General features: G+C 70.5%; 186 protein-coding genes, 3 tRNA genes and 9 pseudogenes (2 of these 198 only partly in view). 117 read left to right on the top strand and 81 right to left on the bottom strand.

Going from position 1 to position 230686, the window contains the following annotated elements; all coding sequences use genetic code 11:
- From leuS to holA, 9 genes are all read left to right on the top strand, one after another.
- On the top strand, positions 1–1433 hold the final stretch of the coding sequence (gene leuS / locus AB0959_RS08070; RefSeq protein WP_366825461.1) for a leucine--tRNA ligase. 1456 nt of this gene lie to the left of the window's left edge; 1433 of the gene's 2889 nt are visible here — the last part of the coding sequence; its start codon lies beyond the left edge, outside the window; it ends in the stop codon at positions 1431–1433.
- 154 nt (positions 1434–1587) lie between these two features.
- Positions 1588–2373 (top strand): hypothetical protein, encoded by a 786-nt coding sequence (locus tag AB0959_RS08065; RefSeq protein WP_366825460.1) that lies wholly within the window; start codon positions 1588–1590, stop codon positions 2371–2373.
- Positions 2374–2445: 72 nt separating this feature from the next.
- A complete protein-coding gene (locus AB0959_RS08060) occupies positions 2446–3291 on the top strand; it encodes a DegV family protein (protein ID WP_366825459.1) in 846 nt (281 codons plus the stop codon).
- A 154-nt stretch (positions 3292–3445) separates the two neighbouring features.
- Positions 3446–4534 carry a ComEA family DNA-binding protein gene (locus AB0959_RS08055; RefSeq protein ID WP_366825458.1) on the top strand — a complete coding sequence of 363 codons (1089 nt, stop codon included), beginning with the start codon at positions 3446–3448 and terminating at the stop codon, positions 4532–4534.
- Positions 4535–4632: 98 nt separating this feature from the next.
- The gene (locus AB0959_RS08050) at positions 4633–7254 is read left to right on the top strand and encodes a ComEC/Rec2 family competence protein (protein ID WP_366825457.1); all 2622 of its coding nucleotides are present in this window, start codon (positions 4633–4635) and stop codon (positions 7252–7254) included.
- Between the two features lie 111 nt (positions 7255–7365).
- Positions 7366–8169 carry an arylamine N-acetyltransferase gene (locus AB0959_RS08045; RefSeq protein WP_366825456.1) on the top strand — a complete coding sequence of 268 codons (804 nt, stop codon included), beginning with the start codon at positions 7366–7368 and terminating at the stop codon, positions 8167–8169.
- A 138-nt stretch (positions 8170–8307) separates the two neighbouring features.
- Entirely contained in the window at positions 8308–9189 is an 882-nt protein-coding gene (locus AB0959_RS08040; RefSeq protein WP_366825455.1) for a YceI family protein, read from the top strand.
- A 14-nt stretch (positions 9190–9203) separates the two neighbouring features.
- On the top strand, positions 9204–9449 hold the full coding sequence (locus AB0959_RS08035; protein ID WP_366825454.1) for a hypothetical protein: 246 nt from the start codon (positions 9204–9206) through the stop codon (positions 9447–9449).
- A 63-nt stretch (positions 9450–9512) separates the two neighbouring features.
- Complete coding sequence (holA, locus tag AB0959_RS08030; RefSeq protein ID WP_366825453.1) at positions 9513–10499, top strand: DNA polymerase III subunit delta; 987 nt, start codon at positions 9513–9515, stop codon at positions 10497–10499.
- A gap of 376 nt (positions 10500–10875) precedes the next feature.
- Here holA and rpsT read toward each other — a convergent pair whose 3' ends face one another.
- Entirely contained in the window at positions 10876–11142 is a 267-nt protein-coding gene (gene rpsT / locus AB0959_RS08025; protein ID WP_366825452.1) for a 30S ribosomal protein S20, read from the bottom strand.
- Positions 11143–11818: 676 nt separating this feature from the next.
- Here rpsT and lepA point away from each other — a divergent pair.
- Complete coding sequence (lepA, locus tag AB0959_RS08020; protein WP_366825451.1) at positions 11819–13687, top strand: translation elongation factor 4; 1869 nt, start codon at positions 11819–11821, stop codon at positions 13685–13687.
- A 300-nt stretch (positions 13688–13987) separates the two neighbouring features.
- Positions 13988–15865 carry an AMP-dependent synthetase/ligase gene (locus tag AB0959_RS08015; protein WP_366825450.1) on the top strand — a complete coding sequence of 626 codons (1878 nt, stop codon included), beginning with the start codon at positions 13988–13990 and terminating at the stop codon, positions 15863–15865.
- Positions 15866–15973: 108 nt separating this feature from the next.
- On the opposite strand, the gene AB0959_RS08010 is transcribed toward AB0959_RS08015, so the two are convergent.
- Together AB0959_RS08010 and AB0959_RS08005 are read right to left on the bottom strand one after the other, a co-directional pair.
- A complete protein-coding gene (locus AB0959_RS08010) occupies positions 15974–16561 on the bottom strand; it encodes a response regulator (RefSeq protein ID WP_366825449.1) in 588 nt (195 codons plus the stop codon).
- A gap of 15 nt (positions 16562–16576) precedes the next feature.
- Positions 16577–20743, bottom strand: a complete 4167-nt coding sequence (locus tag AB0959_RS08005) for a HAMP domain-containing protein (RefSeq protein WP_366825448.1) — start codon at positions 20741–20743, stop codon at positions 16577–16579.
- A 103-nt stretch (positions 20744–20846) separates the two neighbouring features.
- Here AB0959_RS08005 and AB0959_RS08000 point away from each other — a divergent pair, with 103 nt between their 5' ends.
- Positions 20847–22859 (top strand): SpoIIE family protein phosphatase, encoded by a 2013-nt coding sequence (locus tag AB0959_RS08000; protein ID WP_366825447.1) that lies wholly within the window; start codon positions 20847–20849, stop codon positions 22857–22859.
- Between the two features lie 56 nt (positions 22860–22915).
- On the top strand, positions 22916–24148 hold the full coding sequence (gene hemW, locus AB0959_RS07995; protein WP_366825446.1) for a radical SAM family heme chaperone HemW: 1233 nt from the start codon (positions 22916–22918) through the stop codon (positions 24146–24148).
- Positions 24149–24270: 122 nt separating this feature from the next.
- Here hemW and AB0959_RS07990 read toward each other — a convergent pair whose 3' ends face one another.
- Both AB0959_RS07990 and AB0959_RS07985 read right to left on the bottom strand, forming a co-directional pair.
- Entirely contained in the window at positions 24271–25086 is an 816-nt protein-coding gene (locus AB0959_RS07990; RefSeq protein ID WP_366825445.1) for a DUF3097 domain-containing protein, read from the bottom strand.
- 34 nt (positions 25087–25120) lie between these two features.
- The gene (locus AB0959_RS07985; RefSeq protein ID WP_366825444.1) at positions 25121–25918 is read right to left on the bottom strand and encodes an MBL fold metallo-hydrolase; all 798 of its coding nucleotides are present in this window, start codon (positions 25916–25918) and stop codon (positions 25121–25123) included.
- Positions 25919–26174: 256 nt separating this feature from the next.
- Between AB0959_RS07985 and hrcA the strand changes: the two genes are divergently transcribed.
- From hrcA to AB0959_RS07940, 9 genes are all read left to right on the top strand, one after another.
- Positions 26175–27191, top strand: a complete 1017-nt coding sequence (hrcA, locus tag AB0959_RS07980; protein ID WP_366825498.1) for a heat-inducible transcriptional repressor HrcA — start codon at positions 26175–26177, stop codon at positions 27189–27191.
- Complete coding sequence (gene dnaJ / locus AB0959_RS07975) at positions 27192–28328, top strand: molecular chaperone DnaJ (protein WP_366825443.1); 1137 nt, start codon at positions 27192–27194, stop codon at positions 28326–28328.
- A gap of 254 nt (positions 28329–28582) precedes the next feature.
- The gene (locus AB0959_RS07970) at positions 28583–29722 is read left to right on the top strand and encodes a nitronate monooxygenase (RefSeq protein ID WP_366825442.1); all 1140 of its coding nucleotides are present in this window, start codon (positions 28583–28585) and stop codon (positions 29720–29722) included.
- Positions 29719–30459: a 16S rRNA (uracil(1498)-N(3))-methyltransferase gene (locus AB0959_RS07965; protein ID WP_366825441.1), complete on the top strand. Its 741-nt coding sequence runs from the start codon at positions 29719–29721 to the stop codon at positions 30457–30459. The genes AB0959_RS07970 and AB0959_RS07965 overlap by 4 nt, the downstream gene beginning before the upstream one ends.
- Positions 30460–30710: 251 nt before the next feature.
- A complete protein-coding gene (locus tag AB0959_RS07960) occupies positions 30711–31259 on the top strand; it encodes a hypothetical protein (protein ID WP_366825440.1) in 549 nt (182 codons plus the stop codon).
- Between the two features lie 90 nt (positions 31260–31349).
- Positions 31350–34619, top strand: coding sequence for a S41 family peptidase (locus tag AB0959_RS07955; protein ID WP_366825439.1), 3270 nt, complete (start codon positions 31350–31352; stop codon positions 34617–34619).
- Between the two features lie 288 nt (positions 34620–34907).
- The gene (locus AB0959_RS07950; protein ID WP_366825438.1) at positions 34908–35261 is read left to right on the top strand and encodes a histidine triad nucleotide-binding protein; all 354 of its coding nucleotides are present in this window, start codon (positions 34908–34910) and stop codon (positions 35259–35261) included.
- A gap of 6 nt (positions 35262–35267) precedes the next feature.
- Positions 35268–36173, top strand: coding sequence for a ribonuclease Z (locus tag AB0959_RS07945; protein WP_366825436.1), 906 nt, complete (start codon positions 35268–35270; stop codon positions 36171–36173).
- 20 nt (positions 36174–36193) lie between these two features.
- Positions 36194–37186 carry an adenosine deaminase gene (locus AB0959_RS07940; RefSeq protein ID WP_366825435.1) on the top strand — a complete coding sequence of 331 codons (993 nt, stop codon included), beginning with the start codon at positions 36194–36196 and terminating at the stop codon, positions 37184–37186.
- A 261-nt stretch (positions 37187–37447) separates the two neighbouring features.
- On the opposite strand, the gene AB0959_RS07935 is transcribed toward AB0959_RS07940, so the two are convergent.
- Positions 37448–38254 carry an IclR family transcriptional regulator gene (locus tag AB0959_RS07935; RefSeq protein ID WP_366825434.1) on the bottom strand — a complete coding sequence of 269 codons (807 nt, stop codon included), beginning with the start codon at positions 38252–38254 and terminating at the stop codon, positions 37448–37450.
- Positions 38255–38391: 137 nt separating this feature from the next.
- On the opposite strand from AB0959_RS07935, the gene AB0959_RS07930 reads away from it, so the two are divergent.
- From AB0959_RS07930 to AB0959_RS07880, 11 genes are all read left to right on the top strand, one after another.
- On the top strand, positions 38392–39687 hold the full coding sequence (locus tag AB0959_RS07930) for a glucarate dehydratase family protein (protein WP_366825433.1): 1296 nt from the start codon (positions 38392–38394) through the stop codon (positions 39685–39687).
- Positions 39688–39840: 153 nt separating this feature from the next.
- Complete coding sequence (locus tag AB0959_RS07925; RefSeq protein WP_366825432.1) at positions 39841–40956, top strand: PfkB family carbohydrate kinase; 1116 nt, start codon at positions 39841–39843, stop codon at positions 40954–40956.
- 263 nt (positions 40957–41219) lie between these two features.
- A complete protein-coding gene (locus tag AB0959_RS07920; RefSeq protein ID WP_366825431.1) occupies positions 41220–43376 on the top strand; it encodes a PhoH family protein in 2157 nt (718 codons plus the stop codon).
- Positions 43377–43388: 12 nt separating this feature from the next.
- The gene (ybeY, locus tag AB0959_RS07915) at positions 43389–43886 is read left to right on the top strand and encodes an rRNA maturation RNase YbeY (protein WP_366825430.1); all 498 of its coding nucleotides are present in this window, start codon (positions 43389–43391) and stop codon (positions 43884–43886) included.
- Positions 43883–45196: a hemolysin family protein gene (locus AB0959_RS07910; RefSeq protein WP_366825429.1), complete on the top strand. Its 1314-nt coding sequence runs from the start codon at positions 43883–43885 to the stop codon at positions 45194–45196. The genes ybeY and AB0959_RS07910 overlap by 4 nt, the downstream gene beginning before the upstream one ends.
- Entirely contained in the window at positions 45193–45552 is a 360-nt protein-coding gene (locus tag AB0959_RS07905) for an MmcQ/YjbR family DNA-binding protein (protein WP_366825428.1), read from the top strand. Before AB0959_RS07910 ends, AB0959_RS07905 begins: the two co-directional genes overlap by 4 nt.
- 178 nt (positions 45553–45730) lie before the next feature.
- Entirely contained in the window at positions 45731–46084 is a 354-nt protein-coding gene (locus tag AB0959_RS07900) for a cytidine deaminase (protein WP_366825427.1), read from the top strand.
- A 226-nt stretch (positions 46085–46310) separates the two neighbouring features.
- Positions 46311–47942: a hypothetical protein gene (locus AB0959_RS07895; protein WP_366825426.1), complete on the top strand. Its 1632-nt coding sequence runs from the start codon at positions 46311–46313 to the stop codon at positions 47940–47942.
- A gap of 673 nt (positions 47943–48615) precedes the next feature.
- Positions 48616–49092 (top strand): hypothetical protein, encoded by a 477-nt coding sequence (locus AB0959_RS07890; RefSeq protein ID WP_366825425.1) that lies wholly within the window; start codon positions 48616–48618, stop codon positions 49090–49092.
- 289 nt (positions 49093–49381) lie between these two features.
- Positions 49382–50740, top strand: a complete 1359-nt coding sequence (locus tag AB0959_RS07885; protein WP_366825424.1) for a beta-xylosidase — start codon at positions 49382–49384, stop codon at positions 50738–50740.
- 119 nt (positions 50741–50859) lie between these two features.
- Positions 50860–51807, top strand: a complete 948-nt coding sequence (locus tag AB0959_RS07880; protein WP_366825423.1) for a DUF916 domain-containing protein — start codon at positions 50860–50862, stop codon at positions 51805–51807.
- Positions 51808–51870: 63 nt separating this feature from the next.
- Here the strand turns inward: AB0959_RS07880 and AB0959_RS07875 are convergent, their stop codons facing one another.
- A complete protein-coding gene (locus tag AB0959_RS07875) occupies positions 51871–52209 on the bottom strand; it encodes a P-II family nitrogen regulator (protein ID WP_366825422.1) in 339 nt (112 codons plus the stop codon).
- Positions 52206–53555: an ammonium transporter gene (locus AB0959_RS07870; RefSeq protein WP_366825421.1), complete on the bottom strand. Its 1350-nt coding sequence runs from the start codon at positions 53553–53555 to the stop codon at positions 52206–52208. The genes AB0959_RS07875 and AB0959_RS07870 overlap by 4 nt, the downstream gene beginning before the upstream one ends.
- Before the next feature lie 196 nt (positions 53556–53751).
- Between AB0959_RS07870 and era the strand changes: the two genes are divergently transcribed.
- Positions 53752–54729, top strand: a complete 978-nt coding sequence (era, locus tag AB0959_RS07865; protein WP_366825420.1) for a GTPase Era — start codon at positions 53752–53754, stop codon at positions 54727–54729.
- On the opposite strand, the gene AB0959_RS07860 is transcribed toward era, so the two are convergent.
- Positions 54726–56135 carry a S28 family serine protease gene (locus AB0959_RS07860; RefSeq protein WP_366825419.1) on the bottom strand — a complete coding sequence of 470 codons (1410 nt, stop codon included), beginning with the start codon at positions 56133–56135 and terminating at the stop codon, positions 54726–54728. The two genes, era and AB0959_RS07860, sit on opposite strands and share 4 nt — an antisense overlap.
- A 121-nt stretch (positions 56136–56256) precedes the next feature.
- On the bottom strand, positions 56257–56985 hold the full coding sequence (locus tag AB0959_RS07855; RefSeq protein WP_366825418.1) for an SGNH/GDSL hydrolase family protein: 729 nt from the start codon (positions 56983–56985) through the stop codon (positions 56257–56259).
- A 64-nt stretch (positions 56986–57049) separates the two neighbouring features.
- Between AB0959_RS07855 and AB0959_RS07850 the strand changes: the two genes are divergently transcribed.
- Complete coding sequence (locus AB0959_RS07850) at positions 57050–57694, top strand: TetR/AcrR family transcriptional regulator (protein WP_366825417.1); 645 nt, start codon at positions 57050–57052, stop codon at positions 57692–57694.
- Positions 57695–57764: 70 nt separating this feature from the next.
- Here AB0959_RS07850 and AB0959_RS07845 read toward each other — a convergent pair whose 3' ends face one another.
- Together AB0959_RS07845 and AB0959_RS07840 are read right to left on the bottom strand one after the other, a co-directional pair.
- Positions 57765–59018, bottom strand: a complete 1254-nt coding sequence (locus tag AB0959_RS07845; RefSeq protein ID WP_366825416.1) for an MFS transporter — start codon at positions 59016–59018, stop codon at positions 57765–57767.
- Complete coding sequence (locus AB0959_RS07840) at positions 59015–60328, bottom strand: GH1 family beta-glucosidase (RefSeq protein WP_366825415.1); 1314 nt, start codon at positions 60326–60328, stop codon at positions 59015–59017. Before AB0959_RS07840 ends, AB0959_RS07845 begins: the two co-directional genes overlap by 4 nt.
- A 184-nt stretch (positions 60329–60512) precedes the next feature.
- On the opposite strand from AB0959_RS07840, the gene AB0959_RS07835 reads away from it, so the two are divergent.
- From AB0959_RS07835 to AB0959_RS07820, 4 genes are read left to right on the top strand one after another with little or no spacing between them, the layout of a single operon-like run.
- Positions 60513–61094, top strand: coding sequence for a DJ-1/PfpI family protein (locus AB0959_RS07835; RefSeq protein WP_366825414.1), 582 nt, complete (start codon positions 60513–60515; stop codon positions 61092–61094).
- A gap of 59 nt (positions 61095–61153) precedes the next feature.
- Complete coding sequence (locus AB0959_RS07830; protein WP_366825413.1) at positions 61154–62224, top strand: ABC transporter substrate-binding protein; 1071 nt, start codon at positions 61154–61156, stop codon at positions 62222–62224.
- Between the two features lie 56 nt (positions 62225–62280).
- Complete coding sequence (locus tag AB0959_RS07825; protein ID WP_366825412.1) at positions 62281–63246, top strand: iron ABC transporter permease; 966 nt, start codon at positions 62281–62283, stop codon at positions 63244–63246.
- Positions 63247–63250: 4 nt separating this feature from the next.
- On the top strand, positions 63251–64093 hold the full coding sequence (locus AB0959_RS07820) for an ABC transporter ATP-binding protein (RefSeq protein WP_366825411.1): 843 nt from the start codon (positions 63251–63253) through the stop codon (positions 64091–64093).
- On the opposite strand, the gene AB0959_RS07815 is transcribed toward AB0959_RS07820, so the two are convergent.
- Entirely contained in the window at positions 64065–64331 is a 267-nt protein-coding gene (locus tag AB0959_RS07815; RefSeq protein WP_366825410.1) for a protealysin inhibitor emfourin, read from the bottom strand. The two genes, AB0959_RS07820 and AB0959_RS07815, sit on opposite strands and share 29 nt — an antisense overlap.
- 20 nt (positions 64332–64351) lie before the next feature.
- Positions 64352–65425 carry a M4 family metallopeptidase gene (locus tag AB0959_RS07810; protein WP_366825409.1) on the bottom strand — a complete coding sequence of 358 codons (1074 nt, stop codon included), beginning with the start codon at positions 65423–65425 and terminating at the stop codon, positions 64352–64354.
- A 352-nt stretch (positions 65426–65777) separates the two neighbouring features.
- On the opposite strand from AB0959_RS07810, the gene leuA reads away from it, so the two are divergent.
- The 3 genes from leuA to AB0959_RS07795 all read left to right on the top strand — a co-directional run bounded on the left by leuA (position 65778) and on the right by AB0959_RS07795 (position 70122).
- On the top strand, positions 65778–67499 hold the full coding sequence (leuA, locus tag AB0959_RS07805; protein ID WP_366825408.1) for a 2-isopropylmalate synthase: 1722 nt from the start codon (positions 65778–65780) through the stop codon (positions 67497–67499).
- Between the two features lie 550 nt (positions 67500–68049).
- A complete protein-coding gene (locus AB0959_RS07800) occupies positions 68050–68709 on the top strand; it encodes a TerB family tellurite resistance protein (RefSeq protein ID WP_366825497.1) in 660 nt (219 codons plus the stop codon).
- 204 nt (positions 68710–68913) lie between these two features.
- Entirely contained in the window at positions 68914–70122 is a 1209-nt protein-coding gene (locus AB0959_RS07795; RefSeq protein ID WP_366825407.1) for a sialidase family protein, read from the top strand.
- 171 nt (positions 70123–70293) lie between these two features.
- Here AB0959_RS07795 and AB0959_RS07790 read toward each other — a convergent pair whose 3' ends face one another.
- From AB0959_RS07790 to AB0959_RS07770, 5 genes are all read right to left on the bottom strand, one after another.
- Positions 70294–71232 carry a dihydrodipicolinate synthase family protein gene (locus AB0959_RS07790; RefSeq protein WP_366825406.1) on the bottom strand — a complete coding sequence of 313 codons (939 nt, stop codon included), beginning with the start codon at positions 71230–71232 and terminating at the stop codon, positions 70294–70296.
- Positions 71229–72302: an ABC transporter ATP-binding protein gene (locus tag AB0959_RS07785; RefSeq protein WP_366825496.1), complete on the bottom strand. Its 1074-nt coding sequence runs from the start codon at positions 72300–72302 to the stop codon at positions 71229–71231. Before AB0959_RS07785 ends, AB0959_RS07790 begins: the two co-directional genes overlap by 4 nt.
- Positions 72303–72409: 107 nt before the next feature.
- Positions 72410–74398 (bottom strand): dipeptide/oligopeptide/nickel ABC transporter permease/ATP-binding protein, encoded by a 1989-nt coding sequence (locus AB0959_RS07780; RefSeq protein WP_366825495.1) that lies wholly within the window; start codon positions 74396–74398, stop codon positions 72410–72412.
- Between the two features lie 11 nt (positions 74399–74409).
- Positions 74410–75369 (bottom strand): ABC transporter permease, encoded by a 960-nt coding sequence (locus AB0959_RS07775; protein ID WP_366825405.1) that lies wholly within the window; start codon positions 75367–75369, stop codon positions 74410–74412.
- Positions 75370–75462: 93 nt separating this feature from the next.
- Positions 75463–77091: an ABC transporter substrate-binding protein gene (locus AB0959_RS07770; protein WP_366825404.1), complete on the bottom strand. Its 1629-nt coding sequence runs from the start codon at positions 77089–77091 to the stop codon at positions 75463–75465.
- A 229-nt stretch (positions 77092–77320) separates the two neighbouring features.
- On the opposite strand from AB0959_RS07770, the gene AB0959_RS07765 reads away from it, so the two are divergent.
- Both AB0959_RS07765 and AB0959_RS07760 read left to right on the top strand, forming a co-directional pair.
- Positions 77321–78061, top strand: a complete 741-nt coding sequence (locus tag AB0959_RS07765; RefSeq protein ID WP_366825494.1) for a FadR/GntR family transcriptional regulator — start codon at positions 77321–77323, stop codon at positions 78059–78061.
- 364 nt (positions 78062–78425) lie between these two features.
- Positions 78426–78872 carry a protein phosphatase gene (locus AB0959_RS07760; protein ID WP_366825403.1) on the top strand — a complete coding sequence of 149 codons (447 nt, stop codon included), beginning with the start codon at positions 78426–78428 and terminating at the stop codon, positions 78870–78872.
- Positions 78873–78878: 6 nt separating this feature from the next.
- On the opposite strand, the gene AB0959_RS07755 is transcribed toward AB0959_RS07760, so the two are convergent.
- Complete coding sequence (locus AB0959_RS07755) at positions 78879–79451, bottom strand: class I SAM-dependent methyltransferase (protein WP_366825402.1); 573 nt, start codon at positions 79449–79451, stop codon at positions 78879–78881.
- A gap of 56 nt (positions 79452–79507) precedes the next feature.
- Between AB0959_RS07755 and AB0959_RS07750 the strand changes: the two genes are divergently transcribed.
- The gene (locus tag AB0959_RS07750; protein WP_366825401.1) at positions 79508–80278 is read left to right on the top strand and encodes a helix-turn-helix transcriptional regulator; all 771 of its coding nucleotides are present in this window, start codon (positions 79508–79510) and stop codon (positions 80276–80278) included.
- A 19-nt stretch (positions 80279–80297) separates the two neighbouring features.
- On the opposite strand, the gene AB0959_RS07745 is transcribed toward AB0959_RS07750, so the two are convergent.
- Both AB0959_RS07745 and recO read right to left on the bottom strand, forming a co-directional pair.
- Positions 80298–81140: an isoprenyl transferase gene (locus AB0959_RS07745; protein WP_366825400.1), complete on the bottom strand. Its 843-nt coding sequence runs from the start codon at positions 81138–81140 to the stop codon at positions 80298–80300.
- Positions 81141–81191: 51 nt separating this feature from the next.
- Positions 81192–81941, bottom strand: coding sequence for a DNA repair protein RecO (gene recO, locus AB0959_RS07740; RefSeq protein WP_366825399.1), 750 nt, complete (start codon positions 81939–81941; stop codon positions 81192–81194).
- 236 nt (positions 81942–82177) lie between these two features.
- On the opposite strand from recO, the gene dnaE reads away from it, so the two are divergent.
- Positions 82178–85717 (top strand): DNA polymerase III subunit alpha, encoded by a 3540-nt coding sequence (gene dnaE / locus AB0959_RS07735; protein WP_366825398.1) that lies wholly within the window; start codon positions 82178–82180, stop codon positions 85715–85717.
- A gap of 156 nt (positions 85718–85873) precedes the next feature.
- Here dnaE and AB0959_RS07730 read toward each other — a convergent pair whose 3' ends face one another.
- A complete protein-coding gene (locus AB0959_RS07730) occupies positions 85874–86104 on the bottom strand; it encodes a hypothetical protein (protein ID WP_366825397.1) in 231 nt (76 codons plus the stop codon).
- Positions 86101–86325, bottom strand: a complete 225-nt coding sequence (locus AB0959_RS07725) for a hypothetical protein (protein WP_366825396.1) — start codon at positions 86323–86325, stop codon at positions 86101–86103. The genes AB0959_RS07730 and AB0959_RS07725 overlap by 4 nt, the downstream gene beginning before the upstream one ends.
- Positions 86326–86441: 116 nt before the next feature.
- Here AB0959_RS07725 and AB0959_RS07720 point away from each other — a divergent pair, with 116 nt between their 5' ends.
- The 8 genes and pseudogenes from AB0959_RS07720 to AB0959_RS07685 all read left to right on the top strand — a co-directional run bounded on the left by AB0959_RS07720 (position 86442) and on the right by AB0959_RS07685 (position 96413).
- Positions 86442–87275, top strand: coding sequence for a helix-turn-helix transcriptional regulator (locus AB0959_RS07720; protein WP_366825395.1), 834 nt, complete (start codon positions 86442–86444; stop codon positions 87273–87275).
- Complete coding sequence (locus AB0959_RS07715; protein ID WP_366825394.1) at positions 87257–87481, top strand: DUF397 domain-containing protein; 225 nt, start codon at positions 87257–87259, stop codon at positions 87479–87481. Before AB0959_RS07720 ends, AB0959_RS07715 begins: the two co-directional genes overlap by 19 nt.
- A gap of 998 nt (positions 87482–88479) precedes the next feature.
- The gene (locus AB0959_RS07710; RefSeq protein WP_366825393.1) at positions 88480–91581 is read left to right on the top strand and encodes a BTAD domain-containing putative transcriptional regulator; all 3102 of its coding nucleotides are present in this window, start codon (positions 88480–88482) and stop codon (positions 91579–91581) included.
- 293 nt (positions 91582–91874) lie between these two features.
- Entirely contained in the window at positions 91875–92558 is a 684-nt protein-coding gene (locus AB0959_RS07705) for a M15 family metallopeptidase (protein WP_366825392.1), read from the top strand.
- A gap of 306 nt (positions 92559–92864) precedes the next feature.
- A complete protein-coding gene (locus AB0959_RS07700) occupies positions 92865–94376 on the top strand; it encodes a multicopper oxidase domain-containing protein (protein WP_366825391.1) in 1512 nt (503 codons plus the stop codon).
- 33 nt (positions 94377–94409) lie between these two features.
- A pseudogene (locus AB0959_RS07695) lies at positions 94410–94649 on the top strand (hypothetical protein); the annotation flags it as partial.
- Positions 94650–95052: 403 nt separating this feature from the next.
- On the top strand, positions 95053–95595 hold the full coding sequence (locus AB0959_RS07690) for a SigE family RNA polymerase sigma factor (RefSeq protein ID WP_366825390.1): 543 nt from the start codon (positions 95053–95055) through the stop codon (positions 95593–95595).
- Positions 95592–96413 carry a hypothetical protein gene (locus AB0959_RS07685; protein ID WP_366825389.1) on the top strand — a complete coding sequence of 274 codons (822 nt, stop codon included), beginning with the start codon at positions 95592–95594 and terminating at the stop codon, positions 96411–96413. The genes AB0959_RS07690 and AB0959_RS07685 overlap by 4 nt, the downstream gene beginning before the upstream one ends.
- Before the next feature lie 164 nt (positions 96414–96577).
- Here the strand turns inward: AB0959_RS07685 and AB0959_RS07680 are convergent, their stop codons facing one another.
- From AB0959_RS07680 to AB0959_RS07665, 4 genes are read right to left on the bottom strand one after another with little or no spacing between them, the layout of a single operon-like run.
- Positions 96578–96994: a transcriptional repressor gene (locus tag AB0959_RS07680; protein WP_366825388.1), complete on the bottom strand. Its 417-nt coding sequence runs from the start codon at positions 96992–96994 to the stop codon at positions 96578–96580.
- A gap of 59 nt (positions 96995–97053) precedes the next feature.
- Entirely contained in the window at positions 97054–97983 is a 930-nt protein-coding gene (locus tag AB0959_RS07675; protein WP_366825387.1) for a metal ABC transporter permease, read from the bottom strand.
- 19 nt (positions 97984–98002) lie between these two features.
- Complete coding sequence (locus tag AB0959_RS07670; protein ID WP_366825386.1) at positions 98003–98788, bottom strand: metal ABC transporter ATP-binding protein; 786 nt, start codon at positions 98786–98788, stop codon at positions 98003–98005.
- 19 nt (positions 98789–98807) lie between these two features.
- Positions 98808–99779, bottom strand: coding sequence for a metal ABC transporter substrate-binding protein (locus AB0959_RS07665; protein ID WP_366825385.1), 972 nt, complete (start codon positions 99777–99779; stop codon positions 98808–98810).
- 228 nt (positions 99780–100007) lie between these two features.
- Between AB0959_RS07665 and AB0959_RS07660 the strand changes: the two genes are divergently transcribed.
- Entirely contained in the window at positions 100008–101390 is a 1383-nt protein-coding gene (locus AB0959_RS07660) for a glycine--tRNA ligase (protein ID WP_366825384.1), read from the top strand.
- Positions 101391–101561: 171 nt separating this feature from the next.
- Here the strand turns inward: AB0959_RS07660 and AB0959_RS07655 are convergent, their stop codons facing one another.
- Positions 101562–102686, bottom strand: a complete 1125-nt coding sequence (locus AB0959_RS07655) for an endonuclease/exonuclease/phosphatase family protein (protein WP_366825383.1) — start codon at positions 102684–102686, stop codon at positions 101562–101564.
- 276 nt (positions 102687–102962) lie between these two features.
- On the opposite strand from AB0959_RS07655, the gene AB0959_RS07650 reads away from it, so the two are divergent.
- Both AB0959_RS07650 and AB0959_RS07645 read left to right on the top strand, forming a co-directional pair.
- Positions 102963–103967: an aldo/keto reductase gene (locus tag AB0959_RS07650; protein WP_366825382.1), complete on the top strand. Its 1005-nt coding sequence runs from the start codon at positions 102963–102965 to the stop codon at positions 103965–103967.
- A 26-nt stretch (positions 103968–103993) separates the two neighbouring features.
- Positions 103994–104581 (top strand): TetR family transcriptional regulator, encoded by a 588-nt coding sequence (locus AB0959_RS07645; protein WP_366825381.1) that lies wholly within the window; start codon positions 103994–103996, stop codon positions 104579–104581.
- A gap of 54 nt (positions 104582–104635) precedes the next feature.
- Here AB0959_RS07645 and AB0959_RS07640 read toward each other — a convergent pair whose 3' ends face one another.
- The gene (locus AB0959_RS07640) at positions 104636–105094 is read right to left on the bottom strand and encodes a VOC family protein (RefSeq protein WP_366825380.1); all 459 of its coding nucleotides are present in this window, start codon (positions 105092–105094) and stop codon (positions 104636–104638) included.
- A 65-nt stretch (positions 105095–105159) separates the two neighbouring features.
- Between AB0959_RS07640 and AB0959_RS07635 the strand changes: the two genes are divergently transcribed.
- On the top strand, positions 105160–105858 hold the full coding sequence (locus tag AB0959_RS07635) for an ABATE domain-containing protein (protein WP_366825493.1): 699 nt from the start codon (positions 105160–105162) through the stop codon (positions 105856–105858).
- Between the two features lie 5 nt (positions 105859–105863).
- Positions 105864–106271, top strand: a complete 408-nt coding sequence (locus AB0959_RS07630; RefSeq protein WP_366825379.1) for an SRPBCC domain-containing protein — start codon at positions 105864–105866, stop codon at positions 106269–106271.
- 1 nt (position 106272) lies between these two features.
- Here the strand turns inward: AB0959_RS07630 and AB0959_RS07625 are convergent, their stop codons facing one another.
- On the bottom strand, positions 106273–106479 hold the full coding sequence (locus AB0959_RS07625) for a hypothetical protein (RefSeq protein WP_152775406.1): 207 nt from the start codon (positions 106477–106479) through the stop codon (positions 106273–106275).
- A gap of 150 nt (positions 106480–106629) precedes the next feature.
- Positions 106630–108084: an MFS transporter gene (locus AB0959_RS07620; RefSeq protein ID WP_366825378.1), complete on the bottom strand. Its 1455-nt coding sequence runs from the start codon at positions 108082–108084 to the stop codon at positions 106630–106632.
- A 110-nt stretch (positions 108085–108194) separates the two neighbouring features.
- On the opposite strand from AB0959_RS07620, the gene AB0959_RS07615 reads away from it, so the two are divergent.
- A complete protein-coding gene (locus AB0959_RS07615) occupies positions 108195–109121 on the top strand; it encodes a helix-turn-helix transcriptional regulator (RefSeq protein WP_366825492.1) in 927 nt (308 codons plus the stop codon).
- 225 nt (positions 109122–109346) lie between these two features.
- Positions 109347–112517 (top strand): tetratricopeptide repeat protein, encoded by a 3171-nt coding sequence (locus tag AB0959_RS07610; RefSeq protein WP_366825377.1) that lies wholly within the window; start codon positions 109347–109349, stop codon positions 112515–112517.
- A 35-nt stretch (positions 112518–112552) separates the two neighbouring features.
- On the opposite strand, the gene AB0959_RS07605 is transcribed toward AB0959_RS07610, so the two are convergent.
- The gene (locus tag AB0959_RS07605) at positions 112553–113998 is read right to left on the bottom strand and encodes an MFS transporter (protein WP_366825376.1); all 1446 of its coding nucleotides are present in this window, start codon (positions 113996–113998) and stop codon (positions 112553–112555) included.
- Positions 113999–114078: 80 nt separating this feature from the next.
- Between AB0959_RS07605 and dusB the strand changes: the two genes are divergently transcribed.
- Complete coding sequence (dusB, locus tag AB0959_RS07600) at positions 114079–115257, top strand: tRNA dihydrouridine synthase DusB (RefSeq protein ID WP_366825375.1); 1179 nt, start codon at positions 114079–114081, stop codon at positions 115255–115257.
- On the opposite strand, the gene AB0959_RS07595 is transcribed toward dusB, so the two are convergent.
- The 5 genes from AB0959_RS07595 to AB0959_RS07575 form a co-directional block, all read right to left on the bottom strand.
- Positions 115246–115833, bottom strand: coding sequence for a DUF1097 domain-containing protein (locus tag AB0959_RS07595; RefSeq protein ID WP_366825374.1), 588 nt, complete (start codon positions 115831–115833; stop codon positions 115246–115248). The genes dusB and AB0959_RS07595 overlap by 12 nt on opposite strands.
- A 2-nt stretch (positions 115834–115835) precedes the next feature.
- On the bottom strand, positions 115836–116870 hold the full coding sequence (locus AB0959_RS07590; RefSeq protein ID WP_366825373.1) for an alpha/beta fold hydrolase: 1035 nt from the start codon (positions 116868–116870) through the stop codon (positions 115836–115838).
- Between the two features lie 42 nt (positions 116871–116912).
- On the bottom strand, positions 116913–118160 hold the full coding sequence (gene fmdA / locus AB0959_RS07585) for a formamidase (protein ID WP_366825372.1): 1248 nt from the start codon (positions 118158–118160) through the stop codon (positions 116913–116915).
- Between the two features lie 30 nt (positions 118161–118190).
- On the bottom strand, positions 118191–118472 hold the full coding sequence (locus AB0959_RS07580; RefSeq protein ID WP_366825371.1) for a zinc ribbon domain-containing protein: 282 nt from the start codon (positions 118470–118472) through the stop codon (positions 118191–118193).
- A 122-nt stretch (positions 118473–118594) separates the two neighbouring features.
- Positions 118595–119695 carry a substrate-binding domain-containing protein gene (locus tag AB0959_RS07575; RefSeq protein WP_366825370.1) on the bottom strand — a complete coding sequence of 367 codons (1101 nt, stop codon included), beginning with the start codon at positions 119693–119695 and terminating at the stop codon, positions 118595–118597.
- A gap of 109 nt (positions 119696–119804) precedes the next feature.
- Here AB0959_RS07575 and AB0959_RS07570 point away from each other — a divergent pair, with 109 nt between their 5' ends.
- Positions 119805–120245, top strand: coding sequence for a MarR family winged helix-turn-helix transcriptional regulator (locus tag AB0959_RS07570; RefSeq protein ID WP_366825369.1), 441 nt, complete (start codon positions 119805–119807; stop codon positions 120243–120245).
- 163 nt (positions 120246–120408) lie between these two features.
- Here AB0959_RS07570 and AB0959_RS07565 read toward each other — a convergent pair whose 3' ends face one another.
- On the bottom strand, positions 120409–122343 hold the full coding sequence (locus AB0959_RS07565; RefSeq protein WP_366825368.1) for a glycogen debranching N-terminal domain-containing protein: 1935 nt from the start codon (positions 122341–122343) through the stop codon (positions 120409–120411).
- A gap of 160 nt (positions 122344–122503) precedes the next feature.
- Positions 122504–123868, bottom strand: a complete 1365-nt coding sequence (locus tag AB0959_RS07560) for a hypothetical protein (RefSeq protein WP_366825491.1) — start codon at positions 123866–123868, stop codon at positions 122504–122506.
- A gap of 246 nt (positions 123869–124114) precedes the next feature.
- On the opposite strand from AB0959_RS07560, the gene AB0959_RS07555 reads away from it, so the two are divergent.
- Together AB0959_RS07555 and ppdK are read left to right on the top strand one after the other, a co-directional pair.
- On the top strand, positions 124115–125434 hold the full coding sequence (locus tag AB0959_RS07555; protein ID WP_366825367.1) for an ROK family protein: 1320 nt from the start codon (positions 124115–124117) through the stop codon (positions 125432–125434).
- A gap of 406 nt (positions 125435–125840) precedes the next feature.
- Positions 125841–128588 (top strand): pyruvate, phosphate dikinase, encoded by a 2748-nt coding sequence (ppdK, locus tag AB0959_RS07550; protein WP_366825366.1) that lies wholly within the window; start codon positions 125841–125843, stop codon positions 128586–128588.
- 381 nt (positions 128589–128969) lie between these two features.
- Here the strand turns inward: ppdK and AB0959_RS07545 are convergent, their stop codons facing one another.
- Positions 128970–129692 (bottom strand): hypothetical protein, encoded by a 723-nt coding sequence (locus tag AB0959_RS07545; RefSeq protein ID WP_366825365.1) that lies wholly within the window; start codon positions 129690–129692, stop codon positions 128970–128972.
- Between the two features lie 257 nt (positions 129693–129949).
- Between AB0959_RS07545 and AB0959_RS07540 the strand changes: the two genes are divergently transcribed.
- Positions 129950–130657 (top strand): hypothetical protein, encoded by a 708-nt coding sequence (locus AB0959_RS07540; RefSeq protein ID WP_366825364.1) that lies wholly within the window; start codon positions 129950–129952, stop codon positions 130655–130657.
- A 41-nt stretch (positions 130658–130698) separates the two neighbouring features.
- Here the strand turns inward: AB0959_RS07540 and AB0959_RS07535 are convergent, their stop codons facing one another.
- Positions 130699–130953, bottom strand: coding sequence for a hypothetical protein (locus tag AB0959_RS07535; protein ID WP_366825363.1), 255 nt, complete (start codon positions 130951–130953; stop codon positions 130699–130701).
- A gap of 1119 nt (positions 130954–132072) precedes the next feature.
- Between AB0959_RS07535 and AB0959_RS07530 the strand changes: the two genes are divergently transcribed.
- On the top strand, positions 132073–132876 hold the full coding sequence (locus AB0959_RS07530) for a hypothetical protein (RefSeq protein ID WP_366825362.1): 804 nt from the start codon (positions 132073–132075) through the stop codon (positions 132874–132876).
- Positions 132877–133065: 189 nt separating this feature from the next.
- Here the strand turns inward: AB0959_RS07530 and AB0959_RS07525 are convergent, their stop codons facing one another.
- Complete coding sequence (locus AB0959_RS07525; RefSeq protein ID WP_366825501.1) at positions 133066–133197, bottom strand: hypothetical protein; 132 nt, start codon at positions 133195–133197, stop codon at positions 133066–133068.
- 137 nt (positions 133198–133334) lie between these two features.
- On the opposite strand from AB0959_RS07525, the gene AB0959_RS07520 reads away from it, so the two are divergent.
- Both AB0959_RS07520 and AB0959_RS07515 read left to right on the top strand, forming a co-directional pair.
- Positions 133335–133739, top strand: a complete 405-nt coding sequence (locus tag AB0959_RS07520; protein ID WP_366825361.1) for a Rid family hydrolase — start codon at positions 133335–133337, stop codon at positions 133737–133739.
- Between the two features lie 143 nt (positions 133740–133882).
- On the top strand, positions 133883–134632 hold the full coding sequence (locus AB0959_RS07515; protein ID WP_366825360.1) for a transposase family protein: 750 nt from the start codon (positions 133883–133885) through the stop codon (positions 134630–134632).
- Positions 134633–135160: 528 nt separating this feature from the next.
- Here the strand turns inward: AB0959_RS07515 and AB0959_RS07510 are convergent.
- The 3 genes and pseudogenes from AB0959_RS07510 to AB0959_RS07500 form a co-directional block, all read right to left on the bottom strand.
- Complete coding sequence (locus AB0959_RS07510) at positions 135161–135556, bottom strand: DUF5958 family protein (RefSeq protein ID WP_366825359.1); 396 nt, start codon at positions 135554–135556, stop codon at positions 135161–135163.
- Positions 135557–135716: 160 nt separating this feature from the next.
- Complete coding sequence (locus AB0959_RS07505; protein WP_366825358.1) at positions 135717–136025, bottom strand: lysine transporter LysE; 309 nt, start codon at positions 136023–136025, stop codon at positions 135717–135719.
- 276 nt (positions 136026–136301) lie between these two features.
- Positions 136302–136781, bottom strand: a pseudogene (locus tag AB0959_RS07500) (tyrosine-type recombinase/integrase); the annotation flags it as partial.
- A gap of 318 nt (positions 136782–137099) precedes the next feature.
- Between AB0959_RS07500 and AB0959_RS07495 the strand changes: the two are divergent.
- On the top strand, positions 137100–139208 hold the full coding sequence (locus tag AB0959_RS07495; RefSeq protein ID WP_366825357.1) for a hydantoinase/oxoprolinase family protein: 2109 nt from the start codon (positions 137100–137102) through the stop codon (positions 139206–139208).
- A 29-nt stretch (positions 139209–139237) separates the two neighbouring features.
- Positions 139238–141508, top strand: coding sequence for a hydantoinase B/oxoprolinase family protein (locus AB0959_RS07490; protein ID WP_366825356.1), 2271 nt, complete (start codon positions 139238–139240; stop codon positions 141506–141508).
- Between the two features lie 87 nt (positions 141509–141595).
- Here the strand turns inward: AB0959_RS07490 and AB0959_RS07485 are convergent, their stop codons facing one another.
- Positions 141596–141757: a hypothetical protein gene (locus AB0959_RS07485; protein ID WP_366825355.1), complete on the bottom strand. Its 162-nt coding sequence runs from the start codon at positions 141755–141757 to the stop codon at positions 141596–141598.
- 148 nt (positions 141758–141905) lie between these two features.
- Entirely contained in the window at positions 141906–142235 is a 330-nt protein-coding gene (locus AB0959_RS07480) for a hypothetical protein (RefSeq protein ID WP_366825354.1), read from the bottom strand.
- A gap of 266 nt (positions 142236–142501) precedes the next feature.
- Between AB0959_RS07480 and AB0959_RS07475 the strand changes: the two genes are divergently transcribed.
- A complete protein-coding gene (locus AB0959_RS07475; RefSeq protein WP_366825353.1) occupies positions 142502–143065 on the top strand; it encodes a DUF6650 family protein in 564 nt (187 codons plus the stop codon).
- 200 nt (positions 143066–143265) lie between these two features.
- Here the strand turns inward: AB0959_RS07475 and AB0959_RS07470 are convergent, their stop codons facing one another.
- On the bottom strand, positions 143266–143544 hold the full coding sequence (locus AB0959_RS07470; protein WP_366825352.1) for a DUF6000 family protein: 279 nt from the start codon (positions 143542–143544) through the stop codon (positions 143266–143268).
- A 240-nt stretch (positions 143545–143784) separates the two neighbouring features.
- On the opposite strand from AB0959_RS07470, the gene AB0959_RS07465 reads away from it, so the two are divergent.
- Both AB0959_RS07465 and AB0959_RS07460 read left to right on the top strand, forming a co-directional pair.
- Positions 143785–144291 (top strand): hypothetical protein, encoded by a 507-nt coding sequence (locus AB0959_RS07465; RefSeq protein ID WP_366825351.1) that lies wholly within the window; start codon positions 143785–143787, stop codon positions 144289–144291.
- 36 nt (positions 144292–144327) lie between these two features.
- Positions 144328–144612, top strand: a complete 285-nt coding sequence (locus AB0959_RS07460; protein WP_366825490.1) for a helix-turn-helix domain-containing protein — start codon at positions 144328–144330, stop codon at positions 144610–144612.
- A 349-nt stretch (positions 144613–144961) separates the two neighbouring features.
- Here AB0959_RS07460 and AB0959_RS07455 read toward each other — a convergent pair whose 3' ends face one another.
- The 4 genes from AB0959_RS07455 to AB0959_RS07440 all read right to left on the bottom strand — a co-directional run bounded on the left by AB0959_RS07455 (position 144962) and on the right by AB0959_RS07440 (position 150157).
- Entirely contained in the window at positions 144962–146122 is a 1161-nt protein-coding gene (locus tag AB0959_RS07455; protein WP_366825350.1) for an alkaline phosphatase PhoX, read from the bottom strand.
- Between the two features lie 198 nt (positions 146123–146320).
- Positions 146321–147253: an oxidoreductase gene (locus tag AB0959_RS07450; RefSeq protein ID WP_366825349.1), complete on the bottom strand. Its 933-nt coding sequence runs from the start codon at positions 147251–147253 to the stop codon at positions 146321–146323.
- 151 nt (positions 147254–147404) lie between these two features.
- A complete protein-coding gene (locus AB0959_RS07445; protein WP_366825489.1) occupies positions 147405–149039 on the bottom strand; it encodes a SulP family inorganic anion transporter in 1635 nt (544 codons plus the stop codon).
- Between the two features lie 512 nt (positions 149040–149551).
- Positions 149552–150157, bottom strand: a complete 606-nt coding sequence (locus AB0959_RS07440; RefSeq protein WP_366825348.1) for a carbonic anhydrase — start codon at positions 150155–150157, stop codon at positions 149552–149554.
- 393 nt (positions 150158–150550) lie between these two features.
- On the opposite strand from AB0959_RS07440, the gene AB0959_RS07435 reads away from it, so the two are divergent.
- Positions 150551–152065, top strand: a complete 1515-nt coding sequence (locus AB0959_RS07435; RefSeq protein ID WP_366825347.1) for a winged-helix domain-containing protein — start codon at positions 150551–150553, stop codon at positions 152063–152065.
- The gene (locus tag AB0959_RS07430) at positions 152062–153558 is read left to right on the top strand and encodes a HAMP domain-containing sensor histidine kinase (RefSeq protein ID WP_366825346.1); all 1497 of its coding nucleotides are present in this window, start codon (positions 152062–152064) and stop codon (positions 153556–153558) included. Before AB0959_RS07435 ends, AB0959_RS07430 begins: the two co-directional genes overlap by 4 nt.
- A 63-nt stretch (positions 153559–153621) precedes the next feature.
- Here AB0959_RS07430 and AB0959_RS07425 read toward each other — a convergent pair whose 3' ends face one another.
- From AB0959_RS07425 to AB0959_RS07405, 5 genes are all read right to left on the bottom strand, one after another.
- Positions 153622–154389, bottom strand: coding sequence for a glucose 1-dehydrogenase (locus AB0959_RS07425; protein WP_366825345.1), 768 nt, complete (start codon positions 154387–154389; stop codon positions 153622–153624).
- Positions 154390–154485: 96 nt separating this feature from the next.
- The gene (locus AB0959_RS07420) at positions 154486–155070 is read right to left on the bottom strand and encodes a TetR/AcrR family transcriptional regulator (RefSeq protein WP_366825344.1); all 585 of its coding nucleotides are present in this window, start codon (positions 155068–155070) and stop codon (positions 154486–154488) included.
- A gap of 130 nt (positions 155071–155200) precedes the next feature.
- Positions 155201–155560, bottom strand: a complete 360-nt coding sequence (gene nirD / locus AB0959_RS07415) for a nitrite reductase small subunit NirD (RefSeq protein ID WP_366825343.1) — start codon at positions 155558–155560, stop codon at positions 155201–155203.
- Positions 155557–158166, bottom strand: coding sequence for a nitrite reductase large subunit NirB (gene nirB / locus AB0959_RS07410; protein ID WP_366825342.1), 2610 nt, complete (start codon positions 158164–158166; stop codon positions 155557–155559). Before nirB ends, nirD begins: the two co-directional genes overlap by 4 nt.
- Positions 158166–159401 carry an FAD-dependent oxidoreductase gene (locus AB0959_RS07405; RefSeq protein WP_366825341.1) on the bottom strand — a complete coding sequence of 412 codons (1236 nt, stop codon included), beginning with the start codon at positions 159399–159401 and terminating at the stop codon, positions 158166–158168. The genes nirB and AB0959_RS07405 overlap by 1 nt, the downstream gene beginning before the upstream one ends.
- A 280-nt stretch (positions 159402–159681) precedes the next feature.
- On the opposite strand from AB0959_RS07405, the gene AB0959_RS07400 reads away from it, so the two are divergent.
- A complete protein-coding gene (locus AB0959_RS07400; RefSeq protein WP_366825340.1) occupies positions 159682–160467 on the top strand; it encodes a sulfite exporter TauE/SafE family protein in 786 nt (261 codons plus the stop codon).
- Between the two features lie 13 nt (positions 160468–160480).
- Here the strand turns inward: AB0959_RS07400 and AB0959_RS07395 are convergent, their stop codons facing one another.
- On the bottom strand, positions 160481–161119 hold the full coding sequence (locus AB0959_RS07395) for a class F sortase (RefSeq protein ID WP_366825339.1): 639 nt from the start codon (positions 161117–161119) through the stop codon (positions 160481–160483).
- Positions 161120–161314: 195 nt separating this feature from the next.
- Entirely contained in the window at positions 161315–161926 is a 612-nt protein-coding gene (locus AB0959_RS07390; protein WP_366825338.1) for a hypothetical protein, read from the bottom strand.
- A 328-nt stretch (positions 161927–162254) separates the two neighbouring features.
- Between AB0959_RS07390 and AB0959_RS07385 the strand changes: the two genes are divergently transcribed.
- Positions 162255–162905 (top strand): NAD(P)H-dependent oxidoreductase, encoded by a 651-nt coding sequence (locus AB0959_RS07385; protein ID WP_366825337.1) that lies wholly within the window; start codon positions 162255–162257, stop codon positions 162903–162905.
- Positions 162906–163035: 130 nt separating this feature from the next.
- A complete protein-coding gene (locus tag AB0959_RS07380) occupies positions 163036–164055 on the top strand; it encodes an LLM class flavin-dependent oxidoreductase (protein ID WP_366825336.1) in 1020 nt (339 codons plus the stop codon).
- An 81-nt stretch (positions 164056–164136) separates the two neighbouring features.
- Here the strand turns inward: AB0959_RS07380 and AB0959_RS07375 are convergent, their stop codons facing one another.
- Entirely contained in the window at positions 164137–165768 is a 1632-nt protein-coding gene (locus AB0959_RS07375) for a M4 family metallopeptidase (RefSeq protein ID WP_366825335.1), read from the bottom strand.
- A 273-nt stretch (positions 165769–166041) separates the two neighbouring features.
- Here AB0959_RS07375 and AB0959_RS07370 point away from each other — a divergent pair, with 273 nt between their 5' ends.
- Positions 166042–168963: a TIR domain-containing protein gene (locus tag AB0959_RS07370; protein ID WP_366825334.1), complete on the top strand. Its 2922-nt coding sequence runs from the start codon at positions 166042–166044 to the stop codon at positions 168961–168963.
- A gap of 13 nt (positions 168964–168976) precedes the next feature.
- Positions 168977–169396, top strand: a complete 420-nt coding sequence (locus AB0959_RS07365) for a gamma-glutamylcyclotransferase family protein (protein ID WP_366825333.1) — start codon at positions 168977–168979, stop codon at positions 169394–169396.
- A 27-nt stretch (positions 169397–169423) separates the two neighbouring features.
- Here AB0959_RS07365 and AB0959_RS07360 read toward each other — a convergent pair whose 3' ends face one another.
- Entirely contained in the window at positions 169424–171589 is a 2166-nt protein-coding gene (locus tag AB0959_RS07360; RefSeq protein ID WP_366825332.1) for a molybdopterin oxidoreductase family protein, read from the bottom strand.
- A 500-nt stretch (positions 171590–172089) separates the two neighbouring features.
- Between AB0959_RS07360 and AB0959_RS07355 the strand changes: the two genes are divergently transcribed.
- Genes AB0959_RS07355 through AB0959_RS07345 form a run of 3 tightly spaced genes read left to right on the top strand, consistent with a single transcriptional unit; the run spans position 172090 to position 175741 of the window.
- Complete coding sequence (locus AB0959_RS07355) at positions 172090–173682, top strand: amino acid adenylation domain-containing protein (RefSeq protein ID WP_366825331.1); 1593 nt, start codon at positions 172090–172092, stop codon at positions 173680–173682.
- Positions 173679–174950 (top strand): hypothetical protein, encoded by a 1272-nt coding sequence (locus AB0959_RS07350; protein WP_366825330.1) that lies wholly within the window; start codon positions 173679–173681, stop codon positions 174948–174950. Before AB0959_RS07355 ends, AB0959_RS07350 begins: the two co-directional genes overlap by 4 nt.
- Positions 174951–174973: 23 nt before the next feature.
- Positions 174974–175741, top strand: a complete 768-nt coding sequence (locus AB0959_RS07345; RefSeq protein ID WP_366825329.1) for an enoyl-CoA hydratase-related protein — start codon at positions 174974–174976, stop codon at positions 175739–175741.
- Between the two features lie 226 nt (positions 175742–175967).
- On the opposite strand, the gene AB0959_RS07340 is transcribed toward AB0959_RS07345, so the two are convergent.
- Positions 175968–176579, bottom strand: a complete 612-nt coding sequence (locus AB0959_RS07340) for an ElyC/SanA/YdcF family protein (protein WP_366825488.1) — start codon at positions 176577–176579, stop codon at positions 175968–175970.
- A gap of 498 nt (positions 176580–177077) precedes the next feature.
- Here AB0959_RS07340 and AB0959_RS07335 point away from each other — a divergent pair, with 498 nt between their 5' ends.
- The 5 genes from AB0959_RS07335 (at position 177078) to AB0959_RS07315 (ending at position 184360) form a co-directional block, all read left to right on the top strand.
- Positions 177078–177902 (top strand): sirohydrochlorin chelatase, encoded by an 825-nt coding sequence (locus AB0959_RS07335; RefSeq protein WP_366825487.1) that lies wholly within the window; start codon positions 177078–177080, stop codon positions 177900–177902.
- An 87-nt stretch (positions 177903–177989) separates the two neighbouring features.
- A complete protein-coding gene (locus AB0959_RS07330; protein WP_366825328.1) occupies positions 177990–179315 on the top strand; it encodes a deoxyguanosinetriphosphate triphosphohydrolase in 1326 nt (441 codons plus the stop codon).
- 172 nt (positions 179316–179487) lie between these two features.
- Positions 179488–180753: an FAD-dependent oxidoreductase gene (locus AB0959_RS07325; protein WP_366825327.1), complete on the top strand. Its 1266-nt coding sequence runs from the start codon at positions 179488–179490 to the stop codon at positions 180751–180753.
- A gap of 167 nt (positions 180754–180920) precedes the next feature.
- Positions 180921–182822 carry a DNA primase gene (gene dnaG, locus AB0959_RS07320; RefSeq protein WP_366825326.1) on the top strand — a complete coding sequence of 634 codons (1902 nt, stop codon included), beginning with the start codon at positions 180921–180923 and terminating at the stop codon, positions 182820–182822.
- A gap of 194 nt (positions 182823–183016) precedes the next feature.
- A complete protein-coding gene (locus AB0959_RS07315) occupies positions 183017–184360 on the top strand; it encodes an RNA polymerase sigma factor (RefSeq protein ID WP_366825325.1) in 1344 nt (447 codons plus the stop codon).
- A gap of 139 nt (positions 184361–184499) precedes the next feature.
- On the opposite strand, the gene AB0959_RS07310 is transcribed toward AB0959_RS07315, so the two are convergent.
- From AB0959_RS07310 to AB0959_RS07295, 4 genes are all read right to left on the bottom strand, one after another.
- Positions 184500–186428: an ABC transporter ATP-binding protein gene (locus tag AB0959_RS07310; protein ID WP_366825324.1), complete on the bottom strand. Its 1929-nt coding sequence runs from the start codon at positions 186426–186428 to the stop codon at positions 184500–184502.
- A complete protein-coding gene (locus AB0959_RS07305; protein ID WP_366825323.1) occupies positions 186428–188161 on the bottom strand; it encodes an ABC transporter ATP-binding protein in 1734 nt (577 codons plus the stop codon). The genes AB0959_RS07310 and AB0959_RS07305 overlap by 1 nt, the downstream gene beginning before the upstream one ends.
- Before the next feature lie 170 nt (positions 188162–188331).
- Positions 188332–189786, bottom strand: coding sequence for an FGGY family carbohydrate kinase (locus tag AB0959_RS07300; protein WP_366825322.1), 1455 nt, complete (start codon positions 189784–189786; stop codon positions 188332–188334).
- Between the two features lie 174 nt (positions 189787–189960).
- Positions 189961–190269, bottom strand: coding sequence for a YtxH domain-containing protein (locus AB0959_RS07295; RefSeq protein ID WP_366825321.1), 309 nt, complete (start codon positions 190267–190269; stop codon positions 189961–189963).
- A gap of 192 nt (positions 190270–190461) precedes the next feature.
- Here AB0959_RS07295 and AB0959_RS07290 point away from each other — a divergent pair.
- The 3 genes from AB0959_RS07290 (at position 190462) to AB0959_RS07280 (ending at position 190853) form a co-directional block, all read left to right on the top strand.
- A tRNA-Asn gene (locus tag AB0959_RS07290) sits at positions 190462–190534 on the top strand.
- A gap of 5 nt (positions 190535–190539) precedes the next feature.
- A tRNA-Asn gene (locus AB0959_RS07285) sits at positions 190540–190612 on the top strand.
- Between the two features lie 167 nt (positions 190613–190779).
- Positions 190780–190853 (top strand) — tRNA-Ile (locus AB0959_RS07280).
- A gap of 465 nt (positions 190854–191318) precedes the next feature.
- On the opposite strand, the gene AB0959_RS07275 is transcribed toward AB0959_RS07280, so the two are convergent.
- Positions 191319–191744, bottom strand: a complete 426-nt coding sequence (locus tag AB0959_RS07275) for an NAD(P)-binding domain-containing protein (RefSeq protein WP_366825320.1) — start codon at positions 191742–191744, stop codon at positions 191319–191321.
- Positions 191745–191876: 132 nt separating this feature from the next.
- Here AB0959_RS07275 and AB0959_RS07270 point away from each other — a divergent pair, with 132 nt between their 5' ends.
- The 3 genes and pseudogenes from AB0959_RS07270 to AB0959_RS07260 form a co-directional block, all read left to right on the top strand.
- Positions 191877–193313: a carboxylesterase family protein gene (locus AB0959_RS07270; RefSeq protein ID WP_366825319.1), complete on the top strand. Its 1437-nt coding sequence runs from the start codon at positions 191877–191879 to the stop codon at positions 193311–193313.
- 126 nt (positions 193314–193439) lie between these two features.
- Entirely contained in the window at positions 193440–194462 is a 1023-nt protein-coding gene (locus AB0959_RS07265; protein ID WP_366825318.1) for a zinc-binding dehydrogenase, read from the top strand.
- A gap of 102 nt (positions 194463–194564) precedes the next feature.
- Positions 194565–194789, top strand: a pseudogene (locus AB0959_RS07260) (cyclophilin-like fold protein); the annotation flags it as partial.
- Between the two features lie 48 nt (positions 194790–194837).
- On the opposite strand, the gene AB0959_RS07255 reads toward AB0959_RS07260, so the two are convergent.
- Positions 194838–195671 carry an AraC family transcriptional regulator gene (locus AB0959_RS07255; protein ID WP_366825317.1) on the bottom strand — a complete coding sequence of 278 codons (834 nt, stop codon included), beginning with the start codon at positions 195669–195671 and terminating at the stop codon, positions 194838–194840.
- Between the two features lie 235 nt (positions 195672–195906).
- Here AB0959_RS07255 and AB0959_RS07250 point away from each other — a divergent pair, with 235 nt between their 5' ends.
- The 4 genes and pseudogenes from AB0959_RS07250 to AB0959_RS07235 all read left to right on the top strand — a co-directional run bounded on the left by AB0959_RS07250 (position 195907) and on the right by AB0959_RS07235 (position 197707).
- The gene (locus AB0959_RS07250) at positions 195907–196302 is read left to right on the top strand and encodes an MmcQ/YjbR family DNA-binding protein (protein ID WP_366825316.1); all 396 of its coding nucleotides are present in this window, start codon (positions 195907–195909) and stop codon (positions 196300–196302) included.
- A 225-nt stretch (positions 196303–196527) separates the two neighbouring features.
- Positions 196528–196873: pseudogene (locus tag AB0959_RS07245) on the top strand (type II toxin-antitoxin system RelE/ParE family toxin).
- Positions 196870–197208: an XRE family transcriptional regulator gene (locus AB0959_RS07240; RefSeq protein WP_104780727.1), complete on the top strand. Its 339-nt coding sequence runs from the start codon at positions 196870–196872 to the stop codon at positions 197206–197208. Before AB0959_RS07245 ends, AB0959_RS07240 begins: the two are co-directional and overlap by 4 nt.
- A 376-nt stretch (positions 197209–197584) precedes the next feature.
- Positions 197585–197707, top strand: coding sequence for a hypothetical protein (locus tag AB0959_RS07235; protein ID WP_366825315.1), 123 nt, complete (start codon positions 197585–197587; stop codon positions 197705–197707).
- 201 nt (positions 197708–197908) lie between these two features.
- Here the strand turns inward: AB0959_RS07235 and AB0959_RS07230 are convergent, their stop codons facing one another.
- Together AB0959_RS07230 and AB0959_RS07225 are read right to left on the bottom strand one after the other, a co-directional pair.
- A complete protein-coding gene (locus AB0959_RS07230; protein WP_366825314.1) occupies positions 197909–198913 on the bottom strand; it encodes an NADP-dependent oxidoreductase in 1005 nt (334 codons plus the stop codon).
- A gap of 255 nt (positions 198914–199168) precedes the next feature.
- Positions 199169–199774, bottom strand: coding sequence for a TetR/AcrR family transcriptional regulator (locus AB0959_RS07225; protein ID WP_366825313.1), 606 nt, complete (start codon positions 199772–199774; stop codon positions 199169–199171).
- A 533-nt stretch (positions 199775–200307) separates the two neighbouring features.
- Between AB0959_RS07225 and AB0959_RS07220 the strand changes: the two genes are divergently transcribed.
- Positions 200308–201159 carry an alpha/beta hydrolase gene (locus AB0959_RS07220; protein ID WP_366825311.1) on the top strand — a complete coding sequence of 284 codons (852 nt, stop codon included), beginning with the start codon at positions 200308–200310 and terminating at the stop codon, positions 201157–201159.
- Positions 201160–201631: 472 nt separating this feature from the next.
- Entirely contained in the window at positions 201632–202468 is an 837-nt protein-coding gene (locus AB0959_RS07215) for an alpha/beta hydrolase (protein WP_366825310.1), read from the top strand.
- 256 nt (positions 202469–202724) lie between these two features.
- Here AB0959_RS07215 and AB0959_RS07210 read toward each other — a convergent pair whose 3' ends face one another.
- On the bottom strand, positions 202725–203297 hold the full coding sequence (locus AB0959_RS07210) for a TetR family transcriptional regulator (RefSeq protein WP_366825309.1): 573 nt from the start codon (positions 203295–203297) through the stop codon (positions 202725–202727).
- A 204-nt stretch (positions 203298–203501) separates the two neighbouring features.
- On the opposite strand from AB0959_RS07210, the gene AB0959_RS07205 reads away from it, so the two are divergent.
- Positions 203502–203906 (top strand): hypothetical protein, encoded by a 405-nt coding sequence (locus tag AB0959_RS07205; protein ID WP_366825308.1) that lies wholly within the window; start codon positions 203502–203504, stop codon positions 203904–203906.
- Between the two features lie 849 nt (positions 203907–204755).
- On the opposite strand, the gene AB0959_RS07200 is transcribed toward AB0959_RS07205, so the two are convergent.
- The gene (locus tag AB0959_RS07200; RefSeq protein WP_366825307.1) at positions 204756–204965 is read right to left on the bottom strand and encodes a hypothetical protein; all 210 of its coding nucleotides are present in this window, start codon (positions 204963–204965) and stop codon (positions 204756–204758) included.
- Positions 204966–205358: 393 nt separating this feature from the next.
- On the opposite strand from AB0959_RS07200, the gene AB0959_RS07195 reads away from it, so the two are divergent.
- Complete coding sequence (locus AB0959_RS07195) at positions 205359–205559, top strand: DUF2191 domain-containing protein (protein ID WP_366825306.1); 201 nt, start codon at positions 205359–205361, stop codon at positions 205557–205559.
- Between the two features lie 477 nt (positions 205560–206036).
- On the opposite strand, the gene AB0959_RS07190 is transcribed toward AB0959_RS07195, so the two are convergent.
- Positions 206037–206468: a peptidoglycan-binding protein gene (locus tag AB0959_RS07190; RefSeq protein ID WP_366825305.1), complete on the bottom strand. Its 432-nt coding sequence runs from the start codon at positions 206466–206468 to the stop codon at positions 206037–206039.
- Between the two features lie 382 nt (positions 206469–206850).
- Positions 206851–207146 (bottom strand): annotated as a pseudogene (locus tag AB0959_RS07185) (VapC toxin family PIN domain ribonuclease).
- Between the two features lie 50 nt (positions 207147–207196).
- On the opposite strand from AB0959_RS07185, the pseudogene AB0959_RS07180 reads away from it, so the two are divergent.
- Positions 207197–207709: pseudogene (locus tag AB0959_RS07180) on the top strand (DUF418 domain-containing protein); the annotation flags it as partial.
- A gap of 78 nt (positions 207710–207787) precedes the next feature.
- Here AB0959_RS07180 and AB0959_RS07175 read toward each other — a convergent pair.
- Entirely contained in the window at positions 207788–209218 is a 1431-nt protein-coding gene (locus AB0959_RS07175) for a glycoside hydrolase family 43 protein (RefSeq protein WP_366825304.1), read from the bottom strand.
- 543 nt (positions 209219–209761) lie between these two features.
- Between AB0959_RS07175 and AB0959_RS07170 the strand changes: the two genes are divergently transcribed.
- On the top strand, positions 209762–211333 hold the full coding sequence (locus tag AB0959_RS07170; RefSeq protein ID WP_366825303.1) for a sigma-70 family RNA polymerase sigma factor: 1572 nt from the start codon (positions 209762–209764) through the stop codon (positions 211331–211333).
- 10 nt (positions 211334–211343) lie between these two features.
- On the opposite strand, the pseudogene AB0959_RS07165 reads toward AB0959_RS07170, so the two are convergent.
- Positions 211344–211557 (bottom strand): annotated as a pseudogene (locus tag AB0959_RS07165) (APC family permease); the annotation flags it as partial.
- 245 nt (positions 211558–211802) lie between these two features.
- Here AB0959_RS07165 and AB0959_RS07160 point away from each other — a divergent pair.
- The 10 genes and pseudogenes from AB0959_RS07160 to AB0959_RS07115 all read left to right on the top strand — a co-directional run bounded on the left by AB0959_RS07160 (position 211803) and on the right by AB0959_RS07115 (position 225396).
- A complete protein-coding gene (locus tag AB0959_RS07160; RefSeq protein ID WP_366825302.1) occupies positions 211803–212486 on the top strand; it encodes a helix-turn-helix domain-containing protein in 684 nt (227 codons plus the stop codon).
- A 255-nt stretch (positions 212487–212741) separates the two neighbouring features.
- On the top strand, positions 212742–214322 hold the full coding sequence (locus AB0959_RS07155) for an ABC transporter substrate-binding protein (protein ID WP_366825301.1): 1581 nt from the start codon (positions 212742–212744) through the stop codon (positions 214320–214322).
- A gap of 126 nt (positions 214323–214448) precedes the next feature.
- Positions 214449–215879, top strand: a complete 1431-nt coding sequence (locus AB0959_RS07150) for an amidase (RefSeq protein ID WP_366825299.1) — start codon at positions 214449–214451, stop codon at positions 215877–215879.
- Positions 215876–216919, top strand: coding sequence for an ABC transporter permease (locus tag AB0959_RS07145; protein ID WP_366825298.1), 1044 nt, complete (start codon positions 215876–215878; stop codon positions 216917–216919). The genes AB0959_RS07150 and AB0959_RS07145 overlap by 4 nt, the downstream gene beginning before the upstream one ends.
- Entirely contained in the window at positions 216909–218909 is a 2001-nt protein-coding gene (locus AB0959_RS07140; protein WP_366825297.1) for a dipeptide/oligopeptide/nickel ABC transporter permease/ATP-binding protein, read from the top strand. Before AB0959_RS07145 ends, AB0959_RS07140 begins: the two co-directional genes overlap by 11 nt.
- Positions 218909–219730 (top strand): ABC transporter ATP-binding protein, encoded by an 822-nt coding sequence (locus AB0959_RS07135; RefSeq protein ID WP_366825296.1) that lies wholly within the window; start codon positions 218909–218911, stop codon positions 219728–219730. The genes AB0959_RS07140 and AB0959_RS07135 overlap by 1 nt, the downstream gene beginning before the upstream one ends.
- A gap of 24 nt (positions 219731–219754) precedes the next feature.
- Positions 219755–219931, top strand: a pseudogene (locus AB0959_RS07130) (urease subunit gamma); the annotation flags it as partial.
- Between the two features lie 345 nt (positions 219932–220276).
- Complete coding sequence (locus tag AB0959_RS07125; protein ID WP_366825295.1) at positions 220277–220717, top strand: Lrp/AsnC family transcriptional regulator; 441 nt, start codon at positions 220277–220279, stop codon at positions 220715–220717.
- Between the two features lie 51 nt (positions 220718–220768).
- Entirely contained in the window at positions 220769–223738 is a 2970-nt protein-coding gene (locus AB0959_RS07120) for an aminotransferase (protein ID WP_366825294.1), read from the top strand.
- Between the two features lie 341 nt (positions 223739–224079).
- Positions 224080–225396 carry a ferredoxin reductase family protein gene (locus AB0959_RS07115; protein WP_366825486.1) on the top strand — a complete coding sequence of 439 codons (1317 nt, stop codon included), beginning with the start codon at positions 224080–224082 and terminating at the stop codon, positions 225394–225396.
- 126 nt (positions 225397–225522) lie between these two features.
- Here AB0959_RS07115 and AB0959_RS07110 read toward each other — a convergent pair whose 3' ends face one another.
- On the bottom strand, positions 225523–226533 hold the full coding sequence (locus AB0959_RS07110) for a LacI family DNA-binding transcriptional regulator (protein ID WP_366825293.1): 1011 nt from the start codon (positions 226531–226533) through the stop codon (positions 225523–225525).
- Positions 226534–226667: 134 nt separating this feature from the next.
- On the opposite strand from AB0959_RS07110, the pseudogene AB0959_RS07105 reads away from it, so the two are divergent.
- Positions 226668–226847, top strand: a pseudogene (locus AB0959_RS07105) (hypothetical protein); the annotation flags it as partial.
- Positions 226848–226956: 109 nt separating this feature from the next.
- Here the strand turns inward: AB0959_RS07105 and AB0959_RS07100 are convergent.
- Positions 226957–227397: a hypothetical protein gene (locus tag AB0959_RS07100; protein WP_366825292.1), complete on the bottom strand. Its 441-nt coding sequence runs from the start codon at positions 227395–227397 to the stop codon at positions 226957–226959.
- Here AB0959_RS07100 and AB0959_RS07095 point away from each other — a divergent pair.
- On the top strand, positions 227366–227788 hold the full coding sequence (locus AB0959_RS07095) for a hypothetical protein (protein WP_366825500.1): 423 nt from the start codon (positions 227366–227368) through the stop codon (positions 227786–227788). The two genes, AB0959_RS07100 and AB0959_RS07095, sit on opposite strands and share 32 nt — an antisense overlap.
- Before the next feature lie 459 nt (positions 227789–228247).
- Here AB0959_RS07095 and AB0959_RS07090 read toward each other — a convergent pair whose 3' ends face one another.
- Positions 228248–230137 (bottom strand): propionyl-CoA synthetase, encoded by a 1890-nt coding sequence (locus AB0959_RS07090; protein WP_366825291.1) that lies wholly within the window; start codon positions 230135–230137, stop codon positions 228248–228250.
- Between the two features lie 291 nt (positions 230138–230428).
- On the bottom strand, positions 230429–230686 hold the end of the coding sequence (locus AB0959_RS07085) for an MFS transporter (RefSeq protein WP_366825290.1). Its footprint extends 1170 nt past the window's final position; 258 of the gene's 1428 nt are visible here — the last part of the coding sequence; its start codon lies off the right edge, out of view; it ends in the stop codon at positions 230429–230431.

The raw sequence follows: 230686 nt of genomic DNA, 5'->3' as shown, positions 1-230686 counted from the left end.
GCCTGGGGGTCGTCGAGGCCAAGGCCCGCATCACCGAGTGGCTGGAGCACCGGGGCGTCGGCGAGGGAACCGTCAACTTCCGGCTGCGTGACTGGCTGTTCAGCCGCCAGCGCTACTGGGGCGAGCCCTTCCCGATCGTCTACGACGAGGACGGCATCGCCCACGCGCTGCCCGAGTCGATGCTGCCGCTGGAGCTGCCGGAGGTCGAGGACTACTCGCCGCGCACCTTCGACCCGGACGACGCGGACACCGAGCCCGAGACGCCCCTGTCGCGCAACGAGGAATGGGTCAACGTCACCCTGGACCTGGGCGACGGGCGCGGCCCGCGCGCGTACCGCCGCGAGACCAACACCATGCCCAACTGGGCCGGTTCCTGCTGGTACGAGCTGCGCTACCTGGACCCCCACAACAGCGAGAAGCTGGTCGACCCGGCCGTCGAGCAGTACTGGATGGGGCCGCGCGAGGGCATGCCGCATGGTGGCGTCGACCTGTACGTCGGCGGCGCCGAACACGCCGTGCTGCACCTGCTGTACGCGCGCTTCTGGTCCAAGGTCCTGTACGACCTGGGGCACGTCTCGTCGGCCGAGCCGTTCCACAGGCTGTTCAACCAGGGCATGATCCAGGCGTACGTCTACCGCGACAGCCGCGGCATCGCCGTACCGGCCGCCGAGGTGGAGGAGCGCGACGGCGCGTACTACTACCAGGGCGAGAAGGTCACCCGCCTGCTGGGCAAGATGGGCAAGTCCCTGAAGAACGCCGTCACCCCGGACGAGATCTGCGCCGAGTACGGGGCGGACACCCTGCGCCTGTACGAGATGGCGATGGGCCCGCTGGACGTGTCGCGGCCGTGGGACACGCGCGCGGTGGTGGGCCAGTTCCGGCTGCTGCAGCGGCTGTGGCGCAACGTCGTGGACGAGGCGACCGGCGAGGTCACCGTCGCCGACGTCGAGGACGCCGACATCGACGTGGAGACCCTGCGGGCGCTGCACAAGGCCATCGACGGCGTACGCCAGGACCTGGAGGGCCTGCGGTTCAACACCGCGATCGCCAAGGTCACCGAGCTGAACAACCACCTGACCAAGGCGGGCGGTGCGGTACCGCGGTCCGTCGCCGAGCCGCTGGTGCTGCTGGTCGCGCCGCTGGCCCCGCACATCGCCGAGGAGCTGTGGCGCAAGCTGGGCCGCACCGACTCGGTCGTCCACCAGGACTTCCCGGTCGCCGACCCGGCGTACGTCGTCGACGAGACCGTGACCTGCGTCGTGCAGATCAAGGGCAAGGTCAAGGCACGCCTGGAGGTGCCGCCGTCGATCTCCGAGGACGAGCTGGAGAAGGTGGCGCTGACCGACGAGAAGGTCGTCGCCGCGCTGGGCGGTGCGGGGATCCGCAAGGTGATCGTGAGGGCGCCGAAGCTGGTGAACATCGTCACGGCGTGACAGCCGCTGCGGCGGGGTGACCGGCTCGGCTGGCGGGCTCGGGGTGATCCCTTACGGGCAGGTTCGGGGTTCTGCAGGAACTCCGGGCCTGCCTGTTGCGTTTACCGTGGAAGAACAGCGCAGAAGCTGCCGAGCGGGTCGGAGGAGGAGTGTCGTGGAGGCCGTGATCGCAGTCGTCGTCCTGATCTTCGTGCTGTTCGTGGTCCTGGGCGCGTACGCGACGGTCAAGGTGGTCGGCGCCGCCAAGCGCGGTGTGGACCGCACGATCGACCAGGCCCGGCGCACGGTCGAGGACACCACACTGCGCGCGAAGAGTTTCGCCCAGCCCGGCGTGGTGGGCCAGCTGGCGGACCTCCGGCTCAAACTGCGCACGTCGATGCGCGCCACCCAGGACACGCTGCACGCGGGCGTGTCGGAGGACGAGTCCCTGAGGGAGTCGCTGGCGCTCTTCCAGCGTCTCAGCGCGCACGGGCACGAGCTGGACGGCGAGCTGAGGCGCCTGGAGTCCGATCCGGACCGCGCCAAGCTGACCGAGCGGCTGCCGGACCTGCGCGAGCGCACCGAGCGGATCATCAAGTCGGCGGAGTCCCTGCGCTGGGCGGCGCACGACCGGGCCCGCCGCTTCGCGGACGACGACCTCGACACGCTCAGCGCGCAGATCGACGTCGAGGCGGGCGCGCTGCGGCACTGGACGACGGAACCCGGCTCATCGGCCACGGAACCCACCTCATCGGCCGGGGGGCACGGACCGCCGCCTGCCGCCGCGCCTCCGTGGCCCGAGGCCCCGGCCCCCGAAGCCGCCGCATCGACCGGGCAGACCTGGCCGGAGACTCCCCAGTCCCGCGCCGCCAGTGAAACGGCGCGGCCCGCGATCGACCCGCCGGCCCCGCGCACCACCTATCCCTGGCAGAAGAAACCCCGCCCAGAGAGCACGACTTGATGCCACCCGTCCGACCTCGGGTGGCAGGGGCCGGACTGCCGCCCGCACGTTCCGGCAGGTAACCTCCAGCTCATGTCCCGCCATGTCGCTATCGTCACCGATTCAACGGCCTACCTGCCGCCACGGACGATGGAGCGTCACGGCATCACCGCGGTGCCGTTGACCGTGGTTCTCGGTGACCGGGCGCTCGAGGAGGGCACCGAGATCTCGGCGCGCTCACTGGCCCAGGCACTCCAGAAGCGACGGCCCGTCACCACCTCCCGGCCCAGTCCCGAGCTGTTCGCCGAGACCTACCGCAAGGTCGCCGAGTCGGGAGCCACGGGCATCGTCTCCCTGCACCTGTCGTCCGAGTTCTCCGGCACCTACGACGCGGCCGTCCTCGCGGCGCGGGAGGCCCCCGTGCCCGTACGCGTGGTCGACACCGGAATGGTCGCCATGGCTCTCGGGTTCTGCGCGCTGGCCGCGGCCCAGTCCGCCGAGGCGGGCGGCACGGTGGACGAGGCGGTCACGGCCGCCGAGAAGCGAGCCGCGGGCACGTCCGCCTTCTTCTACGTCGACACCCTCGACTACCTGCGCCGGGGCGGCCGGATCGGTGCCGCGCAGGCGCTGCTCGGCTCGGCCCTCGCGGTGAAGCCGCTGCTGCAACTCGACGGCGGCCGCATCGAACTCCTCGAGAAAGTACGCACGGCGTCCAGAGCGATCGCCCGCCTGGAAGAGATCGTCGCCGACCGCGCCGGAGGCGCCCAGGTCGACATCGCCGTCCACCACCTCGCCGCACCCGACCGGGCACAAGCGCTCGCGGACCGCTTGCGGACGCGGGTTCCCGGGCTGGTCGATCTGCACGCCAGCGAGGTCGGAGCGGTGATCGGCGCGCACACGGGTCCCGGGCTGCTGGGAGCGGTCGTCTCGCCTCGGTGACGGGCGAGTGCCGACGCACGGTGTTGTTCGCTGTCGCTGGTGGAGCACCCTCTGGTCGCTCGTGTGGGTGATCGAGTTATCCACAACCGGGCAGTAATCCACGGGAATCGAGCAAGATCATCGCGAGTCGGCGGGAGTGCCCGATCCTCGTCGCATGGCACTTCGATCACGTTCACGCACAGCGACCGTCACCAGTGGCCCGGGCCGTGGCCCCGTCTCCGACGGCCGGGTCCGCCACCGCCGTTCCCACGCCCGGGGCACGTCCCGACGCCGCCACGCCTCGGCGGAAGCGCTCCGCCTACGCGCGGAAGCGCTCTTCGTGGAGGGGGCACGGGAGCGGCGGGAGCTGGGCAACGGCCCACGGTCTCCGAATCCGCTGCCGCGAGGTGAGGGGCGGCCGGCGCGCGTCAACGACCCCGTCGGCTACGACGGACTGATGGCGGCGGACCCCGGCCTCCCCGGCGCCGGGGAGGCCGGGGACATCAGCGGTCCCGCCGACGGGGCGGGGGCGACCTGGCGGGAGAGGGTCGGGCCCGCGGTCCGGGAGCGAATGCCGCTGTGGTTGCAGGCGAGGTGCGGGCTGGAGCGGAGAAGCGTGCTGGCGCTCAGCGTGGTGCTGGTCGTCGCGGCGGTCTTCGCCGCGCAGCACTTCTGGACGGGCCGCACCGAGCCGGTCAGCGCACCCGAGGTGGTGCGCCCTGCGCCGTACGGCGAACGGGAAGGACACGACCAGGGAGGACAGCGGGCCGCAGCCGTGCCGGGAGCCTCCCCGGGGGCGTCGGCTTCCGCGGCGGGCTCCGTGATCGTGGTGGACGTCAGCGGGAAGGTGCGCAGTCCCGGGATCCAGCGGCTGCCGGCGGGTTCGCGGGTGGCCGACGCGCTGCGGGCGGCCGGTGGGGTGCGGCGGGGCGCGAGCACCGAGGGGCTCAACCGCGCCCGCGTGCTCATGGACGGAGAGCAGGTGGTGGTCGGCGGTCCGGCGCCGCCCGCCGCGGGTCCGGTGCCGGGAGCCGACGGTGCCGGAGGGCCCGCCGCCGGTGCCGCGCCCGCGGGCCCGGTCTCCCTCAACACGGCCACCGCGGACCAGCTCGACACACTGCCCGGTGTGGGCCCCGTGCTGGCCCAGCACATCATCGACTACCGCACCCGGCACGGCGGCTTCCGCTCGGTCGACGAGCTCCGCGAGGTCAACGGCATCGGCGATCGGCGTTTCGCCGATCTGCAGAATCTCGTACGGCCATGAAGGGCCAGGCGGGAGAGCTCCACGCCCCTGAGCGGAGCACGGGGCGAGCGGCGGACACCTCTGCCGAGCGCTCCGTCCCCGGCCGCGCACCCGTGCACATGACCTCTGAGAGCCGACTGGGCGCGGCGCACCCCAGGCAGGAAGGGCCGACAGACCTGCGGCTGGTGCCACCGGCGTTGGCGGCCTGGACGACCGCGGCCCTCACGCTCGACGCCGCGGTCGAGTGGGTCATCGGCGTGGTGGTGGTCGGCCTGGTCGCGGGCGGTGCCCTGCTCGTGGCCCGGAGACACCGCGCACACGTGCCGGTGCCCGACTGGCCGGCTCGCACGCACCGGGGCGACGGATTTGAACGAGCACGGCGTCACACGCCCTGGTCCAGGTTCTCCATCGCCGCGGTCCTGCTCTGTGCCGCCGCGGCAGCGGCCTCGGCCGGACTGCACGGAGCGGATCTGCGGCGCGGTCCCGTCCCCGCGTTGGCCGACCAGTACGCGCACGTGACGGCCGACGTCGAGCTCACCTCCGATCCACGGCTCACCCGCCCCCGGATCAAGGGAGACCACATGGCTCCGACGGCCGTTCTGCTGAACGCCGAGGTCCGGCGGGTGACGAAGCCCGACGGGACGGTCCTCGCGACACGGACGCCGGTTCTGGTGATCGTGGACGCGAGGCCGGGTCCCGACGGTGTCGGGGGCACGCGTGCGGGAAGTGACGGCAGCCCAGGGAAGGCGGGCGGCGGTCCGGAGAAGGCGGGCGGTGGACCGGGGGAGCCGGGCGGCGGTTCCGAACGCGGGGCCTGGCTGTCCCTGCTCCCCTCCACGCGGGTGCGCGTCGCCGCGCAGGCCGTACCGGCCATGGTCGGTGGGGACCGGATCGCCGCCGTGCTGCGCGTGCGGGACGGCGGGGCGCCGGAGGTCGTGGCGGAGGCGTCCGGGACACAGCGGTTGGCCGGGCGCCTGCGGAGCGGGCTGAGGGAGGCGACGGACGGGCTGGACGCGGACGCGCGGGCGTTGCTGCCGGGGTTCGTCGTCGGCGACACCTCCCGGGTGCCGGTCGAGCTGGACGAGGCCTTCAAGGCCACTGACCTCACGCACCTCCTGGCCGTCAGCGGGGCGAACTTCACGATCCTGCTGGCCCTGTTCATCGGGCCGCCCGGGCTCGCCCAGCGCGTCGAGCGGCGGGGACTCGCCCCGCGGCTGGGTATCCCGTTGCGGGCGACCGCGCTGTTCGGGGGCGTGTTGACACTGGGCTTCGTGATCGTGTGCCGGCCGGACCCGAGCGTGCTGCGGGCCGCGGCCTGTGGGTCGATCGCGTTGCTGGCCATCGTGACCGGGCGCCGCAGATCCCTGATTCCCGCGCTGGCCACGGCGGTTCTGCTGCTGGTGCTGTACGACCCGTGGCTGGCCCGCAGCTACGGCTTCCTGCTCTCGGTCCTCGCGACCGGCGCCCTGCTCACCCTTGCCCCGCGGTGGAGCGCGGCGCTCCAGCGGCGCCGCGTGCCGCCGCGCCCGGCCGAGGCGCTGGCCGCGGCTGCCGCCGCGCAGGCGGTGTGCGCGCCGGTCGTCGCGGTGCTGTCGGCGCGGGTGAGTCTGGTGGCGGTGCCGTGCAATCTGCTCGCGGAGTTCGCGGTGGCACCGGCCACGGTGCTCGGGTTCGCCACGCTGGCGACGGCGCCCGTGGCGATACCGGTCGCCAAGGCCTTCGCGTGGTGCGCGAGTTGGCCGGCCGGGTGGATCGCGGACATCGCGCGCACGGGGGCCGCCATGCCCGGTGGCGGAGTGGACTGGCCGGGGAGCTGGACGGGCGCGGTGCTGCTCGCCGCGGTGACGGTGGTGGTCGTCCTCGTCGGGCGGCGGGTCGTGCGCCGCCCCTGGATGTGTCTGGCCGGCCTCGTGGTGTTCCTGCTCGTGGTGGTCCAGCCGCCGCCCCTGACGAGGGTGATCACCGGATGGCCCCCGCCCGGCTGGCGGTTCGCCATGTGCGACGTCGGACAGGGCGACGCGACCGTGCTCGCGGCGGGCGAGGGGACGGGAGTGGTCGTGGACGCGGGCCCCGATCCCGTGCTGGTCGACCGCTGTCTGAGCGCGCTCGGCATCACGAGGGTCCCGCTCGTCGTGCTGACCCATTTCCACGCCGATCATGTGGCGGGTCTGCCGGGTGTACTGCGCGGACGGTCGGTGGGCGCGATCGAGACCACGGGGTTCGAGGAGCCCGTGGACCAGGCCGAGTTCGTGCGGAGAGAGGCGGCGGCCCGGCGTGTTCCGGTGAGGCGGGCCGTGGCGGGACAGGAGCGGCGCACGGGTCATCTGGCGTGGCGGGTGCTGTGGCCGCCGTCGGGCACCGGACCCGCGCCGGAGGGGCCGAACGACGCCAGCGTGACCATGCTCGTCCGGTCGGCCGGGCTGACCCTGCTGATACTCGGCGACCTCGAACCACCGGCCCAGCGGGGGTTGTTGAGGTCCCCGATGGCCGCGGAGCTGGGAGCCGTGGACGTGCTGAAGGTGGCCCACCATGGCTCGGCGTACCAGGATCCGGAGCTCATACGCGCCGTGGCACCACGGCTCGCGCTCGTCTCAGTGGGTGCCGACAACCCGTACGGGCACCCGGCCCCGAGCACGCTCGCGGCGCTGCGGGCCGGGGGCGCGGCGGTGATGCGTACGGACGAGGACGGGGCGATCGCCGTCGCAGGCGGGGCGCGGGGGTTGAGGGTGGCGAGAGAGTGACGGCGCGGTCAGGGGCCGACGGGCCGACGGACCGACGCGCCGAGGACCGGTGGAGAGGTGAGGAACCGGTGGCGAGGTGAGGGACCGGCCGGGCGGCGGGAGACTGGTGTCATGAACTCCGCACAGGCCGATGCCTACCTTCGCCGGATCGGGGCCGAGCACCCCGCGGGACCCACCATCGACGTACTGCGCGACCTGCACCTGCGTCATCTGCGGACCGTGCCGTTCGAGAACCTGTCGATCCACCTCGGTGAGGAGATCGTGCTCGACGAGACCCCGCTGCTGGACAAGGTGGTCGGGGCGCGCAGGGGCGGGTTCTGTTACGAGCTGAACGGGGCGTTCGCGGCACTGCTCACGGCACTGGGCTTCGAGGTGACCCTGCTCGCGGGCCGGGTGTTCGGCCAGGCGGAGCGGGTCGGGATCCCGTACGACCATCTCGCGCTGCGGGTGCGGACGGAGGACGGGGGCGAGTGGCTCACCGATGTCGGGTTCGGGGCGCACAGCCTGTTTCCGCTGGCCTTCGAAGAGCGCGGGGAGCAGAAGGATCCGGGCGGCACGTTCCGGGTGGTCGAGACGGTGGCCGGGTTCGGGGACCTGGACGTGCTGCGGGACGGGAAGCCGGTGTACCGGCTGGAGGTACGGCCACGGGTGCTCGGGGACTTCGTGGCGGGAGCCTGGTGGCACAGCACGTCGCCGGCGTCGCACTTCACACAGTCCCTCGTCTGCTCGCGGGTGACCGAGGACGGCGGGCGGGTCACCCTCAGCGGGCGTGGCCTCACGATCACGCGCCCGGACGGCGTACGGAGCGTGACCGACCTGGAGACGGACGAGGAGGTGCTGGAGACGTACAGGGAGCGGTTCGGGATCGAGATGGAGCGGGTACCGGAGGTGCGAAAGGCGGGCAAGCCTGGGTAATTGGGGTTACTCGTGCGTAGTCCCGGCGCATGTGCTGGTTTTTCTCGATGTGGTCCTCTGTTGCCTCGAAAGCCGCAGCGGTGGTCGAATGCATCCTCGGCAACAGACGATGTCGAGTCACGCAGGGATGTGTCGCGGATGCTGGGCCGCTGGCGGGAGAACCGAACGAGGCAGGGGCAGCGAGGTGGCCCCCTGGGTGCGGTACGGATTCCGCCGGGTGCCGGAGTGCTCAGCTGCCGGGTGCTCGATCCGGTGAACGAGCCCGTGCGGCAGGCGGAGTTCGTCGTCAGCGACACGATGGGCCGCAGAATTGTCGGCGGGGGCACGGACCCCTACGGGTCGTTCATCGCGGCGGTGCCGGCGGGGGAGTACCGGCTCGCGGTGTCGGCCGAGGGCTACACGCCGTACCGGGCGAACGCTGTCGTCGGCGAGAGCGCGCTGGCCTCGCTCGGTGACGTGACCCTGCAGGTCGCCCAGCCGTACGAGCTGCCCCGGGCGGGGGACTGGGAGATCGAGCCGACGCATTCCATGATCGGGTTCACCGCGCGGCACATCGGACTGGCGCGTGTGCACGGGCGGTTCAACGCGTTCGCGGGGGCGATACGGATCGCCGATCCCATGGAGCGGTCGGCGATGCACGTGGTGATCGACGCGGCGTCCATCGACACGAACGTGAGGATGCGGGACGACCACCTGCGGTCGGCGGACTTCCTGGACGTGCAGCGGTTTCCGACGCTGGAGTTCTACAGCGACCGGTTCGTGCACAAGGGCGGCAACCGCTGGGCGGTCACGGGCGCCCTGTCGCTGCACGGGGTGACGCGGACGGTCACGCTCGACACCGAGTACCTCGGGCTGGGCAACGGCATGGAGGGCGAGGTGCGGGCGGCCTGCAAGGCCACGACCGAGCTTCGGCGCGACGACTTCACGGTGAGCTGGCAGACGATGCTCGCGCGGGGCATCGCGGTCGTGGGGCCCAGCATCCGGGTCGACCTCGATGTGCAGATCGTGCCGAAGAGCTGACGGAAAATGTCCCCGTGACTGATGTGAGACATGTACTGGTGCTGCCCGACCGCGAGGCAGCGGAGGAGGCGGCGGAGGCGCTGGCCGACCGGTTCGGGGTGGACGAGGAGCCCCAGCTCGTGCGGGACGCGCTGGCCGGGGAGGACGACGCCGACGACGCCCAGTGGCTGGTCGTGCTGCGGGACGAGATGGAGCGGCTCGATGCCGCGGCGCTGAACGAGTTCGCGGGGGAGTGGGACGGCTGGCGGGAGGAGCCGTAGCCCTGTCCTCGTGGAGTGCTCCGCTCTGCCGCGTTGTCAGTGGCGCGTGGGATGCTGTGAGCGATGGCCAGGAAGACTGCTAATGACGACCCTCTCGCCCCGGTCACGGTTGCCGTGGGCCAGGAGGACCTCCTGCTCGACCGTGCCGTGCAGGAGGTGGTGGCCGCCGCGAAGGCCGCCGACGCCGACACGGACGTACGTGACCTGACTTCGGACCAGTTGCAGCCCGGGACGCTCGCCGAGCTGACGAGCCCGTCGCTCTTCGCGGAGCGGAAGGTCGTGGTCGTACGCAGCGCGCAGGATCTCTCGGCCGACACGGTCAAGGACGTGAAGGCGTATCTCGGGGCGCCCGCCGAGGAGATCACCCTCGTGCTGCTGCACGCGGGCGGGGCCAAGGGGAAGGGGCTGCTGGACGCGGCGCGCAAGGCGGGGGCGCGGGAGGTGGCGTGCCCGAAGATGACGAAGCCGGCGGAGCGACTGGGCTTCGTGCGGGGGGAGTTCCGGACGCTGGGGCGGTCCGCCACGCCCGAGGCGTGCCAGGCGCTCGTGGACGCGATCGGGAGCGATCTGCGGGAGCTCGCGTCCGCGGCGTCGCAGTTGGTCGCGGACGTCGAGGGGACGATCGACGAGGCCGTGGTCGGGCGGTACTACACCGGGCGGGCCGAGGCGTCGAGTTTTGAGGTGGCGGACCGGGCGGTGGAGGGGCGGGCCGCGGAGGCGCTGGAGGCGTTGCGGTGGTCTCTGGCGACCGGGGTCGCACCTGTGCTGATCACCAGTGCGCTGGCCCAGGGGGTGCGGGCCATCGGGAAGCTGTCCTCGGCTCGGGGTGGGCGTCCGGCCGATCTCGCGCGGGAGTTGGGGATGCCGCCGTGGAAGATCGACCGGGTGCGGCAGCAGATGCGGGGGTGGACGCCGGACGGGGTGGCGGTTGCCCTGCGGGCGGTCGCGGAGGCCGATGCGGGGGTCAAGGGCGGGGGCGATGATCCTGAGTACGCGTTGGAGAAGGCGGTTGTGACGATCGCGCGGGCGGCGCGGTCCCGGCGGGGGTAGGGGGTTTTCGCCCCCGCCGCCCCTACCCGTCCCAACCTGCCCCTGGGGTCCTGTCCCTGGGGTCTTGTCCCTGGGGTCTTGTCCCTGGGGTCTGCGCCCCCAGGCCCCCGCCGTCGGCCTGAACGGCTTTGTCGTCTTACTTGCCTGGCCGCCGCCGTGTGCACAACGCCCGAAGGCCCCGGCTCGCCGCCCTGGGGAAGGGAGACGGCCGGGGCCTTCGGATCAAGCCTGTGGGTTCACGCCCGCGTGGCGAACGCAGGCCGCGCGTGAACCCGGGGTGCCGGATGGGAGCGGATGAGAGAGGGCCCGCTCTGGGTCCAGCCGACGGTCAAGTCAGGTGCGAGACAGGAGACGAGTCCGGTGGACTCGGCCCGACTCAGCCCTTGAGGGCAGCGACCTGGGAAGCCAGCGCCGACTTCTTGTTGGCAGCCTGGTTCTTGTGGATGACGCCCTTGGAGACGGCCTTGTCGAGGCTGCGCGAGGCCTCGCGCAGCGCGACGGTCGCCTTCTCCACGTCACCCGTGGCCGCGGCCTCGCGGGTCTTGCGGATCGCGGTCTTCAGGGAAGACTTGACGGCCTTGTTGCGCTGCCGGGCCTTCTCGTTGGTCTTGATCCGCTTGATCTGGGACTTGATGTTCGCCACGAATGAGCCTTTTCAGGTTCAGGCACGCGAGACGTCGCAACGCCGCACGCGCCGGTGATTGATCTTCGAGTGGACCACCGGAGACCCGGTGGAGCCGATCGCGCCTCGCGCTGAGAGGGCATGAGGCACAGCCCCCCACGGTACCAGCCGCCCTCCGACCACCCCAAACCGCTCCTGCACCGAACCGGCGCCCTCCCGCACGGCTTCGTGCCGACCAGGGCCCGTCCCCTTACGGTCCTGTGCCGACTCGGCGCCTGTCGCGTACCGGTTCCGTGCCGACCCGGCGCCTGTCGCGTACCGGTTCCGTGCCGCCCAGGCGTTTGTCCCGTGCCGGTTCCGTGCCGACAAGGATCCCCCGGTGCCGACAAGGAGCCCCCCTCCCGTGCCGATCCCCTCGCACCCCTGTCCTGCGTCGCCCCGGCGCCCACCCCGCACCCGTTCCCCCCCCCGCTCCAGCTCCGCCGGCCACCCGCGGCAACGCACGCTGCCCCCCACCCCGGGGAGGCCCGCCCCCGCCCCGCGGACGACGGGGCGGGGGCGCCCCGGGCCACCCGTCGCACGCACCCCTCGTTGCCCGGACCGGTTTCCACTCCTCGCCCGTGGGACGATGGAGCCTACGTATCGATCCGACCCGAGACCGCAGACACTGCGGACGCCTCAAGAATCAGGACCCTGCGTGCCCGCGATCCCTAGCCATGTGCCCGAGCCGAGCCGTACCGACCCGGCGCTGATCCGCAACTTCTGCATCATCGCGCACATCGACCACGGCAAGTCCACGCTCGCCGACCGGATGCTCCAGCTGACCGGTGTCGTCGAGCAGCGGCAGATGCGCGCTCAGTACCTCGACCGCATGGACATCGAGCGCGAGCGCGGCATCACGATCAAGTCCCAGGCGGTGCGGTTGCCGTGGGCCCCGACCAAGGAGCCGGGCAACACGCACATCCTCAACATGATCGACACCCCGGGCCACGTCGACTTCACGTACGAGGTCTCGCGGTCGCTCGCGGCCTGTGAGGGGACCGTCCTCCTCGTCGACGCGGCCCAGGGCATCGAGGCGCAGACCCTCGCCAATCTGTATCTGGCGATGGAGAACGATCTGACGATCATCCCTGTGCTCAACAAGATCGACCTGCCGGCCGCGCAGCCGGAGAAGTTCGCGGAGGAGCTCGGCAATCTCGTCGGGTGCGACCCCGACGACGTACTCCGTGTCTCCGCCAAGACCGGCGTCGGCGTCGACGCCCTGCTCGACAGGGTCGTCGCAGAGATCCCGGCCCCCGTCGGGGTCAAGGACGCGCCCGCGCGCGCCATGATCTTCGACTCCGTGTACGACTCCTACCGGGGCGTCGTGACGTATGTCCGTGTCGTCGACGGGCAGCTCAACAAGCGTGAGCGGATCCGGATGATGTCCACGGGTGCCACCCATGAGCTCCTGGAGATCGGCACCAACTCGCCCGAGATGCTCGGTGCCGACGGACTCGGGGTCGGTGAGGTGGGCTACCTCATCACCGGTGTGAAGGACGTCCGCCAGTCCAAGGTCGGTGACACGATCACCACCCTGCACAAGGGTGCGACCGAGGCGCTCGGCGGGTACAAGGACCCCAAGCCGATGGTGTTCTCCGGCCTCTACCCCCTCGACGGCTCCGACTACCCGGAGCTGCGCGACGCCCTCGACAAGCTCCAGCTCAACGACGCCGCGCTGGTCTACGAGCCGGAGACCTCCGCCGCCCTCGGCTTCGGCTTCCGCGTCGGCTTCCTGGGGCTGCTGCACCTCGACGTCATCCGCGAGCGGCTGGAGCGGGAGTTCGGGCTCGACCTCATCGCCACGGCGCCGAACGTGGTGTACCGCGTGCTCATGGAGGACGGCGTCGAGCACACGGTCACCAACCCGAGCGAGTTCCCCGAGGGCAAGATCAGCGAGGTGTACGAGCCGGTCGTGCGCGCCACGATCCTCGCCCCGAGCGAGTTCATCGGCTCGATCATGGAGCTGTGCCAGACCCGGCGCGGGACTCTGCTCGGGATGGACTATCTGTCCGAGGACCGCGTCGAGATCCGGTACACGCTTCCCCTCGCCGAGATCGTCTTCGACTTCTTCGACCAGCTGAAGTCCAAGACCCGGGGGTACGCGTCCCTCGACTACGAGCCCACCGGCGAGCAGACCTCCAGCCTGGTCAAGGTCGACATCCTGCTGCACGGCGACAAGGTGGACGCGTTCTCGGCGATCACCCACAAGGACGCGGCGTACGCGTACGGCGTGCGGCTCGTCGCCAAGCTGCGCGAGCTCATCCCGCGGCAGGCCTTCGAGGTGCCGATCCAGGCCGCCATCGGCTCCCGGGTCATCGCCCGCGAGACCATCCGCGCCATCCGCAAGGACGTCCTCGCCAAGTGCTACGGCGGTGACATCTCCCGTAAGCGGAAGCTGCTGGAGAAGCAGAAGGAGGGCAAGAAGCGGATGAAGATGGTGGGCTCTGTGGAGGTTCCGCAAGAGGCCTTCATCGCCGTGCTGTCCAGCGACGACGGCGGCGGGTCCGGCAAGGGCAAGAAGTAGGGGCATTCGCGGGGTGCCGCCCGCCCCGCGAGCCTCGATTTCCCCGACCGGGTCCGTCCGCGCAACGCCTGTTACCCGCGGAAACCCGGGCAGAACGCGGGTCCGTCGCCCCTCGGTGCGGCGGGCCCGTACGCGCGCGTAGGGTCGCTCTCCGTAGGAGTTCCTGTAGGAAGTGACAGCCCGCCGCCCCTTACGCACCGGGCAGCCGGGCTCTACCCTGATCCCCACTCGAATAGTTACTCGCGAGTTAAACAACAGCCGCATTGAGCCAGCCGCACGTCGCGGGCCCCGGAGGATGTCGTGAGCGACACACTGACCCTGATCGAGAACCGACCGCCGTCCGTGGCGGCCCTCTTCCTGGAGCGCGTGGCGGCCACGCCCGACGCGGAGGCCTACCGCTACCCCGTGTCCCCCGCCTCCGGTGAGGGGCCGGACGAGTGGAAGTCGCTCAGCTGGGCGCAGGCCGCCGAGCGGGTCTACGCCATCGCGGCCGGGCTCATCGAACTGGGCGTACAGCCGGAGCAGCGTGTCGCCCTCGCCGCCGCCACCCGGGTCGAATGGGTCCTCGTCGACCTCGGCATCCTGTGCGCGGGCGCGGCCACCACGACCGTGTACCCGCAGACGAACGCCGAGGAGTCCGCGTACATCCTGTCCGACTCGGAGAGCAGGGTCCTCATCGCGGAGGACGCCGCGCAGCTGGCCAAGGCCGTGGAGAAGCGGGCCGAACTGCCCGACCTGACCCATGTCGTCGTCATCGACCCGGCCGGAGCCGACCTCTCCGAGGACTGGATCCTCTCGCTCGCCGAGCTGGAGGAGCGAGGCGCGGCGTACCTGGAGAAGAAGCCCGACCTGATCCAGGAGAAGGTCGGCGCGATCACCTCCGAGCAGCTCGCCACCCTCATCTACACCTCGGGCACCACGGGCCGGCCCAAGGGCGTCCGCCTCCCGCACGACAACTGGTCCTACATGGCCAAGGCGATCGCCGCGACCGGCCTGATCAGCGCCGAGGACGTGCAGTACCTGTGGCTGCCGCTCGCGCACGTCTTCGGCAAGGTGCTCACGTCCGGGCAGATCGAGGTCGGGCACGTCACGGCGGTCGACGGCCGCGTCGACAAGATCATCGAGAACCTGCCGGTCGTCCAGCCGACCTACATGGCGGCCGTGCCGCGCATCTTCGAGAAGGTCTACAACGGGGTCGCCGCCAAGGCGCGTGCGGGCGGGCCCGCCAAGTACAAGATCTTCCAGTGGGCGTCCGAGGTCGGGCGCGAGTACGCCAAGGTCAGCCAGGACAACTTCCGCCGCACCGGCACCGCGGCCGTGCCGTTCGGGCTGGGCGCCAAGCACAAGGTCGCGGACGCGCTGGTCTTCAAGAAGCTGCGCGAGGCCTTCGGCGGGAACCTGCGGGCCTGCGTCTCCGGGTCCGTCGCGCTGGCCCCCGAGATCGGCTTCTTCTTCGCTGGCGCGGGCATCCACATCCTGGAGGGCTACGGCCTCACGGAGACGTCCGCCGCGTCCTTCGTCAACCCCGGTGAGGCGTACCGGACCGGCACGGTCGGCAAGCCGCTGCCCGGCTGCGAGGTGCGCATCGCCGACGACGGCGAGATCCTGCTGCGCGGCCCGGGGATCATGGAGGGCTACCACAACCTGCCCGAGAAGACCGCCGAGGTGCTGGAGCCGGACGGCTGGTTCCACACCGGCGACATCGGCGAGCTCTCGCCGGACGGCTACCTGCGCATCACCGACCGCAAGAAGGACCTGTTCAAGACCTCCGGCGGCAAGTACATCGCGCCGACCGAGGTCGAGGGCCAGTTCAAGGCCCTGTGCCCGTTCACGTCCAACGTCATGGTCATCGGCGCCGACCGCAACTTCTGCACGGCGCTCATCGCCCTCGACGAGCCGTCCCTCCTCGGCTGGGCCAAGGAGAACGGCATGGAGGGCAAGTCGTACGAGGACGTCGTCGCCTCACCGGCGGCGGTCGAACTCATCGACGGGTATGTGAAGCGTCTCAACGAGGGGCTTCAGCGGTGGCAGACGATCAAGAAGTTCCGTCTTCTGCCGCGGGATCTGGACGTGGAGCACGGTGAGCTGACGCCGAGCCTGAAGTTGAAGCGGCCGGTTGTCGAGCGGGAGTACAAGCATCTGATCGATGAGATGTACGCGGGTACCAGGGAGGCGTAGCGCGTTAGCGAAGGGGTGGCCGGGGTCTGCGGGCGGCTGCGGGTTGTATGTGGTTGCTCGCGCAGTTCCCCGCGCCCCTTACGGGCCGCACCCTTACGGGCCGCACCCTTACGGGGCGCGGCCCTCGCGCCGTATCTCGTCCACCAGTATCTGCAGTTCCCGGACCTGGGTGCGTATCGTGCCCAGGTCCGGGGTGCCGTCGGGGGCCAGTTGTTTCTCCAGGGCGGCCAGGCGGTCGCTCACGCCGGCGAAGTGGGTCTGCTCCCGGACCAGCATCCGCTCCAGCTGCACGTTCTTCCGGTGCAGGTCCAGGAACACGGCGACCTTGGCGCGGAGGACCCAGGGGTCGAAGGGCTTGGTGAGGTAGTCGGCGGCGCCCGTGGCATAACCCCGGAAGGCGTAGCCCGCGTCGGAGTCCGTGCCCGTCAGGAAGATGATCGGGACGTCCTTGGTCTGGTCGAGGCGTTTGATGTTCGCGGCCGTCTCGAAACCGTCCATGCCCGGCATGCGGATGTCGAGGAGGACCACCGCGAACCGCCGGCGCAGCAGCGCCTTCATGGCCTCCTCTCCGGAACGGGCGCGTACCAGCGGCTCGTTGAGGGAGCCCAGCACGGCCTCCAGCGCTATCAGGTTGTCCTCCATGTCGTCCACGAGGAGGATGCTGGCGCGCTCGTCGGACGTTGCCTCAATGCTCATGTCTGGCTGCCTCACTCAGTCCGTGGCTTCGTGGGCGCTCGCCCCCTCGGTGTCGGCGTGCCTCTCCGGCTCCGCGTCCTGTCCATCCTCCGCCTCCGGACTCTCCGGGTCGAGGAGCGCGCAGACGACCGTGAGCAGCTGGTCGACGTCCACCGGCTTCGGCACGTAGTCGTTGGCGCCCCGCGCGATGGACTTCTCGCGGTCGCCCGGCATCGCCTTGGCGGTCAGCGCGACGATGGGCAGGCCCGTCCAGCGTGGGGTGCGGCGGATGGCGGCGATCGTCTCGTAGCCGTCCATCTCCGGCATCATGATGTCCATCAGGACGAGTTCGACGTCCGGGTTGCGCTCCAGTGTCTCTATGCCCTCGCGGCCGTTCTCCGCGTACAGGACGGGCATGCCGACGCGCCCGAGCACGTGGGTGAGCGCGAAGACGTTGCGGATGTCGTCGTCCACGATCAGTACGCGCCGGCCCGGCAGGACCTGTCCCGCGCGGCCCGACTTCCAGGCCTCCAGCTTGTTGGGCGTCGGCCAGGTGTCGTCCGGCTCCGGCCCGGTGAACGGCTCGGCCGACAGCTGCTCGGAGGTGGTCAGGACCCGCTCCTCCGGCACTGGTCCGGTCGCCGCGTGGCCGGGGCTGACGACCGGGACGTACAGCGTGAAGGTGGACCCCTTGCCGGGCACGCTCTCGGCGATGATGCGGCCGCCCAGCAGACCCGCGATCTCCCGGCTGATGGACAGCCCGAGGCCCGTACCGCCGTACTTGCGGTTCGTCGTGCCGTCGGCCTGCTGGAACGCCTCGAAGATCACCGGGAGTTTCTCGGCCGCGATGCCGATACCGGTGTCGGAGACCGCGAAGGCGATCACCTCGTCGGTGTCCTCACGGGTGTAGCGGTGCTCGGGGTCCTTGACGCGGTTGACGCGCAGCTCGACCCTGCCGCCCGCGGTGAACTTGATCGCGTTGGACAGCAGGTTGCGCAGGATCTGCTGGAGGCGCTGCTCGTCGGAGTACATCTCCCGCGGTACGTCCTCGCCGACCGCCACCTCGAAGGCGAGCCCCCGGTCCAGGGTGAGCGGGCGGAACGTGGCGTGCACGTAGTCGAGCAGCTTGATCAGCGGGAGCTTCTTCGGGCGTACGTCCATCCGGCCGGCCTCGATCTTCGACAGGTCGAGGATGTCGTTGATCAGCTGGAGCAGGTCCGAGCCGGAGCGGTGGATCGTCGTCGCGAACTGCACCTCCTGGTCGGTGAGATGGCCGTCAGGGTTGTCGGAGAGCAGTCGGGCCAGGATCAGCAGGGAGTTGAGCGGCGTGCGCAGCTCGTGCGACATGTTCGCCAGGAACTCCGACTTGTACTGGGACGAGGTCGCCAGGAGCGCCGCCTTCTCCTCCAGCTCGGCGTTCGAGCGCTGCAACTCCGCCTGCTGCTCCTGGAGTTCGTCCGAGCGCTCCTGGAGCTGCATGGCCAGGCGCTGGGACTCGCCGAGGAGCGACTCCGTACGGGAGTTGGCGATGATCGTGTTGATCGCGACGCCGATCGTGTTCACGAACTGGTCGAAGAATGCCAGGTGGACGTCGGAGAAGCGCGAGAAGGAGGCCAGTTCGATCACGCCGAGGAGCTTGTCCTCGAAGAGGATCGGGATGATGACCACGCTGGACGGGGAGGCCTCACCCAGACCACTGTTGATCTTGATGTAGTCCGGCGGCGCCTCCTCCACCAGGATCCGCTTCTTCTCCCGCGCCGCCTGCGCCACCAGTCCGTGCACCGGCAGCCCGCCCGTCTCCACGGTCGCGCCCTGCGCCGAGCCGTACCCGGCGATGAACGCGAGCCCCTTGCCCAGGCCCTCGCCGGGCGCGGTCGTACGCAGCGCCGCGCCGTCCTCGTCCGGGTCGGCCAGGTAGAAGGCGCCGTACTGCGCGTTCACCAGCGGGGTCAGCTCGCGCAGGATCAGGTCGGCGACCTCCATCAGGTCCCGGTGGCCCTGCATCAGAGCTGCCAGGCGGGCCAGGTTGGACTCCAGCCAGTCCTTCGCCCGGGTGGTCTCGCGGAGGTTGGCCACCATCAGGTTGATGTTGTCCTTCAGCTCGGCGACCTCGCCCTGCGTCTCCACCGTGATCGAACGGGACATGTCGCCCTGCGCCACGGCCGAGGCGACTTCGGCGATCGCGCGCACCTGGGTGGTCAGGTTCGACGCCAGCTCGTTCACGTTCGTCGTCAGGCGCTTCCAGGTGCCGTACACGCCCTCGACGCGGGCCTGGCCGCCGAGCCGGCCCTCACTGCCCACCTCGCGGGCCACGCGCGTGACCTCGGAGGAGAAGGAGGAGAGGGTGTCGACCATGGTGTTGATGGCGGTCTTCAGCTCCAGGATCTCGCCGCGCGCGTCCACGTCGATCTTCTTGGAGAGGTCGCCGTTGGCCACGGCCGTGGTCACCTGGGCGATGTTCCGCACCTGGGAGGTGAGGTTGTCGGCCATGTAGTTGACGTTGTCGGTCAGGTCCCGCCACACACCGGACACGCCCAGCACCTGGGCGCGACCGCCGAGCCGGCCGTCGGTGCCGACCTCGCGGGCCACCCGGGTCACCTCGTCGGCGAAGGCGCGCAGTTGCTCCACCATCGTGTTGACGGTGTCCTTCAGTTCGAGGATCTCGCCGCGGGCGTCGACCGTGATCTTCTTCGACAGGTCGCCGTTCGCCACGGCGGTCGTCACCTGTGCGATGTTCCGTACCTGGGACGTGAGGTTCAGCGCCATGAAGTTGACGTTGTCGGTGAGGTCCTTCCAGACGCCGGACACGCCTCTGACCTGGGCCTGACCGCCCAGGTTGCCCTCGGTGCCGACCTCGCGGGCGACCCTGGTCACCTCGTCGGCGAAGGCGGAGAGCTGGTCGACCATGGTGTTGATGGTGGACTTCAGCTCCAGGATCTCGCCCTTCGCCTCGACCGTGATCTTCTTGCCGAGATCGCCCTGGGCGACGGCCGTGGACACCAGGGCGATGTTGCGCACCTGCGAAGTGAGGTTGTCCGCCATGAAGTTGACGTTGTCGGTGAGGTCCTTCCATACCCCCGAAACGCCTCTGACCTGGGCCCGGCCGCCCAGGTTGCCCTCGGTGCCGACCTCGCGGGCGACCCTGGTCACCTCGTCGGCGAAGGCGGAGAGCTGGTCGACCATGGTGTTGATGGTGGACTTCAGCTCCAGGATCTCGCCCTGCGCGTCCACCGTGATCTTCTGACTGAGGTCGCCGTTGGCCACGGCGGTCGTGACCTGGGCGATGTTGCGGACCTGGGAGGTGAGGTTCGACGCCATGAAGTTGACGTTGTCGGTGAGGTCCTTCCAGACCCCCGACACGCCTCTGACCTGGGCCCGGCCGCCCAACTGGCCCTCGGTGCCGACCTCGCGGGCGACCCTGGTCACCTCGTCGGCGAAGGCGGAGAGCTGGTCGACCATGGTGTTGACCGTGAGCTTGAGTTCGAGCAGCTCCCCGGTCGCCTCGACGGTCACCGTACGGGTGAGGTCGCCGCGCGCCACCGACGTCGTCACCAGGGCGATGTCACGCACCTGGGCCGTCAGCCGGGACGCCATCGTGTTGACCGCCTCGGTCACGTCCCGCCAACTCCCGGACAGGCCGCGCACCTTGGCCCGCCCGCCCAGCCGCCCCTCCGTGCCGACCTCGCGCGCGACCCGGGTCACCTCGCCCGTGAACAGCGACAGCTGGTCGACCATGGTGTTCACGGCGCGGCCCAACCGCCGCAGGTCACCGCGGAGCTGCCGGTTCCCGTCGTGCAGGTCGACCCGCTGGGTGAGGTCCCCGCCGGCCACCGCGTCCAGCACGCGCGTGGCGTTGGCCGCGGGCGCCACCAGGGCGTCGAGGAGCTGGTTCACATCGTTGACGCGGGCCGTCCAGCTGCCCTGGCCCGGGCTCGCGGAGAGCCGCTCGTCGAGGCGGCCGTACCGAACCAACTCCCGCCGCACGCGCTGCACTTCCGTGTTGAAGTGGGTGCTGCGGTCCATGATCTGGTTGAAGACGGCCGCGAGCTCGGCCGCGATGCCGTGGCCCGCCTCCGGCGCCTTCCTGAAGTCGCCGTCCCGCGCGGCCGTCATGGCCGCGAGGAGGGGACGGAGATCGGATGGCCGAATCTGTCCGTCTTCCTGACCGTCTTCGAGCACCCGCGTAGCACTGTTCTCACTCATGGTGGCCCACTTCAGTAACTCGGCGCTTATGGGCGTGGCCAGTCTGTCACTCTGTCCGTGCCGCCTGAGGCCTATTCGTCCGAACTGCTCAGGGAGCCGCACAGTGGGGGCCATTCCGACGCAACGCGAGTCGACGACTCGTGCCCCTGGTACGCCTGCGCACCGGGGCACGGACCGGCGCGCGGTCGCACACGCGTCGCTCCCCGGAGGCCCGCTCGCGCCCGGCGCCGCCCGCCGCTTCGCCCGCGCCACCCTGGACGACTGGGGACGGCTCGCACTGCCCGGAGCCGAGACCCTCACCGACCGGTTCGCCGACGACGTCCTGGTCGTCGTCAGCGAACTGGTCACCAACGCCGTCGTGCACGCCGGCACGGACGTCGAGGTGCTGTGCCGTCTCGAGCCCGCCGAGCATCCGGAGCACCCCGACCACCCCGCGTACCCCGGGCACCCCGACGAGGAGCCCGTCCACGTCGTCGTCGAGGTCTCCGACCACCACCCCTCGCGCGCCGTACGCGACGACGGCACCGAACGCCCGTACAGCACCGAGCGCCCCCACGGCACGGAACCCTCCTACGGCACCCCGGAGTACGGGCGCGGTCTGCGGCTCGTCTCCGCGCTCTGCGACGCCTGGGGCATCACCTACCGCACGGGCGTGAAGACCGTCTGGGCGCGCCTGCCCACCGGCGGGTCCGCGGACGTCGAGGGGGACCGGATCGAGGCGTACGCCGCCGACGACGCCTTCGACCGGAGGACCATCGCCGCCGAGATACTCGCTCCCGCGCCGAGGCGCGGCACGGAGGGCGACAGGGACTGGCTGAACCGCGGCGCCCTCTCCTTCCTGGCCGAGGCCTCCGACCTGCTCGCCGGGCAGCTCGACGAGGACCTGGTCGCCGCGCTCGCCGGACAGCTGCTGGTGCCGCGCCTGGCCGACTGGTGCGCGGTGTGGCTGGAGGACGAGGGCATGGGCTGGCGCGGCGCCGAGGCCGGACTCGGCACGGGCCCCCGGCTCGCCCGCGTCTGGCACGTCAGCGAGAACCGCATCGAGGACCTGCGCCGGGCGCTGGAGAAGAACCCGCCCCGGCTGCCGGAGTCCGTACGGTCGCGGGCGATGCCGGTGGCGTGGCCCGGCGAGGCCCTCGGCGACCAGGGCGAGACCGGGACCGCGCTCGCCTACCGGCTGATCGCGGGCGGGCGTCCGCTGGGCACGCTCGTCATCGGCCGGGCCGGGCTGCTCCGCTTCGCCGACGAGGTCACCGGGCTCGTCGAGGACCTCAGCCGCCGGGTGGCCCTCGCGATCGGCGCGGCCCGCCAGTACGCCCGCCAGGCCACCATCAGCCGGGTCCTCCAGCGCGGACTGCTGCCGGGCGCGGTCGCCGAGATCCCCGGGATGCACAGCGCCCTCGTGTACGAGCCGTGCGACAAGGGCGGCCCCAGCGGTGACTTCTACGACCTGTTCCCGGCCGGCGACGGACGCTGGTGCTTCGCCCTCGGAGACGTCCAGGGCAAGGGTCCCGAGGCCGCCGTCGTCATCGGCCTCGCCCGGCCCTGGCTGCGGCTGCTGGCCCGCGAGGGCTACCAGGTCGCCGACGTCCTCGACCGCCTCAACCAGCTCCTCCTCGACGACGCCACGGAGGCCGCGGACGCGGCCGCGCGGGCCCTGGTCACGGCCGGCGGACCGGGCCTCGGCGCGGACGAGGGCCCGCAAACCCGCTTCCTGTCTTTGCTCTACGGCGAACTCGTCCCCTACGACGGCGGCGTCCACTGCACCCTCGCCTCCGCCGGGCACCCCCTGCCGCTGGTCCTGGGCCCCGACGGCGACGTCCGCACGGCCGCCGAGCCGCAGACCCTGCTCGGTGTGATCGAGGACGCCGCGTACACCTCCGAGACCTTCACGCTGCGCCCCGGCGACACGCTGCTGTGCGTCACCGACGGCGTGACCGAGCGGCGCTGCGGATCGGTGATGTTCGACGACGGGGACGGCCTCGCGGCGGCCCTGGCCGACTGCCGCGGGCTGAACGCGCAGCTCGTCGCGGAGCGGATCAAGAGGCTGGTGCACGAGTTCGGCGAGCGGCCGCCGGAGGACGATCTGGCGTTGCTGGTGTTGCAGGCGGAGTAGCGGGGCCGGCGCTCGAGCGGTGCTGTGGTTGCGGGCGGTGCTGGAGAATGGAGGGCATGCCTTCCGTACTCCCCGACGGTGAGCCCGTCCCCGACGACGGGGCGCTGCCCGCGCACGCCCTGACCGGGGCCGCGGGCCGGCCTCTCGGGTTCTACCTGCACGTCCCGTACTGCGCGACCCGCTGCGGCTACTGCGACTTCAACACCTACACGGCGACCGAACTGCGCGGCACGGGAGGCGTCCTCGCCTCCCGCGACAACTACGCCGAGACGCTGATCGACGAGATCCGCCTGGCCCGCAAGGTGCTCGGCGACGACCCGCGCGACGTCCGCACGGTCTTCGTCGGCGGCGGTACGCCGACGCTGCTGGCCGCCGGTGATCTCGTACGGATGCTGGGGGCGATCCGCGACGAGTTCGGGCTCGCGGACGACGCGGAGGTGACGACGGAGGCGAACCCGGAGTCGGTGGACCCGGCGTACCTGGAGGCGCTGAGGGAGGGCGGTTTCAACCGGATCTCCTTCGGCATGCAGAGCGCCCGGCAGCACGTGCTGCGGGTGCTGGACCGCACGCATACACCGGGGCGTCCGGAGGCCTGCGTCGCGGAGGCCCGGGCCGCCGGGTTCGAGCACGTCAACCTCGACCTGATCTACGGCACCCCCGGGGAGTCGGACGACGACTGGCGGGCCTCCCTGGACGCGGCGATCGGGGCGGGGCCGGACCATGTGTCGGCGTACGCGCTGATCGTCGAGGAGGGCACACAGCTCGCGCGGCGCATCCGGCGGGGTGAGGTGCCGATGACGGACGACGACGTCCACGCGGACCGGTACCTGATCGCCGAGAAGACGCTGTCGGCGGCGGGGTTCGAGTGGTACGAGGTCTCGAACTGGGCCACGTCCGTCCAGGGGCGCTGCCTCCACAACGAGCTGTACTGGCGTGGGGCCGACTGGTGGGGGGCCGGGCCCGGCGCCCACAGCCACGTCGGCGGGGTGCGGTGGTGGAACGTGAAGCATCCGGGGGCGTACGCGGGGGCGCTGGCGGCGGGCCGTTCTCCGGGGGCCGGGCGCGAGGTCCTCGCGGACGAGGACCGACGGGTGGAGCGGATTCTGCTGGAGCTGCGGTTGCGGGAGGGGTGTCCCTTGTCGCTCCTTCGGGAGGCGGGGCTCGGTGCGGCGCGTCGTTTTCTGTCCGAGGGGTTGCTGGAGGGCGGGGCGTTCGGGGAGGGGCGGGCCGTTCTGACGTTGCGGGGGCGGTTGCTGGCGGATGCGGTGGTGCGGGAGCTGGTGGACTGAGGGGTCCGTCGGGGGTGGGTGGGTTGGTGCGGCTGAGTGGGGGGCTGCTCGCGCTGTGCCCCGCGCCCCTGAAAGCCGCGCTGTGCCCCGCGGCTCCGAAAGCCGCGCCGTTCTCCGCGCTCCTAAGAACCGTGCGCCGGGGCCGTCACGAAGTCGATCAGTTCCTCCACCCGCCCCAGCAACTCCGGCTCGAGGTCCTTGTACGAGCGCACCGAGCCGAGGATCCGCTGCCACGCCTCCCCGGTGTTCGCCACGCGCCACCCCAGCGCCCGGCACACCCCCGTCTTCCAGTCCTGCCCGCGAGGGACCCGCGGCCACGCCTCGATCCCGACGGCCGCCGGCTTCACCGCCTCCCAGATGTCGATGTACGGGTGGCCCACCACCAGCGCGTGCTCGCTCGTCACCGACTCGGCGATCCGGGACTCCTTGCTGCCCGGCACCAGGTGGTCCACCAGGACCCCGAGGCGGGCGTCGGGGCCCGGCGCGAAGTCCGCGACGATCGACGGCAGGTCGTCCACGCCCTCCAGGTACTCCACGACCACGCCCTCGATGCGCAGGTCGTCTCCCCAGACCTTCTCGACGAGCTCGGCGTCGTGGCGGCCCTCCACGTAGATGCGTCCCGCGCGGGCCACGCGCGCGCGTGCGCCGGGGACGGCGACCGAGCCGGAGGCCGTACGGGTGGGGCGCGCCGGGGCGGACGACGGGCGTACGAGCGTGACCACCCGGCCCTCCACCAGGAAGCCCCGCAGCTCCATCGGGAACACCCGGTGCTTGCCGAAGCGGTCCTCCAGGGTCACCGTGCCCGCCTCGCAGCCGATCACCGCACCGCAGAAGCCGCTCCCGGGCTCCTCGACCACCAGCCCGGGCTCCGCCGGGACCTCCGGGACGGGCTTGGACCTCTTCCACGGCGGGGTCAGGTCCGGCGAGTACTGGCGCATTCGGATGACGATACGAGAACCAGCCGGGCGCGACTCACGACACGCCGAAGCTGCGTGCCAGCGCGTCCCTCTGCGCCCGGACGAACGCGGCGTCCACCGCCGCCCCGTGCCCCGGCACGTACACCGCGTCCTCGCCGCCGAGCGCCAGCAGCCGGTCCAGCGCCGCCGGCCAGTGCGCGGGGACGGCGTCCGGGCCCGCCTGGGGTTCGCCGGACTCCTCGACCAGGTCGCCGCAGAACACCACCTCGGGCGACATCGACGAGGCCGGCACCAGCACCACCAGGTCGTGCGCCGTGTGGCCGGGACCGACGTTCGCCAGGAGTACCTGCGAGCCGCCGCCCAGGTCCAGCGTCCACTCCCCGGAGACGTGGTGGCGGGGGCGGACGAGGTGGTCCGCGGCCTCGGCGGCCTCATCGGCGTCCAGGCCGTTGCGCACGGCGTCGGCGCGCAGATCCTCGCGTGAGCGTTCGCCGGTGAGGACCGTGTCCAGGCCCACCGCGCCGAAAACCTCCACTCCCGCGAAGGCCGCCGCGCCGAAGACATGGTCGAAGTGCGGGTGTGTCAGCGCGAGATGTGTCACATCGCGGAGACCTGTCACATCACCGCGATCCGTCACGCCGACGGGGCCCGCCCCATCGCCGTGCCCGCCCAGCAGGCTCCGCGCCTCGGCGCGCAACCGCGCGCCCTCCCGCAGACTCGACCCCGCGTCGATCATGAGGGCGCGGCCGTCACCGACGACCAGCCCGGCCGTGCAGTCCCAGACCGGGAGGCGGAGGCGCCCCACGTGCGGGGCGAGTTTCTCCCACCCGGCCTCTTCCCAAGTCACCGTCATACACCGACGCTAGCCCCAGGCCCCACCCCGGCACGACGACCGCTCGATGTGTCGGCGCTCCACGCGTACTCGCCGGTACGACATCACGGGACACGTTGGTACACGTCGGTACGACGGGCGTGGCCGCCCTTGCCGGGGCCGTACCCCGCCGCCGTACACTGGTGGGAATGCTGGCACTCACCTGCGGTGAGTGCCAGACGAGAGCCGCAAGGACGCGCGGGGACGCGCGAGGACGAATGCTCTGGAGGTGTGCGCGATGCTCAGCGAACGCAGGCTCGAAGTGCTGCGCGCCATCGTCCAGGACTACGTGGGCACCGAGGAGCCGGTCGGTTCCAAGGCGCTCACCGAGCGGCACAAGCTCGGGGTCTCGCCGGCCACCGTCCGCAACGACATGGCGGCTCTCGAGGAGGAGGGGTACATCGCCCAGCCGCACACCAGTGCCGGGCGCATCCCCACCGACAAGGGCTACCGCCTCTTCGTCGACAAGCTGGCCGCGGTGAAGCCGATGACCGCCCCGGAGCGGCGCGCCATCCACAACTTCCTGGAGGGCGCCGTCGACCTGGACGACGTCGTCGGCCGGACCGTACGCCTGCTGGCGCAGCTCACGCGGCAGGTCGCCGTCGTGCAGTACCCGTCGCTCACGCGGTCGACGGTGCGGCACGTGGAGCTGCTGTCGCTGGCGCCCGCGCGCCTGATGCTCGTGCTGATCACGGACACGGGCCGGGTGGAGCAGCGTATGGTCGACTGCCCCGCGCCGTTCGGGGAGACGTCGCTCGCGGATCTCCGCGCGCGGCTCAACAGCCGCGTGGCGGGCCGCCGCTTCGCGGACGTGCCGCGGCTCGTCGAGGACCTGCCCGAGGCCTTCGACCTGGAGGACCGCGGTACGGTCTCCACTGTGCTCTCCACCCTCCTGGAGACGCTCGTCGAGGAGAACGAGGAGCGGCTGATGATCGGCGGCACCGCCAATCTGACCCGCTTCGGACATGATTTCCCTCTCACGATCCGGCCGGTGCTCGAGGCGCTGGAGGAGCAGGTCGTTCTCCTCAAGTTGCTGGGCGAGGCGAAGGATCCGGGCGTGACCGTGCGCATCGGCCACGAGAACGCGCATGAGGGACTCAACTCCACGTCCGTGGTCTCGGTGGGCTACGGTTCGGGCGGCGAGGCAGTAGCAAAACTCGGCGTGGTCGGACCGACCCGCATGGACTATCCGGGAACGATGGGAGCAGTACGAGCGGTGGCACGTTACGTCGGACAGATCCTGGCGGAGTCGTAAGTGGCCACGGACTACTACGCCGTACTCGGCGTGCGCCGCGACGCTTCCCAGGAAGAGATCAAGAAGGCGTTCCGGAGGCTCGCGCGCGAGCTGCACCCGGACGTCAATCCCGATCCGAAGACGCAGGAGCGGTTCAAGGAGATCAACGCCGCGTACGAGGTGTTGTCGGACCCGCAGAAGAAGCAGGTCTACGACCTCGGCGGTGACCCGCTGTCCCAGGCGGGCGGCGGCGGCGCGGGCGGCTTCGGCGCCGGCGGGTTCGGGAACTTCTCGGACATCATGGACGCCTTCTTCGGTACGGCGTCCCAGCGCGGCCCACGGTCGCGCACCCGCCGCGGCCAGGACGCGATGATCCGGCTGGAGGTCGAGCTCGACGAGGCGGCCTTCGGCACGACGAAGGACATCCAGGTCGACACGGCCGTCGTCTGCACCACGTGCAGCGGCGAGGGCGCGGCCCCGGGCACGTCGGCCCAGACCTGTGACATGTGCCGCGGTCGCGGTGAGGTGTCCCAGGTCACCCGGTCCTTCCTGGGCCAGGTCATGACGTCCCGCCCCTGCCCGCAGTGCCAGGGCTTCGGCACGGTCGTCCCGAACCCGTGCCCGGAGTGCGCGGGCGACGGCCGTGTACGGTCCCGCCGCACGCTCACGGTGAAGATCCCGGCCGGTGTCGACAACGGCACGCGGATCCAGCTCGCGGGCGAGGGCGAGGTCGGCCCCGGCGGCGGGCCCGCCGGCGACCTGTACGTCGAGATCCACGAGCTGCCGCACTCCACCTTCCAGCGCCGTGGCGACGACCTGCACTGCACGGTCACCATCCCGATGACGGCGGCGTCCCTCGGTACGAAGGTCCCGCTGGAGACGCTCGACGGCATGGAGGAGGTCGACATCCGCCCGGGCACGCAGTCCGGTCAGTCGATCCCCCTGCACGGGCGCGGCGTCACCCACCTCAGGGGCGGCGGCCGGGGCGACCTCATCGTGCACGTCGAGGTCACGACCCCGACCAAGCTCGACCCCGAGCAGGAGCGCCTGCTGCGCGAGTTGGCGAAGCTGCGCGGCGAGGAACGCCCGACGGGACAGTTCCAGCCGGGGCAGCAGGGGTTGTTCTCCCGCCTGAAGGACGCGTTCAACGGGCGCTGACCGGGGTCCCCGGGTCCCCGGGGTCACCGTGGTCGGTGACCGCCGACGGCGACGGGCGCGGGACCTGCTCCTGCTCCCGTGCCCGTCGGACGCTTGCTGAGACTCTCGGGTGCCGTGGGCCGGTATGCCGGGTGGCTGGATCTCGTCCATGAACGCATCCCTCCGCCGCCCCTGACACGTGCCCATGTCCCTGGCCTATGCCAGGCGGAAGGCTGGATTCGGACCTTGTGGGGAGGACGTGGCAACATGCGTCCATGTCCTCCGCACTGACCGATCTCTTTCCCAGGCCGATCGTGCAGGCCCCCATGGCGGGCGGCGTCTCCGTGCCGCGGCTCGCCGCGGCCGTGTCCGAGGCCGGCGGGCTCGGCTTCCTCGCGGCCGGGTACAAAACGGCCGACGGCATGTACCAGGAGATCAAACAGCTGCGCGGACTCACGAGCCGCCCCTTCGGCGTGAACCTCTTCATGCCGCAGCCCGAGTACCCCGGTGCAAGCACCGGCTCCACTGGAGCGGCTGGCGCCGCACACCCTTCTGCGGCCGCCGTCGAGGTGTACGCCAACCAGCTCGCCGGTGAGGCCGCCTGGTACGACACCGAGCTGGGCGACCCCGACAGCGGGCGCGACGACGGCTACGACGCCAAGCTCGCCGTCCTCCTCGACAACCCGGTGCCGGTGGTCTCCTTCCACTTCGGCTGCCCCACCCCCGAGGTCCTCGCGTCCCTCGTCGCCAAGGGCACACTGACCCTCGTCTCGGTCACCACGGCCGACGAGGCGCTGGCCGTGGAGCGCGCCGGGGCCGACGCCGTGATCGTGCAGGGCGTGGAGGCGGGCGGGCACCAGGGCACCCACCGCGACGACCCCGAGCGGGACGGCGCCGGAATCGGCCTGCTCTCCCTCGTCGCCCAGGTCCGCGAGGCCGTCTCGCTGCCGGTCGTCGCGGCCGGCGGCATCATGCGGGGCAGCCAGATCGCCGCGGTCCTCGCCGCCGGGGCGTGCGCGGCACAGCTCGGCACGGCGTTCCTCGTGACCCCCGAGTCCGGCGCGAACGCCCTCCACAAGCAGGCGATGACCAACCCGCTGTTCGTCCGTACGGAGCTCACGCGCGCGTTCTCCGGACGCCCGGCGCGCGGACTGGTCAACCGCTTCATGCGAGAGCACGGCCCGTACGCCCCTGTCGCCTACCCCCAGGTCCACCACCTCACCTCCGGTCTGCGCAAGGCGGCGGCCAAGGCGGGCGACCCGCAGGGCATGGCGCTGTGGGCCGGGCAGGGCCACCGGCTGGCGCGGGAGCTGCCGGCGGGGCAGCTGGTGGAGGTGCTGGCGACGGAGCTGGCCTCCGCGCGGGCGGCGCTGTCCGGGTTCCCCGACGGGTCGGCGGGAGGCGGCGACCGGTGACCGCGCCGGTGTTCGTGGTCGACCAACTCGACGGTGCGGGGGCGGAGTTCGTCCTCGACGGTCCCGAGGGGCGGCACGCGGTGTCCGTGAAGCGGCTGCGGCCCGGTGAGGACGTGGTCCTCACGGACGGGCGCGGGCGGTGGACGGAAGGCGTCGTGAAGACGGCCGAGGGCAAGGACCGGCTGGTGGTCACGGACCTGCGGCCCGTGCGGGAGGAGCCGGCCGAGTCCCCCCGCATCACGGTCGTCCAGGCGTTGCCCAAGGGCGACCGGGGCGAGCTGGCCGTCGAGACGATGACCGAGACCGGGGTGGACGTGATCGTGCCCTGGGCGGCCTCGCGCTGCATCACGCAGTGGAAGGGCGAGCGGGGGCTGAAGGCGCTGGCCAAGTGGCGGTCCACCGCGCGTGAGGCCGGGAAGCAGTCGCGGCGGGTCCGCTTCCCGGAGGTCGCGGACGCGGTGACGACGAAGCAGGTCGCCGCGCTGCTCGCCGGGGCGGACTTCGCGGGTGTGCTGCACGAGTCCGGGGACGAGGCGCTGGCGGGCGTCGAGCTGCCCGCCGCCGGAGAGATCGTGCTGGTGGTGGGGCCCGAGGGCGGGGTGTCGCCGGAGGAGCTGTCGCTGTTCGCGGAGGCCGGGGCTCGGCCGTATCGCCTCGGTCGCAGTGTGCTGCGGACGTCGACGGCGGGGACGGCGGCGGTGGCGGTGTTGCTGGCGAGGACGGGGCGCTGGGCCTGACGGGGTTGTTTTTCGCCCCCGCCGCCCCTACCCGTCCCATCCTGTCCCTGGGGGCTGCGCCCCCAGACCCCCCGGGGGGTCTGGGGTGGGTTGGTTGGGTGCGAGTGGGTGGGGGCTGTTCGCGCAGTTCCCCGCGCCCCTGAAAGCCGTGCGGTTGCCCGCGCAACATCCAGCCTCTCCGGCGTTTGAGGAGCGGAGCGTGGCCGCATGCGGCCTACCGTGTTGCCGCCCGCGGTGGCAGTCTGCCGTCCATGGGGGCTATGACACGGGTGACACAACGGCTGGGTGGGCGGCGGGTTGTGCTGGCCCTGGGGCTCGGCGTGGGCGCCGTCGTGGGCGTCTCCGCCTGCGAGCCCGGCGGGTTGAACACCGCCGCCGTGGCGTTCACCACGGACCAGGCCGGCACCCGGGAGCTGGAGCGGCAGGGCGCGGACGTGCGGTGGCTCACCTGCACGGGGTCCTACGACGACAGCGGCGACAGGACCACCTCGCCCTCCGCCAGTGCCCACACCTTCGTGAACGTCGACTGCAAGGGCGAGACCGACGACGGAAAGGACATCAGCATCAAGGGAAAGGTGACTCGGGAGGTCAACGGCAAGTGCGTTCGCGGCGACCTCACCGCCAAGATCGCGGGCAAGGAGTGGTTCCAGGTGAACGTCCTGGGCAACTGCAACGCGTCCGGCACCACTCCCACTCCGCCCACCGGCGGCGACCGCCCCGGTGAGCCCGGCCCGACCGTCACCGTGACCAAGACCGTCTACTGCCAGTCGCATCCCACGTGCTGGCCCGAGGGCAAATGAGCCGAACCGGAACGAGCCGAACCAGAGTGAGCCGAACCGGAGTGATCCAAACCCCTCCCAAGAACGTCGGCCGCTGCCTAGAGTGAGCTGGTGACACAGCCTGCAGCCTCTGCATCTCCCGCGTATTTCCGGTTTCCGCACCTGCACGGCGAATCGGTCGCCTTCACCGCCGAGGACGACGTCTGGGTCGCGCCTCTCGACGGCGGCCGAGCCTGGCGGGTCAGCGCCGACAACGTCCCCGTCAACCATCCGCGCATCTCCCCGGACGGCACTACCGTCGCCTGGACCTCCACCCGCGACGGAGCCCCCGAGGTCCACATCGCCCCCATCGACGGCGGCCCGTCGAAGCGCCTGACGTACTGGGGGAGTTGGCGGACCCAGGTGCGCGGCTGGACACCCGACGGCAAGGTCCTCGCGCTCAGCACACAGGGCCAGGCCAGCCTCCGGCGCAGCTGGGCGCGTGCCGTCCCGCTCGACGGCGGACCGGCGACCACCCTGCCGTACGGGCCCGTCGGCCACGTCGCGTACGGGCCGAGCACCGTACTGCTGTCCGCGCCCATGGGACGCGAGGCCGCGTGGTGGAAGCGCTACCGCGGCGGCACGGCGGGCAAGCTGTGGATCGAGCGGGAGGGTGAGGACGGGGAGTTCGTACGGCTGCACGCCGACCTCGACGGGAACATCGAGTACCCCATGTGGGTGGGAGATCGGGTCGCCTTCCTCTCCGATCACGAAGGGGTCGGGGCCCTGTACTCGTCCCTCGCCGACGGGTCCGACCTGCGACGGCACACTCCTCATGGGGGCACCTCCCGCTCGAGCGAAGTCGAGAGTGGGGGAGGGTTCTACGCCCGGCACGCCGCCACCGACGGGACCCGCGTCGTGTACGCGTCCGCCGGTGAGCTGTGGCTCCTCGACGACCTGGACGGCGCCGAGCCGCGGCGGCTGGACATCCGGCTCGGCGGGCAGCGCGTCGACCTGCAGCCGCATCCCCTGAACGCGAGCCACTGGTTCGGGGCGGGCTCGCCCGACCACACCGGCCGGGGCAGCGCGATCTCCGTGCGCGGCGCCGTCCACTGGGTCACCCACCGCTCCGGCCCGACGCGCGCGCTCGCCGCCGAGCACGGTGTACGGGCCCGGCTGCCGATCACCTTCCGCGCGGACGGCGAGGAGTGGGTGGTGTGGGTGACGGACGCCGAGGGCGACGACGCCCTGGAGTTCGCCCCGGCGACGGGGGTCGCACCCGGCGCCACCCCGCGACGGCTCGCCGCCGGGCAGCTCGGGCGCGTGCTCGGGCTCGCCGTGGCTCCCGACGGAAGCCGGGCCGCCGTCGCCTCGCACGACGGCCGCGTCCTGCTCGTCGAGCGGGAGAGCGGTGAGGTGCGCGAGGTCGACCGCAGCGAGGACGGCGAGGTCTCCGGGCTGGTCTTCTCGCCCGACTCCGCCTGGCTCGCCTGGTCCCACCCCGGCCCGAGTCCCCTGCGTCAGCTCAAACTGGCCAACACCGCCGACCTCTCGGTGACCGAGGCGACGCCACTCCGCTTCCAGGACTACTCGCCCGCCTTCACGCTGGACGGCAAGCACCTGGCGTTCCTGTCGGCGCGCTCCTTCGACCCGGTCTACGACGAGCACGTCTTCGACCTGGCGTTCGTCGGCGGCTCACGTCCGCACCTCATCACGCTCGCCGCGACCACCCCGTCCCCCTTCGGGCCGCAGCGCCACGGCCGCCCCTTCGAGGCGCCCGACAAGGACGAGACCCCCGACAGTGAGGGCGCCCCCGCGACCCGTATCGACCTCGAAGGACTCGGCGACCGGATCGTGCCGTTCCCCGTCGAGGCCGCGCGCTACACGACGCTGCGGGCCGCCAAGGACGGCGTGCTGTGGCTGCGGCACCCGGTGCGCGGAGTGCTCGGCCACTCCCGGGCCACGCCCGACGACCCCGAGCCCAAGACCTCGCTGGAGCGGTACGACCTCGCCCAGCAGCGCGTCGAGTACCTGGCCTCCGACGCCGAGCGGTTCGCGGTCAGCGGCGACGGCAAGCGGGTGCTGCTGTGGACCGACGGCAAGCTCAAGGTCGTCCCCAGCGACCGGCGCGCCTCCGGGGACGAGGACAGCGACACCAACATCACCGTCGACCTCGCCCGGGTACGGCAGACCGTCGACCCGGCCGCCGAGTGGCGCCAGATGTACGACGAGGCCGGCCGCTTCATGCGGGACAACTTCTGGCGGCCGGATCTCGGCGGAGTCGACTGGGACGGCGTGCTGGACAGGTACCGGCCCGTGCTCGGCCGGGTCGCCACCCACGACGACCTGGTGGACCTGCTGTGGGAGGTGCAGGGCGAGCTCGGTACGTCGCACGCGTACGTCACCCCGCGCGGCGGCGGAGGATGGGGCGACCGGCGGCAGGGGCTGCTCGGCGCCGACGTCTCCCGGCACGAGGACGGCCCCCAGGGGGCGCCCCTGTGGCGCATCGACCGCGTCCTTCCCTCGGAGACCTCCGACCCCGAGGCGCACGCGCCACTCGCCGCGCCCGGCGTCGCGGTACGGGCCGGGGACGCGATCATCGCCGTGGGCGGGCAGGCCGTGGACCCGGTGACCGGGCCGGGGCCACTGCTCGTGGGCACGGCGGGCAAGCCCGTCGAACTGACCGTCCTGCCCGCGGGAGGCGGGGACCCCCGGCACACGGTCGTCGTGCCCATCTCCGACGAGGAGCCCCTGCGCTACCACGCGTGGGTGGCGGACCGGCGGGCGTACGTGCACGAGAAGTCCGGCGGCCGGCTGGGCTACCTGCACGTGCCCGACATGCAGGCGCCGGGCTGGGCGCAGATCCACCGCGACCTGCGGATCGAGGTGGCGCGGGAGGGCCTCGTGGTCGACGTCCGCGAGAACCGTGGCGGGCACACCTCCCAGCTGGTCGTCGAGAAGCTGGCCCGGCGGATCGTGGGCTGGGACGTGCCGCGCGGGATGCGGCCGTACAGCTACCCGGGGGACGCCCCGCGCGGGCCCGTCGTCGCCGTCGCCAACGAGTTCTCCGGTTCCGACGGGGACATCGTGAACGCGGCGATCAAGGCGCTCGGGATCGGGCCGGTGGTCGGTACGCGGACGTGGGGTGGCGTCATCGGGATCGACAGTCGCTACCACCTCGTCGACGGCACGCTCGTCACCCAGCCGAAGTACGCCTTCTGGCTGGAGGGGTACGGGTGGGACGTCGAGAACCACGGTGTCGACCCCGACGTGGAGGTCGTGCAGGCGCCGCAGGACCACGCGGCGGGGCGGGACACGCAGCTGGACGAGGCGATCCGCCTCGCGCTGGCGGCGCTGGAGGAGACGCCGGCGAAGACGGCTCCTGTTCTGCCGGAGTTGTAAGGCGAGGGTGGGGTGGGGCGAGGGGGTGTTTCGCCCCCGCCGCCCCTACCCGTCAGTGGGGATCGGCACGGTTTTCAGGGGCGCGGGGCTGTGTCGATATGCGGCTCCGCCGCGTGGGCGCGACCAGCCCCCACCCACCCGCACACAACCAACCCACCCCAGAAACCCCCCACCCCGGGGGTCTGGGGGCGCAGCCCCCGGGATGGGACGGGTAGGGGCGGCGGGGGCGGACAACCCCTCGCTACGATGCCCGTACGCGATCAATCGGCGGCGAGCGAGGAGGCACGCATGGCAGGGGAGCCGCAGGACGACTGCCTGTTCTGCAAGATCGTGGCGGGGCAGATCCCGGCGACCGTGGTACGGGAGACGGAGACGACCGTCGCGTTCCGGGACATCAACCCGCAGGCACCGACACACGTGCTGATCATCCCAAAGGTCCACTACCGTGACGCCGCGTCCCTCGGCGCCGCCGAACCCGGCATCGCCGCGGACATACTGCGCGAGACCGGCGAGGTGGCCGCGGAGGAGAAGCTGGAGAGCTACCGCGTCGTGTTCAACACCGGCAGCGGCGCAGGCCAGACCGTCTTCCACGCGCACGCGCACGTCCTCGGCGGGCGCGGGCTCGAATGGCCTCCCGGGTAAGTCGCCGTGTCCGTACGCGAACTCGTGGTCCTGGGCACCGCCAGCCAGGTCCCCACCCGGCACCGCAACCACAACGGCTACGTGCTGCGCTGGGACGGCGAGGGCATCCTGTTCGACCCGGGTGAGGGCACGCAGCGGCAGATGCTGCGTGCCGGGGTCGCCGCGCACGACCTGCACCGGATCTGTGTGACCCACTTCCACGGGGACCATTCGCTGGGCCTGGCCGGTGTCATCCAGCGCATCAACCTCGACCGTGTCCCGCACGACGTGACCGCGCACTACCCGCGCTCAGGGAAACGGTTCTTCGACCGGCTGAGGTACGCGACCGCGTACCGCGAGACCGTCCAGCTGGTGGAGGCGCCGGTCGCGGAGGACGGTGTCCTCGCCGCCACCCCCTCCTACAGCCTGGAGGCACGCCGGCTCTCCCACCCCGTCGAGTCGTTCGGGTACCGGCTCGTCGAGCCCGACGGGCGGCGCATGCTGCCGGAGCGGCTGTTCGCGCACGGGATCAAGGGGCCGGACGTCGGGCGGATACAGCGGGAGGGGGCGCTGGGAGGCGTCTCGCTCGGGGACGTGAGCGAGGTGCGGCGCGGGCAGCGGTTCGCTTTCGTCATGGACACCCGGCTGTGCGAGGGCGTCTACGCGCTGGCCGAGGGGTGCGACATGCTCGTCATCGAGTCGACGTTCCTCGACGAGGACATACAACTCGCCGAGGAACACGGACATCTGACGGCTGGTCAGGCAGCCCGCGTGGCACGGGACGCGGGAGTGCGGCATCTCGTGCTGACGCACTTCAGTCAGCGGTACACCCAGCCCGAGGAGTTCGAGCGGCAGGCGCGGGCGTCCGGGTTCGAGGGGGAGTTGACCGTGGCGCACGACCTGTTGCGGGTGCCGGTGCCGAAGCGCAGATAAAACGGCCGTACGATGCCTTGATGTCCCTCCCGAAAGCTGAACTGCACCTGCACATCGAAGGCACCCTGGAGCCAGAGCTGGCGTTCGCGCTGGCCGCTCGGAACGGGGTCGCGTTGCCGTACGCCGACACGGAGGAGCTCCGCGAGGCGTACCGGTTCGAGGATCTGCAGTCCTTCCTGAACCTGTACTACGAGCTCATGGCCGTCCTGCGGACCGAGCGGGACTTCGAGGACCTGGCCGAGGCGTATCTGGTCCGGGCCGCGGCGCAGGGTGTGCGGCACGCCGAGATCTTCTTCGATCCGCAGGCCCACATCGCGCGGGGCGTGGGGATGGGGACCGTGGTGGAGGGGCTGTGGCGTGCGCTCGGGTGGAGCGAGTCGACGCACGGGATCTCCACCCAGCTGATCATGTGCTTCCTGCGGGATGAGTCCGCCGAGTCGGCGATGGAGACGCTGGACGCCGCGAAGCCCTATCTCGACCGGATCGTGGGCGTCGGGCTCGACTCCGCGGAGGTCGGGCATCCGCCGGTGAAGTTCCGGGAGGTGTACGAGGCGGCGGCCGCTCTGGGGCTGCGGCGGGTGGCGCACGCGGGGGAGGAGGGGCCGCCGTCGTACATCGTCGAGGCGCTGGACGTGCTCGGCGTCGAGCGGGTCGACCACGGGTTGCGGTGCATGGAGGACGAGGCGCTGGTGGAGCGGCTCGTGCGGGAGCGGGTGCCGTTGACGTTGTGCCCGTTGTCGAACGTCCGGCTGCGGACCGTGGATGTCCTCGCCGACCATCCGTTGCCCGCGATGCTGGACGCCGGGCTGCTGTGCACCGTCAACTCCGATGACCCGGCCTACTTCGGCGGCTACGCCGGCGACAACTTCGACGCGGTGCGGTCGACGCTGGGGCTGAGCGAGGAGCGGTTGCGTGAGCTGGCCCGCAATTCGTTCCTGGCGTCCTTCCTGGAGCATGACGAGGAGCGCCGGCGGCGGTATCTGGCGGAGGTGGAGGCGTACGAGTTCGGTTAGGGCGGGGGCGGTCTCGTCTGCCGGGTTCCTGCCGGTGGTCTGGTGCGGGTTCGTTGTGGCTGGTCGCGCAGTTCCCCGCGCCCCTGAGGGGGCGCGTCCCCTGGGGGCGTGGAGTGGGTGCGGCGCCGTTGGGGCTGGGGCGCCGGCGGGGCTTTTCAGGGGCGCGGGGAACTGCGCGACCAGCCACAGACCACCCGCAGCCGCCCACCAACAGAACCCGGCAGACGGGACGGAACCCCCAGCCGGCCGCACCGAACCAGTTCAGCGCCAGCTCGGAGCCCCCGCTGAACCGCCGGGGGCGGCCGCCTCCGCCTTCGCCCTGATCTCCCGCATGACCGCGATGATCTGTTCCTCATGGCTCGCGGAGAGCCGGGCCACCGGTACCGAGCAGCTGATCGCGTCCTGCGCGGGAGCGTCGTAGCGGAGGGCGAAGCCGAAGCCGACGATGCCGGGGACGCCCTCCTCGCGGTCCACGGAGTAGCCGCGGGCGCGGGTGGCCGCGAGGTCGGTCAGGAGGGACTCACGGGTGGTGTGGGTTTTGGGGGTGAGCCGGGCGTACGGCGGCTCGGGGAGGAAGTCGTCAGGGCGTTCGGCCAGGAGGGCCTTGCCGAGGGCGCCCGCGTGGGCGGGCAGACGGCGGCCCACGCGGCTGATCGTGCGCAGGTACTCGTGGGACTCGCGGGTCGCGAGGTAGGCGACGTCCGTGCCGTCCAGCCGGCCCATGTGGATCGTTTCGCCCAGCGCGTCGGAGGCCTCGTCGAGATAGGGGCGTACGACGCGGACGCGCGGGTCGGAGTCCAGATAGCTCGTGCCGGTGAGCAGGGCGCGGATGCCGATGCCGTAGAGGGAGCCCGTGGTGTCCGTACGGACCCAGCCGCGGCTGATCAGGGTCTGGAGCAGGGCGTACATGGAGCTGCGGGGGACGTGGAGCTCGTCCGCCAGTTCCTGGAGGCGCGCGGGACGGTCGCCGCGGGCGGCCAGGAGCTCCAGGAGGTCGACCGTGCGGGCGGCGGACTTCACCTCGCGCACACCGCGCTCGTCCGCGCGCTCGTCCGTGGGTTCCGACATGAGCAGATCGTAAGGGGACGGCGCGCGAGCCATTGACGGGTGTTGTTCGTGTATCTAGCCTCCATCTTCATACGTGGATGATGTCTACGTACGGAGACGGGATAACGGGTCCCGTAGTGATCCTCAGGAGCCGCCCTGTGAGCCGCGATCTGACCATCGCCGACGTCCGCCTGACCCCGATCCTCGTCGCCGATCCGCCCCTGCTGAACACCTCGGGGGTGCACCAGCCCTACACCCCGCGGCTGATCGTGGAGGTGGTGACCGCCGACGGGATCTCCGGGTTCGGGGAGACCTACGGCGACGGCAAGTACCTGGAGCTCGCCCGGCCCCTCGCCGAAGAACTGGTCGGTCGTCAGGTCTCGGATCTCGGTGGGTTGCTGGCCGTCGCCGAGGGCGTCTCCGTGGACAGGGCCCGGGTCGACAACCAGCTCGACGTGGGCGGGCAGCGCGGGGTGCAGACCGCCGACAAGCTGCGGCTGTCCGTCGCGTCCGGGTTCGAGGTCGCCTGTCTCGACGCGCTGGGCAAGGCGCTCGGGCTGCCCGTGCACGCGCTGCTCGGCGGCAAGGTGCGGGACGCGGTCGAGTACAGCGCGTATCTGTTCTACAAGTGCGCCGCTCACCCCGAGGGCGTGGCCTGCGAGAAGGACGACTGGGGGGCCGCCGTCGATCCGGCCGGGATCGTCGAGCAGGCGCGGAAGTTCACGGAGCGGTACGGGTTCACGTCGTTCAAGCTCAAGGGCGGGGTCTTCCCGCCCGAAGAGGAGATCGCCGCCGTACGCGCCCTCGCCGAGGCCTTCCCCGGGCATCCACTGCGGCTCGACCCCAACGGGGCTTGGTCCCCGGAGACGTCGGTCAAGGTCGCGGACGCCCTGCGCGACGTACTGGAGTACCTGGAGGACCCGACGCTCGGCACGCGCGCGATGGCCGACGTCCACGGACGCACCGGCGTACCGCTCGCCACGAACATGTGCGTGACGACCTTCGCGGAGATCAAGGAGGCGTTCACGGCGAACGCCGTCCAGGTCGTCCTGTCCGACCACCACTACTGGGGCGGACTGCGCAACACACAGCAGCTCGCCGCCATCTGCCGCGCCTTCGGAGTGGGGGTGTCCATGCACTCCAACACCCATCTGGGGATCTCGCTGGCCGCGATGACCCACGTCGCCGCGACCGTGCCCAACCTCCACCACGCCTGCGACTCCCACTACCCCTGGCAGTCCGAGGACGTGCTCACCGAACGGCTCACGTTCGAGGGCGGTCGGGTCGCCGTCTCCGACGCGCCGGGCCTCGGTGTCGAGGTCGACCGCGAGAAGGTGGACTTCCTCCATCGGAGGTGGCTCGACGACGACGGGTCGCTGCGGGACCGCGACGACGCGGCCGCCATGCGGGTCGCCGACCCCGGGTGGGTCCCTCCGGCCGTGCCCCGCTGGTAGGGGCGGTCTTCCGCTCCGGGGTCGGGGTGGGCGCCCGACCCGGAGCGCGTGCGCCGTCGTACGACGCGAGGGGTGGCTCCGGCGTGAGGGGCGGCGCCGTGTGAGGCGGTTGGTGCACACTGGCCTGATCCGCATCACGCCAGGGAGCACACCGTGACCGCGTCCAAGGGAGAGCGAACGCACCGCCGGCCCCAGGTCGACCCCCTCGCCGCCCTGCGCACACCTGACGACCCGCCGTGGGACGTGTACCTGATCGGCACCGTCTTCCTCGACATCGTCTTCACCGGGCTCGACTCCGCCCCCGTGCGCGGGACCGAGTCCTGGGCGCGCGGGATGGGGTCGAGCCCCGGTGGCGTGGCCAACATGGCGACCGCGCTGGCCAGGCTCGGCCTGCGCACGTCCCTCGCGGCGGCCTTCGGGGACGACCACTACGGGGAGTACTGCTGGGACGCGCTGGAGCAGGGCGAGGGCATCGACCTGAGCCCGTCCCGCACGGTCCCCGGCTGGCACTCCCCGGTCACCGTCTCCATGGCGTACGAGGGCGAGCGCACGATGGTCTCCCACGGTCACGAACCACCGCCGGAGGATCAGACCGCGCCGGAGTTCCCACCCTTCGCGCGCGCCGCCGTCGCGTCCCTGACGCCCGGAGTACGCGCCCCCTGGATCGCGCAGGCCGCAGGCAAGGGCACCCGGATCTTCGCCGACGTCGGCTGGGACGACACCGGGCGCTGGGACCTGGCGGGGCTCGCCGACCTCGAACACTGCGAGGCGTTCCTGCCCAACGCGGCGGAGGCGATGCGCTACACCGGGGCCGACTGCCCGCGTGCGGCCGCGCGCGCCCTCACCGAGCATGTGCCGCTCGCCGTGGTCACCCTCGGTGCGCAGGGGGCGTACGCCGTGGACGGGCGGACCGGCGAGACCGCCGAGGTGCCGGCCATCGCCGTCGAGGCGATGGACCCGACGGGGGCGGGGGACGTGTTCGTGGCGGGCTTCGTGGCCGGGACGCTGGCAGACTGGCCGCTGGAGGACCGGCTGGCCTTCGCCGGGCTGACGGCCGCGCTGTCGGTGCAGGAGTTCGGGGGCTCGCTGTCGGCTCCCGGGTGGTCCGAGATCGGCGCGTGGTGGCGGCGGGTGCAGTCCCTTGAGGGCCAGGACCCGACTGCCCTGCGGCGCTATGCCTTCCTGGAGGACCTGCTGCCCGGCGAGGAGGCCCAGCCGTGGCCCTTGCGGCGGGCGGTGCCGACGATCGGGTTCCGGCGCTCGGCGTGAGCGCGTGGCGGTCCAGTGGGGTTGGTCTCGCCCCCGCCGCCCCTACCCGTCCCATCCTGTCCCTGGGGGCTGCGCCCCCAGACCCCCAATCGGCCTGACGGCCTCGTCCTCAAACGCCGGACGGGCTGATAATCAGGCGAACCAACCACCGTGAAAAGTCCTACGGTGTTGTCAGTCCCCCGGCGTACCCTGGAAACCGCCAGACCGCCCATGGGGCGGGCGAGTCGATCGAGGAGGACGAGCAAGGCCTACAGAGCCGGCCCATGACTCAAACACCCACAGCTCACACCCCCGCGCAGGAGCAGGCGAGAGCGCAGTTCACCGTTCCGGCCGCGCACCCCATGGTGACCGTGCTGGGTTCCGGGGACCGTCTCCTGCGCGTGATCGAGAAGGCCTTCCCGGCGGTCGACATCCATGTCCGGGGCAATGAGATCAGCGCGCTCGGCGAGGCCGGTGAAGTGGCCCTCGTCCAGCGCCTGTTCGACGAGATGATGCTGGTGCTCCGCACCGGGCAGCCGATGACGGAGGACGCAGTGGAACGCTCGATCGCCATGCTCAGGGCGAGCGAGAACGGGGAGAGCGACGGCCAGGAGACCCCGGCCGAGGTGCTCACGCAGAACATCCTGTCCTCGCGCGGCCGCACGATCCGCCCCAAGACGCTCAACCAGAAGCGGTACGTCGACGCCATCGACAAGCACACCATCGTCTTCGGCATCGGCCCCGCCGGTACGGGCAAGACCTACCTCGCCATGGCCAAGGCGGTGCAGGCCCTGCAGTCCAAGCAGGTCAACCGCATCATCCTGACCCGCCCGGCGGTGGAGGCGGGGGAGCGGCTCGGCTTCCTGCCCGGCACGCTCTACGAGAAGATCGACCCCTACCTGCGCCCGCTCTACGACGCGCTGCACGACATGCTCGACCCCGACTCCATCCCGCGGCTGATGGCGGCGGGGACCATCGAGGTCGCGCCCCTGGCGTACATGAGGGGCCGAGCTCAACCGATCTTCACAAACGTCCTGACCCCGGATGGCTGGCGGCCCATCGGCGATCTCCAGGTCGGTGACCTCGTCGTCGGTTCAAACGGCGAGCCGACCCCGGTCCTCGGCGTTTACCCGCAGGGCGCGAAGGACATCTACCGAGTCACTGCGCAGGACGGCTCTTGGACGCTGTGCTGCGGCGAACACCTGTGGACGGTCCGCACGGCCGCCGACAAGCGCCGTGACAAGCCGTGGCGGGTCCTGGAAACCCAGGAGATGATCGGCAACCTACGGGCGGCGCACGCACGGCGGTACGAGTTGCCGCTGCTCACGGCGCCAGTGTGCTTCCCGGAGCGTGAGGTCCCCATGGACCCGTACGCGTTGGGGTTGTTGCTGGGCGACGGTTGCCTTACTGGTTCCACGACTCCCGCCTTCTCAACGGAGGATCCCGAGCTGGCCGGGGCACTGGAAGCGGCGCTGCCCGGCGTCGCGATCCGGCACAAGGGTGGACCCGACTACGTCCTCAATCGGATCAAGTCCCCCGGCGACGTGATCACCTTGGAGAACCCAGTCACGCGGGTTCTACGAGAGCTGGATCTGCTGCGCACCCGCTCGCACACCAAGTTCGTCCCGGACGACTATCTGTACAACTCGTCCGACGTACGGCTGGCCGTTCTGCAGGGGCTGCTGGATTCCGACGGCGGTCCCGTCGCGCAGAAGGACCGGACCTGCCGTATCCAGTACACGACCACCTCGATCGTGCTCCGGGATGACGTGATCTCCCTCGTGCGATCGCTGGGCGGAGTCGCGTACACCCGCCGCCGGGACGCCGCGGGCCGCAAACCAGGTCTCGCGAAGGGCCGGGACGTCGGATACCGATATGACACCCACGTCATTGACATCCGCCTCCCCGAAGGCATCGAGCCCTTCCGTCTCGCCCGCAAGCGGGACAAGTACCACGCGGCCGGGGGCGGCGGACGCCCGATGCGGTTCATCGACAGCATCGAGCCCGCGGGCCGCGAGGAAACCGTCTGCATCCAGGTGGCGGCCGAGGACTCCCTCTACGTCACCCAGGACTACCTGCTGACACACAACACCCTCAATGACGCCTTCATCATCCTGGACGAGGCCCAGAACACGAGCCCCGAGCAGATGAAGATGTTCCTCACCCGCCTCGGCTTCGACTCGAAGATCGTGATCACGGGTGACGTCACCCAGGTCGACCTGCCGAACGGCACGAAGAGCGGTCTGCGCCAGGTGCAGGAGATCCTGGAGGGCGTCGACGACGTCCACTTCTCGCGGCTGTCGTCCCACGACGTCGTACGGCACAAGCTGGTGGGCCGTATCGTCGACGCGTACGAGAAGTACGACAGCCAGAACGGCACGCAGAACGGCACCCCCAAGGGTGGCCGTGGCAAGGCCGGACACGGGCACAAGGGGAAGTAGACCAGCACGACCATGTCGATCGACGTCAACAACGAGTCCGGAACCGAGGTCGACGAGCAGGCGATCCTCGACATCGCCCGCTACGCGCTCGCGCGGATGCGCATCCACCCGCTCTCCGAGCTCTCGGTGATCGTCGTGGACGCCGACGCCATGGAGCAGCTGCACATCCAGTGGATGGACCTGCCCGGCCCGACGGATGTCATGTCATTCCCGATGGACGAGCTGCGGCCGCCGGCGAAGGACGACGACGAGCCCCCGCACGGGCTCCTCGGCGACATCGTGCTGTGCCCCGAGGTCGCCGAGAAGCAGGGCAAGGACGCGGAGACGCAGCACACCATGGACGAGGAGCTCCAGCTGCTCACCGTCCATGGCGTGCTGCACCTGCTCGGCTACGACCACGAGGTGCCGGACGAGAAGGCCGAGATGTTCGGCCTCCAGGCGGCCATCGTGGACGGCTGGCGTGCGGAGAAGGGCCTGACCGGCCCCTCCCCGGCCCCCACCGTGTCATGAGCGCATCGCTCGTCACCGGCGCCGTCGCCCTGGTCGTCGTCGCCTGGCTCGCCGCCTGCGCCGAGGCCGGTCTCGCCCGCGTCTCCAGCTTCCGCGCCGAGGAGGCCGTACGGTCCGGGCGGCGCGGCAGCGCCAAGCTCGCCCAGGTCGCGGCCGACCCCACCCGCTACCTCAACGTGGCGCTGCTCGTGCGCGTCGCCTGCGAGATGGCGGCCGCCGCGCTCGTCACGTACGCCTGCCTTCAGGAGTTCACCAAGACCTGGCAGGCCCTGGTCGTCGCCATCGGCGTGATGGTCCTCGTGTCGTACGTCGCCGTCGGCGTCTCGCCGCGCACCATCGGCCGCCAGCATCCGCTCAACACGGCCACGGCCGCCGCGTACGTGCTGCTCCCGCTGGCCAGGATCATGGGCCCCATCCCGCCCCTGCTGATCCTCATCGGTAACGCGCTCACCCCCGGCAAGGGCTTCCGCCGCGGCCCCTTCGCCTCCGAGGCGGAGCTGCGTGCGCTGGTCGACCTGGCCGAGAAGGAGTCCCTGATCGAGGCCGAGGAGCGCCGTATGGTGCACTCCGTCTTCGAGCTCGGCGACACCCTCGTGCGCGAGGTCATGGTCCCGCGGACCGACCTGGTCGTCATCGAGCGCTTCAAGACCATCCGCCAGGCCCTCACCCTGGCCCTGCGCTCCGGCTTCTCCCGCATACCGGTCACCGGCGAGAGCGAGGACGACATCGTCGGGATCGTGTACCTGAAGGACCTGGCCCGCAAGACGCACATCAGCCGGGACGCCGAGTCCGAACTGGTCTCCACCGCCATGCGGCCCGCCGCCTTCGTCCCCGACACCAAGAACGCGGGCGACCTGCTGCGCGAGATGCAGCAGGAGCGCAACCACGTCGCCGTCGTCATCGACGAGTACGGCGGCACGGCCGGCATCGTCACCATCGAGGACATCCTCGAGGAGATCGTCGGCGAGATCACCGACGAGTACGACCGCGAGCTGCCCCCGGTGGAGGAGCTCGGCGAGGACCGCCACCGCGTGACCGCCCGCCTCGACATCGGCGACCTCGGCGAGCTGTACGGCATCGAGGCGTACGACGACGAGGACGTCGAGACGGTGGGCGGCCTGCTCGCCAAGGCGCTGGGGCGCGTGCCGATCGCCGGTGCCTCCTCGGTCGTCCCCCTGCCGGACGGCCGGGAGCTGCGCCTGACCGCCGAGGCCGCCGCCGGCCGCCGGAACAAGATCGTCACGGTCCTCGTGGAGCCGATCGGGCCGTCCGATCCCGTGGAGGGGGAGAAGGAGAAGGAGTCCGAGTGACGCCCCAGGAACTGCGCGCGTTCTGTCTGTCCTTCAACGCGGCCGTGGAGGACTTCCCGTTCAACCCGGAGACCTCCGTCTTCAAGGTCCTGGGCAAGATGTTCGCCCTGTCGTACCTGGACGGACGCCCCCTCACCGCCAACCTCAAGTGCGACCCGGAGGACGCGGTCCGGCTGCGGGACGAGTACCCCGGCCTGATCATCCCCGGCTGGCACATGAACAAGCGCCACTGGAACACGGTGACGGTCGACGGCGACCTCCCGGACCGCGTCGTCCGCGAGCTCGTCGAGGACTCGTACGACCTGGTGGTGGCCGGCCTGCCGCGCGCCGAGCGGCTCCGGCTGGACCGGGCCTGAGATCGCTCCTCCCCGGGCTCCGGTCAGGACTGGGCCCGTGCTGGCTCTCGCCCCGTGCGTGACACCGTGCCCAGGCCCACGGCGATGAACTCCGGTGGCGGTGCAGGGGCCGTGGCTGGGTGGGGCCGTGGCGGGGTGAGTGGGCCGGTGGGCGCGGTGGCTACGTATGCTCGGGGCCATGACCGACAGCAGCGCGCTTGACCCCGAGGACCGCAAGATCGTCACCCTGGCCCGGTCGGCCCGGGCTCGCAACGGGGTGCCCGAGGGGGCGGCCGTACGGGACGACACGGGGCGTACGTACGTGGCCGGGACCGTTGCCCTGGACTCGCTGCGGTTGAGCGCGCTGCGCACGGCGGTCGCGATGGCCGTGGCGTCCGGGGCGAAGTCGTTGGAGGCGGCCGCGGTGGTCACGGAGGCGGAGAGCGTGCCGGAGGAGGACCGGGCGGCGGTACGGGATCTTGGTGGTCCGGGGACGCCGGTGCTGGTCGCTGGGCCGGACGGGGTGGTGCGGGGCGTCGGCACGGCGGGTTGAGAGGGTGCGACACAGCCCCGCGCTCCTGAAGAGGGCACCCGAATGGGCGACTACCCCCTGCGCCGCGTGGGCCGGAAACTGAAGTCAGCGCTGATTCGTGCTGTCACACCGTCTTGGAGCGAACTCACCCAAACGGGTTATGCCCGGAACCAAGGAACAGCGCGATGATCGCCGATGATGGGGATCGCCCGGGGCAATGGCTCAAGTAACGCTGTGAGGACGCAACATGACGGTGGAGGCCGGCACGCAGACCGAGCGCGTCGAGGGGCGGGTGTGGACGGTGCGTCTGGACCCCCACGGCCGCCCCTCCGACGGAAGAGTGCGGCTCTCCTGCTCCCGCGTGGCCTGCGCTGATCAGCATTTCCCCGGCGGCACCGTTGCGGGGCGCAAGGCCGCGGTCGAACACGTCAACCTGCACCTGGCCCGCATCCGCTCAGGAGGCGGGCCGCGTGGCGAGGCGTGGTGCGCGTGCCGTGCCGCCGACTGCGCGTGGCACACTCCCACCTCCGACGCCGCCCGACCGCGCGGCGGGGCGCGGTCGGCGGGGGCGGTGCGGTGCGGCGGTCCGGTGGTACTGACGGTGTCCGCGGACCGTGCCGGAAGGCTGTGGCGGATCGCGGAGACGTGCGCACGGTGCGCGGCCGCCATTCCCGACTGCCGTGTCCTGGACACCGCCCCGCCCCCGGCGCGCACCACCCCGGCGGGGGCGGATCAGGCAGCGGTGAAGCCGGATGTGGAGGGGCGGACCGCACGCGGCACGTCCACGGATGGCATGGCGGCGGTGTTCTCCGACCACACCACTCCATCCCCGGTGGCGGCTGCATCCGCGGCCGCCACACCGGGTTCGTTCCCTCGTGCCCGCGCCGCCTCACCGGCCAGAGCGCCCCGGCGCGCGAAGCGAGGGGGGAAGATCGCGCAGCGGATCGTGCCGCACGACCTGGAGCCCGACGTTCTGCGCCTGGAGCTCATCGAGCTCGGGGACGCGTTCCGCACCTATCAGCAGTGTCCCGAGCCCGATCTCGCCCTCCTCGCCACCCTCCACGAACGCAAGGCGCGCGCCTTCCGCCTCTGGGCCGACGTGAGTGACGACGACTCCCTGCGCCACGAGGCGGACCGCGCCGAGAAAGCCGCGCAGACCACCCGCGAGATGCACGCCAACCGCGGCGGTCTGCCCGCCGGCGACGACCAGCCGGTGGTGGAACGGCTGCTGACCCGGCAACAGGCCGTGCACGCCCGCACCGTGCTGGACCACGTCTGCGCCCACACCCCGCGCCCGGAGGCCGAGGTGCGCCTGGCGGTGCTCATGCTCACCCTGCGGGCCGCGCGCGCCGGCACCGGGAACGTCACCGGACAGGACCTCGTCGGCTGGCTCAAAGACGATGCCGAGCGGGTACTTCAGCAGCTGGTCGCGGCCGACTGGCTGCACCTGCCCGGCACTGTCGCCGAGGTGATGGCCTCCCGTCCCGAGGACCCCACCGCGTTCACCGTCCCCACGCTGCTGCCCGAGCAGCCCCGCCTGTTCGCCTTCGGCAAGACCACCCGCTCGAAAATCTCCGGCTGGGCACAGAAAGCCGTGGGCGACCGGAAGATCCGCAAGAAGAAGCTGGGCGCCACCACCCGGCTTCTGGCCCTGTACACCGCTGCCCACACCCGCCCCGACGGACGTCTCGGAAGCGCCGAGGACGGCGGACTCCACCTGGACCAGGTCGCCGCGTTCTGCGCCCTGCCCCCCGACCAAGTCGCCGAGCACGCCGGGCTCCTGGTCACTGCCGACTGGCTCGCCGAAGCCGATACCGCCGGAGAACGGCTGCGCGGACAGCTCACCGAGCGCGTCCTGCCGCTGGGCGGGCTGCTGTAACACGCCGCATGTCGAGCCGGCTCGCTGTTCGCCGGTGACTGGAGTTTCGGAGTGGGACGTGCGGGGGCGAATGGGTTTCCCGTCTCCCTCCTGTGACGGGAAACGGGAAGCCCACCGTGACGTGGGCGTTTGGCGGACCGGTCGGGCACGTGCCGTTGCGCGCTCGGCCTGGACCTCACCACCGCGCTCCGCCCTCGGGTGGGAGTGGATCGGCCGGTAGACGGGGCCCGGATGGGCGAAAAGTCGTGCGGGCGCGACAGGGCCCCGGGGCGAGGAATCCGCACCGCGGGGACAGAACGTCGTAACCAGTCCCAAACACAACGCCGCTCGCCGCCCACCCGAGGGCCGACTTCGGCCACTTTCGCGGACGCTTCGAAGAACCGGTGGAGCGTGTCTTGCAATCCCTGCTCGCGCACGCGTCAATGGACCCGTTCTTCCGACGGACCGTCAGATTCCGCCGCGCGGCGTGCCGCACCCCGCCCGCGGTGGATGGTTCGCGCACGCGTCTCCCCGCATCCTCACCGACCCGGCCCCACCTCGCGGTGCCCGCCCTCGCTCACGCACGACGGGCGCCGACCGGTCCGGTGACGAGTCCGCGTGCCCGGACGGCGGACGGTCCGCAGCTCCGTCCCCACATGGCAATTCCCCCCACCAGGGAAGGAACTCGATACAGATGAGACGCAAGCGTTTCGGGGTCAGTGCCGCACTGGTGACCGGGGCGGTCGCCGCCGCCGGGCTCGCCCTCGCGCCCGGCGCCGCGGCCGTCGTACCCCAGTCCGCGACGATCACCGCCGACTGCGGCCTCTACGGCGGCGGCAACGCCACCCTCACGGCCACCCAGAACGGCACCTCCGCCACCATCACCGTCAGCTCCGACGCGATCACCGCTCCCCTCGCCCTCGCCAAGGACTCCATCCAGTCCACCGTCACCATGGTGAAGGCGGGCGGCGGCACGACCGCCTTCACCGGTAAGAAGAACCCGGCGATGGCCGCCGGTGACGGGGTCACGGTCGGGCCGCTCGCCGGTACCGTCGCCGCCGGGGACAGCCTGGAGGCATACGGCGGCTCCCTCAAGATGGTGATCTTCGGGATCACCGTGACCTGTACCGCCAAGGCCCCGCAGTCGCCGGGTCCGTTCGTGTTCGAGTGATCCCTCGCGTGTGCAACGTGTAACCCCTCGCGTGTGCAACGTGTGATCCCTCGCGTGTGCAACGCGTGAAGGCCGGCGCCGTCCCGGGTGGCCTCCGGGGCGGCACCGGTCGGTGTCCCACCTTCCGGGCCCGAGCTCAAGTGGCCTGCCGACGCCCGACCCTGCCAGAAGCTGATGGCCCATCAGTTTGCGTGCCGCGCTTCCATTGACTTCTCACACGACCCGCACATCAATGGCCCCCTGTCGGCGCGGACGAGCCGCTGCGCCCGCATCCCTCAAGGGGGTATCCATGGGATCCACCAGCCGAAGAGGCTTCGTACGAAGGGGCGTCGCACGAAGACGGCGTCTGGCCGCGCTCCTCGGCGCGACCGCGCTCGCCGTCACCGCCGGAGGAGCGCTCGCCGCGCCCGCCGGTGCCGCGAGCGCCCAGTCCGCGGCCGTGGACTTCGCCACGCACTGCGTTCCGCCGCCGATCGCGGGCATCCCGCCCATCGACGGCACCACCACCGCGCAGATCACGGTGGACAAGGCCACGCCCAAGGTGGGCGACACCGTCACCGTGACGTACACGGTGGTCAAGCCCGCCGCCAGCAACCCCACCGAGCTCGACCTGCCGGCCGACATCATGACGCCCACCGGCAAGGTCACCCTGGGCGGGGCGCAGACGGGCAACATCACGGTCGCGGGACCGAAGAAGAACGATCCCGTGCCCGGAAAAGGACCCTTCCCCTCGTTCTCCATGACCGGCACCTTCACGGTCACCGCACCCGGCGCGATCACCCTCTCGCCCGGCGACTACAACATCCACACCAGCTACATCCTCGAACTGGACACCCCCTGCACGGTGACCAACGCGCCCGCGCCGGTCTCCGAGACGGTCACCGCCACGGACGGCAGCGAGACCAACCTCCGTGCCATCTCGCTGGGTTCGGCCTCAGGCAGCCCGGGTGCCAGTGTCACCGTCACCGGCAGCAACTTCACACCGGGGGCGACCGTCACCCTCGCCGGCCGGTCGGGCGGGTCCCAGACCTCGGACAAGGCCACCGTCACCGCGGACGGCCAGGGCGCCTTCAGCGGTGCGCTGACCGTGAACGACAAGACGACGACGGGCGTCGTGGCGTACGAGGGCGACAGCTGGAGCGACAGCAAGGGTGCCCCTCCGGCCGCGTACGTCGTGATCGACGACACGCCCGTCCCCGGGAACAGCCAGAAGCTCAAGGCCAAGGTCACCGCGGGGACGCTGTCCATGAGCCAGGCCGGGGACACCGTCGATCTCGGCTCCGTCGAGTTCGGCTCCGGCGGCACGGCCGACGGCGATCTGCAGACGGTCACCGTCAAGGACCACCGCGGCGGCACCGCCGGCTGGTCGCTGACCGGCAAGGTCACCGACTTCACCGGTCCTGGGGCGAGCATCCCCGCCTCCAACCTGAGCTGGACCCCGGCCTGCGACACCGCGCAGGGCAGCCCGAGCACCTGCCAGGCCGGTTCGGCGGGTTCGGTGGGCGGCGAGGGCGCGACCCTGGCGTCCGCTCCCAACGGCACGGTCACCGGTGGTGAGTTCACCGTGGACGCCAAGCTCTCGCTGAAGGTACCGGCGCCCACGCCGCCAGGTTCGTACACGGGCGTCCTGACGCTCACCCTCACCTGACGGCCGTCGCCTCACCTGACGGCCGTCGCCTCACCTGACAGCTGTCACCTCACGTGGGCCGGGCGCGCACCCGCCCGCCCACCACGTCACCGAGCAACCTTCCGCGGGGGTCCGCACCCATGCGCAAGCCGTTCGCCCTCCTCCTGACCGCCCTGCTGCTGCCCCTGGCGCTGCTGTGGCCGGCCGGCTCCTCGTACGCCGCCGACAACGGCAGCTGGTCCGTGTTCCCCGTCTCCTCCGAGGTGTCCCAGCGGCCGTACTTCTACGTCACCGCCGACCCCGGCACCACGATCAAGGACAAGATCGTCGTCGCCAACAAGACCGGCAGGCCGCTGACGTTCCGTCTCTACGCGGCCGACGCCTACAACACCGCACGGGACGGCGGGTTCGCGGTCCGTACCGTGAAGGAGAAGCAGCGCGGAGTGGGTGCCTGGGCGAAGCCCGCGAAGGGACGGGTGACCGTTCCGGCGCGCGGCTCCGTCACCGTGCCGTTCACCCTGCGCGTGCCCGAGCGGGCCGAACCGGGGGACCACCCGGGCGCGTTGGTCGCCCTCGACGAGCGGATCGACACCGGCGACGGATCGCTCGGGGTCGGCGTGCAGCGGGCCGTGGGCGCCCGCGTCTACCTGCGGGTGAGCGGGCCGACGGTCCCCGCGCTCGCCGTCGAGAAGGTCCGCGTCCGCCATACGCAGCCCCTCGTCCCCGGCCTCGGCGACAGCACGGCGAAGGTCTCGTACACCCTCCACAACACCGGCAACGTCACCCTCAACCCACGCGTCGAGCTGAAGGCCGAGGGCCTCTTCGGCCGTACGCTGCTGTCCCGCGACCTGAAGAAAATCCCCTCGGAGCTGCTGCCGGGGCAGAGCGTGCGCCTCACCGAACCCTGGCACGGCGCGCCCCAACTCGACTGGGGCGACGTCACGTTGACCGCCTCCGCGCAGGACACCCGAGAGTCGGCCAGTGTGTCGTTCTTCGCGCTGCCGTGGCTGGTGGCCGCGGTGGTGGGGGTGGGGCTGGTGGTGGGCGGAGTGGTGTTCAGGGTGCGACGGCGCAGGGCGCTCCCCTGAAGGGCGGCCCCGGGAGGAGGAGCTGTCCCCGGGGAGGAGCCGTCCCCGGGAGGAGGAGCCGCCTCAGAGCGCGTCCGGGCCGCGCTCGCCCGTCCGGACCCGTACGACCGTCTCGACGGGCGTGATCCACACCTTGCCGTCGCCGATCTTGCCGGTCTGGGCGGCCTTGACGATGGCCTCGACGGCCGCGTCGGTGTCCGCGTCGTCGACGACGACCTCGATGCGCACCTTCGGGACGAGGTCGACGCGGTACTCGGCGCCCCGGTACACCTCGGTGTGGCCGCGCTGGCGGCCGTAACCGCTGGCCTCGGTGACGGTGAGGCCGTGGATGCCCATCTCCTGGAGCGAGGTCTTGACCTCGTCGAGGCGGTGGGGCTTGACGATGGCGGTGATGAGCTTCATGCCTGGTTGCTGACCTTCTTCGCGCCGGGGACGCCGGGGACGGACGATGCGGATGCGGATGCTGATGCGGTGACCGGGGCGCCGTGGCCCAGGACGCCGTGATCGTAGGCCGTTTCGGCGTGCACCGTAAGGTCCAGGCCGGTGTGCTCCTGCTCCTCGCTCGCCCGGAAGCCCAGCGTCTTGTCGATCAGCTTGGCGATGCCGTACGTCACCGCGAAGGTGTACGTCCCCACGGCCGCGACCGCCACCAGCTGCTTGCCGAGCTGGGCGAGCCCGCCGCCGTACAGCAGGCCCTCGGCGCCGCCGGTCATGGCCTCGGTGGCGAAGAGGCCGATGAGGACCGTGCCGATGACGCCACCGACCAGGTGGACGCCGACGACGTCCAGCGAGTCGTCGTAGTTCAGCTTGAACTTCCAGCTCACGGCATACGAGCAGACGGCGCCCGCCGCCAGTCCGACCACCAGGGCGCCCAGCAGGGACACCGAGCCGCAGGACGGGGTGATCGCGACCAGGCCCGCGACCGCGCCGGACGCGGCGCCGAGCGTGGTGGGGTGGCCGTCGCGGCGCTGCTCCACGAACAGCCAGCCGAGCAGGCCGGTGCAGCCGGCGGCGAGGGTGTTGAGGAAGGCGGCGGCCGCGAGCCCGTTGGCACCGAGGGCCGAGCCGGCGTTGAACCCGAACCAGCCGAACCACAGCAGACCGGCGCCCAGCATCACCATCGGCAGGTTGTGCGGGCGCATCGCGTCCTTCTTGAAGCCCAGGCGCGGGCCGAGGACCAGGCAGAGGGCGAGGCCGGAGGCGCCGGACGTGATCTCGACGGGAAGACCGCCCGCGAAGTCGAGCGCGCCGAGCTTGTCCAGGATCCAGCCGCCGGGTCCCCAGACCCAGTGGGCGACCGGAACGTATACGAGCAGCGCCCAGACCGGCACGAAGACGAGCCACGCGCCGAACTTCGCCCGGTCCGCGACGGCGCCGCTGATCAGGGCCGCCGTGATGATGGCGAAGGTGAGCTGGAAGGTGGCGAAGAGGACGGTGGGGACGGTGCCCTGGACGCTGTCCGGCCCGAGGCCCGCCATCCCCGCGTGCTCCAGCCCGCCGACGATCCCTCCGCCGATGTCGTCGCCGAAGACGAGGGAGTAGCCGGCGCCCAGCCACACCACCGTGACCAGGGCGATCGACACGAAGCTCATCATCAGCATGTTGAGGACGCTCTTCGTGCGGACCATGCCGCCGTAGAACAGGGCCAGGCCCGGGGTCATCAGCAGGACGAGGGCAGTGGCGGCGAGCAGCCAGGCGGTGTCGCCGGTGTCGATGCGGCCTTCGGCGAGGGCGGCGGCCAGGGTCACGGTGTCTCCCAACGTGGCGGGGGCTCGTCAGAGGGTCACCGGCGCGCGTTTCGCACCGCGTACAGGCGTGTTTCCGTGAGGTTTCGTTGCGTACGGGTTTCCGGAAGCTCACGGTGAGGGGTGGGTGCGGGGCGGGCGTGGGGCGGGTTCGGGCGGCTGTGCGGTCGGGCTTCAAGGATCAGGGAGAATGGTCCCCATGAGCGTTCGTACCCAGTCACCCGAGCCGTCGGAGTCCCCGGAGACCTCGGGGTCCTCGGGCTCCGTCCACCGCGCGGGCTTCGCCTGCTTCGTGGGGCGCCCCAACGCGGGCAAGTCCACCCTCACGAACGCGCTGGTCGGGCAGAAGGTGGCGATCACCTCGAAGAAGCCTCAGACGACGCGGCACACGGTGCGGGGCATCGTGCACCGGCCGGAGGCGCAGCTGATCCTGGTGGACACGCCGGGGCTGCACAAGCCGCGCACGCTGCTGGGCGAGCGGCTCAACGACGTGGTCCGCACGACGTGGGCGGAGGTCGACGTGATCGGCTTCTGCCTGCCCGCGGACCAGAAGCTCGGGCCGGGTGACCGTTTCATCGCCAAGGAGCTGGCGGGGATCAGGAAGACCCCGAAGGTCGCCATCGTCACGAAGACGGACCTGGTGGACTCCAAGGCCCTGGCCGAGCAGCTCATCGCGATCGACCAGCTGGGCAAGGAGCTGGGGATCACCTGGGCGGAGATCGTGCCCGTGTCGGCGACGGCCGGCAAGCAGGTGGACCTCGTGGCGGACCTGCTGATCCCGCTGATGCCGGAGGGTCCCGCGCTCTACCCCGAGGGCGACCTGACGGACGAGCCCGAGCAGGTCATGGTGGCGGAGCTGATCCGCGAGGCGGCCCTCGAGGGCGTACGGGACGAGCTCCCGCACTCCATCGCCGTCGTCGTCGAGGAGATGCTCCCCCGCGAGGACCGCCCCGCCGACAAGCCCCTCCTCGACATCCACGCCAACCTCTTCATCGAGCGCCCCAGCCAGAAGGGCATCATCATCGGCCCCAAGGGCAAGCGCCTGAAGGACGTCGGCATCAAGTCCCGCAAACAGATCGAGGCGCTGCTCGGTACGCCCGTGTTCCTGGACCTGCATGTGAAGGTGGCGAAGGACTGGCAGCGGGATCCGAAGCAGTTGCGGCGGCTGGGGTTCTAGCGTCCGCCCGGCTGGTGGGTTCGGGTTGCCCAGCGGAGGATCGTCTCCGTGGTCTTCGAGCGGTCCTCGAGGGAGAGGTCGGCGAGTCTCACGTGGTGGTCGGTGTCCGGCGCCCAGTAGATGTGGGAGTCGCGGGTGCCCGGGCGGAAGGGCTCGGCCACCGCGGGGTCCTGGGCGCCGTTGAGGAACAGCAGGCGGCTGCCGTCCTCGCGGACCCAGCGGTCGATGTCGGGCATCGCGCGGGCGTCGAAGCGCAACGGGATGTCGCGCGGCACGAAGTTGCGGGGGTCGATGACGTCCGGGTAGCGGAGGAGGCCTGTCAGGTGGGCCGTGGGGACGGCCCCGTACCCCAGCTGGGTGCCCAGTTGGTAGAAGTACGGGATGTAGGACTCCGCGACCGGGTCGGCGTAGACCGGTAGGGCCGCGGTGGCGTCCAGCCAGGTGTACAGCTCGTCCGTCGTCGCGTCCGGGCCGGGCACGGTGGTGCAGTCCGCCGCGCCGCGGTTCTGCCAGAACATCAGCGGCGCGCGCACCACCGCCGTCTCGAAGGCCTTGTCGGCGCCGCCGAGGATACGGAACGTGCCGCCCGTGGACTCCGCCCAGGCCTCATACCTGGCGACCATCTCCTCCCGGAGCAGCAGAAGCTGCCGCTGCACCGCCCGAAGCGCCTCGCGGCAGGAGCGCGTGCCGACGGTCTCGAAGAACCTGAGGTAGGCCGAGTCATCGCGGTCGTCGACGTTGTTCGGCGCCGAGTACACCACCGTGCCGTCCACGTCGTCCGGGTGGAAGCGGCGGTGGTAGACCGACGCCATGCCGCCCTTGCTGCCGCCCGTCGAGATCCAGGCGCCGCGGTACAGCTTCTTGAAGAGCCGCACGATCCTGTGGTGGTCGTCGGCGGCCTGGCGGATGGTCAGCCGGGACCAGTCCGCCGTCGCCGGGCGCGAGGTGCCGAAGAAGCGGTGCTCGACACCGATCTGGTTGCCGTCGAGCAGTTCCGTCGGCTCGGTCCGCCGCGGTGTCAGCGGCACCTCGTAACCCGTGGTGAACAGCACCATGGGACGGTCCGCCGACTTGTGGAGCAGCGTCAGCCGCTGCTCGAACGTCCCTGCCGAGGGATGGGCGTGATCGACCGGCTGGCGCAGGCCCAGGACGAAGAAGCGGTATCCCGGGTCCTGCGCCGGACGCTCCTCGATCACCCGCAGCCCGGGCAGGGCACGCAGGGCGTCCAGGATGTCTCCGCGGCGGGGGCCGTCCGCCGTCACCGTCGCCGAAGTCCCCTGCACGGCGGGCACGGCGGGCACGGCGGGCACGGCCGGCACGGCAGGTGTGGCCGGCGCGGCCGCCGTCAGGGCCAGCACCCCCGTCACGGCCACCGGTATCAGCAGACGCCTGCTCCCTGTGCGCATCGCGGTCCCTTCCCGTGTCCCGGTTGTCGGTCGGTCCAGTACAGCCGTGCACGTCACACGGGGAGATCCCCCGGGGGCGGGGGCCGTCTCCCCCGCGCGGGGGAGCGCGCGGAGGAGACGGTCACGGAACCGCCGGCAGCGTCGCCTCCGTCAAGGTCGCCTCCGTCAGGGTCGCCAGGCGGGCGGCCAGCACCCTCGCCCAGGCCCGGTAGCCCTCCGCCGACGGATGGAAGCGATCCCGGGCCAGCCACTCGCCCGGGATCTCCGGCGGACCCCCGGACGGCAGATGGAAGACGGCGACTCCCCTCGTGGCCGCCGTCCTCAACTGCCGGTCCAGGAGCCCGACGTAGAGTCCGAGCGGTACTCGGACCCGGCGGGGGAGCGCCTCCAGTCGGGCAAGCGACGGGAGGCCGGCGAAGACCATCGGAACGTCCTCGCCGAGGCGCAGGCGTACGTCGCGGATCAGCCGCTCCGCATCCCGGCGGAACACACGCGGGCGGCGCAGCCGCATCGCGTCGTTCGTGCCCGCCACCACCACGACGACGTCCGGGCGCCAGCGGCTCGCCGGATCCGTCAGCCCCGGCAGCAGACCCCGGCGCACCGCCGACAGCGTCGCCCCCGCCCGCGCCGCCACCCTCCACGACACCGCCCGCCCGGTCATCGCCGACAGGGCGGCCGCCAGTTGCCCGGCCATCGCCTCCCGGTGATCCGCCGCCCCGACGCCCGCCGCCACCGAGTCCCCGATCACCGCGAGCCGCAGGACCGGCCCCCCGCCCTCCGTGAGCCCCGAGTCGTCCCCCGTGGCCTCGGGCAGCCGCATCAACCGCCCGCGCATCCCTCTCGTGAACATCACGATCCCCCTCGCCCGCAATCCATAACGGCGTTATACCTATAACAACGTTATGCTGCGGGCTGTGTCAACCCACCGCCAGGAACCGGCCAGCCCCGTTCGCCGCCGTCTCCTCGACGAAGCCGCCCGCGTCCTCGCAGAGGAAGGCCCCGCCGCGCTCAGCGCCCGCCGCCTCGTCAAGGCCGTCGGGGCGTCGACCATGGCCGTGTACACGCACTTCGGATCGATGCCCGCGCTGGTGCGCGAGGTGATGAGGGAGGGCGTCGAACGGTTCCTGGGAAGAGTGGAGGAGGTCGCGCCGGGGACCGACCCCGTCCTCGAACTCGCCGAACTCTGCCGCGTCTACCAGGAGTTCGCCCGCGCCGAGCCCGACGTGTACGCCGTGATGTTCGGCGGCTCAGCCCTCGCCGGGTTCGAACTCACCCAGGAGGACCGGCAGATGGGCGTGGGCCTGCTGCGCCACCCGCGGGACGCCATCCGCCGCTGCGTCGCCGCCGGACGGTTCCGCCCCGACACGGACGCCGACCTCCTCGTACGGCAGCTGTTCGCCCAGATGCACGGGCTCGCCCAACTCGCCCACGCCGGCTACATCCTCGGGGTGTACGGCCCGGACGACGTACTCGCCGGCCTGCTCCGGGACTTCGCGGTCGCGGCCGGTGACGAGCCGGCGCGGGCCGCGGAGTCCGTACGGTCAGGACTGGCCGGGTGACAGTCGCCCGAGCCCTTCAACCCCTCAGCCTCTCCCCCTGGCCCCTCAGCCCTCCGGCCCCTCAGCCCCCTCAGTCCACGGCCCGGATCCGGCGCACGAACACCGCCCCCGCCAGCCCGGCCACCGCCGCCACCAGGTACAGCACCCGGTAGCCGCCCAGATACGTCACGATCGGCGCCGCCACCGCGGGGGCGGCCACCTGGGGCAGTGCGTTGGCCACGTTGATGACGCCGAGGTCCTTGCCCCGGTCCAGCGCGCTCGGCAGCACGTCCGTCATCAGCGCGAAGTCGACCGACATGAACACCCCGAGACCCACGCCCAGCACCGCCGCCGCGACGATCGCGCTCGACCAGGTCTGCCAGACCGACAGCATGGCCGTGGCCGCCGCCATCAGCACCCCGGACCACAGCACGAACGGCTTGCGACGGCCCACCCGGTCCGACCAGACACCGCCCACCACGACCGTGGCCAGCAGCGTCACGCTGTTCACCGCGGTCAGGACCAGCACGCCCTCCTCGGGGTCCGCGTGGTGGAGGCCGTCCCTCAGGTAGTACAGCAGGTAGAGGATCACGAGGGCGTTGCTCAGGTTGATCAGGAAGCGGGTCAACCAGGCCCAGCCGAAGTCCGGGTAACGGCGCGGGCTCAGCCAGAAGCCCCTCAGGAAGGCCCGTGAGGACCATGCCGGCCGGTCCGCGGCCCCGAGCCCGATGTCCCGGCAGCACAGCACGTACGGCAGGACACCCACCACCGCGAACACCGCGCACGCCGCATAACCGGCCGCGATCCCGCCCACCGCCGTCGCCAGGCCCGTGCCGGCGACCGCCCCGAGGATCTGCGCCGCACCCAGCCAGCCGCCCACCGCGCCCCGTTGCCGCCGTGGCACGCGGTCCGGCACCGCCGCTGTCACGGCCGCGAAGGCCGCGTTCAAGGTCAGCTGGACCAGGCACCAGCCGAGCGCCATCGACCACAGCCCACCCGCCCCGGCGAGCAGCAGCAGCGACAGCGCGCCACCCGCCGAGCCGGCCACGATCCAGGGGGTACGGCGACCCCAGCGGGCCGTGGTGCGATCCGACAGCGCCCCGAAGAACGGGTTCGCCACCAGCGACACCACCGCGCCCACGCCCGTCACCCACGCCAGCAGCGTCTCCTTCGACATGCCCGTGCCGGGCGCGAAGTCCTCCGCCTGCCGGGCCAGCAGGATCTGCAGCGGCCCGTACCAGCCCACCCAGATCGCCACGTTGGCCAGCGAGAGCGCCGCCGTCCAGCCCCGGCCGACCCGGTGTGCGGGCTCGGCCAGGGCTCCTAACGGGTCGGCAGAGGTCACCTCTGGGCCTTCAGGACGTCCCGGTACCAGCCGTACGACGCCTTGGGGGTCCTGGCGAGGGTTTCGAAGTCCACGTGCACCAGGCCGAACCGGCGCGCGTACCCCTCCGCCCACTCGAAGTTGTCGAGCAGCGACCACACGAAGTAGCCGCGTACGTCCACGCCCGCCTCGACCGCGTTGTGCAGCGCGCGGATGTGGCCGTCGAGGTAGGCGATCCGGGCCTGGTCGTCGACACCCTCGTACGAGCAGCCGTTCTCGGTGATGACGACGGGCGGGAGGCGGTCGCCGTAGCGCTGGTGGAAGGTGGTGAGCACTTCGGTCAGGGCCTCGGGGACCACCGGCCAGCCGAAGTCGGTCACCGGGACGTCCTCGATCTCCCTCACCGAGAAGGGGAGTTCGGCCGGGATCGTCAGGCCGCCGAACTCGATGTCCTCGCCCTGCGGGGCGCCCACCCGGGTCGGCGCGTAGTAGTTGACGCCGTAGAAGTCCAGGGGCTCCCCGATGACCCTGAGGTCCGCCGCGACGTCCCCCGGCATCAACTCGCCGATCCCCTCCGGGTATTGGCCCAGCAGGACGGGATCGGCGAAGAGCCGGTTCAGGAGCAGGTCGTAGAAGCCCGCCGCCTCCAGGTCCGCCTGCTCCAGGGACGCCGGCCACGTCGGCCCGTGCGAGTTGGCGATCCCGATGTCGCCGGCTCCGGCCGCGCGCAGGGCCTGTACGGCCAGACCGTGGGCCAGGAGCTGGTGGTGGGCGGCCGGCAGCGCGTCGAACATCAGCTGCTTGCCCGGGGCGTGGGCGCCCAGCGCGTGGCCGAACAGGGTGTGTTCGGCGGGCTCGTTGATGGTGATCCACTTCTGCACGCGGTCGCCCAGGCGTTCGGCGACGACCGACACGTACTCCGCGAAGCGCGCGGCAGTGTCCCGCTCCAGCCAGTCCAGGGCCACCGGCAGGTCCCAGTGGAAGAGGGTCGGTACCGGTCGTACCCCCGCCCCGCGGAGCTCGTCCACCAGGCGGTCGTAGAAGTCGAGGCCGCCGGGGCTGTTCACGCGCGGCCAGGAGATCGAGAAGCGGTACGCGTCCACGCCGAGGTCGGCGAGGAGCGCGACGTCCTCCGGGTAGCGGTGGTAGTGGTCGCAGGCCAGTGCCGCGGTGGACCCGTCCTTGATCCGTCCGGGTTCCGCGCTGAAGGCATCCCATACGGAGGGCTCGCGCTCGTCTGCCGCGCCCTCGATCTGGTGGGCCGAGGTCGACACGCCCCACAGGAAGTCGGACGGGAACTGGGGTATCGGGTTCGTCGCGTTCGTCGCCATGCGCGGATCATCCGTACCGGCGGTAACGGAAGTCAACGTGTGCACCCAGGAACAGCCACGTTCGTAGCGGGAGATGAGTCGAGGGCCGGACGGGAACTATGCGACCGGCGCGACCGACTTCTGGGGCAAGTCAGCGCGCCCGCGGCATCCGCGGACGCTCCACCAGCCAAGGAGACAAAAGCCGATGACTCTGCGTGTTCAGATCCTCATGTACGACGGGGTGGAGGAGCAGGACGCCATCGGGCCGCGTGACGTTCTCGGGCACGCCGTGCAGGCGGGCGGCCAAGTGGAAACGACACTCGTGCGGCCATCGGCTCCCGGCGAGGTGACGTGCTTCTTCGGCACCAGAATCATGGTGCCGACCGCATGGGAGCCCACCAACACCGATGTTCTGATCGTGCCGGGCGGCGGCGACCAACTGATCCACGATCCGGACGTCCTGAAGAACCTCGTACGGGCACAGGAGGCAGGAGTCGTCGTCGCCGGTGTCTGCACAGGAGTCCTCGTGCTGTCCGCGGCAGGCCTGACCAAGGGGCGTCCGTGCACGACGCACCACCTGGGCAAGGCCGATCTGGCCGCCCAGGGAGGCAAGGTGATCGACGCACGAGTCGTCGACGACGGGAACCTGGTGACCGCGGGCGGTGTCACCAGCGGAATCGATCTGGCGCTCTGGATGGTCACCCGCGAGTGCGGAGCATCCGTCGCCGCCGGCGTCGAGTCGATCATGGAGTACGAGCAGCGCGGCGTCGTCTGGCGAAGCTCCTGAATCGCCGTCGCGGGAGAACTCTCAACCCAATGGACAGCTTTCGCACGCAAGGAGCCCGGATGCCGATGAACCGGCCGGCCACCACCGCTCTGGCCGCAGTCCTCTGTCTGCTCACGGCGGCATGTGGCGGTTCCTCCGACGACGACAGGACGGACAGGACGGACGGGACGAGCACGACGACGACCGCGGGCTCGAAGAGCGGCTACCCGGTGACCCTGGACAACTGCGGGCAGAGCGCGACCTTCGAGAAGGAGCCCGGCCGGGTCGTCGTCATGAACGGCGCCTCGGTCGCCGAGGTCTCCACGCTCCTCGCCCTCGGCCTTCAGGACAGGATCGTCGCCAACCAGCAGAGCTACGGCATGTCCGAGGTCGCCGGCCGGGCTGCCGCCATCAAGGCCCTGCCCACCGGCGACATCAAGGTCAACGAGGCCTACGACATCCCCCGCGAGGCCATGCTCGGCCTGCGCCCCGACCTCGTCCTGTCCGTCACCACGTACGGCTTCGACCAGAAGAACGGCTTCGCCACCCGCGAGCAGCTGAAGCAGGTGGGAGCCAACAGCTACGTCTCCCCGCAGGGCTGCGACGACGACCCCTCCAAGATGACCGTCGCCGACAGCTACCAGCTGCTGCGCGACATGGGCAAGGTCTTCAACGCCGGTGACAAGGCCGAGAAGCTGATCGCCGCCTCCGAGAAGAACATCGCGGCGGTCTCCGAGAAGGTCGAAAAGGCCGAAAAGGTCAAGGGGAAGAAGATGCCGAAGGTCATGGTGCTCTTCTCCAACATGGCCATGGGCGGCAACGACTTCAGCTCGGTCTTCGCCCACGGCATCGCCAACGACATCCTCGACAGGGCCGGCGGCTCCAACGCCTTCGAGAACGCCTCCAAGTCCACCTTCGCCGACCTGAGCAAGGAGAAGGTGGCCGCCACCGACGTCGACGCCCTCGTCGTCATCAGCTACAACGCCCCCGACCCGGCGGCTTACGCCAAGAAGCTGTTCAAGGAGTTCCCCCAGTGGCCGGCCGCCAAGAACAACACGTACGTGACGCTGTCCGACTCGATGTACCTGGGCCCCAGCAACGACCTGGCAGTGGAGAAGATCGCCAAGATGCTGCACCCCGAAGTGTTCTGACCCGGCTCCGGACTCCGCTGTCGTTCACGCTCCTGCCCGTCGCGCTGATCGTCACCATGATCGTGGCGATCAGCATCGGCGCGGTCAACGTCCCGCTGGGCGACGTCTGGGGGATCGTCCTCCACCATGTCACCGGCGCGGGCACGGGGCCCTCCGACCCCGCACTGGACCAGATCGTCTGGAACTTCCGCACCCCACGGGTCGTTTTGGCCGCTCTGGTCGGCGCGGGCCTGGCCGTGTCCGGCGCCGTGCTGCAGACCGTCGTGTCCAACCCGCTGGCCGACCCCATCGTGCTGGGTTTCTCCTACGGCGCCACGCTCGGCGCGGTGCTGGTCATCACCCTGGGCGGCGGCGCGGCGCTGGCCGGGCTCGGGGTGCCGGCGGCCGCCTTCCTCGGCGCGGTCGCCGCCGGCGCGCTGGTCTTCGCCCTCGGACAACGGCGGGGGCGCCTGGCCCCGACCCGGCTGGTACTGGCCGGCGTGGCCGTCGGCTACGTCTTCCTCTCGGCCACGAGCTATGTGCAACTCCAGGCCTCACCGACCGAGTTGCGGACGGTCATGTTCTGGATGCTGGGCAGCGTCGCCGGCGCCCAGTGGGACCAACTCCCCACCGTCACCGTGGTGGTGCTCGTCACCACCACACTCCTCACTCTCTTCGGCCGACGGCTCAACGCCCTGCTGGCCGGCGACGAGTCCGCCACCGCGCTCGGCGTCGACGTCAGCCGGCTGCGCGCCGTACTCCTGGTGCTCACCGCACTGCTGACGGGAACCGTCATCGCCGTCGCCGGCAGCGTCGGCTTCGTCGGCCTGATGATCCCGCATCTGGTGCGCCTGACCACCGGTGCCGACCACCGCCGGCTGCTCCCCCTGACCGCCCTGCTGGGAGCCGTCTACCTGGTCCTAGTCGACCTGCTCTCCCGCGCCCTCGACCGCCCCAACGAGATCCCCCTGGGCATCCTCACCGCTCTGCTCGGAGCCCCCTTCTTCCTGTGGCTGCTGCGCCGCAACAAGAGCCTGGACTAGAACCATGAAACTCACCGTCGAACGGCTCCACGTCACACTCGACCGCACCCCGATCCTCCGCGATGTCAGCCTGCAGGTCCGCAAGGGCGACATCGTCGGTCTCGTCGGTCCCAACGGCAGCGGCAAGTCCACCCTGCTGCGCACCGTCTACCGCTCACTGCGACCGGCGGACGGTGTGGTCAGGGTCGGCGAGGACGACGTATGGGCCCTGTCCTCCCGCACCGCGGCCCGCCGCACCGCCGCCGTCCTCCAGGACGGCGGCGGCAACACCACCGGACTGACCGTCACCGAGATCGTCGCTCTCGGCCGCGCCCCCCACCACGGGCTGCTGGGACGCGACGGAGCCGATGACCACCGGGCCGTGGCCGACGCCGTCGACCGCTGCGGCCTACGACCGTTCGCGGACCGGGACTACGCCTCCCTGTCCGGCGGAGAACGCCAACGCGTCCTGCTGGCCCGCGCATTGGCCCAGGACCCCCAGCTCCTCGTCCTGGATGAACTCACCAACCACCTCGACATCCGCGCCCGCTTCGAACTGCTCGACCTCATCCGCGCCACCGGCATCACCACGCTGGCGGTCCTGCACGACCTCGACCTGGCCGCCCGGCTCTGCGACCACCTGGTCGTCCTGCACGAGGGAACCGTCGTCGCGGCAGGACCGGTCGTGGAGGTACTGAACCCGCGGATACTCGGCGACGTCTTCGGCGTCAGCGCACGCACGGAACGGCATGCCGACGGCGTCATCCGCATCACCTACGCCGCCCGTGCACTCGCCGACGGAGGGACCACGGCGGACGGCCCCCCAACCCGGTGGCGGGCTACGCGCCCTCCTTCAGCACCCTCGTGATCAGTTTCCGCTGTTCCTCCGTGAGCCGGGGGTCCGAGCAGTACACCGTCCTGCCGTCCACGGTGATCTGGTAGCTGAAGCCGTCCGGCACGCCGATCGGCGGCGTGCCCCGGCCGTCGGCGACCGCCTTCTCGGCCAGGGCCTGCCAGTCCTGGGCGTCGGCCCGCCCCGAGGTCTCCACCTCGGCGTGCCGCTCGATGCCCGCGAATCCGCCCGTGCGCCTCACCTGAATACGCATGGGTCCTGTCTAGTACGGAACTACAGCGTCCGCACCCCGACCTGCTCCCACGCCTTCCGAACGGCCTCCAGCTCCTCGCCGTCGTCGCCGAACCGGGCCCGCGTGGCGGCCACCGTCAGCGTGGCGAAGTCGGTGAAGAGGGCCTTCGACGACAGCTCGCCGCCCGTCAGCACGTCGTACCAGACCTGCCCGGCCCGCTCCCAGGCGTGCCCGCCGAGCGCCGTGGCGGCCAGGTAGAAGGCGTGGTTCGGGATGCCGGAATTGATGTGGACGCCACCGTTGTCCCGGCCGGTGCGCACGTAGTCGTCCATCGTCGCGGGCTGCGGGTCCTTGCCGAGGACGTCGTCGTCGTACGCCGTGCCGGGAGCCTTCATGGAGCGCAGGGCCGTACCGGTGACACGCGGGGCGAGCAGGCCCGCGCCGATCAGCCAGTCGGCCTCGGCGGCGGTCTGGCCGAGCGTGTACTGCTTGATCAGCGAGCCGAAGACGTCCGACATGGACTCGTTGAGCGCGCCCGGCTGGCCGAAGTACGTGAGGTTCGCCGTGTACTGGGTGACGCCGTGCGCGAGCTCGTGGCCGATCACGTCGACCGGGATGGTGAAGTCGAGGAAGATCTCGCCGTCTCCGTCGCCGAAGACCATCTGCTCGCCGTTCCAGAAGGCGTTGTTGTAGTCGCGGTCGTAGTGCACGGTCGCGTCGAGCGGCAGCCCGTTGCCGTCGATCGAGTCGCGCTCGTAGGCCTTGAGGAGCAGCTCGAAGGTCGCGCCCAGGCCCGCGTACGCGCGGTTGACGGTGGCGTCCTTGCCGGGCTCGTCGCTCTCGCCGCGCACCTTGCGGCCGGGCAGGTCGGTGCCGTGCCGGGCGTCGTAGATGGTGCGGTGCGGTGTGCCGGCCTCCGCGCCGGCGGGCGCGGCGATGGCCGGCGCGCCGATGACCGTGGTCAGGCGGCGCTGGGTGCGCTCGAAGGCGTCGCGCTGCAGGGTCCGGCGGGCCGGACCGGCGAGCACGGGGTCCTCGGCTTGCGCCAGCTTGTCGAGGACGTGCGGTGGTACGACGGTGCAGAAGACGGGCTCGTGGCCCCCGTTGGTCGTCATGCCCGGCACCCTTGCACTGAGTCATGACACTGTCACTACCCGCAACCATGATTGGTGAAATGTGATGACAAGGGGGCGGCTTCTTCGTGCCCGAGCGTCGCCGGAGTGGTATAGGGCACTTTTTGTCCCGTTCCTCCCTCCGGTCCCGCATACTGATACGGCCACTCGCGCGGAGCCCGGTTCCGCTAGGCTGCGCAGCATCATGCGTTTCGGGCTGCTCCTCCTTAGCTGCCGCGGCGAGGGCCTGTAATCAAGGCCGACCCCCTCCCCGCGGAGTTTGGCGTTGCGCCGTCGGCCGTCTTCCGGCCCACCGGACAGCGGACGTCCGGACGTCTCTAGGAGCCCACGCATCATGGCGAACCGCCAGCAGCCCACCTCCATGCCCGTGCACAAGTACCGCCCGTACGACCAGGTCGACATCGCCGACCGCACGTGGCCGAACAACCGGATCACCCAGGCCCCCCGCTGGCTGTCCACCGACCTGCGCGACGGCAACCAGGCCCTGATCGACCCCATGTCACCCGCGCGCAAGCGCGAGATGTTCGACCTGCTGGTGAAGATGGGCTACAAGGAGATCGAGGTCGGCTTCCCCGCCTCAGGCCAGACCGACTTCGACTTCGTACGCTCCATCATCGAGGAGCCCGGTGCCATCCCGGACGACGTCACCATCTCCGTACTGACCCAGGCCCGTGAGGACCTGATCGAGCGGACCGTCGAGTCGCTGAAGGGCGCCAAGCGCGCCACCGTCCACCTGTACAACGCCACCGCCCCCGTCTTCCGCCGGGTCGTCTTCCGTGGCTCCAAGGACGACATCAAGCAGATCGCCGTCGACGGCACGCGGCTGGTCATGGAGTACGCGGAGAAGCTGCTGGGCCCGGAGACGGAGTTCGGCTACCAGTACAGCCCCGAGATCTTCACCGACACCGAGCTGGACTTCGCGCTGGAGGTCTGCGAGGCGGTCATGGACGTCTGGCAGCCCGGCCCCGGCCGCGAGATCATCCTCAACCTGCCCGCCACGGTCGAGCGCTCCACCCCCTCCACCCACGCCGACCGCTTCGAGTGGATGGGCCGCAACCTGTCCCGCCGCGAGCACGTCTGCCTGTCGATCCACCCGCACAACGACCGCGGTACGGCCGTCGCCGCCGCCGAGCTGGCGCTGATGGCCGGCGCCGACCGCGTCGAGGGCTGCCTGTTCGGCCAGGGCGAGCGCACGGGCAACGTCGACCTGGTCACCCTGGGCATGAACCTGTTCTCCCAGGGCGTCGACCCGCAGATCGACCTCTCCGACATCGACGAGATCCGTCGTACGTGGGAGTACTGCAACCAGATGGAGGTCCACGCCCGCCACCCGTACGTGGGCGACCTGGTCTACACGTCCTTCTCCGGCTCCCACCAGGACGCCATCAAGAAGGGCTTCGACGCGATGGAGGCCGACGCGTCGGCGCGCGGCGTCACCGTGGACGACATCGAGTGGGCCGTGCCGTACCTGCCCATCGACCCCAAGGACGTCGGCCGCTCCTATGAGGCCGTCATCCGCGTCAACTCGCAGTCCGGCAAGGGCGGTATCGCCTACGTCCTGAAGAACGACCACAAGCTGGACCTGCCGCGCCGCATGCAGATCGAGTTCTCGAAGATCATCCAGGCGAAGACGGACGCCGAGGGCGGCGAGGTCACGCCGAAGGACATCTGGGCGACCTTCCAGGACGAGTACCTGCCGAACCCGAAGAACCCCTGGGGCCGTGTCCAGGTACACAACAACCAGTCGACCACCGACACCGACGGCGTGGACACCCTGACCGTCGAGGCCGAGGTCGACGGCACGGAGACCACCCTGGTCGGCACCGGCAACGGCCCGATCTCGGCGTTCTTCCACGCGCTGCAGGGCATCGGCGTCGACGCCCGCCTGCTGGACTACCAGGAGCACACGATGAGCGAGGGCGCCTCCGCGCTGGCGGCCTCGTACATCGAGGTCGCGATCGACGACAAGGTCCTGTGGGGCATCGGCATCGACGCGAACACGACACGCGCCTCCCTGAAGGCCGTCGTCTCGGCCGTCAACCGCGCGACCCGCTGACGCGACCCGCTGACGCGACCCGATGACGTCACCGCCCCGCGCCCCGAAAAGGGCGCGGGGCGGTGGCATTGCGCGGCTCCGCCGCGTGGGCGCGATCAACCACGACCGACCGGCACTTTCAGGACGGCGTGCGATCCGGTTTTCAGGGGCGCGGGGAACTGCGCGACAAGCCACGACGGACCCGCACTGAAAACGGTGTGCAGTCTCACGGGCGCCCTGCACCAGGCAGCACCCCCAAGACAGCGCGCAGCCCTCAGAAACGGCTCACCCCCCAGAGCGACCCGTACCCCGAGAAACGGCTCACCCAGCGGAGCGCCCCGACGCAGCGAACCGGCCATTCGTTCGCCATATCACGAACGGGTCTCCGCCGGAGGGCTGACTCCACCTCGACGATGTGGCTAACATCACGGGACGCGGCGATGTGGCCGCGGCGTTACGGAGGTGCGACGTGCAGCCAGACGGACGGGACGGCCGGGGCGCCCACGAGGCCCACGCGCCGCACGTACCGGGCTCCCGTACGGCCGGTACGGCGAGCCGCACGAGGACCCGCCTGACCCGCGTCCTGGGCACACGCACCGCGTGGACACCGGTCGGCGACGGCGAGTTCTTCTGCCCCGGATGCGGGGGCGACCGCAACTACCAGCGCCTCATGGGCCGCCGCCGGCTCACCCTCGCGGGCGTCCCCCTCGTCCCGCGCGGTGAGACGGGCCCGGTCGTGGAGTGCGCGGCCTGCCGCCACCACTACGGCACGGAGGTCCTGGACCACCCCACGACCACCCGCTTCTCCGCGATGCTGCGGGACGCCGTCCACACCGTCGCGCTCGCCGTCCTGGCGGCCGGCGGCCACTGTGCGCCCGCCGCCCTGTCGACCGCCGCGGCCGCGGTCCGCTCCGCCGGCTTCGACGACTGCACGGTGGAAGGGCTCGGCGCCCTCGTCGAGGCCCTGGCCGCCGACACGGGCCGTCTCCTCGGCGAGCCCTGCGGCGCGGGCCTCGCCATAGAGCTCCACGAGGCCCTGGACCCCCTGGCCCCCCACCTCGCCCTGCCCGGCCGCGAGACCATCCTGCTCCAGGGCGCCCGTATCGCCCTCGCCGACGGCCCGTACACACCCGCCGAACGGGACGTCCTGTCCACGGTCGGGGCGGCCCTGACGATGAGCACGGACGACGTGACGCGCCTTCTGCAGGCGGCGGCCCGGACACCGTCGTAGGGCCTCTGATCGCCTCGGACGAGGACCTGGCCGGCGTCACGGGCCCACTGTGACGCCGTCTCAGCTCCGGACGGCTCAATGTGACGCCATCTCAACACCCCAGCGGCACACACGTGTTGCCGGACTCCGAACGACCCCATAGGTTCATCTGGACATCCGACGTCCCACCTCTCGCCCTGCCCTCTCATGTCCAGGAGAGCCGCCTTGTCCCTGACCAGTCGTACGGCCGCACTGTCCGCCGCGGGACTGCTCACCGCCCTCGCCGTGACCGCCGGAGCGACCCCCGCCACGGCGCTGCCCCTGCCCCCTCGTGGCTGCACCTCGTCCGTGCCGTACACCGCGGGTGAGGGCGGCTACGACACGTACCGGATCCCGGCGACGATCACGACGCCCGGAGGCGCCGTCCTCGCCTTCGCCGAGGGCAGACGCAACAGCGCGAGCGACACGGGCAACATCGACGTCGTCCTCAGACGCTCGATCGACGGCGGCTGCACCTGGGGTCCGGCGAAGGTCGTGGCGGCGGGCAAGGGCGACACACGGGGCAATCCGGCGCCGGTGGTGGACCCGCGTACGGGCCGCGTCGTCCTCGTGACCTCGTACAACAGCGGAGCGGTGACCGAGGCGCAGATCATGCGGGGAGAGGTGACGCCGGAGCAGAGCCGTCGCGTCTTCGTGCAGACGAGCACGGACGACGGCCGCAGCTTCACCGCCCCGCGCGACGTCACCGCGGCCGTGAAGCTCCCGGACTGGCGCTGGTACGCGACGGGGCCGGGCCACGCTGTCGCCCTCACCCGGGGCCCGCACGCCGGGCGGCTGGTGATCCCCTCCAACCACTCCATCGCGCCGCCCGCCGGTTCCCCGGACACGGGCCAGGAGCCGAAGTACTACGGCGCCCACGCCATCTACTCCGACGACGGCGGGGTGACGTGGCGGCTGGGCTTCGTGGACGACTCGTACGACGGCCATGCCAACTCCAACGAGAGCACGGCCGCCGAACTGCCCGACGGGCGGCTGTACTTCAGCTCCCGTGACCAGAACGGCACGAGTGCCGGCAACCGGCTGGACTCCTACTCCAGCGATGGCGGCGCCACGCTGGATCGTCCCTACACCGTCCAGCCGACGCTGAACGACGTTCCGGTGGTGCAGGGCAGCGTCCTCCAGCTGAAGGACGGCCCCCTTCTCTTCTCCGGGCCCTCCGTTCCGACGGCCCGCCAGTCCATGGCGATCTGGCGCAGTGGGGACGGCGGGGCGACGTTCACGAAGGCTTCGACCGTGTCGACGCAGCGCGCCGCGTACTCGGATCTGGTGCGGCTCGGTGGTGCGCGGGTGGGTCTCTTGTACGAGACGGGGGTGGCGGAGACGTATGAGCGGATCGAGTTCCGGCGTGTGGGGGTGGCTGAGCTGGCGGGGTAGCGGATGCCCGGGGAAAAATCAGCCTCTCCGGCGTTTGAGGAGCGGGGGTCCGGGGGCCGGCCCCCGGAATGGGGTTGAAGGGGCGGAGCCCCTGGGGGATGGGACGGGTAGGAGCGGCGGGGGTGACAACAATCCCCCGGGGGCGACAACAATCCCCCGACGACCAACCCCCTACAACAAACCCGCCGACGCCAGGAACTTCCCCACCCCCTCCACCTCCCCCTCCGACAACGCCACCTGCGGCTCCGCCGTGGCCGCGCACGCGATGACCCCGCGGAGCTGAAGCGCCGCCTTGAAGGCGCCGAGCGCCGAAGAGCTGCCGCCCATACGACCACCACCCGCCCCCACACCCACCATCCCGAACAGCGCGAACAACCGCTCCTGCTCCGCCCGCGCCCGATCCCAGTCACCCGCACGGCACAGGTCGTAGAGCCGGACGTACCCCGCCGGGTCGACGTTGGCGAGACCGGGCACCGCACCATCCGCGCCCATGGCCAGCGCCGAGTCGACGACGAGCTCGGAGCCGGTGAGGACGCTGAAGCCGGTGATGTCGTGCCGGGCGCGAGCGCCGGTCACCACCGCCCGGAAGGCGGCCTGGTCGCCGCTGGAGTCCTTCAGACCGGCCAGCACCCCCTCGGCCGCGAGGTCGAGGACGAGATCCGGGTCCAGCTTGGTGTGGACGGAGACCGGGAGGTCGTACGCGACGACCGGCACGGGAGAGCGTTCGGCGATCAGCCGGTAGTGGCGGGCGATCTCGGCGGGGTGGGTGCTGGTGTAGAAGGGCGCGGTGACGACGACACCGTCCGCGCCCGCCCCGATGACCGCCGCCACATGGTCAAGCACCCGGGGCGTGGTCATGTCGATCGCGCCCGCCAGGACGGGCAGCCGGCCGCCGACGTGCGTCACGACGGTCTCCACGACCAGCCTGCGCTGCCGGTCCGTCAGGTACGCGGCCTCCGACGACGAGCCGAGCACGAACAGCCCGTGCACACCCCCGGCCATCAGATGGTCGACCAGGCTCAGCAGGGAGGGGACGTCCACCTCGCGGTCCGGTGTCAGCGGGGTGCAGACGGGAGGGACGACACCGGTCAGCGGGGTGGACATGGTCATGGATGCTCCCTGGGTTCTTTCCGTACGTCGGGTACGGGGACGTCGGCCATGGCGGTGGCCTCGGGCGGTGGTGCGGAGGCGGCGGCCTGGGCGACGAGTTCCCGGGTCGGCCTGCCCTCCTCCACAGGATGGTGGCAGCGGAAGCGGTGGCCGGGCGTTGACGCGGCCGTGACGACCGGCATCACCTCGGCGCACGCCTCGTCCGCCTTCCAGCAGCGCGTACGGAACGGGCAGCCGCTCGGCGGGCGCGTCGCCGAGGGGACCGGTCCGGCCAGGGGGATCGGATCGATGGGGTCCAGCAGGCCCGGTGTCGCCGAGAACAGCGCTCGGGTGTAGGGATGGCGGGCGCGGTCGGTGACCTCGTCGGCCGGGGACTCCTCGACGATCCGGCCGAGGTACATGGTGATCACACGGTCGCTCATCCGCCGTACGGTCTGGATGTCGTGCGAGACGAACACCAGGGCCAGGCCCAGGCGTTCCTTCAGGTCCAGCAGGAGGTTCAGGATCTGGGCGCGTACGGAGACGTCCAGGGCGCTCGTCGGCTCGTCCGCCACCACCAGGTCCGGGTCCAGGGCGAGGGCGCGGGCGATGGCGACACGCTGGCGCTGGCCGCCGGACAACTGGCCGGGGAGGGCGTCGGCGAGTGCCTTCGGCAGGCCCACCAGGGACATCAACTCCCGTACTCGGTCCTCGCGTTCGGCCGGTGTGCCGCGCCGGTGGACGTCCAGCGGGTCACGGAGGATCTGGCGGACGGGCAGCCGCCGGTTCAGGGCCGTGGACGGGTCCTGGAAGACCATGCCGGTGCCGCGGCCGATCGTCGCGCGCCGCTCGGCGGGCTGCATCGCCCACAGGTCCCGGCCCCGGAAGGAGACCGTCCCGGACGTCGGCCGCTGCACGCCCACCAGCACCTTGGCCAGCGTCGACTTGCCGCAGCCCGACTCGCCGACCACGCCGACCGTCTCCCCGGGCGCGACACGGAAGTCGGCGCCGGTGAGGGCGTACACGCGGTCGCGGGTGAACAGGCCGCCGCTGCGGGCCCTGTGGACGACGTGGGTGTCGGAGAGAGCGATCAACTCGCGCTCCTCGCTGCTCACCTGCCGGGTACCGCTCACCGGCTCGTGCCCCTCACTGCTCACCGGCTCGCGCCGCGCACCGCTCACCGGCTCGGTCGGCTCACTCACGTCACGGCCTCGCTTCCCGTCGGCTCGGGGGCGGTCAGGTCGATCGCCGGGTGGTGACAGGCGGCGATGTGGCGGGAGCCGCCGCGGAGGTCGGGGCGGGTCGTGTGGCACACCTCGGTCGCCATCGGGCAGCGGTCGGCGAACCGGCAGCCCCGCGGGAAGTCGGCGGGGGAGGGGACCGTGCCCTTGATCTGCGTCATGCGCTCGGCGGCCGACTCCAGGGAGAGCACGCTGCCCAGCAGGCCGCGCGTGTAGTGGTGGGACGGGCTGCCCACCAGGTCGGCGGTCACGCCCGTCTCCACGATCCGGCCGCCGTACATCACGATCACCCGGTCGGTGACGTCCGCGACGAGCGCCAGGTCGTGCGAGACCAGGATCAGCGCGAAGTCCAGCTCCTCGCGCAGCCGCAGCAGCAGCTCGATGACCTGTGCCTGCACGGTGACGTCGAGGGCGGTCGTCGGCTCGTCGGCGACGATCAGTCTCGGCTCACGGGACAGGGCCATCGCGATCAGGACGCGCTGGCGCTGGCCGCCGGACAGTTCGTGCGGGTAGCTGCGCAGGGTGCGGTCCGGGTCGAGGCCGACGAGTTGCAGCAGTTCGGCCGGGGTGCGCTTGCCGCCCCGCCGTACGACCTGCTTCAGCTGCGCCCGGATCGTCATCGCCGGGTTCAGGGACGACAGCGCGTCCTGGTAGATCATCGCCATCTCGTGGCCGAGCAGCCGGCGCCGTACACGCGTCGGCTCGGCCAGCAGGTCCCGCTGGTCGAACCGCACCTGGCCGCGCACCCGGGCGCCCTTCGGCTCCAGGCCCATCACGGCCAGCGCGGTCAGCGACTTGCCGCAGCCCGACTCACCGACCAGGCCGACGACCTCACCGGGGTGCACCTCGAAGCTGATGCCGTCCACGATGTCGACGCCGCCGTGCCGCTGGTCGAAGCCGATGGCGAGGTTCTCGACGGCGAGCACGGGCCGTCCGTCCGGCAGGCGGCGGGCCCTGGACCGCAGCCGCCGGGCCGCCTCCGTCAGCCCCGGCAGCTCCAGCACCTTCCCGCTGCCCGGCTCGGGCGCCTGAAGCCGGTCCTCCTCGGCCGCGCGCGGCTCCACCTCCCGGGGCGCCGGCGCCGCCCACGCGTCCGAGACACCCTCGGAGAGGATGTTCAGCGACAGCACCGTGATCAGCATCAGCAGCCCCGGGAACACGGTCGCCCACCAGCCGCCGGTCAGCACCATGTTCTTGCCGTCCGCGATGACGCTGCCCCACGACGGGTCCGGCGGCCGCACGCCCGCCCCGATGAACGACAGCGACGCCTCGAAGACGATGGCCTCGGCGACCTGCACCGTGCAGAACACCAGCACGGGGGCGGCACAGTTGATGGCCACGTGCTTCACCACGATGTGCGGGGTCCGCGCTCCGATCACCCGCTCGGCCGTCACATAGTCCTCGCCGTACTGGTCCAGGACGTTGGCCCGTACGACCCGCGCGACCGGCGGGGTGAACAGGAACGCGATCGCGCAGATCAGCACGGTGATACCGCCGCCGAAGACCGCCACCAGCACGGCGGCCAGCGCGATGCCGGGGAACGCCATGACGACGTCCAGGCACCGCATCAGCGTCTCGTCCACCGCCTTGCGCGAGGTGGCCGCGACGGCACCGATGACCGCCCCCACGACCAGGGCGAGCCCGGTGGCCCCGAGCCCGATGGCGAGCGACCACCGGGCGCCGTACATCAGCCGGCTCAGGATGTCCCGGCCGAGGCTGTCCTGCCCCATCCAGTGATCGGCCGACGGCCGCCCCGTACCGTCCACGAGCGTCTGCTGGTCGAGCGGGTCGTGCGGGGCGAGCAGCGGCGCCAGCAGCGCCACCAGCACCACGACCGACAGGAAACAGACCGCGATCCGGGACAGCAGCGGCAGCCGCCGCCAGCCGCGCACGGCGATGCCCGGACGGGACAGGACGTCCGTGAGCCGCCTGCGCGTCGTCACCATGAAGCCGCCCATCAGCCGGCCTCCCTCAGCCTCGGGTTGACCAGCAGATAGAGGATGTCGATGACGAGGTTGACGACCACGAAGCCGGTGGCCGTGGTCAGCACCACGCCCTGGACGACCGCCGGGTCACCGTTCTTCACGGCGTCGATCATCAGCTTCCCCATCCCGGGCAGCGAGAAGATCGTCTCGATGACGACGGCACCGCCGAGCAGGTACCCGACGCGCAGCCCCAGCACGGTGAGCGGATTGATCAGCGCGTTGCGGAGCACATTCCGCCCCACCACGACTCTCGGCGGCAGCCCGCTCCCGATCGCCGTCCGCACGTAGTCCTTGTCCAGCTCCTCCACCACCGCCGTCCGCACGATCCGGGTGAGCTGCGCGGCCACCGGCAGCGACAGCGCGAACGCGGGCAACGTCATCGTCTTCAGCCACCCCGTGAACGAGTCCGCCGGATTGACGTACCCGCCCGTCGGGAACCACCCCTGGTCCACCGCCAGGTACTGGATCATCAGCAGCGCCAGCCAGAACCCGGGCGCCGCCACCCCGGTCAGCGACACCACCCGGATGACCTGGTCCGGCAGCCGGTCCCGGTAGATCGCGGCCGTGACCCCACCCACCAGGGAGAGGACCACCGCGATGCCGAGCCCCAGGAAGGTGAGCTGGAGCGTCAGCGGCAGCGCGGTGGTGACCTGCTCGACCACCGGCGCCCTGGTCAGCGCGCTGGTCCCCATGTCCCCGTGCAGCAGATCCCCGACGAACCCCACGTACCGCACGGGCAGCGGGTCGAGCAGCCCGTTCTCCTCCCGGAACTGGTGCAGTTGCTCCGGCGTGGGATTGGCCCCCTGGAAGAACGCGGAGGCCGGATCGACGTCGGAGAACCGCATCACCAGAAACACGAACAGCACGATCCCGAGCATCAGCGGCACGAGCAGGGCGATACGCCGGAGCAGGATCCGGAGGACGGAGATCATGTGGGTACTCCCGCGACCCGAAAGGGGCGCGGGGAACTGCGCGACCAGCCACGAACTGCCCGCAGTCGGCGCACGACGACAGCCCTCACGGCGCTACACCCACTTCGCCTGCAGCAAATTGATCCCGGGATACGGCTGCGCCCTTATCCCCGAAAGCCGCTTCGCATTCCACGCCGTCATCAGCTCCGTGTGGACCACCGGATACAGCACGGCCTGCTCGGCCACGACATCGACGTAGTCCTGGATCATCGCCTTCTTCGTCTCGGCGTCCGGCTCCCGAGTCGCCTTGTCCATGTCCCTGAAGAGCTTCTTGGCCACGGAGTTGTCGGCCCACCGCGTGTACTGCATCCAGAGGTTCGTCGGCGTGTAGTTGTACCGCATGATCAGATCGGCATCGAGCCCGAACTGGTTGGGATTCGAGGCCGCGGCAACCACCTGGTAGTCCTGCTTCTGGTCCATCTTCGTGAAGACGGCCGTGGTCTCCTGCGGCGACAGCGTGGTCTCGACGCCGATCGCGTCCCAGGACGCCTTGATGGTCGGCAGACAGTCGACGATCCAGCTGACGTTCACCGCGAGGATGTCGATCTTCAGCCCTCTGACCCCGGCCTCCTTCAACAGCTGCTTGGCCTTGTCGGGGTCGTAGTCGTACACGGTCTTCGCGCGCCGGTACGTGGGGTTGGCCTCGTTCAGGAACGAACTGGACGGTGTCCCGTGCCCCTTCAGCGCGACCTGCACCATCTTCTCGGTGTCGATGGCGTAGCGCAGTGCCTGACGGACCCGTACGTCGTCGAAGGGCTTGTGCCTGGTGTTGAACATCAGGAAGAGGTTGTTCATCCCCGAGCCGCCCTTGACGGACATCCCGCCCTTCTCGAGCTGCGTGATGTTGGCGTACGGGATGTTGTCGGCGATCTGCGCGCCGGCGCTCGCACCCGAGATCTTCGCGACGCGCGGGGCGGCGTCCACGATGGTCAGCCAGTTCATCTTCTTGAAGGCGGGCTTGCGCGGGCCGTTGTAGTCGGCGAACGCCTCGAACGTGGTGTTGGACTTCGGGTGGTGCGCCGTCTGCCGGTACGGCCCCGAGCCGATCGCCTTGCCCTTGATGGCGTCCTCCCAGGCACCCGGCTGGGAGAACACGTGCTTCGGCATGATCTTCGCGAGGGTCAGCCGCGAAACGCCTTCGGGGAAGGGGAAGTTCAGGACGAGCTCGACGTTCTGCGCGTCGATCTTCCGCACTTCCTTCAGCCAGCCGGCGAAGAAGCCCTTGGCGAGGGTCTGCGTCTTCGGATCCAGGATCCGGTCGAACACGAACACGACGTCGTCGGCGGTGACGGGCTTCCCGTCATGGAACTTCGCACCGGCCCGCAGCGTGAACTTCCAGGACGTCCCGCCGAGGTCGCTCGGCACCTCGGTGGCGAGTGCCGCGTACGGCTCGCGCGAGATGGGGTCGGTGTCGAGGAGGCCCTCGTAGATGTGGTTGTTGGCGGCCATGCAGAAGGCGGACGCGGTCTGGGTCGGGTCCCAGCTGCCGTCGTTGCCGTAGCCGATGACGGCGGTCAGCGTCCCGTTCCCGCCGCCACCGTCGCCGGTGTCGTTGGTGGACTCGGGCCCGGAGGAGCAGGCGGTTAACGACGAGGAGATGGCGGCGGCGGCACCCAGCGCGCCGGAGTACTTCAGGAACGACCGGCGGTGCAGCGCCGGCACGTCAGGGGTCACGTCGCGCACGGTTCCTCCAGCAGCAGCGATTGATCCGAAGCAATTGGTCCGAGCGAATGGTCCGAAGCGTTGATCCGAGGAGATACGACGTCCTACGTCTAGGTGGCAGCGTGACCTTAAGAGGGCTGGTGGAGGCGGTCAAGGGCTCGCACACGAATGGCGTATCTTCCAGAGGTGCGACCAATGGCAAGATGAAATCCGCCCGGAGGTGGGACGTCGGATGTCCAGCGAGCGTACGATGCGGCGCATGTCTCAGGAGACCGGGAACCGGCGCCGGCCCGAGCGGCGGGTGAGCAGCCAGATCCAGAGTGACGTGATGCAGCTGATCCTCGACCGCAAACTCCAGGCGGGCGCGCCGCTGCCCACCGAGACGGAGCTGATGGAGGACCTCGGCGTGAGCCGGAACTCCGTCCGGGAGGCCCTCAAGGCGCTCCAGGCCCTCGACATAGTGGACATCCGGCACGGCTACGGCACCTACGTGGGCGAAGCCTCCCTGACTCCCCTCGTCGACGGTCTGACCTTCCGCACCCTCGCCCGGCCCGACGACGATCCGGGCGCCCTCGCCGAGATCCTCCAGGTGCGCGAGGTGCTGGAGGAGGGCCTGATCCGGCGGGTCGCGGCCACGCTCTCCGACGCCGACCTGGACCGCCTGGAGGCCGTGGTCGACCGGATGGAGGCGGCAGGGAAGGCGGGCGAGCCCTTCCCCGAACTCGACCGCGAGTTCCACGAGCTGCTCTACGCGCCGCTCGGCAACGCGCTCGTGCCGCAGCTGCTCGGCGCCTTCTGGACCGTATTCCGCCGGGTCTCGGGTGCGCGCGGCTGGACGGACGACCCGTCCCCCGAGCTCACGGTCCGCCGCCACCGCGACATCGTCACCGCCCTGCGCGTCCACGACGTCGAGGCCGCCCAGCGCGCGATGGCCGACCACTTCCGGGGGATCGAGGCACGGGCAGCCCAGGAGTCACGCGGGGTCGGCTGACTCTTGCCTTTCCGGTGGGGTCTTGGCTCCGGACGGGCTCTTGGCTTCTGGTGGGGTCTTGGCTCCGGACGGGCTCTTGGCTTCTGGTGGGGTCTTGGCTCCGGGCAGGCTCTTGTCTCCGGACGGGCCCTTGCTTTCGGGTGGGCGCTTGCCTTCGGGCGTGTTCTTGTCTCCGGACGGGTCCTTGCCTTCCGGCGAGCCCTTGCCACCCGACTGAACCTGCCTTTTGGCGGGCCCTTGCCTTTTGGCGGGCCCTTGCCTTTCGGCGGGCCCCTGCCTCCCAGCGGGCCCTTGCCTTCCGGCGGTCCCCTGCCTCCCGGCTGAACCCCTCCTTCCGCCCTCGCTCCCTGCCTAGGCTGGCTCGATGACCGAGCCCTGGAACCCGACGGACCCCGGCGTCCTGCGCCTGCCTTCCGGACGCCTGGTGCGCGGCCGCGGGCTCCGCAACCCCCTCCCGGAGGGCCCGGCGCCCACCTACGCCCTGTACCTCCTCGGCAAGCAGCCGCCCGAAGTCCCCTGGGACGCCGACTGGTTGCGCTGGCCCGACTTCCGTCTGCCCAGCGACCGCGCCCGCGCCGGGGAGATGCTCCGGGACGCCTGGTCCCGCGCCGCCACCGAGCGCGTGGAACTCGCCTGCGGCGGTGGCCGCGGCCGCACGGGCACCGCCCTGGCCTGCCTCGCGGTCCTGGACGGCGTACCCCCGGAGGAGGCGGTGGCGTACGTGCGCGAGCACTACGACCGGCACGCGGTGGAGACACCGTGGCAGCGGCGGTACGTACGGCGCTTCGGGGCGCCAGTCACCCGGCCATGACCGGACTCAGTGGCGGCGGGCCCTGAAGCGGAGGCCGTTGGCCTCGGGGTGCCGGTCCACGGACACGTCCGTGAAACCCGCTCTGGTCAGGCGTGCGGGGAAGGTGTCCGGATCGACGGTGTTGTTCGTGTCGCCGAGGTGGAGGATCCGGAAGCGGAAGCTCGGCAGACTGTCGCTGCCCGCGAAGACGCCGCCGGGGCGCAGCACGCGGAACGCCTCCGTGAAGATCCGGTCCTGCTGCTCGGCGGTCGGCACGTGGTGCAGCATCGTGAAGCAGACGACGGAGTCGTACGACGCGTCGGGCAGGGGCATGGCGGCGCCGTCGGCGTGGAGGACGCGGGCGCGGTGGCCCCAGGTGTCCTGGAGCATACGGGCGGTGCCGGCGTCGATCTCGACGGCCGTGAGACGGGGCACCTGCTCGACGAGAACGCGCAGGTTGGCCCCGTAACCGGGTCCGATCTCCAGCACGTCCTCGCCCAGTTCCACCTCGTCCAGCGCCCAGGGCAGCAGACGCTCCTTCGTCGTCTGCGCCCACTCCTCGGAACTGCACAGCTTGCGATGGGCTCGGTTCATCGGCATGCCACCGACGCTACGAGCGGCCCGCCGGTGTCCACCACGGGCTAGCCTGTCGTCCCATGTCGCGAAACGGACAGTGGCCCGCCCCCACCGCGATCTTCATCGGCCACTTCGCCATGCCGCGCGGCACGGCCTTCCCCCGGCACTGGCACGCGGCCCACCAACTCGCCTGGTCGGCCAAGGGGTTGCTGCGCGTCACCACCGAGCGGGGCTCCTGGCTGCTGCCGCCCTCGCTCGCCCTGTGGGTCCCCGCGGGCGTGCCCCACACGACGGAGTCGGCGGGCGACGCGGTGATGCGCAGTCCGTACGTGAACCCGGAGAGCTGTCCGCGGATCGACTGGCGGGAGCCGACGGTGGTGGAGGCCGGCCCGCTGCTGCGCTCCCTCATCGACCACCTGCTGCGCACCGACCTGGCCCCGGAGGCCCGCGCCCGCGCGGAAGCGGTCCTCCTGGACGTCCTGCGCCCCGTCCCCGTGACGAGCGTCGCCGTGCCGGAGCCTCGCGACCCGCGCGCCCGCCTCATCGCCGACGCCCTCGCCGCCGACCCCACCGACGGCCGGTCCCTCGAAGCCTGGGGCACCCGGGCCGGAGCCAGCGCACGGACGCTGGCCCGCCTGTTCGTCATCGAGACCGGGCTGGCCTTCGGGCAGTGGCGCGAACGCCTGCGCATGCGCGCCGCGATGCCGCTGCTCGCCGAGGGCCTCCCGATCGAGTCCGTCGCCCACCGCGTCGGCTACGCCTCGGCCAGCTCCTTCGTGGCGGCGTTCCGGCGGATCGTGGGGGTGACGCCCCGGCAGTACTTCCCGGTGGAGCGGGGCGACCTCCCGTGACTCCGGGGTCGGGCGGGTCTCAGCCCTCCTCCGGCTGCCGTCCCTCCATCGCCAGCAGCTCCTCGTTCGGGATGGCGCCACCGAAGCGGCGGTCGCGGGAGGCGAACTCCAGGCACGCGCGCCACAGATCGCGCCGGTCGAAGTCGGGCCACAGGACGTCCTGGAAGACCATCTCGGCGTAGGCGCTCTGCCAGATCAGGTAGTTGGAGGTGCGCTGCTCGCCGCTCGGGCGCAGGAACAGGTCCACCTCGGGCATGTCCGGGTAGTAGAGGTACCGCGCGAAGGTCTTCTCGTTGACCTTCGACGGGTCGAGGCGGCCCGCCCGCACGTCCTCCGCGAGGGCCTGCGCCGCGTCGGCGATCTCCGCACGGCCGCCGTAGTTCATGCAGAAGTAGAGCGTGAGCCGGTCGTTGCCCTTGGTCTGCTCCTGGGCGACCTGGAGCTCCTTGGCGACCGACTTCCACAGCTTGGGCATCCGGCCCACCCAGCGCACCCGGATGCCCAGCTCGTCGAGCGTGTCCCGGGTCTTGCGGATGAAGTCGCGGTTGAAGTTCATCAGGAAGCGCACCTCGTCGGGCGAGCGCTTCCAGTTCTCGGTGGAGAAGGCGTACAGCGAGATGTTCCCGACGCCCATCTCGACGGCGCCCTGGAGCACGTCCAGCACACACTCGGCGCCGACCTTGTGCCCCTCGGTGCGCGGCAGCCCGCGCTCCTTGGCCCAGCGCCCGTTCCCGTCCATGACGATCGCCACGTGGTTGGGGACCAGCTCGCCGGGGAGCTTCGGAGGGCGGGCGCCGGACGGGTGCGGCTCCGGCGTCCGGTACTCGCGGCGCTGGCGGCCCAGGATCCCGCGTACGACCATGTGCTTCTCGTCTCCTCGTGCTTGCTGCTACTGCTTCTTCTGAGTTCCGGGTCAGGACTTCTCGACGTACCTCAGGGAGCGCAGCCCGCGCTCCAGGTGCCAGTGCAGGTACGCGGACACCAGCCCGTTCCCCTCCCGCACGTACCGCGGCTCGCACGCGTCCGCCGTCTCCCAGTCTCCCGTGAGCAGCGCACCGAGCAGTTCGAGAGCCTGTGGAGACGGTACGACACTGCCGGGCACCCGGCAGTCCGCGCACACGGACCCCCCGGACGCCACCGAGAAGAACCGGTTCGGGCCCGGCAGCCCGCACTTCGCACAGTCGCCGAAGCTGGGCGCGTACCCGTTCACGGCGAGGGAACGCAGCAGGAACGCGTCGAGAACTAGGTGCGGGGAGTGCTCCCCGCGGGCGAGGGTGCGCAGGCCGCCGACGAGCAGCAGGTACTGCTGTACGGCGGGTTCGCCCTCGTGGTCGGTGAAGCGCTCGGCGGTCTCCAGCATCGCCGTACCGGCGGTGTAGCGGGCGTAGTCGGCGACGATTCCGCCGCCGTACGGAGCGATGGTCTCGCTCTGCGTGCACAGGGGCAGCCCGCGTCCGATCAGCTCGCTGCCCCGGGCGAAGAACTGCACGTCCACGTGCGAGAAGGGTTCGAGGCGGGCGCCGAACTTGGACTTGGTACGGCGTACCCCCCGTGCCACGGCGCGTACCCGGCCGTGACCGCGTGTGAGCAGCGTGATGATCCGGTCCGCCTCACCCAGCTTCTGGGTGCGCAGCACGATGCCGTCGTCGCGGAACAGACTCATGTGGCCCATTCTCGCCTACGGCGCCGGGGTGCCGGTCCGGAGCGGTTCTTTTTCAGGGTCAGGGTCAGGGTCGGGGCCGGGGGCGGGGCCGGGGCCCGCGACCACGTGACCGGCCGGGATCCGCGACCACGTGACGCGCCGCCCCCGCCGCGATGGCCCGTCTTCCAGGGGGCGTTGTGGATAGCATCTCCTGCGCCGCAGCAGCCACTTGTCCCTCCCTGACCTGGAGCCGCGCCGTGTCGAAGCCGCCGTTCACGCACCTTCACGTCCACACCCAGTACTCCATGCTGGACGGTGCCGCGCGGCTCAAGGACATGTTCAATGCCTGCAACGAGATGGGCATGACGCACATCGCCATGTCCGACCACGGCAACCTCCACGGGGCGTACGACTTCTTCCACACGGCGCAGAAGGCGGGTGTGACCCCGATCATCGGCATCGAGGCCTATGTCGCCCCCGAGTCCCGCCGTAAGAAGCGCAAGGTGCTCTGGGGCCAGCCGCACCAGAAGCGCGACGACGTCTCCGCGAGTGGTGCGTACACCCACCTGACGATGTGGTCGGTGAACAGGACTGGCCTGCACAACCTCTTCCGGCTGTCGTCGGACGCGTACGCGGAGGGCTGGCTGACGAAGTGGCCCCGGATGGACAAGGAGACCATCGCCCAGTGGTCGGAGGGGATCGTCGCCTCCACCGGCTGCCCCTCCGGCGAGGTGCAGACCCGGCTGCGCCTCGGGCATTTCGACGAGGCCCTGAAGGCGGCCGCGGACTACCAGGACATCTTCGGCAAGGACCGCTTCTTCCTGGAGCTGATGGAGCACGACCTGGAGATCGAGCGGCGGGTGCGTGACGGCCTGCTGGAGATCGGCAAGAAGCTCGGCATTCCGCCGCTGGTGACGAACGACTCGCACTACACGTACGCGCACGAGGCCGACGCCCATGACGCCCTGCTGTGCATCCAGACGGGCAAGAACCTCTCCGACCCGAACCGGTTCAAACTGGACGGGGGCGGTTACTACCTGAAGTCGACCGAGGAGATGTACGCCCTCGGGGATTCCGGCATCTGGCGGGAAGGCTGCGACAACACCCGGTTGGTGGCCGAGATGGTCGACACGACCGGCATGTTCGAGGCCAGGAACCTCATGCCCAGGTTCGACATTCCCGAGGGCTTCACCGAGGTCACCTGGTTCCAGGAGGAGGTCCGCCGGGGCATGGAGCGCCGCTTCCCGGGCGGCGTCCCCGAGGACCGCCAGAGGCAGGCGGACTACGAGATGGACGTCATCATCCAGATGGGGTTCCCGGGGTACTTCCTCGTCGTCGCCGACTTCATCATGTGGGCCAAGAACAACGGCATCGCGGTTGGCCCCGGCCGGGGTTCCGCGGCCGGTTCGATCGTCGCGTACGCCATGGGCATCACGGACCTCGACCCGATCCCGCACGGTCTGATCTTCGAGCGGTTCCTCAACCCCGAGCGCGTCTCGATGCCCGATGTCGACATCGACTTCGACGAGCGCCGGCGCGTCGAGGTGATCCGGTACGTGACGGACAAGTACGGCGCCGACAAGGTCGCCATGATCGGCACGTACGGCACCATCAAGGCCAAGAACGCGATCAAGGACTCCGCGCGCGTACTGGGCTACCCGTACGCGATGGGCGACCGGATCACCAAGGCGATGCCCGCCGACGTCCTCGGCAAGGGCATCCCGCTCTCCGGCGTCACCGACCCGCAGCACCCGCGCTACAGCGAGGCGGGCGAGGTCCGCGGGATGTACGAGAACGAACCGGACGTGAAGAAGGTCATCGACACCGCGCGCGGAGTGGAGGGACTGGTCCGGCAGATGGGCGTGCACGCGGCCGGCGTGATCATGTCCAGCGAGACGATCACCGACCATGTGCCCGTCTGGGTGCGGCACACCGACGGCGTGACCATCACGCAGTGGGACTACCCGAGCTGCGAGTCGCTCGGCCTGCTGAAGATGGACTTCCTCGGCCTGCGCAACCTGACGATCATGGACGACGCGGTGAAGATGGTGAAGTCCAACAAGGGACTCGACATCGAACTGCTGAGCCTCTCGCTCGACGATCCGACGACCTTCGACCTGCTCCAGCGCGGCGACACCCTCGGCGTCTTCCAGTTCGACGGCGGGCCCATGCGCTCCCTGCTGCGCCTGATGAAGCCCGACAACTTCGAGGACATCTCCGCCGTCTCGGCCCTGTACCGCCCCGGCCCGATGGGCATGAACTCCCACACGAACTACGCGCTCCGCAAGAACGGCCAGCAGGAGATCACCCCCATCCACAAGGAGCTCGAAGAGCCCTTGAAGGAGGTCCTGGATGTCACCTACGGCCTGATCGTCTACCAGGAGCAGGTGCAGAAGGCCGCCCAGATCATCGCCGGGTACTCGCTCGGCGAGGCCGACATCCTCCGCCGCGTGATGGGCAAGAAGAAGCCCGAGGAACTGGCGAAGAACTTCGTCCTCTTCCAGGAGGGCGCCCGCAAGAAGGGCTACAGCGACGAGGCCATCCAGGCGCTGTGGGACGTGCTGGTCCCGTTCGCCGGCTACGCCTTCAACAAGGCCCACTCCGCCGCGTACGGACTGGTCTCGTACTGGACCGCCTACCTGAAGGCGAACCACCCGGCCGAGTACATGGCCGCGCTGCTCACCTCGGTGAAGGACGACAAGGACAAGTCGGCCGTCTACCTCAACGAGTGCCGCCGCATGGGCATCAAGGTGCTCCCGCCGAACGTCAACGAGTCGGTGCACAACTTCGCCGCCCAGGGTGACGACGTGATCCTCTTCGGGCTCGAAGCGGTGCGCAATGTCGGTACGAACGTGGTCGAGTCGATCATCCGCTGCCGCAAGGCCAAGGGGAAGTACGCCTCCTTCCCCGACTACCTCGACAAGGTCGAGGCGGTCGCGTGCAACAAGAGGACGACGGAATCGCTGATCAAGGCGGGCGCCTTCGACACCATGGGGCACACCCGTAAGGGGCTGACCGCGCACTTCGACCCGATGATCGACAACGTGGTGGCGGTCAAGCGCAAGGAGGCAGAGGGGCAGTTCGACCTGTTCGGCGGGATGGGGGAGGAGGAGAGCAGCGAGCCCGGCTTCGGGCTGGACGTCACCTTCGGTGAGGACGAGTGGGAGAAGACGTATCTGCTCGCTCAGGAGCGGGAGATGCTCGGTCTCTATGTCTCCGACCATCCGCTGTTCGGGCTGGAGCACGTGCTGTCGGACAAGGCGGACGCGGGCATCGCGCAGCTGACCGGGGGTGAGCACGCGGACGGGGCGGTGGTGACCATCGGCGGCATCATCTCGGGTCTGCAGCGCAAGATGACCAAGCAGGGCAACGCGTGGGCGATCGCGACGGTGGAGGACCTGGCGGGCTCGATCGAGTGCATGTTCTTCCCGGCCACCTATCAGCTGGTGTCGACGCAACTCGTCGAGGACGCGGTGGTGTTCGTCAAGGGCCGCCTGGACAAGCGTGAGGACGTGCCCCGGCTCGTCGCGATGGAACTCCAGGTCCCGGATCTGTCGAACGTGGGCACCAACGCGCCCGTGATCCTCACCATCCTCGCCACCCGGGTCACCCCGCCGGTGGTCAGCAGGCTCGGCGAGATCCTCACCCACCACAAGGGCGACAGCGAGGTGCGGATCAAGCTCCAGGGCCCGCGCAGGACGACCGTGCTGCGCCTCGAACGGCACCGGGTCAAGCCCGACCCGGCGCTCTTCGGAGACCTCAAGGCGCTGCTCGGGCCGACGTGCCTGGCGGTTTGAAGCCAGGCCAAGCCAAGCCAAGCGGCCCGGGCCCCGGGCCCCGGCTCCTCGAACGCCGGACGGGCTGGATCTGATCTCTCAGCGACTCCGGCGTTCGAGGACGAGGTTGTGACGAGGTAGTCAGGCCGTGAGGGGCGCGGGGGCCTCAGATTGCCTTCAAGGCACTTCGCCCCTGCTCCTCGCGTTCTCGTACGCCGTCGCCGCGCGCAGCCTCTCTATCGTCGTCGCGTCCCGCAGGGCCTCGGGCGAGCAGTCCCACTCCCTGCCCCCGCCGACCGGTCTCAGTTGCACGTACGGTCCCTCGTGCCCCATCACCCGGCCCACCTGCCCGGTGCGGGTGTCGACGGCGTACGACCCGATCGGCGGCTTCTTCCCGGTACCGCTCACCGCAACGCCGCCGCGAGGCGTGCCGCGGCGTCGACGGAACAGCGGCCCAAATCCACCAGAGGACAGGGAGCCTCTCGCGCAAGAGTTGCCGGATCAAGCCCCAGTGACGGCAACACAATTCCGGCCCTCGCGAGTGCCTGCCGCAATTCCTCCACTGTTTCCTCCGCCTCTTCGACGCAGTGCGCCGAGTGTCGTCCCCCGAGTGTTGCGTGTGCCTTCACGGGTGCTCCCCTGACCTGTTGAGTTTCACTCTTCGCATCTCCATGGTGACGCTCTGCGCCTACACTCGGCAGGAGTCTGTGCGCTACAGATGCGGGGCAGTGCGAGGGGATCGGTCATGGCCAACGGTTCGCGTCAGGCCGCGTGGGAGTTCTTCGGGGCCGAGTTGAAACGGCGCCGGGAAGATGCGGGAATCACGCAGGTGGAGTTGGGGACGCGGGTATTCGTCTCCGGCGGGTACATCGGTCAGTTCGAACAGGCTATTCGTAAACCTCAGCTGGATGTGGCCCAGCGGATTGACGGGGTGCTGCGGACCGAGGGTTTTTTCGAGCGCCTTTGGCGAAAGCTCATCAAGGACCAGCCGTATACGGAGTACTTCGCGCACGCGGCGGAGCTGGAGCGGCTGGCGACGGAGATCTGTGAGTACGCGCCCATGGTGATTCCAGGGCTGCTTCAGACACGGGAGTACGCACGGGCGGTGTTCCTGGCGAGCAATCCACTCGCAGCCGACGAGTACATCGAGGAGCTGATCAAGGGACGCATGGACCGGACGCGGCTCCTCAAGGACGCTACACGGCCCGTGTATTGGGCGGTTCTCCACGAAAGCGCCCTCCGTGTCCCGGTCGGCGGCCCGGCGGTCATGGCGCACCAGCTGGACCACCTCGTGGCGCTGGCGCGGGGGCGCGAGGTGCTGCTCCAGGTGCTGCCGTTCGCGGCGGGAGCGCACCCGGCCATGGGCAAGATGATGATGCTCATGGAGTTCGAGGACGCCCCGCCAACCATCTATACCGAAGGGGTGCGTTCGGGGAGTCTGTTGGATGAGCCAGCGGTGGTGAAGCGCACCCGGGCGTCTTACGATCTGATCAGGGCCGCCGCGTTGTCGAAGGAGGCGTCCCTGGCCCTGATCGAGTCGGTGGCGGAGGACTACAGACGATGCGCGAGTACGACCTGAGCAAGGCCCGCTGGCGCAAGAGCAGTTACAGCGGCGGAGACGGCGGGGAGGCCTGTGTCGAGATCGCCCACGGAGTCCCCCACATCATCCCCGTCCGCGACAGTAAGTCCCCCCACGGCCCCGTCCTCCTCATCACCCCTGCCGCCTGGACCGAGTTCATCGGTGCCGTGGGTGTGGTGGGTGACGGTGCCCGCGTTTTCAAGTGACCCTCGGGGCCGCCCGCTTCTCGTCAGTGTCGTGCCTCCGCGCTCCGAGTAAAGGGCGCTCCCTCCGGTCGCGTCGGCTCCGCCGATTCCGCTCCGCTCCACCCTTGACTCGGACCACTCCGACACGGGTGAGAAGCGAGCGGACGGCCTGAAAAGGCGGGGCCCCTACCTGGGTATCGGGAACGTGGATTGCTCAGTTGACCCGGCTCAGGGGGCGCGCGGTTGCGTCTCGCCTGCACGCCGGGCCGGCTAAGCGACTGCGGGCCGGTGGGAGGGGGCGAGGCGGTGTGCGGCGGCTGGCTGCCGGGCCGGGTAATTGGGCGCTCAGTCTCACCGGCCGGGTTCGTGACATGGGGTTATGCGGACGCTGATGAGACTGGGGAGACAATTGCCGGGGTCGAGCCGGACACCAGGTTCGTGGACGCGATGCGGTCCAGAGGCTGGGTGTGTCGGATGAGGATGTGACAGATCTGGGAGATCTGTCACATCTGCGGATCCCCGCACCCGCGCCCCTCCTGCCGCCCACCGGCCGGTTGCCGCTGAGCCGGCCCGGCGTGCCCCCGACAAGCCGGTGCGTCCCCCTCGCTTCTCACTCGTGCTGGAGTGGTCCGAGTCGAGGGTGGAGCGATGGGGGTCCCCCGGCTCGAGCGAAGCCGAGAGCTGGGGGAGGCATCGGCGGAGCCGACGCGACCGGAGGGAGCGCCCTTTACCCGGAGCGCGGAGGCACGACACTGACGAGAAGCGGGTGGTCTCGACAGTTCCTTTTCAGCCACAGTTCACCCTTGTCCGCCCTGGCGTTCACCTTCCGTTGAGAAGAAAACTCCCCCGGTTCTGCCCAGAACGCCCGTCGAATGGCCGCCAGGTCCCCTGATTTTCAACAATTCCCTGGGGCATCATGTGTTCTGGGAAACCACGACGCCATACATTCGCGTCACCCGTTGCGTGCGCAACCGCTGTCGCTGCGAGCTGAGATCCGACGGCACGGAAGTTGGGGACCCTTGGAGCTGGAATACCGCTTGCTCGGCCCGGTCGAGGCGTGGTGGGACGGCATGCCCGTGCGCCTCGGCGGACCCAAGCCGCGGGCGCTGCTGGCCGTGCTGCTCCTGCGCGCCGGGCAGGTCGTGCCCGCCGACGCGCTGGTCGACGCCATCTGGGGCGAGGAACCGCCCGACACGGCGCGGGCGCTGGTGCAGTCGTACGTCTCGGCGCTGCGGCGCGCCCTGCCCGAGGAGGCGGGGGAGGCGATCGAGACGCGGTCGCCGGGGTACGTGCTGGCGCCGGGGTCCTGGCGGGTCGATCTCGTACGGTTCGAGGCGCTGACCGGGGAAGGGCGAAGAGCCTCGGCCGAGGGTGATCACCGTTCCGCCGCCCGGGCGCTGCGCGAGGCGCTGGCCCTGTGGCGGGGGCCGGCGCTCGGCGGGGTCGGGGGCGCGCTGCGGAGCGAGGCCGTACGGCTGGAAGAGGCCCGGCAGGCGGCGCTGGAGGAGCGGATCGCTGTCGAGCTGGAGATCGCGGGGCAGGAGGCCGAACTCGCGACGGAACTCGCCGCGCTCGTCGCGGCCCACCCCACGCGGGAGCGGCTGCGTGGCCAGCTCATGCTCGCGCTGTACCGGCTGGGTCGCCAGGCCGACGCCCTCGCGGTGTACGGCGAGGGGCGGGCCGTTCTGGCAGATGAGCTGGGCATCGATCCCGGGCCCGAGCTGAACCGGATGCATGAGGCGGTGCTGCGGGCCGATCCGGGGCTGTTGCCGGGCAGGCGGGCCGCCACCGCAGCCTCGGCCGTCCGTACGGGTGCGGCGCCGCGGGCGGTGTCGCTGCTGCCGCCCGCCCTCGGTGACTTCACGGGACGGGAGGCGGAGTCGGCCGAAGTGGCCGAGTGGCTGACCGGGCCGCGCGGGGCGACACCCGTGGTCGTGGTGTCCGGGCCCGCGGGCGTCGGGAAGTCCGCCCTCGCCGTGCAGGCCGCTCACCGGGTGGCGGAACGGTATCCGGACGGCCAGCTCTACGCCGAGCTGCACGGTTTCAGTGCGCCCGTGCCGCCCGGGGAGGTTCTCGGGCGGCTGTTGCGCGCGCTGGGCGCCGATCCGCCCGAGGACCCGGCCGAGCGCGGCGACCTCTTCCGCAGCCTGGTCGCGGGGCGCCGCATCCTGCTGGTGCTCGACGACGCGGGCAGCGAGTCGCAGGTGCGTCCGCTGCTGCCCGGCAGTGCGACCTGCGGGGTGCTGGTGACCTCACGGACGCGGCTCGGCGGGCTCGTCGGCGCCCGGCGGACCGACCTCGACGTCCTGGACGACGTCGGCGGACTGGAGCTGCTGGTCCGGGTCATCGGCACCACGTGGGCGACCCCGCGCGAGGAGACCGCCGCGCGGCGGATCGTCGACCTGTGCGGCGGGCTGCCGCTGGCCCTGAGGATCGCCGGGGCGCGGCTGGCGACCCGCCGCCACTGGACGCCCAGCATGCTCGCCGACCGCCTCGCGGACGAGCACCGGCGGCTCGACGAGCTGTCCGTGGGCGACCTGGAGGTACGGGCGAGCCTCGGCCTCAGCTATCAGGCGCTGGACGAGGGCGCCCGCCGGGTGCTGCGCCGCCTCGCCACGCTGGGTTCCACCGACGTCGCCGCCTGGGCGGTGGCCGCGCTCGCCGACGTACCGGAGGACGAGGCGGAGGAGGTGCTGGAACGGCTCGTGGACGCCCAGTTGTTGCACTGCCCCGGCACGGACCAGGTCGGCCAGCCCCGCTACCGCCTCCACGACCTGGTCCGCGTCTACGCCGCCGAACGCGCCGAGGCCGAGGACTCCGTGGCCGACCGCACCACCGCCGTGGGCCGCGCCCTGACCGCCGGCCTGTACCTGATGGACCGCGTCACGGAGGCGGCACCCCCGGGAGCGGTGATACTGCGCCAGAGCCGCGCCGCCACCGAGAGCCCGGACGGCACCCTCGTCGTCTGTAACAAGCCATCCGCCACCTCCTCCCCGCAGACCGTCGTCAGTACCCGGACCACCGAGCGGGTCCTCGCCGATCCGTTCACCTGGTTCGACGCCGAGGCGGGCGCGCTGACCTCGGCCGTCGAACGGGCCGCCGCGCTCGGGCTGCACACACTGGCCTGTGAGGCCGCGGCGACCCTGTGCTCCTCCTCGTTCGCCATCAGCAACCGCTTCGACGCCTGGTGGCGCAGCCACGACGCCGCCCTCGCCGCCGCCCGGCGCGCCGAGGACCTCTCCGGCGAGGCCCTGCTGCTCATCGGCCTGGGCCAGCTCCGCTACGAACAGGACCGCTGCTCCGAGGCACTGGACTACTTCCGGCAGGCGGAGCGGCTCTGCGCGGACCTCGGTGACGTACGGGGCCGCTCCGCCGCCCTCACGGGACTCGGCAGCGCCTGCCGCGAGCTGGGCGAGCTGCGTGCCGCCGAACGCGCCCTCGCCGACGCCGCCGACGGCTTCCGGAGGCTCGGCGACGACACCGGAGTCGGTCTCGCCTGCCGGTACGCCGGTTCCGTACGCCTCGAACTCGGCGACCACACCACGGCACTCACCCTCCTCGACGAGTCACTGGAGGCGTACCGGCGGCAGGGCAGCCGCCGCGGCGAGGCCCTCGCGCAGCGCACGCTCAGCCTCGTCCACCGGTCCCTCGGCGAGTACGAGACGGCCGCGGGCCTGGCCGGGCGGGCGCGGGAGAGCCTGCTGGCCCTCGGGGACCCGCTGATGGCCGCGTACTGCGCGCGGGCCTGGGCCAAGGCGCGGCTGCGGCTGGGCCGGACCCGGGAGGCCGAGTCGGCGCTGCACGCGGCGCTCGGTGTCTGCCGGGCCCACCAGGACCGTTTCGGTGAGGCGCTGACCCTGCGCACCCTCGGCGAGTGCGCGCTGGCCGACGGCCGCCCGGCCGAGGCGGAACAGCTGCTGACCGCGTCGGTCGCCGGCTGGGACGTGCTGGACCTGCGCCTCCCGCGCGCCCGCGCCCTGCGGGACCTGTCCACGGCGCGCGAGGCGCTCGGCGACGGGGCGGGAGCGGCGGCGCTGCGCGCGGAGGCGACGGCCGTGTTCACCGCGTGCGATGCCCGCGAACGCGACGAGCCCTGGCCCCTCCCGCCCGGACCGAACTAGGGCCCCAGGGGGCGCAACGCCTTGCCGAGGACTTGCAGAGAACTTGCAGCGCCCTGCGCCACTCTCGTGGGTGTCGGGGGACAACTGGTCGGCCGGGTGAGTCCTCACCACCCGGCCGACCAAGGGGCACCACCAGGCAGGGGGAAGCCAGGCACAGCCCGGGGGAGCTCCGGGGCAGGGGCATCGGGGCACGACTGTCCCTGTCCCGGGGCATCGCCACGCGACCGTACATCGCCTCGACCCGCCCGTATCGCCGTACATCCGTACGCCCGGACCGCCGCGAGAGACGACGCATGCCCCCGATCATCCTCATGAACGATCCCGAGGTCGCCGGTGTCCCCGTACGGGACTGCGGCGAACCCCTCGTCGATCTGCGGGAGTTGCCCTTCGTGGCCGTGGATCCCCGGCAGGCCGACCCTGAGGGCGCCTACGCCATGGTCCGCGAGGGCGTCGCCTGGCGGCTGGCCCGCGCGGCGCGGCTGCTCCCCGACGGGGTGCGCCTGCTGGTCACCGAGGGATACCGCCCGCTCGCTCTCCAGATCAGCTACTTCGAGGCGTACGCGGCCGAGCTGCGCGCCGCCAACCCGGACTGGTCCGAGGACCACCTGCGCACCCAGACCAGCCGTTCCCTGTCCCCGCCGGAGATCGGCCCGCACGTCGCCGGCGCGGCCGTGGACCTCACCCTGTGCACCGCCTCGGGCGAGGAACTCGACCTCGGCACGAGGGTCGACGCGAGCCCCGAGGAGAGCGCGGACGCCTGCTACACCGACGCCCCGAACATCTCCGACGACGCCCGTCGCAACCGCCGCTTCCTCTCCGCAGCGCTCAGCACGGCAGGCCTGGTCAACTACCCCACCGAGTGGTGGCACTGGTCGTACGGCGACCGCTACTGGGCCCTCATGACCGGGGCCACGGCGGCCTGTTACGGCCCGGTGGACGCCGCCCGCGCGCCGCGCCCCGCCCGGCAGAGTTCGTAGGGGCGGAGGGGCGTAGGGGCCGGCTCGGACAGTCCGGGCACAGTGCCGGGAAGGGGCGGGGACAGCGCCGACACAGCCACCCTTGACTGTGACGCGCATCACAAGCCTGGAGGTTGGTGTGCGCTCCGCGCGCGGAGCCCGTCCGGTACGTCCCGCCCGCCGGGTGTGACCTGCGATACATCAACTGGGCTTGCTGTTGCGGGAGTTGGTGGCCGGGCGGCCCTCACGGTGACCTCACAGCCCGCTCGGGCCGCTCCTAACTTCGGCCCAGTCCTTACACAGCCTTTAGGTCAAACATCCCCGGCCATGACCAACAACACGGGCAAGAACCGCAGGGCCAGGGCCAGGACCAACGGCAAGGGCCTGCACCGGCGCAAGTTCCTCGGCGGCATGGCGGGCTTCGGGCTGGCCGCGGTCGGGGCGGCCGGAGGGGCCTTCTCCCTGCTGACCGACGCCGAGCGCAACAAGGCCGGTGCCGCGACCAACACCGCCACGCTGACCGTCCCGGACCTCCTGGAGGGCACCACCTCGGACGGCACCACCACCTACACGCTCGCGGCGCAGTCCGGCACCCGCGAGGTGGTCAGCGGGGTCACCAGCTCGACCGCGGGCTACAACCAGTCGTACCTCGGCCCCACCATGAAGTGGACCAAGGGCGACACCGTCCTGCTCAACATCACCAACAACCTCGACGACGACACCAGCGTCCACTTCCACGGCGCCCACATCCCGCCGGAGATGGACGGTGGCCCCCAGAACGCCTTCGCCGCCGGAAAGACCTGGTCGCCCACCTTCGAGGTCCTCGACGAGGCCAAGACCCTCTGGTACCACCCGCACGCTCTCGGCACCACGGCCGAGCAGGTCGTGCACGGCATGGCCGGCATGATCATCGTGGAGGACGACTCGGACGCGTCCGCGGCGCTGCCGAGCGAGTACGGCGTCGACGACATCCCGATCATCCTGCAGTGCCTGGCGTCGGACAGCTCCGGTGACATCAAGTACAACCTGACCGGCTACCTGAGCGGCAGCCTCGCCTACCCGGTGCTGTGCAACGGCACCAACGTCGACGACACCACGCTCACGTTCACCGCCACGAAGACGCGCACCCGCTTCCGGGTCCTCAACGCCTCACCGTCGGACATCATCACCGTCCAGCGCGGTGACGGCGGGACGCTGACGCAGATCGCCACCGAGCAGGGGTATCTGACCTCGGCGACCGAGGTCGAGAGCATTCGGCTGGTCGCGGGCGGGCGCGCGGAGTTCGTCATGGACCTGAGCGACGCGGTCACCTTGCAGGCCGTCGTCACGACCGGATGGGTGCGGGGTGGCAGTGGCACGTACGACTTCCTGACCGTCACGCCGGATGCCTCGGACACGCCCGACGACCTGCCGTCGACGCTCAACACGATCGAGCGGTACGACACGTCGAGCTTCACCGCGCGGGAGATCACGCTGGACCAGGACGGGCTGGAGATGGCGATCAACGGCTCGGTGGGCACCAGCATGGACTCGATGGCGACGATCATGACGACGCTCGGTTCCGAGGAGATCTGGACGATCACCAACAACACGATGCTGGAGCATTCGTTCCATCTGCACGACGTGCCGTTCCAGTTGATCGAGATCAACGGTGAGGAGCCGACGGGTGTCGAGCTGGGGTGGTTCGACACGTACGAGGTCGTCGGTGGCGGGTCCATCAAGATCGCCATGAAGTTCACCGACTTCGCCGACGACACGTACATGTACATGCTGCACTGCCATCTCCTCCAGCACGAGGACGAGGGGATGATGGCGGCGCTGATGGTCATGGAGAGCTAGCCTGCGTGTTTCAGTTGCGGCGGTGTCCGAGTCTTGAACGGAAAAGCGAAAGTGCCTTCTGGGCTGGGAAGAGGAGGCTTGTCCAAGGTCTCGGTGGTCAGCCACGCCGGATCCCGCTTGCCGGCCGATCTCTGCGATGTCACTGGCCTGACCATCGCCTTCACGGACGCACTGCGTCGGCTGCGACCGCGTGGCACCGGGCACGACCCCGGCCGGATCGCGGTAGATCTCGCAGTCATGCTCGCCGACGGCGGCGAGGCGATAGCGGACCTGCCCGAACCTCTTCGCCCATTGGTGGTTCGGTCTCAAGCCTGATGGCTGGATGATGGGAGCCGTGTGAGCCGATGGGCTCCCGCACGGTTCTGCGATCGGGTGCGTGAGATTGCCGCCGCCGATTCGACCACTTCAAGCACGCGGTCTGCGAAGCCGCCCTGAGCTCCCTGGCCAGTTTCACGCGGCATCGGGTGATCAGCTGGTGGATGGCACTGCGCCGCTGGAAGTGGAAGGACGTCCGCCGACGGTTCACCGACCACACCGGACGGTGGCAACACCGGCACCGCGCTCCGTGCCGACTCAACAGGCACCCCCCGCTCCGACGAGAACGCGGAAAAAGACTCCGCGGTGAGGCAACGGTCTCGGCCTCTCACAGGCTCTCTTGAACATCTAGGAGGTGTTCATGGGGGTTCGAAAACAGGCCGGGGACAGAGAGTTCCAGGCCTTCGTCGTCGACCGCTGGCCGCGGCTGATGCGCACGGCATTCCTGCTCACGGGGGAGCAGCACGCCGCGGAGGATCTGGTCCAGTCGACGCTGGAACAGGTCTATGTGGCCTGGCACAGGGTCGCCTCGGCCGACGACCCGGAGGCGTATGTACGACGAGTGATGATCAACGCGCATGCCCGCAGGTACCGCAGGAAACTGCGGGAGTTCCTGGTGCCCAGGAGCGAGGACGCGGGCCTGACACACGAGGTGGCCGACACCGGTGACCGGATCGCCCAGGCCGACGACCGCCACACGCTGCTGAAGGCGCTGGCCGAACTGCCGACACGGCAGCGGGAAGCAGTGGTCCTGCGTTACTGGGAGGACCTCACCGAGACACAGACGGCCGAGGCGATGGGCTGTTCGGTCGGCACGGTGAAGAGCAACGCAGCCAAGGGGATCTCGAAGCTGCGCGCCATATCGGGACTGGCGGAGACAGTGACGCAGGGAGGACGAAAGTGAAAAGCGCGGACTGGGAGACGAGCCACAACATGACACAGCGCGACATCGCACTCCTGCTGGCCGACGCGGCCGACGAGGTGAAGATCGGCATAGCCCCCACCCAGGCGCTGATGCGCGGCGGCCGCCGCCGCAAGGCCCGTCGCTGGGCGGTCGTGGCGACCACCACCCTGGTCGTGGCCGGCTCCACGGGGGCTCTGGCGCTGACGGGGCTGTCCAATGACGGGGACCGGGAGGTGTCGCCGGCGAGCCCGCCGGTCGCCAGCGCGGAGGCGTCCGAGCCGCACATGCGGACGACCCTGGCGAGCGGCACCGACGCGGGAGTGCCGTGGAGGGTGTACATCGACGTGTGGAAGGCTCCGGCGGACACGGCGGAGGCCCAGGCCACCCTGGCGGCGATGGCGGAGTTCGGCGAGCGCCCGGAGGGCGTCTCCACGGCCTCCGAACTGGTGGGCAAGGTCGCGCACTTCGTCCACCGGGTCACCGGTGAAGAGGCGAGGACCACCCAGATCGCGGACAACGTGGTACCTGAGGACGACGTCCTGTCCGGCGGCGAGTTCGGGACCGTCTCGATCCCGCTGCTCCCCGGGAACGGCACGGCCTCGCAGCGCCTGGTGATTGGCCAGGTCGCCAAGACCGCCCGGGAGGTCACCTGCACCTGGAAGGACGGCACGTCTACCAAGGTCGGCCGTGCGTCCGCGGCCACCGAGGCGAACGCCGCCGTTCCGGTCATCCACAGCCCCAAGAACTCGCCCTACGACTGGTTCGTCTGCCTGGCGCCGAAGTCCACCGCGTACGAGGGGATCAAGGTGACGAAGTAGACGAAGCGGGAGACCGAGTGCGGGGCGCCGAGGCCGGACGACGGTTCGCGACGCCCGGCGGCCCCCGGAGCCCCGTCCGGGCCGGGGCTCCGGAAGACGCCCGCGGCACCGGGGGCAGGGGGAGGCTCTCCCTGCCCCGCACAAGGGGTCACCCTACGAACCGCTCACCCGCCGGAGGCGCCCGCGCAGTCGGCGCACGTGCCGAAGATCTCCACCGTGTGCGCCACGTTCACGTAACCGTGCTCCGCCGCGATCGCGTCCGCCCACTTCTCCACCGCGGGCCCCTCCACCTCCACGGCCTTGCCGCAGACCCGGCACACGAGGTGGTGATGGTGCTCCCCGGTCGAGCAGCGCCGGTACACCGACTCACCCTCGGAGGTGCGGAGGACGTCCACCTCGCCCGCGTCGGCGAGGGACTGCAGGGTGCGGTACACCGTGGTCAGTCCGACCGAGTCCCCCTTGTGCTTGAGCATGTCGTGGAGCTCCTGTGCACTGCGGAACTCGTCGACCTCGTCGAGCGCCGCCGCCACGGCTGCACGCTGCCGGGTGGCACGACCCCGCACGGGTCCAGCGGTCGTCACCGTTGCCTCCTCACGTCTGCGCTTTGCCGGGCCATTGTGCCAGTCCGGGCTGTGGGCAGTCAGACGCCGACGCCACCCGTCCCCGCCGAGGAACCGCGGGCGGCCGGAACCGTCGCCTTGCCCGCCTCCGGGATCACGCACTCCGCCGGATCGCCCGCGGCATCCTCCAACGCCCGCGCCCTCCGCCGGGCCAGCGGCGCGGCCAGTGCCGTGAGCAGCATGAACGCGGCGATGGTCAGCAGCACGATCGTCGCCCCCGGCGGCACGTCCTGGTAGTACGAGGTCACCGTGCCGCTGATGGTCACCGTCACGCCGATGGCCACCGCGATCGCGAACGTCGCCGCGAAGCTCCGGCTGAGCTGCTGGGCCGCCGCCACGGGCACCACCATCAGAGCGGAGACGAGCAGAAGGCCGACCACCCGCATCGCGACCGTCACCGTCACCGCCGCCGTCACCGCGGTGAGCAGGTTCAGCGCCCGTACCGGCAGACCCGTGACCCGTGCGAACTCCTCGTCCTGGCTCACCGCGAACAGCTGGCGCCGGAGCCCGATCGTCACGAGCACCACGAAGGCCGCCAGCAGGCAGATCGCCGTCACGTCGTCCTGCGACACCGTGGACAGGGAGCCGAACAGGTACGACGTCAGGTTCGCGTTCGAGCCCGTCGGCGCGAGGTTGATGAACATCACACCGCCCGCCATGCCCCCGTAGAAGAGCATCGCCAGCGCGATGTCGCCGCGCGTTTTGCCGTACCAGCGGATGAGTTCCATCAGTACCGCGCCCAGGACGGACACGAGCGTCGCCATCCACACCGGGGACCACGACAGCAGGAAGCCGAGGCCCACGCCGGTCATCGCCACATGGCCGATGCCGTCGCCCATCAGGGCCTGGCGGCGCTGGACGAGGTAGATGCCGATCGCGGGGGCGGTGATGCCGACGAGCACGGCGGCGAGCAACGCCCGCTGCATGAACGCGTAGTTCAGGAGGTCCATGGTTCTGATCCGTGCCTTCTCAGCTCAGCAGGCCCGTACGGACCGGTTCCGCGCCCGGAGCCGCGTGCGGGTGGACGTGGTCGTGGCCGGGCAGCGCGTGCTGGCCGACCGCCTTGGGAGGCGGGCCGTCGTGGAGCACGCAGCCGTCGCGCAGGACGACCGCGCGGTCGATCAGCGGCTCCAGGGGCCCGAGTTCGTGCAGGACCAACAGGACGGTCGTGCCCTTGGCCACCTGCTCGCGCAGGGTTTCGGCCAGTACCTCCTGGCTGGCGAGGTCGACGCCCGCCATGGGCTCGTCCATGATCAGCAACTCGGGTTCGCAGGCGAGGGCGCGGGCGATCAGGACGCGCTGGTGCTGGCCCCCGGACAGGGCGTTCACGGAGTCCTTCGCCCGGTCCGCCATGCCGACCAGCGCGAGGGCGCGGCGTATCGCCTCGTGGTCGGCCTTGCGCAGGACGCCGAAGCGGGTCCGTGACAGCCGGCCCGAGGCGACCACCTCGGTCACCGTCGCCGGGACGCCGCCCGCGGCCGTGGTGCGCTGCGGCACGTATCCGACCCGCTTCCAGTCGGAGAAGCGGGCGCGCGGGGTCCCGAAGATCTCGATCTCGCCCGCGCTCGCGGGCACCTGACCGATGACACTGCGGATGGCCGTCGACTTGCCGGAGCCGTTGGCGCCGAGCAGGGCGACGACCTCCCCGCGGCGCACGGTGAGGTCGATGCCGCGCAGGACGGTGCGCGAGCCCAGCTCGGCACGGACGCCGCGCAGGGATATGACGGCCTCGGTGGTTGCGGGCTCGTCGCTCATGCCTGTGTCCTCCACAGGGTCACTTGGCGCCCAGTGCTGTCTGCAGCGCCTTGAGGTTGGCTTCCTGGACCGAGAAGTAGTCCTTGCCCCGGGACCTGGACGTGATGCCCTCGATGGGGTCGAGCACGTCCGTCTTCAGGTTCGCGTCCTGGGCGATGGTCTTCGCGGTCTTGTCGCTGACGAGGGTCTCGTAGAAGACGGTGGAGACGCCGTCGGCCTTCGCCATCTTCTCAAGCTCGCGCACGCGGGCCCCGCTCGGCTCCGACTCCGGGTCGAGGCCGGAGATGGCCTCCTCGGTCAGGCCGTAGCGCTCGGCGAGGTAGCCGAAGGCCGCGTGGGTGGTGATGAAGACCTTGGTCCTCGTGTCCTTGAGCCCGCTCCTGAACTGGTCGTCGAGCGCGCCCAGCTTCATGACGAGTTCCTCGGTGTTCGTCTTGTAGGTGTCCGCGTGGTCCGGGTCCGCCTTCTCGAAGGCGGCGCCGACGCCCTTGGCGACCTCGGCGTACCGAACCGGGTCGAGCCAGATGTGGGGGTCCTTGCCGCCCGCCTCGTCGCCGTGGGCGTCGTCGTGCTCGGCGGCGTGGCCACCGACCTCGTTGCCGTGTTCCTCCAGGGAGGTCAGCGTCGCGGCGTCGATCTTCGTCTTGAGCTCGGACTGGGCGACCGCGTCGTCGACGGAGGGCTGGAGGCCCTTGAGGTAGAGGACCGCGTCCGACTCCTGCAGCTGCGCGGTCTGCTTGGCGCTGATCTCCAGGTCGTGCGGCTCCTGGCCGGGTTCGGTAAGACTGGTGACGTGCACGTACTTCCCGCCGATCTGCTCGGCGAGGTAGGCCATCGGGTAGAACGACGCCACGACGTCGAACTTGTCCGTGTTGCCGGTGGCCGCGGACGAGTCCGAGCATGCCGTGAGGGTTCCGAGGCCGAGGACGGTGGCCGCCGCGACCGCGGTCCCGGATATGAGGTGTCGCCGGTGTCGTCGTACTACGTTCATGAGAGTCATTTTCAGCAAAGATGGAAATGATTGTCAACAAGTCCTCGGTGAGACCCGGGGTAAGGCTGGAGTAAGGGGAGGGTGACTGTTTTGTGGTACCTCCTGACCGAACCGATTTGATTGGAGGGGATCCCCCGCCGGTAACCTGAGGCATTCGCTCTGAGGCGCATCGCTTCCCTCCAGGGGCGCATCCGCTTCGTCGCCCGTCGTCGTAATGAAGAGAGCACCGTGGCCGCCGACAAGATCGACACCATCGTCAGCCTGAGCAAGCGCCGTGGCTTCGTATTCCCGTGCAGCGAGATCTACGGTGGTCAGCGCGCCGCCTGGGACTACGGACCGCTGGGTGTCGAGTTCAAGGAGAACATCAAGCGTCAGTGGTGGCGCTACATGGTGACCTCGCGCGAGGACGTCGTCGGTATCGACTCGTCCGTGATCCTCGCGCCCGAGGTCTGGGTCGCCTCCGGTCACGTCGCCACCTTCTCGGACCCGCTGACCGAGTGCACCGCCTGTCACAAGCGGTTCCGCGCGGACCACCTGGAAGAGGCGTACGAGGAGAAGAAGGGCCGCGCCCCCGAGAACGGCCTGGCCGACATCAACTGCCCGAACTGCGGCAACAAGGGCCAGTTCACCGAGCCCAAGCAGTTCTCCGGCCTGCTCTCCACCCACCTCGGCCCGACCCAGGACTCCGGCTCCGTCGCCTACCTGCGCCCGGAGACCGCCCAGGGCATCTTCACCAACTTCGGTCAGGTGCAGACCACCTCGCGCCGCAAGCCGCCGTTCGGCATCGCGCAGATGGGCAAGTCCTTCCGCAACGAGATCACGCCGGGCAACTTCATCTTCCGCACCCGCGAGTTCGAGCAGATGGAGATGGAGTTCTTCGTCAAGCCGGGCGAGGACGAGAAGTGGCAGGAGTACTGGATGCAGGAGCGGTGGAACTGGTACACCGGCCTGGGTCTGCGTGAAGAGAACATGCGGTGGTTCGAGCACCCGCAGGAGAAGCTCTCCCACTACTCCAAGCGCACCGCCGACATCGAGTACCGCTTCAGCTTCGGCGGCTCGGAGTGGGGCGAGCTGGAGGGCGTCGCCAACCGCACCGACTACGACCTCGGCGCCCACTCCAAGGCCTCCGGCCAGGACCTGTCGTACTTCGACCAGGAGGCCGGCGAGCGCTGGACCCCGTACGTGATCGAGCCGGCGGCGGGTGTCGGTCGCACCCTGCTGGCCTTCCTGCTCGACGCGTACATCGAGGACGAGGCGCCCAACGCCAAGGGCAAGATGGAGAAGCGCACGGTGCTGCGCCTCGACCCGCGCCTGGCTCCCGTCAAGGTCGCCGTGCTGCCGCTGTCGAGGAACCCGGAGCTCTCCCCGAAGGCCAAGGGGCTCGCCCAGGCGCTGCGTCAGCACTGGAACATCGAGTTCGACGACGCCGGTGCGATCGGGCGCCGGTACCGGCGTCAGGACGAGATCGGTACGCCGTTCTGTGTGACGGTGGACTTCGACACGCTGGACGACAACGCCGTTACTGTTCGTGAGCGGGACTCGATGAAGCAGGAGCGGGTGTCGCTGGACCAGATCGAGGGGTACCTGGGGAGCCGGCTGATCGGCTGCTAGGTGCGTTCCGGCCTGGCCGTGTGAGCGTCTGCCTGGCTGGGGTTGTCGTACGGCTGCGGGTTCGTCGTGGCTGGTCGCGCCCGCGCGGCGGAGCCGCAGATTGACACAGCCCCGCGCCCCTGAAGACGCGCAGTCCCCCGCGCCCCTCTCGGGGCGCGGGGAACTGTTGCTTTACAGGTCCAGGTCCGCGTAGAGCGCCGCGTGGTCGGAGGCTGCGTTGACCTTTGAGTTCACCTCGTCGAAGTGCTTGATCTCCGGGGGCGGGGTCCAGAAGATTCCGCGTGTCTCGAGGCCCACGTGCTGCACCCGGTGCCACAACGGCGGCGGGAACAGCAGGTAGTCGATCTTGTGCTCCGCCTTGTCGCACGGGGCGTAGGTGCCGGGAACTCCCCGGTAGGCGGGGTGACTCATCGCGTCGCGCAGGCCGGTGTCCAGCAGCAGCGCGATCGGCTCGCTCTCCGGGTGGTCGTTGAGGTCTCCGGCGACCATGACGTACGGGGTGCGCTCACGGGCGGCCTCGTAGATCTCCGCGACCCGCTTGGCCTGGGCCAGGCGCAGCACCGGGTCGTCGTTGCTCTTGCTCTTCAGGTGGTTGCCGAGGAGCACCAAGGGCGTGCCGTTGAGTTGGATCTCGAACTCGGGGCAGTCGCGGCTGAACAGGTGCTCGCCGGGACGTTCCGGATCCGGGTCGAAGATGTGGGGCCGTACGGACGTGATCGGGTGACGGCTGAGGATCCCGACGTCGATGCCGCGGCTGTCGTTGCCGTCGATCAGCATGCTGTACGGGTACGGCCGCCTCCCGAGCGCTCCCTGAAGGATCTGCTTGTTGAAGCGGTCCAGCGTGAGCCTGTCCTCGACCTCCACCAGGAGCAGGATGTCGGCGTCGACCTCGTCGATCACCCGGCCGGTGTTCTCCACCGCGGCCGAGTCGAGGTCCTCCCGCACGAGTTCGGCCCAACCGGCCCAGTCCCCACGGCCCTTGGCGAGGATCCTGATGTCGAAGTCGTCGTCCCCCGGCTGGCCCTGCTTCTTGAAGAGCTTGCCGCCGTCGAGGCGGGTCTGGTTGATGTAGATCGGCGGAGGGTCGTCGCGGTCCAGGTCGTAGGCCTTGTGCTTCTTGATGAGCGCGGAGATCCGTGCCTTGTCCCTCGGCTCGTAGGTCGTCAGGTTCAGCAGGGAGACCAACGTGCTGAAGTCCTCGACGACTTCGTTCCGCTGTGTCGCGTCCGGGAGGCCGAAGGCCTTGGGGCGGCGGAAGAGGTTCTCGGCGTTGAAGGTTGCGATACGGACTGTCATGGCGCGTCTCCTCGGGCGGCGCAGAGGTACCGCGCGGCCGGCGGCAGGCGCCGCCGGGGAGACTGCTCGCCGACAACTCCCATTCTCCGGGTGGTGATCATGGGTGTCCAACGGAGTCGGTTCCGGGGCGTCGGCGGCTGCTGACGCGTGCCAGGTGACAGCTGACAGCTGACAGATATTGAAATCTGTCAGCTGTCATGTCAGGCTGGATGTACGTCATCCGTGGGGTCCTCGCATGCCGCGGCCCCACGGCTCACGGGAACCCAAGGAGCTCTCATGCAAACCCGCCCCCTCGGTACCACCGGCCCCCAGGTCTCCGCTCTCGGCCTCGGCTGCATGGGCATGTCCGCGCTGTACGGCCACGCGGACCGGACCGAGTCCATCGCGACGATCCACGCCGCGCTCGAAGCGGGCGTGACCCTGCTCGACACGGGCGACTTCTACGGCATGGGCCACAACGAGATGCTGATCGGCGAGGCCCTGCGCTCCGCCCCCGCGGCGCGCCGCGAACAGGCGCTCACCAGCGTCAAGTTCGGGGCCCTGCGCGGTCCGGACGGGGCGTGGGCCGGATACGACGGCCGGCCTGCCGCGGTCAAGAACTTCGCCTCCTACTCGCTCCAGCGCCTCGGCGTGGACCACATCGACGTCTACCGGATCGCCCGGGTCGACCCCGACGTGCCGATCGAGGAGACGGTCGGCGCGATCGCGGAGCTGGTGGAGAAGGGATACGTACGGCACATCGGGCTCAGCGAGGCCGGCGCGGAGACGATCCGGCGCGCCGCCGCCACGGCCCCGATCGTGGACCTCCAGATCGAGTACTCGCTCATCTCGCGCGGCATCGAGGACAGGATCCTGCCCACGACGCGAGAGCTGGGCATCGGCATCACGGCGTACGGGGTGCTGTCCCGCGGTCTGATCTCCGGGCACTACACCCAGGACCGGCAGCTCGCCGCCCACGACTTCCGGGCGCACTCACCCCGCTTCCAGGGCGAGAACCTCCAGCACAACCTCACCCTCGTCGAGGCGCTGCGGAAGATCGCCGAGCAGAAGGGCGTGAGCGTCGCCCAGATCGCGATCGCTTGGGTGCTGTCGCGGGGCAACGACATCGTGCCGCTGGTCGGCGCCCGCAGCCGCGACCGGCTGACCGAGGCGCTGGGTGCCCTGGACGTCACCCTGGACGAGGCCGACCTGGCGGCCGTCGAGGACGCCGTGCCGGCCGGTGCCGCCGCGGGCGACCGCTATGCGGCGGCTCAGATGGCACACCTCGACAGCGAGCGCTGATCGCCCCTTTGGGTACGGTCTCCCTCATGGCCCCGACCTCGCAGATCCTGACCGCCGAGCGCATCCTCGAAGCGACCGAGGAGGTGCTGCGCCGCCACGGCCCCGCCAAGGCGACCGTGGTGGACGTGGCGCGCGCGCTCGGGGTCAGCCACGGCAGTGTCTACCGGCACTTCCGTACGAAGGCGGCGCTGCGGGAGGCAGTGACGAAGCGGTGGCTGGACCGCACGTCCGAGTCCCTCTTGGGCATAGTCGCCGAGGACCGGGACCCCGAGGCGCGGCTGCGCGACTGGTTCTCGGCCCTGTTCGCGGCCAAGCGCCGCAAGGCGGGCGACGACCCCGAGCTCTTCGCCACGTACATGGCGCTGACCGGCGAGAACGGCGACGCCGTCGGCGAGCACCTCGCCGACCTGATCGGCCAGCTGAGGCGGATCGTCGAGGCGGGCGTCGACGCCGGCGCCTTCACCGCCGACGACCCGGAGGCCACCGCCCGCGCCCTCTTCCACGCCTCGCGCCGCTTCCACGACCCGCGCTACGCCCCCGAGTGGGAACAGCCCGGCGTCGAGGGCGACTTCCGCGCCGTGGTGGACCTGCTGCTGCGGGGCCTCAGGGCCTGACGGGGCCCAGACGAGGCCTGTGAACCCGGCGCCCTGACGCCCGGCGCCCCGGCGTCACGCCACGCAGAACTCGTTGCCCTCGGGGTCCCGCATCACCCACCAGTGGCCCGCCGGTCCCTTGTTCACTTCGTTCACACGGGCCGCGCCCAGGGATTCCAGGTGGGAGACCAGCTCGTCGAGGCCGCCCGGTTCGGAGTGGACGTCGATGTGGAGGCGGTTCTTCACCGTCTTCGACTCCGGGACGTCCTGGAACAGCAGGCGACGGCCCTTGCCGATGCCGGTGAACGGGTCGTACGGGTCCTCGGGATGGCGTACGGCGGCGTAGCCCCGGAAGACGCGGTGGCCGGCGTGCTCGGCGACCGCCGCCTCGGGGAGGTCGCCCGTCGACAGGAGGTGGTCGATGAGCGCGGTCGGGTCCTCCACCTCGTACCGCAGCGCCGAGGCCCAGAAGTCCGCCAGGGTCTGGGCGTCCCGGGTGTCGATGACCAGTTTCCAGTTCAGAGCAGCTCTCATGTAACTGGTTATATTGGTTACACGGGTCGGTCGTCCACAGAACGGGGGTGTCGCGCGTGTCCGGGATGGTGCTGCGGTCCCACTCCGGGGCCTCGTACCGGTTCGACCCCGGTGCCCTCTGCCTCGAACTGCTCGTCACCGGAGGGCCCGGGGCCTTCCGCAGGTTCGAAGTGCTCCACGAGCCCGCGGATCTGGTCACCTGGGCCGGGCGGTCGCGGCTCACGCCGACGCCCGCACTCGATGTCACGGAGCAGGACGTGGGGTACGCCCGCCGGGTCCGGGACGCGCTGTTCCGTGTCGCCGTCGCGCGTGTCTGCGGTGGGCTGCCCGAGTTCGGGGTGGCGGGCGGAGGCCGTGAGGATCTCGACGTCATCAACGAGGCCGCCGCGCATCCGCCGCTGGTCCCCGCGATCGGGGGCCACGGAGACGGAGAGGGAGGCGGAGATGGCGGCGGTGATCGGCGCGAGTGGGCGGGAGTGGCGAGCGGGGCCCAGCTCCTCTCCACGGTCGCCCGCGATGCCGTCGAGCTGTTGACCGGGCCGTACGCCGGGCGCGTCCGGATGTGCTCCGGCGAGCGCTGTTACCTCGTCTACGTCGACACCTCCCGGCCCGGCCGGCGCCGCTGGTGCTCCATGGAGCACTGCGGCAACCTCCACAAGGTCCGGGCCCTGCGCGCCCGTAGGAGCGGGGACGAGCCCGGGCCTCCGGAAGAGCTCCGCGGAGAGCTCCAGGAAAAACACCGGAAAGAACTCCAGGAAGGGTGATCGTCATGCCCACCGGACTCACCAGGGACGCCGGATGGCAGATCGGTGTCTCCCGAACCCTTCCTCAACCCCTGCCCGCCGTATGGGAGTTCATCAGCGGGACAGAGGGACTGGCACTGTGGCTCGGGCCCGGCGCCGAGCTCGCGCCCGAGGCCGGCAGCCCGTACGAGACCGACGCCGGCGTGGGCGGCGAGGTGCGCGGCTACCGGCCCGGCGACCGCATCCGCGTCACGTACGGCCCCACCACCGTCCAGGTCGCCCTCACCGCCGCCGCCGGAGACCGGACCGTGCTCCGCTTCCACCAGGAGCGGATGGCGAGCGCCGAGGAGCGCGAGCGTCAACGGGCCCACTGGCAGCGGGTGATGGAGCGGGTCGCCGCCGCGCTCGACGAGCGGTACGGCGCGCTCCGCTGACTCACTCCGACTTCGGGTCCACCGTCGCCTGGTGCTCCTCGGCGAGGTGCTCCTCCGCCTTCAGCCACGGCAGGAACTGGGCGCCCTTCCGCCAGCCGCACGTGTCGCATTTGATCGTGCGCTGTACGCCCGCGCGTTCGACGCGGACGGTGTGTTCGCGCCCGTGCTGGTCCCAGCGGGTCACCTTGCTCGTGTTGATCTCCAGCATGACGCCTCCTGGCGACGCTCGGTACTCCAGGGGTGGTTGAGCGTTCTGTTTGCTTGTGCCGCAAGGAGTGTGCAGCAAGACCAACATCAACGGGAGGTCTCCCGGCGGTGAGTTCGAACTCAGTGCTGCTTGTGGTGGGGGTTCAGGGGGCTAGCTGATGGTCCTCGGCAGCCGCAGGCTCAGGGCCACCGTCAGGGCGATGCCGGCCAGTTGGACCAGGAGGGTCGTCACCAGGGCGTTGCCCATGCCCATTCCCGGGATCAGGGAGAGGAAGAGCGTGCCCAGGGTGGCCACGCCCAGGGCGAGGGCCGACTGCTGGGTGGTGACCATGACGCCGCTGCCGACGCCGGCCCGTGTCGGCGGGACCTCGGAGAGGATGAGCCGGAGGACGATGGGGAGTTGGAGGGCCTGGCCGGCGCCCGCGATCGTCATGCCGGGCAGGAGCGGCAGCCAGGTCAGGTCGGGCCAGGTGCGCCACGCGGCGAACGCCATCAGCGCCACGCCCACCGCCTGGATCAGCCCGCCCACGGTCACCACGCGGGTGCCGTACCGGGAGACCAGCCGCGGACCCGCCAGCGAGACGAGGAAGAACGACACCGCCATGGGGGAGAGGGTGAGACCGGCCTCGACGGGCCCCAGCCGCGCACCCTGCTGCAGCGCCACCGCGATCACGAACATGAAGCCGCTGAAGCCGATCGAGAACGGCACGATCATGATCAGGCCCCGGCGCAGGGAGGTGAGGGCGAAGAGGCTCGGCGGTACGAGGGGGGTGCGGCCCAGGCGGTCCTCCCGGCGCTCGACCAGGTAGAAGGCGAGGGCCGCGAACGGGAAGGCGGCCAGCGCCAGCCAGGTCCACAGCGGCCAGCCCGCCGCCCGCCCCTCGGTGAGCGGCGCGAGCAGGGTCAGCAGGGACACGGCCAGCAGGACCGTGCCGGGGCCGTCCACGGGCTCCGGGCGCGACGAGCGGGTCTCGGGTACGGCACGCGCGGCCAGGACCAGGCCGACCACGACGACGGGCACGTTCACCAGGAACACCGACCGCCAGCCGGTGCCCGCGATGTCGGCCGCCACCAGGACGCCGCCGAGGATCTGCCCGGCCACCATGGAGAGCCCGGCCGTCGCGCCGTACAGGCTCATCGCGCGAGCCCGCTGCGGGCCGGAGGTCGTCGCCTGGATGGTGGCGAGCACCTGCGGCAGCATCGCGGCCGCCGCCGCGCCCTGCGCGACCCGTGCCGCCACCAGCGACCATGCGTCCGGGGCGAGCCCGCACGCCAGTGAGGTCAGCCCGAAGGCGGCCATGCCCCACAGGAAGAGCCGGCGCCGGCCGAAGAGGTCGCCGAGACGGCCGCCGAGCACCAGCAGGACGGCGTACGCGAGTCCGTACCCGGCGACGACGAGTTCCAGGACCGTCTCGCTCGCGGCGAGGTCGTGGCCGATCGTCGGCAGGGCCACGTTGACGATGAAGAAGTCGATGAGCGGGAGTGCCGCGCCCAGCAGGACCGTGAAGAGCCCGAGGCCGCTGAGCACGGACGGCGAGGCGGTCGGAGCGGTCGGGGCGGTCGGGGCGCGGACGGGTGTGGTGGTGATGGATTTCGTATCGGTCACGTAGAGCAGGTTCGTACACCTCTGAGCCTGGTACCAGAGTCTCCTTATCCTGGTAGAAGGAGTACCTGGCAACAGGTTCCGCACGGCGGCACGCTGGAGGCATGACGACCATGGCGGTACGGGTGACAGAGGCACAACCCCAGTGGGGGGAGGAGCCGGCGACGGCGCGGCCGCGTGCGGCACAGGAGTCGGCGTTCCGCCGCCACGAACTCGCCGCGTTCCTGCGCCACCGCCGCGAGCACGTCACGCCCGAGCAGGTCGGTCTGCCGCGCGGGCGCCGTCGTCGTACACCCGGACTGCGCCGCGAGGAGGTCGCGCAGCTCTCCGCGGTGGGCGTCACCTGGTACACCTGGCTCGAACAGGCCCGGGACATCCAGGTCTCCGTGCAGGTCCTCGACGCCCTCGCCCGCACCCTGCTCCTCGACTCCATCGAGCGTGAGCACCTGTTCAACCTGGCCGGGGCCGTCGACCCCTCGCCGGGCAGGAACTGCTCGTCGGTCACCCCGGCACAGCGGGCGATCCTCGAACAGCTGGAGCCGTTCCCGGCCTGCCTGCAGAACAGCCGGTACGACATCCTCGCGTACAACCGCACGTACGGCCTGCTGCTCTGCGACCTCGCCACGGTGCCGCCCGAGGACCTGAACTGCATCGTCCTCGCCTACACCCACGAGGAGTGGCGCTCGTCGATCGTGCACCTGGAGGAGACCACCCGGCTCATGGCCGCCAAGCTGCGCGCCGCCATGGCCGGCAACCTCGCCGACCCCGCGTGGAAGACGCTGTTGAAGCGGCTGCGGACGGAGTCCGCCGAGTTCCGCGAGGCCTGGGACCGCCACGAGGTCGTGGGTGCCCACAGCAAGCGCAAGCAGTTCGTGAACGCCCACGTCGGCCCGCTCACCCTGGACCACACCGACCTCTGGCTCAGCCCGCACAACGGACCGCGGTTGGTGACGTACGCCCCGGCCGACGCGGAGTCGCGCGAGCGGCTGGAGAAGCTGCACACGATCGTGCTGGATCGGGAGACGGCGGCGGCTGTCTGATCCGCGCATCGGACAGCTCTCCGCGCATCGGGAAGAAATCGGGTGAAGAAAACTGTGGCATGAGCACATCCGCCGTGGGCGCCATCGGCGAATGGAAGTGGCGGCTGTGGGGACCGACCGGTGTCCGGCCAGGGCCGGAATGCGCCTTCCGCATGTGTCGTCGACCGAGGTAAAGAAAGGGCAATCGGTGGGGGAAATGTGAAAAACGGCGGACCAGGGGGCCTCATGCGCATCCACGTACTCGGGCCGGTCGACGTCCGGCGCGACGGTGTACGCCTCGACCTCGGCTCACCCCAGCGCCGTGCGGTCCTGGCCCTGCTGGCCGTGGCCCGCGGACAGCGACTGCCGTTCTCCGGGCTCGCGGACGCCCTGTGGGGCGAGCGGCCCCCGGCGAGCGCGGCGAACGTCATCCAGACGCACATCAAGCACCTGCGCCGCCTGTTGGAGCCCAGCAGGCCGCCCCGCGCCCCGAGCGCGGTGCTGCCCCGGCTCGGTGACGGGTACGCGCTGCGCGTCCCGTACGACGCCATCGACCTGCTGCGCTTCCGCGACCTGGTCGCCTCGGCGGAGACCGCGCGGCGGGGCGGCGACCAGGAGCGGGCCACGGCACTGCTCGCCGACGCGCTCGCCCTGTGGCAGCAACCACCGCTCGCCGACCTGCCGTTCCTCGCCGCGCACCCGACGGTGGTCGCCCTGGCGGGGGAGCGCCGCGGCACGGTCGCCCAGTACGGCGACGTCATGCTCGCGGCGGGCAGGGGCGCCGACGTCCTGCCCGTCCTGGAGGAGGCCGCGGTGGCCCAGCCGCTGGACGAGGACGCCCAGGCCCGGCTCATCCGGGCGTACGAGGCCGTCGGGCGCCGGGACCGGGCGGTCGCCGTGTACCGCCGCTGCCGTCGCCGCCTGGCCGACGAACTCGGCGTGGACCCCGGTCCCGAACTGTCCGGCGCCTACGCGGCGTTGCTGCGCGGGCACCCCGTACCCGCCGCGACCACGACCACGACCACGACCGCGACCGCGACCGCGACCGCGACGGCGACCACGACCGCGCCTTCGACTACGTCCGCGTCCGCCGGTGGGCACACCCCTGACCGAAGACCGGACCCCGCTCCCACGGCCGTCCCGCTCCCCGCGCAGTTGCCCGCCGACGTGGCCGACTTCTCGGGCCGGGACGCGGAGCTGGCGGCACTCGACCGGCTGCTGACCGGCACCGAGGTCGGTCCCACGGCCGTGGCCGTCACGGTGGTCTCCGGTACGGCCGGGGTGGGGAAGACCGCGTTGGCCGTCCACTGGGCCCATCGGACGCGCCGCCGGTTCCCCGACGGCCAGCTCTACGTCAACCTCCGCGGCTACGACCCGGACCGGCCCATGCCGCCCGGCGACGCCCTCACCCGGTTCCTCACCGTGCTCGGGGTGCCCGGCGACGCGATCCCGCTCGACGTGGACGAGCGCGCGAGCCGGTTCCGGAGCGAGACGGCGGGCCGCCGGATGCTGGTGGTCCTGGACAACGCCCTGTCCGAGGAACAGGTCCGCCCGCTGCTGCCCGGCTCGTCGTCCTGCGCCGTCGTGGTCACCAGCCGCAACAGCCTGGCCGGCCTCGTGGCGCTGAACGGCGCCCGCCGCGTCACCCTGTCCCCGCTCCCGCTGCCCGAGGCGGTCGCCCTGCTGAGGACGCTCGTCGGCCCGCGCGCCACATCCGAGCCGGCCGCGACCGCCGCCCTCGCCGAGCAGTGCGCACGATTACCGCTGGCGCTGCGCATCGCCGCCGAACTCGCCGGTGCCCGCCCGTCCCTGGCGCTCGCCGAGCTGGTCGCGGAACTGGCCGACCAGCAGCGGCGCCTCGACCTCCTCGACGCGGGCGGCGACCGCCGCGCGGCCGTGGAGGCGGTCTTCTCCTGGTCCTGCCAACGCCTTCCGGCACCGGCCGCCCGCACCTTCCGGCTGCTGAGCCTGCATCCCGGTCCCGATGCCGACGCGTACGCGGTCGCGGCGCTGACATCCGCCCCCGACAGCCACCTCCCGACCGCCCACCCCACCCTCGACGAACCTCTGCGTGACCCCGCGCACGACCTCTTGCCAGATCCCTCGCACGACCCCCTGCGCACCGCCCACCGCACCCTCGACCTCCTGGCCCGCGCCCATCTCCTCCAGCACGTCCGGCCCGGACGGTTCGGCACGCACGACCTGCTGCGGGCCTACGCGGACCGGCTGTCCCGTACGCACGACTCGCAGGCCGAGCGCCAAGCCGCCCTGGTCCGGCTCTTCGACCACTACCTGGGCGCGGCCGCCGCCGCCATGGACGTGCTCTATCCCGCCGAGCGGCATCACAGGCCCGAAGCCACGCCCACGACCGGTGTCCTGCCGGACCTCCGTGACCCCGCGGCGGCGCGGGCCTGGCTCGACGCGGAGCGCCCGACGCTGGCCGCCATCTGCGCGGTCGCCGCGGACCGGGGCAGCCCGGGGCACGCCGTACGGCTCGCCGCGCTGCTGTTCCGCTACCTGGACGCCGGGCACCACACGGAGGCCCTGGAGATCCACCGCAACGCCCTGCGCGCCGCCGCGACGTCCGGTGACCTCGGGGGACAGGCCCACGCCCTGACCAACCTCGGCGTCGTGCACTGGCGGCTCGCCGACGCCGCCTCGGCCGCCGACCACCTCGTACGCGCCCTGGCCCTGCACCGTACGACGGGCGACCGCGCCGGACAGGCCAGGACCCTGTCCAACCTCGGCAACGTCCACTGGCGGCTGGGCAACCTCCGCGAGGCCGCCCGGGATCACCGGCGGGCCCTCGTCCTGTACGGGGAGACCGGCGACCGGGTCGGCCAGGCCCGCACCCTCACCAACCTCGGCAACGTCTGTCTGCGCCTGGGCGAGGAGGAGCAGGCCGCCGCGCACCAGCGGCGGGCCCTCGCCCTGCACGAGCAGACCGGCGACCGGATCGGCCGCGCCCGCACCCTCACCCACCTCGGCAACGCCTGTCTGCGCCTCGGCGAGTACGAGGAGGCGGTCGTCCACCAGCGGCAGGCCCTCGCCCTGTTCCGGCAGCTCGGACACGCCGGCGGCGAGGCGTACGCGTTGTCCGGGCTCGGTGACGTACGGCTGCGGCAGGGCGAGGAGGAGCAGGCCGCCGCCCACCAGCGGCGCGCCCTCGACCTGTTCCGTGAGAACGGCGAACGCTACGGCGAGGCCTCGGCGCTCAACGGCCTCGCCGAGGCACTCCACGCCGGCGGCAGGCATGACGAGGCCCTCGACCACCACACCACCGCCGCGACGGTCGCGGCCGCCACCGGCGAGACCGACCAGCGGATCCGGGCCCACACGGGCGCGGCCCGCGCCCGCGAGGCCCTGGTGGGCGAGCCCGCCGACGCCTCCGGCCTCAGCCCGGTCCCGAGCAGCTAGGACAAGCAGCTAGGACAAACAGCTAGGAGAAGCAGCTAGGAGACGACTCCGGCGGCGTCGCGGACCTCGGCCGCCTGAAGCCGTTCGGCCGTGTGCTCGGCCGTCCGGCGGGCCCACGGGCCCGTCGTGAGCACGCCCAGGACCAGCACCGCGAGGCCGCAGCCCGCGATGATCCACCAGCCGGGCCGGGCGGCCGAGACGAAGGTGTCCCGGTACGACGACGCACTCACGCCCGCCGCCAGCACCGCGCCGATCACCGCGACCCCCAGCGTCTGACCGACCTGCCGGCTGGTGGAGGCCACGGCGGCGGCGACACCCGCCTGGGTGCGGGGCATGCCGGAGACGGCGGTGTTGGTGATGGGGGAGTTGACGAAGCCGAAGCCGATGCCGAACAGCAGGAACCCGAGGAAGAGCGTGGTGTTCGACGTCTCGGCCTCGAAGACGGCGAAGAGCACACCGCTCGCGGTCATCGCGCATCCGGCCACCAGCAGCGGCAGCCGTGGCCCCCGGCTGCCGACCAGCCGACCGGACAGTGGCGCGCAGAGGAAGGTCGGCACCGCCATCGGCAGCATCCACAGCCCCGCGTGCAGGGCGTCCAGACCGCGCACGTTCTGCAGGTACAGCGTCGAGAGGAAGAGGAACCCGCCGAGCGCCGCGAACGCCCCGATGGCTATCACGGTCGCCCCGCTGAACGGTGCCGACCGGAAGAACCGCAGCTCGATGAGGGGTTCGTCCCGGCGCGGCTCGTACCAGAGGACGCCGAGCAGCGCGGCGAGCGCGATGGCCGCGAAGGGGGCGACGTGGGCGAGCCCGGAGTTCGGCGCCTCGATGATCGCGTACGTCAGGGAGCCGAACAGGGCCATCACCAGGACCTGCCCGACCGGGTCGGGGCGGCGGGCCTTCGGGGCGCGGGACTCGGGGACGAAGCGCAGGGTGAGCAGGAGCGCGGCCAGGCCCACGGGGATGTTGAGCCAGAAGATCGCGCGCCAGCCGACCGACTCCACGAGCAGCCCGCCGACCAGCGGACCGGCGGCCATCGATATGCCGACGACGGCGCCCCACACACCGATCGCGCGGGCACGCTCACGCGGGGCGGTGAAGGTGTTGGTGATGATCGACATCGCGACCGGGTTCAGCATCGAGCCGCCCACCGCCTGCACCATCCGGAAGGCGATGAGCGCGTCCAGGTTCGGGGCGAGGGAGCACAGCGCCGAGCCGATGGTGAAGACGACCAGCCCGGCCATGAAGACGCGCTTGCGGCCGACGCGGTCCGCGGTCGCCCCCGAGAGCATCAGGAGCGAGGCGAGGACGAGTGTGTACGCGTCGATCGTCCACTGCAGCCCGGACACGCTCGCGCCCAGATCCCGTTCCATCGACGGCAGCGCGACGTTCAGAACCGTGTTGTCGAGGCTCACGATCAGCAGGCTCATACAGCAGATCGCGAGCACCAGCAGTCGTCGGCGGTGGCTGAGCTCGGGCATGCGTTCCATCGTACGCCAGATTCAATAGTGCGCCTAACTAATGAATGGAGCCGGTGGCCGGAGTGCGTGACAATGGGGGAATGTCCACGCCCACCGTCGCCCCCACGGGTCCCCTCCGGATCGGCCCGCACACCGTCCAGCCCCCCGTCGTGCTCGCCCCCATGGCCGGCATCACGAACGCGCCCTTCCGCACGCTGTGCCGGTCCTTCGCCGGAGGCGACCCAATGGGTACAGCCAGCGCGGGCAAGGGCCTGTACGTCAGCGAGATGATCACGACCCGGGCCTTGGTCGAGCGCAACGATAAAACCATGCAGCTGATCACATTCTCCGCGTCGGAGACCCCGCGCTCGATCCAGCTGTACGGCGTGGACCCGGTGACCGTCGGCAAGGCCGTCCGCATGATCGCGGAGGAGGACCTCGCCGACCACATCGACCTCAACTTCGGCTGCCCGGTGCCGAAGGTGACCCGCAAGGGCGGCGGCTCGGCCCTCCCGTACAAGCGCCACCTCCTCCGCGCGATCCTCCGCGAGGCCGTGTCCGGGGCCGGTGACCTCCCCGTCACCATGAAGATGCGCAAGGGCATCGACGACGACCACATCACCTACCTCGACGCCGGCCGCATCGCCGTCGAGGAGGGTGTGACGTCCATCGCCCTCCACGGCCGCACGGCTGCCCAGCACTACGGCGGCACGGCCGACTGGGACGCCATCGCCCGCCTGAAGGAGCACGTGCCCGAGATCCCAGTCCTCGGAAACGGCGACATCTGGTCGGCGGAGGACGCCCTGCGGATGGTCCGCGAGACGGGCTGCGACGGAGTGGTCGTCGGCCGCGGCTGCCTGGGCCGCCCGTGGCTGTTCGCGGATCTGGTCGCGGCCTTCGAGGGCCGCTCGGACTTCAGGCGCCCCACCCTCCGGGAGGTGGCCGACGTCATGGTCCGCCACGCCACCCTCCTCGGGGAGTGGCTCGGCGACGAGTCCCGCGGCGTCATCGACTTCCGCAAGCACGTCGCCTGGTACCTCAAGGGCTTCGCCGTCGGCTCGGAGATGCGCAAGCGCCTCGCGATCACGTCCTCGCTCGACGCACTGCGCGGCGGCCTGGACGAGCTGGACCTCGACCAGCCCTGGCCGACGGGAGCCGACGGCCCCCGCGGCCGCACCTCCGGCAACAACCGCGTGGTGCTGCCGGACGGCTGGCTCAAGGACCCGTACGACTGCGCGGGCGTGAGCGAGGACGCGGAGCTGGACACGTCAGGAGGGTGAGGGCGTGGGCGGACGGGCCGTCACCTCCTCGGACTCGCGCTGCTGCTCCCGCTCCTGCTCCTGCTCGGGTGCGGCCGTCGGCGCGAACATCAGGCGCAGTCCCAGGACGGCGCACAGCGGTCCGAGGGCGCACATCCCGGCGGCGCTGACGAAGGCGGCGCCCAGATTCCCCGCGTCATAGCCGAACCCGCCGAAGTACGTGGCGAAGGTCGACGCGAAGCCGAAGAACATCCCCGGGATGAGAGCGAACGGCTTCAGCCTGCCGGTCGCCAGCAGGGTGCCGTTGACGAAGAAGATCACCACGCCGAGCGCCAGGGTCCGGGCGAACTCCCCGGTGCCGAACATCGTGCCCGTCTCCCGGTTGAGCAACACGGCCACGACCGCGAATCCGGCGCCTGTGGTGGTGGCGGTGATCATGGAGATGGCGTTGGCGATGCTCGGACCGCCCTGCAGAAACGTTCCGGCCCAGGTGATGAAGATCGCCCAGGTCGGCATGTGGAGCGGGCTCAGGAGCAGGAGGACCGTGGCGAAGGCGACGATCGAGGCGCTGACCTCGTGCGGCAGTCTGCCCTTCACGGCTACGCCAACCCGCCCGGCTTGGCCAGCAGTTCCCTGATACCGGTGTCGATGAACTCGGTGTCCTTGGGGCTGCTGCCGCCGCCGGCGAAGTGGCCCCAGATGCCGGGGATCACGCGCAGTTCGGCGCCCGGGATGTGGCTGACGGCCCAGGCCTCGTCCTCCGGAGGGAAGTAGAGGTCCTTCTCGGCGGGCATGTCGAGCGTGGTCGCCCTGATGGAGCCCAGCGCCGCCTCCGTGTTCCCGTCGAAGCCGGGGGTGAGGCCGACGTCGCCGTTCTGCCACGTCCACAGCATGCTGAGCAGGTTGTTCGGGTCGCGGCCGTCGAGGAAGAAGCCCTCCCAGAAGCCGACCAGGAAGTCCTCCAGGGAGGTGTAGCCGAGCTTCTCGTACTCCTTCTCCCAGTAGAACGCCTGCGAGAAGCCCCATCCCGCGTACACCCGGGCGAGCGCGCGCAGTCCGGTGGTCGGCCACTTGTCCTCGTCGTACCAGCCGCCGTTGTAGACCGCGTCGGCGGTCAGCGCGGCCTTGACGCCCTCGAGGAAGACCTTGTTGTGGAGACTGGTGCGCGGGGAGCCGCAGAAGGGGGCGATCCGCTCGACCATCTCCGGATGGCTGACGGCCCACTGGAAGGTCTGCCCCGCGCCCATCGACCAGCCGGTCACGAGCGCGATCCGCTCGATGCCGAACTCCTCGGTGACCAGCTTGTGCTGGGCCTCGATCTGGTCGTACACCGTGACGCGCGGGAAGCGGGCGCGGTCGTACGGCGGCGGGGTGTTGCTCGGCGACGAGGACAGCCCGTTGCCGAGCATGTTCGGGACGATGACGAAGTACTGCCCCGGGTCCAGGGCCATGCCGGAGCCGATGAGCCACTCGTTGTCCCAGTGCCGGCCGGAATACCAGGTGGGGTAGACGATCACGTTGGACTTGTCGGCGTTGAGTTCGCCGTACGTGGTGTAGGCGAGGTGGGCGCCGCGCAGGGTGGCGCCGTGCTGGGTGGTGAAGTCACCCAGCTGGAAGGTCTGGTGTTCGCGCATGGTTCTGACCGCCTTTCAGGGGTTGTCCGCGTAGGCGGACTTTCAGGACGTGACCGCGCACTGGCCGCGGTCGGCCTTCCTCGGCCCCTCGGCCGTGGGCCGGATGTCGAAGTCGAAGATCGCCGTGGGGAGGTAGAGGGTGCTGCAGGCGTTGGGGATGTCCACCACGCCGCTGAGTCGGCCCTCGATCGGCGCCGAGCCGAGCAGCAGGTAGGCCTGTTCGCCGGAGTAGCCGAAGGTCTTCAGGTACGCGACGGCGTTGAGGCACGCGTTGCGGTACGCCATCGTCGCGTCGAGGTAGTGGTTGGTGTCGGTGGCGTGGTCGACGGAGATGCCGACGAACGAGATGAACTCGCTGTACTGCGGCGCGACATTGCCGGGCATGAAGATCGGATTGGTCGTGACGCCGTACTTCTCCATGCCGCCCTTGATCAGGTCGACGCGCAGATCGATGAAGCCGCCCATCTCGATCGCCCCGCAGAAGGTGATCTCGCCGTCGCCCTGGCTGAAGTGCAGGTCGCCGCCGGAGAGCAGGCCGCCGGGGACATGGACGGGGTAGAAGACCCGTGAGCCCCGGGTGAAGTTCTTGATGTCGTGGTTGCCGCCGTTCTCGCGGGCGGGGACGGTGCGGGCGCCTTCGGTGGCGATGCGGTCGGCGGCCTCGCCGGTGGCCGTCCCCGCCAGCGCGTTGTCGGCGAGCGGGGGCAGGGCCAGCGCCGGCACGCGGTGCGGATCGGTGTCGATGAGCGCCTGTTCGCGGGCGTTCCAGCGGGCCAGCAACTCGGCGGAGGGCGCGGTGCCGAAGAGGCCGGGATGGGTGATGCCGGTGTAGCGGACGCCGGGGATGTGCCGCGAGGTGGCCTGCTGGCCGTGGAAGTCCCAGACCGCCTTGTACGAGTCGGGGAAGTGGTCGGTGAGGAAGCCGCCGCCGTTGTTCCTGGCGAAGACCCCGGTGTAGCCCCAGCCCTGGCCGGATCCCTCGCCGTCGGTCTGCGGTACGGGGCCCAGGTCGAGGATGTCCACCACGAGCAGGTCACCGGGCTCGGCGCCCTCCACGGCGATCGGACCGCTGAGCATGTGGGCATGGGTGAGGTCGATGTCGCGGACGTCGTTGGCGGAGTCGTTGTCGCCGATCTGGTTGTCGGTCCAGTCCCGGCACTCGACACGGAACTCGGCGCCCGGCCGCACGGTGGCGGCGGGCGGGATGTCGGGGTGCCAGCGGTTGTGGCCGGGCACCTTCTGGTCGCGCATGGACAGGGCCTGGTCGACGCTGAAGACGACTTCGGGCATGAACTGCCTCCGGAACGGTCGAACGCGGGGTCAGGGCTTGGGCAGCAGGGTGTGCCGGGGGTCGGCGGGCGGGGCCGGACGGCTCAGGGCCGGGGGCGCCGCCGTGACGACGCGCGGTTCATGGGCGCTGGCCTCGGACGCGTTCAGGGCGCGGGCCAGGGGTGCGGAGGTGCGGGTGAGCATCGGGGCGCTGAAGACGCGGCGGGCCTGAACTCCGCACAGCTCGCACGGCTCTTCCGGCAGTGCCCGGCCGATCGGCCGGATCACGTCGAAGGGGCCGCAGCCCGTGCAGCGGTACTCGTATGTAGCCATGGACGACCACCCTTCAAAAGCTTCGAGAAAAAAATATTTCCTCCCGAAGCGAATGGGCAAGAGGGCACCGAGTTACGTACTTGTAAAAGGGCCGCGCGCGGAAGGGGAGCCCAGGGCTACGGCTACGGCAACTGCTGGAGCACGTCCCACTGGAGTCCGTCGGCCGCCGCGAGGAAGACGCGCTGCTTCAGGTGGCGGTCCTGGATCCGGACCGTGCCGCGCGGGGTCTCGTACTCCAGGCCGTCGGCGGTGGCCTGGATCCGTTCCATGTCCGTGCCGCCCGCCCGGCGCAGCAGTTCGGTGAGCATGCGCACGCCCTCGTAACAGGACTCGCCGAGGCTGTTGAGCACCGGCGCGCCGGGTCCGAAGCGGCGTCCGTACGCGGCCGCGAAGTCGAGGCCGTACGCGGTCGGCAGGTCCTCGAAGTAGCCCGCCGAGGTCATCAGGCCCCGGGTGTTGTCCGGTCCGGTCGCCAGCAGCACGTTCTCCTCGATCAGCGAGCTGAACCGGATGCGGTCGCGGTCGAGTCCGGCGGCGGTGAAGGCGCGGTTGAACAGCACGGCGTCGTCGCCGATCAGCAGCATCAGTACGGCCTCGCAGCCGCTGGCCGCCACCCGCTCCAGCACCGGACCGAAGTCCGTGGTGCCGAGCGGCACGTACATCTCGTCGCACACCTCGCCGCCGAGTTCGCGCAGATAGCGGTGGGCGGCGCCGGCCGAGGAGCGAGGCCACACGTAGTCGTCGCCGACGATCGTCCAGCGCCGGATACCGAGTTCGCAGGCGAACCACTGGAGCGCGGGCCGCAGTTGGCTGTTGGGGGTCTCGCCGGTGAGGAAGACGCCCGGGGAGCGTTCACCGCCCTCGTAGAGCGCGGTGTACACGTACGGCACGCGGCCGTCGATGCGCGGGGCGACCACCTCGCGGACGGCGGAGATGTGCCAGCCGGCCACCGCGTCGATGACACCGCCGGAGATCAGCGCGTCGATCTCCGTGGCCACCTGCTCGGGTGGCGCCCCGCCGTCGACGAGGACGAGCCGGAGCTCCTCGCCCAGCACGCCCGACCCGGCGTTGACCTCCTCGGCCGCGAGCAGGGCGCAGCACTCGCAGGACGGGCCGAAGATCCCGGCCGGGCCCTGGAGCGGGATGACCAGGGCGACATCCAGCGCGTCACGGGTCCGAGGGCCCGCCGACGGCCCGAGCAGGGCAGACGCCTTCTCGATCATAGGCGCTCACTCTAGCGATTGCTTGCTACGAGAATATTTCGCAGCGATAAGGAAATGACTGTATCGTGGAACTACCTCGATCACCACGACGACGACTCTTGGCAGGGCGATGACCACGACCACTCCGGCGGCCGTAGCAGATCTGGACCTCGCGCGAGCGCTCACCCTGGTGGAACGGAGCGTCGTCGGGAGGATCGTCGAGGCGCTGAAGGAGGAGGGCGCGACGCTGGAGGAGTGGCGCGTGCTGTCGTACCTCGGCGACGGCGTCGGGCACCCCATGACGGAGATCGCCGAGTTCGCCCTGCTGTCCGCGCCGACCCTGACGAAGGTCGTCGACCGCATGGTCTCGCTCAACCTCGTGCTGCGCCGGGTGGACGACGCCGACCGTCGGCGCGTGCTGGTGTTCGCGTCCGAGCGGGGCAACGAGGCGCTGACCCGCTGGACGGCGGCGGTGGAACGTGAACAGGAGAACATCACGACCGCCCTGGGCACCGAGGAAGTCGCCCTGCTGAGAACACTGCTGCAGACGGCGTCGCGACGACTGGGGTGAGGCGGTCGCGCCCCGGCTTTTGGGGGGCGCGGGGCTGTGTCGATATGCGGCTCCGCCGCGTGGGCGCGACGAGCGACGGGCGCGCCTCTGAAAGGGGCGCGGGGAACTGCGCGACAAGCCACACACCACCGGCAGACGCGCACCCACCATCAGCCCCGAGCTCTCAGGCGCTCCCCACAGCCGCCAGCAGGGCAAGCGGCGCCGCAGCAGCCCGGGCCTCGCGCACACACGCGTGCGGATAAGGAACCGGCTCCGGATGCGTCCCCCGCCCGTACCCGGCAAGCACCTCCGGCAACCGAAGCCCCGTCGCCATCGCCGCGTCCACCAGCCCCCGAGCCACCGCCCGCGCCTCGTCGTGCAACCCGTACCGCGCGAGCCCCAGCGCGACGATCGCGTTGTCGTGCGGCCACACGGAACCACGGTGGTACGACAAAGGATGGAACGCGGCCTGCCCGGCCGCGACCGTCCGCACACCCCACCCCGAGAAGAAGTCCGGCTCCAGCAACCGCCGCCCCACCGACTCCCCGTACTCCTTGTCCAGCAACCCCGACCACAACAGATGCCCGGCGTCGGAGGCCAGGGCATCGACATGGCCGCCCTCACCGTCCAGGGCCAGCGCGGCGAACCCGTGCTCCTCCATCCAGAAGTCCCGCTGGAACCGGTCGCGCAGATCGGCCGCCGCCTGCTCCAGCAGCGCCGCGTAGACCTCGTCCTCCCACACGGTGCGGGCGAGGTGGCCCGTGCGGCGCAGCGCGTCGTACGCGTACCCCTGCGCGCCCGCCGCCATCACCGGCCCGGTGGGACGGCTGCCGTCGGCCGAGCAGATCGCGCCCGGGGAGTCCTTCCAGTTCTGGTTCGCGAGGCCGCCCCGGTCCGCGCGGTACACCAGATAGCCGCGCGAGGTGAGGCCGCCGTGGTCGAGCATCCAGCCGATCGCCGCACGGGCGTGGGGCTCCAGCCGGCGGGCCAGGCTCACGTCGCCGGTCTGTTCCACGTACGCGCCGAGGAGGACGAGGAAGAGCGGGGTCGCGTCCACCGAGCCGTAGTACCGCCCGTACGGCACCTGCCCGAAGTGGGCCAGTTCGCCGTGACGCACCTCGTGCACGATCTTGCCCGGCTGGGCCACCGAGTCCGGGCCGGACTCGGTGGCCTGGGTGGCCGCGAGCGCGGGGAGGGTGGCGGCGGCGAGGTCCGGGCGGTAGGGGAGAGCGAAGAGGGAGGTCAGGAGCGCGTCGCGGGCGAGCAGGGTCAGGAACCAGGGGACTCCGGCCGCCGGGACGCGCAGTTCCTCGCCGTCCGGCCCCGTCGCGGGCACTTGGAGCACGGCGAGGTCGCTGAGCCCTCGCGCGCAGGCCGCCGCCAGCTCCGGCCAGCCGGTCGGGAAGGGCACGCCCTCCGCGAACTCACCCTCCAGGGCGAGGAGTTGTTCCGTGGCCGCAGCGGGGGAGGACGGCACCTCCCGCGGCCGGGGCGCGCCGTGCGGCCGGGCCGCCACCCGCAGCGCCAGCTCCGCCGTGCCGTGCGGCTCCAGGTCGAGGGTCCAGACGAGGCGCCGGGCCCCCGTGCCCGTCTCCTCCACGCCGTCGGGAGCGGGCTCGCACGTGACGGTCGTAAAGGAGCGCCACTCGCCGCGCCGGTAGCCGAACTCCACGCCGTCGTCGAGGACCGTGCGGGAGCGCACGGCGCCGATCTTGGCGTACGTGCGGTGGTCGGAGCGCAGTTCGAACTGGTCCGTGAAGTCGGCGTCCGCGGTGACCGCGACGCGGACCGCCGTCGGCACCGGCCGGTTGCTGGTGACGCGCAGTGACTCCACCAACGCGCCGTCGACGACGGCCTGTTCGCGGAAGAGCGTGTACGCGGGCGGCTCCTGGCGGCCGCCGCGCGGCACGAGGACGCAGCGCGCGGTGTCGCCGTCGGCCACCGGGGTGAGCGTCTCGGGCACGGCGCCGTCGACCGTGAGCTGCCAGCGGCTGAGGTGGCGGGCGTCCCGCACGAACAGCCCGTCGGGGGAGCCGCCGCGCACCCCGCTGATGTCGCCGCCGTCGCCCACGGTCGCGAACGTCCCGCCGCGTACGAGCAGATGCTGCCGGTCCGTCATTCCCGGTCCTCTCCCCGGTCCGTCATGACCTTCGTGTCCTTCGCGTCCTTCGGATCTTTCCGGTGCTTCCGGTGCTTCCGGTCTTTCGGGTCCTTCGGGTCTTGCCGGTCCTTCGTGTTCTTCGTGCCACCCATGTCGAACGTGCCGATGGCCGCAGGGGTCACTGGTGTCCCGGGGGCTCGTTCGGTTCGTGGAGCAGGTCGAGCGTGAGCGCGGCCGTCCAGCTGAAGTCGCCCGCCCCGCAGGCCTCGCCGGTGTACGGGTCGACGTACTCCGCGAACCCGGACGTGCCGGCGGTGCTCAGGAAGTCCTCCCGCAGTGCGTCGGCCCGCGTCCGCTCGCCGTGCAGCCGCAGCCCGCGCTCCACCAGCCAGGCCGTGTTGAACCAGGCCGGGCCGCGCCAGTACCGGTGCGGATCGAAGGCCTCACCGGTGAGGTCGTAGCTCGGGACGAGACGGGCGGGCCCACCGAGGCCGAAGTGCGGCCCGCTCGCCGTGGCGACCAGGGCGTCCGTGATCTCGCGGGAGAGCGTCGGCAGCAGCAGCGGGATCAGCCCGGAGACACCGCGCTCGGGGATCAGCCCGCCGCCGCGCACGTCCCGGCAGAAGAACAGGCCCTCCGCCGGGTCCCACAGCCGGTCCACCAGGGCGGCCGTCAGCCGCTCCGCGCGCGCGTGCCGGGCCGAACCGGTGGCGCCGAGCTCCTGGGCGATACGGGCGAGCGCGTGCTCGGAGGCGATCAGCAGCGTGTTGAACGCCGGGTCCTCCACAGCGAAGTCACCGGGCCCGCCCGTGTGTCGGGCCACGTCACGGGGCCCGTCCGCGTGTCCGCCGAAGTCACCGCCCCCGTCGGCGTATGCGCCGTCCCGGTAGTCCGTCGCCAGCCGCACGTACCGCCCGTAGTCCAGGTCGGTGGGCCGGTCCTCGGGCGCGCCGTGGTCGAGGTCGGCGCGGCGGAAGGAGCGGGCCGGGGCCGGGGTGACGCGGGCGAGCGGGGCGTCCCAGCTCGGGGAGTTGTCCATGCCCTGCTCCCACGGGTGCACCACCGAGGCGAGGCCCCCGCCGCCCAGGTCACGCCGGTGCAGCAGGTAGCGGTGCCAGGCGGCCAGGCGCGGGTACACCCGGGGCAGGAAGCCGCGCCTATGGGACAGCCCGGGGTCGGCCCGGTGCACCAGCCACGCCGCCAGCGCGTGCACCGGTGGCTGCACGATGCCTGAGGTCTGTACGGTGCGCGGGGCGCCCGCAGCGCGCCCCGCGGTCGAGGAGCGCCAGAAGTCGGGGCTCGGGAAGTACGCGTCGAGCGGCACGGAGGGGTTGAAGACGATGTGCGGAACACGGCCGTCGCCCCACTGGGCGCCGAGCAGTGTCTCCAGCTCCGTCTGCGCCCGTAAGGGCGACAGGTGCCGCAGCCCGATCGCGACGAACGCCGAGTCCCACGACCACTGGTGCGGGTACAGGCCTCGTGACGGCACGGTCGACGTCCCCGTCCAGTTGTCCTCCAGCACCCGGGCCGCCCTGCTGTGCAGGGAACCGGCCGTCGGGACCCGGTCGTATACACCGGTTCCGGAGTGGGGTGAGGCCGGGGAGAAGACAGGGCCCGTGCGGCCCTCGTGCTGGGCGGTGAGCTGGGTTGAGCGGTCCACGCAGGGCTCCCCGAGGACGTCGAGCCGACCGGTTCGGCAGTAGCTACCGTAGGGTTACGTCTATTTAACACGCAAAACTCAATATGTAATGCGGGGTTGGTGAACGCAAGGGGGTGTGAGGGGGTGCGCATGAAGCAGGCGAAGGGAAGGGCCGTGAGGACGGGCAGCCATGCCGGTGCCGGAGATCTGCTCGAACTGGTCAGGAGCGGCCGGGCCACCACACGGGGCGCGCTCCAGCAGGCCACGGGCCTGTCCCGGGCCACGGTGGGCCAGCGCCTGGACCGGCTCTTCCGGGCGGGCTGGCTGCGCGAGGGCGCCGGCGGCCCGGTGGACTCCCCGCTCGGTGGACGCCCTTCGATCACCCTGGAGTTCGACGACTCCCACGCCGTCGTCCTCGCCGCCGACCTCGACACCCGCCACGCCCGGGCCGCGGTGCTCTCCCTCGCCGGCGAGATCCAGGCCGAGCACACGGGCACCCTGGTCATCGAGGACGGCCCGGACGTCGTACTGGACGAACTCGGCCGCTGGTTCGCCGAGTTGCTGGAGAAGGCCGGGCAGCCGGCCGACGCGGTGTGCGGCATCGGCCTGGCGGTCCCGGGGCCGGTCGACAGCGACACCGGCCGCGTGGTCCAGCCGCCGATCATGCCCGGCTGGGACGGCTACGACATAAGAGGCCGCCTGGCCCGAGCCTTCGCCGAGCACGCGGGCGGCCCCACCAGCGCCCTGACCCCGACCAGCGCCCTGACCCCGACCGGCACCCCGGCGCCGACCGGCACCCCGGCCTCCACCGGCACCCCGGCCCCGGCCCGAGTGCCGGTCCTCGTCGACAACGACGCCAACCTCATGGCGTACGGCGAACAGCGCACCGGCTACCCGGGCTGCTCCGCCTTCGCCCTCGTCAAGGTGTCCACGGGCATCGGCGCCGGGGTGGTCGTGGGTGGGGCGATCTATCGGGGGATCGACGGCGGTGCCGGGGACATCGGGCACATCCGGGTGCCGGAGGGCGCGGACGCGCTGTGCAGGTGCGGTTCGTACGGGTGTCTGGCCGCCGTGGCGAGCGGTGGCGCCGTGGCCCGGAAGCTGGCCGAGGCGGGGGTTCCGGCAGCCTCGGGCTCGGACGTGCGCGATCTGCTGGTCTCGGGGCACCCCGAGGCGATGGCGCTCGCGCGGGAGGCCGGGCGCCACGTGGGCGACGTACTGGCGACGGTGGTGACGCTGCTGAACCCCGGGGTCCTGATGATCGCCGGGGATCTGGCCGGAACCCCCTTCCTCACCGGGGTGCGCGAGCTGCTGTACCAGCGGGCGCTGCCCCGCTCCACGGCCCACCTCGACGTGGTGACCTCACGGCTGGGGGAGCGGGCGGGCCTGGTGGGGGCGGGCGCGCTGGTCGTGGAGCACCTGTACGCGCCGGAGCGGGCGGAGGAGCGGCTCGCCGCGCTGGGGGTGTGACGGTCACGTTTCCGTCTCCGTACACGGTCCGCATGCTGATATCCGGCGGCTCCGGAGGGCGTGATTCTCGCCACCTCTGATAGGTGATGCGCTCAGATGAGCGGATCATGGACCGCTCCGCTTCTTCAAAGGGTGGCACTGAGTGCCACCCTTTGATCGTTCATCGAGTAAACTCAGACGTATGGATAGCCGCTCATCTGAGCGAATGGTGGGTTGGGTGACGACGCGCGTGTTCAAGAAGTGAACACATCGCAGCGCGTCTCCTTGCCAAGCCTTGACTTTCGATCTAGTGGCGGACGGGTGGTTACCAGCGCATGACGCGCAAGTGGACGTACCCAGGCGCCTTCGATCTGGGTATGTTCCTCGCCGTCAGGGCAGCCATCGCGTCCTTGAGGAGTTGGGACCCGTGTCGGAAAACAAAGATCCCCACGTAGGCCACACCGCCGTCGGCGTTGAGGGCGTGAAGTTCGTTTACGACTTCACCGAGGGCAACAAGGACCTCAAGGACCTCCTCGGCGGCAAGGGCGCGAACCTCGCCGAGATGACCAACCTCGGCCTCCCCGTCCCTCCCGGCTTCACCATCACCACCGAGGCCTGCAAGGTCTACCTCGACAGCGGCGAGGAGCCGGTGGCACTGCGTGACGAGGTCAGCGCGCACCTCGTGGCCCTTGAGAAGACGATGGGCAAGAAGCTCGGTCAGGCCGACAACCCCCTCCTCGTGTCGGTCCGTTCCGGTGCCAAGTTCTCCATGCCCGGCATGATGGACACCGTCCTCAACATCGGTCTCTCCGACAAGTCCGTCCAGGGACTGGCCAAGCAGGCCGGCGACGACCGCTTCGCGTGGGACTCCTACCGCCGCCTCATCCAGATGTTCGGCAAGACGGTCCTCGGCGTCGACGGAGAGCTCTTCGAGGACGCGCTGGAGAAGGCCAAGGAGGCCAAGAAGGTCGCGGTCGACACGGAACTGGAGGCCGGCGACCTCAAGAAGCTGGTCACCAAGTTCAAGAAGATCGTCAAGACCGAGGCCGGCCGGGACTTCCCGCAGGACCCGCGCGAGCAGATGGACCTCGCCATCGAGGCGGTCTTCAACTCCTGGAACACCGACCGCGCCAAGCTCTACCGCCGCCAGGAGCGCATCCCGCACGACCTCGGCACGGCCGTCAACGTCTGCTCGATGGTCTTCGGCAACCTGGGTCCGGACTCGGGCACGGGTGTGGCGTTCACGAGGGACCCCGCGAGCGGCCACCAGGGCGTCTACGGCGACTACCTGCAGAACGCGCAGGGCGAGGACGTGGTCGCGGGCATCCGCAACACCGTCCCGCTCGCCGAGCTGGAGAAGATCGACAAGAAGTCGTACGACCAGCTCATGCAGATCATGGAGACCCTGGAGAACCACTACAAGGATCTCTGCGACATCGAGTTCACCATCGAGCGCGGCCAGCTCTGGATGCTCCAGACGCGCGTCGGCAAGCGGACCGCGGGCGCGGCCTTCCGTATCGCGACCCAGCTGGTGGACCAGGGCCTGATCGACGAGGCGGAGGCGCTCCAGCGCGTCAACGGTGCCCAGCTCGCGCAGCTGATGTTCCCGCGCTTCGACGAGGACGCGAAGGTGGAGAAGGTCGGCCGGGGCATCGCCGCCTCTCCGGGCGCGGCGGTCGGCAAGGCGGTCTTCGACTCGTACACGGCGGTGAAGTGGTCGCGTTCGGGCGAGAAGGTCATCCTGGTCCGCCGCGAGACGAACCCCGACGACCTGGACGGCATGATCGCGGCCGAGGGCATCCTGACCTCGCGCGGCGGCAAGACCTCCCACGCGGCGGTCGTGGCCCGGGGCATGGGCAAGACCTGCGTGTGCGGCGCGGAGGAGCTGGAGGTCGACACCAAGCGCCGCCGGATGACGGTCCCGGGCGGCCACGTCGTCGAGGAAGGCGACCTGATCTCCATCGACGGTTCGTCCGGCAAGGTGTACCTGGGCGAGGTCCCGGTCGTGCCGTCCCCGGTGGTGGAGTACTTCGAGGGCCGCATGCACGCGGGCGCCCAGGACGCCGACGAACTCGTCGAGGCCGTGCACCGGATCATGGCGTTCGCCGACCGCAAGCGCCGCCTGCGGGTGCGCGCCAACGCGGACAACGCCGAGGACGCGCTGCGCGCCCGCCGCTTCGGTGCCCAGGGCATCGGCCTGTGCCGCACGGAGCACATGTTCCTCGGTGACCGCCGTGAGCTGGTCGAGCGCCTCATCCTGGCCGACACGGACGCCGAGCGCGAGGAGTCGCTGAAGGAACTGCTCCCGCTGCAGAAGCAGGACTTCGTGGAGCTGTTCTCCGCGATGGACGGCCTCCCGGTCACGATCCGTCTCCTCGACCCGCCACTGCACGAGTTCCTGCCCGACATCACGGAACTGTCGGTACGAGTGGCCCTCGCCGAGTCCCGCAAGGACCCGCACGAGAACGAACTGCGCCTGCTCCAGGCCGTGCACCGCCTGCACGAGCAGAACCCGATGCTCGGCCTGCGCGGTGTGCGCCTGGGCCTGGTCATCCCCGGCCTGTTCACCATGCAGGTACGGGCGATCGCCGAGGCGGCGGCCGCGCGCAAGGCCGCCAAGGGCGACCCGCGCGCCGAGATCATGATCCCGCTGGTGGGCACGGTCCAGGAGCTGGAGATCGTGCGGGAAGAGGCCGACCAGGTCGTCGCGGAGGTCGAGGCGGCGACGGGTACGCGACTGAAGCTCGCGATCGGCACGATGATCGAGCTGCCGCGCGCCGCGCTGACGGCGGGCCAGATCGCCGAGGCCGCGGAGTTCTTCAGCTTCGGCACGAACGACCTGACCCAGACGGTGTGGGGCTTCTCCCGGGACGACGTGGAGGCCAGCTTCTTCACCGCGTACCTGGAGAAGGGCATCTTCGGCGTCAGCCCCTTCGAGACGATCGACAAGGACGGCGTGGGCTCCCTGGTGGAGGCCGCCGCCAAGGCCGGCCGCGAGACCCGCCCCGACCTGAAGCTCGGCGTCTGCGGCGAACACGGCGGCGACCCGGAGTCGGTCCACTTCTTCCACGAGGTGGGACTGGACTACGTCTCCTGCTCACCGTTCCGCATCCCGGTCGCCCGCCTGGAGGCGGGCCGGGCGGCCTCCCAGTCGCAGGGCAGCGACCACCGCTGACGGGCGGCCGGCGGCCCACCCCGCCGACAACCCATCTCAGACGGAGGTCGGCGGCCCACCCCGCCGACCTCACCAGAACCCGGAGCCGCCGACGGTCCCCGACCCTCACCGATCGCGGCGGCTCCGGAGCACCAAGAGAGGGCGGCACCCGTGCGGGGGTGCCGCCCTTTCGTGCGGGGTGGCCGGCTCCGCGCCAGCATCTCCGCGGAGGACGTCGCAGGCGCCGCGGAGCCTGGTCCGCTGAGGGGGATCGGTGGTGGGCCGGGGCCCGGCAGCGACTGGCCGCGGCCGAGGCCACGTTGGTGGTCCGCAGGTGACACCTACCGCGACCACGCGGCAACTACTGCGGAACCTCCACCGTGCCAGACGCGTGCCCGAGCTTCAGTCGGATGCCGGGTGAGGCTGGCGCGTCTCGCCGTTCAACGAATTGCTGATCTCCAGAAGGCGACCCTCGGACAGAGCGAAGGAATTACTGGGGTTTCGATAGGAATGTCCGCCGTCATTGATCCAGATGCCGTCTGCCGGCCTCCAGTTCGCTGGCTCCCATTGCCCCTGATGCTCAAGGAGCATCCTCGCCACTTCGGCGGGTTCTTCGATCAAGGTGAGAGTGGCAAGGGCGGCTGTCAGGGCAACGACTGCGTTGTCGGGAAGCCGTGCGTCGCCGAGCGTCGGAAAGAGCAGCAAGAGGCGCGCGTCGACCAGGTCAACACCCTCTGTTGTCGTCTGTCGAGCAGCGGACAGTAGTTCTGGCCAGGCCATGCCAGGTCCCATGAAGTGACCGTCGTCCACGGCGAGGATTTCCATTGCGGTCCAAGACGGGTGATACACCAGATAGTCCACCCCTCGGTCGCCCTCGATGTTGCGGTAGACGACGTTGATGATGTGGCCGGAGCGCAGGGGCACGCTGAACACTGGCCACTCACGCTCGGCGGAGAGCCCACGGTAGAGCTCCATGGCCGCATCCCAGTCGGCACCGAACGCGGCTCGCTGCGCGTCCTCTTCACGCAAGCAAGTGCCGAGGTGCACGGGCCAGAACAACGGATCGTCCAGGTAGGCACTGCCCTCGACCAGAGGGCCGTCTTCGTATCCGGGGATCTTCAGCACGCGAGGATGATGGCACGAGGGGCGGACACCGGTTCGGGTACGGGGTTCGGCCGTGCCCCGTCTCGTTCAACCCAATGCACGGCCGTTCGTACGACGCCCCCTCCCCAGTGCCATGGTCCGGTACCCAGGACCACCCGGAGTTGCGTGCGTGAGTTTAGGCAGTGTGAAGGCTGCTCAGCATCTACGTGGCCCAAGTCGTCTGTAGCCAGGAAGCTTTGCCAGGCCGCCGAACATGCGTTTCTCCAAGGGGAAGCACCTTGCCTTTCTTAACGATCGTAGGTCCCATCGTCGGCGCCGTCGTCGTTGCAATCGTCACGTATCTCACCTCACGGCCTCGAATGCGCGCGGAAGTTCGGAAGCTGGAAGCCGAGTCGGAGCGCACCATCGCCGAGACGACCAAGATTCTCTCGGAGTTTCGGGTTCGATCTTCGAACGTCGTCGGCGATAACGCGCTACCAACTGGTTGGTACGTGACCGGAGCACGGCCTGAAGACTACGAGTTTGGCGTCGACACGCAGGTCTTCCGCAGCGGACGTGCCAGCGCCTTCATTCAAGCTCGGCCCGGCGCAAAGGAGTTCGCATCTCTTGCCCAAGCGTTCAAGGCGGATGCCTACCGAGGTAAGCGAATGCGTCTGTCCGCCATGCTGAGGACCAGTAATGTTGCCAACTGGGCAGGGCTCTGGCTCCGTGTGGATGACGCCTTGCACAACGTGATGGCGTTTGACAACACGTCAGACGCTCGAAGTATTTCGGGCACCCAGAGCTGGGATCGTCGCGATGTCGTTGTTGATGTTCCCGAGGGCGGCGCGAGCATCCGCATCGGCTTTATCCTCGCCGGTGAAGGGCGAGTCTGGTGTGACGATGTGGAATTCGAAGAGGTAGGACTCGACATACCCGTTACCCGCAACATCCAGGGGTTGCGAGAGCATCCGGAGAATTTGGACTTCGAGGCTGGCGCTGGCTGACATGCTGGGCCGTACGGGGCCGCCCGTCAGGCCAGAGCCCCTCAACCGTACGGGTTGGCACCCTCTCCCGGACGTCGGGCAGGAGAGGGTGTTGCTTGTCGTGTGCACACGGCCGCAATGGCGGCTGCCAGAGTGGCCGCGAGGGTGAGTACCGCCGTGAACGCGGCGGCTGCCTGCTTGACGGCGGTGGGGTAGCTTGCACCGTCCAGACGGGCGAGTTTGCCCGCTCCGGCAGCGGCGAGCAGCGCGAAGACGAGCACGAGTGCGGCAGTGAGCAGAACGATGGCGACGGACACGCCAGCCTCCTTGTAGACGATGGGCCGTTGACGCCGTCGAAGGTCGTGGAATCGGCGTACGCCGGGGTTCACAGCGGACGAAGATGCACACCGACGAACACTTCGAGATGTGGGGGTACAGGTGTACGACAAGCAGGGCAGACCCGATGCGGCTCTTACCGAGCTACGCCAGCGGCTCAGCGACGGGCTGGCCACTTCCGCGCTGGGGCCGTACGACCGTGTCGGAGGCATTCCAGCCTGAAGGGCCGGTGCCGTCGGACAAGACGCTAGCCGCACTCGCTAAGGCTCCAGGTCTGCCAGTGGAACAGCTACTGGAGCTCGGCGGACTGCCACGGTTGCAGAGGCTGAACCGACCATCGAGTAGGAGCCGGGCCGGGTAGGCCCATCGACCAGTGGGAGCCTCATGACCTGGAGGTTCATCCTGCTGGCACGGCAGTGGACGGGGCCTTGCCTAGGCAGCGGCCGCTGCCAGGCTAAGTGCCGCGGGACCATGACCGAACTCTGGCCGAAGCGGTGCGGCACGCTCGAGCGGGCCGTAGCCGAATGGTCGTCCTGTCCGGTACCTCCTCAACTGGCGAGACCCGGGCCTGCTGGGAAGCCATTAGGCCACTGGCCGATGCTGGGTGGAAGCTGTGGCATCCCTTCGACCCACGTACGCCGAAGCTGCTCTCAGGGAAATCGCATTCGTTCGGCCACGGACCGTGGTGTGGCTCAACGAGACCCAGCATTACCTCGGCGACGCGCACGTGGGCGAGCAGATCGCCGCCGCACTGCACGCGCTGCTCACCGATGAAAGGCGGATGCCCGTCCTGGTGTTGGGCACTCTATGGCCCGAGTACGACCGCCAGTACACCGCCTTGCCCGCAACCGGCCAACCGGACCCGCGCAGCCGGGTACGAGAACAGCTGGCCGGACGCACCGTAAGCGTCCCGGAAAGTCTCGACGCAGATGCGCTGGCCGCCGCCACTCTGCTAGCACGGGGCGGCGACCAGCTGCTGGCGGACGCTCTCATCCGAGCCGGTACCCACGGGCGTGTGGCTCAGGATCTGGCCGGCGCCCCCGAGCTCCTGCGCCGCTACGAAAGGCTCCCCTGCGGCTCACGCATTGCTACAAGCGGCGATGGATGCACGTCGGCTGGGCGCCGGGCCGCACTTGCCTCAGGCCTTCCTCATTTACGCCGCGCCCGGCTATCTCGCCGACGCCGATTACGACAACCTCGCCGATGACTGGGTGGAAACCGCGTTCGCCGAACTCGCCAAGCGCGTCCATGGCAAGCAAGCCCCCTTGAGCCGTGTCACTGTCCGCCCACCGCACACACCGCACCCCGTGGCGCTACCTAGCCCTCTTCCAGGATCGGTGTTCCGGCTGGCCGATTACCTCGAACAGCACGGCCGCGAGACCCGTCGCCTAATGTGTCCACCCGCCTCGTTCTGGCAGTCCGCACACGCTAGCCTCACGGATCCTGACGACGTCAATAAGCTTGCCGATGCAGCCTATGCGCGATACCGCCTGCAGTGGGCGCATCATCTAAAGCGCCGCGCTGTCGACGCCGGGCATCCGGACGCCTGTCAAATTCTGGCCAATTGGTTAGAGGAAGTCGGAAATCGCAAGGCAGCCGAATCCCTGCTGTGGCAGGTTGCTGACGCAGGCGACTCGCGGGCCTTCATATACCTGGCCTTCCAACGAGAGAACGACGGGGACCTTGAGGGAGCCGCGTCCCTAGCCAAACAAGCCGCCGATGTCGGCAACCCCAACCTCCTAGGCCTTCTGGCTACCTGGCGGGAGGAAGACGGAGACCGTAAGAGAGCCAAAGCCCTGATGCGGAAAATCGCCGATGCTGGCAACCAGCAGGCCTTGACAGTTCTGGCGGGCTGGCGGGCTGGCGGGCTGGCGGGCGGAAGACGGAGATCGGGAGGGGGCTGAAGCCCTAGCTCAGCGAGCCGCTGACGCAGGCGACCCACGGGCTCTGACGCTCCTGGCCCGCCAGCAGGAGGAAGCCGGAGACCGGGAGAGCGCTGAAGCCCTAGCCCAGCAAGCCGCCGCTGGCAATCCGAACGCCCTGACCTTCCTGGGCATGCAGGTCATGCAAAGGGCGGGGATCAGTGAGCTCTTTCAGCGTTGACGCTCCAGGGTGAGGACTGCTGCGGCGATGACGGTCATGCGGTTGGGACTGCAGCTGGCTCTGCGGAAGACGTACCAGGACTTCAGTCGCACATTCACGCCCGCCGCTTTGACAGAGCTCACTGCAACCAATCTTGTGCGCGCAGAGAACACTTCGACTTCGCTGCCAGACAAGCATCGTTTCTACGAACCTGTAACTTCTCCGTGCAAGGGCCTGTCTGCAACTGACGGTCCCGCCCACTGTTTCAAGGAAGTGAGTCATGAGTTCTCAGGCGAAGGCATTCGGTTTTGGTATGCCGTGGGAGTCGTTGTACGGGTACAGTCAGGCCACCCAGGTCGGTGACACGGTTTACGTGTCAGGACAGCTGTCCCATGACCGGCACGGCAACTTCGTGGGTGCAGACGACTTCGAACTGCAGGTCCGAACCACGCTGGAGAATCTGGACCTGGTGCTGAGGCAGTTCGGGGCCGAGCGTAGCCAGATAATGGAGACCACGGTGCTGGTGCGGAACCTGCGGGAGAACTTCGACACGACAGCACGCCTCCACGCCGAGTACTTCGGGGAGCACCGGCCCGCCAGCACGGTCATGGGCATTGCCGACCTGGCACTGCCGGACCAACTCGTGGAGATTGGCGCGCTCGTGCGTCTCGACGTGAAGCCATAGGTGGGAGGCTGGCCTGATTCCTTCACTGAGGTCTTTCAGCGTGGCCATTGATCGGGTAAGGGCGTCGGTGTCCGCAACGCACGAGGCTCCCGTGCCGTTGAGGGAGGTGTTCGAAGTCTCAACCCATCGGCAAAGGAGCCTCGTTGGTTCCCTATCCTGCCGCACTCGATCTGCCTCACGTGCTTGTCGAGTGGGTCACCATGCTCATCGTCACCCGCGAGGGTGACCGCCGCTACAAACTCCCACCGCACCAGCGTGCCCTGGTCGGGCTGGTATACCTGCGCCGGCACGACACCCTCGCGCAGATCGCGGCCGGGTTCGGCATCTCCGTCGGCACCGCCCACGCCTACACGACAGCCGTCGTCGGCCTGCTCGCCGACCGCGCACCCGGCCTGCTGCGCGTTCTGCGCGAGGCCGACCCCGACTACGTCCTGCTCGATGGCACCCTCGCGGAATGCGACCGGATCGGCGACAGCCGGGCCGACTACTCTCACAAGCACCGTCGGCACGGCGTGAACGTGCAGGTGGTGACCGATCCGGCGGGAAGGCTGCTGTGGCTCTCGCCCGCGCTGCCCGGCCGTGCGCACGACCTGACCGCGGCCCGCACCCATCGGATCATCCGGATCTGTGAGCGCCAGGGCATCTCCGCGCTCGCCGACCGCGCTTACCTGGGCGCCGGGCCATGGGTGACCACACCGTTCAGGCGCCCGCCGGGTGGCGACTTGTCGCTCACCCAGCGCACGGTCAACCGCGCGCTCTCCGCAGCACGGGCACCGGTGGAGCGGGGCGTGGCCCGCCTGAAGTCCTGGCGCATCTTCCGCAAAGCCCGGTGCAGTCCGAATCGAATGTCGTCAATCTGTGCCGCCGTCCTCACCCTGGAGCGTCAGCGCTGAAAAGGCTCAGTGACCGGGAGAGAGCCGAAGCTTTGGTACGGCAGGGCGCCAACGCCGGTGACCCGCACGCCCTAGGCTTCCTGGCCGGCTGGCGGGAGGAAGCGGGAGACCGAAACGAGGCTGAAGCCCTGGCCTGGCAAGCCGCCGACGGTGGGCACCCGAATACTCTGGAACTCCTGGTCTCATGGCGGGAGAGAGCCGGGGCTCAAATGGAGGCGCAAGCCCTGGCCCGGAAGGCCGCGGACGCTGGCCATGCGAACCACATGAGTAAGCGTCTACGGACAACCTGGTGACCCTACGGACTTGATCCCGACGGCACTCCATCATCCCCATGGCAGTGACTCCCCCGAAGGGGGCCGTCGTGGGTCGAACGCAAGGTCTGGACCGAGCAAGCTGGGCCGAACGAGGCCGCTCGGCAGTGGCCAACAACGACCAATGACGACCGCTCAGGCGTGAGGGACCATCACCCAGACCTGCGAAAACCCAGCTCCCCAAGATCCCCGTCAAGACCCAGGGCAAGACGTCACCTCAGGTCGCGTTGCTTGGCGGATCCGGCAGGTTGTGCCACGCGTGACCACATCCCCCGGCGCAGTACAGCGTCCGTCGGCGGGTGTCGGCGATGCTGAAGAGGGCGACGAGCAGGCGGAAGGACTTGGTGAGTTCGTAGGCCGGAAGTCGGTCCATTCCGAAGCGCCACTTCGTGAGCATCACCGCCGGCGTGTGAGTGGGGCGGATGCCGGAACGCGCGATGCTCTCTGGCACGTCGTCCTCACGGGCGCGGGCCTGCCCACAGAACAGCACCAGGGCGTGCAGGACCTTGCGTTGGTCGTCCTCTGAGAGGCCCTCGAACCACTCGACACCCCCGGCCACCGGTCCAAGCCCCTGTGCGAGTTCGTTCAGGATCACCTCGTGTGCGTCCAACACATCCTTCCACCCCCATGGTTCAGACCGACAGTACGCGCACGGCCACCGTGAGCAGCACCGTTTCGCGTGCGGGAAGAACCTCTGTCCAAGTTGCTTCGGGACGAAGAGGTCTTCTCCCCACCCGTCACGACAGTAGGTGGGAGGTGTCCAGCCTGACCGTTCAGGAGCAATCGCAAGACCAGGCGTAGGCGATGAATACGGCGGCCACGGCAGCCGCGGTAGCCGCCGCGCCAGCCAGTCGCCCGCGTCGCCCTGGCTTGGCCGGACGAAGCAGTTCCCAGCCGCCATAGCCGAGGAAGGCCAGCAAGGAACCGCCTACGCCCACGGTGACGAGCGGGCCGCGCTCCCATTCCCGGACAAACGCCAGCGCCAGACCTGCCACGGCAAGGCAGGCGACCACCGTCAGCACTACCTCTCCGGCTAGCTCCTCCACGAGTTCCTTCAAGAACGAGCCAGCGCCGCGGATCACGCGTACGACACGACTCCGAGCCACAGGAACAGCCACACGCCCCCCAGAGCCAGCCTCGAATGATCGGACCCTACGAAATCGCGATGCGTCGGGGAAGACTGATCAAGGCGATCTGTTCAGCAGTGGAGTCCCGCCACCACACTGTCCAAGCACGAAGTCCGGCGGCCACGAGCGCCTGGCAGAGACCTCAACGACCATAGAAGACTTCTCACATCCACCGCTGACATCAACGACGCCGGACAGAGGCGTACCCCAGCGTCTTTGTAACGCGGGCGGTCACTCGCGGATGCGGCGCCTCCTGAGCAGCCGGTCCATGTGGTTCATGGCCTCGCGCTGCGTGTCCTGCACGACATGTGTGTACACGCCCATCGTGATGCTGATCTGGCTGTGCCCGAGGATCTCCATAACCACGCGGGGCGCGACTCCGGCCGCCGTGAGGAGAATGGCGGTGCCGTGCCGGGCAGCGTGGAGCCGGATGACGCGGAGGCCGGCGGAGTGGGTGACGCGGGTGAACGAGCGGTACAGGTTGCGCGGCTCGACCGGGCGGCCGGTGCGAGTGGCGAAGACGTGGGCCGACTCCTGCCACCGCTTCCCCGCTTTGGTTCGGGCAGCGGCCTGCCGCATCCGGTGCCGTCGCAAAGGTGCGATACAGAGGGCGGGCAGCGGGAGAGCACGACGGCGGCGGCCCTTGGGGTCGTTGTCGTACAGGACTCCACGGTGCCGCTGGATCTGCCGGCGGACGTAGAGGACACGGTTGGTGCGAGTTGGACCCAAGACCTCACCGAGCGGCCCAGCAGCCGTCACTCCGCGGATCGTTCGACGCCTACTCGGCGTCCCAGGCCGACAGATGGGTTGCCATCGCCCTCAGGACCATCACACCGGCCCTGGACCCCGAAGCCTGCGACGAATGCCAGCCCAGGGGAGGAGCTGCCGAAGCCGAGGCTCGGCGTAGGCAGCTTGGACCACGCCGGGCCCGGACGCGCGGCGACCGTCCCAGGTTGACAGCGTTCCGACGTGCCGGAAAGGCTCGACATGCCCCGAACGAGCCTGAAAGCAAGGAGTGATCCCACCCGGATGCCTGAGTACTACGTGGCCTCCGACATCGGAGGCACCTTCACCGACACCGTCGTGATCGACGACGGCGGTCGGGTCGGCCGGTACAAGTCCTCCACCATTCCCGACAACCCCGCCCAAGGGGTGCTGAACACGCTGGTCGACGCCGCCGACGAGCGTGGTGTCGGTCTGGCCGACCTGCTGGCGGACGTCGAGATGTTCGCGCACGGCACCACGATCGCCACCAACGCGATGCTCGAAGGCCGTAGCAAGAAGGTCGGCCTGATCCAGACCCGAGGCTTCGGGGACACCTTGACGACCATGCGCGGGTTCAAGGGGACCGGCCTGGAGGAAGAGGAGATCAAGCGTTTCCGTACGCTGGTGAAACAGCCCCCGGCCGTGCCCCGTTCGCGGACCGAGGAGGTCACCGAACGCGTCGACTACGCCGGCCGGGTCGTCTGCCCGCTGGACGAGGACGATGTGCGGCGCGCCGTCGCGCGGCTGCGGGACGCCGGGGCCGAGGTGTTCGCCGTCTCCCTGCTGTGGTCGTTCGCCAATGACGCGCACGAACGCCGGGTCGGCGAGATCGTGGCCGAGGAGGCGCCCGGGGCGAGCGTCACGTTGTCGAGCGAGTTCCTGCCGCGCATCGGGGAGTACGAGCGCACGCTGACCACCGCGGTCAACGCCGGTCTGCGCCCGCTGCTCAGGACCTCGCTGGACAGCTTCGAATCCACCCTGGCCACGGCCGGCCTGCGGACCGGGCCGCTGCTCATGCAGTCCAACGGCGGGCTCGCGACCTTCGCCGAGGTGGAGAAACGCGCCGCGGCGGCGGTGATGTCCGGGCCGGTCGGCGGAGTGGTCGCCTCCCAGTACCTGGGCAGCCGCGACGGCCATCGCAACATCGTCACCACCGACATGGGCGGCACCAGCTTCGACGTCGGGCTGGTGCTGGACGAGCGTCCGGTCATGTCCAACACCACGCTCATCGGCCGGGACCGGCTCGCTCTGCCGTCCGTGGCGGTGCGGGCGATCGGCGCCGGAGCCGGATCCATCGCCTCCGTACGCGACGGTGTGCTGCTGGTCGGGCCCGAGAGCGCGGGCGCCGATCCCGGACCGGCCTGTTACGGGCGTGGCGGCGAGCGGCCCACGGTCGCCGACGCGGACCTGGTGCTCGGCTACCTCAACCCGGACAACTTCCTCGGCGGGCGGCTCGTCCTCGATGTGGAGCGCGCCCGCGCCGCCATCGACACGCACATCGCCCGGCCGACCGGTCTGAGCGTCGAGCAGGCCGCGGAGGGCATCAAGACCATCGTGGACGCCCGGATGGCCGACCTCGTCCGCCAGGTGACCGTGGAACAGGGGTACGACCCCACGGACTTCGCGGTGTTCGCGTACGGCGGCGCGGGACCGCTGCACGCGTTCTCGTACGGCGCCGAGCTGGGCTGTCCGAGGATCGTGGTGCCGCTCACCGCCTCGGTCCACTCGGCGTTCGGGATCGGCAGCTCCGACCTGACGATGGTCGAGGAGCTGTCCAAGCCCCTGCAGACGCCTCCCGGCACCACGGACTACGGCGCTGCCCTGCCGGCGGACGGGATCGAAGCGACCTTCACCGAGCTGGAGGACCGGGCCTCGCGCGGGCTGGTCGCGGCCGGGGCCGCCCGGGAGTCGGTCGGCTTCACCCGGTCCGTCGAGATCCGGTTCCGGGCGCAGATCCATGTGCTGGCCGTCGGGGTCGACGGCGGCCCGATCACTCCCGCCGGGGTGAACGCCATGGTCGAGCGGTTCATCGACCAGTACGAGGGCCGGTTCGGCAAGGGCTCGGCGTTCCCCGAGGGCGGTGTGGAGATCACCACCTTCCGGGTCGTCGCGGCGAGCCCGGTCCCCCGTGCCGAACTCGGATCCGGACGGATCGAGGGGGACGTGACAGTGGCCGAGCCGGGCACCCGGCGGGTGTTCACCGGGGGCGAGTGGACCGACGCGGCCGTCTACCGCGCCGAGCACCTTCGCGAAGGGCTGAGCATCGACGGGCTGGCCGTCGTCGAACTGCCGGACACCACCGTCGTCATCGGCTCCGGTCAGGAAGCCGTCGTGGACCGGCTCGGCGGCATCGTCATCCACAACCGCCCGTGAACCGCGGCTCGTCCCCGAAAGGAACCACGATGAACACCGCCGCCCGCACGACCGCGGCCGCCACGAATGGGACGGCCGACACGAACGGGACCGCCGACCCGGTCACGCACGAGGTGATCCGGCACAAGCTCTGGTCCATCAACGCCGAGGGCGCCACCACCGTGGAACACGTCTCCGGCTCCCCGGTCGTCCACGCCACCGACTACAACTTCGGCATCTACACGGCCACCGGGGAGATGGCCGTCATCGGCACCTATCTGCTGACCCCGGTCTACACCGGTGCGATGGCGATACGGGAGTTCCTGCACCGGTACGACGACATCGAACCCGGTGACGTCTTCGTCATCAACGACCCCTACATCGCCGCGATGCACCAGAACGACGTGCAGTTCTGCAGCCCGGTCTTCCGGGACGGCGAACTGGTCGCCTGGCTGGGCTGCATGGCCCACCAGGTCGACCTCGGCGGCATGGACCCCGGCAGTTGGTGCACCACCGCCACCGACGTCTACCAGGAGGGCATCCGGATCCCGCCGGGCCGGATCGTCCGCAAGGGCACCGTCAACCAGGAGCTGTGGGACACCGTCGTCGCCAACTCCCGCATGCCCCACACGGTCGCCAACGACTTCCGCGCCTTCCTCGCCGGACTGCGCGTCGCCGGTCGGCGCTTCGACGAACTGTGCGACCGCTACGGCACCGGCCAGGTCCGCACCACCATGGAACGCACCCTCGACCACAGCGAGGCCGCCCTGCGGACCATGCTGCGCGAGCTGCCGGACGGGGTGTACGAGCACACCTCGTACCTGGACCGCCCGGACGGCCGGGGCGACGGGAGCGACCGGGGCGACGGGAGCAACCGGGGCGACGAGGGCATCGAGCTGCTGGAGGTCCCCTGCAGGATGGAGAAGCACGGCGACCGGCTGGTCTTCGACTTCTCCGACGCCAGCCCGCAGAGCCCCGCCTACGGCATGACCACGCGCGCCGGTCTGCTCGGCGCCGTGGCCACCCTCATGCTGTGCACGTTCGGCTCGGAGATCCCCTGGAACCACGGCATCATGCGCCCGGTCGAGGTCAGGGCGCCCGACGGGCTGTGCGTCACCGCCGTCGAGCCGATGCCCGTCAGCGGCGGTGCCGCGGGCGCGAACTGGACGGCGACCTGCTCGGCGGGCGGCGCGATCGCGAAGATGCTGAGCTTCTCCGAGACGTACGAGAGTTTCGCGTTCGGCCCGAGCGACGGGTCCTGGCAGCTGAACCAGTTCGGCGGCGCCGACCAGCACGGGCAGCCGTTCGCCTCGATGTACATGGACTCGCTGATGTGGGGCGGGCCCGCCTTCTCCTTCCGCGACGGGGTGGACGCGGGCGGCGCGATGGTCATCCTCGGCGGCGGCGCGACCGACGTCGAACAGCAGGAGATGCGGCACCCGCTGATGTACCTGTGGCGCCGTCAGGTCCCCGACTCCGGCGGGGCGGGCACCTATCGCGGCGGCAACGGCATCCAGTTCGCGCTGACGCCGATCGACACGTCCGAGGTGACCGGCGTCCTGGGCACCCATGGCGTCTCGCTGCCGAACCGTACCGGCCTCTTCGGCGGTCTGCCCGGCTCGTGTGCCCGCTTCGAGCGCGTCACGTCCGCCCGGCCGCTGGAACGGATGGCCGACGGGCGCGCCGTCACCCGGCTCGCCGATCTCGACGGCACCCATGAAACGCTGCCCGGCGTCTCACCGGCGGCCCGCATCGCGCACGGCGACGTCTTCGAATGCACCGTCCAGAACGGCGGCGGCTACGGCGACCCGCTGTTGCGCGACCCCGCCAGGGTGGCCGCCGACGTCGAGCGCCACGCGGTGACCCCTAAGGCCGCCGCCCGGTTGTACGGAGTCGCCCTGCGCGACGACGGCGGTGTGGACGAGCCCGCGACGACGGCCCGTCGGCAGCGGATCCGCGAGGACCGCCGGGCTCGCATGACCGCCCCGGCCACGGCACCGGCCACGGGCGGTCCCCACCCCGGTACGGCCACGGCGGAGCCCACCGGAATCTGGGGCAGCGCCCTCAGCATCGTGCCCGGCCCCGACGGGCCGGCCGCCGCGTGCCGTCACTGCGGAGCCGGACTCGGCCCCCTGTCCGACGGCTGGGAAGGCGTCGCCGGCCGTCTGACGCTCGGTCCGGACGACCTGGGCGGGGACGTGCGTGTCCATGACGCGCTCACCGTCGTCGCCCACGTCTGCCCGCACTGTGTGACCTCCCTCTGGGTGGACACCGAGCCGGTCGCGGGGAAGACCTGGCGGGACTTCGCCGCGCGCCCTTGAGCGGACCGCGCCACGCCCGGTGGGCCGCTCCTGCGCCTGATGGCTGTGCGGGCCCTCTGTGCGCAGTCGATCCCGGTTCTCTAGCGGTCAGCTGTCCTCGGGGCTGTCGCCAACGCCGTCGGAGTTCGCTTCGGTGGTGGTGGCAGTGACGCGGTCGTGTGCTTTTCTTGCGGCGGCCATCACGAGCGCCACCAATCCGCTTAGCTCCAGGAACTTGCCGAGGATGCCGCCCGCGGTGGAGCTACGCATCAGAAGGCTTCTAACATCCACGGCTGACATCAACGACGCCGGACGGGGCGTACACCAGCGACTCTGTCCGGCCGTCCCACCAGTCGTCGGCCGCAGTCGAAGCGGGCTCGAATCGAACTCCTGAAGCGGTGCTCACTCTCTACACCGCTCAGGACGAGGTCGTGAAGCCAGTGGACTGGTCGAGGTGGAAGGCGGAGCCCGGAGCCGTCGGGGTCCAACCCTCACGCAAGGCAAGCCGCACAGCCGTGGCGACACGGGACGGCAGTACAGGCTCAGCCTCGCGGCAGATCCAGTTGTTCGGATGTGGCTGGTCGGTGCTTACCACGAGCGTCGTCCCCGGAGTGTTCGCATGCTCCACCGCGAACGTACACGGCGACCAGGCCAGCCCCTGGCTGTACGTCGGCCGGCCCCGCAGCCGCCAGCGGTACGCCGTGCCGTCGACAACGATCCGTCGCGATCCCTTGCCGACCAGTGCCATGTCTCCCCCTTCAACAGCGACGATGCTAGCAATCCCGGCCTCACCGGCCGTCTCAGTTTCCGTCTCGTTCAGCGCCGTTCACGGCCGTTCAGGCCGGCTCCGGAGCCGTCTCCACACCAGCGGTCAGCCGCCCACGAACCCAGGCGAACGCCCTCGCACCCAGCCCATCACCCCACGAACACAGTTGGAAAGAGTGCGCGTATTACTTCAAACCATGCCACCTGTTTCACGCCCAGCCGCTCGCGGGCCTACCTAGGATGCCGAGCGTGAGGGTTCTGGAGATCATGCGACGAATCAAAGGCTTCAGCACGCCGCTCGGCGGTGTGGACTGGGACCTGCCGCTTCCCCAGCGGGCCGTGGCCGAGAAGGTTTTTGTCTACCTGGAGGACCGCAGAGTCCTCACAATGCCGCGTGCCGTCATACGCGCAGTCGAGGACCCAGATCACTGCGTCGCATCGGTGCTCCAAATGAGGGAGACGTTGACCCAGATCTTGATGGAGCCTGACACTGGGGACGACCTGGCAGAGAACCTCAAGGCAATGCGAGCCGCTTGCCGACGGTTTCTGGACGCCGCGGGTCCCAACCACTCGGGACATTTTGGCGACCGCTTTGAGAGCGCCGCGTTCGGTGCGGCGCTTGGTGAGCTACGCGCGGTTTTCGGGATTCAGCTCGGCGTCATCGCTGCCCGCTACAAGCTTGAGCTGTCGGAGGAGCTGGCGGGCATCCTTCCTGCCTCTGACACCGACGACGACCAGGTGCCCAGCAGCGTCGTCACGTGCACCACTACCGCACCAGATACGACGGGGAACAGCGGGGAACCACGGTGGTAGAGACTCAACCCGGAGTGGTCATACCTCAGCCGTTCAACCAGGTCAGCACCCGAACCAGCCGCAAATGCTCGCAGCTTCCCAAGCTGAGGGTGCTGGGCGGTGACCACCCTGGTTTTAACGTCCACTTCTCTCATCTGAACAGTCTTGGCTTCTGCGGCGGTGGCTTCCTTCTACCAGGTGTCACCGTGACGAGCGCGGGGTCATCGTCTCCTTGCCGTACAGTGTCCGGCGCTCTCATCGGTGAAATGGCAGAGTAGCCAGGCTGCTGTCTTGCGCTCGCGCCACCCTCCGTCGAGCAGGATGCCCAGTTCACGGGGGGTGATCGCGGCGGCGGCCGTGCCCAGCTTCCCCGCGAACTTGGCGCGTTCGCGCCCGCTCATGCCGAGAACGCTGCCACCAAGTTTTAGGTACCGCCGGGCGGGCGTGACGTAGCGGCGGATCAGCCTCGGCAGCTCGGACTCTTCGTCAGCCTGACGCATGGCGGCATCCTGCCGTGGACGCGGCCGTCTGACCATCGACCTGACTGGTCGGACGACTCAGCCGGTCGGCTCGTCAAGGCTGCCGAGGTCGTCGGGGAGGCTGGTGACCGGCGACGCTGGAATGGTTGCAGGTCAGCAGGCTGACCAAGTGACCTGAGCGTACAAGGCTCCCAGGTTCGCGGGGCAGCGCCGGTGCCACGCCACCTGTCCCAGGGCTCGGCACAGTGCTGTACTGCAAGCATGGGCGATGTCTGGGCAGCTGTCGGTGCCGTGAGTGCCGCGATCGGAACCATATTCGTGATCGCCGCATCCTTCTTCGCCTACTCGCAGATCAAGGAGGCACGTCTTTCACGGCACGTGCAGCTTCTCATCTCTTTCCAGGAGAAGTATCACGCGCCCACGGCACGCCTGTTTCGACACCGTCTCATAAGCGGTGAGTTCGGATCGCCTGAGCATTTTGACCCAGCTCGCATGAACAGTGAAGATTTCCATTCCTTCTGGCAACTTCACGATCAGCTCGAAATGCTGGGAGTCCTGGTCGAACAGGGATTGCTGTCCTTCGACCTCGTGCTGGCGTGCTTCCATCGCTCCCCGCCGCAGGTCTGGGCCGCTATCGAGCCATACATCCTGGACCGGCGCACGCGCGCCTCTCCCCTTGAAGGGATGAATTTCGAGCGGCTGGTTCGGCGTTACCAGAACGCCCCTCTCCTCCGAGCCGGATACTGGGATCGTCAGAACGTCTTGTAAGAAAGCCGAGCCCGAGCGGGCGCCTCACCGCAACTCATAAAGGCCAGCCTGTGCCACAGTTGCCCAGTTCTCAGCGGCCTGACCGCCGGTCCAGCTCCTACCGGCCGGCCGACACAGCGGAACCTGGGCGAACCCGAGCTGTCCCCGCGGGCCATCGCGGAGGCCCCCCACACCTCCGTCAGCCACCTGCACCGGCTCTTCCAGGACCACGGCACCACCGTCTCCACGCTGATCCGCCGTCACCGGCTGGAGCATGCGCGCCGTGACCTCATCGACCCGCGGTTGCGCGACGTGCCGGTCCACCGCATCGCGGCGCGCTGAGGGTTCACAGGACACGCCGCCTTCACACGTGCCTGCCGGGCCGTCTACGACGTTCCGCCCAGCGACTACCGGCAGCACACGCCCTCCTGGCACGGACCCCCGCGCCGCACCAGGAGGGGGCGCTGGGGTTCTGAGCCCGCCCGTCGCTTGCTCCGCTGTCGTGTCACCCAGCATCCCCGGCACTGGTGTGACAGTCGTTGACGCTGAGTCCACTGTGCTTGCCACTGAGTCCACTACCGGAGTACCGGAAGACATCTCTGCCGCAGCCACCCGGCCCCGGCGGCAACCGCCGGGGCCGGGCCTGGTTTCCTGCGGCCCCCGGGAAGTGCAGAGGCCAGCCAGTGAGGGCCTACGCCCGGAACGGTCCCCTCACCTCGTACGTGATCCCGCCCGAGGAACTCCCGCTCGTCCCTCGCTGGCTGGAGAAGTACAGCCGGGTGCCGTCGGGTGAGAACGCCGGGCCCGTGATCTCCGAACCCGACTGGCCGTCGATCCGCAGGAACGGGGCGATCACGTCGTCCGGAGTGATGACGCAGATCTCCATGTTGCCGCCGTCCTCCGCGACGAAGAGGTCGCCGGAGGAGGAGCCGGTGATGTTGTCGACGCCGGTGAGCGGGGCCGTGCCCGAGGTGACCAGGGAGTCGTCGTACGCCAACTCGTAGGTGTCGCTGGTGAGGTTGAGCTGCCAGACTCGGTTGTCGCCCTTGGTCGTGAACCAGACCGTGTCGTCGGCGTAGTGGCAGCCCTCGCCGCCGTTGAAGGACTTGGAGCCCGAGACCTGGGTGCGGGTGGTCGTCGGAGAGCCGTCCGGGTCGGGGACGTTCGCCCAGGTGAAGGAGCCCGACGTGGCGCTGCCGGCGACCATGACCTGGAGCGTGCCGGAGGACAGGTCGCCCCAGGTCGTCGGGACGAAGCGGTAGAAGCGGCCGTTCGTCTCGTCCTCGGTCAGGTAGACGACCTTGCGTACCGGGTCGGCGGCCGCGGCCTCGTGCTTGAAGCGGCCCATAGCGTCCCGGCGGACCGCCGCGTTCACGCCCCACGGATCCGTCTCGTACACGTAACCGAGGGACACCTCCTCGCAGGACAGCCAGGTGTTCCACGGGGTCCTGCCGCCCGCGCAGTTCTGGCGGGTGCCCGACAGGACGCGGTACGCGCCGGTGATCGAGCCGGTCGACGAGAACTTCACCGCGCTCGCGCCGCCGGACGGGTTGATCTCCGAGTTGGAGACGTAGATCCAGCCGGTGCCATCGGTGTAACAGGCACCGCCGTCGGGGGCGTTGTGCCAGGTGTACGAGGTTCCGGTGACCGTCTGACCGGAACGGGCTATCACACGGCTGGTGAAACCGCTGGGCAGTCTGATGCCGTTGGCGTCGGCCGCGCCCAGCGCGCCGTAGGGGCCGGTGCCCGGCTGGGCGGGAGCGGCGTACGCGGCGCCGCGCCAGAGGGTTCCGCCGAGGACGGCCGATGAGCTGCCGATGAAGGCGGCACGCAGGAGGGTACGACGTTCCACGCTCACTCCAAGAGAGGTGTCGTGACCGCCCCGCCACCGGTCGGCGGCGGGGTCGCGCGGTCACGGACACTAGGGGCGCCAGGTGGACATGTCATTGCCGAGCGATGACACGGGCGTGGTTGACATGGGGGTGTGGTTCCGGCAGGGTGCCGACCCCTCGCCCGGCCCTCCCTCTCGCCCGGCCACCCCTCCCGGGGCTCAGGCCTTCAGCCCCTCGTACGCGATCCCCGTCAGCCGCTCCGACTCGTCCCACAGCCGTTCTGCCGCCCTGTCGTTGAGCGTCCACGGCGCGCGCCACGACGTCGCGGGGGAGCCGCGCCAGCCGAGGACGGCCGGGCCCGTGAAGGAGTCGGGGCGGACGCCGGGGGCCGTGGCCGCGTACAGGGTGGGGAGGGCGCCGGCGTCCGCGGACTGGGCGAAGTAGCGGTTGCCGACGCGGATGAAGCGCTCGGCGGCCGTGCGGCCCTCCAGTTTCACGCCCGCCGTCTGGAGGTTGGTGCTGGCGTATCCGGGGTGCGCGGCCGCGGCCACGACGTCGGAGCCGACGGCGGCCAGCCGGCGTGCCAGTTCGTGGGTGAAGAGGAGGTTGGCCGTCTTGGAACGGCCGTAGGCGATCCAACGGCGGTACCGGCGCTCGCTGTTGAGGTCCGTGATGTCGATGTTGGACACGGCGTGCATCCCGCTGGACACGGTCACGACGCGCGCGTCGGGCGTGCCGAGCACCATCGGCAGCAGCAGCCCGGTGAGCGCGAAGTGCCCGAGGTGGTTGACTCCGAACTGCGTCTCGAAGCCGTCGGCCGTGCGCCCGTACGGCAACGCCATCACGCCCGCGTTGTTGATCAGCAGATCGAGACGGTCGTGCCGTTGCCCGTACGTCGCCGCGAACTGCCGTACGGAATCCAGCTCGGCCAGGTCCAGTCGTATGAACTCCGGTTCCGCTCCCGGTACTTCGCGCGCCAGACGATCCGCGGCCTCCGCGCCGCGTGACTCGTTCCGGCAGGCCAGGACGACACGCGCGCCCCGCCTCGCCAGTTCGCGCGCGGCGACGTAGCCGATCCCGCTGTTCGACCCGGTGACGACGGCCGTACGGCCCGTCTGGTCCGGGATGTCGCCGGCTTTCCAGCCTGCCATGTTCGGGGCTCCCTCCGAGGGCGGGTGAATTCCAGCCTACGAGGGGGCGGCGGCACGGGCACCCGTCGGGGGTTCAGGGCGGTGGCCCCGGCGCGATGTGCGCCGGGGCCACCTACTGCCATGGAGCCGCTGATGCTTGCCGCCTCACCCGTCAGCGGGGCGCGTACTCCTGGGCGTACCGCTCCGCGTACTCCTCCGGCATGGGACGGGTGTCCAGGTAGAACCACTCCGCGGTGGGGCTCGGCGACGGGGCGTCGTCCGGGCGGCGCGGGAGAGGCTCGGTCCGGGGTGCGGCGGGCTGCTCCTGGGGGGCGGCCGCCTTCTGGGCGGTGGCCGCGTGCTTGGCCGGGCCCGGCATCAGGAGTTCCACGCGCAGGCCCTTGCCGCGCTGCTGGGCCGTGAACTCCTCGACCTGGCTGCGGCAGGCGTGGTCCAGGTGGGTCACACCGGTGAGGTCGAGGCGGATGCGCGGCTTGCCGGACTCGGCGGCGGCCTCCAGGGCCTCGATGACCTGCGGGAGGCGCAGGAACGTCGCGTTGCCCGCCATCACCACCTTCGCCGTGTCGTCCTCGATGTGCTGCTTGATGACCGTCTGCGACATGCGCACGGCAGCGAGGACGATGCCGGCGGCGAGGCCGATGAGGACGCCCTCCAGCAGGGCCGTCGCGACGATGACCAGCGTGGTGAGCGTCATGACCGCGAACTCGCCCCGGTCCTGGCGCCACATCTTCGGGAACTCGTAGGGCGCGAACAGCTTCCAGCCGCTGTGGATGAGGACGCCCGCGAGGACCGAGATCGGGATCAGGGCCAGCACCTGCGGGAGGAGGATCGCGAAGGCGAGGAGCCACAGGCCGTGCAGGGTGCGGGACATCCGGGTCTTGGCGCCCGCCTGGACGTTCGCCGAGCTGCGGGCCACCACCGCGGTGATGGGCAGCGCGCCGAGGATGCCCGCCACCGTGTTGCCGGCGCCCTGGGCGATGAGCTCGGGGTTGTAGCGGGTGCGGGGACCGTCGTGCATACGGTCCACCGCGGCGGCCGTGAACAGGGACTCCGCCGAGGCGATCACCGTGAACGTGAGGATCGCGGTGATGATGCCCGGGTCCGCGAGACCCGCGAACTGCTCCGCGCCGGGGACGTCCACGGAGGCCAGCAGGTTGCCGACCTGGAGCGTCTTCACCTCCACGCCGGGGAGCGCGGCGACCGCGATACCGATACCCACGGCGACCAGCGCCGCCGGGAGTTTGTTGATCGGCCCCGGCGCCTTCTTCCACATGAAGCTGAGGACGACGGTGAGGACGGCCAGTCCGGCCGCGATCATCGTGTTGGGGTTCGACACGGTGTCGGCGATCAGGCCGGGGATGCCGGCCATGTTCTCGATCGGGGTACCGGGGGCCTTGGCGTCGGCCGCCGGGTACGCCTGACTGAACATCAGCGGCAGACCGATGCCCGCCAGCATGCCCTGGACGACGGCCAGGGAGATCGCCTGGAAGAACCGGCCCAGCTTCACCAGGCCCAGGATGATCTGCAGGATGCCCGAGAAGAGCACGATCACCCCGAGCATGGCCACGCCGAACTCCATCACGGTCTCGGCGACCAGCGCGGCGAGACCCGCGGCCGGGCCGCTGACCTGGAGGGTGCTGCCCCGCTGCGCGCCGACCACCAGACCGCCGATGACACCGGAGATGATGCCCAGCTCTGCGGGGACACCGGACGCCACGGCGACGCCGATGCACAGGGGGAGGGCCACGAGGAAGACGACGAGGGACGCCGTGATCTCGGTGGCCAGGTCGCCCTTGGGCGCCTTGGCGGACGGGGAGGACGACGAGGACGGGGAGGACGGGGAGGACCCGCCGTCCTTCGAGAGCTTCGAGAACAGTCCGCCGCCCGAACCCTTGGGGGTCCTGGGGTCCGTACGGGGCCTCGGCCCCCTGGAGCCGTCGGGTGCCGGGTGCTCCGACCGGGGCGAGCCGGGCGGCCCCGGCGACCCGGGAGGCCGGGCCGGGTGAGGCGGGGTCGCCCACGCGTCGTGGCGCGGGGGTGCCGGGGGTGCCGGGGGCGCCCCCCAGCCGTCCAGGTGGGACGGCTCGCTCCAGCCGTCCTGGGGTGCGGAGGGCGGCGCGGAGGGTGGTGCGGAGGGCGCCGAGCGGGCCGTGGTGGGCACCCATTCGTCGGGGACACCCGCCCACGGGTCCTGCGAGGAGCCGGCCTGCTGCTGCCCCGTCCCGTTCATCCACACCGTGGGGCCCGCACCGTGCGGTTGCTCCTCGCGTGGCCTGGCGTGCCTCCCGTGCGTGCCGCTCATACGGCGTGCACCCGGAACAGGCCGTCCTCGTCCAGCTCGTGCACCTGGCCGGTGTCCACCTCGTAGTACCAGCCGTGCAGGTGCAGCCGTCCCGCGTCGATCCGCTGCTTCGCCGCCGGGTAACTCCGCAGCGCGGCCAGCTGGTTGACGATGTTGAGCTGCACCACGTCGGACAGCGACGGGTCGGCCAGGCTTCCGTCGATCAGTGACGCGAGGCGCGGGCGGGCGAGATCCAGCCACGCGTCCACGCCGGGCAGCGCGGACAGGTCGTCACCGGACTTCAGGGCACCCATCGCGCCACAGTGGGAATGGCCACACACGACGATGTCCTGAACACCGAGCACCTCCAGTGCGTACTCGATGGTGGCGGCCTCGCCCGACGCGCCGGGCTGTCCGTAGGGCGGAACGATATTACCGGCGTTCCGCAGCTCGAATATTTCTCCGGGCCGTGCGCCCGTGATCAGGGCGGGTATGACCCGTGAGTCCGAGCAGGTAATGAACAGCGCCTCGGGATATTGACCTTCGGCCAGTTTCCGGTATTCGCCGCTTTCGAAGTCGACCCGTCGCTTGAACGAGCGGGCGCGGTCCAGCAATGCCTTCACGGTTCCTCCCGGCAGGGGTTTCGCACCGCGTCCTTCACGACGTCCGATAAGGCCTCGGCCAGGCTTGACGCGGTATTTGACCAGGTCAGGGATAGTCAGGGGTGGGGTTTGACCGGGTCTCCCTCACCGTAGAACAGCGACTGCCAGACGAAGGTTAGGGGAACACTAAAACGCGGTCAGGAATGGCCCAGACTTTGTCCGACCGCCCCAGAGGGACTCTAAGAGAACGTCAACGACCGAGGTCCTGACGGTTTTTGAGCGTCTGCTCACATTGTCCAGGATCCGTACGACGTACCATTGACGGCTCTTGTAGCGTGTCAACTCCACGGCAACGGAATTCCTGCTGTCCGGATGCGTGGTTGACGTTGTCGGTTCACGGAGAGACGGGATGGCATGGGCGTACGAGTGCTGCTCATCGAGGACGACCACACGATTGCCGAACCGCTCGCCGAGGGTCTGGGCCACTTCGGGCTGGCGGTGAACCATGTCGGCACCGGCACCGAGGGGCTGAGGGGGCCGTACGGCGATGTCGTGCTGCTCGACCTGGGTCTGCCGGACATGGACGGCATCGACGTCTGCCGTGGCATCCGGCAGACCTCCGACGTCCCGATCATCATCCTCAGCGCGCGCGGCGAGGAGGCCGACCGCGTGCTGGGCCTCGAACTGGGCGCGGACGACTACCTGGCGAAACCATTCAGCATGCGTGAGCTGGTGGCACGTGTCCGTGCGGTGACCCGGCGGACGCAACGCGCCGGATCGGCCGGACAGTTCGGCGGCACGGACGCCTACGGGCCGGCCGGGGGCGGGGGGTTCGCCGCCGCGGAGTCCGGGCCGGGGGCGGGGCCGGGGGCGGGGCCGGGGGCGCACGACGCTGGGGACCCGTCGAGCAGGGCGTCGCACTCGCGGGGGACGGAATCCTGGGCGCGGACCGGCGAGTCGTTCGGAGGGGAGTCCTACGGCGGCGAGTCGCTTCGCAGTGAGTCGTACGGAGGAGAGTCGCTTAGGACCGACTCCTTCGGGGGCGAGTCGCCCAGGAGTGAGTCCTTCGGCCGCGGATCCCTGGACGGTGGATCTTTCGGCGGCGGATCCCTCGGCGGCGGATCCTTCGGCGGTGAGTCGTTCACCGGGAACCCGGGAGCCGCGGCACCCAGGCCGTCCTCCTCCTCGTACGAACCCACCGACGGCACCCGGCAGTTCGAGTCCTCGCGGACCTTCGAGGCGGGGCCCGCGGACGCCGGGCGCTCCCCGGAGCCGGGTGGTTCCCGGGACACGGGCCGTGCCCCGGAGCCGGCCGGCTCCTACGACGCGGCTCGCTCCTACGACGCGGCTCGCTCCTACGATTCGACCGGTTCCCTCGACTCGACTCGCTCCCACGACGCGACCGGTTCCTTCGACTCGGCCCGCTCCTACGACTCGGCGAGTTCCTTCGGCTCAACCGGCTCCTTCGACACGACCGGTTCCTTACACCCAACCGATCCCTTCGACGCGACCCGCTCGTTCGACGCGACCCGCTCGTTCGAGGCGCCCGACCCCGCCTTCCACCCCGCACCGCCACCCGAGGCCGCCGCCGAGGGGGCCGCAGGGCCGCTCGTCGTGGACCGCAGGACCCGGCAGGTGTGGGTGGGGAACTCGCCCATCGCCCTGACGCCCAAGGAGTTCGAGCTGCTGGCGCTGCTCACCGAGGACCCGGGCGCGGTGTACTCGAGGCAGCAGATCCTCGACCGGGTGTGGGACCCGCACTACGAGGGCCCGACCAAGACGCTGGACGTGCACGTGGCCACGCTGCGGCGGAAGCTGGGCAACCCGGCGTGGATCCAGACGCTGCGCGGGGTCGGGTTCCGGCTGGCGGTGCACACGCGCCCGCCCACCGCGTACCAGGCGCCGGGGCCGCAGGCGGCGTATCGATGACCAGGCGCCTGCTGCTCAGCTACCTCGGCCTCACCCTCCTGGTCCTGCTCTGCCTGGAGATCCCGCTGGGCTTCATGTACTCGCGGGGCGAGCGGGAGCGGGTGATCAACGTGGCCAAGGACGAGGCGGAGTCGGTGTCGGCGTATGCCTCGCTGTCCATCGACGCGGGCAGTGCCGCACAGGATCTGCCCACCCGCGCGGTCCACTGCGCCGAGCGCATCGGCGGCCATGTGCTGATCGTGGATCAGTCCGGCGCACTGCTGGCCACCTCGCACCGGGTGGCCGACGACGAGTCCGGGAACCTGGCCGCACAGCCCGGCATCGCGGCCGCGCTCGGGGGCGAGTCCACGGCGGACGTGCGTACCGCCACCATCGGCGGCGTCGAGTACATCGCGGTCGCGGCGCCCGTCACGCACGGCGTGGAGAAACTGGGTGCCGTACGGCTCACGGTGCCGACCAAGATGGTGACGAACCGCGTCCAGCACGTGTGGCTGCTGCTCATCCTCGGCGGCCTTGCGGTCCTCGCCGCCGTCGCCGTCGTCGGGTTCGCGATCGCGCGCTGGACCGGCCGCCCCATCCGTGAACTGGAGCTCGCCACCTACGAGTTGGCCGACACGGGCGCGGTGCGGCCGGTGGCGATCACCAAGGGGCCGCCGGAGGTGCGCAGCCTCGCCGCCACCTTCAACCGCACCGCCGCCCGCCTCGAACACCTCCTGGCCTCCCAGCGTGCCTTCGCCGGCGAGGCCTCCCACCAGCTCAAGACCCCGCTCGCGGCGCTGCGGCTGCGCCTGGAGAACCTGGAGTCCGACATCGCCCTGCACGCCCGGGGCAGCCTCACCGCGGCGATGACCGAGACCGACCGGCTGGCCCGTATGGTCGAGGGACTGCTCGCGATGGCCCGGCTCGACGAGAGCGCCGCCGAACGCGAGCGGGTCGACGTGGGCCAGGTGTGCGTGGAACGGCACCGCGCCTGGAGCCCGCTGTTCGAGCAGCACGGCGTGGCGCTGGCGCTGGCGGGCGACTACGCGGGCCAGGTGCTGGCGGTGCCCGGAGCGGTGGAGCAGATCCTGGACAACCTGCTCTCCAACGCGCTGCGCGTGTCTCCGCCGGCCTCCACCGTCTTCATCGACCTGCGCCGCCCGACACCTCACGAACGCCGATTCGCCCACGCCTTCCCGCACCATCGCGCACTGGGCCCCGGCCGGGTCCAACTGCACGTCATGGACGAGGGTCCCGGTATGACGGAGGAGCAGCGCCGCCGCGCCTTCGACCGCTTCTGGCGCGCTCCCGACGCCCCCAAGGGCGGTACGGGCCTGGGTCTCGCCCTGGTCCAGCGCCTGGCCCACGCGAGCGGCGGCGAGGCCGTCCTCCGCCCCGCCCCGAGCGGCGGCCTCGACGCGGTGGTCCGCCTCCCGTGCGCCCCGAACCCGAACCGGGTGGGCACCCCGCTGACGGAGCACCGGCCCCCGAGACCGCTGGAGGCCACTCGCTGAGAGGGCGCCCTGGATGCCCTGGACGCCCTGGATGCCCTGGACGCCCTGGACGCCTTGCACGTCCTACAGGGACGCGGCGCCGTCGATCACCAGGTCCGTGCCGACGACGGACGCGGCGGCGTCCGAGGCGAGGTACAACACGGCCTCGGCCACCTCCTCGGTCGACGAGACGCGGCCCAGGGGCGACTCCTCCTTCATCCGTACGGCACGCTCGGCGTCGGTCTCGCCCGGCCTCAGTGACATGGTGGTGGCGGAGGCGCCGGGGCTCACGGCGTTGATGCGGACGCCGTCCCCGATGTGGTCCAGCGCGGCGCCACGGGTCAGCGCGGCCACGGCGGCCTTGGAAGCGGCGTACGCCGTCGTGCGGGGCACCTGCTTGTGCGCGCCCAGGTTGGACGACACGTTGACGACGGCTCCGCCGTTCGGCTGGGTGCGCATCTGCCGGACCTCGGCCCGCAGGGCGAGGAGCACGCCGGTGACGTTGGTGTCCAGCAGTGCCCGCCAGTCCTCGTCGGAGAGGTCGGCGACGGGTTGCCCGCCCCGGAAGACGCCCGCGTTGTTCACGGCGACGTCGAGCGAGCCGAAGCGGTCGACGGCCGTCCGGACGAGCGCGTCCATGTCGGCGGCCCGCGCCACGTCGGCGACCTGCGCGACGACCGTGCCGCCGGTTCCCTCGGCGAGGGCGACGGTCTCGTCGAGCGCGGCCCGGGTGCGCCCCGCCACGACGACGGAGGCCCCTTCGGCGGCGAACGCGAGCGCGACGGCCCGCCCGATGCCGGATCCGCCTCCGGTGACGAGGACGGTACGGCCTGAGAAGCGGCTGTGGGGCATGCGGGTGACTCCTTCGCTTGCTTGCTTTTACTTGCTTATTTGACCGATTGGTTCAATATGAGGGCATGGCGCAGCGTGCAGTGGAGGTGTCGTCCGTCAGTCCAGCAGCGCCAGCGCCTGTTCCGCCGCGTCCCGCACCCGCGCCGGGTCGGGGGACGCCTTGCCGACCACCCGCAGCCCCTGCATGAGCACCAGCAGCATGCGGGCCAGGGCCCGGGGGTCGCGGTCCTCCGGGAGCTCGCCCTGTGCCTGGGCGCGGACCAGTGCCGAGTGCAGCGGTGTCTCGACGTGCTGCCAGCTCAGCTCGACGCGGCGGGCCGCCGCGCTGTCGTGCGGGGCCAGTTCGGCCGCCGTGTTGGTGACGAAGCAGCCGTTCAGGCGTCTCGTCTCGTCGGCGGCCTCCTCCGCGAACCGCCGCACCAGCGCGCGTACGGCCGGCAGCGCGGGGCCCGGCTGGGACAGTTCGCGCAGCAGTGCGGGGTCCTGTGTCTCGCCGTAGCGGTCCAGGGCCTTCAGGTACAGGTCGTGCTTGTTGCCGAAGGTCGCGTAGAGGCTGGCGCGCCCGATGCCGAGGTGCTCGACGAGGTCGGCCATCGACGTCGCCTCGTACCCGCGCCTCCAGAACAGCTCCAGGGCCGCCTGCAGTGCCGCGTCGGGATCGAACTCCTTGGTCCTCGCCATGGAGGGCAGCCTAGATTTTTCTGAAACGATCAGTCAAGTATGGAAGGTGAGAAAGGCCCGGAACTCCGCTGCTTGAAGGAGCTCCGGGCCCTTGGGAACGCATTCGTCCCCTACACGGGCGCGCCCGATGTCACTGGGCGCGTACCTCGTACGTCGGCACCCGCACGGCCTCGTCGTCCAGGCACTGGCCCGTCTCCAGGTCGAAGCGCTGCTTCAGGAGCGGGGAGGCCACGAAGGGGCGGCCCTGGTGGGTGCCGGTCAGGCCGCGGGAGAGGACCGCGGCGCCGCCGAAGGGGTCGCGGTTGTCGATGGCGTACAGCTTGCCCGCGCGGTCCATGAACAGCGCGGCCTGACGGCCGTCGGGCAGCAGGGCCGCCACACCGCGGCCCGGGATCAGGGCCTTCAGGTCACAGACGGAGAACCAGGCGTCGCTCTCGCCGTCCACCTGCAGTTCGATCGTGAGGTCGGTCTTCTCGGGAGCCAGGGTCATCGCTGGGCGCTTCCTTCCAGGACTTCTTCGGCGGGTCGCATGCCGATGGACAACAGCGGCAGGTCGGGCTTGATCTGGTCGCGCTCGGGGACGAAGCCGACGACCGGGTCGGGGGTGTCCGGCGCGTTCACGAAGGACACGAACCGGGCCAGCTTCTCGGGGTTGTTGATGGTCGTGGCCCACTCGTCGGCGTAGTTCGCCACGTGGTCCGCCATCAGGGACTCCAGCTCCTCGCAGATGCCGAGGGAGTCCTCCACGACCACGTCCCGGACGTGGTCCAGGCCGCCGGGGATCCGCTCGAGCCAGGTCGAGGTGCGCTCCAGGCGGTCGGCCGTGCGGATGTAGAACATCAGGAACCGGTCGATCAGACGCACCAGTTCGGCGTCCGAGAGGTCCTGGGCCAGCAGGTCCGCGTGGCGCGGGGTGGCGCCGCCGTTGCCGCCGACGTACAGGTTCCAGCCGTTGGCCGTGGCGATCACACCGAAGTCCTTCGACTGGGCCTCCGCGCACTCGCGCTGGCAGCCGGAGACGGCCGACTTCAGCTTGTGCGGGGAGCGCAGGCCCCGGTAGCGCAGCTCCAGGTCGATCGCCATGCGCACGGAGTCCTGGACGCCGTAGCGGCACCAGGTGGAGCCGACACAGGACTTCACCGTGCGCAGCGCCTTGCCGTACGCGTGGCCCGACTCGAAGCCGGCGTCCACCAACCGCATCCAGATCAGCGGGAGTTGCTCCACCCGCGCGCCGAACATGTCGATGCGCTGGCCACCCGTGATCTTCGTGTAGAGCCCGAAGTCGCGGGCGATCTCGCCGATCACGATCAGGCCCTCGGGGGTGATCTCACCGCCGGGGATGCGCGGCACGACCGAGTACGAGCCGTTCTTCTGGAGGTTGGCCAGGAAGTGGTCGTTGGAGTCCTGCAGCGAGGCCTGCTCGCCCTCCAGGACGTAGCCGCTCGCGCCGATCGTCGGGGCGAGGGAGGCGATGATCGAGCCGACCGCCGGCTTGCAGGTCTCGCAGCCGTCGCCGCCGCGGGCGTCCTCACGGCCGTAGCGGTCGAGGAGCTGCTGGTAGGTGTTGATGCGCAGGGCGAGGACGATCTCGTACAGCTCCTCGCGGGTCTGCGAGAAGCAGCCGCACAGGCCCTTGTCGACCTCGACGCCGGACGCCTCCAGCTCGGCGTTGACCAGCTGGCCGAGTACCTTGACGCAACTGCCGCAGGTCGTACCAGCCTTGGTGCACTTCTTCACCTCGGGCACGGTGGTGCACTGGTGGTCGGTGACCGCGGCGCGGATCGTGCCCTTGCGGACGTTGTTGCAGGAGCAGATGATCGCGTCGTCCGGCAGCGCGGTCGGGCCGAGCTGGACGGACTCACCGGCGCCGGCGGGCAGCACCAGCGACTCGGGGGAGACCGGGGGGACGGAACCGGTGAAGGCCTTCAGCGTGCCGTAGGCCTCCGCGTCGCCGACCAGGATGCCGCCGAGGAGCTCGCCGTCGCGGCCGATGACCAGCTTCTTGTAGACGCCCGAGCGGGAGTCGGCGTACACGACGTCGAGGCAGTCGGCGGTCGCGCCGTGCGCGTCGCCGAAGGACGCCACGTCCACGCCGAGCAGCTTCAGCTTGGTGGACAGGTCGGCGCCGGTGAACGACAACTGTTCCGTCTCGTCGGCGGCGATGGTCGCGGCCGCGGTCTCCGCCTGCTCGTAACCGGGCGCCACCAGGCCGTACACCCGGCCGTCGGAGGCCAGCGCGCACTCGCCGATCGCGAACACGTGCGGGTCGGAGACCGTACGGCACTGCTCGTCGACCGTGATGCCGCCGCGCTCGCCGACGGTCAGGCCGCAGTCGCGGGCGAGCTGGTCGCGGGGGCGGACACCGGCGCTGAACACCACCATGTCGGTGGCGAGTTCGGAGCCGTCGGACAGCTTCATGCCGGTGACGGCGCCGTCCTCACCGACGACGACCTCCTGCGTGCCCACACCGGTGTGGACGCTCAGGCCCATCTCCTCGATGGTACGCAGCAGGGCCGCGCCGCCGCCCTCGTCGACCTGCACCGGCATCAGACGCGGCGCGAACTCCACGATGTGGCTGGTGAGTCCGAGACCCTTGAGCGCGCCCGCGGCCTCCAGGCCGAGCAGACCGCCGCCGACCACCGCGCCCACCTGGGCCCTGGACTTCGCGTACTCCTCGATCGCGAGCAGGTCCTCGATCGTGCGGTAGACGAAGCAGCCCTCGGCGTCCTTGTTCGGGACCGGCGGCACGAAGGGGTACGAGCCGGTGGCGAGGACGAGGACGTCGTAGTCGAAGACCTGGCCGGACCTGGCGGTGACCTTGCGGGACTCGCGGTCGACCGACTCCGCCGGGTCACCGACGAACAGCTCGATGCCGTGCGTCTCGATGAAGTCCATGTCCGTCATGGACAGGTCCTCGGGTGTCTTCCCCGAGAAGTACGAGGTGAGGGCGACGCGGTCGTACGCGGGACGCGGCTCCTCGCACAGCACGACCACGCGGTGCGTGGCGGTCAGGCCGCGCTCGGCGAGCGCTTCGAGGAAGCGCTGGCCGACCATGCCGTGGCCGACGAGCACGATCGTGGGGGTGTCCGAGGACATCAGGAGCCTCCATCGTTGGTGAGCAGGTGGAGCAGAGGAGCGCCGTTCACGGGGAGCGGCTCTGCTCCCTCCCAGGCGCGGGCGAGCGCGCCGACGGTGCCGAGTTCGCCGACGAGCACTCCTCCGACCAGGCGGTCGTCGCGGACGACGACCTTGCGGTAGGTGCCCCGGGTGGCGTCGGCGAGCTGGATGACGTCGTCGCCGGGGCGGGGCTCCGTCTCGCCGAACGCGGCGAGGTCGAAGAAGTCCTGTCCGGTCAGGGTGAGCCGGGTCAGCGCGCGGGTGCCGGTGTAGCGGGCGGCGGCGTCTCCGCCGGTCCCGGCCTCGTCGGCGATCAACTCGGCGAGCACGTCGGCCTGTTCGAGGGCCGGGGTGGCGAGGCCGTAGACCTGGCCGTCGTGCTGGGCGCAGTCGCCGATGGCCCGGATGCGCGGGTCGGAGGTGCGCAGTTCGTCGTCGACGATGACGCCCTTGTGCACGGCGAGCCCGGCCTGCTCGGCGATACCCACCCGCGGGTGGACCCCGCAGGCGAGGACGACGATCGCGGCGTCCAGCGCGTACCCGTCGGCCATCTCCACGGACCGTACGGCCCCGCCGACGCAGCGCACGCCACGGACGCGCGACTCGGTGTGCACCTCGACCCCGAGGTCGGTCAGGTGACGCCGCACCAGCTTCGAGGCGGACGGGTCGAGCTGACGCTCCATCAGCCGCTCGGACTGCTGGGCGAGCACCACCTGTGCGTCGCGCTGGGCGAGCGCGCGGGCGGCGGAGACACCGAGGAGCCCGCCGCCGATGACCACGGCCTTCGTGCCCGGCCGCACCGCCTTCGACAGACCCAGGCAGTCGTCCATCGTGCGGAACGCGTGGACGCCGTCGGGCAGTTCGTGCCGCTCGGGGTCGAACAGGCCCCGCAGGGCGGGGAGAACGGGGTTCGAGCCGGTCGCGAGGACGAGCGTGTCGTACGCGATCACGGAACCGTCCGCCAGAACCACCTCACGGGCGGCGCGGTCGATGCCGGTGACCCGGCCGCGTGTGACGGCCGCGGGCGCCGGAAGGGCGATCACCTCGGGCGTGTACCGTCCGGCCAGCACGTCGGCGAGCAGCACACGGTTGTACGGGGTGTGCTCCTCCTCGCCCACGAGGACGGACGGCACACCGAGCTCGCCGAGCCGCCGGGCGAGACGTACGCCCGCGAGGCCGGCGCCGATCACCACCACACGCGTATTCGAGGTCATGCCCTTGAGCGTGCGGTGCCGGTGTTACCCGACCGCATCACGTCTGTTTCCCGCGGGGAACGCTGCCCTCAGCGCGGGCCCGGACGGGATGTGAGGGGTTTCCGGCGGGCCGGTGTGGGCTGTGAGGGGGAGAGAATCGCCTGGTCAGGCGCTTTGAGCACCTGTTCGATCTCCGCAGGGGCCTTTCCGGACGCCGTCGGACATCCGAGGAGCTCGGCGAACAGCCCACTCCGTGGACGACACATGTATCCCGTCCGAAGGGTCACGTAGGGTCCCGATCATGCCCGACATATCGCTGACCACGGTCGTCCTGCTGTGCCTCGCCGCCCTCGCGGCCGGATGGATCGACGCAGTGGTGGGCGGCGGCGGACTCCTGCTGCTCCCGGTGCTGCTGCTCGGGCTGCCGGCCTCCGCCTCCTCCGCCCAGTACGCGCTGGGCACCAACAAGGCGGTGTCCATCGTCGGCACGTCGGGCGCGGCCGTGACGTACGCGCGCAGGACGCCCGTCGACGTCGGGATGGCGGCGCGGATCGGGCTGGGGGCGGTCGCCGGGTCCACGGCCGGGGCGTTCGTGGCGGCCCTGATGAGCACCGAGGTGCTGAAGCCCGTCGTCATGGTCGTCCTGCTCGCGGTCGGTACGTTCGTGATCCTGCGTCCCGCCTTCGGCACGGCCCCCTCCACCGGGCCCGTCCCGGCGCGGCGCGTCCTGGCCGCGATCGGGCTCGCGGGCGTCGGCATCGGCTTCTACGACGGGCTGGTCGGCCCCGGCACGGGCACGTTCCTGGTGCTTGCCCTCACCGCCCTCCTCCACCTCGACCTCGTCACCGCCTCCGCCACCGCCAAGATCGTCAACTGCTGCACCAACGCGGGCGCCCTCGCGACCTTCGCCTGGAAGGGCACGGTGTACTGGCAACTGGCCGCGCTGATGGCCGTGTTCGGCCTCGTCGGCGGCACGGTGGGCGCGCACACCGCGCTGAAGAGGGGCAGCGCCTTCGTGCGGGTCGTGCTGCTGGTGGTGGTGTTCGCGCTGGTGGCGAACCTGGCCTACCAGCAGTGGGTGGCGTGACCTTCCGTGACCGTCATCGTGCGGCGGCCGCACGGACGCCGGTGAGGTGGGCGAACACGACCACGTTGCCCCGGTAGCCGGTGCCCCGGGAGTAGCCGCCGCCGCAGGTGATCAACCGCAACTCCGGGCGGGCGGCGGCGCCGTACACCTTCTCGTCGGGGAAGGCACGGGCGTCGTACACCTCCACGGCGTCGACGGAGAACAGTGCCACGGTGCGGTCCCGCCGCTCGACCTCGACGCGGGCGCCCTTCGCCAGCGCTCCCAGCCGGTAGAAGACGGCGGGTCCGTCCGAGGTGTCCACGTGCCCCGCGACGATCGCGGTGCCCTTCTCGCCCGGGGTGGTGCCGGCGTCGTACCAGCCGACGAGGTTCTCCTCCGTCGCCGGGGGGACGTCGAGGCTGCCGGTGGGGGTGAGGCCGAGGCCCATGAGCGGGGCGTTCACGTGGATCGAGGGGATGCGGACCCGCTCGGGAGAGGACGCCGGCAGCGCGGGCACCACGGCCGGCACCTCCAGCCCGGAGGGGGTGCGGGCCTGGGCCGCCGACGGCTGTGGTGGCGCGCCGTGCTCGACGCCGCCGCGCAGCAGCCACGCACCGCAGCACAGGGCGCCCACGGTGACGCCCGCTATGGCGGTGTCGGTGATCCCGCGCACGTGCCCTGCCCTTCTTTCCGGTTCTCCGGCCCTCCGGCGCCGCTGTGGCGCTCGTGGTGCGTTTCCGCACATGCGCCTCCCCGCACGTGTGTCCTCATGCGCCTCCCCGCACGTGTGCCTCCCCTCCGGGCCGAGGGGCGGGGCCCGGAGGGGAGGGGTTCGGCGGTACCACGGACGGACTGCGGAGGGTGCCCGTCAGATCCCCTCGCCTCTTGCCCGGCGATGGAGGAGCCAGGTACCGCCCGCGGCGGCGACGGCCAGGGCCGTCACCCCTGCCGCGGTCTGCACGGGGTCGGGACCGAGCGCGCCGCCGACCCCCGTCTTCACACTTCCCCTCGGGTGCGTCCGCTCGCCGGCGGCGGTCAGCGTGACCACCAGGTCACCGGCCACCTCCGCGCCGTCCTCGGAGCAGCGCACGACGATCTCGTACGTCCCCGGATGGGCACTCGGCGGCACCGTGAACCGCCCCGTCGCGTTCCCCGGCGGGGTGCCGGGCACGAGGGTGAACGTGCCGGCCCCGACCGAGCTCGCGTCGCCCTGCGCCGTGCCGTCCGCCCCGCAGGCCACCGTGCCGACGGTGACCTCGGCGCCGGGGACGACGCTGTCGGGGTTCACCTCCAGCCGTTCCGCTCCCGTGGCCGCGGTTCCCGCGCCGTACGCGGGCACGGCGGCGAAACCCGCGGCGACGACGGCGAGCGCGACACCGGTCGGCCGCCGGGGGGCGTGCAGGCACGTGGCGCGCAGACAAGCGGCCCGCAGGCGGGCGGCACACCGTCGCACAGCACGCGGCCCGTGCGTATGTCGCATCGTGGTTGCTCCTCCGAGAGGGCACGGCCCGCGACACTCCCGTGTGCCGCTGCGTCAGTCGCGCCCCTGCCCTACCGAGGTAAGGGCCACCCGGCCTCCGGCGCTTTCTGATGATGTGTCAGAAATGAGGTGAATGGGTGTCAGGGGAGAGGGTGCGGCGTAGAGGATTGCAGTGTTTCAGCAGGTCACGGGCGTGCGGAGCGGGAGCCATGGCAAAGATCCAGTAAGGCGGGGCACGGGGCTGTGAACGGGTGACCCGGGGGTGCGCGGGGCCGCGCAGGTGCGGTGACTTGACCTCAAGGAAAGTTGAGGTACGAGGGTGGGGCCCATGAAGACCACTGAACTCACCGAGGGCACTGAACGCACCCCCGCCCGCACCGTCGCCCCCCTCACCCGGACCCCCGCCGAGACCCCCGTCCGCGTGACCCTCGTCATCGGCAGCAACCGCGAGGGCCGCTTCGGGTCCGTGGTGGCCGACTGGCTGCTCGGGCACCTCCGCTCCCGCGAGGACTTCGAGGCGGACGTCGTGGACGTGGCCGAGGTCCCGCTGCCGACGACGTTCTCCCGCTCGCCCGAGGCGGCCGAGGCGCTCGCGTCCGTCACCCCGAAGCTGTCGGCCGCGGACGGCTTCGTCGTCCTGACGCCCGAGTACAACCACTCCTACCCGGCCGCCCTCAAGAACCTCATCGACTGGCACTTCCACGAGTGGCGCGCCAAACCGGTGGCCCTCGTCTCCTACGGCGGCCTCTCGGGCGGCCTGCGCGCCGTCGAACACCTCCGCCAGGTCTTCGCCGAACTGCACGCGACCACGGTCCGCGACACCGTGTCCTTCCACAACGCACACGGCTCCTTCGACGACGAGGGCCGGCTGAAGGACCGGTCCGGCCCCGACGCGGCGGCGAAGGTGATGCTGGACCAGCTGGCCTGGTGGGGGAGGGCCCTGCGCGAGGCGAAGGAGGTACGGCCCTACGGGGACTGACGGGGCTGACAGGACTGACGGGACCGACGGGACCGACGGGACCGACGGGACTGACGGGACTGACGGGAACAGAACCGGAAGGCGGCGGCTTGAGGTACTCAGGAGATGAGGCACTGATCGAGGAGGCCCCGTGCCGCTGCCCTCACGCCCGCTGCGGAAGCTGGGCTTCCTGACCATCGGACTGTTCGACGAGGACGACCCGCGCCGGGGTCACGAGTCCACCCTGGAGATCATCGAACTGGGCGAGCGCCTCGGGTTCGACAGCGCGTGGCTGCGCCACCGCCACCTCCAGTACGGCATCTCGTCCCCGGTGGCGGTCCTCGCGGCGGCCTCCCAGCGCACGCAGCGCATCGAACTCGGCACCGCGGTCACGCCCCTGGGCTGGGAGAACCCCCTGCGTCTCGCCGAGGACCTGTCGACGGTGGACCTCCTCTCCGGCGGTCGCCTCAACCCCGGCGTGAGCGTCGGCCCCCCGATGCACTTCGACCAGGTGAAGCAGGCCCTGTACCCCGACACGGCGGACGCGGAGGACTTCGGCTACGACCGCGTCAGCCGCCTGCTGGACCACGTCCGGGGCAAGCCGGCCACGGACTTCAGCGGGGTGGAGGGCTTCGAGGTCTTCTCCGACCGCGTCCAGCCGCATTCGCCCGGTCTGGGCAGCCGCATGTGGTACGGCGGCGGCAGCCTGCGTTCCGCCCGGTGGGCCGGCGAGCACGGCATGAACCTGCTGACCAGCAGCGTGGTGAAGGCGGAGGAGTCGGAGGACTTCGCCGAGACACAGCTCAGCCACGTCCGCGCGTTCCGCGCCCACCACCCCGACGGCGACGCCGCCCGCGTCTCCCAGGGCCTGGTGGTCATCCCCACGGACAACGCGACGCCTCAGCAGCGCGCCAGGTACGAGGAGTACGTCGCGAAACGCACCCCTCGCACGACCACCCCCCAGGGCCCGGCCCGCATGATGTTCGCCCCGGACCTCGTCGGCACCTCGGAGGAGATCGCGGAACGGCTGTACGCCCACGCCGCCTTCCGCGAGATCGACGAGGTCGCGTTCGCCCTCCCCTTCACCTTCGACCACGAGGACTACGTCCAGATCCTGACGGACATCGCGACGGGGCTGGGGCCGGCGCTGGGGTGGCGGGCGAGGACCTGATGGCGGCGGACGGAACGAACGCGGACGGGCGCGCCCCGCTCCGCTGAGCGAGGCGCGCCCGTGACCGCCTGAAGTCCGCCGTCAGCCCACGGAAACGGCCTTCCAGGCCGCCGCCACCGCGCCGTACTCCGTGCTTCCCGCGCCGTACAGGTCGCGTGCCGCGTTCAGCGTCGCGGTCCGGGCCCCGGCGTAGTTCGTCGACGACGTCATGTAGACCGTCAGTGCCCGGTACCAGATCGCGCCCAGCTTGTCCTTGCCGATGCCGGTGAGCGACGCGCCGTCGCAGGTCGTGCCGTTGTGCTGGACGCCGCCGATGACCTTGGGGCCGCTGCCCTCGGCGAGGAGGTAGGCGAAGTGGTTCGCCACACCCGAGGAGTAGTGGACGTCCAGGTCCTTGACCGACGAGCTCCAGCAGTCCGCCGAGTTGCCGTCCTTGGAGGGCTGGTCCATGCGGCGCAGGGAGGGTTTGCCGAGGCCCGGGCGGACGACCTTCTCACCGATCAGCCAGTCACCGGGATCGGAGGCGTTGTCCGCGTGGAACTCCACCAGCGTGCCGAAGATGTCCGAGGTCGCCTCGTTCAGGCCGCCCGGCTCACCCGAGTACGTCAGGTCCGCCGTGTGCGAGGTGACGCCGTGGGTCATCTCGTGACCCGCCACGTCCAGTGACACCAGCGGCCCGAACGTCGAGCCGTCACCGTCGCCGTACGTCATGCAGAAGCAGTTGTCGTCCCAGAAGGCGTTGTTGTAGTCGCTGCCGTAGTGGACGCGGTTGAACGAGCCCTTGCCGTCGCCCGCGATGCCGTTGCGGCCGTGGACCTTCTTGTAGTAGTCCCAGGTCGCGTCGGTACCGTACTGCGCGTCCACGGCGGCGGTGGCGCGGGACGACGTGTCGCCGGTGCCCCAGTGGTTGTCGGAGTCCGTGAACACCGTCGACGGAGCCCGGCTCACACAGACCCCCAGGACGCAGAGGTCCGTCTTGTTCTCGGCGTCGCCCGTGTAGGTGTTGCCGCGCGTGGGGTCCTTGAGCTGGTACGACGAGCCCGACAGCGTGGTCTCGAGCGGAACCGTGCCGCCGTAGAGCGAGCGGCCGTCGCCGGTCGCCGTCTCGATGCTGTCCCACGCGTCGATCTGCCCGCCGGTCAGGGCGTTGGTGACGACGGTACGGGACACCGGGTTGCCCTGCGGGTCCTGGGCCACCGCGTCGGTCTCCCAGGCCAGCTTCGGCGCGCCGTGCAGAGCGTCGACCACGAGACGGGGCTTCGCCGTCAGCTTGCGCAGCGTCTCGCCGATGTTCACGGCACGCAGGGCCGCGGCAGCGAGGTCCGCGGCCTTGGGGGCCTTGACGGAGGGGGTCGTGGTCGGGACGGACATCGCCCGGGTCGTGGCCCGGCTCACGCCTCGGTAGGCGCCGTCCGGAGCGAGATGGACCACGAAGTCCCCGCCGCGCACCGGTATCTGACGGTACGTCCGGTCGTAGCGCACGTGCTGGGCGCCGTCCGGGTCCACGACGACGTCCCGGACCGTCGTGCCCTGTGCGGCCCCGAGGCCGAGGGCGGCGGCCCGGTCCACGAGGACCGCCGCCGCGTTGTCGATCGCCTCCGCCCGGGTCGGCCGGTCGGCCGCGCCCGCGCTGGGCGTGAGCGCCGTGGCCAGCAGCGCGGTGGTCGCCACGGCCGTTCCGGTGAGGGAGAGACGGGAACCTCGAATGCGCATCGATCTCCTAGGGAAGGCGTGGGGGAGGGACGGGGAGGACGCGGCAGCCGCCGACTCGCCCAGTTTTAGGTGCCCATGACATCTGACGTCCAGGGGGTTGAGGGGGAGGGTCCGTGAGCGTTGAGAATCGTTTCTGCGGAGGTGGGGCGATACCTCTTCCGTGCCCTGTGTGATCGATGGGTTCATTCGGCCCCAATGGCCGTGGTACGCATGGAAGTTGGCCCTCCGCGTGCGGGGGCGGCAGAAACACGGGGAAAGGGCACGGGGAACGCCATGGGGGATGCCGTGGGGGACGCCATGGGGGATGTCGCGGAGGAGGTCGAGGCACCGGCCGCCGTACCGGACGGCTCGAAGCAGCGCGACGCCTTCATCTCGTACAGCCAGCGCAAGAACGCGCCACTCGCGAAGGCGCTCCAACGAGGCCTGGAGCGGCTGGCCGTCCCACGCTTCCGGCCCATGCGGATGAGCGTGTTCCGCGACGCCACCAGCCTGCCCGCCAACCACGACCTGTGGCAGTCGATCCAGAGCGAACTGACCCGCTCCCGCTACCTCATCCTGCTCGCCTCCCCGGAGGCCGCCGCCTCTCCCTGGGTGGCCAGGGAAGTCGACTACTGGCTCCGCGAGCGCGACACGGAGCACCTGCTCATCGCCGTCGCGAGCGGTGCGATCGAATGGGACGACAGGGCCGGTGACTTCGACTGGCGGAAGACCACGTGCCTGCCCCCGAACCTGGCGGGCCACTTCACGTCCGCGCCGCTCTGGGTGGACCTCCGGGAGATCCAGGAACGAGCCCACCACTCCCTGCGCTACCCGCCGTTCCGCGCCGCGGTCGCCACCCTCGCCGCGCCGTTGCACGGCCGCCCCAAGGAGGAGCTGGAGCACGACGACTTCCGACAGTTGAGGTTCGTCAAACGCTTGAGCTGGTCGGGCGTCGCCCTGCTCGTGGTGCTGCTCCTCCTCGCGGTCTACGGCTTCTTCGACGCCAGCAGACAGCGTGACGCGGCCGTGGCCCAGGCCCGCACCTCCGCCTCACAGGCGTTGGCAGCCCGCTCGGGCCAACTGCTCACCACCAGCCCCAACCAGGCGGCGCAGTACGCCCTGTACGCCGAGCAGACCCGGTCCACTCCCGAGTCCCGGCGGGCGCTGGCGCAGGCGGTGGCCGCCGCGCCGTATGCGAAGCGGAGGCTGCGGGGGGATGCGGATTCCGTGACGGGGCTGCAGGGCGGGAGCGGCGGGCCCGACACGGACGTCGTCGTCAGCGCGGACGGTACGACGGCCGCGTATCACTCGGATTTCGACAAGTCCCAGAGCGTTCGCCTCTACGACGTGCGCTCCGCCCGGCAGTCGCGGGTGCTGCGCGACGCGGGCAAGCCGAGGGCGCTGAGCCGCGACGGCCGCATCCTGGCCACGGAGATCTACCTGAACCGGGTCCAGCTGTGGGACACACGGACCGGCAAGCTCCTGCGCACGATGGCCACGGGGCATACGAAGGATCTGCCCAACGTCGCGCACGGGCTCCGTACCGTCGTCCTCTCGCCCGACGGACGGTGGGTGGCGGGCTCGCACTTCACCCCCGAGGGCGAAGCGTTCGTGGTCGTGTGGAACACGTCCGACGGACGCGAGATCACCCGGCTGCAGGTGAGCACCGCCCAGCTTGGGCTCGGCTTCTCCGGGGACGGCTCCCGGATGACCCTGGTCGACGCCGGGCGGCAGGAGGTCCGGGACTTCCTGACGTACTCTGCGCGCTGGGAGGCCGCCCGGTCCCTGCCCGGAATGACCGGTGACACCTCGGACCCCTGGCCGGATCTCCTGCTCTTCGACGGCGCGCGCAAGGCCCTGGCCCGGACGCCGAAGCGCGTCGAGGTGTGGGACCTGGAACAGCGCCGCCCCGTCGCCGAACGGTCCCTGGGCGAGTACTCGGACATGGCGGTCGCCGACGACGAGGGGACCTTCGTGGTGGGCGGGGAGAACGGGACGGTCCGGTTGTATGACGCCGCGCTGCGGCCCGGCACGACACTGGGCCGCCTCGCCCGGCCGGCCAGCACCCTGGCCCTGTCGGCCGACGGCGCCCAGGTGGCCGTCGCCTCGTACGGCGGCGAGTTCAACCTCTTCACCACGGGGGCCCGGCGAGGGCAGCAAGTCCCCCTAGGCAACCGAGAGTTCACCTACGGAGACCTGACCCCCGACGGGCGGATGGCGGTGCGCCGGACCGAGGGGCACACCGAGTTCTGGGATCCGCGCACCGGCCGTCGGCTCGGCGGGATTCCGTACGCCAACCTGTCGGTGAACCTGGAGGACACGGCGTACGCACTCAGTGGGGACAAGCGGTACGTCGGCATGCGGACTGTGGAACGCAGTGTGGCCGAGGACGACAAAGAACGGTTCGACATCTGGGACCTGCGCACTGGGGAGCGCACGGACTGCGGCTTCGCCTTCGACGGTCTCTCCGGGGACCGGATCCGCCCCGCCGTCTTCTTCCTCCCCGGCGACCGCTACGTCGTCGGCCTCTGGAACGGCGACGTGGAAGTGCTCGACACCCGCGCCTGCACCCGCAGCACGATGATTCCGGAGCCGAAGTACGGCACCCTCGCCCTCGCCCTGAGCGGGGACCGCGAAACCCTGGTCGTCCTTGACCAGATCGGCAACGACGTCGACACCTGGCGCTGGGACGGTGACCACACCTTCGAGCACGCCGCCCACACCACCCTGCCGGCCGAGGCCGAGCCCGTGAGCATCGGCGTCGACGACGAAGGGAACCAGGCGGCCTTCTCCGACAACGAGAGCCATGTGTACGTCGTACACCTCGACTCCGGCCGACGCGTGCGAGCCACTGGGTCCCTTCCCAACGAGACCTACGACGTGGCGTTCAGCCGAGACGGCAGCCTCCTGTTCCAGGGCTTCAGCACCGAGACCACCCGGGGCGTGCGCATCCTGGACGCGGGCAGCGGCGATCAGCTAGACGTCTGGACCACGGACCCCCCAGCCGGCTCCGCGAAGCCCAACGAGGGCATGCAGGTGGTCCCCGGCCCCGCCGACGACATCCTCACCCTCGGCCCCGACCACAAGATCGTCCGTCGTACCGTCGGCGTGGAGGCGTGGCGCGACCTGCTGTGCGGCCTGGTGAGCCAGCCCCTGCCCGCCCGGGAACGGGACCGGTACCTGGAGGGCCTGGAGGTGAAGGACCCCTGCGGCTGAGGGTCCGTGCACCATGGGGATCGTGAGACTCCCTTTCTTCGTGTACGGCACCCTCCGGCCCGGTGAGCACAACCACGACCTCTTCCTGCGCGGCCGCACCGAGTCCGAGGAACCGGCCCGGATGCGGGGGCTCGTGCTGTACGACGGCCCCGGCTACCCCTACGCCGTGGAGGAACCGGAGGGCCTCGTCACCGGGGAGGTCGTGACCGCACGCCCCGAGACGTACGACGAACTGGTCCGTGCCCTCGACCGCCTGGAGGACTACGCGCCGGGCGACCCCCGCAACCTCTACGAGCGGGTGGCGAGGGAAGTGGCCCTCGCGGACGGCACTCTCGTACGGGCCTGGGTGTACGTGGCCGCCCCCACCGTCGCCGCCCGGCTGCGGGCCCGCGGCAAGCTCATCGAGAGCGGGGACTGGCACACGCCGAGGTGAACCCCGAGGTGAACCCGGCTGTGAACGTCAGCTCCGTACCGCCTCCACCCGCACCGCGCACGCCTTGAACTCCGGCATGCGGGACGTCGGGTCGAGCGCCGGGTTGGTCAGGGTGTTGGCGCGGCCCTCGCCCGGCCAGTGGAACGGCATGAACACCGTGTCGGGCCGGATGGAGCTGGTGATCCGGGCGGGAGCGACCGCGCGTCCCCGCCGGGAGACCACGGCCACCGGGTCGCCCTCGGCCGCCCCGAGCCGCTCGGCCAGCCGCGGGTGCAGCTCGACGAACGGGCCGGGTGCGGCGGCGTTCAGCTCCTCCACGCGACGGGTCTGCGCGCCGGACTGGTACTGGGCGACCACGCGGCCGGTGGTGAGGAGGACGGGGTACTCGTCGTCCGGTTCCTCGGCGATCGCACGGTGCGAGACGGGGACGAACCGGGCCCGGCCGTCCTCCGTGGCGAACCGGTCGAGGAAGAGACGGGGCGTGCCGGGGTGTACGGCGGTGTCGGTGCTCGGGTCGTCGGGCAGGACGTCGAGCGAGGCGTCCTCACCGTCACCTGGGTCATGGCCCGTGGGACCGTCCGCCGGGCAAGGCCAGAACACCCCGTTCTCCTCCGCCAGCCTCCGGTACGTGATGCCCGAGTAGTCCGCGGGTCCGCCCGCGCTGGCCCGGCGCAGTTCCTCGAAGACCTCCTCCGGGTCCGTCGGGAAGCCCTTCTCCAGGCCCTTCTCCGCGCCCAGGCGGGCGGTCAGTTCGTGCAGGACGTGCAGGTCGCTGTGGACGCCCTCCGGCGGAGTGATCGCCTGGCGGCGCAGCAGCACGCGGCCCTCCAGGTTGGTCGTCGTGCCCGTCTCCTCGGCCCACTGGGTCACCGGCAGGACCACGTCGGCGAGCGCCGCCGTCTCCGACAGCACCACGTCGGCCACCGCCAGGAAGTCCAGGGAGCGGATACGGTCCTCGATGTGGGCCGCGCGTGGCGCCGACACCACCGGGTTCGAGCCCATCAGCAGCAGCGCGCGGATGTCCGACCCCAGCGCGTCCAGCAGCTCGTACGCGCTCCGCCCCGGGCCCGGCAGCGAGTCGGGGTCCACGCCCCACACCTCGGCGACGTGGCGCCGCGCCTCGGGGTCGACCAGCTTGCGGTAGCCGGGCAACTGGTCGGCCTTCTGGCCGTGTTCGCGCCCGCCCTGCCCGTTGCCCTGCCCGGTCAGGCACCCGTAGCCGGACAGTGGCCGGCCCGCCCGGCCCGTCGCCAGGCACAGGTTGATCCAGGCGCCCACGGTGTCCGTGCCCTTCGACTGCTGCTCCGGGCCGCGCGCGGTGAGCACCATCGCCGACTCCGGCTCACAGAACAGCCGTACGGCCTCACGGAGTTGGGGAACGGACACGCCCGTGATCCGCTCCACGTACTCCGGCCAGTGCGCCATGGCCGCGGCCCGCGCCTCCTCCCAGCCGCTGGTCCGCTCGGCGATGTACGCCTCGTCCGTACGGCCCTCGGCGACGATCAGGTGCAACAGGCCGAGCGCCAGGGCGAGATCGGTGCCGGGCCGAGGGGCCAGGTGGAGGTCCGCCTGCTCGGCGGTGCGGGTGCGGCGCGGGTCGACGACGATCAGCGTGCCGCCGTTCTCCTTCAGTTCGGTGAGATAGCGCAGCGAGGGCGGCATCGTCTCCGCGAGGTTCGACCCCACGAGGATCACACAGCCGGTCCTCGGGATGTCCTCCAGCGGGAACGGCAGCCCCCGGTCCAGTCCGAACGCCTTCATGCCCGCGGCCGCCGCCGACGACATGCAGAAGCGCCCGTTGTAGTCGATCTGCGAGGTGCCGAGCACGATCCGCGCGAACTTGCCGAGCGCGTACGCCTTCTCGTTCGTCAGCCCGCCCCCGCCGAACACACCGCACGCGTCCGGGCCGTGTTCCGTCCGGGTGCGGCCGAGCCCTGCGGCGATCCGGTCGAGTGCCTCGTCCCAGGTGGCGGGCACGAGCGTGCCCTCGGAGCGCACCAACGGGGAGGTCAGCCGCACCCGGGACGAGAGCACCGCCGGCGCCGTACGGCCCTTGCCGCACAGCGCGCCACGGTTGACGGGGAAGTCCACCCGCTCGGTCACCTCGACGCCCCCACTCGGCAGGGGCGACAGATTCATCCCGCACTGCAGGGCGCAGTACGGGCAGTGGGTGGGCGTCGAGGTGGTCTGCATGCGTTTCAGCGTGCTTCGGCCGTGTTACGCCCCGGCACGCCCTCCGTTACGCGGCCGGGACGGGGACCTCCCGGCGCGGCCGGGCCCGGCGTGAGGCCCGACGCGCGACCCGGCGTGAAGCCCCACGCGCGCCCCGACGTGCGGCCAGGTCAACCGGCACAGAGCTACCCATCAGTAGTCGTCGCCGGGCGGCGCGGAAGTTGCCGCTGTGACAGAACACACCACATGTGGCCGATTCCGTAGCGTAGGTGGCCGGTCACGCCTGGTTGAGAGTTGAAGAAACGGGCCTTTAGAGTCGGGCCGCGCACGACCCGCATCCGGGCGAGCGACCCATGCCTCCTGCCCGTATGCGGCCGGCTGAGCGGCTCCGGGGAAGGGCGGGCGCGTGCCCGGACTTCCCCGGATCGCTCGGACCCGCACGGCATTCGACACACATGACACACCGCCGCGTCCAACGGCCGTGTCACCCGTCTGACGAAACTGCCAGGAGGTCACCACCCATGCCTCTGCGCCATCTCACTCCCCACCACAGGGCCTTGTTCCACGCGTACGGCCGCGGTCCGTCCGTTTCCCTCCCCGACCCCCTCGTCCACCGCGCCGTCGAACGATGGGCCGCCGCCACGCCCGGCGCCGTCGCCGCCGAACACCGCGGCGCGACGATCACGTACGCCGAACTCGACCGGTACGCCGACGCCCTCGCTGCCCGCCTGGTCCGCGAGGGCGTACGCCCCGGCGACCACGTCGGCCTCTTCGTACGCCGCTCGATCCCGATGCTCGTCGGCCTGCTCGGCACCCTCAAGGCGGGCGCCGCCTACGTCCCCCAGGACATCGGCCTGGCACCACCGGCCCAGCTCGACCACGTCGTCCGCACCGCCGCGACCCGAGTCGTCCTCACCCTGCGGGAGTACGCGGACCGGGTGCCCCTGCCGCCGGGCCACCGCCTGATCGCACTGGACGAGCCGCTGCCGTACGAGAACCCCCGCGAACCCGGCCCACGCGCGGCGTTACGGCCCGACGACGGCGCTTACGTCCTGTTCACCTCGGGCACCACCGGCCGGCCCAACGGCGTGAAGGTCACCCACCGCAACGTCGCGAACATCCTCCTCACGGCACCCGGCGACCTCGGCATCCGCCCCGGCGACCGGGTCGCCCACCTCCTCAACGTCGCCTTCGACATGGCCGCCTGGGAGATCCTCGGCTGCCTCACCCACGGCGGCACCCTCGCCATCCGCGGCAAGGACATCGCGGCCACGGCCCGCACGGCGGACGTCATCGTCGCCACACCCACGGTGCTGTCCGGCATCGACCCGGCGAGCTGCCCGCGCGTACGGACCGTGGCGGTCGCGGGGGAGCCGTGCCCGTGCGCGCTGGCGGACCGGTGGGCGGCACGGGCCACGTTCTACAACTGCTGCGGCCCCACCGAGACGACGATCGTGAACACGATGTCCCGCCACGACCCGTCCGCCCCGCTGCTGACGATCGGCCGCCCCACCCCCAACAACACGGTGTACGTCCTCGACGCCCACCGCCGCCCGGTCCCGATCGGCGAGGCCGGCGAGATGTGGGCGGGCGGGGACTGCGTGTCGGCGGGCTACCTCGACAACGACGAACTGAACGCCGAACGGTACGCCCCCGACCCGTTCCTCGGCGGCGGCCACCGTATGTTCCGCACCCGTGATCTGGGCCGGTGGACCGCCGACGGCGAACTCGAACACCTCGGCCGCACCGACGACCAGGTGAAGGTGCGCGGCTTCCGCGTCGAACTCGACTCCGTGTCCTCCGTACTGGAACGCGTCCCCGGCTGCGCCCGAGCGGTCACCCTGAAGCGCGACGCCCGCACCCTGGTGTCCTTCGTCTGCCCCGCCGAGGTCGACCCGTCGGCCGCACGCGACGCCGTGGCCGCCGCCCTGCCGTACTACTGCGTGCCGTCGGACGTCCTGCCGCTGGCCGCCCTCCCGGAGACCGACCGCGGCAAGATCGACAAACGGGCGCTGCTGCGGCTGGCGGAGGAACGGACGCCTGCCGAGCGGAGACCGGCCGAGCGGATGCCCGCCGAGCGGACGGCGGCGGAACCGACGGCGGTGGCGCGATGACCTCCTCGCCTCCGCGTACGGCACACACCGAGGACGCCGTCGACCTCCCCCCGCTCACCTCACCCCTCCGGCGTGCCCTGAAGCACCCGCGCCTGATGCACTACAACCGCTTGGCGGCCCTCGTACTGCTGACCAACGTGCTGTTTCTGTGGGCGAGTTGGCCCCTGCACACCAGAACCCTGGGCCACGCGGCCCTGGCGAACCTCGCGCTCGCGGTCCTCGTGCGCCAGCAGTACGTCATCAACCTCTTCTTCCGGCTGGCCACCTGGGCTCCCACGACCTGGCCGCTCAAGGTGCGCTGGACGCTGGGGAAGGTGTACCACTTCGGCGGACTGCACGTGGGCGGGGCGCTGGCGGGCAGCCTGTGGTTCGTGGGTCTGGCGGTGGCGCTGACGGCGGAGGGCGCGGGCGGCCCGCTGGTGGCGGTGAGCTGGACCCTGATCGCCCTGCTGGCCGTGGTCACCGGCACCGCTCTCCCGCCCTTCCGCTCCCGCTTCCACGACCACTTCGAGAAGATCCACCGCTTCGGCGGCTGGACGGCGCTGGCACTGTTCTGGACGCACACCGTCCTCAGCGGCGAACGCGCCGGCCTCTGGGTCCTGGCCGTGGTCACCTTCAGCGTGGCCCTGCCCTGGATGCGCCTGCGCAAGGTCGCCGTGCGGATCGAACGCCCCTCCTCGCACGTGGCGTTGGCCCGCTTCGACCACGGCGAGACCCCCTTCGCGGGCTCCTCCACGGCGATCAGCCGCAGCCCGCTGAGGGAATGGCACTCGTTCGCGAACGTGCCCTCCCCCGGCGAGTCCGGCTTCCGGCTCACGATTTCGCGGGCGGGCGACTGGACGGGTGCGTTCATCGACGACAGACCGTCACGCGTGTGGGTGAAAGGCATCACGACAGCCGGAGTGGCGAACATCGAGACCCTCTTCACGAAGGTCGTCTACGTGGCGACGGGCAGCGGCATCGGCCCCTGCCTGCCCCACCTGCTGGCCGCCGAGGTTCCCTCCCTCCTCGTCTGGGCGACCCGCGCCCCGCGCACGACCTACGGCGACGCCCTCGTCGACGAGATCCTCGAGGTCCAGCCACACGCCCGTATCTGGGACACGTCCCTGCACGGCAAACCCGACATGGTGCCCCTCGCGTACGCCGCGTACCGGGACTTCGGCGCCGAGGCCGTCATCTGCATCTCCAACAAGAGGCTCACATGGCAGGTGGTGCACGGCCTGGAACGGCGCGGGATACCGGCGTACGGCGCGATCTGGGACTCATGACGGGCGGAGAAGAAGGGAACTCGATGAACACCATCAAACTCGAACGCCACGACCGGGTGATCACGGTACGGCTCCACCGCCCGCACGTCCTGAACGCGCTGAGCAGTGAGCTGATGACCGAACTCCTCGACACCCTGCGCCCCTTGGACGCGGACCCGGAGGTCGGCTGCTTCGTCGTGACCGGCTCGGAGAAGGTCTTCGCGGCCGGGGCGGACATCAAGGAGATGGCGGGGAAGTCGGCCGTGGACATGGCGGCGGAGGACTACTTCGCCGGCTGGGAGGAGTTCGCGGGCTTCCGCACGCCCAGGATCGCGGCGGTCAACGGCTACGCCCTGGGCGGTGGTTGTGAGCTCGCGATGATGTGCGACCTCGTCATCGCGGGCGAGTCGGCGGTCTTCGGGCAGCCCGAGATCAAGCTGGGCGTGATCCCGGGGATCGGCGGCACCCAGCGCCTGACCCGGCTGGTCGGCCGCGCGAAAGCGCTGGACCTGATCCTCACCGGCCGCACGATGGACGCGCACGAGGCGGAACGCTCCGGCCTGGTGTCGCGCGTGGTCCCCGACGACCAGGTCCTGTCCACGGCCACGGAAGCGGCCACCACGATCGCCTCCCACGGCACACCGTCCGTCCGGGCGGCCCGCGAATGCGTCGACCGCGCGCTGGAGGTCGGCCTCGCGGAGGGGACCCTCTTCGAACGCCGCGTCTTCCACGCCCTGTTCGCGACGGAGGACCAGAAGGAGGGCATGCGCGCGTTCCTGGACAAACGAAAGCCCGACTTCAGCGGCCGCTGACCTGACGGCGAAGCCCCTGGGCCCGGCCGGCCTGGGGGTTTCCTCGCCCCCGCCGCCCCTACCCGTCCCATCCCCTTCAGGGGCGCGGGGAACTGCGCGACCAGCCACCCCCAACCCGCACCTACCCACGTACCCCAGACACCCCCCACCCGGGGGCATGGGGGCGGAGCCCCCGGGGATGGGACGGGTAGGGGCGGCGGGGGCGAATCCAAACACCCGCCCCCCACTACCGCCCAGCCGCCAACGCCCGCTCCACCCCCACCTCCCTCGGCCCCAGGAACCGCGGATCCGGCCGGAACACCACATCCACCACCGCCTTCCCCGCAGCGAAAATCTCCCGCACACCCCCGTAGTACCAGGTCACATCGTGCCGATCATCAACCCCGACCCCGTACGACCGAACCCCCGCCGCCTCACACAGAGCAACCGCCCGCCGTATGTGGAACCCCTGACTGATCAGCACCGCCCGATCCACCCCGAAGATCTTCCGCGCCCGCACACACGAGTCCCACGTGTCGAACCCGGCGTAGTCACTGACGATCCGCGCGTCAGGAACCCCCCGCTTCGTGAGATACGCCCGCATCGCGTCCGGCTCGTCGTAGTCCTCACGACTGTTGTCCCCGGTCACGAGCACGACCTTGATACGCCCCGCCCGATACAGCTCCGCCGCCGCGTCCAGCCGATGCGCGAGGTACGGCGAGGGCTCGCCGTCCCACAACCCCGCCCCGAACACCACGGCCACGTCGGTCCGCGGCACACTCTCCGTCGTACGCAGCCGATCACCCGCCACGACGAACAACCACGTCACCGGCAGCAGCGCCAGCACACACACCAGCATCACCACCTGCACGGCCCGCCGCTGCCCGGCACGGGTAGGCGGCAGCCGCAGACGGCGAAGGCGGAGACCGGACGGCCACCGGATCGGCAAGCGCGGCAAGCGCGGCACGCGCCGCAGGCGCGGCAGACGCGGCAGGTGCATGACGGCAGCCCCCTGATCCAGTTCTTTGTTTCCGGCCGGTTACCGTCCCCTCGACAGCCCCCGCCGTTTCGACCAACGAAGACGCCCACCACAGCGATCCGGTTCACCCTCACGACGTGACCCCGTTCACTCCCGCAGAGCGAACCCGCAGGTCACCGCGCCTCACACAGCCCGGTCACCCCACCGTGAACCCCCGGAAAACACCCGTCATTCCCGTGCAACGGCTCGGCAACGTCCTGCCGCGACCATCGGTTCATGACGGCGACGCGCAAGTCGGACGCTCCCCGCGACGAGTCCAAGCCCAGCCCCGGCGGCCAGCCGCTCCGTGGCGCTCACCTCGACAGTACGGCGCACATCATGAACCGGATCAGCAGTCAGCTCGCCAGCCAGCTCAGCCTCGTCTCGTTCGACGGGGCCCGGCGCCCCACACCGCCCGCCCCGGGACGACCCGCCCTCGTCCTCGTGGCGCACGGCAGCCGCGACCCGCGCACCCTCGCCACCGTGCACGCCCTCGTGGACCGCGTCCGCGAGCTGAGGCCCGGCCTGCCCGTGCACCTCGGGCACATCGAGCTCAACGAGCCCCTGCTCCCGGACACCCTCGCCGCCCTCGGCGACCAGGAGGCAATCCTGGTGCCCCTGCTCCTCAGCCGCGGCTACCACGTCAAGCAGGACATCCCCCAGATGGCGGCCGCCTCCCGGGTCCGCGCCCGGTTCGCCACACCCCTGGGCCCGCACTCGCTGCTCGTGGACACCCTGTACGAGCGGCTCGTCGAGGCCGGCTGGCAGACGCCGTCGTCCGAGGCCGAGCGCCGGTCCACCGGGGTCGTACTCGCCGCCGCCGGTTCCCGCGACCCCGACGCCGCCGTGGACGCCCGCCGGACCGCAGAGCTCCTCGCCGAACGTCTCGGAGTCCCGGTCGTCCCCGCGTACGCCTCCGCCGCCGCGCCCACCGTCCCGCAGGCCGTCCGTGCCTTCGCCGAACGCGGCCGCCACCGGGTCGCCGTCGCCTCCTACTTCACCGCCCCCGGCCGCTTCGCCACCGAGTGCGCCGACGCGGCCCCCTGGATCGCCGCAGGCCCGCTCGGAGCCCACCCGGCGATGGCCCGCCTGGTCCTGCACCGCTACGACGAGGCGGCGAGGGTCCCGGCGGCCACGACAGAACCGGCACTGGCGTCGGCCTGACCGGCCACGGCAACGGGAGGAACCGCGCGGCAAGACACAACGAGCCGCAGCCCCCCAACCCGTACCGCCGACGCTTACTGTCAAGACATGGAAGGCACCGCACCCGCCGCAGCCCAGCCGTACCGGAACCACGCCTCACCCCCCGGCTACGACCCGACGTCGGTCGACCGGTGGGCCGCCGAGCCCGACAAACGCCCCGGCCGCACCGCCTTCCAGCGCGACCGCGCGCGCGTGCTGCACTCCGCGGCACTGCGCCGCCTGGCAGGCAAGACCCAGGTCGTCACACCGGGCACCCGGAGCCCGGCCTGGGACGCGAGCCCCCGCACCCGCCTCACCCACTCCCTGGAGTGCGCCCAGGTCGGCCGTGAGCTCGGTGCCGCCCTCGGCTGCGACCCCGACCTCGTCGAGGCCGCCTGCCTCTCCCACGACCTCGGTCACCCGCCCTTCGGCCACAACGGCGAACAGGCGCTGAACGAGTTCGCGGAGGACTGCGGCGGCTTCGAGGGCAACGCCCAGTCCCTGCGCCTGCTGGCCCGCATCGAACCCAAGCGCTTCGTGACCGACCCGGCGTCCGGAGACCTCGTCAGCGTCGGCCTCAACCTCACCCGCGCCGCCCTCGACGCCGCCACCAAGTACCCCTGGCCGCGTGGCGGTCACCCCACCGACCCCGCCTCCCCGAAGTTCGGTGTCTACGAGGACGACCGGCCGGTCTTCGACTGGATCCGCAAGGGCGCCCCGGAGGACCGCACCTGCTTCGAGGCCCAGGTCATGGACTGGTCGGACGACGTGGCGTACTCGGTGCACGACTTCGAGGACGGCCTGCACGCGGGCCACATCGCCCCGGGCGCTCTGCACGCCGAGCCCGAACGGCGGACCGTCTTCGCCGTCGCCCTCGGCCGGTACGTCCCCGCCGGGACCGACCCCGCCGAACTCGCCGAGGCCCTCGACCGCCTCCTCGACCAGGAGTGGTGGCCGCACGGCTACGACGGAACGGCCGTGGCGCAGGCCCGGCTCAAGGACGCCACCAGCCAGCTCATCGGCCGCTTCTGTCTGGCCGCCGAGGGCGCGACCCGGGCGGCGTACGGCGGCGGACGGCTCACGCGGTACGCGGCCGAGCTGGTCGTCCCGCGCGAGGCCCGACTGGAATGCGCCGTGCTCAAGGCCGTCGCCGACCGGTACGTCATGCAGCGCGCCGAGCAGGAGCGGCTCCGCGCCGACCAGCGGATCGTCGTCGCCGAGCTCGCCGAGGCGCTCACCGCCCGCGCGCCGGACGGACTCGAACCCCAGTTCCGTGCCCTGTTCGACGAGGCCGCGGACGACCGTGCCCGTAAGCGTGTGATCGTGGATCAGATCGCTTCTCTCACCGACGCCTCGGCGCGCACGTCGCACGCGAGACTCACCGGGCACATGTGACACGAGTGACCCTGGAGGGGGACAGGCGTGACCCTGCGTGGCCTGATCGGGCCACTCCCTCTTCCCGCATCACGCTCCGTGCGGGACGCTCGCATGTGGGCGACATCCGCAATGTTCAACTGGCTCAATGTTCATCCGGGGGACACCCCCGGACCCCGGCAGGAGGCAACAAGTGGTCGACGCGGATCAGACATTCGTCATCGTCGGAGGAGGCCTGGCCGGCGCCAAGGCGGCCGAGACGCTCCGGACGGAGGGCTTCACCGGCCGCGTGATACTGATCTGCGACGAACGCGACCACCCGTACGAGCGCCCGCCCCTGTCCAAGGGCTATCTGCTGGGCAAGGAGGAGCGCGACAGCGTCTTCGTCCACGAGCCCTCCTGGTACGCGCAGAACGACGTCGAGCTGCACCTCGGCCAGACCGTCGACGCCGTCGACCGTGCCGCGCGGACCGTCCGTTTCGGCGACGACGGCACCCTCGTCCACTACGACAAGCTGCTGCTCGCGACCGGCGCCGAGCCGCGCCGCCTCGACATCCCCGGCACGGACCTCGCCGGCGTCCACCACCTGCGCCGCCTCGCCCACGCCGAGCGCCTCAAGGGCGTCCTCACCGCGCTCGGCCGCGACAACGGCCACCTCGTGATCGCGGGCGCCGGCTGGATCGGCCTGGAGGTCGCGGCCGCCGCCCGCCAGTACGGCGCGGAGGTCACGATCGTCGCGCCCTCGCCGACCCCGCTGCACAGCGTGCTCGGCCCGGAGCTCGGGGGCCTGTTCGCCGATCTGCACCGTGAGCACGGCGTCCGCTTCCACTTCGGCGCGCGGCTCACCGAGATCGTGGGCCAGGACGGCATGGTGCTGGCCGCGCGCACGGACACGGGGGAGGAGCATCCGGCGCACGACGTCCTCGCGGCCATCGGTGCCGCCCCGCGGGTCGCTCTCGCGGAGGCGGCGGGGCTGGAGGTGGCGAGCCGTGCGCACGGTGGGGGCATCGTCGTGGACGAGCGGCTGCGTACGTCCGATCCCCATGTCTACGCGGCCGGTGACGTCGTCTCCTTCCCCCACGCCCTGTTCGACACGCGGCTGCGGGTGGAGCACTGGGCGAACGCGCTCAACGGCGGGCCCGCGGCGGCGAAGGCGATGCTCGGGCAGGACGTCACGTACGACCGGGTGCCGTACTTCTTCTCCGACCAGTACGACCTGGGGATGGAGTACTCCGGATGGGCGCCGCCCGGGTCGTACGACCAGGTGGTGATCCGCGGGGACGCGGGGAAGCGGGAGTTCATCGCGTTCTGGCTGAAGGAGGGCAGGGTGCTCGCCGGGATGAACGTGAACGTGTGGGATGTCACTGGGCCGATTCAGTCCCTCATCCGGGGGAGGTCGTCGGTGGATGTGGAGGCGCTGGCGGACCCGCGTGTTTCGTTGGAGAGCCTGCTCGCCTAGGGGGCTGCCGTTTCCCTCCGGGGGCTGGCCGGGCGGACTCGTCTGCCTGGTTGCTGTTGTCGGGCGTCTGCGCGTCCGTGCGTGGCTGGTCGCGCAGTTCCCCGCGCCCCTTGAGGGGCTACTCCCGGTGCCCCAGACCTGTCAGTCCTCCACCGTAGAATTCACGCGTGGCAGGACGGATCAATGACGAGGACGTGAAGGCGGTTCGGGACGCGGTTCCGATCGACGCCGTGGTGTCCGAGTATCTCCAGCTGCGTAACGCGGGCGGGGGCAACCTGAAGGGCCTGTGTCCCTTCCATGACGAGAAGTCGCCGTCCTTCCAGGTCAGCCCGAGCAAGGGACTCTTCCACTGCTTCGGCTGCCAGGAGGGCGGCGACACCATCACCTTCGTGATGAAGGTGGACCACCTCTCCTTCTCGGAGTCGGTCGAGCGCCTCGCGGGGCAGGCCGGCATCACCCTGCGGTACGAGGAGGGCGGGTACAACCCGTCCCACCAGCGCGGCGAGCGCATCCGCCTGGTCGAGGCGCACAAGATCGCCGCCGAGTGGTACGCCGAGCAGCTCGCCACGAGCCCCGAGGCCGACACCGGCCGGATCTTCCTCGCCGAGCGCGGCTTCGACCAGGCCGCCGCCGTCCACTTCGGCGTCGGCTACAGCCCCCAGGGCTGGGACCACCTCACGCGCTACCTCCGCGGCAAGGGCTTCACCGACAAGGAGCTGATGCTCTCCGGCCTGTCGCAGGAGGGCCGCCGCGGCCCCATCGACCGCTTCCGCGGGCGCCTGATGTGGCCCATCCGCGACATCGGCGGCGACGTGGTCGGCTTCGGCGCGAGGAAGCTGTACGAGGCGGACAACGGACCCAAGTACCTCAACACCCCCGACACGGCCATCTACAGGAAGTCCCAGGTCCTGTACGGCATCGACCTCGCGAAGAAGGACATCGCCAAGTCCAGCCGCGCGGTGGTCGTCGAGGGCTACACGGACGTCATGGCCTGCCACCTCGCGGGCGTCACCACAGCCATAGCGACCTGTGGCACGGCCTTCGGCGGCGAGCACATCAAGATCCTCAGGCGCCTCCTCATGGACAACGGCAGCGCGCGGGTCATCTTCACCTTCGACGGCGACGCGGCCGGCCAGAAGGCGGCCCTGCGCGCCTTCGAGGACGACCAGAAGTTCGCCGCCGAGACGTACATCGCCATCGCGCCCGACGGCATGGACCCCTGCGAGCTGCGGCTGGCGAAGGGCGACGAGGCGGTGGCGGAGCTGACCGAACCGCGCACCCCGCTCTTCGAGTTCGCGCTGCGCCAGATCGTGGCGCGCTACGACCTGGAAACCCCGGCGGGACGCGCCGCCGCCCTCGACGAGGCGGCGCCGGTCGTCGCCCGCATCAAGAACAGCGGCGCCCAGCACGAGGTCGCGGTGCAGCTCGCGGGCATGGTCGGCATCCTCGACACGCAGTTCGTGGTCAAGCGCGTGGCGCAGCTCGCGCGCTGGGCCCGGGAGCGCGGCGGCAGAGCGCCCGCGCCGGCGTCCCGAACGCCCCAGAGTTACGAGGCGGCCCCCCGCCCGGCCATGAGCGGCCCCGCGCTCACCCTCCGCAACCCCGTCTACGCCACCGAGCGGGAGCTGTTGAAACTGGCCCTGCAGCGCCCGGAGTTGGTCTCCCCGGCGTTCGACGCGTACGGAGTGGACGAGTTCACCGCGGCGCCGTACGCGGCCGTGCGTCACGCCATCATGGACGCGGGCGGCGCCGACTACGGCACACAGGACCCGCAGGAGTACCTGATCAGGGTGCGTGAGGTCGCGCCGGACGACGCCGTGCGGGCCATGGTGACCGAGCTCGCGGTCGAGGCCATCATGCGCAAGTCGGTCGACGAGGTGTACGCGGGCGAGCAGTTGGTCACCGTCCGCAGGCGTGCCGTGGAGCGCCGCGTCCGTGACGTGCAGGGCGCCCTGGCCCGCCTCGGGCACCACGCCGACCCGGCCCAGTTCGCCTCCGTGCAGAACGAGCTGTGGGTCCTCCAGCAGTACGACCAGGCGCTGCGGGAGCGAGGAGCGGAAGCGCTCTGAGGGGCTGCTGGGCGTCCGCCGAAGCCGTGCAGCTCCCAGGCGCACATGCCAATCCCGTACGCCCTTCAAGCTGTTTAGCGCCCTCTCAGCAGCGCACTCGTCCGTCAGGGTAACCGCGCGGTCACGGACCGGACGCAAAAAGTCATCGCACGCCCCTCGTGGCGGCGATGTGTCGTACTCCACACTGGGTTCCGGTGCCTGAGTCCTCGGAGCGCGGCCGGCCCGCCCCCGGTGGGTCCGAGACCCCCGCGGTTCCGCTCAATGACTACGGGATGGACGGCGGTGAGGCCGTCGCCATCCCCGACGTACCGCTGCCGCATGCTTCAGCAGCGACATTCCTGGAGGTCGCCCCCGTGCAGACCCAGACCCTCACACAGAACGAGAACAGTACGGCCAGTACGGACAGTACGGAGCCCGACGTGGAGGCCGCCGTCATCACGGCGATGCCTGCGCAGAGCCGGGCCGCGCACCACCCCGAGGCGGCGCCGGAGAGCCCGCCGGAGTTCGACGAGCCGCCTGCGGTCGCCGTGGAGACAGCGGAAACGGCGGAAACGGCGGAAACGGCGGAAACGGCCGTGGAAGCCCTGGAGCCCGTGGAGCCGCCGCGCGGGCGCACCGACACCGCCGGGCCCTCCTCGGACCTGTTCCGCCAGTATCTGCGGGAGATCGGCCGCATACCGCTGCTCACGGCCGCCGAGGAGGTCGAGCTGGCCCGCAGGGTGGAGGCCGGCCTGTTCGCCGAGGAGAAGCTCGGCAACGCCCCCGACCTGGACACCGAGCTGGCCCTCGACCTGGACAGGCTGGTCGTGATGGGCCGGATGGCCAAGCGGCGGCTGATCGAGGCGAACCTGCGGCTGGTCGTGTCGGTGGCGAAGCGTTACATCGGGCGCGGGCTGACGATGCTGGACCTGGTGCAGGAGGGAAACCTGGGCCTGATCAGGGCGGTCGAGAAGTTCGACTACGCCAGGGGCTACAAGTTCTCGACCTACGCCACCTGGTGGATCCGCCAGGCCATGTCCCGGGCCCTGGCGGACCAGGCCCGCACGATCCGCGTCCCCGTACACGTGGTCGAACTGATCAACCGGGTGGTGCGGGTGCAGCGCCGCATGCTCCAGGAGCGCGGCTACGAACCGACTCCCGAAGAGGTGGCGACCCACCTCGACCTCCCCAGCGAGCGCGTCAGCGAGGTCCTCCGCCTCGCCCAGGAACCCGTCTCCCTCCACGCCCCCGTGGGCGAGGAGGACGACGTGGCGCTCGGCGACCTGATCGAGGACGGCGACGCGACGAGTCCGGTGGAGTCGGCCGCCTTCCTTCTCCTTAGGGAGCACCTGGAAGCGGTGCTGTCGACGCTGGGCGAGCGTGAACGGAAGGTCGTGCAGCTCCGCTACGGCCTCGCGGACGGCCGTCCACGGACCCTGGAGGAGATAGGCCGCATCTTCGGCGTCACGAGGGAACGCATCCGCCAGATCGAGTCGAAGACCCTGAACAAACTCCGGGACCACGCCTTCGCGGACCAGCTGCGAGGTTACTTGGACTGACCGGGTGGGGTGGGTTGGTTGGGCGCGGGTCGGGTGTGGCTGGTCGCGCGAGGTCCCCGCGCCCCTGAAAACCGGGCGGCGGGGCGGGGAAAACCCCCGCACCCCACCCCCGCCGCACCCTCAACCGGCCCCCACTCCCTCAGTCCACCTCCGCCACCGCCTGCGCGAACTGGGCCTGGTACAGCCGGGCGTACGCCCCGTCCGCCGTCAACAGCTCCTCATGGGCACCCTGTTCGACGATCGAACCGTTCTCCATGACGAGAATCGTGTCGGCGTCCCGGATCGTCGACAGCCGATGCGCGATCACGAACGACGTGCGCCCGTGCGCGAGCTTCGCCATCGCCTTCTGGATCAGCACCTCCGTACGCGTGTCGACCGAACTCGTCGCCTCGTCCAGCACGAGGATCACAGGATCGGACAGGAACGCCCGAGCGATCGTGATGAGCTGCTTCTCACCCGCGCTCACCCCCGCCCCGTCGTCGTCGATCACCGTGTCGTACCCCTCGGGCAACGTACGGATGAACCGGTCCGCGTGCGCGGCGCGCGCCGCCTCCTCGATCTCCCCACGGGTCACCTTCCGCGAGGCCCCGTACGCGATGTTCTCCGCGATCGTGCCGCCGAACAGCCACGTGTCCTGGAGGACCATCCCGATCCCGGCCCGCAGTTCGTCGCGGGACATCGAGGCGATGTCGACACCGTCCAGCGTGATGCGGCCGCCCGTGACCTCGTAGAAGCGCATCAGCAGGTTCACGAGCGTCGTTTTCCCCGCACCCGTCGGGCCCACGATCGCCACCGTGTGCCCCGGCTCCACCTTCAGCGACAGGTCATCGATGAGCGGCTTCTCCGGGTCGTACCGGAAGGAGACGCCCTCCAGCGCCACCCGCCCGCGCAGCTCCTCCGGCCGCGCGCCGGGCTGGGGGTCCGCCTCCTGCTCCTCCGCGTCCAGCAGCTCGAAGACGCGTTCGGCCGAGGCGACACCCGACTGCACCAGGTTCGCCATCGACGCCACCTGCGTCAGCGGCATGGAGAACTGCCGTGAGTACTGGATGAAGGCCTGCACGTCACCGATCGACAGCGCGCCCGAGGCGACCCGCAGGCCACCCACCACGGCCACCAGCACATAGTTGATGTTCGATACGAAGAACATCAGCGGCTGCATGACCCCGCTGTTGAACTGCGCCTTGAATCCGGCCTCGTACAGCCGCTCGTTCTCCTCGGCGAACTGCTTCGCCGACTCCTCCTGGCGTCCGAACACCTTCACCAGGGTGTGCCCGGTGTACATCTCCTCGATGTGCGCGTTGAGCTTGCCCGTGGTCCGCCACTGCTGCACGAAGTGTGGCTGCGACCGCTTGCCGACCCGGGTGGCGATCACGAACGACAGCGGCACGGTCACCAGCGCGACCAGCGCCAGCAGCGGCGACACCCAGAACATCATCACCAGCACGCCCACGATCGTGAGGAGCGAGTTGACGAGCTGCCCCATCGACTGCTGGAGCGTCTGGCCGATGTTGTCGATGTCGTTGGTGGCGCGGCTGAGCACCTCACCGCGCTGCCGCTGGTCGAAGTACGACAGCGGCAGCCGCGACAGCTTGGACTGGAGATCCTGGCGCATCCGGGCCACGGTGTGGTTGATCGCCCGGTTGGACAGCCGGGTCGACACCGCCATCAGCAGACCGGCCACCATGAAGACGGCGAGCGCGATCAGCAGGACGTGCCCGACGCCGGTGAAGTCGATGCCCTTGCCGGGTGTGAAGTCCGTGCCCTGGAGCATGTCGGCGACAGCGCCCTCCCCGCGCTGCCGCATGGACGCGAGCACCTCGGCCTTCGTGGCCCCTTCGGGCATCTGACGGCCGATGACCCCGGCGAACACCAGGTCCGTCGCCTTGCCGAGGATCCACGGGCCCAGTACCGACAGCCCGACGCTGAGCACGGTGCACGCGAGCATCGCGTACATCGTGGCCTTCTCGGGCTTGAACTGGGCGAGCAGCCGCTTCCCGGACGCCTTGAAGTCCATGGAGTGCTGATCGGGGCCGCCCCCGGCCATCATCCGTCCCATCGGACCGGCCATCAGGCAGCCTCCGCTTCCGTGAGCTGGGAGAGGACGATCTCCCGGTACGTCTCGTTGCCGGCCATGAGCTCGTGATGGCGGCCCGTGCCGACGACGAGGCCCTCGTCGAGGACGATGATCCGGTCGGCGTCCCGGATCGTCGACACGCGCTGGGCGACGATCACGACGGTCGCCTCGGCGGTCTCCAGAGACAGAGCCGACCGCAGCAGAGCGTCTGTCTTGTAGTCGAGCGCCGAGAACGAGTCGTCGAACAGGTAGATCTCCGGTCGCTGGACCAGCGTCCGGGCGATGGCGAGCCGCTGGCGCTGACCGCCCGACACGTTCGCCCCGCCCTGCGCGATGGGGGAGTCCAGCCCGTTCTCCAGGCCCTCCACGAACTCCTTGGCCTGCGCCACCTCCAGCGCGTGCCACAGCTCCTCGTCGGTCGCGTCCGGGTTGCCGTACCGGAGGTTGGTGGCGACCGTGCCGGCGAACAGGTACGGCTTCTGCGGCACCAGCCCGACCGTCTTCGCCAGCAGTTTCGGATCGAGGGTCGTGACGTCCACGCCGTCCACGAGGACCTCGCCCTCGGTGGCGTCGAACAGACGGGGCACCAGCCCGAGCAGCGTGGACTTGCCGCTGCCCGTGGACCCGATGACGGCGGTCGTCTCGCCCGGCCGTGCCAGCAGGTCGATGGACCTGAGCACCGGCTCCTCGGCACCGGGGTAACGGAAGCCGCCGCCCCGGATCTCCAGCGTCCCGTGCCGCCGCAGCTCACTCACGGGCGCGGAGGGCGGCACGACACTGCTCTCGGTGCCGAGGACCTCCTGGATGCGCTCGGCGCAGACCTCCGCGCGCGGCACCATCATGAACATGAAGGTGGCCATCATCACGGACATGACGATCTGCATGAGGTAGGCGAGGAACGCGGTCAGCGCGCCGATCTCCATCCCGCCGCTGTCGATGCGGTGCGCGCCGAACCACACCACCGCGATCGACGACAGGTTCACCACCGTCATGACGATGGGGAACATCAGAGCGAGCATCCGCCCGGTTCCGAGCGAGACCTCCGTGAGGTCGGCGTTCGCGCCCCGGAAGCGGTCCTTCTCGTACTCGTCCCGCACGAAGGCACGGATCACCCGGTTGCCGGTGATCTGCTCGCGCAGCACCCGGTTCACGGTGTCGAGCCGCTCCTGCATGGAACGGAACAGGGGGCGCAGACGGCGCACGATGAGGCTGACCGAGATGCCGAGCACCGGCACGACGGCCAGCAGCACGCCCGACAGCGGCACATCCAGCCCGAGCGCCAGCACGATGCCGCCCACACACATGATCGGCGCCGACACCAGCAGCGTGAACGTCATCAGGGTGAGCATCTGCACCTGCTGCACGTCGTTCGTCGTCCGCGTGATCAGCGAGGGCGCACCGAAGTGACCGACCTCACGCGCCGAGAACGACTGCACCCGGTCGAAGACGGCGGCCCGGATGTCCCGGCCGACCGCAGACGCCGTACGGGCGCCGTAGTACACGGCCCCCATGTTGCAGACGACCTGCGCCAGCGACACCCCGATCATCAGCGCGCCGAAGGACAGGATGTAGCCCGTGTCCCCCTTCACGACGCCGTCGTCGATGATGTCCGCGTTGAGAGTCGGCAGGTAGAGGGTGGCGCACGTCTGCACGAACTGCAGCAGCACCAGTAAAGCGATGGGTTTCTTGTACGGACTGAGGTGGGTCCGTAGTAGTCGTATGAGCACGCGAGATCTCTCGGTCGAAGACGGGGATGGATGCACCACCCACCATCGTCGGACACTCCACCTGCGTTACCCCAACCAATTAACCCAAGAGTGGCCCATGGTCCGGTCGGGAAGGGGGCGGGTACGAGTCCGGAGATGTGCGCCAACGGGACGTATGTCCAGAACGGGACCTACACGCGGAACGCCCCGGGGTGCGTCTGCTCCCGCACCGACACGTACTGCTGCCGCACGGCCTGGCCCACGGCCAGGTCCTCTCCCGGCTCCAGGTACTGCGCGGACGCGCCCTGCCAGGGCGGCGGGTTGCGCGGGTCGAGCGTGCCCTGGGAGACGCCGAGCGCCCAGGCCGCCTGCCGTGCCGCGCCGATCGCCGCGTAGTCACCGGACTGCGGCACGACCACCTGCACGCCGAACAGCGCGGGCGCCGCCGCCTGCACGGCCGGCAGCTCCGCCGCCCCGCCCAGCAGGAAGATCCGCCGTACGTCGACCCCTCGGCCGCGCAGCACGTCCAGCGCGTCCGCGAGCCCGCACAGCATGCCCTCGAACGCGGCCCGCGCCAGGTGCTCGGGCTTCATCGCCTCCCGCCGCAGCCCGGTCAGGGTCCCGGCGGTGTGCGGCAGGTTCGGCGTCCGCTCGCCCTCCAGATACGGCAGCATCACCAGGCCGTGCGAGCCCGGCGTCGACTTCATCGCCAGGTCGGACAGCCCCTCCAGATCGGGCACGCCCAGCATCTCGGCGGTACCGCGCAGAGTCCGTACGGCGTTCAGCGTCGTCACCACGGGCAGGTGCATGCCCGTCGCGTCGGCCAGGGACGTGATCATCCCGCTGGAGTCGACGAGGGCCTCCGTGTGCACCGCCATCACGGACCCCGAGGCGCCCAGCGACACGACCGCGTCACCGCGTCCGATCCCCAGCCCGAAGGCGGCGGCCATGGTCTCGCCGGTCCCGGCGGAGATGAGGAGCCCCTCCGGTGTCGTACCCGCCGCGTCGGACGGCCCGAGCACCTCCGGCAGCATGGCCTGATGGCCGAGCGCGAGCTCGACGAAGTCGGTGCGGTACGTGCCAGTGGCGGCCGACCAGTACCCGGTACCGGAGGCCCCGCCTCGATCGGTCGTTCTCCGTACCGGCCGCCCGAGCAACTGCCACACGAGCCAGTCGTGGGCCTGCATCAGCACGGCCGTGCGCAGGGCGGCGTCGGGATCGGTGCGGGCGAGCCAGCGCAGCTTGGTCACCGGCTGAGCGGCCTGCGGTACGCACCCCACGGCCTCCGCCCAGGCCTGCCGCCCGCCGAGCGCGTCGACGAGATCGGCGGCGGCGACCTGCGTCCGCTTGTCACCGCCGACCATCGCCGGACGCACGGTGTTGCCCTGCGCGTCCAGGGCGACCAGCCCGTTCTGCTGTGCGGAGACACCGATCGCCTGCACACCCTCCAGCAGTCCGCCGGTGGCCGCCTCGCCGAGGGAAAGCAGCCACGCCTGCGGGTCGACGTCGGAGGGACGGCCGCCGCGCTCCGTCTTCTCCAGCGGATGCGGGGCATACCCCTGCCTGAGCACGGCCCCGGTGTCCGTGTCGCAGACGACGATACGAGTGAAATCGGGCGAACTGTCCAGCCCGGCGACTATCCCCATGGCGGAAATTCTGCCGTACGGAAGGAGGTGGGGCTGCCCCACGGGACGGAGCCCGCCCGGCGTGGGACAGCACGGCCGGAGGGCCCCGGCGGCGCGGCCCCAGGGCTCTTCGCGCTGCCGCGGCCCTTGGCGTCACTGGGTACCGCGTGCCGGTGCACCGGGCACCGGATGTGGCTAGGTGTTACTGGTCCCCCAGTCGTCCGTGCCGCCGCCGTTCGTGTTGCGTTCACGCAGCGACCGGACCCGTGAGGTGACCGAGTCGGGCATGTGCACGTCCCCGACCTTGTCGCTCACCACGTGGTACGCCTTGCCCGCGAAGGCGCGTCCCTGCTGGGCGGCCGATTCGGCGGTGTTGCGCACCGCGGGGTTCTCGGCGACCTGGCGGGCGGACTTCTTCAACTGCTCGTACCGCTCGCGCCCGGCCCGCGTGCCCAGCACGTAGCCCAGAACGACCCCGGCGACGAACGTGAGCCGGTAGCGCATGGCGGCCACCTTCCCTTCCGTCTGCGTCGGACCTTGTCCTGCCCTTGTCCTGCCCATGTTCCTGTACTGCTCTTCCCCGCCACGAGGTACTGATTGGCGGAGCACCCCCCTGCTTGCGCTAATGTATGTGTCGCAGCGAGCGAGCGCCCCCTGGCGGATACCCAGGTAGGTACGTTCGATGCAACGAGGCATTCCTCCGTAGCTCAATTGGCAGAGCAGCCGGCTGTTAACCGGCAGGTTACTGGTTCGAGTCCAGTCGGGGGAGCTCGGTCCTCCGTAGCTCAATTGGCAGAGCAGCCGGCTGTTAACCGGCAGGTTACTGGTTCGAGTCCAGTCGGGGGAGCAGCCTGAAGAGGACCCCGACGGGGTCCTTTTTCATGTCCGCCGGAACCGCGGAGCCGCTGGTGGGGTCCTTGAGGGCAGGCGAAGTCGACCATCCGAAGCAGGAGATCGTATGAGCGGCTATGCTGCGGCAGACGGCGCGCACAAATGTGCGCGACGCGCCGTGACGGGGCGGTAGCTCAGCCGGTTAGAGCAGCGGACTCATAATCCGTCGGCCGTGGGTTCGAGTCCCACCCGCCCCACTTGTGCAGGTCTCTGACCTGCGGAAACGTTCATTTTGTCCTGTCGGATCGTCAACTTTGCCTGAACGGACTGAATCCGCTGCGCGTGAGTTCGGCTCCGCTGTGGTCGGGGTTAGTTCACATCGCTCTCACCTGCGCAGATGTTGTGTTCCGGTGATGGGGCAGGTTTCCGCGGGTGGCGTGTACGAGGCTTGGGCGCCGGATTCTGGACGCTGGCTGGACACGAGGATTCGGGAGTGCTGCCCGGGGGCCTTCGGGTCGGCGGCTCGGCCGGGTCGGTGGGTAGGCGCGGAGGCAGCCCGAATGGGGTGCGGTCCGAGTTGGGACGCGGAAACGGCCCGTACTGGAAACGACCCAGAGAGACCGACAGGCCGGGCGGGAGCGGACGGGCTGGATGGCTCCCGCACAAACAGCCGCCGGTCTTCCTGCTCATCTCGTTCCTTCCGGGGCAGCGACGGCTAACGCTCAGGCGGGACGTGGTCCGCTGCCCAGGGCCGCCGAGCGCGGGCTGCTGATGCCCCCCGACGACGCGCCGTGGCTCGACGAGGCCGGCGCGGCCGTCCTCGGGTTCCTCGTACGGCGCGTCACGGACGCTCCGATGTTGAGCACGACCTTGCCCGAGAACGCGGCGGCGGGAAGCTCCAGGTAGGGAGCCGGCGGGATGCTCACCACCACCCAGTCACCGGTGCGGGCCGCGTCCTCGGGTGTCGCGGCGCGGGCTCGCTGGCCGTGCTCGGCCACCGTCTCTGCCAGGGTCTGGGGATCGCGGGATTTGGACAGTACGACGTCGACGCGGACCGCGATCGCGAGCCGGGCGAGGTTCGTGATGAACGCCGGCCTTCTGCGCCCCGAATCATGGCCTGCACCGAGACCTTGTTGCCGAAGTGTCACCTGATGACCACCGGGTGACCGCCGCCCGCCGGGCGTTTTGTCGGATGCCGGGAAACGATGGGAGACGTCACCGCGAGCAATCAGCCGCCGAAGCACCGCGCGAATACCCGAACCGCGCTGGAAGGACGTGCCATGACCGCCTCCGCTCCCAAGGCTCCGACTGCACCAGGGGTGCGGTCCTGGTGGGGAATCCCGTACGCCACCGCCGAGCGGTATCGCCGCCCCGTGGTCGCGGACTTCGATCCCGACCGCCCCTATGACCGCAAGGGTGTCGTCTCTGTCCAGCCCGACAGCGGCGACTGGCTCGAAGCGGACAGCGGGATGGGCGAGGACTGCCTCAACCTGAACGTGTGGGCCCCCGAGCAGCCGGCCGACAAGGCGCTCCCGGTGACCGTGTACATCCACGGCGGCGGATTCGAGTACGGCGCGAACACCCAGATCACTTCCAACGCCTCCGGTCTCGCCGCGACGGGGCGAGTGGTGAGCGTGTCGGTCAACTACCGGCTCGGCGCGCTGGGTGCGCTCTCGCTCTCGCAGTACGGCGGGCGGCTCGCCGAAGCCAGCAACCTCTGTCTGCAGGACGTCATAGCCGCGCTGACCTGGATCAAGCAGAACATCGCCCACTTCGGCGGTGACCCCGACAACGTCACCGTCTACGGCCACAGCGGCGGCGCCTATGCCACCTTCGGGCTGCTCGGCGCCGCCTCCGCGGGCGGCCTGTACCGGCGTCTGGCCGGGTTCTCCGCCGGGCCCTCGCGTCTCCAGCCGACCTGGTGGGCCGAGGAACTCGCGCACCGGTTCGTCACCGAACTCGGCGTCGCGGACAACCCCGAGAAGCTGCTCGACCTTGACACGGCTTCCCTGGTGGCCGCCCTGCACAAGGTCACCCCGACGGACCTCGGAGCCCGTGGCGGAATGGACAGCAAGAGCCTCGGCGTCGTCCTGGACACCCGACAGCCCGGCGCGGTGCTGCACGCCCACCCCATGGACGAACTCGCCTCGGGCGCACACCGTGATGTCGACGTGCTGCTGAGCATGGCCAGTGACGACATGGGCTGGTGGGTGGCGAACGACCTCGACCGGTTCGACCCGCGCACCGTCGACCGCATCGTCGACGAGGTCGTGGGGTGGCGCATTCCCCGCTCCCGCGCCAAGAAGATCGTCGACGCCTACGACCAGGGTGGCCGCACTCCTGCCGAGGTCCGCGCCGCGTTCCTGTCGGACTACATCTTCGGGCTCCCCGCAGCCCGCGCCGCCCTGGCCCACGCCGCCGCGGGCGGCAACGCCCATCTCCTCATGATCGGGCCTGCCGAGGGTGCACCCGCCGTACACGGCACTGAGATGTACGCCCTGGTCGGCCAGGACAAGCCGGGCCGCAGCCCCGTGCAGGCCGAGCGTGACACGCGTATCCGCGACATCGTCCTCGACTTCGCCACCGGCGAGCAGACCCGTATGTGGCCCGCCGTCACAGACCGGCCCACCTCGGAAAGTGTCGGCAACCCGCCCTTCGAGGCCACCGCCCACTATCAGGCGGCCCTCGACCTCTGGGAGAACATCGACCGCCCCTGACGGCCACCGGGCGATAGCCAGATTCGCAACCGCGCAGGGCCGCCACGGGCTGATCACCCCGGTATCCGCGCCCGGAGCCCCGGCTCCGCCTTCCCATCCGGCGGCGAATACGACAAGGAGCTCGGTATGAGCCAACCGACAGCAGCCGATGGCGCCGCACCGGCGACGATGCGGGCCGTCGTCGTCACCCGGCCCGGCGGCCTCGACGCACTGGAGATCAAGGATGTGCCGGTGCCCGTCCGCAAGCCCGGCTGGGTGCGGATCCGGGTGAAGGCGTTCGGCGTCAACGAGTCCGAAGTCACCACCCGCAAGGGCGAGTCGGACGCGGAGGTCACCTACCCGCGCATCCCCGGCATCGAGGGCGTCGGCGTGGTCGATGAGGCCGACGAGGACAGCGGGCTGAGGCCGGGACAGCAGGTGGCCACGATGATGGGCGGCATGGGCCGCTCGTACGACGGCGCGTACGCCCAGTATGTGACCGTCCCCGCGGCGCAGGTCATCCCGTTCGAGACCGCCCTGCCGTGGGAGGTCCTGGGCGCGCTTCCGGAGATGTTCCAGACCGCCTACGGATCGCTGACCACCGGCCTGGACCTCAAGGCCGGGCAGACGCTGCTGATCCGCGGCGGCACGTCCACGGTCGGGCTGAGCGCGGCCACGATCGCGAAGGACCTCGGAGCCACCGTCCTGTCCACCACCCGCGGCCCACAGAGAGTCGGGCAACTGCGGGAGGCGGGCGTCGACCATCCCCTCGTGGACAACGGCACCATCGCCGACCAGGTGCGCGAACTGATGCCCGACGGTGTCGACGCCGTACTGGAGCTGGTGGGCTGCTCGGTCCTCGCCGACACCTTCCGCACCGTCCGCCGGCACGGCACGGTCTGTTTCACCGGAGCCCTGGCGGGCCAGTGGACGATCCCCGACTTCACCCCGTTCATGATCCCGGGCGGGGTGCGGCTGACCTCCTACGGCGGTCAGGCCGCCGACCTCCCGGCCGCCGTCTTCGCCCACCAGCTCCAGGCCATCGCCGCAGGACGCCTCAACGTCCCGGTCGCGAAGGTCTACCAAGGCCTGGAACAGGTCCGTGACGCCCAGGCCGACGTCGAGTCCGGCACCACGCCGGGCAAGCACGTCGTCGTCCTGGACGGCTGAGACCTGGGCAACTGGGAAACGACAACCAACCACCCTCGCCGATGTAGGGGACGGCCGTGGCCGTGGCTGTGCCGGGCATATGGCCGACCAGCTCCAGCCCCGATGAACACGGCGTACGTGTCGGCCGCCGACGATCACTCCCACAACACCCCAGAGGGCAACACCCATATGAGAATCCGACTGAGCGTCGGAGAGACCGTCATCAACGCACCCCTCGACGACAACGCGACGGCACGCGACTTCGCCTCGCTGCTTCCGCTGACGCTGCAGATGAACGATCTGTTCAAGCGCGAGAAGTACGCTCACCTGCCCCGGTCTCTCGCCGCGGGAGGCAAGCCGCAGTTCAGCTACGAGATCGGCAACATCGCCTATTGGTCACCGGGAGACGGTCGTAGCCTCGTCGGCCGCGAAGCCGGCCGGGGTGAGGCCGGTGCGGTCGCGGAAGAAGCGGCCGAAGTTCGCGGGATCACTGAAGCCGAGGTGGACGGCCACAGCGCGGGCGTCCCATCGGGCACCTCCCAGCAGGCGCCGGGCTTCGAGGAGGCGCCGCTCGTCGATGAGTTCACGTACTCCGTTGCCGGTGGCGTCCCGGGCGGCGCGGCTGAGGGTGCGGACCGAGCAGCCGAGCAGCTCGGCGTAGTCCGTGGCTTGGTGCAGTTCGCGGAAGTGCAGCTCCAGGGCGTCCAGGAAGCGTCCGTACCTGTCGGCACGGCGTGTGCCGGCCGCGGCCGTGCCGACGGGGGCGATGCCCGGGGAGTTGGCCAGGCGCAGCAGCAGCGATTCGAGCAGGCTGCGGCGCAGGGCGTGGTGGACGTCGAGGGGACGGCGCCCCAGTGCGCGGTGTTCGTCCAGGAGCTGGAGTGCCGTCTGCTGGAGCCAGGCGGTGTCGTCGGGGTGCGGGCTGAGTACCGCCGAGGCCTCGTGCGCGGTGAGCGGGGCCAGGAGACGGGCCAGGTCGGGCCGCAGCACATCCGGTTCGAACAGGATGAACGTGCCGCGGGCCGCGCCGGGCGGATGCCAGCACTGCGCGTGCCCGGGACGCACCCACAGCCACTGGCCGGGGGCGACGGTCCGCGTGACGTGGTCGACGTCGTGCAACAGCTCACCCTCGGTGACCGCGATGAGGTAGTGGAAGGTGGCACGGCCCGGACGGGGCGGGTTCCACGGCCAGTCGTCGTGCTGGGCGAAGAAGTCCTCGACGGTGCTCACCTCAAGGCCGTAGGGAGTACCGACCGGGGGCTGGAAACCGTAGAGCGGAACCGCCGTTGGTCCCGTCTGCCCGCTGGGCCCGGAGTGTCGCTTGTCGACCATCACGTGTCCGCAGCCTACCCCCATTCCAGTCGGCCTCGACGGAAGGATGGGACGTGCCACCGCGCCCGCGCGGCGCGCCCTCCGCATCCTTCGATGCCGCAGTCCATCACCAACCTGAGAAGGCCCACCACCTATGAACGGATTGGCCCTGCACAAGACCGCCGCCGACTGCGCGGAGGGACTCCCCGGAGCCCAGCTGGGGCATCCCTTCGGCCCCGACTGGGAGGTCTTCAAGGTGCGCGGCAAGGTGTTCATGCTGATGACCGAGGTCCCCGGGCGTCCCGTCGTGATCCTCAAGGCGGACCCTGGCGAGGCCCTCGCCCTGCGGGACCAGTACAGCCACATCACTCCCGGCTACCACATGAACAAGAAGCATTGGATCACCTTGGAGGGCGGGGAGGGCGTCGACAAGAAGCTGGTCGAGGAACTCGTCACCGACTCCTACCGGCTCGTCGTCGCCCGCCTGCCGAGGGCCGAGCAGCCCGTCGACCCGCACACCTACGGCACCGCCTCAGGGGCGGACCGGTGAGCGCGGCCGGCGACCGGCTCCAGGACACCGCCCGCCAGGCGGCCCCCTGGCCCTCCCTGACGTCAGCCACGGCTACCCCTTCACCCCGGACTCGACGTGTACAAGGTCGCGGGCAAGGCGTTCCTGATCGTCACCGACGACTGCCGTAACCATTCCGGCTTCCCCGACCCCGTGGACGGCGATCGCATCCGCGCCCCCCGGTACAAGACCCTGGTCGAACCGGCTCTGTCCTGGCTTCACGGCCTGCGCCGCACTGACCGCGACACTCTGATTCAGGTCAGCCAGGCTGTCACTGCACTTCAGGAGGAAGGTCCCGCGCTGGGTCGGCCTCTGGTGGACACAATCAAAGGCTCGGTGCTGTCGAACCTCAAGAAGCTTCGACCCGGCTCGGCAGGGACCACGGAAGTGCGGTTGCTCTTCGTGTTCGACCCGGACCGCCAGGCCGTAATCCTGGTCGGCGAATGACAAGGCAGGTAACTGGTCCGGCTGGTACCGCGTCGCAGTGCCCCAGGCGGAGCAGGCATACGCGGAGCATCTGAAGCGAATCGACGGAGAGGACGGGGCGCGATGACTGATCACCTCAAGGACCCGCAGGCCGTCTCCTGGGGAGACCTGGCCGAGGATTTCGCCTTCACCGACGCTGAAAAGGATCAGATCCAGAAAGGGGCGCAGGCGATGGTCCTGGCCTCCCGTGTGCACCGCCTTGCCGAGTTGCGGAAGCGGCAGCACACCACACAGGTCCAGGTTGCCGAAGCCATGGGGGTCACCCAGGCCCGTGTCTCGCGCATCGAGAAGGGCCAGCTGGAGCGCAGCGAGGTCGATACCCTCGCCGCCTACGTCAAGGCGCTCGGCGGCAAGTTGAAGATCGTCGCTGACTTCGGTGATGAGAGCTACGTCCTCGGCTGATCGCCTGTTGAAAGTTGACGATGATGCTCCACCCCGGCACCCGGGGTGGAGCATCATCGCGTCGGTAAGGAAATCCGCTGCTCAGGTTCCGGAGCCCGTCTCTCAACTGCAAGGACGGACGCTGCGGCAGTTGAAATCGTCTATCCGGGACGCGTTCCGGACGCAGGTTGGACACAAGGATCGAAAAAGGCTGACAAGGGCCGAGAAGGAGTGAGGTTCCAAACCGCTCCTGACCTGCGAAAACGGACAAGATTGGCACTGATCGACAAGGGTCGCCAAGATCCTCAAAGGACCCACCCCTACCGTCATCACCGACGGCCGCTGGCCCCGCCAGATCGCCGGCAGCCCGCAGACCGTACGGGATCAGCTGGAGCAGATGACCAAAGCCACCGGCGTCGACGAGGTGATGATCCAGGACATCATCGCGGACCCCGCGGCCCGGAGGCGCTCCCGCATCCTGATCGCTCAAGCCCTCGACATCATCCCCACCTCGACATGACCGGGCGGGCCGCGCCCACCCGCAGCGCGGCCCGCCACAGGATGCCGTCAAACGTCCACTCGTCTCCACCCAGGCCGAAGTCGTCAACCTCGACGCTCACCGCGACCTCGCCGGAGTCGTGGCTTTGGCGACGGGCGACGGGCGACGGGCGACGGGCGACGGGCGACGGGGGAAGGGGGGAGGGGGGATCCAGTGGTGCGCTCACGTCATCCTGACGACGACCTTTCCGGCCTTCGCGCGCCCTGCCGCGACGTACTCCAGCGCTTCGGAGGTCGATTCGAAAGGGAAGACAGTGTCGACGACGGGTCGGATCTTCCCGGTGTCGATGAGCGCGGTGAGTTCACGAAGTTGGTCTCCGCTGGCCTTCATGAACAGGAAGGAGTACGTGACGCCGCGTCGCCGGGCGCGCCGTCGGGTCTGGAAGCTCAGTGCGGACATCGCCAGCCGGATGATCGGATTCGCGCCCAGCTCCCTGCCGAAAGCGGCGTCGGGAGGGCCTGCGACGCTGATGATCTTTCCGCCCGGTTTGAGCACGTTCAGGGACTTCTTCAGGGTCTCGCCACCGAGCGCGTCGAGGACCACGTCGTAGTCGTGCAGGACGGTCTCGAATGCCTGCCTCTTGTAGTCGATGACGACGTCCGCGCCCAGACTCTTCACCACGTCGATGTTGGCCGTGCTCGTGGTGGTAGCCACATGCGCGCCCAGCTGTTTCGCCAGCTGGATGGCGATGGTGCCCAGGCCGCCGGAGCCCGCATGGATGAGAACCTTCTGGCCCGGTCGGACGTGGGCCCGCTCGACCAGTACCTGCCATGAGGTCAGGGCGACCAGGGGAAGGGACGCGGCCTCCTCCATGCTCAGCGTCGCGGGCTTGATCGCCAGGTCGTCCTGGTGCACCGCGATGAGCTCGGCGAACGTGCCGATCCGGTCCTTGCGGGGCCGCGCGTAGACCTCGTCGCCCACCGTGAACCGCGTGACGGCCGCACCCACCCTCATCACGGTCCCGGCCAGGTCGTTGCCCAGGATGAACGGGACCCGGTACGGCAGGATCGCCTTCATCTCCCCGTCCCGGATCATGCGGTCCAGCGGGTTGATTCCGGCGGCACGAATCTGGACCAGTACATCGTCCGGGCCCGGCTCCGGTTCTGGTGCCTCACCGGCGCGCAGGCCGGCCCGGCTGCCGTATCGGTCGACCACGAAAGCCCTCATTGTCGTCTCCGTTTCCTGCCTCGGGCGTGGCCGGGCCGGCGCACCGAGTCAATTGAATTATGACTGTAATATTAAGTGCCCGCGTCGGTGGATCGCAAGTCGGCCCTCTCGTCGCGAAGTGCGCCTGCGGCGGACGCCGGAGGGGATCTCAAGGTCGGCTGCTTGCGGGCTGTCGCCCATCGAGCCGCGCGGCGGCCGGCTCGGCTGCGATGCGGGTGTGTCTCGGCACGCCGCATGGCCATGCAGTGGCGTTCGTCAGTTCGCTATCGCGGCGCACTTGGGCTCGGCGACGCCCAGCAGTGCGAGGGTGTTCCGGACGCCCTGGCCGAGGACCTCGTCGGCGAGTTGCCGGTCGGCGAGGGCTCGGGAGAGCTGGAGCGTCCCGGCCATCATGGCGTAAGCGGTGAGCGTCATGGTGCGCGCCGACGGGGGGTCGTCGGGTGCCAGGCGGGCGGCGATGCTGTCGACGACGGTCAGTACTCCCTCTGTGTAAGCCTGCCTGGTCGAGTCCGTGCAGCGCCCGATCTCGTCGAGCAGGGCGGCGGAGGGGCAGCCCTCGTCGCGGCTGTCCCGGTGCTGGACGGACAGGTACCACCGCACGATCTGTTCGAGTCCGGCTCGGCCGGGGGCCGCCTGAGCGGCGACGCTCGCGTTCTGGGCCCGCAACTGGTCGGTGACGGCGGTGGCGACGAGCTCGTCCTTGGACGTGAAGTGGGTGTAGAAGGCGCCATTGGTCAGGCCTGCGTCCTTCATGAGTGCCGATATGCCTGAGCCGTCGATGCCGTCCCGCTTGAATCGGCGGCCGGCCGCCGAGATGATCCGCTGCCTCGTCGCCTGCTTGTGCTCGTTCCCGTACCGCACGGATGCCCCCTCGCTCTCCGGAAGGGCCACTCGCCCTCCACCAACTCCTCCAACAAATCACATTCCGAACGTAATTCAATCCCTGAGGGTGCCCAATCGTCCGCCGGGCGTCGCGTCGACCGACCTCGCCAACTCTCCAGGTGGGCCACCTTGTTGTCCGCCAGGATCCGGTCAGTGGATCCTGTGGCATACCTCCGCCCGCCGCAGGGACTTGCCCGCTCCTCGCCTCGGATCTATTGTCTTACGAACGTAATGTAATTGCCTGAGTGATGGACGGGCGCCTTCACGTCAGAGGTGGAGCCCCAAGTGGCAGGGGCGGGTTGGAAGGCGTCAGGTCACCCGACGCGGCGGCCGGCCCGTCGCGAGAGATCGAGCGATCCGGGTGGTTCGGGGGCCCGATCCTTCAAGGTGATCTTCGGTGCGTCAGGTACCCGCCAGGGGGCGAGGTCCGGCAGTTCCGACGCCTCACGATCTTGGGGTGTCGCTCGAGCAGGCACCTGCGCTCTCACCCACCCCACAACAGGAAGGACGTCATGAGCGCGTATCTGGCAGACAAGGCCGAGGACCTCACCGTCGAGGGGCCCTCCGCGCGCTTCGCCTACCGGCGGATGGGTCCGCAGGGTGGCGTCCCGCTGGTCCTGCTGAACCGCTTCCGCGGCACCATCGACTGGTGGGACCCGGAGTTCCTGGACCTCCTGGCCGCCGACCACGATGTGATCATTTTCGACAACGTCGGTGTCGGCTACAGCGTTGGTGAACCGCGGGACTCGCTCGAGGGGTTCGCGCAGGGCGCCATCGAGTTCATCGACGCGCTCGGCCTCGAGCAGGTCGACCTGCTCGGCTGGTCCCTGGGCGGCATCGTGGCCCAGCGCGTGACCGTGCGCCGCCCCGAACTGGTGCGCAGGCTCGTCGTGGCAGGCAGTGGTCCGGCCGGCTGGGTGCCCGGTGCGCCGCCCTTCAGCGAGAGGGTCCTGGGCATCATGGCCAAGTCCGATCCGGACCTGGAGGACATGCTGTACCTCTTCTACCCCGAGACGGACACGGCCCGTGCCGCCGGGAAAGAGCACTTCGAGCACGTCGCGCCCAGGCTCGCCGCCGGCGGTCCCGCGGTCTCCGAGGTGGCCGCGCAGGGCATGCTCGCCGCGGCGGGCCAGCTTTTGGCGGCTCCGTTCGACGAGGTGCGGGCGGAACTTGAGGCCATCAAGCAGCCCGTCCTCTACGCCAACGGCCTGGACGACGTGATGATCCCCGCCCACAACTCCTACGTCGCGGTCCAGCACCTCGACAACGCCACCCTGGTCCTCTACGCCGGCGCCGGCCACGCGTTCCTCTTCCAGTACGCCAAGGCCTTCACCACCCAGGTGACGACCTTCCTCGCCGCCTGATCGCAGCAGCTCGGCCGCCGACTCCGAGGAGGGCGGCGGCGGTCTCTTCGGGGCGGGCGCCGTCCCGCAGTCGTTGGGGTGGCGCCGGTCCTCGGGTTGCTCGACCGGGCTGTCGTGCTCGGTCGGCGTCATCGATGAGTGCCCAGCCGTCGGTGCCGTCGTGTCGAGGTGTGGAGGACTGAGCCGGTGACGGACCTTCGCCTCGTCCGTCGGTCTGTGCTCCTGCGGTGGCTTTCCAGTGTTGGTGTCACTTGGTTCGCCTCGCGACTTGCGCTCGATGGAATTACGGTCATAATTTAATGGTCGACGTGAGGCTGAGAAGCCTGCCGTCCGCAGGGGCTGACTCCTTCGAAGTGTCAGCTGTCGACCAGCAGAGTGCGGCCGCAGCCGGAGCACCCCATGCAACTGCGCGCACTTCCTCGAACCGAAGGGCACAGCCGTGAACGACGCACAAGGTGTACGAGGCGACGCGGTGACCACGTACAGAAACGCGCCGACCCACACCGTCACCGCCGGGGGCGTGACCTATGCCTACCGTGACCTCGGCCCCAGGACCGGCGTCCCGGTCGTCTTCATCACCCACCTCGCCGCGGTCCTGGACAACTGGGACCCCCGCGTCGTGGACGGCATCGCCGCCAAGCACCGGGTCATCACCTTCGACAACAGGGGTGTCGGTGCCACCACCGGATCGACGCCGAAGACCATCCAGGAGATGGCGAAGGACGCCGTCACCTTCATCCGGGCGCTCGGGCTCGAGCAGGTCGACATCCTCAGCTTCTCCATGGGCGGCATGATTGCCCAGGTGATCGTGCAGACCGATCCGCAGCTCGTCCGCAAGCTGATCCTCACCGGCACCGGCCCGGCAGGCGGCGAGGGCATCAAGAACGTGACGCGGGTGTCGCACCTCGACACCGTCCGGGCATTGCTCACCCTTCAGGACCCCAAGCAGTTCCTGTTCTTCACACGCACCGCCAACGGGCGCAGAGCCGGAAAAGAATTCCTCGGCCGGCTGAAGGAGCGCACCAAAGACCGGGACAAGGCCATCTCCCTCACCGCGTACGGCGCCCAGCTCAAGGCCATTCACCGTTGGGGCCTGGAGCGGCCCCACGATCTGTCCCGCGTCCAGCAGCCCGTGCTCGTCGCCAACGGCGACAACGACAGGATGGTGCCGACCCCGAACTCGGCGGATCTGGCGCGACGACTGCCCAACGCCGAGCTGGTGATCTACCCCGACGCCGGCCACGGCGGCATCTTCCAGTTCCACGAGCAGTTCGTGGCGAAAGCCCTCGAGTTCCTCGAGCGCCCATAAGGACTCAGTGCCGGCGCGTGAGTGGACACCTTCCCTTCTGGGCCGTGACGTCCTCCAGGCTCGAGCAGTGCGGGTTCGCTGCGGTGGGCGTTGGCCTGGCCGAGCGCCCACCTGGCGACGGCGAGAGGCTGCCCACGAATCCACTGGACAGCCGCCATCGTCTCGTACGTGGCCTGCATGAGGCGCAGGCGGCTCTGACGCCCTCCCCGTGACCCGGCGGAGAGCGACGGTCACCCTGCAGCGATCGACCGTCGTCTCACCGCATGAACGTGAGAGCGTTCTCAATTCCCCGTTCGAGGACCTCGTCGGCGGACCTCTGGTCGGAGAGGGCGCGGGACAGCTGCAACGTCCCCACCATCATGGCGAACAGCCCGATGGCCTTACCGCGAGCGGATTGCGGATCGTCAGGTGCCAGCCGGGCGGCGATCTCGTCCAGGATGGCCGTCGCGCCCTCGGTGTATGCCTGCTTGGTCGCGCCTTCGCATCGGCCGATCTCGTCGAGCAGGGCGGCGGAGGGGCATCCGGTGCCTGGCTGGTCGCGGTGGCCGGGCGACAGATACTCGCGGATGAGGTCCTCGAGTCCGAGGCGGCCCGGTCGCAGTGTGTCGTACATCGCCACCTGCGTGCGCAGCTGGTCGGCGACGACGTTGGCGACGAGATCGTCCTTGGAAGCGAAGTGGGCGTAGAAGGCTCCGTTGGTGAGCCCGGCGTCCGACATCAGCGTGGAGATGCCTGATCCGTCGATCCCGTCCTGCTTGAACCGGTGGCCGGCCTGCTCGATGATGCGTTGCCGCGTGACCTGCTTGTGCTCCTTGGCGTAGCGCGCCACGCGCTTCCTCCTGTCACTCCGTAAGACCGTTGCCTCGCATCCCAGCCTATGTGACCTGACGTCCGTAATATTATGATCGCCAGGCATAGTGGGACGGTCGACCCACGATGGTCCAGAAATCGGCGCGGCACGGCTGGTCCGCGGTGGTTCACTGAGTGGGCCGAATTGCTGGTGCCGGGCGAGCGGATGCCGTGCTCTAGCAGCATGAAGTCCGAGCAGACGAGTAAACGGGCCGCGTCGGTGGACACCGCTGCGACGGTGGACCAAGCGACCATCGTGAGCGGCGCCAAGCGGCTCGCGGACGCCGCGGCGTCTGGCGTCACCCGCACGCCCGTCCGTGATCTGATCGGCCCCGACGACATTGCCTCTGCGTATCTCATGCAGGAAGGCTTCAACGCCCGCCGGTATGCCGGCAGCACCGTCGTGGGTCGCAAGATCGTGGCCACGTCGAAGGCGGTCCAGGATCAACTGGGCGTCGACCAGCCCGACTTCGGCGTCCTGTACGCCGAGATGGAGTATCACGAGGACGACGTCATCGCGCTGGACGTCCTGCTGCAGCCCAAGGTGGAGGCCGAGGTCGCCTTCATGCTGAGCGGGTCGACAAGGTAGGCCGTTGGTCCGTGGGCCGTCGCGGCGCTCAACTGCAGAGACGGATGCCGCGGCAGTTGAAATCGCCCATGCGGGACGCGTTCTGGACGCAGGTTGGACACAAGGATCGGAAAAGACTGACAAGGGCCGAGAAGGACTGAGCCGCCAAACCGCGTCTGACCTGGGGAAACGGCCAAGATGAGCAATGATCGACAAGGGCCGCCAAGATCCTCGAAGGACTCATAATCCGTCGGCCGTGGGTTCGAGTCCCACCCGCCCCACCAGTGCAGGGCTGTGACCTACGGAAACGTCCCTTCAGGGATGCCGGAACCCCGACTCGGGCTCAACGGATTGAATCCGCTGCTCGCAAGTTCGGTGGCGAGGTGGCGAGGTGGCGAGGCGACGGATGGCGGTACGCGCTGCGCTTACCTGCGTAAACGCACCGGGAGACGGGTGCGGTAGAGGCCCAGCAGCGGCCTGAACGAGGAGCCAGGGGCGATATTGAGGACGCTGTGAGGACGCAGGTATCGCGAAGGGTGGCTGCGGGGCCGCCTCGGCCGACTCCACCAGGCTGTGGCCGGCCCGAGCGAGGAGCCCCTGAGGGGCCCCGAGGATCTTGATCGTCGGGCAGGACGACCTCGCGTAGGGGCATGGTTCGTGCCCGCCGCGTCGTCCTGGCGTGGCGGCAGGTTGACGTCGGATCCGCACACGCTCGCGTACAGGTTCTTCAGCAGGACGTCGTTGTCTCCGCAGGCCGGGGTCTCCAGCTCGACGATCGTCACGTCCTTCGGGCCGTTGTAGACGGCTGCCTTCATGGTGTTCTTCTCCGGGTTCGTCGATTCGGGGTGCTTGACCGGTGTCCCGTACCGGCTACTCGGCGGCGTGGGCGTAGCGGGACCGGTTCTGCCTGCGGTACTTGACGATCAGGCCGATGCCCGCCTTGACCGAGACCAGGCCCATGCCGATGACAGCGCCGAGGGCTTGGGAGCCCTCGGCGACAAAGGGGATGACGGCGGTGGCGGCCAGGTTGAACAGGAACAGAAACCACAGAACGGGCTTGGAGGTGATGAACGCCTTCACGGAAATCCTTCTGGACGATGAGCGGTTGACTGCCGGGAACAACGATTCCGTGGGGCATTCGCCGCCGCGAGGGAGACCACTCCCGAATCGGGGGTGTAGCGGGCTCCACCATCGGTGGTTTCCTCGGCGGGTTGGGGGTGGACCTCACTGGGAGGCCGGTCCGACGGGGTGGCCGCCCGCGGATGGGCGCGTTCAGATGCTCCCGAACCCCCTCAGCGAGAACGGACGCGGCCGCCAACGGGATGAGGGCGGCGCGTTGCGCTTCTCCTGTCGGCCATGAGGCGCGACGCCGAAGGCGCTGATGTACTGTGCGCCTGTGACGTGTGGCTCTACCGCGTCACCGACCATCTGTGAGCAGCTGAAGTGCGGCTGCGATGCGATGAGGGGGGCACGGTGGCCAAGGTCAATATCAGTCTCGACGCCGAACTCGTAGTGGAAGTGATGGTCCTGGCGGGGATCGGCTCGCCCCAGGATGCGATCGAGGTGATCGTGCGGGACTACATCGCCCGTGGCCACCGCACGGAGACCCGCACCGAGCTCAAGGACCAAAGTCTGCGCGAGCTCGACGTCAAGCCGCAGGAGCCGCAAGGCTGAGCATCCTGCCGCGTGCCGTCGCTCAAACCGCCAGACGAATCCAAGAGTCGGTTGACCGGGTTGTTGGCCCAGTTATCCCGTTCGGGCCACCCTGGACGGAAGAGCAGAATAGAGTCCACCCACATTACGGAGGTGGGCCCTTTTCCGTCACTTCTGAGGTGTCACGCTCCCCGAGCGTATCGTTAGGCCAGCCGGCCTGCTTCCCTTTCTCTGTCCGTGCCACTTGTCGGCCCCGGTGGAAAGCAACATTCGCGAAGCCCCGCATCATTGCCATCGAGCAACTGACTCCCGCCGTGAAGTGTGCCCTCCGTCTCGGACGGCTTGCTGCAATAGACGCAGCAGCCGTCATTGGACGTAAGGAGGCCCAGCCATTCCCACAGTCGACAATGCCGGTCGACTATGAGTCGACCGGCATTGTTTCGGGTTCTTCTCGGGGTGTAACCCCTCAGGAGTTCCCGGTGATTCACGCTGTCGCGGTCAGGCGGAAGGCGTGGGAACCTTAAGCCTGTCCCAGGTGAGCTTCCCCGGGAAACCGTCCGCGTCGGGGCCACCGAACCCGTTCTTTTCCTGGAACTTTTTGTACGAGGCCTGGTCCGCCGACGACCACTTCATGTCCGGCTCCGGCGCATGATAGGTGCCACAGCCTTCCTGTTGCAGGCGACGAGCCATCGCGAGGATGACCTTGTTGTTCGGGTGGCGGTGGAACCACTGCTTCCCGGGGAACGGCACGAAGCCGTTTCCTGAGTGGGAGATGATCAGGCGCTGCCCGACGCCTATCACGTCGGGATCAGGAATGTTGTTCAGCTGCTGGAGCTTCGCGACCGTGGTCCCGAAAAACTGGGCTATCTCGGAGAGAGTGTCGCCTTCTACGACGTAGTAGATGACGTCTCGTGTCTGTGTTGTGGTCATGGCTTTAATGCTAATCCTGCTCATAGCGGCTCGCATCTCAACGCTTGGCGACGCGGGGATTCGCCCCGGCGTATTGCCGAATGACTTTATTTTTGAAATAAAACGCCCCGCATTACTGAACCGAGGCGTCAAGGTCGCGCCTCGCCTGACCACCTGACCGCCGCGAGGACGGCGGCCGGACGTCCACGGCCGCACGACGACCTGCACCTCGACGCGCCGAGGCCGGCGGCTCTCCGTGGCACCGCGCAGCTCGGCTGCGGGCCGAACGCGGGTCGTCGTAACCGACCACGGACAGATCGGCGGGCACGTCGAGGCCCAGGCGCGAAGCCGGCGGACAGGGCCCCCGTTCCTCATCGCCGACTGTTCGGCTGTGGGGGGGGCTCTACTGCCTGAGGTCGATCGTGCGGACCGGCTGTCCCGTGGTGCGGGCGATGGTGTCGAAGTCGTGGTCACAGTGGAGCAGCGGGAGCGGCGGTAGACGCCCTCCGGCATGGGGCGCCAGACGTAGGGGGCGTCGAGCGCCGCCTTCAAACGCGTACGGTCTGTGGCCGAACGGGCTGAGTAGAGGACCTCGAGTTCGGTGGTGTCGCAGATCGCCACGAGGCCGGCGCCGATCCTGTCATCCCAGTCGGCCGTGTTCTGGCGGAGCAGGACGCGGGCGAGCGCGGAGGTGTCGATGAGGTAATCGGCGACGGTCGCTCATGTGCTCCGGTGCCGGAGGCGGCGTCGCCCTCGCCGTCACCGGCTACGGCGGCTCCTGGCTGGCACTGCGTCTCGTGCCCGGCGCCGCCGAAGCCATCCGGAAAGCCGCAAAGGAACCAGGCATGTCGTCCCTGTCGTCCGCACCGCCCGGCAGCGGGGGCGTCTTCGGCGACACCCCCGCCGGGATGCTGGTCGCCTCCCCGCACAGCGAGGCGACCCTGTCCATCGTCGGCAACACCGGCGTGGCGATCCTGGTGATCATCGCGTGCCTGGCCGTCATCGACGCCTTCCCCCGGCTGCGCCGCCTGACCAAGCCCGTCATCGCGGTCGGCTCGATGTCACTGACGGCGTACGTCTACCACATCGTCGCCATCTGGCTTCTGGACACCGAGGAAATGACCGTCCCACCCCTGTACATCCTGCTCGGCTTCATCGTGTCCGTCACCGTCCTCGCCACCGTCTGGTCCCGCTTCTTCCAGCGGGGGCCGCTGGAATGGCTGTTGGGCAGGGCGACCGGGATCGCCCGGCGCGTTCAATGAGAGCAGTCCGAAGCCGACGGTCACCCTCAGGGATGCCGGCGCTCTCTCGGAGGCGCCGGCGTCCCTGTCGGTGTCGGGTCAGTTCGTCACGCGGAAGGTGGCGTCGCTGCGTCCCGTTGCTGTGGTGATCGGGTCGAGGCGCAGTTCGTAGGCGTAGTGGCGGATGTAGCGGTCGGGGAAGTCGTACGACTGGAAGGACGACCAGGTCGAGTCGGCGAGTCCAGCGACCTGGCGGAAGGTGGCGTCCGCGGCGAACTGGCTGCTGCCGTCGTTGTAGGCGAGCTGGAAGTCGTAGTTGGAGTGGCGCAGGAAGTACCCGGGGTAGTTCACCGACTCGAAGGAGACGGTGCCGGTGCCCGCCAGGCCGGGCCGTAGCCGGAACTGGGCGTCCGGGCCGGTGATGTTCGGGTCGACGCGCACGTCGAAGTCGGTGTGCCGGACGTACCGGTCCTGGAAGTTGTACGACTGCAGCCGGTTGATGGCGGTGTTGGGCCAGCGGGCGAGCACGCGGCTCTCCTCAGCGGCCGTCAGGTTCATGATCCAGCCGTGGCGCTTCTTCGTGCCGCCCATGGTGTAGGTTCCCGACGCCTGCCTCTGGTAGGTCGCGGGGTTGGACGGGTCGGTCGTCACGACCGGCATGTAGCCGCCGTTGGTGGCGTACTGGTCGAGGTAGAGCGCCCACTTGTTGGTGCCGTTGAACTTCATCCACATCGGGCCCTCGACCTGGGAGCCGGGCAGGCCGATGCCGGAGAGGTCACCGAGCCTGGTCCAGGTCCCGAGGATCGAGTTGCTGCCCTCAAGGGTGATCTGCCCGTCGCCGGAGGCCCGCACGTAGCGGTAGTTGCCGACTCCGGAGGGCATCTCGATGATCTGGGTGTCGATGATCTCCTGGGTGCCGGGGCGCTCGATGTAGGTCTGCGGGGTGGTGATGGTGCGGAAGTCGCTGGTGCGGGCGTAGAAGACGCGGTGCTTCGTCGCGCCGTTGAAGGGCACGTTCGTCGCCCAGTACAGGACGTAGCCGTTGGTCTGCGGGTCCCAGATCGCCTCGGGCGCCCAGGCGTTGCGGCCGTCGGGGATCGCGCCGGCGACGTTGAGCAGCCACGGCTTCGACCAGGTGACCAGGTCGGTGCTCTCCCACACCACCAGGTTGCGGCTGCCGTTGTTGATGGCGGTGTCCCAGTTCTGCCCACAGCTGATGCACAGGTCGGTCGCGATGATCCAGTACTTGCTGCCGTCGGGGGATCTCACGAACGCGGGGTCGCGCACTCCCTGCGTACCGACCGTGGAGCGCAGGACCATGCCGCCGCCGTCGAGGTCGTTCCAGTGCAGGCCGTCGGTGCTGTGCGAGAGGTACATCTGCTGGTTGGTCGCCCCCTCCCCGGTGAAGTGCACCATCAGGTAGCCGGGGTCGGCGGCGGCTGCCCGCTGAGGTGTGGTCAGGGATGGGAACGTGAAGAAGAGGCCGACAGCGACCAATGTCGCCGCGACCCGGGTGAGAACCCTTGGCATGTGTGTTTCCTGTCTTTCTGCGGGTGCCGGGACGGGGTTGAAGGCGGAGTGTCAGGCGTGACCACTGGGAGCTGGTGGCTGTGCCGCAGGTGCGCTGTTCGATCAGGGCCGGATCCGCGGGTCGAGGCGCCGACGACGATGACGTACTTGCTGCGGTGGCGGGCTCAGTCGGCGTCGCGGGCGGGGGCGTCCAGGGCGTGCGGACCGGGTGGTGCCGCAGCCCCGAGGCACCTGCTTGTTCGAAATGCCGGACGGCATTCGTAAATTCGGCGAAAAGTTAGAGGTGGGTAAGAGCGGGTGTCAAGAGGGAGGAGCCGACGCACAGGAGACGCACCGGCTCGTCGCGCATAACGGAAAGCACGGAAAGCACGGAAAGCACGGAAAGCACGGAAAGCACGGAAAGCACGGAAAGCACGGAAAGCACGGAAGGGACGAAGGCGTGGGGCGGAACCTGGGCAGCGGCCCACGCAAATTCCCCGGATTCGCTCCTGGCACACTGTCGCCCGCGACACATCGGCGAGGCGACGGGACAGGTGGGGCGGGGTGCGCTCGCGGGACATGCAGGAACGGCCGGACGTCGCCGTCGTCATGGCCGCACGGGCCGGGGACCGGCAGGCCTCGGAACAGCTGATACGGGACTGTCTGCCGTTGGTCTACAACATCGTCGGGCGGGCGCTGGACGGGCACAGCGACGTCGACGACGTGGTCCAGGAGACGATGATGCGGGTCCTGGACGGGTTGCCCGGACTGGAGCAGCCGGATCGGTTCCGGTCCTGGCTCGTCGCGATCACCGTGCGACAGATCCGTGACCGGTGGCGCAGAGGGCGCACCTGGCTCACTGCGGACCCCTTGGAGGAGAACGGTCACGACCCGGACCCGCAGGCCGACTTCTCCGACCTGGCGATCCTTCGGCTTGCGCTGTCGGGTCAGCGGCGTGAAGCGGTGGAGGCGACCCGCTGGCTGGAGGACGAGGAACGCGAGGTACTCGCGCTGTGGTGGATGGAGAGCGCCGGTGAACTGACTCGCGAGGAGCTGTCGGCGGCCTGCGGCCTCACACCGCAGCATGCCGCGGTCCGAATCCAGCGGGTCAAGGAACGGCTGGAGACGGCGCGTGCCGTCGTACGAGCCGTGACGGCCTCACCGCGCTGCCCGGACCTGGCCGCCGTGCTCGCCTCGTGGGACGGGCGGCCGTCGGGGCTGTGGCGCAAGCGGCTGGCGCGCCATGTCCGCGACTGTCCGCAGTGCCTGTTGAGCTCGTCCGACCTGATACCGGCGGAGGGGCTGCTGGCGGACCTCGCGCTGGTGCCGGTGCCGGTCGGCCTGGCCGGCCTGGTACTGACCAGGGCGCTGGGGGTGGACTCGACCGGGGTGACCGTCGGCGCGGGCACGCGCACGGCGAGCGGTGCAAGCCGTACGGCGCGCACGATCGGCAGGCTGTCCGCCAAGCCCGCGGCGATGGCAGCCGCGGGTGCCGTCACGCTCGTGGCTGCCGGAGTGGCCTGGTACACCGCCACGGGAGCGCACGAGCCGGCTCCGCGGCCCGCCGTCGCGGCCCCGCTGTCGCCCGCCGCCTCGTCCGTGCCGCCGTCCCCGAGAACGTCCGCCTCACGGGCACCGACGCCGATGCCGACATCGACGCCGACGCCGACAGCAGATCCGGCGACGACGGCTGAGGCGCGGTTTTCGGGGCGGCACGCCCTACGGTCGGTCGACCACCCCGGCGACTACGTGAGCCAGTCCGGCCGACTCGGCATCCTGGGCACGGTCGGCGCCACCAGCTCCGCGGCCACCCGGCAGGCGGCCACCTTCACCTTCGTTCCCGGCCTGGCCGACCGCCGCTGCTCTTCACTCAGGGACGCCACGGGCAGGTATCTGCGGCACTACGCCTTCCGCATCCGGCTGGACACCAACGACGGATCCGCCATCTTCCAGAAGGACGCCACCTTCTGCCCCCGTTCCGGTTCCACGGCCGGTTCGGTCTCCCTGGAGTCGTACAACTACCCCGGCCGCTACCTCCGCCACCGCGACGACCTCCAGCTGTGGCTCGACCCTTCCGAGGACACGGCCGCGTACCGGGCCGACCGCTCCTTCGTCATCGTGGCGCCCTGGACCTGACACCGGGGACTCAGTCCGCGTCGGCGACGATGGAGCCGACGCGTTCGGCCAGGGCCGGGTCGCGGCGGACCAGGAGGGCCGCGTAGCCGACGGCGGCGAGCAGGGCGACGACCGCCGCATAGGGGGAACCAGTTGTACGGCGCGGGCCGGCCCGGCTTGGCGAGGTAGTACAGCGGGACCAGGATGGCCACCGCGCCGAGCGCGGGCAGGAGGAGGTGCCGGACCGGCTGTCGGTGACACCGTCCGGAGATCTTTGACGCCTCGGATGTGTATGCGCCTGTGTATGCGCCGCCGCGGTCCGTGTGGAGACCGTGACCGCAGGGAACAGGTGGGGGACATGGCCGCCCCGGTGGCCGGGCCCAGGATGATCCGCTCAAAACCAGTCGCTTAGGCTGGTCTCATTGTCGCCGGCAAGGAGGCGCAGGCTGCGGCAGCGTGCGCTCGCCGTCCGTCCGAGGGAGGCGTTCGAGTGGCAGTTGCCGGGGGCCGGTCGACGAAGCGGCTCCAACGGGGAACCCTCTCCCAGGGGCTCATCGTGGGGGCCGCGCTGCGGATCCTCGACGAAGACGGGCCGGACGCGCTGACCTTCCAGCGACTCGGCAAGGAGCTGTCCGCCTCCGCGACCGCGGTCTACCGGCACTTCGCGAGTCGCGACCACATCATGGTCGCCGTCGCCGAGGAGCTCGACAGGATCTCCCTCGAGGAGTACGAGCCGCACGAGTCGTGGACCGAGTCGCTGCGTGACCTGGCGATCCGTGCCTGGAACACCGCGCTGGACCACCCGGCCGCCGCCGCGCTCTGCATGGGGAGAGTCACCCGAGGCGCTCACGAGTTGCGCGCCGTCGACGCCGTTCTGGAAGCGTTCCACCGCGGCGGCTGGCGCGGCCGGGAGGCCGTCCTGCACTACCAGGCGTTCTCGAACTTCATCCTCGCCATGGCGAGCAACAACGCCTGGCGGCTCGTCAACCAGCGGTTCGGCGCCGAGGTGAACTGGGTGCAGGAGTACCAGCCGGCGGATCCTGCCGCGTACCCCTACGCCGAGGCGGCGAAGGAACACCTGCGCAGCATCGACATGACCGACGTCTTCCGCCGGCAGACGGACATCCTCCTCACGGCCCTCGAGGCGGAGGCGGCGACGCTCCCGCGCGACTGACGCGCGCCCTCCGCCAGGCTTCACGGCTACCGCCCTGCAACGTCCCTGCGGGGCGGTGCGCACAAAGATAGTGAATGCTATTGACTACGTCGTTCACTTGGCTGCATCCTCTCCCCACCGAGTGCTCCACGGCTCGCTCCTACGCGGCGCCCACCGAGGGCCGCGCGCACCGCCTCCGGCCTGAACCGCTCGCGCTCGTCCCGCCCGATCCCGTGCGACCCGCGCAGAGCCCTACATCCCTCTTCAGGAGCACCCATGCGCCAGACCCGTACCCGCGCGGTCCCTGTGACCGCAGCCGTCGCCATGACGGCCGTGCTCGCCGGCTGCACCACCACGGGAGCGACGTCCTCGGACCCGGGCAGCGGCGGTGCCGCGACCGTGACGAAGATCCGGACGACGATCGACGTGCCGGCGAGCTTCGACCCGGCCAAGGCCTTGTCCCTGCCGGACTACCTGCTCGCCCGGGACAGTTACGACACCCTCGTGCGCAAGGACGACGGCGGGCTCGTCGGCGGGCTGGCCACCAAGTGGAGGAACACGCCGACCTCAGCCACGTTCACCCTGCGCACCGACGCCACGTGCGCCGACGGGACGCCGATCACGCCGGCGGTCGTCAAGGCGTCCCTCGACCGCTACGTCGACCCGAAGACGGCGGCGCCCGATCTCCCCACGGTATTCGGCCCCGGCAACACGGTGAGAGTGACCGCCGACGACGCGGCGCACACCGTGAAGATCACGCTGGCCAGGCCGTGGGGCGACATGGTCACCGGCCTGTCGATCGCGAGCACGGGCGTCGTCTGCCCGGCGGGACTCAAGGACCTCAAGGCCCTTGCCGCCGGTAGAGCCACGGGCTCGCAGTCCGGCCCGTACCTGCTTCAGAAGTCCCAGTCCGGCGTCTCGTACTCCTACACGCTCCGCCCGGAGTACAAGGCATGGCCGGCCTGGCGCACGAAGATACCCGGCAAGGTCGCCACGACCCTGGACTACCTGGTCTCGCCCGACCCGACGGCGACCGGCAACCTCGTCACCAGCGGCCAGCTCGACATCGGCAAGATCGACGCCTCGGGCATCCCGCGCTTCGACGGCGTGGACGGCCACAGCGTGAGCATCAGCCGGTTCTCCGACTTCTACCTGCTCTTCAACGAACGACCCGGCACGGTCTTCGCGGACGCCGACACCCGCCGGGCGGTCGCCCAGGCCGTCAACCGCGCCGCCTTCACCAAGGTCGTCTCGAAGAACACCGGCGAGCCGTCGACGATGTTCGTGCAGAAGGGCACCCCCTGCAACGACCCTGGCTCCTCCTTCCTCGTGCCGACGGACAAAGCCGCGGCGGCCTCCGTGCTCAAAGGCAAGAAGATCCGGCTCGTCGGCCCCCAGGTCGTCGGGCCCGCCGGCGCCGGAAACCAGTACATCCAGGAGGCGCTGCGGGCCGCGGGTGCGGACGTCACCCTCGCCAACGTCGACGTCGGGGCCTGGGTCGGCACCGTGTTCGGCAAGCCCGACGCCTGGGACCTCACGGTCTTCGCCGACCTCAACTTCCTCGGCAGCCTCGCCAACCCGCTCGGCCACTTCGTGGGACCGACCGTCCCCGAAGGCGGCGGCAACCTCGGCGCGGTGAAGAACCCCGTGCTGAACAAGGCCTTCGCCCAGGGCGCCGAGGCGACGACCGACAAGGCCCGCTGCACCGCCTACCAGAAGGCCGCCAAGACCCTGATCTCACGGGCGGACGCGGTGCCGCTGGTCAACGACCCGTTCATCTACGCGCTGCGCAAGGGGTTCAGCGCACAGATGCTCGGCGGCTCGCTCGACGACCCCATCCTGCGCATCACCGGCTGACGGACCGGCCGCCCGCACGGCGCGGACCCCCCCGAGGCCGGACCCGACCGTCCGGCACGGAGAATCCCCGCGCTGTCGCGGCGCCCCGCACCGAGACCCCCGCACCTTTCCGACAGGAGTCCCCTGGTGATCGACCCATTCAGCACCGCCCAGCAGATCGCCGACCTCGTGCGCGCGAAGGAGGTCAGCCCGGTGGAGGTGGCCGACACCTACCTCGACCGCATCGAGCGGATCAACCCCGTCGTCAACGCCGTCGTCTGGCTCGACGCCGACGCCGTGCGCGCGGCGGCCGTCCGGGCCGAGCAGGCGGTGCTGCGCGGTGATCCGCTCGGCCCGCTGCACGGCGTCCCCGTCCCCATCAAGGACCTCAACTCCGTCGCGGGACAACCCAACACGATGTCCTCACTGGCGATCCGGGACATCCCGCGGACGATCACGGACCCCGACATCCAGCTCCTCCTCGATGCCGGTGCGATCCCCCTCGGCCGGACGAACTCGCCGGAGTTCGGTGCTCTGACCGTCTCCGAGAACGCCCGGCACGGCAAGACGCGCAACCCGTGGAACCCGGCGCACACCTCCGGCGGGTCGAGCGGCGGTGCGTCGGCGGCCGTCGCGGCCGGGCTCGCCCCGGTGGCACACGCCTCGGACGGCGGGGGATCGATCCGGGTCCCGGCGTCCGTCACCGGTCTCGTGGGCCTCAAGCCGAGCCGGGGACGCGTGCCCGCGTTCGTCCGTGGCTGGGAACACTCGACGACCGAAGGCGCGATCACCCGCACCGTGCGCGACGCGGCCCTCATGCTCGACGTCATGGGCCGTGCCGACCGGCTCGCCTGGTACAGCGCGCCCGAACCGGGTCGCCCGTACGTCGAGGAGGTGGGTGCCGATCCCGGGCGGCTGCGGATCGGCCTGCTCCTCGACGCGCCGACCGGGCTGCCGGTCGACGAGGAGTGCCGCACGGCGGCTCTGACGGCCGCGCGGGCACTGCGCGACCTGGGACACGACGTCGTCGAGGCCCGCCCGAAGATGTTCTCGTACGAGGCGATCATGGGCTTCACCTGGACGATCATCAGTGCCTCCACCTACGCCATCGAGGTCGACGACCCCGACGCGGTGGACCCCTACATCCGGCGCCGCCGGGAAACCGCCCTCGAGGTCACCGCGGGCGACTACGCCCGGACGGCGGCGCTCCTGCAGGCCGAGTCACGCGAGGTGGTCACCCAGTGGGGCAAGGACTTCGACGTTCTCCTCACCCCGACCACGGCGGTCGTGGCGCCACCGGTCGGCCCCGTGTACGACGAGGCGAACTCCGACCCGGACGGCCCGCGGGCCACCGAAACGCGAATGGTCTCGTTCACCGCGTTCGTCAACATCGCCGGGCTGCCCGCCATCTCGCTGCCCGTCCACACGACCGCGGGCGGACTGCCGGTCGGTGCGCAACTCGTCGGCGCGCCCTACGACGAGGCGACGCTGCTGCGCCTGTCCGCCCAGCTCGAACCGCGGTTCCGCTGGTATGAACGGCATCCGGACGACGCGGCGCTCACGGGGGCGGCGCTGTGAGCGCCGGGCCCGCCGCCACGACCGGGCCGCTGCCTGCCGCACCCGTCCGGCGCGTTCCCCGGCTGCGGCTGCGGCTGCGGCTGGGCGGGGGCTGGGCCGGGTTCGCCGTCCGCCGGGCGGGCGGGCTGCTGATGTCCATGCTGCTGCTCGTCCTCGTGACGTTCCTCATCGTGCCCCTGCTGCCCGGGGACCCGGCCCGCGCGATCGCCGGCACCAACTCGTCCCCGGCCACGCTCGCGGCGATACGCGAACGACTCGGCCTCGACGAGCCGATGGCGACGCGGTTCGTCCACTACCTCGGCGACATCGTGTCCGGACGGCTCGGCACCTCGTTCCGGTTCGACACCCCGGTCTCGGACATCGTCGCGACCCGGTTGCCGTACACCGTCCAGCTCGTCATCCCGGCCGTCCTGCTCTCCCTGGTCATCGCCGTCCCGCTGGGCATGGCCGTCGGTGTCCTCACCCGTGACGGACGCCGCCGCCGGCTCGGCGTCGGCTTCGGCACGGTCGCCGGACTCCTGGCGTCGGCGCCGGTCTACGTCGTCGCGACCCTCCTCATCGTCCTGTTCTCGATCAGCCTCGGGCTGCTGCCGTCCGGCGGCGCCACGACACCGAGCGCGCTCGTCCTGCCGATCGCCGCGCTCTGCATCGGCCCGGCCTTCGCCATCGCCCGGGTCGTCCGGCAGGAGACGGCCTCGGTACTCGCCCAGGACTACATGAGGACCGCGCGCGGCCACCGCCTGGGATCCGTGCGTCTCCATCTCCGCCACGCGCTGCCCAACCTCGTGACGAGTGTCCTCACCCTGAGCGGTCTCGTCCTGACGTCCCTGCTCGGCGGGACGATCATCCTGGAGAACGTCTTCACCTACCCAGGGCTCGGCACCGAGGTCGTCCAGGCGATCATCTACAAGGACTATCCGGTGATCCAGGGCATCATCCTCGTCGTCGGCATGCTCGCCCTCCTCGTCAACCTCCTCGTGGACGTCGTCCTCGGGATCGTCGACCCGCGCACGCTCGAGGGAGGTCGTCGTGGCCACTGACGCGACCGTGCGCCGATGGCGCCGCGACCCGTCGCTGCTGTCCGGCGCGGTGATCCTCGGACTGCTCCTCGTCGTCGCCCTCGTAGCCCCGCTGCTGCTGAGCGGCTCCGCCGAGACCCTCACCGACGACGCCCGGCTGGGGCCCGGTGCCGAGCATTTCCTCGGCACCGACGCCTTCGGCCGTGACGTCCTCGCCCGGGCGCTCGTCGCGACCCGGCTCACCCTGCTCATGGCCGCCGCCGCCACCGCCGCCTCGTTCGTCGTCGGCGTCGCGATCGGGGCGCTGGTCCACCTCGCACCCAGGTGGCTGCGCGAGACCTGTCTGCGGCTCATCGACTCGGCGGTGGCCTTCCCCTCGCTCGTCCTCGCCCTCGTCATCGCGGCGGTGCTCGGGCCGGGCATGGGGCCCGCGATCGTCGCGATCGCCGTCGCCGGCGTCCCCGGGTTCGCGCGGTTGACGGCGAATCTCGCCGCGACCGTCGCGGACAAGGACTACGTCCTCACCGCGCGCCTGCTCGGCGTCCCCGGCCTGCGCATCCTGGGCCGGCACGTCCTGCCGAACATCAGCGGGCCGCTGCTGGTGCTCCTCGGTTCCAGCTTCACCCTGTCCCTGCTCGACATCAGCAGTCTGTCGTTCGTCGGCCTCGGTGTGCAGAACCCGCAGTACGACTGGGGCCGGTTGCTCAACGAGGCGCTGCCGTCGATCTTCGCCCAGCCGTCGGTCGTCCTCGCCCCGTCGATCATGCTCATCGTCACCGGTGTGGGCGCCATGCTCCTCGGAGACGGCGTGGCCTCACTCGTCGACCCGCGAACCCGCGGCACGGCGCCCGCACCGGCCAAGACGGCGGACGCGGCGGGACCGGCCGGCGCGGCGCAGGCCGGCGCGGCGCAGGACGGCGCGGTGCAGGACGGCGCGGTGCAGGACGGCGCGGTGCAGGACGGCGCGGCGCAGGCGTCTTTGGCGTCGGGCGGTGAGGGGGCAGCGGCCGGCGCGGCGCAGGACGGCCCGGCACAGGCCGGCCCGGCACAGGACGGCGCGGCACAGGCGTCTTTGGCGTCGGGCGGTGCGGGGGCAGCGGCCGGCGCGGAGCAGGACGGCCTGCTGACCGTCGCCGGGCTGACCGTGCGCGCCGGCGACCGGACACTCGTCGACGACGTGTCGTTCACCATCGGAGCCGGCCAGATCGTCGGCCTCGTCGGGGAGTCGGGCTCGGGCAAGTCCACCATCGCCATGGCGGTCGCGGGCCTGCTCCCCGAGGGCGTGCGGGCGAACGCGTCGCGCCTTGCCCTCGGCGACCTCGACCTGCTCGGAACACCGCCGGAGCGACGCCTTGCGACCGAGATCGGCATCGTCTACCAGGACCCGATCGGCACGTTCAACCCCGCGCTGAGGCTCGGCACCCAGCTCACCGAGGTGGCCAGGGTGCATCTGGGGACGTCCCGGCGCCGGGCCGCGCAGGACATGGTCCGCGCCCTGGCCGACATCCACGTCACCGAGCCGGACCGGCGGCTGAGCCAGCACCCGCACGAGTTGAGCGGCGGCATGCTCCAGCGCGCCTCGATCGCCTCCGCGATGACGACGAAACCGCGGCTGCTCATCGCCGACGAGCCGACGACGGCACTCGATGTCACCGTCCAGGCGGAGGTGCTGCGCCAGTTCCGGCGCATCAACCGCGAGCACGGCACGGCGATGCTGTTCATCTCGCACGACATCGGCGTGGTCGGCGTGCTCTGTGACACCGTCCTGGTGCTCCACGGCGGCCGGGTCGTCGACCGGACGACGGGCGGCGACCTGCGCCGGGGGAAGGCCACCCACTCGTACACCCGCGCGCTGCTCGCGGCGACGCCCGCCGCGGTCGAGGCCGGCGGAACCCTCACCGCCGTCCGGTGGACGGCCGACGCGCCTTCGGCGCAGCCGAGCGGGGCGCCCTCGGACGACCTTTCCGACAGAGCCGCGGACCGCCCCCCGGCCGCGGAAGGGAGCCGCTGATGTCCGCCACAGCCACCGCACCGGACCGGTGGGCGGCCGACCCGCTGCTCCGCGTCGAGGGCCTCACCGTCGAACTCGGCCACGGCGCCGCGGCCCGCAGGGTGCTCAAGGAAGTCTCGTTCGACATCCCCCGGGGCACCACCCTCGCCCTCGTCGGCGAGTCCGGGTCGGGCAAGACGACGCTCGCGCGGACACTCGTCGGCGTCCACAGGCCGTCGAGCGGTCGGATCCTCGTGGACGGCGCCCCGCTGCGCACCTCGCGCGGACGGGCGGGAGCCGCGACGGTCCAGATGATCCCGCAGGACCCGTATTCCTCGTTCGACCCGCGGCGCACCGTCGCGCAGTCGCTCGCCGAGGCACTCGATCCGATCCGGGCCAGGGTGAAACCGGTCCGGGCCCGGATCGCCGAACTGCTCAGCCAGGTGAGCCTCGACCCGGACACCATGGACCGCTATCCGCACGAGTTCTCCGGAGGCCAGCGGCAGCGGCTGGCGATCGCACGGGCCCTCGCACCGCGTCCGCGGTTCGTCATCGCCGACGAGATCACCTCGGCCCTCGACCTGACGACCCAGGCGGAGATCCTCAACCTGCTCGCCGATCTGCGCCGCCGGCTCTCGCTGACGATGCTTTTCATCTCACATGACCTGGCCGTCGTCCGGCACGTCAGCGACACGGTCGCGGTCCTGCTGCACGGGGACCTCGTCGAGCTCGGCCCGACCGGAGCCACCTTCGTCGAGCCGAACCACCCGTACACCGCTCAACTTCTCGCGTCCGTCCCGGGCGACCCGAGGTTCCGCCTCGACGACGAGCCGGCCAGGTGAGCAAAGCGAGGAGGTGCCCGCGGCATGCGACTGACTCCCGCGGAGCGTGACCGGCTGCTGCTCTTCGGAGCCGCCGAGCCGGCCCGCGCCCGCCGCGCCCGCGGTCTGCGGCTCCGGTTCGCGGTCGTGAGCGACCCGATCGGCGGGAGTCTCGGTGAGCGGGCGCCGGGCGCGCTGCTGCCGGGTCCCGAGCACGCCGAGCATGTGGCGATCGGGCTGCGGGGCACGGACCGGGCGCAAGTCATGTGCCACGTACGGGAGTTCCTGGTTGACAGCCTCCTCGCGAACTCCTGAGTCCACGTCCAGGTCGTACGCAGCACTGCGGTTGACCCTGTAGCGCTTGGTGCGTACCAGCGGTGTCCCAGTCGAAGGCGAGTCGGCAGTGCCGATTGTCCAGGACCAGCCCCTCGGGCAGCTCCCGCGCGGGAACCCGCACACATGATCCGCTCGATTCCATCGCCTTTACACTTGAATCGAGCACATAGGTCGGGCATCGTGCATGAAACAAGCGCAACGCCTGCCGTTCACGCAGGAGAGAGGTGCTGCATGGACGACATCGACCAGGCCATCCTGCGGGAGCTGCAGGTCGACGGCCGGATCCCCTACGCCGATCTGGGTCCGAAGGTGGGGTTGTCGCCCTCGGCCGCGAGGCTCCGGCTGCAGCGGCTGATCGACACCAAGGCGGTCCAGGTCGTCGGAGTGACCGACCCGATGACCATGGGCCGGCAGACGATGGCACTCCTCGGCCTGCGCGTCGACGGCGATGCCCGGGCGGTCGCCGACGAGCTGTCCCGGCACGACGAAGTCGTGTACACGGTCCTGACGGCCGGCGGCTTCGACCTGTTCGCGGAGGTGGTGTGCCCTCAGCCTCGGGATCTTCTGGACTTCATCAACGACGTCGTGCGGCCCGTCGAGGGTGTCGCATCCGTGGAGAACTTCCCCTACTTCGCGATTCACACCCACCGCTTCCTGTGGCACGTCGACTGAGGCAGCCGAGAGTCCGAGCCCTGTTCGCCCGCACCAGCCGAGGAACCCCGCATGCTGCCCGACGAGCACCGCACGATCGACTTCTTCACCGAGGGCGCTCTTCCCGCACCCCGCATGGCGCCGGCCGAGGCCGAGCTCATCGCTGCCGAACACCTCGGCATCGCTGCTCGCGCGCAGGCGCTGGGCAGCCAGCAGGACGCCAACTTCCTGCTGCACGCCGACGACGGGACGCCCTCGGCGATTCTGAAGATCGCCAACCCCGCCTTCGGCACGGTGGAGATCGACGCCCAGGACGCGGCAGCCGACCTGATCGCCTCGGCCCGCCCCGAACTGCGCATCGCCACGGTCCTGCGCCGCCCCGACGGCTCACCGCGGCGCACGACGGTGGACACCGGGAACGGTCCGGCCGTCGCGCGCCTGCTGCGCCACCTGCCCGGCGGCACCCTCTCGGGACCACGCCACCTGTCTCCCGGCACCGTGGCGGGCATGGGCACGATCGCCGGAAAGGTCAGCACCGCCCTGCGCGACTTCCGGCACCCGGGCCTCGACCGCGTGCTCCAGTGGGACCCGCAGCACGCCGATCGCGTCGTCGCCAAGCTCGCCGGGCACATCGACGAACCCGACCGGCGCACCGCCGTCCGGACCGCGACCGCCGAGGCCTGGGCACAGGTCCACAAGCTCGCCGCCACGCTGCCGTCGCAGGCCGTGCACCTGGACCTCACCGACGACAATCTGATCCGCTGTCCCGACAGCCGTCCGCCCCTGCCGGACGGGGTCATCGACTTCGGTGACGTGACCACGAGCTGGGCGGTAGGCGAACTCGCCGTGTCACTGTCCTCGATGCTTCACCACGACGGTATCGAGCCTCACCACGTGCTGCCTGCCGTCCGCGCCTTCCACGCCGTTCGGCCCCTCTCCTCAGAGGAAGCCGATGCGGTGTGGCCGCTCGTGGTCCTGCGCGCCGCCGTCCTGGTGGCCAGCGGGCGGCACCAGGCCGCCGTCGACGAGGACAACGTCTACGCCAAGGCCGCGCTCGACCACGAATGGCGCATATTCGAACAGGCCACCTGCCTGCCCCTGCCGGTGATGATCCGCCTCATCAGGGACGCGACCGGCAGAGCCGACGTGCCTGCCCGGACCGCGCGGGCCGATGCGCCGGTCAGCTCTCTCCTGCGGGACCTCGCCGTCGACGACATCACCCTCCTCGACCTGTCCACCGACGCCGATTCCATGGACCACGGAGCCTGGACGGACGCCCGCACCGAGGCCCGGCTGGTGACCTCCGCGCTCGCCGGTGGAGCGGCCGCCGTCGCTACCCGGTACGCCCATGCGCGACTCACCCGGACACCGGCGCTGTCGGCGGTGTCCACCGCCACGGTGCCCACCGGAATCGACCTCTGGCTCGGCATGGATGCCGTGGTGCAGGCGCCCGCCGCGGGGAAGGTCCTCGCCGCGGCGCCGGGCCACGTGGAACTCACCTGCGGCGCGCGGGTGCTGTCGCTGTCCTTCCCCCGCGCGGTCCAGCCTGTGGTCACCACCGGTGCGACGGTGCGGGCGGGCGAGGACATCACCCACCTCAGGTCCGGTGCCTCGGTCCACATTGCGCTGCGCGACGCCGACGGCCCCGCTGCCCCGCGCCTGGTGCGTCCCGAGTACGCCGCCGGCTGGCTCGCGCTCACCGCCGACCCCGCCCCGCTCCTCGGCCTCCCGGCCGACTCCGACCGTACGCGCGAGAGAGACCTGCTCGACCGGCGTGACGCCGCGTTCGCCACCGCGCAGGAGCACTACTACGCCAACCCCCCACGTATCGAACGTGGTTGGCGCCACCATCTGCTGTCCACCGACGGCCGGTCGTACCTCGACATCGTCAACAACGTCACCCCGTTGGGCCACGCCCACCCCCGCGTCGAGCAGGCGGTCTCCCGGCAGTCGCGGCGGCTCAACACCAACTCGCGCTTCCACTACGCCTCCGTGGTGGAGTTCACCGAGCGCCTCACCGCCCTCCTCCCCGACCCTCTGGACACGGTGTTCCTCGTCAACTCCGGTTCGGAAGCGGTGGATCTGGGCCTTCGCCTGGCCATCGGGGCCTCCGGCCGGCACGACGTCGTCGCGTTGCGCGAGGCGTACCACGGCTGGACGTACGCCTCCGACGCGGTCTCCACCTCGCTCCAGGACAACCCGAACGCCCTGGCCACCCGCCCGGACTGGGTGCACACCCTGGACTCGCCCAACTCCTACCGCGGCCGCCACCGCGGGCCGGACGCCGTGCGCTACGCACCCGAGGCCGTCGCGGTGATCGACGAACTGGCCGCTGCCGGCCGCCCGGCGGGAGCGTTCATCGGCGAGACGTTCTACGGCAACGCCGGAGGGGTCGCCCTTCCCGACGGCTATCTCGCCCAGGTGTACGCGGCCGTACGGCGTCACGGTGGCCTGGCCGTCGCCGACGAGGTGCAGGTCGGATACGGCCGCCTCGGACACTGGTTCTGGGGCTTCGAGCAGCAGCAGGTCGTCCCCGACATCGTCTGTGTCGCCAAGGCCATGGGCAACGGGCACCCCCTCGGCGCCGTCATCACGTCCAAGGCGGTCGCGGACCGGTACCGCGACCAGGGCTACTTCTTCTCCTCCACCGGCGGCAGCCCCGTCTCCAGCATCGTGGGCCTCACCGTCCTGGACACCCTGCGCGACGAAGACCTCCAGGGCAACGCGGCGCGAGTCGGCGGCCATCTGAAATGCCGGCTCGAGGCACTGGCCGGCCGCTACGGCATCATCGGCGCCGTCCACGGCTCGGGCCTCTACCTCGGCCTCGAACTCGTCCGGGACCGCTCCGACCTGGAACCCGCCACAGAAGAGACCGCCGAACTCTGCGACCGCATGCTCGACCTCGGCGTGATCGTCCAGCCCACCGGGGACCACCTCAACATCCTCAAGATCAAGCCGCCGCTGTGCATCGACACCACCGCGGCCGACTTCTTCGCCGACATGCTCGACCTGGCCCTCATCCAACTCGGTCACTCCCGCTGACGCCGCACTGCGTCACACGTGCGTCACACCCAGCTCGGCGGCGCCGACCACCACGGCCTGTACGACGTCGGGGCCGGTGATGAGGGGGTCGCGCCGGGCGGCTTCGAGCAGCGCGCGTTCTCCCGCTTCCGCTTCGAGGCACCCGCTGGCGCCGCTGCCGCACGGCCTGCCGTTCCGCGAACGCGGCCCTGCACAGCTACGAGGTCGCCCGCGAGGGGCGCTTGCTCGGTGTGAAGGCTTGTGGTTAAGGACTTAATCACTCAACCTACCCGGCGTCAGTGCCCGGCGTGGGTACGGCACATGGACAATGAGGGGAAGCGGTGGAGGCGACGAGTACACGGGTGCGGCAGGGCACCATACCTCCGGTCATTGCGGCGCGGTGGGCGCTGTGGACCTTTGTCATCATCAACCTGGTGATCGTCGAGGCTTTGTTCATCACCGCCGGTACCGGCAAGAACGGGGTGCTCACGGTCGCCAAGTTCTTCGGCCTGCACGCCGCCGTGCTGATGCTGTTCCAGCTGCTGCTGGTGGCCCGGCTTCCGTGGCTCGACCGCCGTATCGGCATGGACCGGTTGACGGTGTGGCACCGGTGGGTCGGCTTCACCCTGCTGTGGACCCTCCTCACCCACGCCGTGCTGGTGGTGCTCGGCTACGCGAGGCTCGATGACGCGTCGATGACGAAGACGTTCTTCGCGCTGGCCGGAGTACCGGCATCCCTCCTCGGGATGCTGGCCGCGGCGATCGTCGTCGTGGTCGCCGCGGTCTCCGCCCGACAGGTGAGGCGGCGGCTGCGGTACGAGACGTGGCACGGCCTGCACGTGCTGCTGTACCTGGCGCTGGGGCTGGCCTTCGTCCACCAGTTGCAGGAGACCACGACCTTCAGCTCCTCCACGCCCGCGATGATCTATTGGTGGGCCCTGTGGCTGTTCGCGTTCGGTTCCCTGGTCACGGGGCGGATCGTGATGCCTCTGTGGCGCAACGCCTATCACCGGTTCGAGGTCACGGCGGTGATACCGGAGTCGGACGACGTGGTGTCGGTGCACGTCACCGGCCGCCACCTCGACAGGCTGCCGGCCAGGGCGGGCCAGTTCTGCATCTGGCGGTTTCCCGGGCACAACCACTGGTGGCTGGCCAACCCGTTCTCGCTGTCGGCGGCACCCGACGGCCGCACGTTGCGCCTGACCGCCAAGGCGGTCGGCAGCACCAGTGCCGGCCTGCGGCACGTCCCGGTCGGGAGCCGCGCGTTCGTCGAGGGGCCGTACGGGGCGTTCACCTCGGTGCATCGCACGCGGCCAGGCGCACTGCTGATCGCCGGAGGAGTGGGGATCACGCCGGTTCGAGCCCTCCTGGAGGAGGAACCGGCGGGTGACGTCGTCGTGCTCTACCGGGTACGCAGCGAGAACGACGCCGTGCTGGCCGACGAGGTACGAGCCCTGGTCGCGGACCGCGGTGGTCAGCTGCACCTGCTCACCGGCCGCACGGGGGAGGGGAGCACGCCGTTCGAGCCCGACAGTCTCCGTGCCCTGGTCCCCGACCTGACCGAACGCGACGTGTACGTCTGCGGCCCGCCCGCGATGACCTCGACCGTGCTCAGCGCCCTGCGCGGCCTGAAGGTTCCCCAACGGCAAGTGCACGCCGAACGGTTCGGCCTGGCCTGACGAATGCCGTACCCGCTGCCGCCGGCATGACCGGCGGCTGCGGTGCGGACGACGGACCGCGCCGGGCCGGTGGCCGGCCGTACGCAGGAGAGTGCTGCCGCGGCCAGGGGTCAGGACGGGGTGTGGTCACGGTGTGCTGTTGCCTCGTCGTACCGTGTGCCGTGTCGAACGGCGAGGGACCAGCACCGGCTGCACGAGCCGATGCCGGTCCACGCCGCCGCGGGCGTTGATGAGAGCGATCAGCAGGTCGACCGCTTCGTCGCTCACCCGGTCCGGGCGGAGGCTTACCGTGGTGACGGGCGGGGTCGTCGTCGCGTAATCCGGGTCCTCACTGATGCACGCCACCAGCAGATCCCGCGGCACCCGAAGCCCGTGGTGCCGGGCGGCGGCGAGGATGTTGTGGCCGGAGTCGGAGTAGACGCCGACGACGGCGTCCGGTCGCGGATCGCGGTTGAGCAGCCGGCCGACAGCGTCCCGTTCCGCGGTGAAGTAGTCGGGCAGCGAGACGTACTCCTCGACGAGGGCGGGCATGTCGCGTTCGGCGCACCAGGACGCGTAGGCGCGTCCGATCAGCTGCGGGTACGTGTCGTCGTACAGCGGTTGGGAGAGCCCGATCCGCCGGGCGCCGGACTCCGCGAGGTGGTCGAGCAGGAGGCGAAGGCCCGCCTCGTGGTTCGCGTCCACCCATGCGTCGCCCCAGCGCGGCTGGGGCGGCCGGCCATCGCTGACGATCGGGATGCCCCGCTCCCGCAGGAGGGAACGCACCGGGTCCTCGGCGCGCGGTGCGACGTGGATGACGCCGTCCACCGGCGTGTTGAGCCACATCCACGGTGACAGCGAACTCGGCATCACCATGAGCATGTAGCCGCGCTCGTGCGCCGCCGCCATCGCGCCCAGCGCCAGCTGTGCGTAGTACGGGATCTCGGTGTACGGGACGGGAAGATCGCCGTACGTCGTCATCGTCAGGCCGAGTACGCCCGTGCCGCCGCGGGCCATGGCTCGTGCCGTGCTGGCCGGGGCGCAGCCGAGTTCGCGTGCCGCGGCCAGCACGCGCTGCCTGGTCGCCTCGGACAGCCGTCCGGTGCCGTTGAGCGCGTTGGACACCGTGGCCGTGGACACTCCTGCCCGTGCGGCCACAGCGCCGAGCGTGGGACGCCGCCAGGCACGAGAACTCTCCATGCGCACCCCAACTGCCCCGTGGTCACACTTGCTTGAAAGCTTGATCAGGCAGCCTACCGGGCGACAGCGGCCCGGACCGGTCGCCGGGTGAGCGCCGGGCGTTGCCCGCACTGCTGGTCGCCGTTCTCGCGCTGCCGGCCCTGTCCGCGTCGGCGCTGCGCATGTGCCTGGGCTTCGCCGACGCGGGCCACGACCCCAGGGCCACGACGACCAGGCAGGCGTACGACCTGCTCGCCGAGGGTTTCCGCCCGGGTCCCAACGGCCCGCTGGTGTCCTGGCGCAGGTGGCGACGTGCGGAGGCGTCGGTGCTTCAGGCATCGGGGCCGGGCACCGGAGCGGTGGGGCTGTCGCTGTGGCCGGACCACTTCACGACAGCCGCCTTCAGCCGCCCCGCCGAAGCGGACTACCCGCGCTGGTTCGCGAACTCCGTCGCCGTCGGCGAAGCCGCGTAGGTACACCTGGTGGATGACCGCGGAGCGCCACCAGGAGCCGTTCACGGCGTCGTGCGTGACATCGTTCGTGGAGGTCGGGTTGCTCATGGGGCTCGGTCCTGCCGGTGTGCGCGGACGCGTGTGCTGACTGTTGATCACTCGGGGCGCCGGCCCGGCTACCCCTTGGTCGCGCCTGGAGTGCCGCCGCGAGTTTGAGCGGGTACTGGTTGCCCGAGCCGAGCTGGCCGGAGACGAGTGAGGCGACCCCGGTGGTGAGGGTGTTCAGTTCCGGGCTCTGCCGGGACACGATGAAGTGGCCCAGTTCGTTCCATGACCCCTGGAACGACAGGATGGTCAGGGTGAGGAGTGCGGGCCGGGCCATCGGCAGCACGATGGACCAGAAGGTCCGGAAGGTGCTCGCGCCGTCGATGCGGGCCGCCTTCGACTACCGACTGCCGGAACTCTGGGGCGGCGACGCACGCGCGGACACGCCCGCCCCCGTCCCCTACCCGGCCGCCTGCCGGCCACAAGCCTGGTCGGCGGCATCCGCCGTCGCCCTCATGACCGCACTGACCGCACTGACCGGACTGGAGCCCGACGTACCCGCCGGCCGCCTCCACCTCCGGCCGACAGGCCCACTCCCCGTCGGCGCACTCACCGTCACGGGACTCACCGTCGCGGGAGAACGGCTCGGCGTGGCCATCGGCGCCGATGGTCGGATCGAATCGGTTTCGGCACCTGCGGGCCTGATCGTCGAGGAACACGCGGCCTCGCAGTCCTGAGCCCCGGCCGACTTCTGCCCCGACCCGACCGACAAAACGAACTCGGATACGCTCTGCGTAGACGTTGTCACGACGGTCGCAGAGGCTCCGCCCCGAGCACGGGGCGGAGCCTCTGCGCGTTGGAAGGGGAATCCGCTGCGGCCCTGTGTGCCGCTCGACGGCGGCCCGGGTCGCCGGCGAGGGTGATCGCGTCGACGGTCCGGGTGCGCAGCACTTTGCCCCCGCCGTGTGCCTTCGGCAGGGTCATCAACGTCCGCCTCGTCCCACACCTGATGCCCGTCTGCAGGCGAACCAAGGATCTACCCGTCGCCCCGCGATCGCTCAGCAAGCGGGCGCCTCGGGCACGCGCGCGCCGAGGCGGAGATCGGCCCCCCCACGGGCCGACGGCGTGTCCCGGGGAGTCGTGCAGTCCTGCGGCGGGCCGTGCCCCATGGCGCCCGGTGGGCGGGAGCCGACCGTTCACGCGGTGTGGTCGGCGCGGCGGAGAACCGGTCGCAGGGCTTCGATGACGCCGGGGTCGTCCACCGTGGAGGGGATGGGTTCGTCGTGGCCGTCGGCGATGCCGCGCATCGTCTTGCGCAGGATCTTTCCCGAGCGGGTCTTGGGCAGGGCGGCCACGACCGCGACGTCCTTGAGGGAGGCGACCGCGCCGATGCGTTCGCGTACGAGTTGGACGAGCTCGGCCTCGACCTCGCTCGGTTCGCGGTCGGTCCCGACCTTCAGGACGACGAAGCCGCGCGGCACTTGTCCCTTCAGAGGCTCGGCGACGCCGATGACAGCGCACTCGGCGACGTCGGGATGGGCGGCGAGGGCCTCTTCCATGCTGCCGGTGGACAGTCGGTGGCCGGCGACGTTGATGACGTCGTCGGTGCGGCCCATGACGAAGACGTAGCCGTCGTCGTCGATGTGGCCGCTGTCGCCGCTGAGGTAGTAGCCGTCGTGGGCGGCGAGGTAGGAGGCGATGTAGCGGTCGTCGTCGTTCCAGAGTGTGGGGAGTGCGCCGGGCGGCAGGGGGAGCTTCACGACGATCGCACCGTCGACGCCCGCGGGCACCGGATCGCCCGCAGGGTCGAGGACCCGGACGTCCCAGCCGGGCAGCGGGCGGGTGGGGGATCCGGGCTTGAGGGGAGCGGCCTCGATTCCCACGGGGTTGGCGACGATGGGCCAGCCGGTCTCGGTCTGCCACCAGTGGTCGATCACCTGGATGCCCAGAAGATCACTCGCCCAGTGATAGGTCTCGGGGTCGAGACGCTCGCCGGCGAGGAAGAGATGGCGCAGGCCGGTCAGGTCGTAGTTCGAGGTGAGCGTTCCTTGTGGGTCCTCCTTGCGGATGGCCCGGAAGGCGGTGGGCGCGGTGAACATGGTCTTGACCCGGTGCTCGGCGGCGACGCGCCAGAACTGGCCCGCGTCCGGGGTGCCCACCGGCTTGCCCTCGTACAGGACCGTCGTGGCGCCGGCCAGCAGGGGCGCGTAGACGATGTAGGAGTGCCCGACGACCCAGCCGACGTCCGAGCCGGTGAACATCGTCTCGCCCGGGCCCACGTCGTAGACGGCGCCCATCGACCAGTGGAGGGCGACCGCGTAGCCGCCGCAGTCACGCACGACTCCCTTGGGTTTTCCGGTCGTTCCGGACGTGTAGAGGATGTAGAGGGGGTCCGTGGCGGGGACGGGAACGCAGTCGGCCGGAGGTGCGGTGGAGACCAGGTCGCCCCAGTCGAGATCGTTGGGCCCCAACTCGGCAGGCTCCTGCGGGCGTTGCAGGATCACACTCTTGTGCGGCTTGTGGGCCGCGAGTTCGATGGCCTGGTCGAGCAAGGGCTTGTACGCGATGACACGCTTGCCCTCGATGCCGCAGGAGGCGGAGACGACCACCTTGGGGGCCGCGTCATTGATACGGAGGGCGAGTTCGCGCGGGGCGAACCCGCCGAAGACGACCGAGTGGATCGCACCGATACGTGCGCAGGCCAGCATCGCGATCGCGGCCTCCGGGACCATCGGCATGTAGATGACGACGCGGTCGCCGTGCTCCACGCCGAGCTGCGTGAGCGCTCCGGCGAAGGCCGCTACCTCGTCCCTCAACTGCGCGTAGGTGTAGGTGCGCCGGGTGTCGGTGACCGGTGAGTCGTAGATGAGCGCGGGTTGTTCGCCGCGCCCGGCTTCGACGTGTCGGTCGACGGCGTTGAAGCAGACGTTGAGCCGCCCGTCGGGAAACCAGCGGTAGAAGGGTGCGCCCGAGGAGTCCAGGGCGCGATGCGGGGTGACATCCCAGTTGATGGCCTGAGCCGCCTTCAGCCAGAAGTTCTCCGGGTCTTCGGTGCTGGCGCGGAAGACATCCTCGTACGTTCCCATTGGCGCACTCCTTCTGGCATCGAGGGGCAGACGTGTGGTGGCGTGCAAAGCGGTGTCGGACACAAGTACCGCATGCCGCCGACACGGTCGAGCAGGCTGCCGGTTACCAGCGGTCCGGTCTCCGACGTCGCGGTGGGACCAGCTCGAGGACGCGGTGCTGCCGGCGCCCGTGCGTCCTACGACCATGATCGCGGATTTGGGCGGATGGGAGAGTCCGTATCGAAGCTGCACATCACGCGCGGTGGTTGGTGTTCCACCGCGCGTGAGTCGTTCCAGGACGGCGGGCCACGCTCAGGGGCGGCCGTTGGCGGGTGCTTCGCGCGGGAGGAGCCAGACGAACGGGAAACAGAGGACAAGGACTCCGCCGATGGCGCCGAGCGCGGTGAGGAACCCGTGCGGTTGTCCGCCTGTGGACGCCGCGTCGAAGTAGACCGTGGTGACGATCGCCGCTCCCATGGCATTGGCGAGCTGCTGGACTGCGGAGAGTGAGCCGCTGGCGCTGCCGGCCTCTTCCTTGCGGACGTCGCCGATGGTCACGTCGTAGATGCT

The sequence above is a fragment of the Streptomyces sp. NPDC046862 genome (assembly GCF_040704615.1).
Classification (GTDB): domain Bacteria; phylum Actinomycetota; class Actinomycetes; order Streptomycetales; family Streptomycetaceae; genus Streptomyces.
Note: the sequence above shows the minus strand (reverse complement) of the source record. Positions and strands in the feature narration are given on the sequence as shown.

What these genes read in the sequence shown, in the direction of transcription:
- AB0959_RS08060 (WP_366825459.1), top strand. Translation starts at nt 2,446, where the DNA reads ATGTCCCGCCATGTCGCTATCGTCACCGATTCAACGGCCTACCTGCCG.
- AB0959_RS08055 (WP_366825458.1), top strand. Translation starts at nt 3,446, where the DNA reads ATGGCACTTCGATCACGTTCACGCACAGCGACCGTCACCAGTGGCCCG.
- AB0959_RS08050 (WP_366825457.1), top strand. Translation starts at nt 4,633, where the DNA reads ATGACCTCTGAGAGCCGACTGGGCGCGGCGCACCCCAGGCAGGAAGGG.
- AB0959_RS08045 (WP_366825456.1), top strand. Translation starts at nt 7,366, where the DNA reads ATGAACTCCGCACAGGCCGATGCCTACCTTCGCCGGATCGGGGCCGAG.
- AB0959_RS08040 (WP_366825455.1), top strand. Translation starts at nt 8,308, where the DNA reads ATGCTGGGCCGCTGGCGGGAGAACCGAACGAGGCAGGGGCAGCGAGGT.
- holA (WP_366825453.1), top strand. Translation starts at nt 9,513, where the DNA reads ATGGCCAGGAAGACTGCTAATGACGACCCTCTCGCCCCGGTCACGGTT.
- AB0959_RS08010 (WP_366825449.1), bottom strand. Translation starts at nt 16,561, where the DNA reads ATGAGCATTGAGGCAACGTCCGACGAGCGCGCCAGCATCCTCCTCGTG.
- AB0959_RS08005 (WP_366825448.1), bottom strand. Translation starts at nt 20,743, where the DNA reads ATGAGTGAGAACAGTGCTACGCGGGTGCTCGAAGACGGTCAGGAAGAC.
- hemW (WP_366825446.1), top strand. Translation starts at nt 22,916, where the DNA reads ATGCCTTCCGTACTCCCCGACGGTGAGCCCGTCCCCGACGACGGGGCG.
- AB0959_RS07990 (WP_366825445.1), bottom strand. Translation starts at nt 25,086, where the DNA reads ATGCGCCAGTACTCGCCGGACCTGACCCCGCCGTGGAAGAGGTCCAAG.
- AB0959_RS07985 (WP_366825444.1), bottom strand. Translation starts at nt 25,918, where the DNA reads ATGACGGTGACTTGGGAAGAGGCCGGGTGGGAGAAACTCGCCCCGCAC.
- hrcA (WP_366825498.1), top strand. Translation starts at nt 26,175, where the DNA reads ATGCTCAGCGAACGCAGGCTCGAAGTGCTGCGCGCCATCGTCCAGGAC.
- AB0959_RS07970 (WP_366825442.1), top strand. Translation starts at nt 28,583, where the DNA reads ATGTCCTCCGCACTGACCGATCTCTTTCCCAGGCCGATCGTGCAGGCC.
- AB0959_RS07960 (WP_366825440.1), top strand. Translation starts at nt 30,711, where the DNA reads ATGGGGGCTATGACACGGGTGACACAACGGCTGGGTGGGCGGCGGGTT.
- AB0959_RS07950 (WP_366825438.1), top strand. Translation starts at nt 34,908, where the DNA reads ATGGCAGGGGAGCCGCAGGACGACTGCCTGTTCTGCAAGATCGTGGCG.
- AB0959_RS07940 (WP_366825435.1), top strand. Translation starts at nt 36,194, where the DNA reads ATGTCCCTCCCGAAAGCTGAACTGCACCTGCACATCGAAGGCACCCTG.
- AB0959_RS07935 (WP_366825434.1), bottom strand. Translation starts at nt 38,254, where the DNA reads ATGTCGGAACCCACGGACGAGCGCGCGGACGAGCGCGGTGTGCGCGAG.
- AB0959_RS07920 (WP_366825431.1), top strand. Translation starts at nt 41,220, where the DNA reads ATGACTCAAACACCCACAGCTCACACCCCCGCGCAGGAGCAGGCGAGA.
- ybeY (WP_366825430.1), top strand. Translation starts at nt 43,389, where the DNA reads ATGTCGATCGACGTCAACAACGAGTCCGGAACCGAGGTCGACGAGCAG.
- AB0959_RS07910 (WP_366825429.1), top strand. Translation starts at nt 43,883, where the DNA reads ATGAGCGCATCGCTCGTCACCGGCGCCGTCGCCCTGGTCGTCGTCGCC.
- AB0959_RS07900 (WP_366825427.1), top strand. Translation starts at nt 45,731, where the DNA reads ATGACCGACAGCAGCGCGCTTGACCCCGAGGACCGCAAGATCGTCACC.
- AB0959_RS07895 (WP_366825426.1), top strand. Translation starts at nt 46,311, where the DNA reads ATGACGGTGGAGGCCGGCACGCAGACCGAGCGCGTCGAGGGGCGGGTG.
- AB0959_RS07890 (WP_366825425.1), top strand. Translation starts at nt 48,616, where the DNA reads ATGAGACGCAAGCGTTTCGGGGTCAGTGCCGCACTGGTGACCGGGGCG.
- AB0959_RS07885 (WP_366825424.1), top strand. Translation starts at nt 49,382, where the DNA reads ATGGGATCCACCAGCCGAAGAGGCTTCGTACGAAGGGGCGTCGCACGA.
- AB0959_RS07880 (WP_366825423.1), top strand. Translation starts at nt 50,860, where the DNA reads ATGCGCAAGCCGTTCGCCCTCCTCCTGACCGCCCTGCTGCTGCCCCTG.
- AB0959_RS07875 (WP_366825422.1), bottom strand. Translation starts at nt 52,209, where the DNA reads ATGAAGCTCATCACCGCCATCGTCAAGCCCCACCGCCTCGACGAGGTC.
- era (WP_366825420.1), top strand. Translation starts at nt 53,752, where the DNA reads ATGAGCGTTCGTACCCAGTCACCCGAGCCGTCGGAGTCCCCGGAGACC.
- AB0959_RS07860 (WP_366825419.1), bottom strand. Translation starts at nt 56,135, where the DNA reads ATGCGCACAGGGAGCAGGCGTCTGCTGATACCGGTGGCCGTGACGGGG.
- AB0959_RS07855 (WP_366825418.1), bottom strand. Translation starts at nt 56,985, where the DNA reads ATGTTCACGAGAGGGATGCGCGGGCGGTTGATGCGGCTGCCCGAGGCC.
- AB0959_RS07840 (WP_366825415.1), bottom strand. Translation starts at nt 60,328, where the DNA reads ATGGCGACGAACGCGACGAACCCGATACCCCAGTTCCCGTCCGACTTC.
- AB0959_RS07835 (WP_366825414.1), top strand. Translation starts at nt 60,513, where the DNA reads ATGACTCTGCGTGTTCAGATCCTCATGTACGACGGGGTGGAGGAGCAG.
- AB0959_RS07830 (WP_366825413.1), top strand. Translation starts at nt 61,154, where the DNA reads ATGCCGATGAACCGGCCGGCCACCACCGCTCTGGCCGCAGTCCTCTGT.
- AB0959_RS07825 (WP_366825412.1), top strand. Translation starts at nt 62,281, where the DNA reads ATGATCGTGGCGATCAGCATCGGCGCGGTCAACGTCCCGCTGGGCGAC.
- AB0959_RS07820 (WP_366825411.1), top strand. Translation starts at nt 63,251, where the DNA reads ATGAAACTCACCGTCGAACGGCTCCACGTCACACTCGACCGCACCCCG.
- AB0959_RS07815 (WP_366825410.1), bottom strand. Translation starts at nt 64,331, where the DNA reads ATGCGTATTCAGGTGAGGCGCACGGGCGGATTCGCGGGCATCGAGCGG.
- AB0959_RS07810 (WP_366825409.1), bottom strand. Translation starts at nt 65,425, where the DNA reads ATGACGACCAACGGGGGCCACGAGCCCGTCTTCTGCACCGTCGTACCA.
- leuA (WP_366825408.1), top strand. Translation starts at nt 65,778, where the DNA reads ATGGCGAACCGCCAGCAGCCCACCTCCATGCCCGTGCACAAGTACCGC.
- AB0959_RS07790 (WP_366825406.1), bottom strand. Translation starts at nt 71,232, where the DNA reads ATGACCATGTCCACCCCGCTGACCGGTGTCGTCCCTCCCGTCTGCACC.
- AB0959_RS07780 (WP_366825495.1), bottom strand. Translation starts at nt 74,398, where the DNA reads ATGGTGACGACGCGCAGGCGGCTCACGGACGTCCTGTCCCGTCCGGGC.
- AB0959_RS07775 (WP_366825405.1), bottom strand. Translation starts at nt 75,369, where the DNA reads ATGATCTCCGTCCTCCGGATCCTGCTCCGGCGTATCGCCCTGCTCGTG.
- AB0959_RS07765 (WP_366825494.1), top strand. Translation starts at nt 77,321, where the DNA reads ATGCGGCGCATGTCTCAGGAGACCGGGAACCGGCGCCGGCCCGAGCGG.
- AB0959_RS07760 (WP_366825403.1), top strand. Translation starts at nt 78,426, where the DNA reads ATGACCGAGCCCTGGAACCCGACGGACCCCGGCGTCCTGCGCCTGCCT.
- AB0959_RS07755 (WP_366825402.1), bottom strand. Translation starts at nt 79,451, where the DNA reads ATGCCGATGAACCGAGCCCATCGCAAGCTGTGCAGTTCCGAGGAGTGG.
- AB0959_RS07750 (WP_366825401.1), top strand. Translation starts at nt 79,508, where the DNA reads ATGTCGCGAAACGGACAGTGGCCCGCCCCCACCGCGATCTTCATCGGC.
- AB0959_RS07745 (WP_366825400.1), bottom strand. Translation starts at nt 81,140, where the DNA reads ATGGTCGTACGCGGGATCCTGGGCCGCCAGCGCCGCGAGTACCGGACG.
- recO (WP_366825399.1), bottom strand. Translation starts at nt 81,941, where the DNA reads ATGAGTCTGTTCCGCGACGACGGCATCGTGCTGCGCACCCAGAAGCTG.
- AB0959_RS07720 (WP_366825395.1), top strand. Translation starts at nt 86,442, where the DNA reads ATGGCCAACGGTTCGCGTCAGGCCGCGTGGGAGTTCTTCGGGGCCGAG.
- AB0959_RS07715 (WP_366825394.1), top strand. Translation starts at nt 87,257, where the DNA reads ATGCGCGAGTACGACCTGAGCAAGGCCCGCTGGCGCAAGAGCAGTTAC.
- AB0959_RS07705 (WP_366825392.1), top strand. Translation starts at nt 91,875, where the DNA reads ATGCCCCCGATCATCCTCATGAACGATCCCGAGGTCGCCGGTGTCCCC.
- AB0959_RS07700 (WP_366825391.1), top strand. Translation starts at nt 92,865, where the DNA reads ATGACCAACAACACGGGCAAGAACCGCAGGGCCAGGGCCAGGACCAAC.
- AB0959_RS07690 (WP_366825390.1), top strand. Translation starts at nt 95,053, where the DNA reads ATGGGGGTTCGAAAACAGGCCGGGGACAGAGAGTTCCAGGCCTTCGTC.
- AB0959_RS07675 (WP_366825387.1), bottom strand. Translation starts at nt 97,983, where the DNA reads ATGGACCTCCTGAACTACGCGTTCATGCAGCGGGCGTTGCTCGCCGCC.
- AB0959_RS07670 (WP_366825386.1), bottom strand. Translation starts at nt 98,788, where the DNA reads ATGAGCGACGAGCCCGCAACCACCGAGGCCGTCATATCCCTGCGCGGC.
- AB0959_RS07665 (WP_366825385.1), bottom strand. Translation starts at nt 99,779, where the DNA reads ATGAACGTAGTACGACGACACCGGCGACACCTCATATCCGGGACCGCG.
- AB0959_RS07655 (WP_366825383.1), bottom strand. Translation starts at nt 102,686, where the DNA reads ATGACAGTCCGTATCGCAACCTTCAACGCCGAGAACCTCTTCCGCCGC.
- AB0959_RS07650 (WP_366825382.1), top strand. Translation starts at nt 102,963, where the DNA reads ATGCAAACCCGCCCCCTCGGTACCACCGGCCCCCAGGTCTCCGCTCTC.
- AB0959_RS07645 (WP_366825381.1), top strand. Translation starts at nt 103,994, where the DNA reads ATGGCCCCGACCTCGCAGATCCTGACCGCCGAGCGCATCCTCGAAGCG.
- AB0959_RS07640 (WP_366825380.1), bottom strand. Translation starts at nt 105,094, where the DNA reads ATGAGAGCTGCTCTGAACTGGAAACTGGTCATCGACACCCGGGACGCC.
- AB0959_RS07635 (WP_366825493.1), top strand. Translation starts at nt 105,160, where the DNA reads ATGGTGCTGCGGTCCCACTCCGGGGCCTCGTACCGGTTCGACCCCGGT.
- AB0959_RS07630 (WP_366825379.1), top strand. Translation starts at nt 105,864, where the DNA reads ATGCCCACCGGACTCACCAGGGACGCCGGATGGCAGATCGGTGTCTCC.
- AB0959_RS07625 (WP_152775406.1), bottom strand. Translation starts at nt 106,479, where the DNA reads ATGCTGGAGATCAACACGAGCAAGGTGACCCGCTGGGACCAGCACGGG.
- AB0959_RS07615 (WP_366825492.1), top strand. Translation starts at nt 108,195, where the DNA reads ATGGCGGTACGGGTGACAGAGGCACAACCCCAGTGGGGGGAGGAGCCG.
- AB0959_RS07610 (WP_366825377.1), top strand. Translation starts at nt 109,347, where the DNA reads ATGCGCATCCACGTACTCGGGCCGGTCGACGTCCGGCGCGACGGTGTA.
- AB0959_RS07605 (WP_366825376.1), bottom strand. Translation starts at nt 113,998, where the DNA reads ATGCCCGAGCTCAGCCACCGCCGACGACTGCTGGTGCTCGCGATCTGC.
- dusB (WP_366825375.1), top strand. Translation starts at nt 114,079, where the DNA reads ATGTCCACGCCCACCGTCGCCCCCACGGGTCCCCTCCGGATCGGCCCG.
- AB0959_RS07590 (WP_366825373.1), bottom strand. Translation starts at nt 116,870, where the DNA reads ATGCGCGAACACCAGACCTTCCAGCTGGGTGACTTCACCACCCAGCAC.
- fmdA (WP_366825372.1), bottom strand. Translation starts at nt 118,160, where the DNA reads ATGCCCGAAGTCGTCTTCAGCGTCGACCAGGCCCTGTCCATGCGCGAC.
- AB0959_RS07580 (WP_366825371.1), bottom strand. Translation starts at nt 118,472, where the DNA reads ATGGCTACATACGAGTACCGCTGCACGGGCTGCGGCCCCTTCGACGTG.
- AB0959_RS07575 (WP_366825370.1), bottom strand. Translation starts at nt 119,695, where the DNA reads ATGATCGAGAAGGCGTCTGCCCTGCTCGGGCCGTCGGCGGGCCCTCGG.
- AB0959_RS07570 (WP_366825369.1), top strand. Translation starts at nt 119,805, where the DNA reads ATGACCACGACCACTCCGGCGGCCGTAGCAGATCTGGACCTCGCGCGA.
- AB0959_RS07565 (WP_366825368.1), bottom strand. Translation starts at nt 122,343, where the DNA reads ATGACGGACCGGCAGCATCTGCTCGTACGCGGCGGGACGTTCGCGACC.
- AB0959_RS07555 (WP_366825367.1), top strand. Translation starts at nt 124,115, where the DNA reads ATGAAGCAGGCGAAGGGAAGGGCCGTGAGGACGGGCAGCCATGCCGGT.
- AB0959_RS07530 (WP_366825362.1), top strand. Translation starts at nt 132,073, where the DNA reads ATGGATGCACGTCGGCTGGGCGCCGGGCCGCACTTGCCTCAGGCCTTC.
- AB0959_RS07520 (WP_366825361.1), top strand. Translation starts at nt 133,335, where the DNA reads ATGAGTTCTCAGGCGAAGGCATTCGGTTTTGGTATGCCGTGGGAGTCG.
- AB0959_RS07495 (WP_366825357.1), top strand. Translation starts at nt 137,100, where the DNA reads ATGCCTGAGTACTACGTGGCCTCCGACATCGGAGGCACCTTCACCGAC.
- AB0959_RS07490 (WP_366825356.1), top strand. Translation starts at nt 139,238, where the DNA reads ATGAACACCGCCGCCCGCACGACCGCGGCCGCCACGAATGGGACGGCC.
- AB0959_RS07485 (WP_366825355.1), bottom strand. Translation starts at nt 141,757, where the DNA reads ATGCGTAGCTCCACCGCGGGCGGCATCCTCGGCAAGTTCCTGGAGCTA.
- AB0959_RS07480 (WP_366825354.1), bottom strand. Translation starts at nt 142,235, where the DNA reads ATGGCACTGGTCGGCAAGGGATCGCGACGGATCGTTGTCGACGGCACG.
- AB0959_RS07470 (WP_366825352.1), bottom strand. Translation starts at nt 143,544, where the DNA reads ATGCGTCAGGCTGACGAAGAGTCCGAGCTGCCGAGGCTGATCCGCCGC.
- AB0959_RS07465 (WP_366825351.1), top strand. Translation starts at nt 143,785, where the DNA reads ATGGGCGATGTCTGGGCAGCTGTCGGTGCCGTGAGTGCCGCGATCGGA.
- AB0959_RS07450 (WP_366825349.1), bottom strand. Translation starts at nt 147,253, where the DNA reads ATGGCAGGCTGGAAAGCCGGCGACATCCCGGACCAGACGGGCCGTACG.
- AB0959_RS07435 (WP_366825347.1), top strand. Translation starts at nt 150,551, where the DNA reads ATGGGCGTACGAGTGCTGCTCATCGAGGACGACCACACGATTGCCGAA.
- AB0959_RS07430 (WP_366825346.1), top strand. Translation starts at nt 152,062, where the DNA reads ATGACCAGGCGCCTGCTGCTCAGCTACCTCGGCCTCACCCTCCTGGTC.
- AB0959_RS07425 (WP_366825345.1), bottom strand. Translation starts at nt 154,389, where the DNA reads ATGCCCCACAGCCGCTTCTCAGGCCGTACCGTCCTCGTCACCGGAGGC.
- AB0959_RS07420 (WP_366825344.1), bottom strand. Translation starts at nt 155,070, where the DNA reads ATGGCGAGGACCAAGGAGTTCGATCCCGACGCGGCACTGCAGGCGGCC.
- nirD (WP_366825343.1), bottom strand. Translation starts at nt 155,560, where the DNA reads ATGACCCTGGCTCCCGAGAAGACCGACCTCACGATCGAACTGCAGGTG.
- nirB (WP_366825342.1), bottom strand. Translation starts at nt 158,166, where the DNA reads ATGTCCTCGGACACCCCCACGATCGTGCTCGTCGGCCACGGCATGGTC.
- AB0959_RS07405 (WP_366825341.1), bottom strand. Translation starts at nt 159,401, where the DNA reads ATGACCTCGAATACGCGTGTGGTGGTGATCGGCGCCGGCCTCGCGGGC.
- AB0959_RS07400 (WP_366825340.1), top strand. Translation starts at nt 159,682, where the DNA reads ATGCCCGACATATCGCTGACCACGGTCGTCCTGCTGTGCCTCGCCGCC.
- AB0959_RS07390 (WP_366825338.1), bottom strand. Translation starts at nt 161,926, where the DNA reads ATGCGACATACGCACGGGCCGCGTGCTGTGCGACGGTGTGCCGCCCGC.
- AB0959_RS07385 (WP_366825337.1), top strand. Translation starts at nt 162,255, where the DNA reads ATGAAGACCACTGAACTCACCGAGGGCACTGAACGCACCCCCGCCCGC.
- AB0959_RS07375 (WP_366825335.1), bottom strand. Translation starts at nt 165,768, where the DNA reads ATGCGCATTCGAGGTTCCCGTCTCTCCCTCACCGGAACGGCCGTGGCG.
- AB0959_RS07370 (WP_366825334.1), top strand. Translation starts at nt 166,042, where the DNA reads ATGGGGGATGCCGTGGGGGACGCCATGGGGGATGTCGCGGAGGAGGTC.
- AB0959_RS07365 (WP_366825333.1), top strand. Translation starts at nt 168,977, where the DNA reads ATGGGGATCGTGAGACTCCCTTTCTTCGTGTACGGCACCCTCCGGCCC.
- AB0959_RS07360 (WP_366825332.1), bottom strand. Translation starts at nt 171,589, where the DNA reads ATGCAGACCACCTCGACGCCCACCCACTGCCCGTACTGCGCCCTGCAG.
- AB0959_RS07355 (WP_366825331.1), top strand. Translation starts at nt 172,090, where the DNA reads ATGCCTCTGCGCCATCTCACTCCCCACCACAGGGCCTTGTTCCACGCG.
- AB0959_RS07350 (WP_366825330.1), top strand. Translation starts at nt 173,679, where the DNA reads ATGACCTCCTCGCCTCCGCGTACGGCACACACCGAGGACGCCGTCGAC.
- AB0959_RS07345 (WP_366825329.1), top strand. Translation starts at nt 174,974, where the DNA reads ATGAACACCATCAAACTCGAACGCCACGACCGGGTGATCACGGTACGG.
- AB0959_RS07340 (WP_366825488.1), bottom strand. Translation starts at nt 176,579, where the DNA reads ATGCTGGTGTGTGTGCTGGCGCTGCTGCCGGTGACGTGGTTGTTCGTC.
- AB0959_RS07335 (WP_366825487.1), top strand. Translation starts at nt 177,078, where the DNA reads ATGAACCGGATCAGCAGTCAGCTCGCCAGCCAGCTCAGCCTCGTCTCG.
- AB0959_RS07330 (WP_366825328.1), top strand. Translation starts at nt 177,990, where the DNA reads ATGGAAGGCACCGCACCCGCCGCAGCCCAGCCGTACCGGAACCACGCC.
- AB0959_RS07310 (WP_366825324.1), bottom strand. Translation starts at nt 186,428, where the DNA reads ATGGCCGGTCCGATGGGACGGATGATGGCCGGGGGCGGCCCCGATCAG.
- AB0959_RS07300 (WP_366825322.1), bottom strand. Translation starts at nt 189,786, where the DNA reads ATGGGGATAGTCGCCGGGCTGGACAGTTCGCCCGATTTCACTCGTATC.
- AB0959_RS07295 (WP_366825321.1), bottom strand. Translation starts at nt 190,269, where the DNA reads ATGCGCTACCGGCTCACGTTCGTCGCCGGGGTCGTTCTGGGCTACGTG.
- AB0959_RS07270 (WP_366825319.1), top strand. Translation starts at nt 191,877, where the DNA reads ATGACCGCCTCCGCTCCCAAGGCTCCGACTGCACCAGGGGTGCGGTCC.
- AB0959_RS07265 (WP_366825318.1), top strand. Translation starts at nt 193,440, where the DNA reads ATGAGCCAACCGACAGCAGCCGATGGCGCCGCACCGGCGACGATGCGG.
- AB0959_RS07250 (WP_366825316.1), top strand. Translation starts at nt 195,907, where the DNA reads ATGAACGGATTGGCCCTGCACAAGACCGCCGCCGACTGCGCGGAGGGA.
- AB0959_RS07240 (WP_104780727.1), top strand. Translation starts at nt 196,870, where the DNA reads ATGACTGATCACCTCAAGGACCCGCAGGCCGTCTCCTGGGGAGACCTG.
- AB0959_RS07235 (WP_366825315.1), top strand. Translation starts at nt 197,585, where the DNA reads ATGACCAAAGCCACCGGCGTCGACGAGGTGATGATCCAGGACATCATC.
- AB0959_RS07230 (WP_366825314.1), bottom strand. Translation starts at nt 198,913, where the DNA reads ATGAGGGCTTTCGTGGTCGACCGATACGGCAGCCGGGCCGGCCTGCGC.
- AB0959_RS07220 (WP_366825311.1), top strand. Translation starts at nt 200,308, where the DNA reads ATGAGCGCGTATCTGGCAGACAAGGCCGAGGACCTCACCGTCGAGGGG.
- AB0959_RS07205 (WP_366825308.1), top strand. Translation starts at nt 203,502, where the DNA reads ATGAAGTCCGAGCAGACGAGTAAACGGGCCGCGTCGGTGGACACCGCT.
- AB0959_RS07190 (WP_366825305.1), bottom strand. Translation starts at nt 206,468, where the DNA reads ATGACCACAACACAGACACGAGACGTCATCTACTACGTCGTAGAAGGC.
- AB0959_RS07175 (WP_366825304.1), bottom strand. Translation starts at nt 209,218, where the DNA reads ATGCCAAGGGTTCTCACCCGGGTCGCGGCGACATTGGTCGCTGTCGGC.
- AB0959_RS07155 (WP_366825301.1), top strand. Translation starts at nt 212,742, where the DNA reads ATGCGCCAGACCCGTACCCGCGCGGTCCCTGTGACCGCAGCCGTCGCC.
- AB0959_RS07135 (WP_366825296.1), top strand. Translation starts at nt 218,909, where the DNA reads ATGTCCGCCACAGCCACCGCACCGGACCGGTGGGCGGCCGACCCGCTG.
- AB0959_RS07125 (WP_366825295.1), top strand. Translation starts at nt 220,277, where the DNA reads ATGGACGACATCGACCAGGCCATCCTGCGGGAGCTGCAGGTCGACGGC.
- AB0959_RS07120 (WP_366825294.1), top strand. Translation starts at nt 220,769, where the DNA reads ATGCTGCCCGACGAGCACCGCACGATCGACTTCTTCACCGAGGGCGCT.
- AB0959_RS07090 (WP_366825291.1), bottom strand. Translation starts at nt 230,137, where the DNA reads ATGGGAACGTACGAGGATGTCTTCCGCGCCAGCACCGAAGACCCGGAG.